We start from the raw sequence: 226278 nt of genomic DNA, 5'->3' as shown, positions 1-226278 counted from the left end.
CGAAGGACACCGACAGGCCGACCTTCGCGGTGCCCGCGAGGCGTACGGGCTGCTTCGCCGCGGTGGTCGAGTACAGCAGCCGGTTACCCGAAGAGGCCGCGTTGGCGAGCTGTTCGACGGTCTTGCTCGCGTCGTCGGCCAGTTTCTCGACGGCGGGCTTGCCCGGAACGGCGTTGCTCGTGTCGAGCTTGCCCTTCGACGAACCACCGGGCCACGGGTAGAGCTTCACGTCCTGGGTGCCGGGCAGCGGCCACTCGGGCTCGTCCACCCACGAGTTGTCCTCGCGCTGGATGGTGGCCTTCGGCTCGCGCTCGATGCCGTTGTCCAGGCCGTAGAGGTAGTGCGACATCCACTTGTTGAGCGTGGCGAGCCAGACGTCGCGGCGGAGGCTGTACGGGTCGGCGTGACCGGACTGGTGCAGCCAGATCTTGTGCTCGACGCCGTGCTGCTTGAGCGCCTCGTACCAGCGGGTGCCCTGGTCGGTCTTGACGTTCCAGTCGTTGAGGCCGTGCACCACGAGCACCGAGGCCCGCACCTTGCTCACGTCGTTGCGGTAGTTCCGCACGTCCCAGAAGGGGCTGTAGTCGCCGGTCACCCGGTCCTGGTCGACCGCGATGCCGTCGATCAGCGGACGGCAGGCGGCGCGATCCTGGCGTGTGTAGACGTAGTCGGCGAGCACGTCCGCGTCCTCGCCCTGGAAACCGCCGGCGGCGACGACGGCGCCGTCGTTGCGGTAGTAGTCGTACCAGCTGGAGATCGCCGCGATCGGGACGATCGTCTCCAGTCCCTTCACGCCGGTGCTGGCCACCGCGTTGGGCAACGTCCCGTTGTAGGACACGCCCGTCATACCGGTCTTGCCGGTGCTCCAGTCCGCGACGGCGGCCTTGCCCGCCGCGTCGCGGGCGGTCGCGCGGCCGTTCAGCCAGTCCACAATGGACTTCGCGCCGATGGTCTCGTTGACGTCCCCGGTGCTCGGGCAGCCGGTGGACTGGCCGCTGCCGAGCGACTCCCCGTACACCACGGCGAAGCCGCGGGCGGTGAAGTAGTCCTGGTAGCGCCAGCTGATCGGCGCCGCGTTCGGGCCGACGGTCTTGGTCGCGATCCTCGGGCCCGCGGGGGCACGCTTGGCGCCGGGCACGTACAGCTCGACGTCGACGTTGTGGTTCGCGACGTCGTTGCCGCCCGCGTAGTACGGGCTGGCCTGGTAGACGACCGGGACCTTCATCCCCTGCTGCGTCGCGCGAGGACGCACCACCTCCGCGTGCACGAGGTCGTCCTTGCCGTCACCGTCGCTGTCGACCGGTGCGGTGACCCAGACGTTCTCCCGGATGACGTCCGCCGGGTTGAACACCGGTTGCGCCTGACCGTCCTTGAAGACCGGCGTCGGCGGTGCGTCGGCTTGGGCGGGCAAAGCCGTCGCTGGAAGAACCAGAACGGCGGTGAACAGGGCGGCGAGCCTGGCGACTCTCACGTGACCCCCAAAGGCGGGCGGGCAAGACGCAGCTGAGGTTTCCGGCCACCCGAACAGGTGTCAAGAGACTAACGTCGGGGGCATGCCGAGCACCGTGGAAGCACCGATCGTCGCCGTCACCGTCTATCCGCACCACGCCCGGATCACGAGGCGGGCCTCAGCGCGTCTGGACGGCGAAACACGCTTCGCCTTCTCCGGCTTGCCGTGGAATCTGGACACCGATTCGGTCCGTGTCACGGGTTCCGGTCCGGCGGTCATCGCCGGGGTCGACGTCGCCGTCGAGCGTCATCCCGCGCCCGCGGACGCTTCCCTGCGCGCGCTGACCGAGCGGCGGCGGGCCGATCAAGCGGTGGTCGACGAGGTCGCGGACGCCGTCGCCGCGGAGAGCACGAAGGTCGATCTGCTGACCGGGGTGGCGAAGAGGAGTGGTGGCAGTTTCGCGAAAGCCCTCGCGGCGGGCACGGCGGAACCGCCCCGGGTCGCCGAAGTCACCGACGCGCTCGGCACCCAGCTGGCCGAGGCGCTGGGGAAACGCCGGGAACTCGGCATCCGGCTCGCCGGGCTCCGCGACGACCTCGGCGCGCTGGACCGGGAGATCCAGGCGAAACAGGGCGTGTCCGAAGTGGACAGCGCGACGGTCACTGTCGAGCTGGAGAGCGAGGAAGACGGCGCCGAGATCGGGCTCGAACTGTCCTATGTGGTCTCGAACGCGAGCTGGGAACCCGGCTATGACGTGCGTGTCCGCGGCGAGGACGTCTCGGTGACCTGGTACGGGCGGATCACCCAGCACACCGGCGAAGACTGGCCCGAATGCGACCTCGCCCTCTCGACCGCGCGACCGGCGAACACCGTGGAGGTACCGGAACTCGAACCGTGGTTCCTCGACCGAGTGCGACCGGTCGAACCGGTGATGGCGCGAGCCGCGTACGGCAGCGCGTCACCGGCGGGCGGCGGGATGCCGGAAGCGGCCGGTTTCCGGAACCTGGCGGCACCCGCCCCGGCGATGGCGGTGCGGACCGCGACCGCCGAAGAGGGCGCCACCGCGGTCACCTACCGGCCCGGACGTCCGGTGGCGGTGCCTTCGGGAGCGCAAGGCCACCGCACGACACTGGCGCAGCTCGAACTGACGGCGAAACTGGGCTACATCACCGCTCCCGCGCGGTCGCCGGAGGCGTTCCTGCGGGCGACCGTGGTCAACACCTCGGAACACACCCTGCGGCCGGGTAAGGCGTCGGTGTTCCACGAGACGGAATTCGTCGGCACGACGAGGCTCGAAGTCTGGGCGCCGGGCGAGGAACTCGAACTCGCCCTCGGCGTGGACGACCGGATCCGCGTCGACCGGGAACTCTCGCACCGCACGGCGAGCAAGGCGACCCTGTCCGGCGTCCGCAAGCGGGAGGCCGCCTACACCACGACGATCAGCAACCACAGCCCGCGCGAAGCCGTCGTGACCGTGCTGGACCAGGCGCCGGTCTCTCGCGACGAGGCGATCACGGTTCGCGACGTCCGCGCCGTGCCGGATCCGGTGGAACGGACCGACATGGGCGAGATCACCTGGCGGCTGACGCTCGCCCCGGGCGCGAAGGGCGTCGTGACGCTCGGGTACCGGGTGGACGTCGCGAAGGGTGTCGAGCTTTCGGGCTGGCGGGAGTAGCTGGTCGGCGATGAAGGATTCAGGACACTCAACGTCCCAATTCCTTCACCGTCGACTTCGACGTGCCGCCCTAACGCGACTTACCACTCACGAGACTCTCCTATCCGGTCCGCGCGGTGCATCCGTGAAGGCCTCCTTCCCTACCTTGAGCGTAGGGAAGGAGGCCTTCACGGACCGAACCTGCGATCGACGGATCAGCCCTGCGAGATGTACGCCTCTAGCTGTTCCTGGCTCTTCTCCAACTGCTCCATCCGCGTCTTCACGACGTCGCCGATGCTCACGATCCCCGCGAGCCTGCCGTCCACCAGGACCGGGACGTGCCGGATGCGGCGTTCGGTCATCAAGACCGACAGCTGGTCCACCGAATCCTCGGGGGTGCAGCTGGCGACCAGCTTCGTCATGATCGCGGCCACCGATCCGTCGAGTAGCTGGGGCCCGCGCTCGTTGAGCCGTCGCACCACGTCCCGTTCGGAGACGATCCCGACGATCCCGCCGTCGTCGTCGACGACCACGAGCGCCCCGACGTTGTGCTCCGCGAGTCTCTCGAGCAGTTCGGTGACGTTCGTCTCCGGCGAGACGGTCGCGACGGCCGCCCCCTTGTTCCGCAACAGATCGGAAATCCGCATACGCGCTCCTCCCGGATGGGTGACCTGAGTCACTCCAGGTTATGGCCTCACCGCCGTGCGCGAAAGTCCGGAGAGTCCGGTTCGAGGCCGAGCCTGGTGGCGAGCGCGTCGTACGCCTGGATGATCCCCCTGCCGTACGGGTCTTCGCCGAGTGCGCCGAGCGTCTTCCGGCCGAGCGCCCATTGGGCCTTCGCGGCCTCGTGATCACCTAGTTTGCGGAAATCTTCGGCGAGATTGAGGTGCAGCGACGGGTAGAACCCGCGTACGGCCAGGGTCGCGTGGTACTCCTTGGCGCGTTCGTCGGTCAGTGAATCGGCGGCCTCGAGCGCGCGGAGATCCCAGGCGAGCTCGTCGGCCGGGTCGTCGCAGACGTCGGCCATGTAGTGCGCGAGCGCGCACCGGTGCAGCGGGTCGCCGTCTTCGCCGATCCGCTCCCACAGTGCCGCGAACTTCTCGCGCGCGCCGTCCCGGTCACCGGAGATGTGCAGCTGGAGGCCGGTGTGGATCTCGGCCATCACGTCGTCGGTCACGCGACCTCCGAAGCGGGCGCCGCCCAGGTGTTGCACGCCGCCGTCGTCTTCCCGGAGAACCCCGCCTTCGCCCACTTCAGCTGGTTACGACGGGTGCCGTGGGTGTCGCTGTCGTCGGTGCGGCCGTAGTTGTCGAGCGCGTCTTTGGCCAGCGCCGTGCTGATCGACCCGCGTCCGGCGGCGGCCGTGAGGGCGAGCGCGCCGAAACAGTTCGCCTGGAGTTCGATACGGCGGACGAGTTCCTTGTCGGCCGGGGAGTCCTCCTCCGGCGAGGACATCTTCTCCGCGGCCGCCGACAGGATCCCGCTGGAGCGCTGGACGTGGTGGCCGTACTCGTGGGCCATCGTCGCGAGGTGACGGGACCTTTCGAGGCCGGCGTCGCTCAGCATCCATTCGGTCGGCGCGTAGATCGTGGTGTCTCCACCGCAGTAGTACGCGACGGCCTCGGTCTCGCTGGGCACCTTCCCGCAGGCGCTGGTCTCGGGCAGCGTCACCTGCACTTTCGCCGTCAGCGTCGGCTCGTTCGCCTGGTCCAAAGCCGGTTTCCAGGCTTCGGCGAGACAGGAGGCGAAAGTCTTGTAGTACGCCTCCAGCTTCGCGGGGTCGCGGCTGATCCCCGGCAGGCGGCAGGTGACCGCGTCGAGCGCGATCCCTTCGGCCAGCAGCGGGTTCGTTTCCAGTTCCCGCACCTCCTTGGGCGCGGGTTTCGCGGTCCCGGCGGGCGCCTTGGCCCCTTCCGAGGTGAACGCGCCGGACGCGGGGAGGGCATGACCGTCGATCTTCCGCGGTCCGCCCGCCATCGCCATCCCGGCGGCGGTCAAAGCGGCCACGACGAGCACGCCGACCACGGCGGTGCCCGTGTTGCGGGGGCTTTCGGTGCCGGTCATGGTCTCCCTCGGGCGTGCGAGTCTCCAGCATACGGAGGAGAAGCAGGTCAGCGAAGACAAGCGCCGGAAACGGACACCTGGTGGCGCCGGAGCGGAAGCCCCGGCGAGACTGTCAGTATGAGTGACGAGGACCCGTACCTGTGGCTGGAAGACGTGACCGGCGAAGAAGCGCTGGACTGGGTGCGAGCCCGCAACGCCGAGGCGCTGGCGGAACTGTCCACCGGCGAGCGGTTCGCCGGGATCCGTGACGAGGTCCGCGAGGTCCTCGACGCCGACGACAGGATCCCGTACATCCGTCGCCGCGGTGAATACCTGTACAACTTCTGGCAGGACTCGGCCAACCCCCGCGGCCTCTGGCGCCGCACCACCCTCGAGCAGTATCGGCTCGACGCGCCGGAGTGGGAACTCCTGCTCGACATCGACGCGCTGGCCGAGACCGACGGCGAGAACTGGGTGTGGCAGGGCGCGGCCGTCCTCCGGCCGGGCTATCACCGCGCGCTGGTCGAACTGTCGCGAGGCGGCGCCGACGCGACCGTGGTCCGCGAGTTCGACCTCGACGAGCGCCGCTTCGTCGAAGACGGGTTCTTCGTACCCGAAGCCAAGACACGGATCGGCTGGATCGACCGCGACCACGTCTACATCGGCACCGATTTCGGTCCCGGGACGCTGACCAGTTCGGGCTATCCGAGGCTGGCGAAGGAATGGCGGCGCGGCACCCCGCTCGAAGAGGCGACGGTGATCTTCGAGGGCAAGCCGGACGACGTTTCGGTGTCCGCCCACCACGATCCGACCGAGGGATACGAACGCGACTTCGCCTACCGGTCGATCGACTTCTACCGCACGGAGCGGTACGTCCGGACGCCCGGCGGGCTCGAACGGATCGAGGTCCCCGAAGACGCGCAGACGTCCTCGCACCGCGAATGGCTGCTGATCCGGCTCCGCTCCGATTGGACCGTCGACGGCACCACTTACCCGTCCGGAACCCTGCTCGCCTCCGGTTTCGACGCGTTCATGGCAGGCGAACGCACCTTCACGACGCTCTTCACCCCCGACGCGCACACGTCGCTGGAGTACTGGGTGTGGACGCACAACCACCTGCTGCTCTCGACGCTGTCCGACGTCCGGACGGAGCTGCGGGTGCTCACGCCGTCGGACGGCTGGAGCTCCCAGCCCCTCGCCGGCGCCCCGGAACTGGGCACCGCGCAGATCACCGGCACCGACCCCGACGTCAGCGACGAGTACCTGCTCGACTCCAGCGGGTACACCCAGCCGTCGACGCTGAGCTACGGGCACGTCGGCGGTGACGTCGAAGTCCTCAAGCGCGCTCCGGCGTTCTTCGACAGCGAAGGCAAGACGGTCTCGCAGTACTTCGCGACGTCCGAGGACGGCACGAAGATCCCCTACTTCGTCGTACGCCCCTCGGGCGCCGAAGGTGGGCCGACGCTGCTGACCGGGTACGGCGGCTTCGAGGTCTCACTGACCCCCGGTTACAGCGGCGTGATCGGCCGCGGCTGGCTCTCGCGCGGCGGCACCTACGTCGTCGCGAACATCCGCGGCGGCGGCGAATACGGGCCGGACTGGCACACCTCGGTGACCAAAGCCAAGCGGTACAAGGTCTACGAGGACTTCTCCGCCGTCGCCGCCGACCTCGTCGAACGCGGTATCAGCGAACCTTCCCGGCTCGGGATCCAGGGCGGCAGCAACGGCGGACTGCTGATGGGCGTCATGCTCACTCGCTACCCGCACCTGTTCGGCGCGATCGTGTGCCAGGTGCCGCTGCTGGACATGAAGCGGTACCACAAGCTCCTCGCGGGAGCGTCGTGGATGGCCGAGTACGGCGACCCCGACGATCCGGCGGAATGGGACTACATCGGGAAGTACTCGCCGTATCAGAACGTCCGAAGTGGACAGGAGTATCCGCCGATCCTGTTCGTCACCTCCACGAGGGACGACAGGGTGCACCCCGCCCACGCGCGCAAGATGGTCGCGCGGATGCTGGAGCAGGGGCACGACGTGCGCTACCACGAGAACATCGAGGGCGGGCACGGCGCGGCGGCCGACAACGAGCAACTGGCCTTCAAATGGGCGCTGATGCTCGAATTCCTGTGGGAGAAGCTCGACGGCTGACAAGCCGGGAAGGGGACTTCCCGGCCGGAAGTCCCCTTCCCGCGGTCACGCGGTCACCCGCGCCAGCACGACCCCGCCCACGATCAGCGCCATCGCGGCGAACCGCCCGAAGCTGAGCGGGTCCTTGTGGACCACGATGCCGAAGACGATCGCGCCCACCGCGCCGATCCCGGTGAACACGGCGTACGCGGTCCCCACCGGAAGCGAGTCCATCGCCTTCGAAAGCAGGTAGACCGCCGCGACACCGAGTACGAAACACAGCACTGTCGGCCAGAACCGGGTGAAGTTCTCCGTGGGCTTGATGCTCTGCGACCAGGCGACTTCGACGACGCCGGCCAGGAGCAGGATCCCCCAGCCCATCAGGCGGCCGCCCCGGGTGAGGCGAGCTCTTCCGCCGCCCGCAGCGCCGCTTCCCGTGACGCGGCCCTGTCGGGATCGCGCGGGCCGAGTCGCGGGTCGACGAGCGCGTTCGTGAGTTCGGAGTGCAGGAACGTGACGTCCCGGACGTCGTAGTGCCCGGCGAAGAAGTCTCGCAGGTAGCGCTCGTGATGATCCACCGGCTCCCGCGGCGTTCCCGGCAGGTAGGTGCCGCCACGGGCCCCGGCGACCACGAAAGCCTTGCCCGCCAAGGACATTTTCGGGAACGTCACCTGGTCGATCCACAGCTTGAGCGTCGCGGGGATCGAGAAGTTGTACATCGGCGCCCCGATCAGCACGACGTCGGCGGCGAGCAGTTCGGCCAGCAGGGGCTCGAGTACGGCCCAAGCCTCGCGCTGCTGCGGCGTCTTCACCACCGAGGCGTAGCCGTCCGGATCGGTGATCCCGGCGGTGAGGAGGGCGTCGCAGATCTCGGTCCAGGCCTGGCCGATCGGCGGGACCGGCTCGGCGGCGAGGTCGCGGTAGGTGTAGCTCGCGCCAGGGTTCGCGGCACGCCAGACCTCGGCGAAGCGAGCACTCAGCTCGCGGGAGAACGACGCGCTGCGGGCGCTGGAGTCGAGGTGGAGAAGGTGGCTCATCGGGCCTCCCGGACCGGGAAGTGGACACGGCGTCCACTTGCTTCGACCGGTACAAGTGGACGACGCGTCCGGATATTCCCTAGGCTGCGGACATGCCGACAGAAGATCTCCTCGCGACCGGTCCGGGACGGGAACGCTCGGACGCCGCCCGTAACCGCGCGAAGATCCTGAAGGCCGCTGAAGAGCTCTTCGCCGCACGCCCGGCCGCGGAAGTCACGATGGAGGACATCGCCAAAGCCGCCGGGGTCGGCCGCGCCACGCTGTACCGCCGCTACCCGGACCGCTCGGCGATCGCCGTCGCCCTGCTGGACGAACACGAGCGGGAACTCCAGGAGCGACTGCTCACCGGCCCTCCCCCGCTGGGCCCCGGCGCGTCGCCCGCCGAGCGGCTGGCCGCGTTCTACGCGGCGATGACCGGCCTGCTCGCCCGGCACGCGCATCTCGTCCTCGGCACCGAGGTCGGGCATTCGCGGTTCACCACCGGTCCGTACCGGCTGTGGCGCACCCACGTCCGCTTCCTCGCCGAGCAGGCGGGCGCCGGGGATCCGGACGCGCTCGCCGACATCCTGCTGGCACCGCTCGCCCCGGAGGTGTTCCTCTATCAGACCGGCGAGCTCGGTCTGAGCCCCGAACGCATCACCGGCGCGCTGAGCGAGCAGGCGCGGCGAGCGCTTTCCTGATCAGCCGGCGAGGTCGTCGACGACGATCTTCAGCACGGCCTGCCAGTGCTCACGTTGCGCGGCCCGCTCTTCCGGCCCGGCGAGCCGCTCCTGATGGAAGACCACGACCGTCTTGTCCGGCCCGGCGTCGCGGAGCGCCACCTGGACCGTGCTTTCGTGGCCCCAGCCCTTCGGCCGCCAGGTGAGGCGGATCTTCTCGCGTTCGCGGTAGCCGCGAACCTCGCCGACAGTGCCCTCGGCCGTCTCGTAGGGCGCGCCCTTCGCCGGGTCGAGCCGTACGTCGCCCAGCCAGGTCGCCAGACCGGGACCCGAAAGGTAGTCCCAAACGTGTTCCAGCTGATACGCCACGGTCTTGGACACGCCGATCTCCCAGCCCGCGTCCTTGGTCTTGCCGATCATGCTGTAACCGCCTTACCTGGTTTGTGAAACCGACTATAGTGGTTACATGACTCCGGGAACAAGGCTGCTCGTCAACGCCCGAGGCGAGCGGTATCGGTTCGATCCGGGCAGCCTCAGCCTCGAACTCATGCTGACCGGCGGCCCGGGCCCGTACGAGCGCTACGAGATCGCACACGCGCCGTCCGACCTCGCCGACTGGTTCACCGGTTCCCGGCTGGCGCTCACCGCGCCGCTGACCGACGTCCAGATCCGGCCCGCCGAACTGGCCGCGCTCAAGACACTCCGGGACTCGCTCTACCGCGTCGCCCCCGCCCTCGCCCGGGGCGAGGCGCCGTCGAGTGACGACCTCGCCCTGCTGAACGACGCGACCGGCGCGACCCCGCGGCCGGTGATCGACCCGGAAACGCGGCGGCTCGCCTGGGCACCGCCCGTCACCGGGAAACAGCTGCTCGGCGCCGTCGCGCGCGACGCCATCGGCCTCGTCGCGGGCGAACGGTCCGGCCGCGTCCGCGAATGTTCCGCGGACGACTGTCATCTGCTCTTCTTCGACACCTCGCGCTCGGGCAACCGCCGTTGGTGCTCGATGGAGCGTTGCGGCAACCGCGCCAAGATCCGTGCCTACCGGGCGCGGACCGAAACCGCGTGATCGCTAGGATTTCCGGCGATGCAGGGTGAGGCGAAACTGGAACAGCGCGTCGTCGAGGCGGCAGAAAAGCTGTTGTCCAAGCGGAAATCGGTGACCGCGCTCGAAGTCCTGACCGCGATCGGCTGGCTGCCGGAGAACGTCCTCGAGGCCTGGCGGCACGGCCGGCTCCCCGCTTTGACGGCCGCGCTGCCGGTGAACGCGGAAAAACTGACCTTCACCCTCAAGGCGCTTCAACGCTGGGCGAAGGGGAAGGCCCTCGAAAACACGGAGATCGAGCACCTCGGGGCGACTCGCGATCGAGCTCCCCTGAAGGTGACCTCGGGCGAGCTGGCCGCTCTCGAACCCTTGTTCCGGACGCAGTGGATCATGCCGGGCCTGTCGGCGGCCAAACGGGCACAAGTCGTCGCCCGGCAACAGAAAGCGCCGGACCTCGTCGTTTCCGTGGCGCTGAAGGACTGGCTGTGCGCCGACTGCGGCGGTACCGGCGACCTGCTGTTCCTGGAGAACGAAAAGCCGCACTGCCTCGACTGCGCCGACCTCGGTCACCTGGTCTTCCTGCCCTCCGGCGACACCGCGCTGACCCGCCGGGCGAAGAAGGCGAGCCGGCTTTCCGCCGTCGTCACCCGGTTCAACCGTTCACGGAAACGCAGCGAGCGGCAAGGACTCCTCGTCGAGGACGCGGCGTTGCGCGCCGCCGAGGAACAGTGCCTCGCCGACGAGGACGTCCGGGAACGACGCCGCGGCCGTGATCGCGAGCGGCGCGAGAAAGAAGACGTCGAGTTCACCGCCCGGTTCTTCGCCGCGATCACCGAGATGTTCCCCGGCTGCCCGCCGGAACGAGCGCGTGCCATCGCCGAACACGCGGGCCTGCGCGGCAGCGGCCGGGTCGGCCGGTCCGCCGCCGGACGAGAACTGGCCGAGCGCCCGGTGTTCCTCGCCGTCGTCGCCTCGATCCGGCACCTGGACACCGAATACGACGACCTCCTCATGGCAGGTGTCGAGCGACAGGCCGCCCGCGACCGCATCCACGCGACCATCGAAGCCGTGCTCGACCGCTGGCGATCCTGACCTCTGTCACCTTTCGGGCGCCGGCCTCGTCCAGGGTGGATGAACTCCGCCTATCTCACCGTGGCCATCGTGACAATCGTGATCAACGCCGGGATCGCCGCCGCCGATCTCGCGCGGGTCCCGTTCGTCCTCAAGAACTCCGCCGAAGTCGACGTTCCGCCGTCCTGGATCCCGCCCCTGGCTTCGCTGAAAGCGGCGGGCGCGATGGGACTGCTGCTCGGCCTGCTCGGAGTGCCGTACATCGGGACAGCGGCGGCGGCCGGGCTCGTGCTGTTCTACGTCGGCGCCGTCATCACCCACGTGCGCGCCCGGGTCTTCTACAACATCGCCTTCCCTGCCGGCTTTCTCGCGCTGACGGTCGCGACCTTCGTCCTCGACCTGGCGTAGTGAGGGATTCAGAACAGCACGCCTACTGGCCCGGGAACTCAGATTTCCCGACCACGCACGAAATCAGCCCACAACGCGGACACCCGCCAAGCCCCAAGGGCAGGTGCAGCCCGACGCGCTGAAGCCACAACTATGCTCAGTTTCGCCACCACGCGAACCATTCGCCGCCAGCACAACACATGCCATCGAAAGAACAGGGAATCTGACGATGTTGACGACTAAGAACATCCCGCTTGGACCACTAGCGGGCGTCGAATTGACCCTGTGGTGCACAAAGTCCGGCAGCCTCTGGCATGGCGACCGTGATTGCACTGGCCTGAAGCAGCAAGCGCGCAGAGTCACTCGAATTCAGCCCCGCAAAGGTTCTATCGAAGACCTGGACGCCCCAGGAAAAGTGCATTGCATCTCACCAGGGGCGTTGGCCGACCATTTCACGGCGGGTCGAGCACTAATAGAGTTCGACGCTCACACGAACCTCCTCGCCGAAAAACTGGAGCACCGGAAGATTGACCTATCAGGATACGATATCACCACCCTTAAACAGAACCATCCCATTGTTTCCAAGGCCCCGCTCTCCAAAGTATGGAAGCAGTGTCGCGAACACAGAGAATCATTCTTGGAGAAGCTCTCAAAGGAGCTTACCAATCGACTCCCCCTGATGATCGCCGCCACATGGCTTCGCACGAATAAACGGTCGAAACAGAGTATCAAGCACCGCAAGTACGCCAGGTTCGAGAACATTGCCGCACGCGAGTTCAGCAACATAGACCGACTCTCCGAATGGGATGTGCTATCCCTGGCGAGTCGACACGTACTACCCAAACTCCTCGACTTGATAGCAGAAGGCGAGCACCCTAGCTCAGCAGCGGAAAGAGTCTCTGCCGAGCAGCGAAAATGGGCGCACCGAGGAATCGAGGAGGTCTTGCCGGATCTTCCAGGCCAAGCAGGTGACGAATGGTTGAACCTGCCAGATCAAGCCTATGCGGCGTGGGCCAAAACGACACGACTCTGGATCGAGGTCCTCGAAGGGATCTGCACCGCGCACCACGGTGAGACTTTTGCCCTCTTTCACGAGGATCAACTCCCATTGCCGACATACGTGCTACATCACCTATTTCCCTGCGCCCGAATCAGGACAACCACTTTTACTTGGCTCGCGGGCCGCATACCAGCAATCTTCCGATTGTTCCTTCAGGAACGCAAGGTCGGACTAATCGGCCTGGAAGTGGACCATGAGCATCCCCATGTTTACACCGACAAGCGCCCCGCACTATTCCTCAAGAATCTCTTGACCTGGCACGGATTTCCAGAGCTGGCGAAACAGGTCGAGACCGTCGCATCGGATCCCGCCCGGAAGCCCCCAGCCGATACCAGCAACATCAATACCTACTTCAGCGGCTTCGGCTACGGCCTTGGAGACAATGGGCTCATACGCGCAGACTGCAACTACGCTGCCAACACGGCACGAAGCGATCGTCGACTACGCCACGGGTGGAGGAGCGAGATCGATGACGAACCGGACGAACCGGACGAACCCACCATCTCAGCCGGAGATCTCCCCGCCGAGATAGTCAGCCTGCTGGAACGGGGCGATGCAGTCGAACTGCTATCCGCGATACAACTGCACGTCCGGAGGGAGCAACTGGCCACCGTACGTCAGGCCGTTCGGAAAGCCGGGGGTCTCGAACAGGATATTCAGTCCGCACTGAGCAACGCGTGGTGGATTTTCGGCGGCGAGTTTGTCGGAGAGGCGGTGCGACGCCGCCTAGTGGAGACGATCGAACTTGACATTCCCCTACTCCAACCGGACGGAGTACTCCACATCGTGGAGTTGAAGCGATCAGACGTACGTACCGTACGGCCACATCGCAACGGACTCATCGTTACGGCCGTCGTGCAGGAGGCTGTAGGTCAGGCGATGAACTACCTTACCCTGCTGGACGAACATCGCACTGATCTGCTGAACGAGTTCGGGATCGACACGCGTCGTGCGAGTGCGACCGTGGTCGTTGGATACCCGGACTTCCAGCGAGATCTGACGGTATCGAGGATCCACGAGACCTTGCGTATCTTCAACAGCCATCTCAGCCGGGTCGAGGTCATCACTTACCAGCAGCTTCTTGACCGTGCGGAGCGAGTGCTCGACCTGGTGGGAAATCCTGACGGGGCGCCTGCCTCGGCGGCCGACACACCGTCAGGATCCTGAATCAGCTGCAACCAGAGGTCGCTCCGCACCCTTCACAGGCGTAGCAAGAACCGGCCGGTCGCATCTTGGTGCCGCAGGTCATGCAGAGCGGCGCGTCGGAAGCGGTGCCGAGGTTCAGTTCCACCAGTTCCGCCGTCGAATGCGCCACCCGCTTGGTGGGGTCCGCCGCCGACGAGTCCACAGTGGACCGAAGGGCGTCGATGTCGACGTTCTCCGGTTCGGCGGCGGGAGCGGTGCCATAGGTGGCCTCGACCTGCGCGGAGCGCTCGTCGGCGGTGAAGATGCCGAGCTGTGCGCGCTTCTCGTAGGGCAGGTAGTCCAGCGCCAGCCTGCGGAACAGGTAGTCCATGACGCTGGTGGCGATCCGGATGTCCGGGTCGTCGGTCATGCCCGCGGGCTCGAAGCGCAGGTTGGAGAACTTCGAAACGTAGAACTCCAGCGGGATCCCGTGCTGCAGGCCGACGGAGATCGACATGGAGAACGCGTCCATCACGCCCGAGAGGGTCGACCCCTGCTTGCCGAGCTTCACGAAGATCTCGCCGAGCCCGTCGTCCGGGTACGACCCGGCATGCAGATAGCCCTCGGCGCCGCCGACGGTGAACGACACCGTCTGGCTCGGGCGCTTCTTCGGAAGGCGCTTGCGGACCGGCCGGTACTCGACGACCTTTTCGGCCTCTGGCTCGGCCTTGTCCTTCTTTCCGGTGGACAGCGGCTGGCCGACTTTGCAGTTGTCGCGGTAGATCGCTAGCGCCTTGAGGCCGTACTTCCAGCCCTGGAAGTAGATCTCCTCGACCTCCTCGACGGTCGCCGACTCCGGCATGTTGACCGTCTTGGAGATCGCGCCGGACAGGAACGGCTGCACCGCGGCCATCATCCGGACGTGACCCATCGGCGCGATGGACCGCTCCCCCACCGCGCAGTCGAACACCTCGTAGTGCTCGGGGCGCAGGCCGGGGGCATCGACGACGTGGCCGTGCTCGGCGATGTACTCGACGATCGCTTCGACCTGTTCGGCCTGGTAGCCGAGCGCGGTCAGCGCGCGCGGGACGGTCTGGTTGACGATCTGCATCGAACCGCCACCGACCAGCTTCTTGAACTTGACCAGCGAGAAGTCCGGCTCGATACCGGTCGTGTCGCAGTCCATCATGAAGCCGATGGTTCCGGTGGGCGCCAACACACTTGCTTGCGCGTTGCGCCAGCCGCTGGCCTCGCCCAGTTCGATGCCGCGCTTCCATTCCTGGGTCGCGAGCGCGCGGACCGCGGCGTCGTTGGCGTGGTAGGTCCGCACCAGTTCGTTGGCCGCGGCGTGCTTGCGCATGACCCGCTGGTGCGCCTCGGCGTTGCGCGCGTAACCCTCGTACGGCCCGACGACCGCGGCCAGTTCGGCCGAACGCCGGTACGAGACGCCTGTCATCAGCGACGTGATCGCGGCGGCGAGCGCACGGCCACCGTCGGAGTCGTAGGCGTGCCCGAGCGCCATCAGCAGCGCGCCGAGGTTCGCGTACCCGATGCCCAGCTGGCGGAACTTGCGCGTGGTGTCGCCGATCGCCTCGGTGGGGAAGTCGGCGAAGCAGATCGAGATGTCCATCGCGGTGATGACCAGCTCGACGGCCTTCGCGAACTTCGGCGCGTCGAAACCACCGTCGGCGGTGGCGAATTTCAGCAGGTTCAGCGAGGCGAGGTTGCAGCTGGAGTTGTCCAGGTGCATGTACTCCGAACACGGGTTGGACGCGGTGATCCGGCCCGATTCGGGGCAGGTGTGCCAGTCGTTGATCGTGCCGTCGTACTGCAGCCCCGGATCCGCGCACTCCCAGGCGGCCTGCGCGATGGTGCGGAACAGCTTCTTGGCGTCGACCCGGTCGATGACCTCGCCGGTCATCCGGGCCCGAAGGCCGAAGTCGCCCTGGGTCTCGACGGCCTGCATGAACTCGTCGGAGACGCGGACCGAGTTGTTCGCGTTCTGGTACTGGACCGAGGTGATGTCCGAACCGGAAAGGTCCATGTCGAACCCTGCGTCACGGAGGACCTTGATCTTCTCTTCTTCGCGCGCCTTGGTCTGCACGAACTCCTCGACGTCCGGGTGGTCGACGTCGAGCACGACCATCTTCGCCGCGCGCCGGGTGGCGCCACCGGATTTGATGGTGCCCGCGGAGGCGTCGGCACCGCGCATGAAGGAGACCGGGCCGGACGCGGTGCCTCCGGAGGACAGCAGCTCGCGTGAGGAACGGATGCGCGAAAGGTTCAGGCCCGCGCCGGAACCGCCCTTGAAGATCAGGCCTTCCTCGCGGTACCAGTTGAGGATCGACTCCATGGTGTCGTCGACGGCGAGGATGAAACACGCCGAGACTTGCTGCTTCGACGTCGTGCCGACGTTGAACCACACCGGCGAGTTGAAGCTGAACACCTGGTGCAACAGCATCCAGGTCAGTTCGTGTTCGAAGACCTCGGCGTCGGCGGGGCTCGCGAAGTAGCCGTGTTCGCGGCCCGCGCCGGCGTAGGAGCGGACGACGCGGTCGATCAGCTGTTTGAGGCTCTGCTCGCGCTGGGACGAGCCGACGGCGCCGCGGAAGTACTTGCTGGTGACGATGTTCGTCGCGTTGACCGACCAGAAGTCGGGGAACTCGACACCACGCTGCTCGAAGTTGACCGTGCCGTCGCGCCAGTTCGTCATCACCACGTCCCGCGACTCCCAGGTGACCTGGTCGTACGGGTGGACGCCCTCGGTGGTGAAGACACGCCGCACGGTGAGCCCGCCGGCCTGCTTCTTCTTCCCACTCGTCCGCGCTGTGGCCGGGTTGCCTGTTCCCACGGTCTCGGTCATGGGTCTTCCCTCACTCCCACGCGGGAGGCGGCATCAGCCGTCTTTCGCGTCTTGATCGCTCTCGTCCGGTGCGGCAGCCATGGCCTCACGAAGGTCCGAGATCTCCTTCTCGAAGTCCTCGACCGAGGAGAAGGAGCGGTAGACACTGGCGAACCGGAGATAGGCGACGCCGTCGAGTTCGCGCAGGGGGCCCAGGATCGCCAGGCCGACCTCGTGACTCGGGATCTCCGCCAGCCCCGCCGAGCGGATCGACTCCTCGACCCGCTGCGCGAGCTGCTGCAGCGCGTCGTCGTCGACCGGCCTGCCTTGACAGGCGCGGCGCACCCCCCGGACCACCTTGTCCCGGCTGAACTGCTCGGTGACCCCGGATCGCTTGACGACGGCGAGCACCATCGTCTCCGAAGTGGTGAAGCGCCGGCCGCAGGCGGCGCACGAACGCCTCCGCCGGATCGCTTGACCCTCATCCACCTCTCGGGAGTCGACGACCCGAGAGTCCGCATGCCGGCAGAACGGGCACCTCATCCGCCGATCACCTTCCCCTCCGCGCCGGCCGGTCCCGAGTGGACGTCCGCTCCCACCGCCACGCAACGACGGGAAAGATCGACATGTGGATCGATCTGTGGACATCCGGTGGGTGAACACCGGCCAGCTGTGGACAACTGGTACCGAGTCTACCCCAAGCTATGGACCAACTACAGCCATGTAACTACTACATATAGCGGTGGAGACTAGATCGCAGGTGAGGCGCACGCAAGCGCAACGGGCGGGTCGATCAGACACGAACGGGCAGGTCACCCACGGTGGGTGAGAGCGGTCCTCAGGATCACTTGCCTCCCCCGGCCACCTCGGCCGCGACCGGGACCGTGAGCGGCAGTCCGGGCACGAGAACGGCGTCTTCCAGGGAATTGAGCTCCTTGATCTTGGCGACGACCGCGCCGGTGTCGCTGCCTGGCGCGAATCGCGCCGCGAGTTCCGACAGCGTCTCGCCCGCGGAAACGGACACCGTGGTGGTCCGTTCGGGCACCGCGGCGCCGGGGACACCGGCCGAGAACAGACCCAATCCGGTGACGATCCCGGCGACGAGCAAGGCCATCGCGACGAGCGACGGCCACCGGAGCGGGAGCCGCCGGGGCGCCGGGCACCCCGGGGAGGCGGTGGCGACACCGGGACGGCGGCCCGCCACGACCCGCGCCCTGGTCGGCGGGCGCAAAGGCTCGGCACGCCTGCCCCGCGCCGCCCGTACGGGCCGGGTCAGCCCTGCCGGAACGGGCCCGGGGGAACTGGGTCGCACCAGTCCTCGATCGGCCAGAATCGACATCGGAACCTCCTCGCAAGTCCTGCTTCACTCAGGTCCGGCACCGGGCGGACCCGGCGATCAAGATCGAACACGCGTTCTATCGAACGCCCGTGCGAATGTGTACCACCTTCCACCGACAAAAATCGAGCGACACGGCGTGTCCATCGAACAGATGTTTGAAATCGTCGTCCCGTCGGGCTAACGTCGTTGACCAGGGCGTCTGCTGTGCGGACGCCGCCGGTGCCGTGGGCGGGAAGATCGTCCGCCACCGGCGAAGACACGCGAAGTCGGTCCGGGGAACCGGACGTACTGGGAGGCGGCGCAGGAGATGAAGGAGCACGACGGTGGCTAAGGAGAGCAAGGCGGGGAACGCGCCTAGGGGCTCGGGCAAGGTGCGCGCCTTGCCCGAGGTCTACGAGGTGGACGAGACCCTGACCGTGCGGCAGCAGCAGGTGCTCGACGTGATCAAGATGTGGGTGAGCCGGTTCGGTTACCCGCCGAGTGTGCGTGAGATCGGCGAGGCGGTCGGGCTGACCTCCACCTCGTCGGTGTCGCACCAGTTGCAGGCCCTGCAGCGCAAGGGATATCTGCGACGCGACCCGAACCGCCCGCGTGCGGTCGGAGTGCTCGCCACGACGGACGACAACCCGATGGGCATCGACGTCGAGCAGCCGCAGTCGGCCGCGAAGGCCGCGTACGTGCCTCTCGTCGGCCGGATCGCCGCCGGTGGGCCGGTGCTGGCCGAGCAGGCGATCGAAGACGTGTTCCCGCTGCCGCGGGAAATCGTCGGTGAGGGTGAGCTGTTCCTGCTCAGTGTCACCGGTGACTCGATGGTCGACGCCGCCATCACCGATGGCGACTGGGTCGTCGTGCGTCAGCAGCCCACGGCCGACCCCGGCGAGATCGTGGCCGCGATGATCGACGGCGAGGCGACGGTCAAGACGTTCAAGCGCAAGGACGGCCACATCTGGCTGATGCCGCACAACGAGGCGTACGACCCCATCCCGGGTGACGACGCCACGATCCTCGGCAAGGTCGTCGCCGTTCTCCGCAGGCTTTAGTCCGGAGCCTTCGGTTCAGAGCCGGAGCAGGCCGGGATCCCGGGTCATCGAGACCACGGGTCAGACCCGGCTGGCTTCGGCAGGCACGTCCTCCGTCGGTCAGGCACGCCGTTTGCGGAGTCTGCCGACCAGGAGGAGGCCGCCGATCACCACGATCGCGGCGATACCGACCTGCACGTACGGGAAGCCGGAATCCCGGCCTTCGCCGGCGGCCGCGGACGTCCCGCCCGAGGTACTGCCCTCGGCTTTGGCCGCGTCCACGGCGAGTGCCGCGGCGCCCTTCACCGCGCGGATCTGCTCTCCGACGCCCTCCCCGCCGGACAGCAGGGTCCCGTCCGGGTCGAAGGCGAGCGCCTCCCCCTGCTTCTCGTTCGGCAGGGGTACGCGCACGGGTTCGCGCTGCAGCGCGCCCTTCAGGTCCCCGTCGGTGACGGCGTAGAGATAGGCGTCGGTGTAGGTGCGCAACGCGACCACGGACCCGTCCGCCGTCGACGCCGCCCCGGTCACCGTCATCGAACCGATCGACCCGGCAGGCCCACCCGGCGTCGAGGTCTCCTTGATCTGCAGTGATCCCACGTTCTCCAGCGGCGTCGGCCCGGGGCTGGCGAGCGGTCCTGTCGGCCGGTACACCTTCGAGTCGCCGAAGAGGTCCTTGGTGATCAGGTACGGCGTACCCGAGCGATCCATGATCAACGCTTCGACGTCGTGTTGCCCGTCTGGGTACGTGAGCCGGTGCAGCGTCGCCTTGCCCTGCGGGGTCAGCGAGATCAGCGCGACCGTGTCCCGGCGCTTGCGGTTGTCGCCGGTGTCGGAAAGCCAGAAGGTGCCGTCCGCGGTGCGGGCGAGGTCCTCGGGGTCGTAAGGATCCGTCGCGGCCGAGATGACCTTCTGGACCTTGCAGTCGCGGTCGAGCACGAAGACCTGCGTCTTGGTGCCGCCGTCGTTGAGGGCGTACAGCCGCTCGCCGTCCGAAACGAGACCGGAAAGCTCACTGAGCCGGGAATCGCCGTTCTTGCACACCGGCTGCGGGGCCGGGACGTCCTGTGCCATGGCGGGAGCCGCCCCGCCGACGAACGTCCCCAGCACGACCGCCGCCGCGACAATCCCCCGCACATCCACCTCCGTACCCGTGGAACCCCTGAAGCCCCACACTACGGAGACGTCCGGGACGGCGCGCAGTTCGGTGTGAACGCCGAGATGGGGGCGGAATGTCGCGTAGGCCACGTCCGGCGTGTGCGGCGGCTGATCACGCGAGATCCGGCTCCACGCACGCGAGTTCCGTGTCTGATCACGTGAGTTCGGTGCCGCGAGCATCGAACTCCGCCAGCCAGGCCCGGAAGTCGACCGGACCGTGCAGGTGCCCGGCGGGTGAGGTCATCAGGTCGGCGCCGAACAACCGGTCGAGCGCTTGCCAGACCAGATCGTCGTCGACGCGGTGGACGTCTTCGACGATCCAAGGACGCGCCCAGTCGGAGGCTCGCTCACTCGTGATCGCACCGTCGACGAGGGCTTTCAGCACTTCGCGAACCTCAGCGCGCGTCGGCACGGACACGAAATCACCTATCGTCCGGAAGGAACGTGAAGGCCCCCTTCATTGCGCCTAGCGCGATGAAGGGGGCCTTCACGTACTTGCTTACAGAGCCGAGCCGTCCGTTTGGAAATCGCTCAGTGCCGCGGCCAGCTCGGGCCGCCCGCGGACGAGCAGGCGCGTGCCGGTTTCGACGTGCTCCTCTTCCAGCACCTCGCCATCGGCGTGGGCGCGGGAGACGAGCTCGCCTCGCGAGTACGGGATCAGCGCCTCGACCATGACCTCCGGCCTCGGCAACCGCTCCGCGATCACTTCGGCCAGCTCCGTGATCCCGGTGCCGGTCCGCGCCGACACCTGCACCGAACCGGCCATCTGGTGCCGCAACCGGACCAGCGACACCTCGTCGGCGGCGTCGGCCTTGTTGATCACCAGCAGCTCCGGCGGGAGCGGCTCGGAACGGCGCTTCGTGATCTCGGCGAGCACTTCGCGGACCGCGTTGACCTGCTCTTCCGGCGTCGGGTCGGCACCGTCGACGACGTGGACGAGCAGGTCGGCGCTCGCCGCCTCCTCGAGCGTCGAACGGAACGCGTCCACCAGCTGGTGCGGCAGGTGCCGGACGAAACCGACGGTGTCGGTCAGCGTGTAGGTGCGGCCGTCCGGTGTCTGCGCCCGGCGGGTCGTCGGGTCCAGCGTGGCGAACAGCGCGTCCTCGACCAGCACCCCGGCGCCGGTCAGCGCGTTGAGCAGGCTCGACTTGCCGGCGTTGGTGTAGCCGACGATCGCGACGCTCGGCACCTCGTTGGCCACCCGGCGACCGCGTTTGGTCTCACGGATGGTGTCCATCGCGGCGATCTCACGGCGCAGCTTCGACACGCGCTTGCTGATCCGCCGACGATCGGTTTCGAGCTTCGTCTCACCGGGACCACGCAGACCGACACCACCGTTGGCGCCGCCCGCCCGGCCACCGGCCTGCCGGGACAGCGCCGCACCCCACCCGCGAAGCCGCGGGATCAGGTACTGCAGCTGGGCCAGCTCGACCTGCGCCTTGCCCTCCTTGGAGCGGGCGTGCTGCGCGAAGATGTCGAGGATCAGGGCGGTGCGGTCGATGACCTTCACCTTGACCTTCTCCTCGAGCTGGCGCAGCTGGCCCGGCGAGAGCTCACCGTCGCAGATGACCGTGTCGGCACCGGTGGCCGCCACGATCTCGCGCAGTTCCTTGACCTTGCCCGAGCCGATGTAGGTGGCGGGATCCGGGCGGATCCGCCGCTGCACCAGGCCTTCCAGTACCTCGGAGCCCGCCGTTTCGGCGAGCCGGGCGAGTTCGGCGAGCGAGGCCTCGGACTGAAGGGCGCTGCCCTCGGTCCACACACCGACCAGAACGACGCGCTCCAGGCGCAGCTGCCGGTATTCGACCTCGGTGACATCCGCGAGTTCGGTGGACAGGCCCGCTACCCGGCGGAGCGAGGCGCGGTCCTCGAGCTCCAGTTCGCCGGTCGAAGGGTCCATGTCGTTCAGATCGTTGTGTGTCAGTTCCGTCATCGTGCCTCCATGGTCCCACGTTTCGGCGGCGGGACCGAATTCATTACCTGCTGGGATATTTCGACAGGTAGATGGCCGTACGTTTCGCGTCCGGGTCGGCCGGCCGGTTGATGAAGTCGTCGACCAGCTCCATCAGCCGTGCTTCGAACTCGGCGATCTGCTCGTCCGGTACCTGGACGACCAGGCGAGTCTGCTGCAAGTCGTCGAATCCCACTTCGGCGATCTCGGCCAGATAAGCCTCGAAGATCGCCTGATCGATTCCCCTGTCGCTGGAATCAAGATGCCAGGACAACCCGGTCGAGCGATACGGAATTTCTTTCGCGCCGCGCGTGCCGCGTCTCGGCGGCAGCGCTTCGAGGAACCCTGTGTCGACGAGTTTGCGCACGTGGTGCAGCGTCGTCGCCGGGTCGCGATCGAGTCTTCCGGCGAGTTCCTTGTTGGTCAGCGCCTCGGAGTAGGTCAACCGGATGATGCGCAGCCTTATTCCGGAGGCCATGGCGGCGATCTCGGCCTCGGTGGCGGCACGTCGTGGAGTGGGCACCGCGACAGCCTAGAGCGGAAGTGATTGACAGTTTCCAATCACTCACGCCAAGGTGGCGTGGTGCGCAGAGACTCCCTCTTCTTCCACGCGGACTTCCGACGGCTCTGGGCGGGCGACACGGCCAGTCAGGTGGGCGCGTTCGCCGGCCACACCGTGATTCCCCTGCTCGCGGCCACCGTCCTGGCGGCGACGCCGTTCCAGATGGGACTGCTGACCGCGGCCGAGACCATCGCGTTCCTGATCATCGGGCTGCCCGCGGGCGTCTGGGTGGACCGGATGCGGCGCCGCACGCTGATGCTGCGGGCCGATTTCGTCCGCGCCGCGTTGCTGCTCAGCATCCCCGTCGCCTGGTGGGCCGGGGTCCTTTCGCTGACGCAGCTCATCGTCGTCGCCACGCTCGTCGGCACCGCGACGGTGTTCTTCGACATCGCCTACCAGTCGTATCTGCCGGCGCTGGTCGGCCGCGAACATCTTCTCGAAGGCAACGCGAAGCTCCAGGCCAGCCAATCCGTGGCGTTCCTGGCCGGTCCGGGTGTCGGGGGCGGACTGGTGCAACTGGTCGGCGCGGCCAACGCCGTGCTCACGACCGGGCTCGGCTTCCTCACCTCGGCGCTGTTCCTGCTGCGGATCCGCACCGTCGAACCGGAGCCCGAGCGGCACGAAGACACGAAGCTGCTCCCCCAGATCGTCGAGGGACTGCGGTTCGTGTTCACCGACACCACGCTGCGGTCGATCGTCGCCTGCACGGCGACGGCCAACCTGTTCAACGGCGCCTTCGCAGCGGTGCAGATCCTGTTCCTGAACCGGGAGCTGGGCCTGTCCCCCGCGGCCGTCGGCCTCGTGCTCGCGACCGGCGGGGTGGGCGGGATCACGGGCGCGATCTTCGCCAACGCCATCACCCGGCGGATCGGGCAGGCCAGGTCGATCTGGCTCGTTCCGCTGGTGACCTGGCCGTTCTACCTGCTGCTCCCGCTGGCCGCGCCGGGCTGGCGGATCATCCTGTTCCCGGCGGCCACGATGATCGCCGGATTCGGGATCATCGTCTACAACGTCGCGCAGGTCTCGTACCGGCAGGCCGTCTGCCCGGACCGGCTGCTCGGCCGGATGAACGCGAGTGTGCGGTTCGTCGTCTGGGGGATGCTGCCGCTGGGCGGGCTGCTCGGCGGTGTCCTCGGTGAAGCGATCGGGATCCGGGCCACACTGTGGGTCGCCGTGGCCGGTGAGACCGCGGCACTCCTGTGGGTGGTCTTCTCCCCGCTTCGGCAGCTTCGCGACCTGCCGAAGGAACCGGTCGCCGTCGGCTAAGAACCGAGTCCGGCCCACCAGGTTTCGTCGAGTTCGCCGCGGGCGACGATCTCCGCCGGTCCGGTCAGCGTGGATCCGCCGCGGCGGATCCCGACGATCACTTGGCCGCCGGGGATGTCGACGGTCGCTTCACCGGTGTCGGTGCCCGCGAGGTGCAGCGCGGCCGCGACCGCGGCGACCGTGCCGGTGCCGCAGGACCGCGTCTCGCCGACGCCGCGTTCGTGGACGCGCATCTTCAGCGCGTTGTCCCCCAGCAGGTTGATGAACTCGAGGTTCACGCCCTCCGGGAACACGTCGGAGTCGAAGTCGGGCTGGTCGCGCAGGTCCAGTTCGTCGACGTCGTCCTCGACGACGGACACCAGATGCGGGTTGCCGACGTTGACCGCGACACCGGAGAACGGCTGCCCCGCGACCACGGTGACCGAAGTACCCGTGATCGTCGCCGGTCCCATTTGCACGGTGACGGAGCCGTCCGCGTGCATCTGGACCGGCCTGTCGCCGGCACGGGTGCCGATGACGAACTCGCGCTCGCTCACCAGCCCGGAGTCGACCAGGTGCCGCACGAAGACCCGGACGCCGTTGCCGCACATCTCCGCGATCGAACCGTCGGCGTTGCGGTAGTCCATGAACCATTCGCCCGCGGATTCCACCCCCACCGCCGCCGAGCGCACGATACGCAGCACGCCGTCGGCGCCGAGACCACGCTGACGGTCGCACAGCGCCGCCACCCGTGCCTCGGTCAGCTCGAGGCGGCCGTCAGGGTCGGGAAGCAGCACGAAATCGTTCTGTGTGCCGTGTCCCTTAAGGAATTCGATGCCGCCCATGGCCGCAAGATTACTGGGCCGCCACTTCGAGGACGCGCTCGGCCAGCCGCTCCGAACCGCCGTCGAACCACTCGATGCGCTTGTCGCGCCGGAACCAGGAACGTTGCCTCCGCACGAACCTCCGGGTCGCCTGCGCGGTGGCGTCGGCGGCGGCCTGGAAGTCCTCGTCGGCGTCGAGTGCGGCGATCACCTGCTGGTAGCCCAGCGCCCTCGACGCGGTGAGCCCGTCGCGGAGTCCGTGGCCCAGCAGCGACCGGACTTCGCCGACGAGTCCGGCTTCGAACATGAGCTCCACGCGGCTGTCGACGCGGACGTCGAGTTCGGCCGGTTCGCGGTCCACGCCGATCAGGACGGTGTCGTAGCGCGCGGGCCCCGGTTTCGGCAGGTTCGCCGAGAACGGTTCTCCGGTGATCTCGATGACCTCCAGCGCGCGCACGATGCGGCGGGTGTTGGTCGGCAGGATCGCGGTGGCGGCGATCGGGTCCAGCCCGGTGAGCCTGGCGTGCATCGCGGCGACGCCGATCTCGTCGGCCTCGGCGGTCAGCCGGGCGCGCACGGCGGGGTCGGTGCCCGGGAACTTCAGGTCATCGAGCACGGCCTGGACGTAGAGCCCCGACCCGCCGGTGAGGATCGGCACGCGGCCGTCGGCGAGGAGTTCTTCGATCCGCTCGCGCGCGTCGCGCTGGTACGCGGCCACGGACGCCGTCTCGGTGACGTCGAGGACGTCCAGCAGATGATGCGGCACGCCCCGCCGCTCCTCGGCGGTCGCCTTGGCCGTCCCGATGTCCATGCCGCGGTACAACTGCAGCGCGTCGGCGTTGACCACCTCACCCCCGAGGGTGAGCGCGAGTTCGACGGCCAGCGCGGTCTTCCCGGTCGCCGTGGGCCCGACGACCGCGACCGGCCGGATCACGCCCGCTCCCAGACGGCGACGTGATAGCCGACGCCGAACGGCGCGGCCGAGTAGAGCACGTCCGCGGTCCAGTCCCCGTCCGCCAGCCCGGCGAGGACCTGCCAAGGCGCGCGACCCCCCGCCCCGAGTCCGGCGGCGAAGTCCGGGTCGAGTGCGGCCAGCGCGGCGGTGTCGGCCTCGGCCAGCGCGGCGCGGATGCCGTCGTCGAAGCCCACCGCGCGCTCGTCCTCACCGCCGGGAGAACGCGGGCCGTGCCGGCTCGAACCGTCGCCGAGAACGAGCACCGCGGCGGGCTCCCCCAGCTCGCGGCCGACCAGTTCGCACTGGCCGGGAGGGGTCGCGGGGTCGACGAGACGGACTCGGGCGGACGACGCACCGCCCTGCTCGCGCAGCCAGCCGGCCACGAGCGCGGGCAACGGCAGCTCCGTTTCGGGCGTTGTCACCCGGCTGAGTGAGACTCCGAGGTCGACTCCGAATCCCCGGAAGGAGCCGCTCGCGTTTTCCGGGACCGAGGGGGCGCCCACGGCCGCGCCGACGACGATCCAGTCCGGCGAAGCGCTGGTCAGGCGCCGCACGGCGGCTAGGCAGGCTTCGCGCAGCTCGGCGCACTCGTCCGCCGCTCCGGCGGCCAGTTCGGGGATGAGCAGCGGGGGTTGCGGGAGCACGGCGACACGGCGGATCACGGCCGCCGACGTTACCTTCCCCGCCCCGCGCGACCCGCAACCCACCGACACGGAGGGTCCTCCGGAAGTAGGATCACTGCCCTCGGGTGGTTCATCCGGTTCCACGGTGGACGCTGAGCTGCTTGAATGCCGCAAGGGGTTGATACCCCCGAAGCAAGACGGCAACGCATTACCCGGCCCCGCCGCTAGGCGGGGCGCCCGCGCCAGCGGGCGTACAGGCGATAAGGAGCCTGCGATGGCCCAGGAGAACACGTCCACCGGTACCCCGGCTCCGCACCCGGTGCCGCACGCGCTCGGTGGCGGGCACGCCGCACCCCCCGTGCCGCCCGCCGAGCCCAGCCCGTCCGCTTGGGGCAGGGTCGACGAAGAAGGAACGGTCTACGTCACCACGGCCGACGGCGAACGCGCGGTCGGTGTCTGGCAGGCCGGGAGCCCGGACGAGGGACTGCTCCACTACGCGCGCCGTTTCGACGACCTGCGCACCGAGGTCGAGCTGCTGGAGACGCGGCTGGAGTCCGGCGCGGGCGACCCGAAGCACGCGCTGGCGACGGCGACCCAGCTGCGCGACGGCCTCGCCGAAGCCGCCGTCGTCGGCGACATCGCCGCGTTGGGCGGCCGGATCGAGCAGGTCATCGCCCACGCCGAGAAGGCGCTGGCCTCGGCCAAGCAGGAGCGTGAAGAGGCCCGCGCGGCCGCCGTCGTCCGCAAGCAGGCTCTCGCCGACGAAGCCGAGAAGCTCGCCGCCGAGTCGACCCAGTGGAAGGCCGCGGGCGACAGGCTGCGCTCGATCCTGGACGAGTGGAAGACCGTCAAGGGCGTCGACCGCAAGACCGACGACGAGCTGTGGAAGCGGTTCTCCAAGGCCCGGGAGGCGTTCAACCGGCGCCGCGGTTCGCATTTCGCCGAGCTGGACAAGCAGCGCGCGGGCGCCAAGCACCGCAAGGAAGAACTGATCGCCGAGGCCGAGGCTCTGTCGGAGTCCGACGACTGGGGCGACACCGCGGGCCGCTACAAGGACCTGATGACCGAGTGGAAGGCCGCCGGTCGCGCGCCCAAGGACAGCGACGAGGCGCTCTGGCAGCGCTTCCGCGCCGCGCAGGACAAGTTCTTCGCGCGCCGCTCCTCGGTGTTCTCCGAGCGGGACGCCGAGTTCGCGACGAACGCGCAGCAGAAGGAAGAGCTGCTCGTCGAGGCCGAGAAGATCGACCCGGCCTCGAACCTCGACGCGGCGAAGAACCACCTGCGCAAGATCCAGGAGCAGTGGGACGAGATCGGCAAGGTCCCGCGCGAGCGCATCCGCGAACTGGATGGCCGCCTGAAGGCCGTGCAGGACTCGATCAAGTCGGCCGAGGACAGCAAGTGGCGGCGGACCGACCCCGAGGCCCAGGCCAGGGCGGCGCAGTTCCGCGAGCGGGTCGAGCAGTTCGAGTCGCAGGCGGAGAAGGCCCGTGCGGCGGGCGACGAGCGGCGCGCGAAGAAGGCCGACGAGCAGGCCGCGCAGTGGCGTGAGTGGCTCGAGGCGGCGGAAGCGGCCATCGCGGACCGTTAGAAGCGGCTGAAGGCTCCTTTCCCCGCATCCCATGCGGTGAAGGGAGCCTTCAGCTCCGCGCTGGGTCACTCCGCTGTCGGGTCACTCCACTGTGGAGCGACGGCTCGCTCGTTTGTGCGTAATCAGGCGCTCTCCGCGCTCAGCCGTGGTCGACTTCGATCATGAACCACACGCCGATTTCACGGATCACCGGGACGTTCGCCGTCTTGGCGGCAGGAATCGTCCTGGCCGGGCTCGTCCCGGCGGCGACGGCCGTCGCGGCCCAGGCGTCACCGGCCTCTTCCGAGCAGACGAGCGTTCACAAGAAGAAAAAGGTCAAGCTCGAAGCGAAGGCCGACAAGAGCAAGGTCAAGGTCGGCGAGGAGACCAAGCTCAAGGGCCGTCTCGACGTCATCGCCGAGGGAGACGGGGCCGACGCCCTGGAGCTCATCATCGTCCAGAAACTCGTCGCGGGCGTCTGGGTCGACCTGAGCAACGGTTCCTGCAAACCCAACGGCAAGTTCGTCCTGAGTCTCAGCTTCAGCGTCAAGGCCTCGCTCACGCTGAGGGTGTTCCACCCGGAAACCGAGATCTACGCCAGCGCCACGTCGAGCGTCTTCGGCGTCGTGGTCGTTTAGCTGCGCGAGAAAGCCGCACGCATCCAGTAGATGGCCAGCGCGACGGTGGCGAACCAGGCGAGGATCATCCCGAAGCCCGGTCCGCCACCGGCCGCGCCGGTCGCGTGCGACGACTGCTGGGACCAGATCGCGAGCATTCCGTCGACGGAGGCGAACCAGCCGCCCGCGGCGCAGACCCAGGCCAGCCACCAGCGCCGGGTCACCAGCGCCACGGCGGAGGCGAAGACGCCGATGCCGGTGGAGGTCGCGGCGAACAGCTGCGGGATCCCGCCGCCCCTGCCGAGCAGCACCTCCCAGCCCGCGTGTTCGCCGACCCACGGCAGCAGCTGGGCGATCAGCAGCACGAACGCCAGCACGGCGATGGAGAAGCCGCGCCTGCCCAGTTCGATCGTCTTGGCCGCACGCTGGCCGACCTCGTCGATCTCCGCGGCGAGTTCGTCGATCTTCGGTTCAGTCACAGTGCACACCCGCTCACCGGTTCCGGCGTGACGGCCGGGGCACCGAAGCCCGGCAGGCCCAGCGTCACGCCGTTGGTCTTCGGCCGGAGCCCGGCCTCGGAGTTGTCGCCCGCCTTGGTGCGGCGGTGCGACAGCAGGTCGCCGTCGGCGACGAGGTGGTGCGGAGCGCCGTAGGTCACCACGGTCTCGACGACGTCGCCCGGCCGCACGGAGCGGTCCACCAGGGCGCCTGTCGGCGTGAAGTGGACGAGCCTGCCGTCACGGGCGCGGCCGCTCATGCGCCGCGTCTCGGTGTCCTTGCGACCTTCGCCGGAAGCGACCAGCAGCTCGACACGCCGTCCGACGATCTTCTTGTTCTCGTCCCAGGAGATGTCGTTCTGCAGCTTCACGAGCCTTTCGTAGCGCTCCTGCACGACCTCCTTCGGCAGCTGCCCGTCCATCTCGGCGGCGGGCGTACCCGCGCGGATCGAGTACTGGAAGGTGAACGCGCTGGAGAACCGCGCCTGCGCGACCACGTCGAGCGTGGCCTGGAAGTCTTCCTCGGTCTCACCGGGGAAGCCGACGATGATGTCGGTGGTGATCGCGGCGTCGGGCATCGACTCGCGTACGCGGTCGAGGATCTTGAGGTAGCGCGCAGACCGGTAGGACCGCTTCATCTCGCGCAGCACCTTGTCCGAGCCGGACTGCAGCGGCATGTGCAGCTGGTGGCACACGTTCGGCGTCTCGGCCATCGCGTCGATGACGTCCTCGGTGAACGCCGCCGGATGCGGTGAGGTGAACCGGACGCGCTCGAGACCCTCCACCGAACCGCAGGCGCGCAGGAGCTTCCCGAATGCGAGGCGGTCGCCGAATTCGACGCCGTAGGAGTTCACGTTCTGGCCCAGCAGGGTCACTTCGAGCACGCCTTCGGCGACGAGCGCCTCGACCTCGGCCAGGATCTCGCCGGGGCGGCGGTCGCGTTCCTTGCCGCGCAGCGCCGGGACGATGCAGAAGGTGCAGGTGTTGTTGCAGCCGACCGAAATCGACACCCAGCCCGCGTACGCCGAATCGCGTTTCGCCGGGAGCGTCGAAGGGAAGGTTTCGAGCGATTCGAGGATCTCGACCTCGGCCTCGGCGTTATGCCGCGCGCGCTCCAGCAGCGTCGGCAACGCGCCGATGTTGTGCGTGCCGAACACGACGTCGACCCAGGGCGCGCGGTTGACGATCTCGCCGCGGTCCTTCTGCGCGAGGCAGCCGCCGACGGCGATCTGCATACCCGGTTTCGCGGTCTTCTGCGGCCGGATGTGCCCCAAGGTGCCGTACAGCTTGTTGTCCGCGTTCTCCCGCACCGCGCAGGTGTTGAACACGATCAGGTCGGGTGTGGCCTCGCCGTCACCCGGAACGTAGCCGGCGTCCTCGAGCTGCCCGGCAAGACGTTCGGAGTCATGCACGTTCATCTGGCAGCCGAAGGTGCGGATCTGGTAAGTACGCGCGCTCATCTCGCCTTCGAGGGTACGCGGGCGGGGTTCCATGGCACGATCGACCCTCATGAGGAGACGGGGTGTGCTGACGGCGGGGCTGGCCGTGGTCTGCGCCCTGGTCGCCGGGTGCGGACCCGATCTGTCGGGTACGCGGGTGCGCATCGCGGCGGGGCTCAACGGCGGCGTCTACGACAAGCTCGCCGAGCGGCTGGCCGACGCCTGGGCGGCGGAGCTGGACGCCGAGCGCCCCGAGGTCCAGGTGACCGAAGGGTCTCCGGACAACATCGCGAGGGTGCGCGCGGGCAAGGCCGATGTCGCTTTCGTGGCCGCCGACGTCGCCACCGAGAACACCGCCGGGCTGGCCGCGCTGGCCCGCGTGCACGACGACTACCTGCACGTCGTCGTCCGGGCCGACTCGTCGATCAAGTCGTTCGCGCAGTTGCGCGGGCGCAAGGTCGCGATCGGTTCGCCGGACTCCGGCGTCGAGTACCTGTCGAAGCAGTTGCTCAAGGCGTCCGGCCTGACGGGCGCGATCGACCGGCGCAATCTCGGGCTCAACGAAGCGCTGCCCGCACTGGAGAGCCGGCAGATCGACGCCGTCATCTGGTCCGGCGGCGTGCCGACGCCTTCGATCACGGAGCGGGCGCGGACGGTCGACCTGCGGTTGCTCGACATCACCGACCTCGCGGACGCCCTGCGGGCCACCAGCCCGGTGTACCGCACGGCGACCATCCCGGCCACGGCCTACAACCTGCCGGAGCCGGTGACCACGCTCGTCCTGCCGAACTTCCTGGTGGTGCCGTCCTCCATGCCGGACGACCTCGCCGAAGCGCTGGTCGGGGGGCTCTTCGACGCGCGGGACGAGCTGGGCAAGGCGGCGGGGGCGGCGCTGTCGATCGACGTCCATCCCGCCATCGAGACCTCTCCCCTGCCGCTGCACCCGGGCGCGCTGCGCTACTACAGGTCGCTCAAGGACTGACGACAGGCAGCGTCACGGTCACTTCGAGGCCACCGCCCTCCGGGGAGCCGAGCCGCAGCGAACCGTCCGAGCGGACCATGATCTCGGTGACGATCGCCAGGCCGAGGCCGGATCCTGGCACGTTCTGATGCGCGGTGCTCCGCCAGAACCGGTCCGCCGCGCGCTCCAGTTCTTCGTCGCGCAGGCCCGGCCCGTGGTCGCGGACGGCGATGTCCACCTTCCCGTCCGCGGTGGTGACGGCGACCCGCACCTCGGTCCCCGGCGCGGTGAACTTGAGCGCGTTGTCCAGCAGCGCGTCGAGCACCACTTCGAGCCCGCGCGCGGGCGTGAGCACCCGCAGGCCGTCGCCCAGCCCGGAAGAGACCAGCGTGACGTCACGCGTCGCGCCGACCACGGTCCAGTCGGCGACCCGGGCACCCACCACCTCGTCGAGGCCGACAGGCACCAGTTCGCCGCCCGAGGCTTCGGCGCGGGCCAGTGAAAGGAGCTCGTCGAGGATCTGGTTGAGCCGTCGCGCGTCGACGACGGCGGCTTCGAGGTCGGCCGCGGCGAGGTCGTCGTCGACGTGCCCGTCGAGGTTGCCGAGCCGGATCTTCAACGCGGTCAACGGGTTCCGCAGCTGGTGGGAGGCATCGGCGACGAACGCGCGCTGCGCCGACAGCGCCTCGTCGACGCTGGCGGCCATCCGGTCGAAGGACCGCTCGAGCTGACGCAGTTCCGGCGGACCGCCCGACTCCCCCACCCGTTCGACGTCGCGCCCGCTGACCACGGCGGCCACCAGGGCGCCGGTGGCGTCGTCGAGCCGCCGGACCGGACGCAGGATCCAGCGCACCACCGGCACCGCGACCAGCAGCGCGAGCCCGAACGCCAGCACCGCGCCCGCCGCGATGAGCAGCCACCACCACAACAGGTCGTCGCGCGCCTTCTCCGTCGAAGACACGGTGATCACCGCGCCCCGCACCTCGCCGTCGATCAGGATCGGCTCGGCCAGCACCAGCGGCTCGGTGGCCCACGGCATGAGCAGCGCGCCGGGTTCGGACCGCCGCCCCGCCAGCGCCTGCTGCAGATGCGAAGCGATGACGGGGTCCTTGAGGTCGATCCTCGTGGCTTCACCACGGCCGCCGGCCACGGCCTCGCCGTCCTGGTCGGCGAGCGCCACCGGGACCCCGTAGACCTCGGTGTAGCGGCGGAGTTCGTCCTCGATCAGGTCCGGCCGGTTCTCCACCAGCGGGCGCTGGGCCAGCGACGCGAACCGGGAGGTGTCGGTGAGGCGGTCGAGGAAGAGGTCGAGCTGCACACTGGCCGCCACACTGAGCGCGAGCGGGATGCCGAGGCCGAACACGAGGGCCGCGACCAGCGTCAGCACGATCCCCTGGAGCCGGACGCGCACCCGGTCAGCCCTTTTCGGCCGGGCCGTAGGCGCCGCCGAGGCGGTATCCGACGCCGCGGACGGTCTCGATCAGCGCGGGCCTGCCCAGTTTGGTCCGCAGGGTGGCGACGTGGACGTCGAGCGAGCGGCTCTCCGCCGGGCCCCGGTGACCCCAGACCTCGCTCAGTACGTGGTCGCGCGCGCAGACCGCGCCGCGAGCGGTGACCACCAGCGCGAGTACCTGGAATTCCTTGCGGGACAACGAAACCGGCCGGCCGTCGACCTGCACCTCATGGCGCCCGATGTCGACCGAGACATCACCCGCCCGGATGACGGCCGCCGGTTCGGGCGCGGCCGGGCGTTCACCACGGCGACGGCGCACGGCCTCGACGCGGGCGACGAGCTCGTCGACGTCGTAGGGCTTCACCAGATAGTCGTCGGCACCGGACCGCAGGCCCTGGATCCGGTCGTCGATCTCGCCCCGGGCCGAAACGACGATCACCGCGACGTCGCTGACCGCCCGGATCCGGCGGCAGAGGACGATCCCGTCGATGTCGGGGAGCCCCAGGTCGAGCAGCACGACGTCGACCTCGTGCACCAGATCGAGCACGCCGGCGCCGGAGGCCAGGCGTTTGATCGTCAGGCCGCGCCGGGTCAGGGCGGGCGTCAAGGCACCCGCGACCCGGTCGTCGTCCTCCACCAGCAGTACCCGCACCCGTGTTTTCCCTTTCACGCCGTCCCCGCACCGCGACGACTGAAGAACGACTCTATGGGGTGAGTCACCTCTCGCGCTGCCCGTACCGCTGGGCCGTCCGGCCTAGTCAGCGGCCCGTATGGTCACGATGCGTCACAGATGTCGTGTGACCCCGGTTACGGGACACCCCTGCCTTGTCTAGGCTGATCAGCGCCGGACGGAGGTGGATCGGGTCCGTCCGGTGGCTTGGAACGATACGGACTTGAAACCCTAAGTATTGGTCAAGCCGCCTTTACAAGCGGTCCGACGGGAGTAGGTTTCCGCCATCGCGTGGTGCCTGACCCCGCAGTCCCCTGCAAACGAACGCTCCTGGAGGCCAGATGACCGCGGAGGTGGCGGCGCCGATGATCAAGGCGGCCGCCGTGAACAAGTACTTCGGCGACCTGCACGTGCTCAAGGAGATCAACCTCGAGGTGCCGCGTGGGCAGGTCGTGGTCGTGCTCGGGCCGTCCGGGTCTGGCAAGTCGACACTGTGCCGGGCGATCAACCGGCTCGAACCCATCAACTCCGGCGAGATCGCGGTGGACGGCGTCCCGCTGCCCGCCGAGGGCAAGGCGCTGGCCGCGCTGCGGGCCGACGTCGGCATGGTGTTCCAGTCGTTCAACCTGTTCGCGCACAAGACGATCGTCGAGAACGTCATGCTCGCGCCGATGAAGGTCCGCAAGGTCAACTCGGCCGAGGCCCGCAAGACCGCGATGGACCTGCTCGAACGCGTCGGCATCGCCAACCAGGCCGACAAGTACCCGGCGCAGCTTTCCGGCGGGCAGCAGCAGCGGGTGGCGATCGCCCGCGCGCTCGCCATGCGCCCCAAGGTGATGCTGTTCGACGAGCCGACCTCGGCCCTGGACCCGGAGATGGTCCAGGAGGTCCTCGACGTGATGACCACCCTCGCGAAGGACGGGATGACGATGCTGGTCGTCACCCACGAGATGGGGTTCGCGCGGCGTGCGGCGAACCGGGTGGTGTTCATGTCCGACGGCGAGATCGTCGAGGACTCCACCCCGGACGACTTCTTCACCAAGCCGAAGACGGATCGCGCCAAGGACTTCCTCGGCAAGATCCTGACCCACTGAGGACTTCCCCGCCGGCCGGTATGGCTGGACAAGATTCGGAAGGAAACTGAGAACAATGCGGTTGAACCGAGTTCTGCGAATGAGCGCGGCCGTCGTGGCTGCCGGTCTCGCCCTGTCCGCCTGTGGCGGCGGCGGGTCCGACGCCGGCAGCGGCTCCAGCGGCGCCAAGAACCTGGTGGCGAAGGCCAAGAACGACAAGAAGCTGACCATCGGCATCAAGTTCGACCAGCCCGGCCTCGGCCAGAAGCAGGCCGACGGCACCTACGCCGGGTTCGACGTCGACGTGGCGAAGTACATCGCCAAGGAGCTCGGCGTCGAAGAGTCGGGGATCACCTGGAAGGAAGCGCAGTCCGCGCAGCGCGAGGACCTGATCAAGAAGGGTGAGGTCGACTTCATCGTCGCCACCTACTCGATCACCGACAAGCGCAAGAACGAGGTCTCCTTCGCGGGCCCGTACTTCATCGCGCACCAGGACCTGCTCGTCCAGGCCGAGAACACCGACATCACCGGCCCGGAGTCGCTGACCGGCAACAAGAAGCTCTGCTCGGTCAAGGGTTCCACCCCGGCGCAGAACGTCAAGGAAAAGTACGCCAAGGAAGTTCAGCTGCAGGAAGTCGGCAAGTACACCGACTGCGTCACCTCGCTGCTCAACAAGACCGTCGACGCGATGACCACCGATGACGTGATCCTCGCCGGCTACGCCGCGCAGCAGCCCGGCAAGCTGAAGCTGGTCGGCAAGGGCTTCACCGACGAGAAGTACGGCGTCGGCCTGAAGAAGGACGACACCGAGAGCGTCACCGCGATCAACAACGCGATCAAGAAGATGCAGCAGGACGGCGCGTGGAAGGCCGCTCTGGAGAAGAACGTCGGCCCGTCGGGCTACAAGATCCCGGAGCCCCCGGCCATCTCGTGAACAGGCTCCCCTGAGCCGCTGAACTGAAGGAATCGAACGGTGCGCCGTGTACCGCGGCGCACCGTTCCCATACCGAGGCTGGGTTGAGCACCTTGTTCGATTTCCTCGACAATCCCAATTACGACTTGCTCGGCGCCTTCTGGATGACGATCAAGCTGACCTTCTTCTCCGCCATCGGTTCCCTGATCTGGGGGACGATCCTGGTGGGGATGCGGGTGAGCCCCGTTCCGATCATGCGGGCGTTCGGCACCGCCTACGTCAACATCTTCCGGAACACCCCGCTGACGGTGATCATCGTCTTCACGTCGCTGGGATTGTCCTCCACGCTGGGGATCAACCTGGCCTCGAAGGATTCGACGACGTCGTTGGAGGACAACTTCTTCCGGCTCGCGATCCTCGGCTTCATCGCCTACACCGCCACGTTCGTCTGTGAATCGCTGCGGTCGGGCATCAACACCGTCCCGGTCGGCCAGGCCGAAGCGGCCCGCGCACTGGGTCTCGGCTTCTTCCAGGTGCTGACGTTGATCGTGCTGCCGCAGGCGTTCCGGTCGGTGATCGCACCGCTGACCAACGTCATGATCGCCCTGTTGAAGAACACCACGGTCGCCTCGATCATCGGTGTCGCGGAGGCTTCGCTGCTGATGTCGGAGATGGTGGAGAACGAGTCCGACTCGCTGCTGCTGGTCTTCCTCCTGTTCGCCGCCGGGTTCGTCATCCTGGTCCTCCCCCTCGGCCTGCTGCTGGGCTGGGTCGCCAAGAAGGTCGAGGTCAAGCGATGAGCACACAGGCCGTTCTGTACGACGCCCCCGGCCCGAAGGCCAAGGCGCGAAACTGGCTCTACAGCGTACTTTTCGTTCTCGTCCTGGCGCTGGTCGTCTACTACGTCTACACGGGCTTCGACGAGAAGGGGCAGTGGGCGGGCGCCCTCTGGAAGCCCTTCATCGACGGTTCGACGTGGACTCAGTTCCTTCTCCCCGGCCTGCTCAACACCTTGAAGGCGGCCGGGCTTTCGATCGTGATCGCGCTGCCGATCGGTGCGCTGCTGGGCATCGGGCGGCTGTCGGACCACAAGTGGATCCGGATGCCGGTCGGCTGGATCGTCGAGTTCTTCCGGGCCATCCCGGTGCTGCTGCTGATGGTCTTCGCGGCCGCGTTCTACGCGTACTACACCGGCATCGACTCCGAGATCCGCCCGCTGTTCGCCGCGGTCACCGGTCTGGTGCTCTACAACGGGTCGGTCATGGCCGAGGTGTTCCGGGCGGGCATCCTGTCGCTGCCGAGAGGACAGGCCGAGGCTTCGTCCGCACTGGGCCTGCGCAAGACCCAGACGATGGTCAACATCCTGCTGCCCCAGGCGGTCACCCTGATGCTGCCCGCACTGGTGAGCCAGCTGGTGGTCATCCTGAAGGACACCGCGCTGGCCGGTCAGCTGACCATCGGCTTCGACGAGCTCATCCGCGGTTCCGGCCCCCTCACCGGTCTTTACGGGAACACGATCCCGACGCTGATCGTCGTCGCGATCATCTTCATCGTGCTGAACCTGCTCCTGACCCAGTTCGCGAGCTGGCTGGAGAACAAGCTGGCACGGCGGAAGAAGGCCCCCAAGGGCGCCAAGCCGGTCATGGCGGCAACGGCGAACGTCGTCCTCACCCGCGATGACGCGAGCGGCGGGGCGGTATAGCTCCCTGAGCAGTACATGAAGGCCCCCTTCCTTGAGCCTGGCTACCGGAAGGGGGCCTTCATGCACTCCGGGATAGGCCTGTTGGTCCTGTCGGGACGGTGGTCCGCTCGGCTAGCGTCAGCCGTATGGCGGACCAGGCCGCGACGCTGCTCGAAGTGCTGCCGGACCTGGCGGGCAGGTCGGTCCTGGTCGTCGGGTGCGGCGATGGCCGCTATCCGCGGCTGTTCCGCGCCGAGGGTGCCCGCCGCGTGGTCGGGGTCGACGCGGACCAGGTGCTGATCGCGGTCGCCCAACGCGAAGAGGAACGGAATCCCGCCGGGATCTCCTACGAGGTCCATCAGCCCGCCCGGCTGCCGCTGATGGGGACCTTCGACATCGTGACGGCGTTCCTGGACTCGCCCGGCCCTCTCGGCCGCATCACGGCGAGCCTCGCTCCCGGCGGACTGCTCGTCGTCGTGGCCACGAACGGCCTGTCCCTGGAAGAAGGCTTGCGGGACAACGGTTTCCAGGACATCGTGCTGCATCGCCACGAAAGCGGCGACGTGCACAGTGCCCGCAAAGCGACCTGAGTCGCGCACCCTGGTGTCGAGCCAGGCTGGCCGGGGCTATGAATCCCGGCCGGTCACCGGACCGTGCGCGTTCTGGCGGTGTGGAACGCACGGACCCCACACCGCCGCACCGGTACGACGGAACAGGTTTCCCCGCCGTGCCGGGGGTTTGGCCTGGAACACGCCTCCGGCGCACACTGCGCACCGGAGGCGTTTCGTTCCAGAAGTACCCCTGCCAGGAATCGAACCTGGACCCCGGCATTCGTAGTGCCGTGCTCTTTCCGTTGAGCTACAAGGGTTCACACACAATGAGAAAAGCCGCCCGATTCGGTTTCCCGAAGGGCGGCTCCGCTGGCTCGTCGTCATGTCACGACGACGGCGGGGAGCCGCTTTTCTCTTCCATGCCAAGGGCCATGGCATAGCGGCGTCGCGGTGTCATGCGTCCTCCCTCGGTCGGTGTGCGACAAGGATGCGTCAGGGGCTGGGGTGAGCACAAACGATTTACGGCTCGTGAGTGGTCGCGACGTTATCGAGGAGTACGTAGAAGGTGACCAGGGCACCCACGCCGCCGATGTTGCGAAAGCCACTTTCGCAACCTTCAACGTTGCGAAAGTGGCTTTCGCAACCCGTCGTCCTCGCGTTTCGGACTCGTGAGTGCGCAGGTCCTCGGCACCTACTGACTGTCCGATAGCCATGTCGCGAAAGCCACTTTCGGGACGTCAGACGTCCCGAAAGTGGCTTTCGCGACACCGGGATACGGCGCGGCACTCACGAGTCCGGTCTTACTTGTCCCGCCGGAACAGCTTGTTCCCCAGCCACACGATGGGGTCGTACTTCCGGTCCGCGACGCGTTCCTTCATCGGGATCAGCGCGTTGTCGGTGATGTGGATGCCCTCCGGGCACACGTCCGAGCAGCACTTGGTGATGTTGCAGTACCCGAGCCCGTGTTCCTCCTGCGCCTCGTCACGCCGGTCGGCGACGTCGAGGGGATGCATCTCGAGTTCGGCGATGCGCATGAGGTAGCGAGGCCCGGCGAAGGCCTCCTTGTTCTCCTCGTGGTCACGCACGACGTGGCAGGTGTTCTGGCACAGGAAGCATTCGATGCACTTACGGAACTCCTGCGAGCGCTCGACGTCGACCTGCTGCATCCGGTACTCCCCCGGCTTCAGCTCCGGAGGCGGGGTGAACGACGGGATCTCGCGGGCCTTGGTGTAGTTGAACGACACGTCGGTCACCAGGTCGCGGATCACCGGGAACGTCCGCATCGGCGTCACGGTGATGACCTCGTCCTCGGTGAAGGTCGACATCCGGGTCATACACAGCAACCGTGGCTTGCCGTTGATCTCCGCCGAGCACGAACCGCATTTGCCCGCCTTGCAGTTCCACCGCACCGCCAGATCCGAGGCCTGCGTGGCCTGCAACCGGTGGATGATGTCGAGGACGACCTCGCCCTCGTTGACCTCGACGGTGTAGTCCTTCAGCTCACCCGAATCGGCGTCGCCGCGCCAGACCCGGAAACTCGCCTTGTAGCTCATGCCGGACTCCCGGGGTGCGAAGTCAGTTCGTCGTCGGTGTAGTACTTCCCGAGCTCGGACAGTTCGAACAGCTCCAGCAGGTCCTGCCGCAGTGGGGTCTGCGCCTTGACCTCGATGCCGATGTCCGGCACCACCGGGTTGTCGCCCGGCGTGGCCGAACAGACGAGGAGTTTGTTGCGCCACTGGGAATCCATACCCGGATGGTCGTCGCGCGTGTGCCCGCCCCGGCTTTCGGTCCTGGTGAGCGCGGCCCTGGCGACGCATTCGCTGACCATCAGCATGTTCCGCAGGTCGACGGCGAGGTGCCAGCCGGGGTTGAACTGCCGGTGCCCCTCGACGGTGACCCGCTTGATCCGCTCGCGCAGCTCCCCGAGTTTCTCCAGCGCCCGCTCGATCTCCTCCGACTTGCGGATGATGCCGACCAGATCGTTCATCGACTGCTGCAGTTCGGTGTGCAGGCTGTACGGATTCTCTTCGACACCGTTGCCCGGCGGGTCGAACGGCGCGAGCGCCATCTCCGCCGCGGCGTCCACATCGGACTGATCGACCGTCGGACGCTCCTTCAGTTCCGCCACGTACGACGCGGCGCCGAGCCCCGCGCGGCGGCCGAAGACGAGCAGATCCGAAAGCGAGTTCCCGCCGAGCCGGTTCGACCCGTGCATCCCGCCCGAGCACTCACCGGCGGCGAACAGCCCCGGCACGCTCGACGACGCGGTGTCCGGGTCGACCTCGATCCCGCCCATCACGTAGTGACAGGTGGGGCCGACCTCCATCGGCTCCTTCGTGATGTCGACGTCGGCGAGTTCCTTGAACTGGTGGTACATCGACGGCAGCCGTTTGCGGATCTCCTCCGCGGGCAGCCTGCTGGCGATGTCGAGGAAGACCCCGCCGTGCGGCGATCCCCGGCCCGCCTTGACCTCGGAGTTGATGGCACGCGCCACCTCGTCGCGCGGCAGCAGGTCCGGGGTGCGCCGGTTCTTCTCCTGGTCGGTGTACCAGCGGTCGGCTTCTTCCTCGCTGTCCGCGTACTGCCCCTTGAACACGTCGGGGACGTACTCGAACATGAACCGTTTGTCCTCGGTGTTCTTGAGGACACCGCCGTCGCCACGGACGCCTTCGGTGACGAGGATCCCCTTCACACTCGGCGGCCAGACCATGCCCGTCGGGTGGAACTGGACGAACTCCATGTTGATGAGCGTCGCCCCGGCCCGCAGCGCCAGCGCGTGCCCGTCACCGGTGTACTCCCACGAGTTCGAGGTGACCTTGAAGGACTTCCCGATGCCGCCGGTGGCCAGCACCACCGCGGGCGTCTCGAACAGGATGAACCGGCCGCTTTCGCGCCAGTAGCCGAAAGCACCCGAGATCCGGCCGTCGTCGGTCAGCAGCTCGGTGATCGTGCACTCGGCGAAGACCTTGATCCTCGCCTCGTAGTCGCCGGTCTCCTTGAAGTCCTCTTGTTGCAGCGAAACGATTTTCTGCTGCATCGTGCGGATCAGTTCGAGACCGGTGCGGTCACCGACGTGCGCGAGCCTCGGGTACGTGTGCCCGCCGAAGTTGCGCTGGCTGATCCGGCCGTCGGCGGTGCGGTCGAACAGCGCGCCGTAGGTCTCGAGTTCCCAGACCCGGTCCGGCGCCTCCCTGGCGTGGAGTTCGGCCATCCGCCAGTTGTTGAGGAACTTCCCGCCACGCATGGTGTCGCGGAAGTGTACCTGCCAGTTGTCGTTCGAGTTCGCGTTGCCCATCGACGCCGCGCAGCCGCCTTCGGCCATCACCGTATGCGCCTTGCCGAACAGCGATTTGCACACCACCGCGACGCTGAAGCCGCGTTCACGGGCTTCGATGACCGCGCGGAGACCGGCACCGCCGGCCCCGATCACCACCACGTCGTAGTTGAGCCGTTCGACCTCGGTCATAGAAAGAGCCACCTCAAAGCTTGTCGCCGGGGACGGGAGATTCCCTCGCCGCTAGTTGATGAACCGCAGATCCGAAATAGCGCCACTGGCCACGAGCATCACGTAGAGATCCGTCAGCACGAGCGTGCCGAGCGTCGTCCACGCCAGCGCCATGTGCCGGGTGTTGAGCTTCGTGATCTGCGTCCAGATCCAGTAGCGGACCGGATGTTTGGAGAAGTGCTTGAGCCTGCCGCCGGTCACGTGACGGCACGAGTGGCACGACAACGTGTACGCCCACAACAGGATCACGTTGCCGGTCAGCACGATGTTGCCGAGCCCGAACCCGAACCCGCCGTCGATGCCGTGGAACGCGGTGATCGCGTCATAGGTGTTGACCAGTGAGACGACCACGGCCACGTAGAAGAAGTAGCGGTGGACGTTCTGGATGATCAGCGGCAGCCGGGTCTCCCCGGTGTACTTCGCGTGCGGCTCCGCGACCGCGCAGGCGGGCGGCGAGAACCAGACGGCCCGGTAGTAGGCCTTGCGGTAGTAGTAGCAGGTCAGCCGGAAGCCCAGCAGGAACGGCAGGACCAGGAAGCCGAGCGGGATGAAGCCCGGCAGCTCGCCGAACCAGGCCCCGAAATGCCGGGAGCCTTCGACGCAGGATTCCGAGACGCAGGGCGAATAGAACGGCGTCAGGTAGTGGTACTCGGGCACCCAGTAGGCGGTGCGCACGAAGGCCCTGATCGTCGCGTAGACGATGAAGGTGGAGAGGCCGAGGACGGTCAGCAGCGGGGACAGCCACCACCGGTCGGTGCGCAGCGTTTTTTCGGCGATCCGGGCCCGCGACGGTGCGCGGACCCCCGTACCCCGTCCGGCCTCTTCGCCGGCGGGGGCGCTCACCGCTGGTCGCGCTTGTAGCCGCCGACGCCTTCGTCATCGGCGCCGTGCCAGAGCGACGGGTCGTACGGCGTGTCGGGGACCGGGACGCGTTCGGCCGATTTCGCCTGCGCGGGGACCGCGTGCGGGGTCGTGTCGAGATCCGTCGCGTCGATGTCGAGGCGTTCCACGTCGTTCGCCAGCCGCTGTACCGCGGAAGCGTCGCCGTATCGGGACCGCAGCGCGCCGACGCACTGCCTCAGCTGACCGATGGCTCGCCGAAGCTCGGCGATCTCTGTGGTGGACATCGGTACCTCCCGATGGTCGGTTCGGTTGGCCGCTTGAGCCTTCGAGGGCAAGCGATCCTCGCCATCTCGACTCTGCCGCGCGTTGTGCAATGTGACAAGTAGCACAGTAGAACCTAGGGGCGTGACGGAGGTCACGCGAGTCGATCTTCTGTATCGATTTTGATTCGGGCTTTCCCCTGGGTTACTGTGGCCACTGTCACGACCCAGCGACGTCAGCGTTGCCGTCCCGCGGACCACCACGACCAGTGATCCGGAGCCGGACAATGAGCACCGCCCCGAACGTCCACCCCATCATCGCCGAAGTCACCGAACGCGTCGCCGCCCGCAGCGCCGAAACCCGCGCCGCGTATCTCGAGCGCGTCGCCGCCGCCCACGAAGAAGGCCCTGTGCGGCGCGGGCTCGACTGCAGCAACCTCGCCCACGGCTTCGCCGCGATGGAAGGTGTCGACAAAGCGGCACTGCGCGCCGCGCGGGCGCCGGGCGTCGCGATCGTCTCTTCCTACAACGACATGCTTTCGGCGCACCAGCCGATGCAGGAATACCCCGCGATGCTGAAAGGTTCGGTCCGCCAAGCGGGCGGGGTGGCCCAGTTCGCCGGCGGTGTGCCCGCGATGTGCGACGGCGTCACCCAGGGCCGCCCGGGGATGGAGCTGTCGCTGTTCAGCCGCGAGGTGATCGCGATGTCGACCGCGATCGCGCTGTCCCACGACATGTTCGACGCGGCACTGCTGCTCGGCGTCTGCGACAAGATCGTGCCGGGGCTGCTGATCGGCGCGCTGTCCTTCGGGCACCTCCCGGCGATCCTGGTGCCCGCCGGACCGATGAACTCCGGTCTGCCGAACAAGGAGAAGGCGCGCGTGCGCCAGCTCTACGCCGAGGGCAAGGCGACCCGTGAAGACCTGCTGGACGCCGAAGCGGCTTCGTATCACTCGGCGGGCACCTGCACCTTCTACGGCACGGCCAACTCGAACCAGATGGTCGTCGAGGTGATGGGCCTGCACCTTCCGGGCGCCAGCTTCGTGCAGCCGAACTCGCCGCTGCGGCGCGTCCTCACCGAAGAGGCCGGGCGGCGCGTGGTGAAGCTTTCGCGTGGCGAGGAGTACACGCCGGTCTCGCGGGTGATCGACGAGAAGGCCGTCGTCAACGGCGTCATCGCGCTGCTCGCGACGGGCGGCTCGACCAACCACACGATGCACCTCGTCGCGATCGCCGCCGCCGCGGGCATCCAGCTGACCTGGGACGACTTCTCCGATCTTTCGTCGGTGATCCCGCTGCTGGCGCGCGTGTACCCGAACGGCAGCGCGGACATCAACCACTTCCACGCCGCCGGGGGCATCCAGTTCCTGGTCGGCACGCTGCTCGACGCGGGCCTGCTGCACGAAGACGTCCAGACCGTCGCCGGACCGGGCCTGCACCGCTACCGGCAGGAGCCGATCCTGTCCGAGGGCGAGCTGGTCTGGCGCGACGTGCCGACCCGCAGCCTCGACGAAGACGTCCTGCGTCCCGCATGGCGGCCGTTCGCCGCCGACGGCGGGCTGCGGATGGTCGCGGGCAACCTCGGCCGCGCGGTGATCAAGGTGTCGGCGGTGGCCCCGGAGCACCGGGTCGTCCAGGCCCCGGCGCGGGTGTTCACCGACCAGAAGTCCTTCAAGGACGCTTTCGAGGCGGGCGAGCTGGACCGCGACGTCGTCGTGGTCATCCGACAGCAGGGTCCGCAGGCCAACGGGATGCCGGAGCTGCACGGGCTCACTCCGGCACTGGGCGTGCTGATGGACCGCGGGCACCAGGTGGCGTTGCTCACCGACGGCCGGATGTCCGGCGCGTCCGGCAAGATCCCGGCGGCGATCCAGGTGACCCCGGAAGCCGCTGTGGGCGGCCCGATCGCGCGCATCGCCGACGGTGACGTCGTCCGTCTCGACGCCAAGGCCGGGACGCTGGACGTCTTCGTGGGTGACGAAGAACTCGCCCACCGTGAACTGGTGGACTCCCCGCCTTCGGAGGCATCCTGGACCGGCACCGGCCGGGAGCTGTTCGCGGCGCTGCGCCGCGCGGTCGGCCCCGCCGATCAGGGCGCGAGCGTGTTCGGACCGCTCACGCCGGAACACTTCGGCGCTCCGGCGCACACTTTGACCCCTGTGGAGGTAACCCAGTGACCACCGGCGCGGACCTGCTCGGCCTGTCCCCCGTGATGCCCGTCGTCGTCCTCGACGACGCCGCCGACGCGGTACCCACCGCGCGGGCACTGCTCGCGGGCGGGATCGGCGTGATCGAGCTGACCCTGCGCACCCCGGCGGCACTCGCCTCGATCGAGCGGATCGCCGCGGAGGTCCCGGAGATCGTCATCGGCGCCGGCACGGTCACCGCGCCGGAACACGCCAAGCAGGCCGCCGACGCGGGCGCGAAGTTCCTGGTGACCCCGGGCTGCACGGACTCGGTCCTGGACGCCGCTTTCGACACCGGCCTGCCGTTCCTGCCGGGCGCGAGCACGGTGTCCGAGGCGATGCGGCTGGCCGAACGCGGCCTGACCGCGCTGAAGTTCTTCCCCGCCGAGGCCAGCGGCGGCGTGGCGTACCTGAAGTCGATCGGCGGTCCGCTGCCCGGGCTGCGTTTCTGCCCGACCGGCGGGATCACCGTGAAGACCGCGCCGGACTACCTCGCACTGTCGAATGTGGGCTGCATCGGCGGTTCGTGGCTGACGCCGAAGGATGCCTTGGCGGCCAAGGACTTCGGGAAGATCGAGGCTTTCGCGGCGGAGGCTTCGAAGCTCTGAATCTTTTCGTGAAGGCCACCTCCGCGGGGGTGGCCTTCACCGTTTTCAGACTGGGAGCTGGTACTGGATGAAGCCCCGGTTGATCGCGACCCGGTCGTAGAGCCGGCGTGCGGTGACGTTGGATTCCTTGGTGTGCCAGTAAACGCGCTCGCAGTCACGGGCTCGCGCCCAGTCCGCGACGGCCTCGATCAACGCCCGCGCGACCCCCTTGCCGCGGGCTTCCGGCGCGGTGAACAGATCCTGCAGGTAACAGACGTCGGTGAGCGCGGAAGTGCTGGGGTGCACCAGAAAGTGCACGATTCCGACGAGTTCCCCGTCCACGCGGGCACCGAGCGCGTGCATCCGCTCCCCGGTTGAGAATTCGCGCCAAGCACGATCGTAGACCTCTTGGGGTGCAACACGTTCGTAGAAAGCGATGTACGCACGAAACAGACTTTCCCAGGCCTCACGGTCTTCAGCGTGCAACGGCGCGATGGTGATCATGGTGTCCTCCCAGTGATCACCCGAGCCTAGGTGCCTATCGCCGGGCCGTGAGTGGCCAATCGCGCGGTAAAGCGAGCTGCCACTCACGACCCGGTTCAGCTCACCGCCTGCTTCACCAAGGCGGCGATGCGCTGCTCCACCGCGTCGGTGACCTCGGTCAGCGCGAAGGCTGTCGCCCACATCTCACCGTCGTCCAGCCGGGCCTCTTCGTTGAAGCCGAGCGTCGCGTAGCGCGTCTTGAACTTGGCCGCGCCCTGGAAGAAGCAGACGATCTTGCCGTCCAGCGCGTAAGCGGGCTGGCCGTACCAGAGCTTCGGCGCGAGCATCGGGGCGTTGGCCTTCACGACGGCGTGGACCCGCTCCGCCAGCGCACGGTCGGCGTCGGACATCTCGGCGATCTTCGCGAGGACGTCCTGCTCGGCGGCCGCCGCTTTGTCCGCGCTCGTACCGCGCCGAGCGGCCTTCTTCATGTCCTGGGCGTGTTCCTTCATCGCGGCCTTTTCCTCGGCCGTGAATCCTTCGTATGTGGTGCTCATTGCGTTTTCTCCCTGGTAGGCGGCGAGCGGGGGCATCCGGTAGTGGCACATCAGGACTGGGCGGCGAGCGTGGAGGTCTCCCAGGCGAACCCGTCCAGGTCTGTGAACGGGGCGGCGCCACAGATCGCGATGCGGTGCGAGCCGGTGCCTTCGGGGGACACGCCCGCGTCCTTGGCCAGTGCCTTGCGCCGGTACAGCGCCAGCTTGACCGGGCTCGACCCGGATTCGAACTCGACGTACACGCGGCCGAAGCTCTTCCCGACGGTGAGGCCGTGATCGACATAGAACTTCTTGCTCGCGGCCACGTCGGCGACACCCAGCAGCAAGACGATGTCGTCGATCTCGCGGGTGGCCGGGCCGGTGTTCTTCTTCGCCGAGGTGGCGATCTTCCAGATCGCGCCGTCCGGGGCCTGGACGACGCCTCCGTAGCCCCACATCGATTTGGTGGCGGGCTTGAGCGCGGTCGCTCCGGCGCCGACGGCGGCGTCGATGAGCGCGTCGACATTGGCGGGCTGGGACACCACCAGGGAAAGGGTGTAGCCGCGGAAGCCGGTGGAGGGCTCCTGCGACGCCCGCAGACGCAGTTCGGAGCCGAGCCCGAAGGCGGTGGTGTAGAAGCGTTCGGCGGCCTCGGTGTCGGCCACTTCGAGGGTGATGGCGTCGATGAAGTTCATGCCGGTAACGCTATTTCTCGGTGGCCGTCCGGTGCTTCTCGATTCCTGATCGGTCTTATCGACGCAGGTCAGCGCCTTCCCCAGGCAGCAAAACACCGGCCGGCGGGCAGAAGGCCCGCTCGGCCGGTGAGCAGCTCAGGTACACGCGAGTTCGCCGCCTGATCACGCGAGTCCGCCGCTCAATCACGCGAGATCGACGCCTGATCACGCGAGATCGCCGTTCAATCACGCGAGTCACGCCCTCGACCCCGTTACGAACCGGAAGGCCACCGTGAATCCAGGTGACTCAGTCGAGAGCGGCGTCGTCCAGGACCGCTGCTTCGGCGCCGAACTCGCGGAGTTCGTCGCGGATCACGGTGTAGGCCAGCCCCTGGGGATAGCCCTTGCGGGCGAGGACGCCCAGCAGGCGGCGGATCGCCGTCTGCTCGTCGACGTTGCCCAAGGAGCGCATGCGCTTCCGTACCAGCTCTCGGGCGCGCTGCTCCTCTGCCTCTCGGTCCACCTCGTCGGCGGCCTGGACGGCGATATCCCCATCGATTCCTTTGCGTTTGAGTTCGGTCACGAGGGCGTTCCGCGACAGGCCCATGTTGGCATGCCGGGAACGAACCCACATTTCGGCGAACTCGGCGTCGTTGATGAGCCCTGCCTGGTCCAGCTTACCGAGCAGGGTCTCCGTCGTCTCCTCGTCGAAGCCCTTGCGCTTCAGTGCCTGACGAAGTTCGTCCGTGGAACGCGGGCGCGCGGCCAGGAGGTCGAAGCAGATCTCCTTGGCCTTCTTCCTCCGCTCGTCCGGCGGCAGCTCCGCCGGATCCACCTTGGGCGCACGCATTCAGCTCTCACTCCAGTCGAAAAGGCCGATCGGCGACTTCACCCCTTGCGCGGGGCCCGGACTCAGAAGTCGACCGGCGCGGGGGCGGCTTCGGCGTCGACGACGGCGCCGATACCGAGCTTCTCCTTGATGCGCTTCTCGACCTCGTTGGCGATGTCCGGGTTCTCGAGCAGGAACTTGCGCGCGTTCTCCTTGCCCTGGCCCAGCTGGTCGCCCTCGTAGGTGTACCAGGCGCCGGACTTGCGCAGGATGCCCTGGTCGACACCCATGTCGATCAGCGAACCCTCGCGCGAGATTCCCTTGCCGTACAGGATGTCGAACTCGGCCTGCTTGAAGGGCGGCGCGACCTTGTTCTTCACGACCTTGACGCGGGTGCGGTTACCGACGGGCTCGCCGCCGTCCTTCAGCGTCTCGATCCGGCGGACGTCCAGGCGGACCGACGCGTAGAACTTCAGCGCCTTACCACCGGTGGTGGTCTCCGGGGAGCCGAACATGACGCCGATCTTCTCGCGCAGCTGGTTGATGAAGATCGCGGTGGTGCCGGAGTTGCTCATCGCACCGGTCATCTTCCGCAGCGCCTGGCTCATCAGCCGGGCCTGGAGACCGACGTGGCTGTCGCCCATCTCGCCCTCGATCTCGGCGCGCGGCACGAGCGCGGCGACCGAGTCGATGACCAGGATGTCGAGCGCGCCGGAGCGGATCAGCATGTCCGCGATCTCGAGCGCCTGCTCACCGGTGTCCGGCTGGGAGACCAGCAGCGCGTCGGTGTCGACGCCGAGCTTCTTGGCGTAATCCGGGTCCAGCGCGTGCTCCGCGTCGATGAACGCGGCGATGCCGCCGTTCCTCTGCGCGTTGGCGACCGCGTGCAGCGCCACGGTGGTCTTACCGGAGGACTCCGGACCGTAGACCTCGATGACCCGGCCGCGGGGCAGGCCGCCGATCCCGAGCGCGACGTCGAGGGCGATGGCACCGGTCTGGATGACCTCGATCGGCACGCGGCCCTCTTCGCCGAGGCGCATGACCGAGCCCTTGCCGTACTGCTTGTCGATCTGGGCGAGGGCCAGTTCGAGCGCCTTGTCCTTGTCGGGTGCTGCTGGTGCCATGGAGTCCACCTCGTTGGTTGAGCCGGTAGGGCTTGATTCAGTTCTGAGCTGTCGGGTCCGACGCTACGGGCGACCACCGACAATTCCAGGCCTCGCGCCCAAGCTGTGGATCGCTGACCCCGTTGTGGACAACACCCTAGACGAACGTGTGTTCGAGGCCGTGGCCGACACGCCGTTGCGCTAGACTTCTTGCCCTTTCACCGAGGTCAGCGCCGCTCCGGCGGGACTTCGAAGGCGTCGCAGACCGCCCGCCAGACGTCCTTGGCGGAGGTTCCCGAGTCGAGAGCCTGTTCGACGGTCCGGCCCCCGAGTTCACCGAAGACGTGATCCCTGGAGAGGGTTTCCGCACGTCCGGGACCGAATTCGTCGGCCATCAGCCGCCGGAAGACCGTGATACGCATCGGGCGGAGTCTAGCCCGGCCTCCGGCTCGAAATCCGTGAAGGGGCCCTCACGGGCCGAGCCGCGGCCGCCGGTGGGGTGATGGGGCCCTTCGCCTCGGCTGACGCGGTGAAGGACGCCTTCGGCCCAGGTCGGCGGCGGGGGTCGTGAGTGGACGGAAACAGGTGGACGTGCGTGCGGTTCGGCATCTCGGTCACCTGAAGTACGCCGACCAACGCAGGTATCTCTACTCGCCCGGCTGAACGCTCTTCTCGAAGTAATCGGCCAGTTCGCCCGGCGTCGGGTTCTGCCCTTCGGCCGGGACCTGGTAGATGAAGCCGACCAGCGGGCGGCCGGTCACGGTGAACACCAGCACCGCCGCGTTCTTCCCCGCGGCCGAGGAGTACTGGCCTTCCAGGGCGTTGCCGACCCATTTGGCCTCGGTACGGTCCCCGCCCGCCGACTTGAGCAGTCCGTCGGTGTAGGCCTTGAGCTTCTCCGCGGAGTCGCTCTGCAGGTAGGTCACCTGGGTTCCGGCGCGGCCCGGCGCGGAGCAGGTCGACGTCACGCCGAGGTCCTCCGCGGGTTTCGCGGGCCCGTTGCCCATCCCGGGTTTGCAGTCGCCGGTGTCGGCGATCTTCCCGGCGAGCTGGCGCAGGCAGCCGGTGAGGCCCTTGTCGTCGGCCGCGGAGGGCGTCTTGCACTCCTCGGCCGTGTAGGTCGTCACCGACGAGGCCGTCAGGAAGTACACGAGACCGGCGGCGATCAGCACGACGACGGCCACGATGGCGCCGATGACGAGCGGCTTCTTCTTGCTCGCGGGCGCCTTGTCACCGGCGGTCTGCCCGGCCAAGGAGTACGTCGGGAAGTTCGTCGGCGCGGGCTGCTGCACCTGCTGCGGGCCGCTGTTCGGGTAGCCCGACTGCGGGAAACCACCGGACTGGCCGGGGCCGCCCGAGTAACCGGGGATCGACGCGACCTGCTGGGGCGGCGCGTACGGGCCCGAAACGCCGGGGTGTGCGCCGGTTCCCGCCGCGACCTGGCCTTCGACGCCCTGCGTACGCGTGCTGATGCCGTCGGAGGCGACGTGCTGCGCACCGAGCGCGACCGCGGTCTCGGGCTGGTCGAGGCTGCCGGGGACGACGCCGAGCTTCTCCGCGATCAGGCTGCCGACCAGCGGAAGCCTGCTCGAACCGCCGACGAGGTAGATACCGGCGAGCCGGTCCGGGGTCATCCCCGCCGAGCGGACCACCCGCGCCATCAGCTCGACACTGCGCAGCATCGACGGCCGCACCAGCGCCTCGAGTTCGCCTCGTGTGACGAGGACGTCCTCGAACGGCTCCGGCATCGGGACCTCTGTCTGCGGGTGTCGTGAGAGGGCCTCCTTCGCCGCCTTCACGTCCTCTTGCAGCGCGCGGCGCGTACGACGGTCCGGAGTGGACTCGGGCCGCAGAACCCGCTGCCAGCGCTGAGGATCCTTGTGCGAGACCTCACGGCCGACGTGCACCAGGAGCGCCTGGTCGACGTCGAGGCCGCCGAGGTCGGGAAGGCCGTCTTCGGCGACGACGGTGAAGCCGCCGTTCGGGGTCGCGCCGACGATGGCGACGTCGAAGGTGCCGGCACCGAGGTCGTACACGGCGAGCGCCTGCCCGGGCGCGAGCGTTTTGCCGGGGAACGACGCGAAATGCGCCGCCGCGGCGACCGGCTCGGGGACGAGCACCAGGTTGCCGCCCATCCCGGCGAGCCGGGCGGCGGACAGCAGCACGTTGCGGCGGGTCTGGCCCCACTGCGCGGGGTGGGTGAGGCGGACCTCGTCGGGCAGTTCGCCGCCGAGCTGGCGGGTGGTCTCGTCGAGGACGCGGCGCAGGATCGCGGCCAGCACCTCGGTGACCGGGATGACGTCGGTGCCCAGCAGGAGCGTCTGCTCGTCGATGCGGCGCTTGGGGTTGGGCTCGAAGCGGGTCGGGTCGAGGCGGGCACGGCGTTCGGCGTCGCGGCCGACCATGATCGTGCCGTCCTCGGTGGCGAACACCGCGGACGGCATGTTGGCCGAACCGTCGACCTCGACCACCCGCGGCGGCCTCCCGTGCGCCGAAAGCACGGCCACGGTGTTGGACGTCCCGAGGTCCACCGACAGGATCCGCACAGCTCATACCCCTTCAACAGACGAACGGCGGCCGCCCCAGTACCGATCCGGCCGCGCTGGCGGTGATGCTCCCATGAGCGAGGTCGCCGCACGTGCGGAACCCGCCGAACTCGTCCCGGCTCACAGCCCTCGGAGCGAAACTGTCGGTGGTCCGGCGCACTATGGAGGGCGTGGCAGACGTACTCGACCTCTTTTCCCCCGCGACCAGGGACTGGTTCACCGGGGCCTTCGCCGCGCCCACCCGCGCGCAGGAGGGGGCGTGGCGGGCCGCGCACGCGAGGGAACACGCCCTGGTCGTGGCCCCGACGGGCTCCGGTAAGACACTGTCGGCCTTCCTCTGGGCGCTGGACAGGCTGTCGGTCGAGCCGCCGCCGTCCGAGCCGCGGAAACGCTGCCGCGTCCTCTACGTCTCGCCGCTGAAGGCGCTGGCCGTCGACGTCCAGCGCAACCTGCGGGCACCCCTGGCCGGTATCTCGCAGGCGTCGCGGCGGCTGGGGCTGCCGGTGCCGGACATCGGCGTCGGCATGCGCACCGGCGACACCACCGCGGCCGAGCGGCGCTCGTTCGGCAAAACGCCGCCGGACGTGCTGGTCACCACGCCGGAGTCGCTGTTCCTCATCCTCACCTCGTCCGCGCGGGATTCGCTGCGCGGGGTGGAGACGGTGATCATCGACGAGGTGCACGCTGTCGCGGGCGGCAAACGCGGCGCGCATCTGGCTCTTTCACTCGAACGGCTGGACGCGCTCTTGGAGCGGCCCGCCCAGCGGATCGGGCTGTCGGCGACGGTCCGGCCGGTCGACGAGGTCGCCTCGTTCCTGGCGGGCGGCAGGCCGGTCACCGTCGTCCAGCCGAAGCTCGCGAAGACGATCGAGGTTCGCGTCGAGGTCCCTGTCGAAGACATGTCCAATCTCGACAGTCCTCAAGGGCCGAAGCAGAACGAAGACCTCGATGCCGGTCTCGCACGGCTCCCCGGCGCGCTGGAGGAGATCGACGGCACCCCGCGGCGGCCGTCGATCTGGCCCGCGGTGGAGGAGCGGGTCCTCGAGCTGATCCAGGCGCACCGGTCGACGATCGTGTTCGCCAACTCACGACGGCTCACCGAGCGGATGACGGCCCGGCTCAACGAGCTCGTCGCGGAGCAGGCCGAGCTGGAGCCGGATCAGCGGTATCCGGCCGAGGCGATCGGCCAGTCCGGGCTCACCACGGGCGCGGCGCCGGTGATCGCGCGGGCGCACCACGGTTCGATGTCGCGCGAGCAGCGCACCCACGTCGAGGAGGAACTCAAGACGGGCCGCCTCGCCTGCGTCGTGGCGACGTCTTCCTTGGAGCTGGGCATCGACATGGGCGCGGTCGATCTCGTCGTGCAGATCGAGGCGCCGCCGACGGTCGCTTCGGGACTGCAGCGGGTCGGCCGCGCCGGGCACCAGGTCGGCGCGGTGTCGAGCGGGGTGATGTTCCCGAAGTTCCGGGGCGACCTCGTCTCCTGCGCGGTGGTCGCGGAACGGATGGCGTCCGGCGCGATCGAGGCGGTGCGCTACCCGCGAAATCCGCTGGACGTGCTCGCACAGCAGGTCGTGGCGATGGTGGCGCTCGAATCGTGGACGGTCGACGAAGTGGCCGCCCTCGCCCGCCGCGCGGCGCCGTTCGCGTCCTTGCCGGACGACGCGCTGCTGGCCGTGCTCGACATGCTCGCCGGCCGGTACCCCAGCGAGGAGTTCGGCGAGCTGCGTGCCCGGATCACCTGGGACAGGGTCAGCGGAGAACTGCACGGCCGTCCGGGTTCGCAACGGCTGGCGGTGACCTCCGGCGGCACGATCCCCGACCGCGGCCTGTTCACCGTGATGACGCCGGGCGGGGACGACAAACCGGGGTCGCGGGTGGGCGAACTCGACGAGGAGATGGTCTACGAGTCCCGCGTCGGGGACACGATCCTGCTCGGCACCTCCTCCTGGCGGGTCACCGACATCACCCACGACCGCGTGATCGTGGTACCCGCGCCGGGTGAGCCCGCGCGGATGCCGTTCTGGAAGGGCGACGCCCCCGGCCGTCCGCTGGAACTGGGGCGGGCGCTGGGCGCGTTCGTCCGCGAACTGTCCACTTCGGAACCGTCGGCGGCCAGGCAGCGTGCGGCCGTCGCCGGTCTGGACGAGTACGCGTGCGACAACCTGCTGGCGTATCTGGAGGAGCAGAAGTCCGCCACGCGGCATGTCCCGAACGACAAAACCGTGCTGCTGGAACGCTTCCGCGACGAACTCGGCGACTGGCGGGTCATCCTGCACTCCCCGTTCGGCGCGCAGGTCAACGCGCCGTGGGCGCTCGCGATCGCGGCCAGGTTGCGGGAGAACCGCGGGGTCGACGCGCAGGTGGCGCATTCCGACGACGGCATCGTGCTGCGGCTGCCGGAGGCTTTGGACTCCGAGGGCTCGGAGATCACCATCGGCGTCGAGGACGTGCTGCTCGATCCGGAAGAGGTCGAGCAGCTGATCGTCGCCGAGGTCGGCGGCTCGGCGGTGTTCGCCGCCCGGTTCCGGGAGTGCGCGGCGCGGTCGCTGCTGCTCCCCCGCCGGGATCCGCGCCGCCGGACACCGCTGTGGCAGCAGCGGCAGCGCGCGTCTCAGCTGCTTTCGGTCGCGGCCAAGTACGAGCGGTTCCCCGTCGTGCTGGAGGCGATGCGGGAAGTCCTGCAGGACGTGTACGACGTCGGCGGGCTGCGGGAACTGATGTCCGACGTCCGCTCGCGGAAGGTCAAGCTGGTCGAGGTCGAGACGCCGTCGGCGTCCCCGTTCGCGCGCAGCCTGCTCTTCGGGTACGTCGGGATGTTCCTGTACGAGACCGACGCCCCGCTCGCGGAACGGCGGGCGGCGGCGCTGGCGCTGGATTCGACGCTGCTGGCCGAGCTGCTCGGCACCGAAGCGATCCGGGAGCTGCTGGACGCCGAGGTCGTCGCCGAGGTCGAGCGGTCACTGCAGCGGCTCGATCCCGACAGGCACGCCCGCAACGCCGAGGAAGCCGCGGATCTGTTGCGGTTCCTCGGAGATCTCTCGATCGAGGAGGCCGCCGCACGCGGCATCCAGCGCGGATGGCTGGAGGAACTCGAAGCCGCGCGGCGGGTGATCCGCGTCCGCATCGGCGGCGGTGAGCGCTTCATCGCCATCGAGGACGCGGGCCGGGTGCGGGACGCGCTGGGCACCGCGTTGCCGGTCGGTGTGCCGGAGGCGTTCACCGAACCGGTCGAGGATCCCGTCGGCGATCTGCTTTCGCGCTACTCACGCAGCCGCGGGCCGTTCAGCGCCCGGCAGGCCGCCGAACGCTTCGGGCTGGGAACGGCCGTGGTCACCGGCGTGCTGGACAGGCTGACGGCGCAGGGCAGGCTGGTCCGGGGTGAACTGAGCCCGGTCGGGCATCCGGAGACCCATGGCGTCGGCATGGAGTTCTGTGACGCTTCAGTGCTGCGCAGGCTCCGGCGGGCGTCGCTGGCGCGGCTGCGGGCCGAGGTCGAGCCCGTCGAACCGGCGGCGTTGGGCCGGTTCCTGCCGTCGTGGCACGGCATCGGCGCGCGAGTGCGTTCGGCGCCGACGGCGGACGACGTGCTGTCCGTGGTCGAGCAACTGGCCGGTGCCCCGCTCCCGGCGAGCGCGGTCGAGTCGCTGATCCTGCCGAGCAGGCTGCCCGGCTACACGCCGTCGTTGCTGGACGAACTCACCACGGCGGGCGAGGTCACCTGGTGCGGCTGCGGTTCCCTGTCCGGCGGGGACGGCTGGCTGGCGCTCGCGCCCACGGACGTCGCCGATCTGCTGCTGCCCGATCTCGACGACGATCTGCCCTCCGGTCCGCTCCACGCGGCAATACTGTCCACTTTGGAGGGTGGAGCGCAGTTCTTCCGCCAGCTCGTGGACCGGGCGTCACCGTTGGTCGAAACCCCGCCGAACGACGGCGAAGTCGTCGCCGCGCTGTGGGATCTGGTGTGGGCCGGGATGGTCACCGGTGACACGCTGGGTCCGCTGCGGGCGCGGGTCTCCGGTTCCGGTGCGGCGCACAAACCTCGACGCCAGGCACCGCGAGGCCGCTACGCGCGGCTTCGGGCCGGGCGGCCGGCGATGCCGTCGCGCACCGGGCCGCCGACGGTGGCGGGCCGCTGGGCGCTGACCCCGGATCGCGAACCGGATCCGACCAGGCGTGCCCACGCGCGGACGGAGGCGTTCCTGGAACGGCACGGCGTCCTCACCAGGGGCGCTCTCGACACCGAACGCGTGACGGGCGGTTTTTCCGGGATCTACAAGGTTTTGCGCGGGATGGAGGACTCCGGTCAGGTCGTCCGGGGGTACGTGGTCGAGGGGCTCGGCGCCGCGCAGTTCGCGGCGAAGGGCGCCGTCGACAGGCTGCGCGCGCAGTCCGGGAACCAGCGCACCACCCAGGAAGGCGCTGTCGTGCTCGCCGCAGCCGACCCGGCCCAGCCCTACGGCGCCGCGTTGCCGTGGCCCGCCGCGACGGGCGACACGAAACACCGTCCGGCAAGGAAAGCGGGTGCCTTGGCGGTGCTCGTGGACGGTGTCCCGGCGATGTACGTCGAACGCGGCGGCCGGTCGCTGCTGAGCTTCACCGAGGATCAGGAGACCTTGCGTTCGGCCGCGCGGGCACTGTCCACGGCGGTACGGGAAGGCTGGCTGGGTCAGCTCGCGGTGCAGAAGGCCGACGGCGAGGTGGCGCTCACCTCCGAGCTTTCGACCGTCCTCCAGGAGGCGGGATTCCGGGCGACTCCCAAGGGGTTGCGCCTGCGGGCCTAGACTTGCCGCCCAGACCTGCGGAGAAGGACGTTCGACCATGGTGATGCGCGACCTGCGCTACTTCGGGGATCCCGTGCTCAAGACCGTATGCGATCCGGTCACGACATTCGACAAGAAGATCGAGTCGTTGGTGACCGATCTCATGGACGGGGTGAAACCGGCGGGGCGCGCTGGTCTCGCGGCACCGCAGATCGGGGTCGGTCTGCGGGTGTTCAGCTACGACGTCGGCGGGCTGACCGGATACGTGATCAACCCGGAGATCGCCGAGCTCTCCGAGGAGACGCACGAGATCGGCGAGGGCTGCCTTTCCGTGCCGGAACTGTGGTTCCCGGTGGTCCGCGCGAAGCGGGCCGTCGTACGGGGTGTCGACCTGCGCAACGAACCTGTCGAGGTCGAAGGCGTCGATGTGCTCGCGCAGTGCCTGCAGCACGAGACCGACCATCTCGACGGCAAGCTGTACCTGGACAGGCTCACCATCGAGCGCAAGAAGCGGGCGCTGGGCGAGGCCCGCGGCAAAGACTGGTTCTGGAAGCGCTGATCCCCTCCGTACCGCATCCAGAGGACTAGACGCGGGGGCCGGGGAGGCGGAAGCGCAGGGTGCCGGAGTCGCCGGGGGTGCGTTCGGGGCGGAGACCGATCCGGGCGGCGGTGCGGTAGAGGGAATCGTCGCCGGGCAGGCAGACGGCGGCGAGTTCGCGTTCTCCCCCGGCCTCGGCGAGGACGGCGAGCCTGCTCAGCAAGGCCGTGCCGATGCCTTGGCGCTGCCAGGAATCCTCGACCAGAAGTGAGACTTCGGCCGCGCCGCCGTTGGCCGACGGGATCAACTGGCCGAGACCGATCACGTCACGACCGCAGACCGCGAGCAGGCTGCTCCCCCGCGGCGGCATCAGGAGCCGGTGCAGCCAGCGACGCGGCACGGCGCGCATTCCCGTGTGATAGCGGTGGAAGAGCGTGGTCATCGAGCATCTCTGGTGCAGCGCGGACACCGCCTCCGCGTCGCCGGGGACACCCTTCCGCAGGACGATCGCGGCGCCATCGGGCCGGTCGAGCACGATCGGCCCTGTCACGTTGTCGCGGACGGCGGACATCAGCCCGGTCAGCGCGACGGCTCGGCTCAGTTCCAATTCGACGAACGGTGACCACCGGCGGCGCGCGACGAACGCGGTGCCGCCGTCCCCCGCCGGGAACACCGCCCGGTGCCCGCCCTCCGTGCGGGCCGGGTTCGCCTCGATCGACGGGACCTTGGTGACGACGTCGGCCGCGAGGACACCGCGGAGCACCTCCGCGAGGCCACCGGGCTCCTCGACGGCCCTCTTGGCCGCGGCGAGCGTCGCGGTGGCCGGATCGACCAATTCGGCCAGATCCGCGTCGATGACGGCGGAGCATTCGCACCCCTCGTCACGGATCGCGTCGACGAGCAGTTGCCGGGGCAGTCCGGTGGCCGGCCGCAGGACGATCTCGTCGAGTACGCCGCCGGGGACCGGGAGCACCGACAGCCCGAGGATGTTGCACTCGAGGTCGGCCAGCCGGATGGCGATCCTGGCCAAGGTGCCGGGCCGGTCGTCCACGCGGATCCGGACCCGCCAGGCCGACGCGGCCGCCGTCTCTTCACCGGGGTGAACCTGGGCGGGAAGGACTCGATAGGTCTCCATGACCTCAACGTTCCCGGCCGGTTGTTGCCTGCCCACGGCGCGGGTGTTTCGCTCAGGTCAGCGTTCGGCCCCGCCTCGCAACCCGGACGAAACAACCCGGGCCGACGACTCAGCGCCGCGTGAGCACGCTGAATTCGTTGCCCTCCGGGTCTGCCATGGCCTCACCACCCTGCTTTGTCGAACCCTGCTTTGTCGAACCTTGCTTTGTCGAACCCAGCCCTGTCGCGCCGAGCTCCCGCAGGCGCCGGACCTCGGCCACCCGGCTGCCGCTTCGCCGTGGCGCGATCTCGAACCGCAGCCGGTTCCGGTGCCGTTTCTCCTCGTCCGTGGCGAGGAACTCGATCCACGGGCCGCGGCCGTCCGGCGGCCGCAGACCCACGATCGACTCCTCGCGGACGCCGATCGGCCAGCCCAGCGCGGCCGACCAGAACCGGGCGAGCCGCTCCGGATCGAGGGCGTCGGTGACGACCGACGCGATCGCGCCGGTGCCCGCGTACTGCTCGCGGGGCTCGAGGACGCAGAACTCGTTGCCCTCGGGATCCGCCAGCACCACCCACGGGACCCGTTTCTCCTCCGGCGGGCCCTGGCCGACGTCGATGTGCCGCGCGCCGAGGGACAGCGCACGATCCACCAGCTCCGCCTGGTGCTCCGGCGAACGGCTCGCCAGATCCAGATGCAGCCGGTTTTTGCCCCGTTTGGGGCCCGCCTCGGAGCGGAAGGCCGGTTCGAACGGGGCGTCCCAGCTGAACAGCCCTTCCCAGAAACCCGCCAGATCTCTGGGAAGGGCCGAGTCGAAGACCAGGTTCACCAGGCGTGCTGTCACCCCGGTGAACCTAGACGGCACCTCTGACATTTCTGACCGGTTTGGCTTCCCCACCGACCGGTCATCGTGTCGCGAGCCGCAAAAGGGCCCAGAGTTGTCCCGCCATGTCCTGGTCTCCGCTGACCGTCACCGCCGTCGGACCCGCCCGGCCCCAGAGCCAGCGGTAGATCTTGTCCGGCTGCCCGGTGACCAGATCGTCCGCTCGCTGGGCCTCCTCGGCCGAGCATCGCCAGGCGACCGTCTCCGCGGGCCCGGCTCTGGCGATCCAGTGGTGGCCCGCCGTGCGCACGCCGACCGATCCGGTCTTGGTGCCCGACAGTCCCAGCAACGGCAGCCGCTGGCCGAACCAGAGCGTCAGCGCCTCGTCGATCCCGTCGACAGCGACGTCTTCGGGGATCTCCGACACGTCCCGTCCGGCCGCGCTCTCCGCGTCGATCCGGTGGATCGTCGCCTCGTGCGCCATCCGCCGCCGCCAGAACCCGTAACTGCGGTCCGCCGGCCACCAGGTCGGCGCCAGCTCGTCCGGATGGTGCGCGGACAGTTCGGCGACGAGTTCGTCCCGGCCTTCGCGGAAGTACTCCTCCAGGGTCTGTTCCGGCCCCGGTTTGCGCTGCCAGTGCTCCGGACGCCGCCCGTCGGTGATCCAGCGGCGGGTGACCCGGTACACGCTGCCCACGTGCCGGAGCACCTCACCGAGCGTCCAGCCGGGGCAGGTCGGGACCGGCGCGTCCGCGGACGCGGTGTGCGCCACCTGAGCCATCAACTCGGTCTCGGCGCCGATCACCTCCAGGAACCTGCCCTGGTCGATCATGGCCTGCCCGGCCATCGGGTACCCCCTCTCCGCGGTGATTCAGGCGACATACGCCGAATCACCCATCGGCAGCCCGTGCACCACCCGTCGCACCAGTTCCAGGAACACGGTGGCGGCACGGACCAGCTCGTCCGCCATTTCGACGGTGACCTTCCCGGTGATGCCGGCCTGCGCGGCGGCCCGCGTCGCCGAGTTGGCCGCGAAGAACGCCGCCCACTCCTTCAGCTCGGGCGCCACGGAGTCGAGCAGCACCCAGCCGCTCGCGGGCCGGGCCCGGCCCCGGTGCGGGCGGCCACGCGCCTCCAGCACCGCCGCGGCACCCCTCAGCGCGGCGAGATACGCCCCGATGAACCGCTCCGCGGGATCGGTCTCCCGCTCCGCTTCGCCGAGGCCGCGCCTTGCCTGTGCGTACAAGGAGACCGCCGCGGGTGGTGCCGGCGGGCGCAACGACATCGGCAGGGCGGGCTGCGCGGTGCCCCCCGGCCTCTCGGCTTCGTCGGGGGACACGACCGAAACGGACATGACGACCCTCCTCCTGTACGTGAGCGCCGGCCGGTGCCCGGCGCCGAGGCGCTTCCCCCGCCCCCGCGCCGGGCACCTACCGGTGCGCGCTCACCGAATGTCGAACGTCTGTTCGAACAAGACCAATGTAACCCTGACGTGCCCCTTTCTTCAACCCCGTAGCGGGGTGATCGCCGCATGTGGCGCGGGACACGGGATCGGCCACGTGATCTCATAGGCTCATGAGCACCATCGACCAGTCCGGTCATCCCTCGGTGGCCAAGGTCGCGGCCGCGCTCGCCGAGGCGGGTCAGCAGGTCGCCGCGGACGGGATCCGGATCCTCCCCGCCGAAGTCCGCACGGCCGCGCAGGCCGCCGAAGCGCTCGGTGTCGAGGTCGGCGCGATCGCGAACAGCCTCGTGTTCCGCAGCCGCACCGGTGACGAGGAGACGGCGCTGCTCGCGCTGACCTCGGGCGCGCACCGCGCCGACACCGGCATCCTCGCCGTGTCGTCAGGCGCCGACGAGATCGGCAAGGCGGACGCGGATTTCGTCCGCGCGCACACCGGGCAGCCCATCGGCGGCGTCGCCCCGGTCGGTCACCCGAAGGCGTTGACCACTTTCGTCGACACCGCGTTACGCGCTCACGACGTCGTCTGGGCCGCCGCAGGGCATCCGAAGTCGGTGTACCCCACGACATTCGACGGTCTCGTCGCGCTGACCGGGGGCACTCCCGCGGACGTCGCGGGCGACGGGCAGGATGGGCGCCCGTGACCGCGATGTCCTCGGAATGCACCCGCTACGTCCAGCTGTCCGCGGACGAGTTCCGCGCCCGGCTCCCCGAGGCGCTGACCATCTACGTCGACGCCATGCGCTATCCCGAAGGCACGGCGGAACAACGCGCGCCGATGTGGCTCACGCACGCGCTGCGCGAAGGCTGGCGCTGTATGGCCGCGCTCGACGCGGATGGCGTCCTGCTCGGGCTCGCTTACGGCTACAAGGGCCGCGGCGGCCAGTGGTGGCACGAGCAGGTCCGCCACGGCTTGACCCGCCGTGACGGCCAGGCCGCCGCCGAGCACTGGATGTCCGACTACTTCGAGCTCACCGAGATCCACGTCAGCCCCGAAAGCCAGGGGAAGCGGATCGGCGAAGACCTCCTGCGACGGCTGCTCGACGGCGTTCCCAGCGCCCACGTCCTCCTTTCCACGCCGGAAGGCACCAGCCGGGCCTGGAACCTGTACCGGCGCGTCGGATTCGTCGACGTGCTGCGGGATTACCACTTCGCCGGGGATCCGAGGGCGTTCGCGATCCTCGGCCGGACGCTGCCGCTCTAAGGCTTCGAGTAGGCGACGGCGAGCGCGGCGATGAGCACCGCCGCGCCGCACCAACCGGCGGCGCCGAGCCGCTCCCCCAGCACGGCCGCGGACAGCAGTGCGGCCGTGAGCGGTTCGAGCAGGGCGGACAACGCCGCCGGCACGGGATGCGCGCCTTCGAGGCCGCGGAAGTACGCGGCGTAGGCCAGCGCCGTCGGCACGACGCCGAAGTAGAGGACGAGGGCGAACACGTCGGCCCGCGCCGGCAGGGCCATTCCGAACCACAGCGCCGCGGGTGCCAGCACCGCACCGCCGATCAGGCAACCGAAAGCCGTGGTGGGCAAGGGATCCAGCCCCTCGACGCGGCTTGCCGTCACCAGTGTCAGAGCGGCGAACCCGGCCGCGGCGAGCAACGCGAACAGCACTCCCGCGGCGCCGGCCTCTTCCCCTGCCGTCCCTTGCAGCAGCACGAGTCCGGTCAAGGACCCGGCCAGGGACACCGCGGTCCACGTCGAAGGGAGCTTCCGGGACTTGACGGCCGTCGCGACGGCGAGCAGCACGGGCGCGCTGCCGATGGTGGTCATGGTCGCGACACTCACCGAACTCAGCGAGACCGCGACGAAATAGCTGGTCTGGAAGAGCGCGAACAGGCCGCCGACCGTCAGGAGGCGACGGCGGACCCGCGCCGTGCGGGGAAGGCCGCGGAGGCCTCCGATGAGCCAGAGGTAGCCGGTGGCGATCACACCGCCGATGAGCAGCCGGTACGCGGCGACGCTCAGCGGATGGAGTCCCGCGCGGGAGGCGAGCAGGGATCCGGCGAGACCGCCGGTCCCCCAGAGGACGCCGGCGAGGACGAGCGCGGCCGACGAGCGGGCGCGCGTGGGTACGGCAACGGACATGGGGAAACGCTCCTGCGTCTGTGTCTGTCGGAAAGGGACGTCGACGACGCGGGGTGCTTCTAGCGCATCACGAAGAGGCCGGACGGCTGGAACGCCGTGCGGCCGCGAACACCCCGCTCAGGAGGCGGGGGGTGGGGTGACGAGGAAGATCCGGTGCACGGTCCGAACGTAGCAAGGGGACGGCGGCGGGGCACGTGAATTGCGGCATGGGGCGCGGCGGATCCGTGAGTGGGTGGGCAACACGCGTGCTCAGACGGACGACACGCGTGATTGGACGGACGACACACCGCGCGGCCGGGTCTCACCACGAGTCGTCCACCGGACCATGTCGCGAAAGCCACTTTCGGGACGTCTGATGTCCTGAAAGTGGCTTTCGCGACATCGGCGACAGCAGTGAGCACCAGGGACCGGGCTCAGTCCAGGGCGGCCAGCATCTCCCGCAGCGTGTCCAGGCCCATCCCGCCGAGCGCGAGCGCCCGTGTGTGGAACTGCCTGATGTCGAAAGCGTCGCCCTGCCGGGCACGGGCTTCGTCGCGCGCGGCGAGCCAGAGGCGTTCGCCGAGTTTGTACGACGGCGCCTGCCCCGGCCAGCCCAGGTAGCGGTCGATCTCGTCGTGCACGTGGGCCGGGTCGGTGACGGTCCGGGTGAGCATGAATTCCAGGCCCAGCTCGGGCGTCCACCGCTCGCCCTCGTGGAAGCCGGTGCCCGCCGGGATCTCCAGTTCCAGGTGCATGCCGATGTCGACGATCACGCGTGCGGCGCGGAACAACTGCTCGGACAGCATGCCGAGCAGTTCACCGTCGTCGGCGAGGAACCCGAGGTCCTCCATCAGCCGCTCGGAGTACAGCGCCCAGCCCTCGGCGTGCCCGGAGGTGAACGCCAGCAGCCGCTGGTACTTGTTCAGCGAGGCGGACTGGTCGACGGCGGTCGCGATCTGCAGGTGATGGCCGGGCGCGCCCTCGTGATAGACGGTGCTGACCTCACGCCAGGTGGTGAACTCGTCGCGGCCCTGCGGCAGCGACCACCACATGCGGCCGGGGCGGGAGAAGTCCTCGCTCGGGCCGGTGTAGTACGCGCCGACGGTGCCGCCGGGCGGGGCGATCTTGCACTCCAGCTCCATGACCTGGTCGGAGATGTCGAAGTGCTTGCCCCGCAACGACTTCAGCGCGTTGTCGGACAGGTTCTGCATCCAGGCCTGGAATTCCGACCGGCCGCGCACGACGTACTTCGGATCGGCGTCGAGGACGGCGGCCGCTTCGGCGAGGGTGGCGCCGGGTTTGATCCGGTTCGCGACCTCGCGCATCTCCGCTTCGATGCGGGTGAACTCGGCCCAGCCCCAGGCGTAGGCCTCGTCCAGGTCGAGGGTGGCTCCGGTGAACATCCGGGACCACAGCTGGTAGACCTCGGCGCCGACGGCGTCCTTGGCCGGGGCCAGCGGGGCGAGCTCGGCGCGGAGGAATCCGGCGAACTCCGCGTACGCCTCCTGCGCGGCGTGGGCGGAACGCTCGAGCTCGGTGCGAAGCGTCGCGCTCACGTCCTTCGCCCCGGAGATCAGCGTGGTGAAGAACCCGGTCTCTTCCTTGAGTCCCGCCCAGGTCTCGGCCTGCTCGGCGACCTTGCCGACCTGGCGGAGCGCCGCGACGCGGCCCGCGTCGGCGGCGGCGAGCAGCGACGCGCGGTACTGGTCGAGCGACCCGGAGACCTTGGTCATGCGGGCGGCGATGGTCGCCCAGTCGGACTCGGTCTCGGCGGGCATGAGGTCGAAGACCATCCGCAGGTTCTGCGCGGGACTCTCGATCACGTTCAATTCGGCGAGGTCGAGACCCGCCTCGTGGATCTCCAGGATCAGCCCGATCCGCTCGACGAAGACCGCCTTGGCCGCGCGTTCGCCGTCGTCGCGCGGCTCGGCCGCTTCGATGTCGGCCAGCGCGCGGGAGGCGATCGCGGCCCGGGCGGCGTGCCCGGCAGGCGAGTAGTCGGTCAGCTGGTCGTCGTATCCGGAGATGCCGAACGTCGTCGCGGTGACCGGATCGGCCGCGGCGTACTCGTCGACGTACCTGTCACAGATCTGGTGCACACTTTGCGCGGTCGAAGCCATGCCAGGCACGCTACCGGGACGACGGGCGACTCGGTACGCGGTTACGCGCGGGCCGGGACCAGACCGAGCCTGCTGACCACCTCACGCGTGGCCTTGGACCGGTTGAACGTATAGAAGTGCAGGTCGGGGACGCCTTCGGCGATGAGCCGCTCGCACAGTTCGGTCACCGCGTCGATCCCCGCCGCGCGGAAGGACTTCGGGTCGTCGGCCAGCGGTTCGAGCCGGTCGAGGAGCCGTCGCGGCGCGGGCGCGCCGGAAAGCTTGATCGACGTGTGCAGCGTCCGCAGCGTGGTCAGCGGCATGATGCCGGGGATGACCAGCGCCTCGCAGCCGGTCGCGGCCACCCGGTCACGCAGGCGGAGGAAGTCTTCGGGTTCGAAGAACAGCTGCGCGATCGCGAAATCCGCGCCCGCGCGCAGCTTGCGCACGAGGTATTCGGTGTCGGCCTCGAGATTCGCCGACCTCGGGTGGCCGTACGGGAAGGCCGAGACGCCGACGCAGAAGTCGCCGAGCGAACGCACCAGTTCGACGAGCTCTTCGGCGTAGTTGAGCCCGTCCGGATGCGGCACCCAGTCGCCGTAGACGTCGCCAGGCGGGTCGCCCCGCAGCGCGAGGATGTTCCGCACGCCGACGGCGGCGTACCAGCCGATGACGTTGCGCAGTTCCGCGACGGAGTGGTTCACGGCGGTGAGGTGCGCCATCGGCACCAACGTGGTCTCGGTGGCGACGCGGGCGATGCTGCGGATCGTGCCGTCACGGCTGGAGCCGCCGGCACCGTAGGTGATCGACATGTACGCCGGGTCCAACGGCTCGAGTTCCCGGATCGACTTCCACAGCACGGCCTCGTCGGCCGCGTCGCGAGGCGGGAAGAACTCGATGGAGAAAACGGGACCATCACCCTGCAACCGCTCGACCACCGACGTCATGCCGCCATCGTAAAGGGGAAAGTCCGCTCTCTGGGAGCCCCCTCTCAGGCACTGGACGTGCGACACGGGCCACTCGCCAACGGTTGCCGACCGGCGCCGACCTGGGGAGACTCGGGAGCCATGAGTGCCGAAGACGACACCAGCTGGGACGAAGACGTCCGAGTCGCGGTCTACCGCGCGTTCGCCGAACACGGGAGGCCGCCGACGGCGCCGGAACTGGCCGACGCCGCCCACGGCTCGCTCGCGGTGGCGAAACAGGCGCTGCACCGGCTCGCGGAGCAACGGCACCTCGTCCTCGACGCCCGCGAACACGTCACGATGGCGCATCCGTTCGCGGCGATCCCGCTCGGATTCTCGGTGATGGGCGAACGCACGCTGTGGTGGGGCGGCTGCGCGTGGGACGCGTTCGCGATCCCCCATCTGGTCAAGGCCGAACCCGAGGTGCTGGTGTCCACCCGTTGCCGCGGTTGCGGTGAGCCGCAGGCCCTGATGGTGAACGACCGGACCCCGCCGAAGGGTGGACTGGTCGCGCACTTCCTGGTCCCGGCGGCGCGGATGTGGGACGACGTCGTGCACACCTGCGGCAACCAGCGGCTGTTCTGCGGCGAGTCCTGTGTGGACGGATGGCTCACGGAAACGGGTCAGGACAAGGGTTACGTCATGGATCTGGCGACGTTGTGGCGGCTCGCGGCCGGCTGGTACGAGGGCAGGCTCGACCACGGCTACACCCGCCGGAACCCGGCCGCCGCGGTCGCGTACTTCGAGCAGGCGGGGCTGAGCGGCCCGTTCTGGGGCTAGAGCAGGAACCGCAGCGCGGCGGTCACGACGACGCCGCAGAGGATCGCGGCGAGCACGGGTACGCGCAGCACGTAGGTCACCGCGATCGCGGCCAGGCCCGCGCAAAGCGTCCAGTCGACCCCGGACCAGGCCGGACCGGTCAAGTCGGTGAGCACGAGCCCGGCCAGCAGGGCGGGTGCGAGCAGCGCGATCACCCCGGCCAGGCGGGGCGGCAGTTCCCGGTCGCCGAGCAGGACCGGGCCCGCCGCCTTGAACCCGATGCTGACCAGCGCGACGGCGGCGATGGCGATCCAGAGCGTCATCGCCGCACCCCCAGGCCCAGCAGCGCGGCGGCCGCGGCGCCGATCAGCGCGAGCCCGACCGGCACGAACAGCACCAGGACCCCGGCCAGGCAGGCGGCGAGCGCCGCCGTCTGGACGGCCTCGCGCGAACGGCGCATCTCGTCGATGAGCAGGACCAGGAAGAAACCGGGGAACACGACGTCGAGACCGAAACGCGCGACGACGTCCGGCGGTGGCGCGGCCACGACACCGAGCACGGTGCCCAGCACCCACGCGGGCAACTGGACGAGCGTGCAGCCGATGAGTTTCTCGCGGTCGAAGCGGCCTCCGCCGAGGTGGGCGGCGACCCACGAACCGTCGACGACGGCCTGGCCCTCCCACGCGCGGCGCAGACGCCCGCCGCGCAGGTCCGCGGCGACCGCTGCGCCCATCGGGAGGAAACGGGCGTTGATCAGGGCCGCGGCGCCGACCGCGACGGCGAGGTTGCCGCCGCCCGCGAGCGCGGTGGCCATCGCGAACTGGGCCGAGCCGGAGAACACGACGATCGACGCGACCACCGGCGCCGCGATCCCCCAGTTCAGAGTCTGGCTGTAGGCGCCGAAAGTGACACCGAGGACGAAGGTCGCGACACCCAGGCCGAGCCCGACGCGGGCACCGGACAGGTAGCGCTGCCGGAGCGTTGTCATGGCTCGACCCTAACAAGCTAAACTGAGTTTGACCATTAGGAGGATTCGTGGACGGCCACTGGGACGGGTACGACAGCATCGGCGGCAGTGTGCCGCTGGACCTGGTCAACACCGTTTCCTGGCGACGCGATCCGGCCAGGCGGGAAGACCGGCTTTCGGCTCCGGGACGGCTGTCCGAATGGGTCGTCCTGGTCGGCGCGGGCGCCGAACGGCTGGAGATCTCCGAGGCCGTCCTGGAAACGGTGAAGTCCTTCCGCGAGACGCTCTACGGCGTACTCGTGTCGGATCCGCCGGAGGTCACGGCGCTGAGGAAGGCGCTGCTCGCGGCGTATCGCCACGCCGGACTCGCGCCGTCCTTGCCGCTGCGATGGACGGTGCCGCTGACGGACGGCGCCGCGCTGCCGCACGCGCTCGCGCTGTCGGCCGAGGAGTTGCTGCGATCCGGTGACCTCGCGCGGATCCGGGAGTGCGAGGGGCCGGGGTGCGGCTGGATCTTCACCGACCAGACGCGCAACCGGTCGCGGCGATGGTGCAGTTCGTCGGACTGCGGGAACCGGGCGCGGGCGAAGCGGCATTACGACAAGGGCCGCGGTTGACGTCTGCTTCGCCACATTCCACGGCACCCGACTGGGTCACGGCGGCGTCCTTCCCGGAGGATGTGCTCATGGACACGTCCGCCTACGACGCCGATCTGCCCGCCCACGTCGAGCGGGCGCTGGCCGGGTTCCTCGAGCGTGCCGGTGCCGAAATCCGCCGCACCGAACCGACCGTCGGAGTCGGGATCGACGCGCTGGCCGGATTCGTGCTGGGCGGCGGCAAACGCCTGCGCCCGACGTTCGCCTGGTGGGGCTGGCGCGGCGCGGGCGGCGATCCGGCGGGTCCGGACGTCGAAGGCGTGCTGCAGGCCGTGGCGAGCCTGGAGCTGATCCAGGCGTGCGCGCTGATCCACGACGACCTCATCGATTCCTCCGATTCGCGCCGCGGTTCACCGACGGTGCACATCGCGGGCGCGAAGCTCCACGCCGACAGCGGCTGGCTGGGTTCGCCGAGCACGTTCGGGCTCGCGACCGCCGTCCTGGTCGGCGACCTCGCGCTGGCCTGGGCCGACGACATGTTCGGCGAGGCCCCGCTCCCGCCCGCCGCCTTGGCCGCCGCGCGGCCCGCGTGGCGCGCGATGCGCACCGAGGTGCTCGCCGGTCAGTACCTCGACGTCCGCACGCAGGCCACCGGCGACGCCTCCCCCGAGGCCGCGCTGCACATCTGCAAGCTCAAGACCGCCGCGTACACCGTCCAGCGCCCGTTGCACCTCGGTGCCGCGCTCGGCGGCGCCGACGACGCCCTGATAGCGACGCTGCGCGAGTTCGGCGACGAGGTGGGCGTGGCGTTCCAGCTGCGCGACGATCTGCTCGGCGTCTTCGGCGACCCGTCGGTCACCGGCAAGCCCGCGGGCGACGACCTGCGCGAGGGCAAGCGGACGCTGCTGGTCGCGCTGGGCCTCCAAAGGGCGGCCGAGCAGGGCAAGGACGCGGCGGCGAAGGTCATCTCCGACGCCATCGGCGACGCGCACCTGTCCGAAGACGCCGTCGAGACGGTGCGTGAGGCGCTGCAGGACGTCGGCGCCGTCGACGCGGTGGAACGCCGCATCGACGAGCTCACCGAGTCCGCGATGGCGGCGTTGGACCGCGCCCACCTGGCCGAGCCCGCTCCCGCCGCGCTGACCGGGCTGGTCGTCAAGGCGACCCAGCGGACTTACTGATGCGCACCGTCACCGGTCCGAGTGACCACGTGGTGGTGATCGGTGGCGGGCTCGCCGGGCTTTCGGCGACGCTGCACCTACTCGGCGCCGGACGCCGGGTGACCCTGCTGGAGCAGGACAAGAGCCCCGGCGGTCGTGCCGGGCAGGCGGATTTCGGCGGCAACACCGTCGACACCGGGGCCAGCGTGCTGACCATGCCGGAACTGCTCGACGAGGCCTTCTCGGCGGTCGGCGAATCCTTGGCGGACAACCTGACGCTGACACGGCTCGACCCGGCCTATCGCGCGAGGTTCGCCGACGGCAGCACCATCGCCGTGCACACCGAAGCGGCGGCGATGGAGGCCGAGATCCGCGCGGCCGCCGGTCCGGCCGAAGCCGAGGGGTACCGTCGGCTGCGACGCTGGCTGACCGAGTTGTACGCGGTCCAGAAGGACCACTTCATCGGCGCGAACTTCGACTCCCCGCTCGATCTCGTCCGCCCGGAACTGGCGAAACTGGCCGCACTGGGCGGTTTCGGACGGCTCGGCCCGAAGATCGGCGGATTCCTGCGCGACGACAGGGTGCGCCGCCTGTTCTCCTTCCAGGCGCTCTACGCGGGACTCGACCCGGCCCGCGCGATCGGCGCGTACGGCGTCATCTCCTTCATGGACACCGTCGGCGGGGTCTACTACCCGTCGGGCGGGATGGGCGAGATCGCACGGGCACTGACGGGCGCGGCCGAACGGGCCGGTGCCGAAGTGCGCTTCGGCACCGAAGCCGCTTGGCTGGAACGGGTTTCCTCGCGGGTGCGCGCGGTGCGGACCCGCTCGGGCGAGCGGATCCCTTGCGACACCGTGGTTCTCGCGACCGAGCTCGGCACCGCGTACCGGCTGCTCGGCGCCCGTCCCCGCCGGCCGCTGCCGCTGCGGTACTCGCCGTCGGCCGTCGTGCTGCACGGGCACACGCCGAAAATTTGGCCGGAATTGGGCCACCACAACATCTTCTTCGGTCACGCCTGGGAAAAGACGTTCTCGGAGATCATCCGCGAGGGCAGGCTGATGAGCGATCCGTCGCTGCTGGTGACGCGCCCGACCGCGACCGAACCGGGGCTCGCCCCCGGCGGCGGCCAGGTGATCTCGGTGCTGGCCCCGGCGCCGAACCTGCGCCGCGGGAAGATCGACTGGGACAGGGTCGGCCCCGCCTATCGCGAGGAACTCCTGCGCACGCTGGAAAAGCGCGGCCTGACCGGCTTCGCGGGCGGCTTCACCATCGACGAAACGATCACCCCGGCGGACTGGGCGAAGCGCGGCCTCACCGCGGGCACCCCGTTCTCACTCGCGCACACCTTCGCCCAGACCGGCCCGTTCCGGCCGGGAAACCTGGTGCGGGCGGCGGAAAACGTCGTACTGGCCGGCTGCGGGACCACGCCGGGCGTCGGCATCCCGCCGGTGGTGATCTCCGGCAGGCTCGCGGCGGGGAGGGTCACCGGCCGATGAACGAACTCGACGCCGCGGGCATCACGGCGCCGGCGTTGCGGTCGGCGTACACCGAATGCCGCCGCATCAACGCGCACTACGGCCGCACGTTCTTCCTCGCGACCCGGCTGCTGCCGCCGCGGACGCGGCCGTTCGCGCACGCGCTGTACGGCTTCGCGCGGATGGCGGACGAACTGGTCGACAATCCCGCGCCCGGCACCGATCCCGCGGTCGCGCTGGACGAGGTCGCGGAACGTCTCGCGCGGGTCTTCGACGGCGCCGCGCCCACCGATCCGGTGCTGGCCGCGCTCGCCGACACCGTGCGGCGCCACGATCTGGACCGCGAGCTGTTCGACGCCTTCCTGCGGTCGATGGCGATGGACCTCAAGATCACCGAGTACGCGACCTACGCCGATCTCCGGGAGTACGTCCACGGTTCGGCCGAGGTGATCGGCCTGCAGATGCTGCCGGTCTTCGGCACCGTCGTCCCGGTCGCGGAGGCCGTTCCCGGCGCGGCCGCGCTGGGCGAGGCGTTCCAGCTGACCAACTTCCTGCGCGACATCGGCGAGGACCTCGACCGGGGAAGGCTGTACCTGCCCACCGGGGAACTGGCCGCGTTCGGCGTCGACAGGGAACTGCTCGAATGGTCGCGCGCCCGCGGGCTGCCGGACCGGCGGGTGCGGCGCGCGCTGGCCGTGTCCGTCGCGCGCAACCGGGCGGTGTACCGCCGCGCCGAAGCGGGAATCCCGTTGCTGCGCGAAGAATCCCGGGATTGCGTGCGGACGGCGCTCGTACTCTACGAAGGCATTCTCGACGAGATCGTGGCTCTCGGTTACGACGTGCTGAACACGCGCGCCGTCGTGCCCCGCCGTCGTCGCGCGGCCGTCGCCCTGCCGAGGTTACTGGCGAGCGCGTGGAGCAACTCCAGGCTTAAGGTGCGATCATGACCTCTGCTGCGAACAGGAAGATCCGGATCGGCGTGCAGCTGCAGCCGCAGCACGCCGAGTACAAGGCGATCCGGCGGGCGGCTTCGGAAGCCGAAGACCTCGGTGTGGACATCGTGTTCAACTGGGACCACTTCTATCCGCTGTACGGCGAGCCCGAGGGCCTGCACTACGAGTGCTGGACCATGCTGGGCGCCTGGGCGGAGTCCACGTCACGGGTCGAGATCGGCGCGCTGGTGACGTGCAACAGCTACCGCAACCCCGAGCTGCTGGCCGACATGGCGCGCACCGTCGACAACATCTCCGACGGGCGGCTGATCCTCGGCATCGGCTCCGGCTGGTTCGAGAAGGACTACGACGAGTACGGCTACGAGTTCGGCACCGCGGGCGGGCGGCTCGACAACCTCGCCGAGGCGCTCCCGCGGATCGAAAGCAGGCTCGGGAAGCTGAACCCGCAGCCGGTCCGCAAGATCCCGGTGCTGATCGGTGGCGGCGGCGAGAAGAAGACGCTGCGCCTGGTCGCGAAGCACGCCGACATCTGGCACGGCTTCGGCGACCCGGAGGTCGTCGAGCGCAAGGTGAAGATCCTCGACCAGCACTGCGCCGACGTCGGCCGGGACCCGAAGGAGATCGAGCGTTCGGTCGCCGTCGAGGGCGAGCCCGAGGAGCTGGGCCCGAAGCTGCTGGAGCAGGGTGTCTCGCTGTTCACCGTGGCGACCGGCGGACCGGACTACAACCTGGACAAGCTGCGGTCCTGGATCGCTTGGCGCGACAAGCAGGCCTGAGCTACCTGGTCGTTTGAAGTCCGTGAAGGGCCCCTTCCCTACCCTGAGAGTAGGCAAGGGGCCCTTCACGGACCGCAGCCAGAACCCAGCAAGCACTCAAGACACGCTTGGCTCTGACCGAAACGCCACTCACGAGCGCTGCTGCCGGTGAGCCGCGACCCGCTCCCGGGTCGCACACCGCGTCGAGCAGTACCGACGCGGACTTCCCCCGCCTAAGTGCGCGAAGGGCTTCCCACAGCCCGAAGCGGCGCACAGTCCGCCCGGTGGCGCCTGGCGGTCCGCCAGCAGCACCGCCAGCGCCAGCGCGGACGACGTCACCAGCCACACAGCCCACGGCCCGTCGTCCGCGTCGTCGATGTGCAGATGCCAGCCGAACCCCGCATCGTGGTCGGTCAGCCGCGGCGGACGCGCGTACTGGGCCAGCAGCCGGTTGAGCGTCCCGGCGGCCTCCGCGACATCCCGCGCCGCGAACACCTCCCGCAGCTCCAAGGCGGCCTCGCGCAACGACGCCACATCCGAAGGTCCCAGCTCGACCGAAGTCTCGCCGTGCGCTTCCAGCACGACCTGGACGTCCGAAACCGACGGTTCCGATCCGAGCAGGACCACCACCAGATCCACCGCGCGCTGCGCCGCCGCCCTCGCGGATCGGCCGGGCAGGAAATCCCGCTGCGTCGAAGCCATGCAGCCACTGTAACGTCTCATTCATGAGAAGCCGTTACAGACTCGCCGTCTACCTCACCGGTGCGACGGTCGCCCGAACCGGTGACGAGCTATCCGGACCGGCGTTGCTCCTGCTCGGCATCAGCGTCGACGGTTCGGCCGCCACCGGATCCGCGCTGCTGGCGGGCCTGACGATCGCCGCGGCGGCGGGCGGGCCGCTGCTCGGCGCGCTGCTCGACCGCAGCGCCCGGCCCGGACGGCTGCTGGCGTGGGCGCTGCTCGCCTACGCGGGCGGGCTCGGCGCGGTGCTCGCGCTCGTCGAAGTCCCCGCCGCGATCGCGGTGGCCGTCGCGGCCGGGCTGCTCAACCCGGCCCTGGCGGGCGGCTGGACGGCGCAGCTGCCCCATGTCCTCGGCGGGACACCGCTGGCGAAGGCCAGCGCACTGGACGCGATGACGTTCACCGCCGCGAGCCTCGCCGGGCCGGGGCTGGCTGGGCTCGTCGCCGCCTACGCCGGCGCTCCGGCCGCGGTGGCCGTCGCGATCACGCTGGTCGCGGCGGCCTTCCCCGCGGCGTGGTCGCTCCCCGCCGCCGAAGCGAAACCCGCGAGACCGATCCGCCGTCAGCTCGCCGCCGGGTTCGCGGTCCTCTTCCGCAACCGCGCGCTGCTGCGGGCCACCGCCACGTCCACGGTGTCCTTCGTCGGAATCGGGATCGCCGTCGTCTGCTATCCGCTGCTCGGCGCCCAACGGCTGGGAAACCCGGGCTTCGGCGCGCTCCTGCTCACCGTGCTGGCCGCCGCGTCACTGGTCGCGAACGCCGTACTGGCCCGCAGGCCGCCACCGCCGGACCGCACCGTGCTCGTCACCACCGGCTTGCTGGGCGCGAGCTTCCTGCTCGCGGCGGCGGGACACGACATGGTGACCCTGCTGGCCGCCGCTGTACTCGCCGGTTTCGCCGAAGGACCACAACTTTCGGCGCTTTTCGCCATCCGGCATCGCGAAGCGCCCCCGGAAGTGCGGGCTCAGGTTTTCACGACGGCGGCGAGCGTGAAGATCACCGGACTCGCGACGGGTGCCGCGGCCGCGGGCCCCTTGAGCACACTCTCCGTAACCGCCGGATTAGGTGCCGCGGCGGGATTCCAACTGCTCGCGGCTGCGACGTATGTCGTGCTCAGAACGTCCGGGCGGACTAGAACGCCATCGCCTGCGCGCGCCGCTTGACCTCGGTGCCGTGGCTGGTGCGGAGCGCGTTGACCGGGGTGGCCCCGGGCAAGGTCTCGTCTTCGGCGAAGAGCCAGCGCAGCATCTCCGTCCGGCTGAACCCGGAGTCCGCGAGCACGGTGATGGTGCCCGCCAGACCCTTGACCACGCCGTCCTTCACCAGGAACGCGACCGGCACGTACAGGTCGCCCTTGCGCCGGACGGCGATCAGGTGACCGTCGCGCAGCATCTGGCGGACCTTGTTGGCCGAAACGTTCAGCGCGGTCGCGACCTCCGAAATCGGGAGAACGGCCACATCTGCATCGAGAACGTCGTCGGCGACGGGAATACCACTCACAAGTGACACTGTGCCACATTCCGCGTTCCGCCCCATTGGTACGCATGGGTGACTACCTCGCCATCACGGAGAGTGTCCGATTGCTCACGCATACCGCCGATTCGACGAAATGACGGAAATCGTGATCCCCGGCGACCCAGGTCCCGTACACCAGAACATGGGCACTTCCGTACGATCCATAGCCGTGACACGCACGGACCCCACTCTGGTGGGCACTCTGCTCGAGGGCCGCTACCGGGTGGACAAGCTGCTCGCACGCGGTGGGATGTCGTCGGTGTACCGCGGCGTCGACACCCGCTTGGACCGCCAGGTCGCCATCAAGATCATGGACCCGCGGTTCGCCGACGACAGGTCCTTTGTCGAGCGCTTCGAACGGGAAGCCCGTTCGGCGGCCCGGCTGCACCATCCACATGTGGTGGCGGTGCACGACCAGGGCTTCGACACCCCCGGCGGGGAGGAGTCCGGCCGCGCGTTCCTGGTCATGGAACTCGTCGACGGCGGCACCCTGCGCGAACTGCTCGCCGAACGCGGTCCGCTGGACGTCGCGCTCGCGCTGAGCATCGCCGAGCCGGTGCTGTCCGCGCTGGCCGCGGCGCACGCCGCCGGACTGGTGCATCGCGACGTCAAACCGGAGAACGTGCTCATCGGACGCGGCGGGACGGCGCTCTCGGGCGGCGTGGTCAAGGTGGGCGACTTCGGCCTGGTCCGCGCGATGGCGAGCGCGGGCACCACGAGTTCGAGCGTCATCCTCGGCACCGTCGCCTACGTCTCGCCCGAGCAGGTCGCCACCGGCGCGACCACCTCGAGCGGCGACGTCTACTCGGCCGGGATCCTGCTGTACGAAATGCTCACCGGGCGGGCGCCGTACACCGGCGACACCGCGCTCTCGGTGGCGTACCGGCACGTCAACGACGACGTCCCGCGTCCGAGCGAACTACGCCCGGACATCCCGCCGATGCTGGACGAGCTGATCCTGCGCGCCACCCGGCGCGACCCCGCGCAGCGCCCGCCCGACGCCGCGGCGTTCCTCGCCGAGCTGAACCACCTGCGCACCGCCCTCGGTGTCCCGGCGGTCGGCGTCCCCGTGCCGCTGCCCGCGGACGCCGACCGGGAGACCGACGCCGAACGCACCACCCCCGGCATCCCGGCCGTCCCGGCGGTGAACCCCGCCACCGCGACGACGGTGCTGACGCCGGTCGCCGAAGCGACCATGCCGGTCGCCGAAGCGACCATGCCGGTCACCGGCCCGCGCGGCACCCAGGCGATACAGCGGGAGCAGCAGTTCCCCGCCGCCCAGCCGCCCCGGACGCCTCCCCCGCGTCCCAAACCGACCGCGGACGACGACGAACCGCAGTCGCGCAAACGCCTCTACCTGATGATCGCGGCCGCGGTGGTGATCCTCGGCGGCCTGATCGGCGCGTTCGCCTTCATCCTCAACGACACCGGACCGACCTCGTCGTCGGTGCCGGCGCTGACCGGGATGAACCAGGCCGCGGCCGGTGACGCGCTCCGGTCGGCGAAGCTGACCCCGGCCTACACCGAGGAGTACAGCGACACCGCCGCCCAGCACACGGTGATCCGGTCCGATCCGGCGGCGGGCACGTCGCTCGCGCCGGGCGCCACGGTCAACGTCGTGCTGTCCAAGGGCCGCCCGATCGTGCCGGACATCCAGGCCGGGACGAGCCAGCAGGACGCGGAGACGGCGATCAAGGCCGCGCAGCTGACCCCGGGCCTCGGCGAGCAGGAGTACAGCGACGTCGCCAAGGGCAAGGTGATCCGCGTCGACCCGAGCCCCGGTTCGCAGCTGAACATCGGCGGACAGGTCACGCTCATCCTGTCGAAGGGCCCCGAACCGCTTCCGCCGGTCCCGGACGTCACGGGCCAGGCCAAGGACGCCGCCTTCCAGATCCTGCAGCAGGCGGGCTTCCAGCCGTTCCAGGCGGGCGAGGAGTTCTCGGACCAGTACGCGGCAGGCCAGGTGATCCGCACCGACCCGAAGGGCGGCGGCAAGGCCAGCAACCGCCGGATCGGGGTATTCGTTTCGAACGCCGTCGAAGTACCCAATGTGACCTTCAAACGGATGGAGGAGGCGATCCAGATCCTGCGCCAGGCCGGGCTGGACGCCGACCGTGAGGGTCGAGGAAACGGCAACGGCCACGGCGGCGGAAACGGTGGTTTCGACTTCGTCCTGCAGCAGGATCCGCAGCCGGGCACGAAGGTGCCGAAGGGCACGAAAGTGCGGCTCAGGGGCTTCGGGTGACGCGAAAGGTGCGGTGAAACCGTTCAGTACCGGCGTGGTCATCGGATACCGTGAGCCGCATGGTGGTCGTTGACGGCGTGAGCGGCAGGTCGGACAGGTTCGCCCCGCGTACTGCCACACCCGATCCGCGATGAGCTTCTTCGCCGACGGACCGCGCGGCCGCCCCCTGTTCCCGGTGCCGGAACAGGAGCTGTTCGGCTACAACGGCCGCCCCTGGGTGGACTCGCCGCACGAGTACATCGTCCCGGCGATCCTGCCCTGGTCGATGCCGCTGGGCCGCGGCGAACGGACCATCGTGGCGCTGCGCGGCATCGAGGTGTGGCCGGAGGCGGTGTCCTTCCAGCTGTCGGTGTACTCGCGGGATCTCCTGCTGGACGAACCCGGCGAGGGCCTGATCGACCACCGCCGGGTCCCGGACTACAACGCGCTGCTGGTCGGGGTGCTCTTCCCCGACGGCCGCCGGGCCAGTTCGGAGACCATCTCCGTACCGTCCGCGACCAAACCGGACCAGCCGGTGCTGCGTGCCCAAGGGCTGGGCGGTTCGGCGTTCCACGTCGACCACGAGATCTTCCTGTGGCCGCTGCCGCCGGACGGACCGCTGGAGTTCGTCGTCCAGTGGCTCGACCGCGACATCGAAGAGACGCGCACCTCGCTCGACGGCACCGCGATCCGGGACGCCGCCAAGGAGGCGGGCGAGATCTGGCCCGGTCTGCCCGCCCGCGAGGCGCACGGGCTACCGGTCCGCCGGGTCGGGGCGCAGGCGATGATCACCCCCGCCTGGCCCCGCGAGTCGCAGGCTCCGCCTCCGCTCCCCCAGCCGAAACGTCCGCCCGCCCAGGTGACGGCGGACCAGCCGCGGCGGGGCGCGCCGCTGCCGACCCGCCTCCCGCGCCGGGCACGCTGAGGGTCGGTAACCCGTATCTCGCGTGCTCCTGGCCGGGACTCGCGTGATTGAGACCGGAACTCATGAGTTACGTCTTCAATCACGCGAGTTCCGGCTCCAGTCACGCGAGTTCCGGCTCCAGTCACGCGAGTTCCGGGTTTCGTGGAGGGCTCAGCGGAACGCTTCGACGTTCGCCACGGCCCACTCCGCGTAGGTGACACCGGGCCGCCCGGTGAGTTCCTGGACGACGCCCGTCGGGGTGTCGGGGTTCTCGGTGAAGTACGCGAAGCCGTCGAGCAGCCACTCCGCGATCTCCGGCGGGATCCCGGCGCCGGCCCACTGCTGGTTCGCCTCTTCCCGGGTGAGCTCCTGGAAGCGCACCTCTTCGCCGAGCGCGGCCGCGATGGCGGCGACCTGTTCGCGCTGGCTGACCGCCGTCGGCCCGCTCAGCGTGTGCTTCTTGCCGTCATGCCCCTCGGTCAGGATGACGTGCGCCGCGACGGCGGCGATGTCCCCGAGGTCGATCGGTGTCATCCGCGATTCGGGGTAGGCCTCGCGGACCACCCGCTCGGCCTTGATCGTCTCCGCCCAGCCGAGCGTGTTGATCATGAACGCGCCCGGCCGTAGGAACGTCCAGTCGAAGCCTCCCTCTCGGACAGCCTTCTCGACGATCGCGTAGGCCACGCCGCTCGAGTTCTCCACCGGATCGTCGGCGTTGCTGCCCGACAGGGCCACCACCCGGCGCACCCCGGCTTCCTTGGCCAGCTTCACGAAGTCGTCGACCGTGTCCGCCAGCGGCGCCAGGTACACGGTCTCGATGCCTTCCAGGGCTTCGGGCAGCGTCTCCGGCTTGCCCAGATAGCCCTTGGCGACCTCCACCTGCTCCGGCAGCGCCGCCTTCGCCGGATTGACGGTCAGCGCCCGCACCGGCGCTCCGGCCTCCACCAGCTCGTCGACCAGCAGCCTGCCGACGCTTCCGGTCGCACCGGTCACCAGGATCGTCACGATTCCCCACTCCTTTTCGTACGTCCTACGGGAATGGATTAACCGTACCGCATACGAGAATGTAGAATCCAGCTTCACGGCCGAGTGGAGTGTGGATGGACGTCGAGCGCAGCCTCGATCTGTTGTGGCGTGACCGCGGCGATGCCCGGCAGCCGACCAGGGGGCGGAAGCCGAAACTGACCCTCGACCAGGTGATCTCCACCGCCGTCGCGCTCGCCGACGGCGCGGGCGAGGCGACCGTGTCGATGAGCCAGATCGCCAAGGAACTCGACGTCGGCACGATGACGCTCTACACCTACGTCCCCGGCAAGACGGAACTGCTCGACCTCATGGTGGACTCGGTGCTCGCCGCACGGGACCTCCCCGGCCCCGGCGATCCCCGGCCGGACGGCTGGCGCGAGCAGGTCCGGCTCTACGCGGAGCGCACCCTGGCCGTGTTCCGGGCGCATCCGTGGCTGCGCTCGACGTCGATGGTGCGGCCGGTGCTCGGGCCAGGGCTGATGGCGGGCCAGGAGTACCTGATCGCGGCGGTGTCGGACATCGGGCTGGCGCCGCGCAAGGCCGCGGCCGCCGCGAACAGCATCGAGATCTACGTCCAGGCGAACGCGGCGCTTTCAGCCGAGACAGCCCAGGTCGAGCAGGAGACCGGGCAGTCGACCGATGCCTGGTGGGGGCAGCGGTCGGTGTTCTGGGAGAAGTACTTCGACGTGGAACGGCATCCGGCGATGACGCGGATCTGGGAGAGCGGCGGCTACGAGGCGGAAACCTGCGAAGCCGCCGACGAGAGCTTCACGTTCGGCCTGGAGCGCATGCTGGACGGCATCGAAGCCCTCGTCGCCCCCTGAGCGCCTCGCGTTTAGTCCTCTGGATGCGGTAGTGCCGCATCCAGAGGACTAAACGCGTCAGGAGACGGTGGGCAGGTCCGGAGCCGAGACGTCGAAGACCTTCCCCTCGCGCGTGAGCAGCGCGGCGAGGACCTTCGCCTTGCGTTCGGTGTCGGCCGGGGTCCCCCAGCGCACGGTCTTCCCGTCGGCGAGCGCGAACTCGACGCTGCCCGGCGTCTTCGCCGTCGCGGTGGTGACCTGCTGGAGCAACTGCAGCGGGATCACGCCGAGGACGCCGGTCACCGCGCGGGTCACCGGGTCGTCGGCCGAAACCGAAGGCAGTTTGAGCTCGGGCAGCCCCGCAGGCCGTTCCTTGACCGTCTTGAACACCACTCCCCCGCCGTCGACGAGGTGCACGCCGTCGCCGCCGGGCCCGCTGTCGAAGAACGCGATCGCGGCGCGTTCGGTCACGGTGATCTCGAGGGTGCTCGGCCAGGACCGCGAGACGTCGACGGTGGCGATGCCGGGCATCTGCGCCACCCGGTCGCGGATCTCGTCGGTGTCCAGGCGCAGCATCGGCTTCTGGTCCGGCACCGCCGCCGTACCGCGGATCAGGTCCGCGGGCACGGAACTCGCCCCGACGACGTCCACCTGCTGCACGCCCAGCATCGAGCTGAACCACAGCAGGTAGACGAGCGCGACGACGGTCAGCACCGAGAGCAGCGCGACCCAGCGCCGCCGGATCTCCCTGCGCTTGACCGGCCGGGTGGTGCGGCGGCGGTCCTGGACGGACCGTTTGCCGCGCCGGGCCTTCGCCTGCTCGGCCCGTCGGGTTCGTTCGGTGCGCGGACGCCGACCGGGTTCGGCCGGGCGGCGGCGTTCCCCGGTCTGTGTCATGGCTGCCCGCCGGCCGATGTCATGGCTAGCCCGCCCGCCGGTCCAGCTCGGCCAGGATCTCGGGGCCGAGCTGCGTGACGTCGCCGGCGCCCATGGTCACCAGCAGGTCGCCGGGTTTGACCAGATCCGCCGCGAGCTTCGCCGCGACGTCGAACGCGGGCTGGTAGTGCACGGAAGTACCGGTGATCTGGTCGGCGATGAGCGCGCCGCTCACCCCGGGCTCCGGTTTCTCGCGGGCGCCGAAGACGTCCAGCACGACGACCTCGTCGGCCAGCGACAGCGCGGCCGCGAACTCCGTCGAGAACGTCTTCGTGCGCGAGTACAGATGCGGCTGGAAGACCACGATGACCCGGCCCGTCCCGGCGGCCGTCCGCACCGCGCGCAGCTGCGCGTCGACCTCGGTCGGGTGGTGCGCGTAGTCGTCGTACACCCGGACGTCGCCCGAGCGGCCCTTGAACTCGAACCGCCGCCGGACGCCGCCGAACGCGGCGAGCCCTTCGGCCAGCCTTTCGACGGGCGCGCCCAGCTCGATCCCGGCCAGCAGCGCGGCGATCGCGTTCAGTGCCATGTGTTCGCCCGGCACCGCGACCCGGAGGGTGATTTCCTCGCCCTGCAAGGAAATCCGGACGACGCCGCCGTCCGGGGCCGGGGCGAAGTCCAGGACCTTGGCGTCGTCCGCGCCGGTGACCGAACGCCCGTAGCGGCGGACGCGGATGCCCTGCGCCGAGGCCCGCGTGCCCAGCGCGTCGGCCCCCTCGTCGTCACCGCAGACGATGAGCAGCCCGCCCGGCGCGATCCGGCCGAGGAAGTCGGTGAACACCGAGACGTACGCCTCGGCGGTGCCGTGGTGGTCCAGGTGGTCCGGCTCGACGTTGGTCACCACGGCGACCGACGGCGAGTAGGCCAGGAACGACCCGTCGCTCTCGTCGGCTTCGGCGACGAAGACGCCGCCCTCGCCGTGGTGCGCGTTCGCGCCCGACTCGTTGAGGTCGCCGCCGATGGCGAACGACGGATCGAGGTGACAGTGCTGGAGCGCGACGGTCAGCATCGACGTCGTCGACGTCTTGCCGTGCGTCCCGGCGATGCACGCGACGCGGTGCCCCTCCATCAGCCCGGCCAGCGCCTGCGCGCGGTGCAGCACGGTGATCCCGCGTTCCCGCGCGGCCATCAGCTCCGGGTTGGTCTCCTTGATCGCGGTCGACACGATCACCGAGGACGGGCCTTCGGGGAACGCGTCGAGGTTCTCGGGCGCCTGGCCGACGGCGATCTCGGCGCCCTGGGCCCGCAGCGAAAGGAACGCGCGCGACTCCTTGGCGTCGGAACCGGAGACCTGGGCGCCGCGGGCCAGCAGGATCCGGGCGATGCCGCTCATCCCGGCGCCGCCGATCCCGATCAGGTGGGCACGCGTGAGCGTGTCGGGGAGTTGATCAGGCACCTGCGGCCTCCAGCACGATCTTGGCAAGGGTCTCGTCGGCCTCGCGGTGGCCGAGGCCGACCGCGGCCGCGCTCATCTTCGCGACCCTGTCGGCGTCGGTCACCAGGGGGATCACCAGTTCGGCGACCTTGGCGGGGCTGAGGTCGGCGTCGGCGAGCATCAGCCCTGCTCCCGCGTCGACCGCGGGCCGGGCGTTGACCGCCTGTTCGCCGTTGCCGTACGGCAGCGGGACGAACACCGCGGGCAGGCCGACCGCGGAGACCTCGGCGACGGTCATCGCTCCGGAACGGCACACCACCGCGTCGGCGGCGGCGTAGGCCAGGTCCATGCGCTCCAGATACGGCACCGGGACGTACGCGGGCCTGCCGGGGAACTCCTGGGCGACCAGCGTGTTCTTCGGCCCGTGGGCGTGCAGGACACCGACACCGGCGTCCGCGAACTCCTTGGCAGCGCCGGAGACCGCGCCGTTGATCGACACCGCGCCCTGCGAGCCGCCGAAGACCAGCAGCGTCGGGGCGTCGGGGTCGAGCCCGAAGAACTCACGGGCCTCGGCGCGCAGCGCGGCCCTGTCGAGCGAGGTGATGGAGCGCCGCAGCGGGATGCCGATGACCTCGGCCTTCGCCAGCGGCGTCCCCGGGACGGCGACGGCGACGCGGACGGCGAACCGCGCGCCGACCTTGTTCGCCAGGCCCGGCTTCTCGTTGGCCTCGTGCACCACGATCGGCGTGCGCCCGCGCGCGGCGAGGTACGCCGGAAGCGCGACGTAACCGCCGAACCCGACGACGACGTCCGCGCCGACCCGCTCCAGGACGTCACGGGTGCGCTTGACCGAGTCGCGGACCTTCAGCGGCATCTTCAGCAGCTCGGGGGTCGGCTTGCGCGGCATCGGCACCGGTGGGATCAGCTCCAGCGGGTAGCCCCGCGCCGGGACGAGCTTGTTCTCCAGCCCGCGCTCGGTCCCCAGCGCGATCACCTTCGCGTCGGGACGCAGGCGCATCACCGCGTCGGCGAGGGCGAGAGCGGGTTCGATGTGTCCTGCGGTGCCGCCACCGGCGACCACGACCACCGGCGCCTTGCCCGCGACCTCGGCTGCGGCGTCCGCTCTAACGGGGTTGTTCACCTATGACCTCTCCGGTTTGCGGTACCCCGTTTCGCGGTACCGCGGTTCACTGCCGTTCGCGCGGCCGTCCGCCTGCCGGGTTCCCGCACCGAACGGCGCCGTTCCTGGGCGGGCGAAGGCCTCGCCGTCCTCGGCGCGGGCCTCGCCGCCTTGGCGGTACCGCCCCTGGCCGCGGTGCCCTTGCGCTTGGCGGGCGGGCGGTACGGCTCGGGCGCGGGAAGCCTCAGCAGGCGTCCGAATTTACCCGGCCCCTGCGAGCGCAGTGCGGCCACCGCCTCCGGTTCGTGCCGGGCGGCGTTCGCGAGGATCCCCATGATGAGCATGGTGATCACCAGCGACGTCCCGCCGTAGGAGATCAGCGGCAGCGTGACCCCGGTGACCGGCAGCAGGCCGACCACGTAGCCGATGTTGATACCGGCCTGCGCGACCAGGAAGACGGTCAGCGTGCCGGACACGATGCGGATCCACGGGTCGAGGTTGCGGGTGGCGATCCGCAGGCCGACCACGGCGACCCCGGCGAACAGCCCCAGCACGACCACGCAGCCGATGAAACCGAGCTCCTCGCCGATCAGGGCGAAGATGAAGTCGTTCTGCACGTTCGGCAGGTAGCCCCAGTTGGACTGGCCCTGCCCGAGGCCCTTGCCGAACATCCCGCCGTCGGCGAGCGCGAGTTTCGCCTGGTTGGCCTGGAAGCCGTCCGCGCTGGTGTCCGGGTCGCCGGAGACGAACGACATGACCCGCGCGAGCCGGTACGGCGCGATGATGGCCAGCACCAGGATCCCGGCGAGACCACCCGCGAGGATGACGCCGAACAGCCGTTTCGGTGCGCCCGCGAACCACAGCAGGGCCAGCAGCACCACCGCGAGAGTGACCGTGCCGCCGAGGTCGGGCTGCATCATGACCAGCGCGAACATCAGCAGCGCGATCGGCACGACCGGGACGAGCAGATGCCGCCACTGGTTGATGATGTTGTACTTGATCACCAGGATGTGCGCGCCCCAGAAGGCCAGCGCGACCTTGGCGGCCTCGACCGGCTGGAAGGCGAACCCGCCGAGCCGGAACCAGCCCTGCGAGCCGTTGACCTCGGACCCGAGCGGGGTCAGCACCAGCACGAGCAGCCCGAGGCAGACCACGGTCGCCGTCGCCGACAGCCGCCGGACGCGTTCCAGCGGCACCCGCAGCCCGACCCAGAACACCGCCGCGCCGATCGCGACGAACATGAGGTGCTTGCTGAACTGGGCGTACACCCCGGTGCCGGTCTTGGGGTTGTACGAAGCGACCGAGGACGCGGACAGCACCATCACGGCGCCGATCACGGTCAGCACACCGGTGAGCGCGAGTACCAGGTGGAACGAGGCGAGCGGCCTCGAAAGCCACGCCGTCAGCGCGGTGCGGAAGGCGACGAACGGGCTTTCCTTGCGCTCACGGGACTTGCGCTGCCGTGGCGCGGGCTCGCGCTTCTTTTCGTCAACCGCCGTCACTGGTCTCCCCCGCACCGTCGCGCAGGACACGGACCGCGCTCGCGAACGCGTCGCCGCGTGCGCCGTAGCTCGAGTACATGTCCAACGACGCCGCGGCGGGGGCCAGCAGCACCACATCTCCAGGGCGCGCCAGGGCGCGGGCCGCCTTCACCGCCGCAGTCATGGTGTCATCGTCACCCGAAGGGAGGCTGTTGACCGGGACATCCGGCGCGTGTCGCGCAACAGCGGCGGCGATCACGGGTGAATCCACGCCGAACAGCACGACCCCGCGGAGCCTGCCGGCGATCGAGCCGACGAGCTCGTCCACGGAAGCGCCCTTGAGCTGGCCACCGGCGATCCAGACGACGTTCAGATGCGCGCGCAGTGATCCACTCGCCGCGTGCGGGTTGGTCGCCTTGGAGTCGTTGATGTACCGGACGCCGTCGATCTCTCCGATCTCCTCGGCGCGGTGCGGGGCGGGGCGGTACTCGCGCAGGCCCTTGGCGACGTCCTCGCCGCTGACGCCGTACGCGCGGGCCAGCGCGGCCGCGGCGAGCGCGTTGGAGACGTTGTGCGGACCGGCCGGACGGACGTCGGCCAGCGTGCCGAGTTCGTCGGCGCTGGTCGCCGGGTCGGCGACGAAAGCGCGGTCGACCAGCAGGTCTTCCACGATCCCGAGTTCGCCGGGGCGCGGGGTGTCCATGCCGAAGGCGACGCGACGGGCGCCTTCGGGAGCGTGCGCGTCGGCGAGCCGGCCGGACCACTCCTCGTGCAGGTTGTGCACCACGTTCCGCGAGTGGTCGTGGATCCGCCCCTTCGCGGCCGCGTACTCCTCCATCGAGCCGTGCCAGTCGAGGTGATCCTCAGCGAGGTTCAGCACCACCGAGGCGAGCGGGGCCAGCGTGGACGACCAGTGCAGCTGGAAGCTCGACAGCTCCACGGCGAGCACCTCGTGCCCGGCACGCACCGCGTCGAGCACCGCGAAACCGACGTTCCCGCAGGCCACGGCGTCGACCCCGGCGGAACGCAGGATCGACTCCAGCATCCCGACCGTGGTGGTCTTGCCGTTGGTACCGGTGATCGCGAGCCACACCGGGGGCTTGTCACGCAGCTGCCCGGCGCGCCAGGCCAGCTCGACGTCACCGATCACCTCGATGCCCGCTTCGGCCGCCGCCACCAGCAGGGGTGACGTCGGCTTCCAGCCCGGGCTGGTCACGACCAGCTCGACACCTTCGGGCGGCTCCGACAGACCGGGCACCAGCTCGGCGCCATGGTTTCGACCGAGCTGGCCTTCGAGCTCCGCCAGCCGTTCGGCGTTGCCGTCGGTGACGGTGATCCGCGCGCCCAGCTCCCGCAGGACGGGGACGACGGATTTGCCGGTGACCCCGGCACCGGCGACGAGGACGTGACGACCGGCGAGCTCCACCGCTTAACCCCCGAGACCGAGCTGTTCGCTGTAGAACAGGCCGAGACCGAACATGCAGCAGATGGCCGAGAGCAGCCAGAACCGGATGATGACCGTGGTCTCCGCCCAGCCCGCGAGTTCGAAGTGGTGATGGAACGGGGCCATCCGGAACAGCCGCCGCCTGGTCGTGCGGAACACCGCGATCTGCGCGACCACCGAGATCATCTCGACCATGAACAGACCGCCGATGACGATGGCGAGCAGTTCGGTGCGGGTGGTCATCGACAGACCGGCGACGAGGCCACCGAGGGCCAGCGAACCGGTGTCGCCCATGAAGATCTTCGCCGGGGCCGCGTTCCACCAGAGGAACCCGACACAGGCACCGGTCGCCGCGGCGGCCACCACGGCCAGGTCCAGCGGGTCACGGACGTCGTAGCAGGCGGCCTGCGGGGTGACCGCGCACGAGAGGCGGGTCTGCCAGAAGGCGATGACGACGTAGGTCGCCAGCACCATCGCCGCGGTGCCGCCGGCGAGCCCGTCGAGGCCGTCGGTGAAGTTCACCGCGTTCGACCAGCCCGAGATGACGATGTAGCAGAAGATCACGAAGAACACCGACGGGAAGGTGATCAGCGCGAGGTCACGCACGTAGGACAGGCTCTCCGACGCCGGGGTCAGCCCGCGCTCGTCGGCGAATTGCAGCGCCAGGATCGCGAAGCCGATCGTGACCACCAGCTGGCCGACCAGTTTCGCGGTCTTGTTCAGCCCGAGGTTGCGCTGCTTGCGGATCTTGATGAAGTCGTCGAGGAACCCGACGATCCCGAGACCCACCGCCAGCGCGAGCACCAGCAGACCCGAAGCGGACGGGCCGCCGGTGCCGTTGCCGCCGCTGAGCGAGCTGATCAGATGAGCCACGAAATACCCGACGACCATCGCGACGATGATCGCGACACCACCCATCGTCGGGGTACCGCGTTTGGATTTGTGTCCCTGCGGTCCTTCCTCCCGGATCTCCTGGCCGAAGCCCTGCCGGGAGAAGACCCGGATCAGATAGGGAGTGAGGAGGATGGAGACCAGCAGGCCCGCCGCCGCCGCGATCAGGATGCTGATCACGCGTCACCACCGTTCGAGCGTTCTTGTGAGGGGGAAGGGGGTACTACAGGGGTTTCCACGATCGTTGTCGGGGAGGCGAGCACGGCGTCGGCCACCCTCCACAGCGCGGCGGCCTTGGACGCCTTCACCAGCACCACGTCTCCCGCGCGGAGCTGATCATGCAGCAGGGCGATGGCGGCCTCGACGTCGGGTACCAGTACCGACTCCTCGCCCCAGGAACCCTCCTGCTGCGCGCCTTGATGCGTGGCCGAGGCGGCCTGTCCGATGACCACGAGCTTGTCGATGTTGAGCCGGACGACGAGCCTGCCGATGCCGTCGTGCGCGGCGACGGAGTCTTCGCCGAGGTCCCCCATCACGCCGAGCACGGCCCAGGAACGGCGCTTCGCGCTCATCGACGCGAGCGCCTTGAGGGCGGCCCGCATCGACTCGGGGCTGGCGTTGAACGAGTCGTTGAGCACCGTGACACCGTCGGACCGGGTGCTGACCTCCATACGGCGCTCTGAGCGCCGCTCGAGACCCGACAGACGCGCCGCGACCTCCTCGGTCGTCGAGCCCATCTCCAGCGCCACGGCGGCGGCGCTGAGCGCGTTGCCGACTTGGTGCTCGCCGTAGAGCGGCAGCTTCACCGGCGCCTCGCCGTCCGGGGTGACCAGGCGGAACGACGCGCGCGCCTCGTCGTCGAGGGTGATGTCGACGGCGCGGACCTGCGCGGACTCGCTCTCGCCGACGAACACCACCCGCGCGCTCGTGCGGCTCGCCATCGCCGCGACGTACGGGTCGTCGAGGTTCAGGACCGCGACACCGCCGTCTTCCGCGCTCGGCAGCGCCTCGACGAGCTCGCCCTTGCCCTTGGCGATGCCCTCGCGCGAACCGAACTCGCCGACGTGCGCGGTGCCGACGTTGAGCACGACCCCGATCCGCGGCGGCGCGATGGACGCCAGCTCGGCGATGTGGCCGGGCCCGCGGGCGGACAGCTCCAGCACCAGCTGCCGGGTCGAGGCGTCGGCCCGCAGCGCCGTCCAGGGGTGGCCGAGCTCGTTGTTGAACGATCCCGGCGGCGCGACCGTCGGGCCGAGCGGCTCCAGCAGCTGGGCGATGATGTCCTTGGTGGAGGTCTTGCCCGCCGAACCGGTGACCCCGACGACGGTCAGGTGGTCACTGGAAAGCTTCTGGATCACGTGGCGGGCGAGCTTGGCCAGCGCGGCCAGCACCGCGGCACCCGCCCCGTCCTTGTCGGAGACCAGCGCGAACGCCCGGTCGTGCGCGACACCGGCGTCCAGCGGCGGCACGATCACGGCCGGGGCGTCGACCTCGCGGGCCGCGAGCACCGCGACGGCGCCGGACTCGACGGCCCTCGCCGCGAAGTCATGGCCGTCGACCTTCGCCCCGGGCAGCGCGACGAACAGTCCGCCGGGCGTGATCTCGCGGGTGTCGAATTCGACGCTTCCAGTGACCTCGGCGGTGCCGTCGGTCCGATGCAGCCTGCCGCCGACGATGCCGGCGATCTCGGCGAGGCTGAGCACGATCACACTGTCTCCAGACGTCTGCGGATGGCGGAGGCGAGCTCGTCCCGGTCGGAGAACGGGTGCACGACACCCTGGACCTCCTGGCCGGTCTCGTGGCCCTTGCCCGCGATGAGCACGATGTCCCCGGGCCGGGCGAGTTCGACCGCGTGGACGATGGCTTCCCGGCGATCGGCGATCTCGAGGATCTCGCCGCCCAGCGCCGGTCCGGCGTTGCGGGCACCGGCCAGCATCGCCGCCCGGATCGCGGCCGGATCCTCCGAACGCGGGTTGTCGTCGGTCACGATCAGCACCTCGCTGCGCCGGACCGCCGCCTCGCCCATCACCGGGCGCTTCGCGGTGTCACGGTCGCCGCCGCAGCCGAGGACGGTGATGATGCGGCCCTCGGTGCGGGCGCGCAAGGCGTCGAGCCCCTGCGCGACCGCGGCGGGCTTGTGCGCGTAGTCGACCACCGCGGTGAACGGCTGGCCGAGGTAGACCCGCTCCATCCGGCCCGGCACCTCGACCGAGGCGAGCCCGGCGACGATGGCTTCGAGCGGGACGCCGGCGGTGTCGAGGATCGCGGCGGCGAGCACGGCGTTCGCCACGTTGAACTCACCCGGCAGCGGGATCTTCGCCGAGGCGGCGAGGCCGTCGGGGCCGTGGAGGGTGAAGGTCTGCTCCCCCGCGGGCGTGGGCGTCAGGTCGGTGGCGCGCCACAGCGCGTCCGTTCCCGGCTCGGTGGAGACGGTCACCGTGTGCGGGGTGAGGAGAGCGTGGCCCCAGGCGCTGTCGACGACGACCACCTCGGCGGTGGAGCGGCCGTCGAACAGCAGCGACTTGGCGGCGAAGTACTCCTCCATGTCCTTGTGGAAGTCCAGGTGGTCCTGGGAGAGGTTGGTGAAGGCCCCGACCGCGAACCGCGTGCCGTTGACCCGGCCCAGCGACAGCGCGTGGCTGGAGACCTCCATCGGGACGTGCGTGACCCCGCGTTCCACCATCACCGCGAGGAGCGCCTGCAGATCCGGCGCCTCGGGGGTGGTGAACCCGCTGGCCAGCCGCTCGCCCGCGATCCGGGTCTCGACCGTGCCGATCAGCCCGGTGGTGAGCCCGGCCGCTTTGAGCCCGGCGTCGACCAGGTAGGACGTCGTGGTCTTGCCGGACGTCCCGGTGATCCCGAGGACCGAAAGCTCCAGCGACGGCTCGCCGTAGATCCAGGCCGCGATCTCGCCGAGCGCGGCGCGCGGGTCCGGATGCACCAGGATCGGCACCCCTGCGTCGCGGAGCACGGGACGCTCGGCGCCCGCCTCGTCGGTGAGCACCGCGGCCGCACCGGAGGCGATGGCCTGGTCGCTGAAGTCCGCGCCGTGGGCACGGGCACCGGGAAGCGCGGCGAAGAGGTCACCGGGGAGGACGTGCTGCGCGCGCAGCGTGCTGCCCGTGACCGTCAGCTCGGCCGACGACGGGTAGTCGTCACCGCCCACCACGAGCCGCGCGCCCGCCCTGGCGAGCAGGGTGCCCAGCGGCATCGGCTCGATCCTGGCCGGACGAGGGGGTGCGGCGACGGCCTTGACCGGGCTGTCCGGGACCTGGGCAGCCGTCGCGCCGGACCCGCTTTCGACGGCGGGACCGCTGCGGGGATCTGAAGTAGGCACCGACACAGCAAAGGAGGTTACCGGCGCGGCATTCGGGTGACGGAAGCGGTGCGGGGTGTGAGCACGGTGATCATGCCCGTGGTAATGGGTTGCGCGAGCTCTCCTTGGCACGCAAGGGCTTCCGACTGTCGCTTGAGGACTTCGGGGAGGAATGGCGTCGGCGTTTCGGGCGGCGCTCGGTGCGGGGAACCGTTCACGGACAGCTACGAGGCACGGTGCTGGGCCGGAGCGAGGTGGGCCGGGGTGATCCACGGAGTCCGTGAAGGCCTCCTTCACTACCTTCAGGGTAGGCAAGGAGGCCTTCACGACAGCGCTAAGACAGGACCAGCGGGACCTGAGGCGTGGGACCGTTCGAAAGCGGGATCTGGAACCGCTGCGCCAGGTAAGCGGCCACCGAGTGGAACAGTGGCGCGGCCGAGGCCGTGTTCGCCGGCGCGTCGAGCCGGATGCCGACGACGAACCGGGGGCGGTCGGCGGGCAGGATCCCGGCGAAGGTGATGTTGTACAGCGAGTTGCTGTACGTCTTCGTCTGCGGGTCGACCTGCTGGCCGGTGCCCGTCTTGCCCGAGATCTGATAGCCCTCCAGCGCCGCCTTCGGCCCGGTGCCGCTCTGCTGCCCCCGGCCGCTCTGCGTCACGGCGCGCATCATGTCGCGCACGGTCTTCGCCGCCTGCGGGCTGATCACCTGCACGGTCTTCGGCGCCGGTTCCGGAACGACCGTCCCGTCCGGGTTGACCTTCGCCTTGACCACCCGGGGTTCCACGCGCAGCCCGTCGTTCGCGATGGCCTGGTACATCCCGGCCATCTGCACGACGGTCATCGAAAGCCCCTGCCCGATCGGCAGGTTGCCGAAAGTCGTGGCGTACCACTGGTTACGCGGCGGCACGACGCCCGGGCTTTCGCCGGGAAGGCCGAGGCCGGTGCGCTGGCCGAGACCGAACTTCTTGAGCAGGTCCGCGTAGCGGTCCTCGCCGATCTTCTGCGCCAGCAACAGGGTCCCGACGTTCGAAGACTTCGCGAAGATGCCGGTGGTGGTGAACTGCTGCGCCCCGTGGTGCCAGGCGTCCTTGACGATCTTGTCCGCGACCTGGAGCGAACCCGGCACCGACATCGACGCCTCGGGCGTGGTGAGGCCCTGGTCGATCGCGCCGGCGGCGGTGACGATCTTGTTCACCGAACCCGGTTCGAACGGTGTGGTCACCGCGCGGTTGTTCAGGTTCTCCGTCTCACTGCGCGAGGCCGGGTCGTTGAGGTTCACCGTCTTGTCGTTGGCCAGCGCGTAGACCTCGCCGGTCTTCGAGTCCATGATGACCGCCTGGCCGCCCTTGGCCTGCGACTTGGTGACGTACTCGCTCAACTGCCGCTGCAGTTCGTACTGCAGGTCGGTGTCGATCGTCAGCTGCAGGTCCGAACCGGGGACGGCGTTCTGGATGTCCCGTTCGGTACCGGGGATGACGAGGTTGTCGTTGCCGTTCCGGGTGTTGACGATCTTGCGGCCCGGTGTCCCGGCGAGGTCGTTGTCCCGTGACGCTTCGAGGCCGTAGCCACCGTGCAGGTTGTGCCTGGAGACGTCCTTGTCGTCGGTACGCCAGTTCGCGTAGCCGATGATGTTCGCGCCCACCGAGTCGCCGGGGTACTCCCGCTTCGAGCGCTTCTCCACGCTGATCCACGGGAATTCCTTGACAATCGATTCGGCGACCGACGGTTCGATGTCGTGGACCAGGTAGGTGAACCCGTCCGGCTTGTGGAACTTGTCCAGCAGTTCCTTCTCGGTGATCAATCCCGGCAGCTTGGCCGCGATCGCCTTCGCCGCGGCCGCCACCTCGGTCTCGAAGTTCTTGCCCTTGGCCGGGTTCTTCGCGGCCAAGTCGTCCATGGTCTTGTGGAGCCAGTTCAGGCTCACCGCGAGGGTCCGCACCTCGATGCTGAACGCGATCTTCGTCCCGTTGCGGTCCATGATGGACCCGCGCTGCGCGGGACTTTCGATCACCGACGCCCGCTGCCGTTCCGCGGCTTCGGACAGCGCACCGGCCTCGAACCACTGCACCTGCACCAGTTTGAGGCCGGCGAGCACCATCACGATGATCAGCAGGATCCGGACGCCGGTGAACCGGCTCGGATTTCCCCCGTTGCCCCGCCGGGCGGTGGCGCGCCGGGTCCCGGCGGCGTAGGTCCGCCGCGCGCTCCCCGCCGACCGGGCCCGGGCCTGTGCCGGACGGCCGGGTGACATCACTGGCCTCCCTGCGCCGGGGGCGGCGTGTCCTCCCGCGGGATCGCGGGCTGGTCGCCCTCGATCACCCCGCCCTGCGTCCCCTCGGCGGGCGGCGGCACCGCGCTCGGGGTGACGGGAGGTGCGTCGGCCGCGGCCTTCTTCGGCTCACCGACCACAGTGGACTGTCCATCCGGGCCGACCACGAGGTGCGCGGGGTCGCCGCCGGGCACCATGCCCAGTTCCCTGGCCTTGGGCGCGAGGGAAGCGGGCGACTCGGCCTTCGCGACTTCGCGCTGCAGCCGTTCCTTCGCCTCGGCGAGCCCGGCGTTGGTCGTGCGGAGCTGTTCGAGCCGGTACGAGTCGGCGATGGCCTGCGTGGTCAGCCACAGCGTGCACGCCACGCCGACGGCCAGCATGCCCATCATCATCAGCACGAACGACGCGCGCGAACGCGGCCAGCGCAGCTTGAGCTTCTTCCTCGGCTCTTCCTTGCCCGCGCCGCCTTCGGCCTCGGGACGGTTGCGCTGCTGGTCGCGCTGCAGCAGGTCGGCGCGCTGGGCCCGGCGGGCATAGGCGCGTTCGGCCGCCGACGTCCGGCCGCGGGAAGCGCGTGTGGACTTCGTGGTCTCGGTGGTGTCCGGCGTCTCGTCGACCGTGCTGGTCGCGCGGGCACGCCGTCCGGGCGCCGGTGTCCGGCGGCCGCGGGACTTCGCGGGAGCGGTCATCGTGCTCGGTCTCCGATCCGTTCGGCGGCTCGCAGCCGCACGGAGGCGGCCCGTGTGTTCTGTTCGGTCTCCGCCTCGCCGGCCTTCTCGGCCCCTCTGGTGAGCAGTTTCAGTTCCGGGCCGTGGCCCGGCAGTTCCACCGGAAGCCCTTCCGGGGTCCGGGATTTCGCCAGTTCCGCGAGGGCCTGTTTGACCAGGCGGTCCTCGAGGGACTGATAGGACTCGACGACGATGCGGCCGCCGACGGCGAGTACCGAAAGTGCCCGCGGCATCGCCCGCCGCAGCACCTCCAGTTCGCCGTTGACCTCGATCCGCAGCGCCTGGAAAGTTCGCTTCGCCGGATGTCCGCCGGTGCGCCTGCTCGCCGCGGGGACAGCGTCGTACAGCAGTTCCACCAGCCGTCCGCTGCGCGTGAAAGGTTCCTTCTCACGTTCTGCCACAACGGCTTTGACGATCCGCTGGGCGAACCGTTCCTCGCCGTAGTCGCGCAGGATCCGGATCAGCTCGCCCGGGGTGTAGGTGTTGAGGACGTCGGCCGCGGTGATCCCGGTGGTCGGGTCCATCCGCATGTCGAGCGGGGAGTCCTTGGAGTAGGCGAAACCACGCTCGGCGCGGTCCAGCTGCATCGAGGAGACGCCGAGGTCGAACAGGATTCCGTCCACTCTGGACAGTCCGAGACCTTGCAGCGCAGACGGCATCTCGTCGTAGACGGCGTGCACGAAGTCGACGCGATCCCCGTGCGGCGCAAGCCGTTTCGCGGAGAGTTCCAGCGCGTTGGGGTCGCGGTCGAGCGCGACGAGGCGCAGTGAGGGGAACGCGGTGAGCAGCGCGTCGGAATGACCGCCGAGTCCGACGGTCGCGTCGACCAGCACGGCCTCGCGGTCGGAGAAGACCGGCTCGAACAACTCGACGATGCGGTCCAACAGCACCGGGACGTGCTCGTGTTCGTCTGCCATGTCTTCCCCCTTTCCTGTAGTGCCGGGGAAGATGCCGGATGCCGTCAGGTCCCTGTCCGCCCGCTTACTGACCTGGTACCGGGGAAGGTGTACCAGGGCCACTGAGCGGACAGAGGCCTCACGGCATCCGTGTGGGCGGTTCCCGGCGTGTCCGAAGCATGAACCCGCGCCCCCCGACGGCGTGGGTGCTTCCTCGGTCACGTCTAGAAGACGCCCGGCAGAACTTCCTCTCGAGCCTTCGCGTAGCTGTCCTCGTGTTCGTCCAGGTAGCCCTGCCACGCTTGGGCATCCCAGATCTCCAACCTGGTGATCGCCCCGATCACCACGCACTCCTTGTTCAACCCGGCGTAGCGTCGGAGCTCGGACGCGATCGCGATACGTCCTTGCCCGTCCGGGCGTTGTTCGTCCGTCCCGGCGAAGAGATAACGCTGGTAGGCCCGGACCGCCTCGTTCGTGAACGGGGCGTCGGCGACCTTCCTCGCCATCTGCTCGAACTCGGCCCGGGGAAAGACGAAGAGACAGTGATCCTGTCCCTTGGTGACCATCAGCCCACCGGCGAGCGCGTCGCGGAACTTCGCGGGCAGCGTGAGCCGCCCCTTGTCATCCAGTTTCGGGGTGTGGGTGCCGAGGAACATCGGCTCCACCTCCCTACCGATCCTGGCTGTGAACAACCAAGGTCGGCCACGGGGCTCCCTTCTGCCCCACTGCGCACCACCGTACCCCACTTTTCACCACAGTCAACGCGTCAAAAGCCGCGACCACTCCGTCGTGTCAGACGTTTCCGCTGGTCAGCCAGGTGGGGCCAGGTGGGGGCGCGGTGGGGGACGGTGGCCAAGATCCCCCTGTGCGGGTATCGAAGCAACCTCACCGATGCCTGATGCGTCCGGTTATCGGCAGCCGGAACCCTGCTGTGGGGCGGAATGGGGGAGAAAGTGGGGAATCCGGTGGGGAACGGTGGGGACACCAAGTCGACAAAGGACCGTCACCAGCTCAGACGGTCGCCGCGTCCGATGTCGAGCGGCCATGTCGCGAAAGCCACTTTCGGGACGTCTGACGTCCCGAAAGTGGCTTTCGCGACACTCCTTTCACTCACGAGACCCGACGCGCGACGTCATCGGTTCATCCCATGACATGTCGACAAAGGACGACATGTGCACGACGGGCCAGATCGTTCAGGCACGACGCCAGTGAGCCCACGTCGCCTCGGGCCGTCGCCGCGCGGACGGCGATGATCAGCCCCTCGACCGCGTCACGAAATCGACCCTGCGGCAGGAACAATTCCGTCGTCATCACAGGGAGGACACACGAGATACCGTTCAGGACATCCTCTGACGCCGCGATGATCGCCATCGGTGGGGTTCTTTCCCGCAATACCCACTGCCGCGCTTCGGCGACGGTGCCGAAACCCCTCGGGCTCGACTCGCCACGCTCTAACGGTCCGGGTCCAGCAGCGAGGCCAACCGCGCCGCCAGCCGGGGACCGTCCACAGGGGACACGTTCACCCAGGCCTGCCCGCCGCGGCCTTCGGTCCGCGCGGCGCAGTACGCGCCGACGTCGGTGTCGAACCAGGTCAGCCCGCCCGCCCGGTGGGTCCGGCCGTCGCGGTCGCGGGTCCGCACGGTGAACTGGCCCGCGCTGTAGACCGGCCGCGCCTGGATCGCGAGCACTTCGCGCAGCTGATTGTCCGAAGCGGACGATCGTCCACCGCCCCCGAACACCGGATCCTCCAGGTCACCGCCGAAACGCGCCGCGGGCAGGCTGATCCCGTAGCCGGGGCCGGGCCGCAGCGCCGGAAGGACGTCGACGATCGCGGCGAACACCTCGCCGTCGCCGATCCCGGACAGCGCGATGGTCTGCTCGGGCTGCGTGGCCAGCACTCCGTTCCGCCCGCGCGCGGCCGCGACAGCGCGGAACGGTGCTTCGGCCGTCATGTCGGCCAGCGCCTCACATTCGACGTAGACCTCGGCGCGCGCGAGGAGTTCCAGCCGCGCTTCCAGGGCGGCGTCCAGCCGATCCCCGTCATAAAGGCCTCGTTCGGCGAGGTTTTCGTAGACCGCGCCGCGGATCTCCGCGCGTTCCGCTTCCGTGCCGCCGACACTGCGGACCGACAGCGGCCACGGCGGGGCCGCGTGGCCGAGATCGGACCAGAGGACGTCGAACGCCGACGCGGAAACGCGGATCAAGACCGCCCCAGCTCGGGCGGCTTCCCGAACGAGACCCGCGGGGTCAGCGAGTGCAGCGAGGCGTCGCGGGTGTTCATGACGTCGACGGCCTTGCGCCTGGCCGCCTCGGCCTCCGCGTGTTTGGCCTCCATCTCGTCGGCGAGCGCGGCGAGGAGCGCGAGGTTCCCGCCCGCCGCGGCGCCGCGGATCATCGCGCCGGGGTCGTAGTCCACCGGTGGCGGCATGTCCGCGCGGGCGCGCGCCGCCGCCTCGGCCTGCCCCGAGACCGCCTGCCCGAGCGCGGACGAGAGATCGGCGGACCAGGTCAGCCAGCCGGACGCCGTGGCCAGCACGCCTCGGAGCGCGTCGCCCGCTTCGCCGCGCCAGGTCTCCTCGCTACTGCCGACCAGCCCGGCCAGTTCGGACGTCGCGTCGTGCATACGCCGCGCGAGCGCGTCCCAGGCGGCACCGATGCCGCCCGCCGCCTCGGGGTCGTTGCCCGCTTCGACTTCGGCGGCCAGCGCCTCATGGCTGTAGGCCTCGTACCGCGTGGCCGCGACCGGCGCCTCACGGCCCGGCGTCTCTCCTTCAGGCACGGATTCTCCTAGGGCAGTTTGGGCTCGGCCAGTCCCGCCACCGTCACCGCGCGCTCGCAGGCGAGCGGGGTGTCGGTGAAGTTCGTGTTGCTCACGTCGATCTGGACGCTCGCCTTCTCCCCCATGCCGATCAGGACCGCGCAGGTCCCGTCGGCGGCCTTCTTGTCGGCGACCTTGAGCGCCTGCCTGTCGCCGACCTTGGTCTTGGTCGCGGTCTTGCGCGCGATCTCGAGGTTCGCCAGCCCGTTCTTCTCGTCCACGGTGATGGTGACGCCGAAGGTCGCCGGAACCGTCCAGTCGCAGGCGCGGGCGCCGTTGATCTCCTTCGGGACTCCGAGCGTGTTCAACCCGGCGCTCGACCGGTCCGCCGGACCGAGCAGCGCACAGGGATCCAGCACGGCGGGCGGGACGGTGACCGCGGCCGAACCGCCGTCGGCCACCTTCTCGGTGCTCGGAATCGGCGCCTGGCCTGCGACCCCTTGCCCGCAGGCGGACACTGAAAAGACGAAGAGGGCGACGAGGAGGAGACGTGTGCGCATGGGTTCAGCCGCCGACACAGTCCACAGCCGCCGCCGCTTGTTCATCCTGACGGGTGTACCGGGCCAACGCCTTCTCGATCCGGTTCTTGAGCGCCTCGAGTTCCTTGCCGAACGCCGTGAGCGCCTCGACCGCCGAGCCGTCGGCGCCGATCCCGTACTGCGCCATGAACCGGCCGACCTCGTCCGCGTATCCCCCGCCGAGGGGAACCGTACGGCCGAGCACCTTGGCCTCGCGGACCATCTGGCCGACCACGTCCTGCAGGGCGGAGATCTTCACGTGGGCGTCGGCCGCCAGCTCCGGGGCGACCGCGAACCCGCTCAGATCGAACCTCGGCTTGGCGGTACTCACCTCGCTCATATGCGATTACGCCTCTCCGTAGTCGAGCGACCTCGCAACGGAGCATACGACAAAACCGCGTGTCAGCGGGAGCACCCGAAAACGCGCTCAGCTCACCCGATCGAGGTAAGGTCTCCGGTTGCACAGAGTCATCGGCCGGGGTTGTCGGGGTTCCCCCCACGAGTTCGCCCGAGTTTGACACACTTCGTGGGAGGCTGACCGCTGCTCGGGGGACCACCCGGGCGAGGAAGAGCTGGCCTTCAGCAGACCCAGCGGACATCCAGCCACGCGGCATCAGGAGGTCGAGTGACGTCGAGAATCCAGTCTGCGACGCCCGGCGAACAGCAGGGCGAGCAGGCAACCGGGCAAGCGCCGTACCCCACGGCCGCCGGCTCGGTCAGCGGCCGGCAGAACGGCCGTGCGAGCGCGGCGGGGGTGGGCCCCCGACAGGGGGCTGGGGTAAATCCAGCGTCGCTGGACGAACTGCACGAGACGGCGCGGCGGATCGCCGCCAACGTCGAGCGGGTACTGGTCGGCAAACCCGACGTCATCCGCATCGCGCTCGTGACCCTGCTCGCCGAAGGCCACCTCCTCGTCGAAGACGTCCCCGGGGTCGGCAAGACCTCGCTGGCGAAGGCGCTGGCCCGCTCGATCGACTGCACCGTGAGCCGGATCCAGTTCACCCCCGACCTGTTGCCCAGCGACGTCACCGGGGTGTCCATCTACAACCGGCAGAGCGGCGGGTTCGAGTTCCGGCCCGGTCCGGTGTTCGCGAACATCGTGGTCGGCGACGAGATCAACCGCGCCTCGCCGAAGACGCAGTCCGCCCTGCTCGAGTGCATGGAAGAGCACCAGGTCACCGTCGACACCTCGACGTACCACCTCGAAGAGCCGTTCATGGTGATCGCCACCCAGAACCCGATCGAGATGGAGGGCACCTACGCGCTGCCCGAGGCCCAGCGGGACCGGTTCACCGCGCGGGTGTCCATCGGCTACCCCGACCAGCAGGCCGAACTGGCCATGGTCGACGAGCACGCCGGGCACAACCCGCTCGCCGATCTCGAGCCCGTGTCCGACCGTGATTCGGTGCAGCGGCTGATCGAGACGGTGCGCGCGGTGCACATGTCGCCGGAGATCCGCCGGTACGCCGTCGACCTCGTTTCCGCGACCCGGCAGGTGCCCGAGATCCGTCTCGGCGCGTCGCCGCGGGCGACCCTGCAGCTGGTCCGCGCCGCCCGCGCGCAGGCCGCGCTCTCGGGCCGCGAGTTCGTCGTCCCGGACGACCTGCACACCGTCGCGGTCCCGGTGCTGGCGCACCGCATGGTGCTCACCACCGAGGCGCACGCCGCCCGCCGGTCCGCCACCGACGTCGTCCGCGCGATCCTCCACCGCGTTCCCGTCCCGCAGGGCTCTTCGGGCACGAACCACCGCTGATACAAAGGAAATCCATCCATGCCCCCGCCACCGCCCTCAACGGGCGAGCTTCGCTCGACGGATTGAACCCACATGCTGCGTGCTCTGTCCGGCCTGACCACACGCGGCCGCTGCCTCCTCGCCGCCGGCGTCGCCGCGGCGGTGTGCTCGTTCGTGCTCAACGAACGGGACCTGCTGCGCGTCGCGATGTTCGTCGTCGCCCTGCCGTTGCTGGTCGCCTTCTTCATCTCGGCGACCCGGCTGCGGCTGGGCGCGGCGCGCGCGCTGCGTCCGGACCGGGTCTCGGTCGGCTCGCCCGGTGAGGTCCAGCTCGAACTCTGGCGTGACGGCAGGCTCCCGGCGGGCGAGGTGCTGCTCGAAGACGGCGTGCCCTACGCGCTGGGTTCGCGGCCGCGGTTCGTCGTCGAGCGGCTGCCGCACGACCGGCGGGTCGCGCTGCGGTACCCGCTGCAGCCGGTGCTGCGCGGGATCCAGCAGGTCGGCCCGCTGCGGGCGACGATCACCGACCCGTTCGGGCTGTGCGAGTTCGAACGCGAGCTGATCGGGCATTCGCGGCTGGTCGTCGTGCCGAAGGTGGTCGGCCTGTGGGGCCTGCCCAGCGGCGCCGGGATCGGCGCCGGGGACGACGGCAGCATCCGTCTGCACGCCGGACAGGGCGAGGCGGACGTGATCGTCCGGCAATACCGCCAGGGCGACGACCTGCGGAAGGTCCACTGGCGCTCGACAGCCCGCCGCGACGAGATCATGGTCCGCGTCGAGGAGCGGCCGTGGCGTGGCGGCACCACGGTGCTGCTGGATCACCGCGCGGCCGCGCATCACGGCACCGGACCGGCGGCGAGCCTCGAATGGGCCGTTTCGTTCGCCGCTTCCGTCGGCCTGCACCTGCGCCGCTCCGGTCACCGCGTCCGGCTGATCACCGAACACGGCCAGACCCTGGCCGACACCCCCGGTGAAGGTGGCGAGCACTACGACAACGTGGTGCTCGACGTCCTCGCCGCGCTCCAGCCCGCGCACCAGCGCGACATCACCCTCGGCCACGATCCGGCCGAAGGACAGGAACTCATCGCCGTGCTCGGCACCGTCAGCAACGAATCCGTGCACGAGCTGTCCCGGTACCGCCCGCGCGGGATCCGGAGCCTCGCCGTGCTGCTCGACACCCCCGGCTGGTCCGCGGGCGTCAACCGGCCCGAAAACCGTGCCGCCGCCACCGAGGAGTCGGTGGCGCTGCTGCGCGCCGCGGGCTGGGGCGTCGTCGTCGCCGGCCCCGGATCGCCCATGCAGCAGGTCTGGGCCGAGCTGTGCCAGACCGCCACGCGCCGGGGCACGCTGATCGGAGGCGGCCTGTGACCACGACCGCGCCGCCCCTCCCGCACACCCCCAAACCGCGTCCCGAGGCGCCGCCGCCGGTCTGGACGAGCAGTGTGCTCGCGCCGATCGCGGCCGGACTCGCCACGCTGTTCGCCTCGACCTCGATGACCGGGGTCGTCTCCGGCTGGGCGTGGTTCGGCTACCTGCTGGTCGCCGTCGTGCTGATCGCCTCCGCCGGACTCGCCCTGCGCTCACTGCGCGCGCCGACCATCGTCGTCGGCCTGGCGCAGCTGCTGGTGCTGCTGTTCCTGATCACCGGGGCGTTCACCACCAGCGGGATCCTGAAGATCATCCCCGGCCCGGACGCGCTCGAGGAACTACGCGGCGTCCTCGCCGCGGCGGCCGAGCAGATCCGCGTCGGACTGCCGCCGATCGAGGGCACGCCGCCGATCCTCTGCCTGGTCACCATCGCGATCGGCCTGGTCGCGGTCCTGGTCGACACCCTGGCCGTGGCCGCCGCCGCGCCCGCCGCGACCGGTCTGGTCCTGCTGTGCGTGTACGCCGTTCCCGCCGCGCTGGCCGAAGAAATGCTGCCGTGGTGGACGTTCCTGCTCGGCGCCGCCGCGTTCGCCGCGCTGCTCGCCGTCGACGGCAACCACCGGCACCGCCGCTGGCGCAACCGGGACGCGCCAGGACTGGGCAACTCGGCGGGCACGCTGTCCGCCCCTGTCGGCGTCGTGAGCGCCGCGATCGCGCTGGGCCTGGTCATCGGCGCGGCCGCCACCGGGGTCGGCACTGTCGGCAGCCTCCCCGGCGGGACCGGATCGGGCCGTGGTGGCGCGGGCGGATTCGGCGTCGAGCCGTTCACGCAGCTGCGCGGTCTGCTCGACCAGGGCGAGAACGTCGAGCTGTTCAAGGTCTACGGGATGGGCGCGGACAAGCGGCTGCTGCGCGCGTTCACCCTCGACACGTACACGCCGAACAAGGGCTGGGGGCTGGCGCAGAACGGCCGCGCCCAGCAAGGGGTGCAGGCCAACCAGCCGCTCCCGGCCGTCAAGGGCGACGACGGCAACGGTCCCGGACGCGAGGTCCGGATCGAACCGACGAACTGGGTCGACAACTGGCTGCCGATCTACGGTGTGCCGCGGATGCTCACCGGGCTGGCCGACAACTGGCTGTACGACCCCGTCGGCGGTGCCGTGTTCACCACGACCAAGCAGAACGCGCCCGCCTACACCGAGGTCGCGGCGATCAAGGAACCGTCGAAGGACGAACTCCGGCTCGACGACGCGCGGCTGGCCGAGGTGCCGCTGCAGTTCACCCAGGTCGACAACGTCGATCCCAGGGTGACCGCGAAGGCCAAGCAGCTCACGGAGAACGAGTCCAACAACTTCGACAAGGCCCAGGCGCTCTGGTCGTTCTTCACCGCGCAGAACGGCTTCGTCTACGACACCAAGACCGCCGACGCCACCGACTCCGACGCGCTCGCCGACTTCATCCTCAACGGCAAACGCGGGTTCTGCGAGCAGTTCGCGTCCGCGATGGCCGTGATGCTGCGGGCGGTCGGCATCCCGTCGCGGGTCGCCATCGGCTTCACCTCCGGGACGCCGAAGGGCGATCACCTCTCGATCAGCTCCGAGGACGCGCACGCGTGGGTCGAGGTCTACTTCCAGACGAAGGGCTGGGTCAGCTTCGACCCGACCCCGCTGGTCGACGGCCGCGCGGTCGTCCCGCCGTACCTGCAGAACGACACCAGCAGCTCCACGACCAACGACACCCAGGAAGTGCCGAGCGCGCCGGCGTCGAGCGCCCCCGCCACCGGCACTCCCCGCGAACCGGGCGCGGATCCCGGCGCGGACGGCAGCGGTGGCCAGCAGGACGAAGAGCCGCTGTGGCCCGCCATCCTCGCCGGTCTTCTCGGCGGGCTGGCGGCCGCGCTGACCCTGGTCGTGATCGTGCGGTCGCGGTTGAGACACCGGGCGCTGATGCGCTCGTCACCGTCCCCGGACGCGCCCGCTCCGGCTCACGGGTTGCTGGACAACCAGAACGTGGCGAACTGGCTGCCGCTGATAGCGATCGGCCTGTGGGTGGGGGCGTTCGCGTTCCTGGCGGCTTGGGTGTCGTGGTGGTTCGCGCTGGTGCTGGTGGTCGTCCTCGGCGGCCTCGGGACGCCGACGGCGATCCGGGAGATCAAGCGGCGGCTGCGGCTGCAGAAGATCGCGTCCCACTCCCCCGCCGCGGCCGACGCCGCGTGGCGCGAACTGATGGACGAATGCGCGGACCGCGGCCTGCCGCTCTCCGACGGCGACACGGTGCGCGTGGCGGGGCGGAAGGTCGTCGAGAAGCACCGTCTGGACGACGAGGGCCGCTCCGGCCTGCGGACGGTCATCGGCGTCGTGGAGCGATCCTGGTACTCGGCCGAGCCGTCAAACGACCACGAGCTGGGCCCGGCCTTCGACGAGGTTCGCAAGAGCCTGAAGCGGAACGCGCCCATGTCGTGGAAGGGCCGGCTGTTCCCGCGCTCGCTGCGGCGAGGCAAGTAACCGGTGTGAAGTACGTGAAGGCCCCCTTCACGTACTTGGTGGGTGAAGGGAGCCTTCACCGCGTGACACGTGGGGAAAGTCCCCTCACGCACTGGATGGGTCAAGGGAACCTTCACCACACGACACGCGGGCAAAAGCTCCCATCACCACACGACACGTGGGCAAAGCCCCCCTCGCATACTCCGTACCCAGCGCGAGCAGTCGCCTCGATCGGCATGACAACGCGAACATGCCGACGGGGCACGGCCCCGTCGGCATGTTCGCGTGTGTGAGAGCTACTGCTCCTCGAAGCGCTGGCGGAAGCGCTCTTCCATGCGCTGGGTGAAGGAACTCCGGCGCGGGGACGACTTGCCGCCACCACCGCCTGCCCCCTGGCCACCGCTTTCCTTACCGCCTTCCGCTTCGGCTCCTTGCCGAATCGACGTGACGGCCATCATGACTCCGAAGAACATCACGAGGAACCCGAGCACGCTGATCACTGGGATCTCGGCCACCCGGATGTTGACCACCACGCCGAGCACCAGGAGTGCGACGCCCACTACGAACAGGGCGATGCCCTGCAAACGCCGTCGGCGGGCGGGGCGGCGCAACCGGGTGCCTCGCACCGTGGATGCGAACTTGGGGTCCTCGGCATAGAGCTCGCGCTCGATCTGATCGAGCAGCCGCTGCTCATGCTCGGAGAGTGGCATCTTTCCTCCTCCGGCACAGCTGTCGCGGGCGCCGGGCCGCGCAACGTCATGGACCCAACAGACAACCCCAGGCGGGGTGTCTCTGTCCAGGATACGAGCCCCGCGCTCGTCCGACTACCCGATCCCGTATCCAGAAGGGATCGAATTGGCCGAAACCACCCGACTCGGCTCTCTCGAAGACGGCCGAACAGGCGATGTCACTGGTCACGGGGGGTCAGCAGTGACGCGGGCCGCACCGCCGCGGCGCCGAACTTCGACCTCGCGACGTCGGCGGCGACTTCCGCATCCCGCCAACGGGGTTCGGGTGAGTCGAAAAGTAGTTGTTCTCCGTCACCCTCCGTGTCCAAACCCTCGACCCTTACGCCGATCAGGCGGACTGCGCCCGCCGGCGCGTGCTCGGTGAGGAGTTCGACGGCGGTGCGGTGGATGTCGCGGGCCACATCCACCCCGACGGCGGTTGTCCTGGCGCGCGTGATGGTCTTGAAATCCGCGAACCGGACCTTGATCGACACCGTCCGCCCGCGCAGTCCCCGGCGGCGCAGGGTGGCGGCGACACGTTCCGAGAGCCGGAGCAGTTCGAGTCCGAGCGCCGAGCGGTCGTGGAGGTCGACGTCGAAGGTCACTTCGGCGCCGATCGACTTGTCCGGCGTCTCCGGGATCACCTCGCGCTCGTCGTGGCCGTTCGCGAGCGCGTACAGGTGCTCCCCCAGCGCCCGCCCGAGCGAACGCCTCAGCCTGGACAGCGGCGCGGCGGCGATGTCGGCGATCGTGTCGAGGCCCTGCTGCCGCAGGTGCTCCTCGGTGCGTTTGCCGACGCCCCACAGCGCCGACACCGGCAGCGGGTGCAGGAAGGCGAGCGTCTCGGCCGCCGGGACGACGACCATGCCGTCCGGTTTCGCCATCCCGGACGCGAGCTTCGCGACGAACTTGATCTTCGCGACGCCGACCGAGCAGCTGATCCCGAAGTCCGCGGCGACCCGCTCCCGGATCCAGGCGCCCAGCCGCGCCGGTGACGAGTCCAGCCGCTTGAGCGCCCCGCTGACGTCCAGGAAGGCCTCGTCCAGGCTCAGCGGCTCCACCAGAGGCGTCAGCTCACGGAAGACCGCCATGACGCCTTGGGACACCTCGCCGTAGAGGCCGGGCGTGGGGGTGATGCAGATCAGCTGGGGGCAGAGCCGTTTGGCTGTCGAGAACGGCATGGCCGAGCGGACCCCGAACTCGCGCGCCGCATAGCTCGCGGCCGCCACGACCGACCGCGGGCCGCCACCGGAGACGACCACCGGCTCGTCCGCCAGCTCGGGACGCGTGCGCAGCTCGCAGGACACGAAGAAGGCGTCCATGTCGACGTGCAGCAGACCGCAGCCGGTGTCGTCCGGCCAGGTGGTGGCCCCGGTGGTCACCCGGTAGCGGGCCATCCCACCGGGCAGTTCAGCGTTTCTCCCCACGAGCAGACGCTAGCCCGGACCACCGACAATCTCGCTCGTGAGTGGCAAGGACGGCTATCGAGGGGTGAGGCAAAGGTGGCGTGATGGCACTCTTCGGCGCCCGATACGTGGGCGAAGTCGCGAAAGCACTTTCGCAACGCGTCTCCCCAGCGTGGCCGCTTACCCGGGTGTCGCGAAAGCCACTTTCGGGACACCTGATGTCCCGAAAGTGGCTTTCGGGACATCGCCACAGGCCATCCGCGGCCAAGCCACGTTGCCTTCCCCTCGATAACCCGACTTACCACTCACGAGGTCAGGGACGGCGCGCCAAGATGTGCAGCCTGCTGGAGATGTCCCGCAGCGGCGAAACCGACGCGGCCGCCAGCTCGAACTCCGCCAGGTCCTCTTCCCGCACTCCGCCGGGCACGAAGTCCGCGACGACGCCATCGCCCTGCAGCGATTCCACCTCGAGCCCCGCCGCGACCAGTTGCGCGCTGAGGGCCTCGCCGTCGAAGCGCCGCAGCACGGTCTCGCGGCCGCCGCCCAGCACGCCGCTCTCGGCCGCGAGCAGTTCCCGCGCCTCGCCGAGCCGTCCGGCCAGCGCGCGCTGCAGGATCGCGGCGTGGCGGTTCGCCACCAGCACCGAGACCGCGCCGCCGGGTTTGACCGCGGTGGCCAGCGCGGCGAGCACCGCCTCCGGATCGTCGACGACTTCGAGCAGGCCGTGCGCGAGCACGAGATCGGCCGATCCGGCCTCGACGTGGGCTCCGAGCGCGTCGGAGTCGTCGGCGATCACCGTGATGCTGCCGGAGACGCCCTCTTCCTCGGCGCGGCGGCGCAGGGTCGCCAGCGCGTTGGGGTTCGGCTCGACCACGGTCACCAGGCAGCCCGCCGAGGCCAGCGGTACCGCCCAGCCCCCGCTTCCGCCGCCGACGTCGACGACGTGCGGCTGTTGTGCGCCTCGCGCCCGTGCGGCCCGGAGTTCTGCTTCGAGAACCCGGCGAACCGCCCCCGATCCCCGCGTGGCCACGGTGTCCGTCTTCATGAACGCACAGCGTAATGCCCGCCTTCCGGGCGCCGCCGGGTGTAGTCCGATGCGGTGTTCGACACCTTGCCAAGGAGCCGTCCCGCCGACTGCCCGTAGGCTGGTCGAGTGCACACGGTCGCTGTTCTCAGCCTGAAGGGTGGCGTCGGTAAAACGACGGTCGCCCTCGGTGTCGCGTCCGCCGCCCTGCGCAGGGGCGCCAGGACCCTCGTGGCCGACCTCGACCCGCAAGGCAACGCCACCACGTCGCTGGACCCGCCCCTCACCGATCGCACCCTGGCCGACGTCCTGGAGACGCCGGTGCGCTCGGTGCTCGAACGCGCGATCGCGCCCAGCGTGTGGAGCGACCAGATCGACGTCCTCGTCGGCGCCGAAGAGCTGGAGATGCTCAACGAGCCCGACGCCGACATCCGCCGTCTGGAGAACCTCTCCCGCGCGCTCGACGAGCTGCACACGAACCCGCTGCGCGAGGAACCCTACGAACTGGTGATCCTCGACTGCCCGCCGTCGCTGGGCAGGCTGACCCGCTCGGCGCTGGTGGCCGCGGACAGCGCCCTGATCGTCACCGAGCCGACGATGTACGCCGTCTCCGGCGCCCGCCGCGCGCTCGAAGCGATCGAGAAGATCCGCGAGGAGCAGAACCCGGGTCTCCGGCCGATCGGCGTCGTGGTCAACAAGCTCCGCGTGCGCTCCTACGAGCACCAGTTCCGCGTGGCCGAACTGCGGGAGAACTTCGGCCCGCTGGTGATGCCGACGGCCATCCCGGACAGGCTCGCCGTGCAGCAGGCGCAGGGCGCGTGCAGCCCGATCCACGAGTGGCACTCCCCCGGCGCGCAGGAGATCGCGCTCACCTTCAACATGGTGCTGGCGAAGGTCCTCCGCTCGAGCCGGGCCGGACGGCATCGCGTCCGCGGCGACGAAGGGCCCGAGCCCACCGAAGAGCCCGCCAAACTGAGCGACACCGGCACGGGTTAGCGCCGATGCCCGAAGGCGACACCGTCTTCCTCGCAGGCAAGGTGCTCGACAAAGCGCTGGCGGGGAAGACCCTCGTACGAGGCGAGTTCCGGGTCCCTCAGCTGGCCACGGTGGATCTCTCCGGACGCGACGTACTCGGCGTCGGCACGGTCGGCAAGCATCTGCTGACCCGCTTCTCCGGCGAGCTCACCCTGCACAGTCACCTGCGGATGGACGGCAAGTGGGCGGTCTATCCGGCGGGCGCGCGCTGGCGCCATCCGGCCCATCACGCGCGGGTCATCCTGGCGGCCGAAGGCGTGCAGGCCGTCGGCTTCCGCGTGCACGACCTCGAACTCGTGCCCACGGACGAAGAAGACCGTTTGGTGGGCCACCTCGGCCCGGATCTGCTCGATCCACAGTGGACGGACGAACTCGCGGGGCTGGCGGCGACCGCGCTGGCCGCGGATCCGGATCGCGAACTCGGCGACGCCCTGCTGGATCAGCGGATCATGGCCGGGATCGGCAACATGTACAAGGTCGAGATGTGCTTCCTGCTCGGGGTCACGCCGTGGACACCGGTTTCCGGGGTGGATCCGGCGAAGGCCGTCGCGCTCGGCCGCAAACTGTTGAAGGCCAACGCCTGGCGCACTTCGCAGACCACCACCGGGGACCTGCGCCGCGGCCGCGAACACTGGGTCTACGAGCGGACCAAAACGGGCTGTTTCCGCTGTGGCGGACGGCTCCGGGTCGCTTCTCAGGGTGCCGGGCACCAGGCGAGGCCGACCTGGTTCTGCCCGAAATGCCAGACCGGACCCGCTCCCAGCGGCTAAGCTGGCCTCGTGACGCTGTTCAAGCTCCCGCTCTACGGGGCCGACACCGAACGCGGCGACCTCGCTCCCTGAGCCGTCCGCTCCCCCGCACGTCACCCTTCACTTTTCTTTCCCAGGGAGCTTTGTCATGTCCGGATTCCTCACCGGCGAGGCGCTGCGCGCGTTCGTGCACGCCTTGCCCAAGGTCGAACTCCACGTCCATCTCGTCGGTTCCGCGAGCCTGCCCACCGTGCTGGAACTGGCCCGCCGCCGCCCGTCCGCGGGGGTGCCGACCGAGCCGGAGGCGCTCGCCGAGTTCTTCACCTTCCGCGACTTCCCGCATTTCCTCCGCAACTACCTGGCGGTGACGTCGCTGGTGCGCGACGCCCGCGACATCCACACCCTCGTCACCGGGCTGGCCGCCGATCTGGCCGCGCAGAACGGCCGCTACGCCGAAGTGACCGTGACGCCGTACAACCACGTCCTCGACGGGATGTCGGCCGACGATCTCCTCACCGGTCTCGCCACCGGAAGAGCCGCGGCGCGGGCGGACCACGGGGTGGAACTGGCCTGGTGCTTCGACATTCCCGGCGAGAAGGGGGTCGTCGCCGGACGCGAGACGCTCGTGTTCGCGCTCCGCGAACGCCCCGAAGGTCTGGTGTCCTTCGGGCTCGGCGGTCCCGAGGTCGGTGTCGGGCGCGCGCAGTTCGCCCCCTTCTTCACCGCGGCCCGGGAGGCGGGGCTGCACAGCGTCCCGCACGCGGGCGAGACCACCGGCCCGGCCACCGTCTGGTCGGCGGTGCACGATCTCGGCGCCGAGCGGATCGGCCACGGCATCGGCGCGCACGCCGATCCGGCGCTCCTGGAATACCTTGCCGTACAAGGGATCCCACTGGAGGTCTGCCCCACGTCGAATATCCGGACAGGACAGTTCCCGTCGATCGCGGCGCATCCCGTGCGGCGGCTGCTCGACCACGGCGTGACGGTCACCCTCAACACCGACGACCCGCCGATGTTCGGCGCCACCCTCGACGGCGAGTACCTGGCCGTCGCCGAGACGCTGGGCCTGACCGCGACCGAAATCGCCCGATTCGCGACGAACGCGGTGGAAGCGTCTTTTCTGCCCTCGGCGGACAAGACCGTCCTGCTCACGGAGATCGAAGAAATCTTGTTGCAGGACCACGAACTCCTCGCATAGCGTGGCGGTACACGAGAGAGGAGGTGGTCCAAAGTTGTATTCCAACAGGACTCGTGAGGTGACTGTCCGCTAGCGGACGGCACGCGTAGGACTTTTGAGCAGCGATACAACGCAAGTTGGAGCCACCTTCGGCTCGTCGTCTCTGCTTCGCGTGGTGCCTGATAGCGAATACCAGGCAGTCACCGGGCCCCCGAGGTTCCCGAGCACCGGTCCGGCTCGGGCCCGGCCGCCGATTCCGGCGTCCGGGAGCCGCCTCGGGGTTCCCTCATTTCCGGCCTGTTGCGTCATTTGCGCGGCCGGAGGGACCACCCGCCGCGCCGGAGAACCGTCCGTCGCTGTTCGCCCCCGGAACTCCCGCAGACTGGATAGCCTGACGCCATGCTGAGGCCCGCTTTCCCGATCAAAACCCAGCGCCTGACCCTCCGCGCCTTCACGCCGGCGGATCTCGACGAACTCAACTCCTTCCAGTCCCGCGCCGACGTCGCCCGCTATCTCTACTGGGGTCCGCGCAGCCGGGCCGAATCCGCCGCCGCGCTCGCCAAACGGGTGCACAGCAGCAGCCTGTCGAAGGAAGGCCAGTTCCTGGCGGTGGCCGTGGAACTGACCGAGACCGGGCAGCTCATCGGCGATCTGAACCTCGAGTACCTCAGCAGCGAACACCGTCAGGGCGAGGTCGGTTTCGTGTTCCATCCCGATCACCACGGCAAGGGGTTCGCCGCGGAGGCCGCCGTCGAACTGCTGCGGCTCGGCTTCGAAGACCTCGGACTGCACCGGATCATCGGTCGCTGTGACGGCCGCAACACCGCTTCCTCCACCCTGATGGAACGCCTCGGGATGCGCAAAGAGGCCCATCTCCGGGAGAACGAGATCGTCAAGGGCGAGTGGTGTGACGAACTCGTCTTCGCGATGCTCGAAGACGAGTGGAAGGCGAGCCGCTAGAGCTCACCAGGCATGATGGGCGCGTGTTCTTCGACAAGATCGTCCGCCCCGCGCTGTACCGGGTCTCCGGCGGCGACCCCGAAACCGTGCACGAACGCACCATCGGCACGCTCGCCAGGCTGAGCCGGGTCTCTCCCGCGCTCGGCGCGCTCGGCCGCGTCTACCGGACGGACGATCCGGTCACCTTCCTCGGGCTCCGCTTCCCGAACCGGGTCGGCCTCGCCGCCGGGATGGACAAGAACGGCCGCGCGCTGCACGCCTGGCCCGCGCTCGGTTTCGGTTTCGTCGAGGTCGGCACGGTCACCCGGCATCCGCAGCCGGGCAACGACAAGCCGAGGTTGTTCACCCTCGCCGAGACCGACGCGGTGATCAACCGGATGGGCTTCAACAACGAAGGCGCGGAAGCGCTCGCCGCCCGCCTCGCCGCGGGCGGGAAGCCGCCGGTGCCGCTCGGCGTCAGCATCGGCAAGTCCAAGGTGACCCCGCTCGACGAGGCCGTCGAGGACTACCGGTTCTCGCTGCGGGCGCTGCACCCGTACGCCGACTACTTCGCGATCAACGTCAGTTCACCCAACACACCGGGACTGCGGGCGCTGCAGGACAAGTCCGCGCTCGCCGAACTGCTCTCCGAACTGCGTGGGACTTCGGCCGAGCTCGCGGGCGACGCCGAACCGACGCCGGTGCTGGTGAAGGTCGCCCCCGACCTCACCGACGAAGCGCTCGCGGAGCTGCTGGAGGTCTGCCTCGAACACGGTGTCGCCGGGCTGATCGCGACCAACACGACGCTGTCCCGCGAAGGGATCGCGCCCGTCGAGGCCTCCGTCGGCGAGCAAGCGGGCGGGCTTTCCGGCCGCCCGCTCACCGCACGCGCGGTCGAGGTGGTGCGCTTCGTGCACGGCGAAACCGGCGGCAAGCTGCCGATCATCGGCGTCGGCGGGATCTTCGACGCCGGCGCCGCCGCCCGGATGCTCGACGCCGGCGCCGGTCTCGTCCAGCTCTACTCCGGTTTCGCCCTGCACGGTCCCGGTCTGGTCAAGCGGGTCGCCCGAGGTCTCGCGGCCCGGCCGTACTGACGAACCTCAGGTACGCCCGCCAGCACTGGTACCGCGTCAGCTCCGTCGCCGTCGCCGCGGCCGCCTGGTCACAAAGGACGGCCAGCGGGGTTTCGCCGTTCTCCAGCCGGATCCGGCCGAGGACGAACGGAGCGGGCAGCGTGGCCGCGAAGGCGCCGAGAGCGGCGGGCGAGAGTCGCCAGCGTTCACCCGACAGCATCGTGTGCTCGCCCGCGGCGCTCACCGGCACCACACCCGGCTGCGGCGGCGCTGTCGGCAGCAGCACCATCCGATAGCCCTCGGCGGTCTGGACCGGCCCGGTGAACCGCGCCCCCGCTGTCACCAGGCAGTCGTTCAGCGGCTGTCCGCGCAGGTGCGCGCCGAACACCACGAGATCCGCGCCCGGTGCTGGATAAGGGAATTCGGCCTGTTCGTCGGTGAGCACGGCGGCGAGGTCGATGGCGACCTGGTCGTCGAACGGACGCACCACCACCGACACCCCGTACGGCCCGAGATCCGACGGCGACGACGGCACCGTGACCGCGGCGAGGTCGAGCAGGTTGACGAACGCGGTGAACTTCTCCAGCCGTTTCGCGACACCGTCCGGATCGGACAGCGCCTCGGACATCTCGGGATGGTCCAAAACGGTCGGCAGGACCAGGGCGTCGTACTCGGACAGCATCCTGAGCGCGAGCATCCCGGCCTCGGCGACGCGCTGCCTGTCGGCGGTGAAACCGTCGTCGTGGATCAGGTCGCCCACGGACAGCAGCGCGGTGACCTCGACCGTCTCCACGATGGCCCCGGACGCCCGCAGCGCCGAAACCGCGCCGAGGAAACCGGATCGGGACTGCAACGAGAGACCGGTGAGCGTTTCGGAGCCCGGGATCGCCACCTTCGGCCGATCCCCCGCGGAGAGCCGGACGTCCGGGGGCCAGTCACGGGCGAGCGGGTCGATCCCGTCCGGACCGGTCATCAGTCCCAGCGCGCGCTGGCCGAGCGTGAGACTGCGCGAGAACAGGGCGATCCCGCCGCACGGCGCGGCGCCCGTCTTGGGCACGAGGCCCAGCGTCGGTTTCATCCCGACGATCCCGTTGAGCGACGCGGGCACCCGGCCCGCTCCCGCCGTATCCGTGCCGACTGCCAGATCGGCGAGGCCGAGTGCGACGGCGACGGCCGCGCCGCTGCTCGCGCTCCCCGAGACGCGGGCCGTGTTCAGCGCGGCGCTCACGGCGCCGTACGGACTGTGGGTGTGCTCGAGATCGCTGCCGAACCGGTCACGGTTGGTCTTGCCGATCACCACCGCGCCTGCGGCTGTCAGCCTGGACACGGCGGGGGCGCCGACACAGCAGACGTCCTCCCCCGCCGTGGGAAGTCCGGCGACGTCGATGTCGTCGGCGACGGCCACGAGGGTTCCGGCGAGCGGGAGATCCGTCCCCGCACGCAGGCGTTCGTCGACGGCCTTCGCGTCCACAAGGGCGTCTTCCAGAGGACGGAGGGTGATCCAGACGTCGGGCCGGTCGACCTCGGCGATCCGGTCGTAGGCCGCGATGACCCGTTGGTAGGAGCTGGGAGGAGGGACGGGGATCGGTTCTGGTTCCGGGGGAAGCGTCGTCACTGGGCGTCCTTTCCTCGGCGGGGACGAGAAAGACCACTGCGCGAGATCCACTGTGTCCGGTCCGCCACCCTGGGACGCCCGCTCACGCGGGCTGGGTTCAGGCCCGAGCTGGGAGAAGCACTGCGTGCATGAGAGAAACGTTAGGCATCGCGCGGCCCCGTCACCAGCGGATCCGGGTCACGCGAGCGTTTCGGTATCACACAGTGAGCGAGTCGTTACGCAATGGAGTATTAGCAACGACGAATGGGACGATTGTCCAGGAAAGCGCCTGCTCAGCCCCCGTGATCCAAGGCGGAACTCGGGTGCTTGAAGGCCGAACTCACGTGATTGTAAGGCGATCTCGCGTGATCAGACGGACATGACGCGAGATCCGCCTTCAATCACGTGAGATCGCCGCTCAATCACGCGTGTCGTCCGTCTGATCACGCGAGTTACGGGTTCAGGAGAGTTCGCGCAGGGCCATGGCCAGCCCGGCGAGCTTGTCGGTCGCGTCGGAGAGCGATTCCTTGGACGAAGTCATGCCGTCCGAGCTCGCGGCGACGGTGTGCCCGGCGGCCGCGACGAGACCGCCGTAGCCGTCGACGCCGTCGTCGAGCTGCTCCCGCAGCTGCGTGATGGCGGCGTCGAGGGCGCCGCGTTCCCGCTCGGGCGCGGAGTCACGTCCGCGTTCGATGGCCTGGATCCGGCCCGCCAGCCCGCGCAGGGCCTGCGCGGCCTCCGCGGCGGTGGTGCGGGCGTCGGCCACGGCGATCTCCGACACCGGCATGGTGCCCAGCGACGTCGGCTGCGAGAGCTGGCGAAGCAGCTCCGTCAGCGAAGCCTCGCTCTCGACGAGGCGCTCCATCGGCTCCCGCGCGACGGACCGCGCCGGAGGCAGCGGCGGCGGGGTGGTGGGCGCGGCGGGCAGCACGGTGCGTTTGAGCGACCGCAGCCGCAGCCCCGACTTGACCCCGAAGGTGCCGAAGATGACGGTGAACGCGCCGCCCGCGATGGCCTGGAGGACGTCGGCCTCGCCCGACTTCAACAGTCCGGCGCCCGCGACGAAGGCGAACAGTCCACAAAGGATGGTGAGGAGGATCCAGAAGGTCAGCGCACGGGACGTGCGGCGCTTCTGTCTCTCCAGTTTGGCGGCGGGTTCGTTCCAGCGGGCCCATTTGGCCTTCGCCTCGGCGACCACCGGGATCTGGCCCGACGCCATCGAGGTCAGCTGCTGCGAGATCTTCGGCATGGCGGGCATCTGCGGCATCTGCGGGCGGGGCCGGGACGGCGCGGGCCGCGAAGAACCCTGTTGCTCGGACGGCGGGATGTAGCGCTGCAGCTTCTCCTGCGCGCGCTGGGCGTAATCGGGCAGCTTTTCGATGTGCTTCTCAAGCTTGGCGGTGAACTCCCCGAAGTCCTTGCGCCTGCCCTGACCCATTTCCCTCGCCCCTGTCTTCTGGTGAGACCGGTCCCGCACCCGCGCGGGGGTGCGGGACCGGCTCTAGGTGGTGTGTCAGGCGGGGTTCTTGCCCTGTTCGGCCTGAACCCGTGCCTGGATCTCACGCTGGATGTCCGCACCGCTCGACGCCTTCGGCGCGGCGGCGGTCTTGCCGTCGGTCACCTGCGCGACGGAGTCACCCTTCATGGAAGCGCGGATCTGCTCCAGTCGCGAGTGCCCCGCGAGCTGCGTCGTGGAGGCCTGGACCTCCATCATCCGGCCCTGGACGGAGTTCTGCGCGAGTTCGGCCGAGCCGAGCGCCGTGGTGTAGCGCTTCTCGATCTTGTCGCGAACGTCTTCCAGTGACGGGGTGTTGCCCGGCGCGGCCAGCTGACTCATCTGGTTCAGCGAAGCGGAGACCTGCTCCTGCATCTTCGCCTGCTCCAGCTGCGAGAGCAGCTTGGTGCGCTCGGCCAGCTTCTGCTGCAGCATGGTCGCGTTGCGCTCGACGGCCTTCTTCGCCTGCTCCGCAGCCTGAAGCGACTGGTCGTGCAGGGTCTTGAGGTCCTCGATGCTCTGCTCGGCGGTGACGAGCTGCGCGGCGAAGCTCTCCGCCGCGTTCTCGAACTCTGTCGCCTTCTGCTCGTCGCCCTTGGCACGCGCCTCGTCGGCGAGCACCAGCGCCTGACGGGTCGAAGCCTGCAGCTTCTCCACGTCGCCGAGCTGGCGGTTCAGCTTCATCTCCAGCTGGCGCTGGTTACCGATCACCGAGGCGGCCTGCTGGGTCAGCGCCTGGTGATTGCGCTGTGCCTCCTCGATGGCCTGCTGGATCTGTACCTTCGGGTCGGCGTGCTCGTCGATCTTCGACGAGAACGCCGCCATCATGTACTTCCAGAACTTCACGAACGGGTTGGCCATCTCCTCCGCCTGCCTTCTCGCATCCCACGGGCTGTTACCTCGAGGTGGGGCGTCCCCTCTGTGATGTTGCAACGTCCCGACCCCGGCGTTGAGTTCCATCGTGTCAGGTCGGCGTCCCGCGTTCCAGGCGACCCCGACGGAATTCAGGGATCCCCCTGACTGTGATGTCCACGACTTTCGGGTTCGCGCGACGGTGACCCAGGGTGAAAACGGCCGGAGTCAGCGGCGCAGCGCGGTCTCCTGTTCCATCCGTGACAACTTCTCGGGGTTGCGCACGGCGTAGAGCCCGGTGATGAGGCCGTCCTCGACCCGCAGCGCGATGACGGTGTCGACCTCGCCGCCGAGCCGGAGGACCAGCGCGGGACGGCCGTTGACCTGCGCCGTCCGCATCGTCGCCGCGTCGTCCCGGATCGGATGGCTCGAGGCGAGCAGCGGCGCGATCACCGAGGCCCCCACCAGGGGTTCGAGCACGGCCTGCACCACTCCGCCGCCGTCGCCGAGGAAGACGACGTCCGGTGCCAGGACGTCGAGCAGCCCCTGCAGATCACCCGTCCGGACGGCACGGTGGAACGCGTCGAGCACGTCCCGGGTCTCGGCCGCGGACGCGGCACCGCGCGGCCGCCGGGCGGCGACGTGCGCCCGGGCGCGATGGGCGATCTGGTGGACCGCGGCCGGGGTCTTGCCGACGGCTTCGGCGATCTCGCCGTAGGCCACGTCGAACACCTCGCGCAGCACGAACACCGCGCGCTCGGTCGGCGCGAGGGTCTCCAGCACCAGCAGCATCGCCATCGAGACGCTGTCGGCCAACTCGACATCCTCGGCCACGTCGGGTGTGGTGAGCAGCGGTTCGGGCAGCCAAGGGCCGACGTAGGACTCCTTGCGGCGGCCGAGTGTGCGGAGCCTGCCGAGCGCCTGCCGGGTGGTGATGCGGACCAGGTACGCCCGCGGGTTCTCCACGGTGGCGAGATCGACGCCCGTCCAGCGCAACCAGGTCTCCTGGAGGACGTCCTCCGCGTCGGCCGCCGAGCCGAGCATCTCGTAGGCGACGGTGAACAGCAGGTTCCGGTGGGCGACGAACGCCTCCGTGGCGGGGTCGGACATGAACGGCTCCTGGTTGCTCGCGACGGTGTCCCCCACCTGACACCGCGCGGTGCCGGTTTCTGACACTTCGGAGCCGTGGCGCACGTCACAGCCCCGCGCTGTCAGCGTGCCCCGCCCACCGGCATCTGGTGGTCGTTCGATTCAGCACACGACCACGAAGAGGGCGAGACCATGGATTCCCGTTTCGATCTGAACAGCAACGAGCTCGGCGCCAAGCTCGGCAAGCGCTTCGCAGGAGTCAGTGTCGGCATCAAAGGCTCGACACTGCCGAAGGTCGTCCAGGAGCTGGTGTCGCTGCGGGCCAGCCAGCTCAACGGCTGCGGCTACTGCGTCGACGCGCACGCCAAGGACCTGGCCGCCGCCGGCGAACCCGCGGTGCGCGTCAACCTGGTCGCCGCCTGGCGCGAATCGACCGTGTTCACCGAGGCCGAGCGGGCAGCGCTGGCCTTCGCGGAGGAAGGCAGCCGCCTCGCCGACGCGCACCAGGGCGTCTCGGACGAGACCTGGTCCCGGGTGCGGAAGCACTACGACGATGATCAGGTCGCCGCGCTGGTCTACCTGGTCGCGATGATCAACGCCGCCAACCGGCTGCTCGTGATCACCCACACCAAGGGCGGCTCCTACCAGGCGGGCACGTTCGACGCCGTCGTGAACTGAAGCCGAAGAGGCCCCAGGCGGACTGCCTGGGGCCTCTCGGCGTTCACGACTTGCTAAGCGGCGACCATCTTCGGTGCGGAAATGGTCGTCCGCAGGGCGGGACTCATCCGCGGCGGCGGGGAGATCCGCAGGTCGGCAAGGTCGTTGCCGATCAGCTCGGACACCAGTCGGCCACCTTCGAGGCCCGCTTCGGCGCTCTCTCGCTCCGGAGCGCGCCTCTTGCCCGCCTCGACCTTCTCGTCCACCGGGGCGACCTCGACGTTGTCCATCGCCGAGACGTCCGCCGCGACCTTGTGCAGGAGTTCGCCCAGCGGAAGGTCCAGGGCATCGCAAATGGACGCCAGCAGCTCGCTGGACGCCTCCTTCTGCCCACGCTCGACCTCGGAGAGGTAGCCGAGGCTCACCCTGGCGGCGCGGGAGATGTCTCGCAGCGTTCGACGCTGGTTCGTGCGGGCGTGTCGGAGCCGGTCGCCGATCGCCTCGCGCAACAGCACGGTCATCACGCGCCTCCCTTCCAGGACTGACTACCCCCTACGTTACCCAGAGCGGTGCCCCGGGCGCAGGTGTTGACACGGCAATACGCCAAGGGCGAACGCGGCGATCATGCGAGATGTTCCCCCAGCAGGGCGAACGCGCCGCTGACCGCGCCGTCCCTGACCGAGGCTCGATCACCGCTCAAGCGCAGCGTACGGACGGCGAGCACGTCCGGCCCGGCGAGACCGACGTGGACGGTGCCGGGTGCGACGCCGTCCTGTCCGGCCGGGCCCGCGACACCGGTCAGGCCGAGACCCCAGGTGGCGCCGCAGCGGTCCCTCGCGCCGGCGGCCAACTGAGCCGCGACCTCGGGATGAACCGCGCCGTGGGTGGCGAGGAGGTCCGCGTCGACCCCGGCGAGCGAGGCCTTGAGGTCGGTGGCGTAGACGATCAGCCCGCCCCGGACGACGGCACTCGATCCGGGGACCTCGGTCAGCGTCGCGCAGACCAGCCCGGCGGTCAGCGACTCCGCGGTCGCCACCGTCTCCCCGCGCTCGATCAGGTGAGTGATCAAGGTCTCAGCTTTCATCCGCCCGCGGCACGCCTTCCCGCGGAGCGCAGCCGAACCGCGCGCACGACGTAATCGAGGCCGGTCACGACGGTCAGCACGAGCGCGAGACCCATCAGGATCCACCGCACCGGCTCGGCCGCGACGGGCAGGGGCAGCAGGTACGCGGTGATGGCCGCGATCTGCGCGAGCGTCTTGGCCTTGCCGCCCCGGCTGGCCGGGATGACACCGTGCCGGATCACCCAGAACCGCAGCAACGTCACGCCGATCTCGCGGATCGCGATGACGATGGTGACCCACCAGCCCAGTTCGCCGAGCACGCTGAGCCCGATCAGCGCGGCGCCGATCAGCGCCTTGTCCGCGATCGGGTCGGCGATCTTGCCGAAGTCGGTGATCAGCCCGTACTTGCGCGCCACCCAGCCGTCGACCTGGTCGGTGAACGACGCGATCGCGAACAGCGCGGTGGCGATCGCCCGCCAGAAGGTGTCCGTCCCGTCGCCGGTGAACAGCGCCATCACGAACAGCGGCACCAGCACCAGCCGCGACATCGTGAGCAGGTTCGCCAGGTTCAGCGTCGGGACCGGGGTGGCCTCGGGTACCCGTGCGTGCTCACCGCCCGTCCCCTCACCGGCCCCGGCGTCGCTCGGGGCGGCATTCACCGGTCGGCCTCGGGCGGCGCGGGCCGCACGATCAGATCGACACCCTCGGAGTCGACGACCTCGCAGCGCACGAAGTCACCGACCGCCAGCGAGGGCAGGTCGTCCGTCTCGATCAGGACGCATTCGCCGTCGACCTCGGGGGCCTGGTGCGCGGCGCGGCCGATCGGGTCCTCGCCGTCCTCGGCCTGCTCGATCAGGACGTCGACGAAATCGCCGATGCGCTCTTCCGCCCGCTGCGAGGTCAGCTCCTCGACCAGCGCGGAGATCCGCGAGACCCGCTCGGCCACCACGCTCTCGTCGAGTTTGCCGTCGAAGGTCTCGGCCTCGGTGCCGTCTTCGTCGGAGTAGCCGAAGACACCCACCGCGTCCAGCCGCGCGCCGTTCAGGAAGCGCTCCAGCTCGGCGACGTCCTCTTCGGTCTCGCCGGGGAACCCGACGATGACGTTGGTGCGGATGCCGGCGGCGGGCGAGTACTCCCGGATCTGGTCGCACAGCGCGAGGAACGAATCCGTGGAGCCGAAGCGGCGCATGCGGCGCAGCACGGTCTCGCTCGAGTGCTGGAAGGAGAGGTCGAAGTAGTCGGCGACGCCCGGAGTGGTCGCGATGGCCTTGACCAGGCCGGGGCGCGTCTCGGCGGGCTGCAGGTACGAGACGCGGACGCGCTCGATACCGGGCACCGCGGCCAGGCGCGGGACCAGCAGTTCGAGCGCGCGGGCGCCATCACGGCCGAAGTCCTTGCCGTAGGAGGTGGAGTTCTCCGAGACGAGGAAGACCTCCTTGACGCCGTTCTCCGCGAGCCACATCGCCTCGGCGACGATCTCGTCCGGCTGCCGGGACACGAAGGAGCCGCGGAACGACGGGATCGCGCAGAACGAGCAGCGGCGGTCGCAGCCGGAAGCGATCTTCAGCGCGGCCACCGGGGAGGTGTCGAGCCTGGTCCGCAGCACCCGCGGGCCCCAGCCGTGCTGCGCGTGCCCCGGCACCTCGACCGTCTCGGCGGCCGTCGGGCGCTGCACCGGGCTGATCGGCAGCAGCTTGCGGCGGTCGGAGGGGGTGTGGGACTCGACCTTGCGGCCGGCCACGACGTCTTCGAGACGGTCGGCGAGGTCGGCGTAGTGATCGAAGCCCAGGACCGCGTCGGCCTCGGGCAGGTTCTCGGCCAGCTCGTTGCCGTAGCGCTCGGCCATGCAGCCGACGGCGACGACCTTCTTGCCGGTGTCGGCCGCGGCGAGCAGGGTGTCGACCGAATCCTTCTTGGCCGACTCGACGAAGCCGCAGGTGTTGACGACCACGACGTCGGAGTCCTCGGGCTCGGCGGCGAGCTCCCAGCCGCCCGCCGCCAGCCGTCCGGCGAGTTCCTCGGAATCGACCTCGTTGCGGGCGCAACCGAGGGTCAACAAGGACACGCGGCGAGTGGCGACAGGATCAGTGGTGGGAGAAGGCACGTGCCTTAGGGTAGCTGGCCTGTTCGCGGGGTCGCCGATCGCTCGCTCGGGCGAGCCCTCGACCGGCCGCGGCGCCCGGGATGGCTTAATGGTGGACGTGCCGCCAGACCCTCTCCTTCACCGCCGCCCCACCGTCCGCCGGGCGCGGATCGCGGACGTCCGCAAGATCAAGGCGCTGGTCGACTCCGACGCGGGAACGGTGCTGCTGGAGAAGGACCTCGTCACCCTCTACGAGAACGTCCAGGAATTCTGGGTGGCCGAAGACGGTGACGACGTCCTCGGCTGCGGCGCGCTCCACGTGCTGTGGGAGGACATCGCCGAGCTGCGCACCATCGCCGTCGACAAGGCCGCCCGCGGACGTGGCATCGGGCACGCGCTGGTGGAACAGCTGATCGGCTTCGCCCGCGAGATCGGGCTGAAGCGGCTGTTCGTGCTGACCTTCGAGACCCGTTTCTTCGCCGTCCACGGGTTCGTCGAGATCGACGGCACTCCGGTGACCCAGGAGGTCTACGAGGAGATGCGGCGCTCGGCGGATCCGGGTGTCGCGGAGTTCCTGGACCTGCCGTACGTGAAGCCCAACACCCTGGGCAACAGCCGGATGTTGCTGGAGCTGTAGCTGAAGGGGACTTTCCCCGCATCGGATGCGGTGAAGGGCCCCTTCAGCCCATCTCCGCGTGGCAGGCGACCCGCACGCGGTTGCGCGGTCCTCGGGGTTGGCCAGGTCACCCCGACCTCGGACCTTGGTCAGTGGTTAGTCGTGAGTGGGTTTCCGGGAGAACTCGGACCCGAGCCACTCACGACTCCAGTCCTTTCTTCGCGTGGCGCGCGACCCGGACGCGGTTGCCGCACAGCGACGGCGTGCACCAGACGCGCCTGCTGTTGGCCGCCACGAACAGCATCGAGCAGTCGTGCGCGCCGCATCGCCTGAGCCTTTCGGCGCGCGGCCCCGACACGAGGTCGATCGTGGCCACCGCGACGGCGGCGAGAGCGATCTCGCCGCCGTCCTCGCCGTGCCAGATCATGTCGACTCCCCGGGCGGTGAGCCGCGGGCTGGCGGGGACGGCGGCAGCGGCCGCGTTGACCCGCTCGACGGCCCACGCCTCGGGTTCCCGCGCGGCCACGGCCGCTTCCAGTACTTCACGCACCGCTGACCGCAGCCGCCTCGTCTGCTCGGCCGACGGCGGCCGCGCGCCCGCGGGCAGCCGCGACGCCTGCGCCGACCAGAACCTGGCGTGACCGTCGTCGAGCAGGTCGATCGACGGCGAAGTGGCCAGCAAGACGGTGTCGGCGAGGTTCACCGCGAGATCGTCACCGGGAAGCGAGTCCAGATCGAGCATGCCTTGACACTATCAGGTACTAATGGTTAAAAGGAACTCAAACCATTAGGGAGTGTTCATGGCGACCATCCGGCACCGTTCGGTCCGACTCGGCGACGTCGAGGTCTTCTATCGCGAGGCGGGCGATCCCGACGCGCCCGTCTTGCTTCTGCTGCACGGCTTCCCGACGTCGTCGCACCAGTTCGTCCGGCTGATGCGGCGGCTCGCCGGAAGATGGCGGCTCATCGCGCCGGATCTGCCCGGATTCGGCCGGACCGTGACCCCGGACGGATTCACGTTCACCTTCGACCGGCTCGCGGAGGTGCTCGGTGAGTTCACCGAAGCGCTGGAGCTGCGCCGATACGCGCTCTACGTCTTCGATTTCGGCGCTCCGGCGGGCCTGCGGCTGGCCGTGTCGCGGCCGTCCGAGGTCACGGCGCTGATCACGCAGAACGGCAACGCGTACGTCGAGGGGCTCGGGCCCGCGATGCCGGACTTCGCGAACCTGACCGACGAAGCCGAGGCGAAGCGCGGGTTCGCGGAGATCCTCGGACTGGAGCAGATCAAGTGGCAGTACACCGAAGGCGCCCGCGATCCGGAGACCATCGATCCGTCGAACTACCTGCTGGACCGCTACTTCCTCGACAGTCCCGGCCGGGAGGTCGCCATGCAGGATCTCTTGTGGGACTACCGGAACAACCCGCCCGTGTACCCGAAGTTCCAGGCGTGGCTGCGGGAAACGCAGCCACCGGTGCTCGCCGTCTGGGGCCGGAACGATCAGTTCTTCGTCCCGGCGGGAGCCGAAGCCTTCCGGAAGGATGTTCCCTCGGCGGAGGTTCACTTCTTCGACACCGGGCATTTCGCGCTGGAGGAGGACGTCGAGCCGATCAGCGAGCTGATCGACCGCTTCCTGGCGGCGCAGCACTGAAAGGCGGGACATGGACACCTCGGTCACCGACCACCTGCTCGGCACGACGCGGTCGGTCCGCCGCAAACTCGACCTGAGCCGCCCGGTCGAACCGGAGGTGCTCGAAGAGTGCCTGCGGCTCGCGCTCCAGGCGCCGACGCCGGGCAACCAGCAAGCCTGGCGCTGGCTCGTCGTCCGGGATCAGGCGGTCAAGGACAGGCTGGCCGGGTTGTTCCGGCGGGTCGGAAAGGCGTATCTGGAAGCGAACGCGGCCGCGCTGGGCGAGGCGATCAACGAGCCCTCCGTCGCGCGGGCGTTCGCTTCGGGGCAGCATCTGATCGACGTGATCGACAGGGTTCCGGTGTTCGTCATCCCGTGCCTGAAAGGCAGGCCGAGCGGCGACAACGCGACCGACGCCGCCTTCTACGGCGGGATCTTCCCGGCGGTGTGGAACTTCCAGCTGGCGCTGCGCTCGCGCGGCCTCGGCTCGACGCTCACGACGTATCACCTGACACACGAGGCGGAAGCGGCCGGGATCCTCGGCATCCCCTCCGACGTCACGCAGGTCGGGCTGCTGCCGGTCGCCTACACGACCGTGCCGGACTTCAAACCCGCGTCGCGTGTGCCGCTGTCGGAAGTCGCGTACCTCGACGGCTGGGGCAACGCGCTCTAGGCCCTGGACACCCGCAGGGTGACCTGGTCGCCCCCCGAGCTCACGGCGACCAGGTCCACCCGGCAGGCGGCGAACTCGACGGACTGCCTGCCACCACGTCCGGTGGAGGCGACTTCCGCCGTCGTCCGCTCACCGCGTCCGGGTTCGGCGAGGGTCAGCTCGATCACGGCCTCCCCCTCCCAGACGCAGACCATGCCCTCGCCGCACCGGGAATCGGACACCAGCCGCGCGAAGCGGATGCTGACGTCCTTCGACGCGACCTCGGTCGTCTCGCCGGCCTTGAGGACGACCGTCTGCCCCAGCTCCACGGTGCCCTGAGGCGGCTCCGTGGGCTTCTGTTGCGGCTTGTCCTGGGGCTTTTGGGGCGTTTGAGGCTGGTGCGCCGGCGCGGGCTGGACCAACACGGGCTGGGTCGCCGTGGGTTGTTCGCGCGCGGCGGAGCTGCCGACCCCGCAAGCGAGGCCGACCAAGGCGCAGAGCACGACGAGCAGCTTCTTGGGGTCCACGGGCTAGGGACGTAACGGAGCCACCGGTCCGTTGCATCGGGTCTCAGTTGATCTTTTCGACCAAGACCCAGACGCCAGTGGACGGGTTGCCGCCGTGCTCCGCACCCGGCTCGCCGTTCTGCTTTCGCGCCCGCGCGACCGCGGATTCGATCCCGCTCTCGTAGTCGGCAAAGCGCAGAGTGGTCTTGCTGAATCCCGGCACATGCTTGACCAGGCGTTTCACGACGTCGCCGTAACACGTCAGCGGTGCCGTGCAGGCCTCGAAATGCAGAAGCAACCAGAACTCGAAACAGGGGTTCGAGATCGCCAGGTTGATCCGGAGCCTACGAGCCGTCGTGACCGCCTACTTGACCACCATGTCCGGGTCACCGCGCTTCGCCTTGATCTTGATCGTGACAGCAGGGTTGCGCCGAATCCGTTTGAGCCCTTCGAAGTAAGCGGGCTCCGTGGCCTCGGCACCGCAGACGACGAGGATCGACGTTCGCTGCTCCCGGAAGGCCGGCCGCCTCCGGCCGCTGTTCTCCCGGCGGGTCATCTGCCCAGCACTGCCTCGGCGAAATCGCCCAACACCGGAACGGCGCCATAGCTACCGGCCAGGTAGCGCCGTTCGGTGTTCTGGTCCTTGCGAGGCTTGAAGTCCGTGAGCGGGTACAGCTCGCTGGCTCCCTCGGCGTTCTTGTCGACGAACCAGATCTGATCCCGTTCCAGCACGCTGTCACCGAGCATCGTGCCGAGCAGGCTGGTGTCGTGAGTGGTGAAGATGAGCTGGGCGCCGTGGGGATTGGTTTCTCCGGACTGGAAGAGACCGACGAGCCTCGCCGTCACCATCGGGTGCAGGCTGGAATCGATCTCGTCGACGACGAGAACCTGTCCTTCGTCGAGCGCGTCCAGAACAGTCGGGATGAGCCGGAGCCAGTTCCTGGTTCCGGCGGACTCATCGTGCAATTCGAACGGCGCGTCGGCCTTCCTGTGCAGGAATCTCAGCCTCCATCGTGGCCCGGAGACAGGACCTGGCCGTGACAAGCCGCGTCTCCTGGTAGCCCAATGGCTCATCGACCTGCTCCGCGATGACATCCGCGATGCCCACGTCGGCAGCCGTGAGCAGAGACAACAGGCGACGACTGTTCCGTGCATCGCGCTGCAGGAAATTCCCGACTCGGCTCCCCACCTCATCGGAAGCCCACGTTCCCTCGACCGGGGTGATCCGGAGATTTCGCTCGAACCAGCGATAGACCGGCATCAAGGGACCGAGTTCAAGCCCGGAGCAAGAGCTGAGTACCAGCACGTCTCCGCGGATCAATTCCTCGAGAGCAGTGAACTTGCTCCTCAAACCCGCCGAAGTGGACCCGAACCGGAGCTCGTCACCGGTCCGCTCGAACACCACTCGCCGACGCTTCTCCGGGTAGGCGTACAGCCATTCTTCGACGACCGCTTCGTCACTGGCGCGGAAGCCGTAGGTGTACCGAGTTCCTTCGGCGAGGATCTCGATCACGAATGTCGACGGGAGCTCCGGCGCTTGGACGTCGAGGCGGAAAATGCTGCGTGGCCAGGCACCGAGGACTTTCGACGTCAGCACTCCGACTGCCATGTAGGTCAGCCCGTCGAGCAGGTTCGACTTGCCGGAGGCGTTCGCGCCGTAGATCGCGGCCACCGGGACCGCCGAGCGATCGTCCCCCGGCATGGCGGGCATCAGGAGCAACTCCTGCTCGTCACGGAAAGAACGATGGTTGCCCAACCGGAAGCTTCGAAGCACCCTGACCGCCTCCCTGGCAAAGTTTCAGGCCGTTCCGTACCAGTAAACCGCACAGAACGACCTGAAGCATCATCCAGGGCCGGGTTCAGTCGTCGTCCGAGGCGTCTCCGCCGTTCGCGTCCCCGCCGCCGCGGATCATGAACAGCACCGACTCCAGCTCCTCCGGCTTGATCAGCACGTCCCGCGCCTTCGACCCCTCCGAGGGACCGACGACACCCCGGCTTTCCAGCAGGTCCATCAGGCGCCCGGCCTTGGCGAACCCGACCCGCAGCTTCCGCTGCAGCATCGACGTCGAGCCGAACTGCGAGGTGACGATCAGCTCGGCGGCCTGCAGCAGGACGTCGAGGTCGTCGCCGATGTCGGAGTCGATCTCCTTCTTCTCGCCGGCCTTCGCGGCGGTGACGCCGTCCTGGTAGTCCGGCTGCGCCTGCTCCTTCGCGAAGTTGACGACGGACGCGATCTCCTCGTCGCCGACGAACGCGCCCTGGATGCGGACCGGTTTCCCGGCGCCCATCGGCAGGTACAGGGCGTCACCCATACCGATGAGCTTCTCCGCGCCCGGCTGGTCGAGGATGACTCGCGAGTCGGTGAGCGACGACGTCGCGAACGCCAGCCGCGAAGGCACGTTGGTCTTGATCAGGCCGGTCACCACGTCAACGGACGGGCGCTGGGTCGCCAGGACCAGGTGGATACCGGCGGCACGCGCCTTCTGGGTGATCCGGACGATCGCGTCCTCGACGTCACGCGGGGCGGTCATCATCAGGTCGGCGAGCTCGTCGACGATCGCCATGATGTACGGGTACGGCGCGTACACGCGCTCGCTGCCCGGCGGCGCCGTGATCTCGCCCGAGCGCACCTTCTTGTTGTAGTCGTCGATGTGCCGGACCTTGTTGACCTGCATGTCCTGATACCGCTGCTCCATCTCCTCCACCAGCCAGGCCAGCGCCGCGGCGGCCTTCTTCGGCTGGGTGATGATGGGCGTGATCAGGTGCGGGATGCCCTCGTACGGGGTCAGCTCGACCATCTTCGGGTCGATCAGGATCATCCGGCACTCGTCCGGCGTCGCCCGCGCGAGCAGCGAAACCAGCATCGAGTTCACGAAGCTCGACTTACCGGAACCGGTGGACCCCGCCACCAGCAGGTGCGGCATCTTCGTCAGGTTCGCGGTGACGAAATGGCCTTCGATGTCCTTGCCGAGCCCGATGACCATCGGGTGGTTGTCCTTGACCGTCGACGGCGCGCGCAGCACGTCGCCGAGGCGCACCATCTCGCGGTCGGAGTTCGGCACCTCGATGCCGACCGCGGATTTGCCGGGGATCGGCGCCAGCAGCCGGACGTTGTCGGTCGCCACCGCGTAGGCGATGTTCTTGGTCAGCGCGGTGATCTTCTCGACCTTCACGCCGGGGCCGAGTTCGACTTCGTACCGGGTGACCGTCGGGCCCCGCGTGAAGCCGGTGACCTGCGCGTCGACGTTGAACTGGTCCAGTACGCCGGTGATCGCCTCGATCATGGCGTCGTTGGCCTTGCTGCGGGACTTCGGCGCGTCGCCGAGCTTCAGCAGGTCCGGCGGCGGGAGTTTGTAGTCGCCCTCGACGGTCCGGGTGACCGCCATCGGCGGCTCGGCCTTCTTCGGCTTCTTCTCCTCGACCGGCTTGGCAGCGGGTTTCGGCGGCCGCATCGGGGTCGGCGGTTCGGCCAGCGCGGCCTCGATGTCCAGCTGCTCCCCCGCGTTGTCGCCTGCCCCCTGGCGGCGCCGCGAAGGCTTCCGCAGGCGGACCGACTTCGGGTCGGCTTCGGTGACGGCGTCGCGTTCGTCGTGGATGGCCTGGCGTTCGGCCTCGGCCTCTTCGATCTCTTCGGGGTCGAGGCCCCAGTTGCGCAGGCGGTGCGGGATCTCCCGGACCGGCGTCCCGGTGAACACGAGCGTGCCGAACAGCAGCACCAGCACCAGCAACGGCACCGCGACCCAGGTCGTGACGCCCATGGTCAGCAGACCGCCGGAGAACGCGCCGATCACCCCACCGGCGTACATCCGGCCGTCGTTGCTCTCGGGCAGCGCGGTGAAGATGTGCAGCAGGCCGAGTACGGACAGGACGACCAGCAGCGTGCCGATGACCATCCGCGGCCGGGCCTCCGGCACCGGTTCCGACCGCATCAGCGCGACGGCGACCACGGTGAGCACCAGCGGCAGCGTCACCGCCCCCGCCCCGAGCAGGGACCGCGCGCCGACCTCCACCCAGCCACCGATCGGGCCTGCGGCCCGCCACCAGACACCGAACGCGATCACCAGCGCCAGCGCGATCAGGCCGAGTGCGAGACCGTCCCGGCGGTGTTCGGGCTCGAGTTCGCGGCTGCGGCCGACCGTCCTCGCGAGGGTTCCCAGCCCCTTGGCGAGCAGATTCCAGGTGCCGCGCACCCCCTTGGCGAAGGTGCCGGAAGACTTCTTCCTGGCCGCCGGGCGCCGTGGGGCGGGCTTCCTCGCCGCCGTTGACCTGGGCTTCGCCGGGGTACGTGGCTTTCGCGCCGGCCCTTTGCTGCCGCCGCTTCGCGCCGTACTCCGCTTCCTGGTCGTCGACCCGCTAGCCATGTCTCCACGGTAACCGCCTCGACCCTCCAGCCCCGGCTGCCACTCGGAGCACTCGGAGAACATTCGTCTCAGGTCACAGCTTGAGCGGCCATCCGGGTGAAAGGGGGTCCATGACATGCTCTGCCCCATGTTCGCGCTGCATCAGGATGAGAATTCGGCTCGCCGCGCCCCAGCGATCTGGCGCACGATGCTGAACATCGACCGGGGGCTGGTCAACTTCGTCGGCAAACTCACCGTGACCGGCGGTGTGTCGGCGGAACTGCGCCGGAAGCCCTTGCTCATGACGGCCAACCACATCGGCGTGTTCGACGCGTTCGTGCTGATGGCGGCCTGCAAGAGGATCGGCATCAACCCGCGGTTCATGCTGGCGGGCGGCATCCTCGACGCGCCGGTCATCGGCCCGGCGCTGCGGGTCAGCGGTCATCTGCGGGTCGACCGCAAAGAGGCTTCGACGGCCATCGGCCAGTTCGCCGAGGCGACCGAGGCCCTGCGCACCACGCGCGACCCGCTCATCGTCTATCCCGAGGGCCGGATCAGCCACGACCCCGGCCTGTGGCCGGAGCGGGGCAAGACCGGCGCCGCGCGGCTCGCGCTGGCGGCCGGGGTACCGGTGATCCCGATCAGCCAGTGGGGCGCGCACGAAGCCGTCTACTGGGGGACGGAGACCGTCAACGGGCCCGGCGATCTGGTGCCGCTCGCCAAATCCGGGCTGAGCGCGCCCATGCGGCGTCCCCGGTTCAAGGTGCACTTCGGCGATCCGGTGGACCTGTCGGACGTCGAGCCGGAGCGGCCGGGCGCCGGGGTCCGCGCGCACGCCAAGATCATGCAGGCGATCACGGACGGCATGGTGCCGCTGCGCCGCGACGAGCTGGACAAGCCGCGGTTCCACGACCCGACACGGCCGACGGACACCGTCAGCCCGTGGAAGCGGTACTGAGTTCCGGATCCTGAGACGGGGCTCACGCTCGCCTAAGGTCGGCGGACGTGAGCACCCGCATCCTCGTCGTCTACTACAGCGCGACGGGCAACACCGCGAAACTGGCCTCGGCGCTGGCCGACGGCGCCCGTGAGACCGAAGCCGACGTCCGCGTCCGCACGGTTCCCGAAACCGCCCCGCCCGGTGCCGTGGCGAGCAATCCGCGCTGGCAGGCGTGGGTGGACGCGGGGCCGCACCACGAGACGGCGACGTTGGAAGACCTGGAGTGGGCCGACGGTTTCGCGGCCGGGAGCCCGACCCGCTTCGGCGGCCCCGCCGCCCAGCTGAAGTCCTATTTGGACAGTACCGGCGGCTTGTGGGCCAAGGGAAAGCTGGTGAACAAGGTCGCGACGTCGTTCACCACCGCGTCCACCGCGCACGGTGGCCTGGAATCGACGGTGCTGGCGACGAACAACATCTTCTACCACTGGGGCGCGATCGTCCTGCCGCTCGGCTACACCGATCCCCACCTGCTCGAATCGGGTAATCCCTACGGCGGCTCGTTCGTCTCGCGCAAGTCCGCCGAACCGGACGATCTGGCCCTGGACGCCCTCCGCCTGCAGGGCCGCCGCCTCGCCACCGTCTCCCGCTATGTCGCCGACGGTCTTTTCAAGGACGCCTGAGGGAACCGCGAGCCCGTCTCCCGCGTCGTAGCGTGGTCACTCAGCGTCACGCGACGGGGAGGAAACGGGATGGCCGGCGGGTACGAGGTGGTCCTGGGAGCGATCGATGCCGCGTCCAGGGCGGCGAAACGGGCTTCGGACGACGTCGGGCAGGTGGACCTCGCGATCACGCTCGCCGATGTCGCCGCGGGTCTGCCTGGTGGCGTTTCCGGTGAAGCGGCTCGGCTGCTCGCGGACGCCTGGGGCCGCGCGGTGCCGGGCTGGGCCGAGAACACCTCGGAGTACGCCGCACGGCTCGCCGAAGCGGGCGTCCGCTACCGCTCGAACGAGCAGGCGGCGTCCCGGGAACTCCGCGTCTGATGCTCACCTGGGGAGACGTGCGCCGGTGGGATCCGGCCGCGATCGGCCGGATCGCCGACGCGCTCAACGACGGCTGCACCCGGATCATCGCCGCGAACGACGATGTCGAGGCCATGACCCGCTTCACGGACTGGAGCGGCGAGGCCGCCACCGCCGCGTCCACGCGGGGCAAGTCGCTGACGTCCGCTTTGGAGCGGCTCGTGGCCGAGGCGTCCGCCGTGCGGCGAGGCGCCCACGAGGTGCAGATCGCGCTGGACCGGGTGGTCGCCTTCGTGCGGGAAACCGACGAGCTCGCGCACCGGAACGGCCTGACCATCGGTTCCGGCGGCGAGATCGTGCCCGCGAGCGGCCCTCCGCGACCCGACCGGCCGCGGGTCATCGCGGAACTGGCCGACCGCGTCGAGCAGATCCTCCGCCGCGCCACCGATGTCGACGCCGATTTCGCCGCCATCCTGCGGCGGGCTCTCCGCGGCGAGATCACCGAGCAGGGTGGTGGCACGCTCGCCCAGGCAGCGGACGCCGGAGCCACGCAGAGCGGCCTGTCGATCGTCGGCCCGCCGGAGGACGGCTCACCCGGCGACAACAAGGCGTGGTGGAACAGTCTTTCGGATACGGCGAAAGTCGCTCTGCTGCAAGGAAACCCGGGTCTGATCGGGAATCTCGACGGCGTCCCGGCCACCGACCGCGACGCCGCCAACCGCGCCGTCCTCGCGCGTGAAATCGCGCGGCTCCAAGGTGATCCGAAGCTCAGGGGCCTGGAGGCCATCCGTGACCGGCTCGAGCGAACGGAACCGCGGGCGTTCTTGCTGGGGCTCGACACCGGCGGCGACGGGAAGGCGATCGTTTCGGCGGGCAATCCCGACACCGCGCTGAATGTGGCGACGTACGTGCCGGGGACCGGTTCGGAGCTGGCGAAGATCGGCGGCGATCTCAACCGTTCCGACAAGATGTGGGCCGCGGCGACGACCGCGGGTTCCCCGTCGACGGCCGTGATCACCTGGCTCGGCTACGACGCGCCGGACGAGATCACCGACGCCGCGAGCGCAGAGTACGCCGACGGCGGCAAAGCGGCACTCGCCGGATTCCAAGACGGGCTACGGGAAACCCACCAAGGACCGCCTTCGCACAACACCGTGCTGGGCCACAGCTACGGCACCACGGTCGTCGGCCACGCGGCAGGCGACGGCGGTCTCGCCGCGGACGAACTCGTCTTCGTGGCGAGCCCCGGCGTCGGCGCGCACGATGTGAGCGAGCTGCACCTCGACGGGGTGAATCAGGACGAGATCGGCGATCACGTGCACGCGACGGTGGCCGAACACGACATGATCAATCTGGCCAACATCGAGATCGCCGGATACGACCCGATCCTCGGCCAGGATCCAACCGACGCGGACTTCGGCGGGCAGGTGTTCAGTTCGGCGCCGGGCACGGACGGATGGGGCGGCTACAGCCCGGAAGCGCACAGCCAATACTGGGAAGACAACAACCTTCGCTCCGGAACATCGGCCTGATCATCGCGGGGAAACCCGCCCTGGAGACGCCATGAAACCGACCATCACCGAACAACAGGCGAAGGACAAGGTCGAGCTGTACGTCCAGACCGCGGTCTCGGCGCTGCCCGCCACGGCGGAACGAAAACTGTTCACCCGGAACCGATCCGAGTGCGCCGACCCGACAGACAAAGGCCCTCAAGGCCGTTACGAGATCTCCGCGACCTACGAGGTGACCGGTCTCGACAAGGCGAAGTTCGCCGAATACTTCGACGCCATCGTCCGGTGGTGGTCGGCTCACGATTTCGAGGTCCTGACGGATTCGCGGCCGAAAGACCAGTACGTGTTCGCCAGGAACAACGCGGACGCCTTCGACATGTCCGTCCAGGCGAACGATCTCGGCAAGTTCTACGTCGGGGCGACCTCACCCTGCGTCTGGCCGAACGGCACCCCCGAACCCCAGGCCGCCGAAGCCGAGCAGCCTGTCGCCGCTCCCCCAGAGCCCGTCCGCAAGCCTCGCCGCGCTCCTGTCGACGACGAGGACTTCGACCGGACCAGCTGGACCGACGGCGGCACCTCCTTCTGACCCAGCCACGTGAGTGGTCAGGACGGTCTCGTTGTGACTGCTGGTGCTTCTGAGGCCACGGGTGTGTTCAGGTGTCCGTGAAGGACTCCTTCGCTACCTTCAGGGTAGGCAAGGGGTCCTTCACGACACGAGCCCCAGAACCCAGCCGCTGGGAAAACGGCTCGCCCCGGGGTCACCCGGCCTCTACCCTCCGGCCGTGACCGCCGAACTCGCCGCCCCCGCTCAGCACGTCGCGCATCGCGGCCGGGGTATCACGCTCATCCTGCTCGCCGCGCTCTTCTTCGGGACGTCGGGCGTACTGGGCAAACCGGCGATGCAGGCGGGCCTGTCGCCGGAACAGGTCGCGGCGATCCGGATCGGGCTGTCGGCGATCGTGCTGCTCGCGCTGGTCGCCGTCTTCCGGCCGAAACTGCTGAAGGTGACGAAGCGCGAGTGGCCACTGCTGCTGGCGTACGGCTCGCTCGGCGTGGCCGGTGTCCAGCTCATGTACTTCCTCGCGGCGGGCCGGATCCCGGTCGGGATCGCGATCCTGCTCGAGTTCACCTCGCCGGTGCTGATCGCGCTGTGGGTGCGGTTCGTCCGGCGGGTGCGGCTGCCGAGCGCGATGTGGGCGGGGATCGCGCTGGCGATGACCGGGCTCGTGCTGGTCGCGCAGGTGTGGGAAGGCCTCAGTCTCGACGTCGTCGGGCTGCTCGCCGGGCTGGGCGCGGCCTTCTGTTCGGCGGGGTACTTCCTGCTCGGTGAACGCGGCGTCGCGGACCGGGATCCGCTCGGCATGGTCACCTGGGGCATGACGATCGGCGCGGTCCTGGTCTGCGCGGTCGCTCCACCGTGGACGATCCCGTGGGGCGTTCTCGACTCGCCGGCGGCATTCGGGCCGTGGCAGCCGCCGGTGTGGTCGCTGCTGATCGCGCTCGTGCTGATCGCGACCGTCATCGCCTACGCGACGGGGATGGCGGCGCTGCGTCATCTCCCGGCGTCGGTGGCGAGCGTGGTGGGGCTCGTGGAGCCGCTGATCGCCGCGGCCGCCGCCTGGTTGCTGCTGGGCGAGGCGCTCAGCTGGGTTCAAGCCGTGGGCGCGGTGGTGCTGCTGACCGGCGCGTACATCGTCCAGCTGAACTCGAACGTGGTCCAGACGGACTCAACCGTGCTGGAGGCCTCGTAGGTCGCTGATCTCCTGCTGCTGCGAACGCGACGTCGTGGCGGCGAGGTCTCGGGCGTCGGGGTTGCGGCCGTGCTGGGTTTCGGCGTCGGCGATGCGGACACCCGACTCGCGCTGGCGAAGCAGCCGCGCGACGAACTGCCGGTCGAAGTCCTTTCCGGACAGTCCGGCCAGTTCCGCCATGTCACCCGGGCTGATGTAGCCGTCGCGCTGGACGTGTTCGAGGTTCGGGTCGTCCGGGGCGGCCTGGCCCCAGGATTCGATGAGCCCGGAAAGCCGCGCGATCTCCGGTTCGTGCGTGTCGATGACCCGCTTCGCGAGCGCCTTCAGCTGGGCGTTGTCCGCGCGGGTTTCCGCCAGGGAAGCCAGATCCACGCCCTGCTGGTGGTGCGCGAGGGTCTGCCGCGCGAAGGTGACATCGGCGTCGTTGAACGGAACGGCGGCCTGTTGCGCCAGCGGTGACGAGCCGGGAGGCGCCGTCTGCGACTGGGGTGCCTCGTCCGAGCAGCCCGCGAGCACGGCGGCCAGGGCGACGGCAGGCAGGAACCGGAGGACGGCGTGCGGCATCGAAGAGCTCCTCGGAACGCGCGGTGGAGGTGCCTAGGTTGGCAGAGTCCTTTTCGGCCTGTTCACCGGGGGTTGCGCAAACACTTTTCCTCCGGTCCTTGCGGTGCGACAATCCCGCGATCCGCCGTCACTCCGACAGGAGGCAACCGCGAAATGAGCGCAGAATCCACTCCGGACACCACGACCGAGCGGGCGGGACTGCGCCCGGACCTGCGGCAACGCCACGTCCGGATGATCGCGCTCGGCGGCATCATCGGCGCCAGCCTGTTCATCGGCAGCGGCGCGGTCATCCACACCGTCGGCCCGGCGGCCGTCCTCTCCTACGCCATCGGCGGTCTGATCGTCGTGCTGGTGATGCGGATGCTCGGCGAGATGGCGACGGCCGCGCCGTCACAGGGGTCCTTCATGGAATACGCGAGGACTTCGCTCGGCGGCTGGGCGGGCTTCACCGTCGGCTGGTTGTATTGGTACTTCTGGGTGGGTGTGGTCGCTTTCGAGGCCGTCGCCGGGGCGAAGATCCTCCAGACCTGGATTCCCGTTGTGCCGCAATGGATCTTCTCGCTGGTGCTGATGCTGCTGCTGACCGCGACCAACCTCGCCTCGGCTCGTTCGTTCGGGGAGACGGAGTTCTGGCTCGCATCGGTCAAGATCGCCACCATCGTGGTGTTCCTGGTCGTCGGCATCCTGTTCGTGCTCGGGGCCTGGCCCGGCGGGACGTTCTCGGTCGGCAACATCGCGCAGGACGGTTTCCTCGCCAACGGCCCGTTCTCGGTGGTGCACGGCGTGGTGATCGTGATCTTCTCCTACTTCGGCGCGGAGATCGTCACCATCGCCGCCGCCGAATCGCGGGAACCCGAGACGGCCGTGCGCAAGGCGACCTCGTCGATCGTCTGGCGCGTCATCGTGTTCTACGTCGGTTCCGTGACCCTGCTGGTGATGATCACCGGCTGGCGGGACATCCCGACCACGACCAGCCCGTTCGCCGCGGCGTTCGGCCGGTTCGGCATCCCCGCGGCCGAGACGATCGTCAGCGCGGTGGTGCTGACAGCCGTGCTGTCGGTGCTGAATTCCGGGCTGTACACCGCTTCCCGCATGCTGTTCGCGTTGCACGGCAACGGCTGGGCACCGAAATGGATCGCCGACACCAACCGGCGCGGCGTGCCGTGGAAGGCGATCCTGGTGTCCACTTCGGTCGGTTACGTGGCCGTGGTGATGAACTTCGTTTCACCGGACAAGATCTTCTACTTCATCATCAACTCCGCGGGCGCGGTCGCGTTGTTCGTCTACGCGATCATCGCCGGCTCGCAGCTCCGGATGCGGCGCCGTCTGGAGGCCGAGGCGCCGGAACGGCTGAAACTGCGCATGTGGGGCTATCCGTGGCTGAGCTGGCTCACGCTCGCCGGGACGCTGGCCGTGGTCGCGTCGATGCTGTTCGTGGACGCGGACACGCGGGCCCAGCTGTACCTGAGCCTGGTCAGCCTGGCGGTGATCCTCGGCGTCTATTTCATCCAGCGCCGGCGATCCGGCCGAGAGCCCCGTAAAACACCTCTCCGATCTTCGCGGGATCGCGGCTGAGGAAGGCCTGGCCGCCGGCCGGCGCGACGAGCTGCCGCAGTTCGGTCTCGTCGGCGTCCGGGCCGATCCCGATGGCGACCAACGGCACCGGGCGGTTCGGGTCCCGCAGCTTTCCCAGCTCGGCCATCAGGTTCTCGCGGCTGATCCCGCCTGGATCGGTGTTGCGGCCGTCGGTCATCACGATGACCAGGTTCAGCTTCCCCGCCTCCCATTCCTTGTTCGCCACCCGATAGACGTCGAGGACGCTGTCGTAGAGCCCGGTCTGCCCGTCGGGGACGGTCCGGACCGCACGCAATCGGTCCACTTCGGTCAGCTGCCGCCCGACCGGCGCCATCGGCAGGATCTCCCGATAGTCGCGTTCACCGTCCATTTCGGTCGCGAAGGCCAAGAAACGGACCTGTGACGTGGGTTTGAACAAGTGCAGGGCGTTCTCCGCCGCTTCCAGCGTGATCCGCAGGCGGGACTTGCCGGTTCCCGGGACCGGCGCGCTCATCGAACCGGAGACGTCGATGAGCACCTGGACCCGCGCGCTCGCGTTCACTCCCGCCCACTGGCTGAGCGCTTTGTCGACCTCGTCGGCGGACGGGATCTCGGCGCTGCGCTGTCCTTGCACCGAAACGCGTTGATCGGTTTCGGTGAGCCGCAACGCCTGCCCGCCCGGGGCGCGGAGGCCGGACTTCGCGCTCGTCGCGTTGCCGTTCAGCAGGGCCCGTTTCAGTTCCGCGACCGCCTTGCCCTGCTGCGGTGTCGCGCCGCCGATCTCGACGAACGGGTAGTCGAGCGACGGCGAAGCGGGTGAGTACGCGGCCACCAGTGCGGTCTCGCCGTCGGCGAGCTCGGAATTGTGTCGCAGCACCGCGTTCTCCGAGGCGGGGAACACCGTAGTGGTCGCCTCGTCGAAGGCGTTGGCGGAGAACTTCCGGAGCAAGACCACGTACGCACCGGCGGGATCCGGAGCGCCCTTCGCGACGTCACGGAGCGCCTGCAGCGCGGAGACGCCGACGGGATCGCGCGCGGGATCCGGCATTCCGACGACGATTCCGGCGCCCCCGAGTACGTCCGGCCAGGTCAGCGACTTGCGCGGCCAGCCGAGTTTCTTAGCGACGGGTTCCGCGACCGCGAGCACCACCGGCGAACTGGCCACCGACGGACCGGAGGCGGGCACCCCGTCGGCACGCCTGAGGAACAGCGTCGAGGACGGGATCCACGCTTGAGGCTTGGGTGCGGTCCCGGACAGTTCCTCCGCCATCTGGAGGGAATCCCGGGGCTGGACGTGGAAAGCGACACAGGCGAGCCCGAGGTCGCGAGCGGTCTCGGCGACGGCGGGGGCGATGTCGGGTGACGCGGCGACGACCACCCGGACGGGCTCGCAGGCGGGTTCGGACCGTGCCATGGCCACGGCCACCCAGGTGGCCGCGCCGAGTACGGCCGCCAGCGCGAGCGCCAGTAGCGGGAGCAGCACCCGTCTTCGGGGCCGGGCGGTGGCGTGGCGTCCCATCGACTCTCCCGGTCCTGGGCTCCAGGGGCGTCCGAGGGTACGCCGCCGCCACCCCTAGGGGAAGGCTGCGACCTGCGGCGTAGACGAACCCCACCGAGGCGGGAGGTGCCGGGGTGCGGGTCGCGGAACACTTGCCACGTAAGGAAAACACTCGAAACCGGGGGAATCCGTGATGAACCGGCCCACTCGTGCGGAACAGCGCAAAGCCCGCAACGCCCTCTTCGGCCAAGCGATCGCCGTCGCCTTCGCCCTGCTCATGGCGACGGCGACCCGTTAGCTCTTACGTGGCACGAGCCGCCCCTGCGCGACCGGCGAAGCCACCCAGACGTACCAGGGAGAGGGCCATGAGTGAGCCGCGTCCGGCTTCTCCACTCGCGCGTCGTCGAAGTCCACGCCGTCTGAGAACTCCGCCTCGGCGAACGTGGTCACCCCGGCGAACAGCGCGGCGTTGAAGCTGGCGTACTGGGGGAAGATCGCCGCGCCGAAATCGGTCTCGCCGGTGAACCACGCTCGATCGAAGTTCGCGAAGCGCTGGAATCGGGCGCGCCGGAAGTTCCCGCCGACGATCACCGCGTCCCGGAAGTCGGCGCCGCTGAGGTCACAGTCCGCGAAATCCGGCTCGACGAGCACCGCGTCCTGGAGTTCCAGGTCCTCGACTGCCCAGAATTCGAAGCTCCCCGACCGCCGCAGATGCCGGGTGAGCAAGCCTTGCGCGGCGAGCCGGATCTCGAACTCTTGCTCGTCTTCGACCGGGAACCGGAAGGGCTTGCGCAGATAGGTGCAGGTCAGCTCGATGATGTCTTCGCGCGCGCCGGGGTCTTCCCGCCCGTACCGCTCCAGGTCCATGAAACTCTCGAGGCGCTCCGCGGCGTTCTCGCTGTCCATCTTCTCGACGGCGAGTTCCCAGCGGTCCCGCCGCAATCCGGCGGCGATCAGCTCGGGCCGCAGCCGCCGGTCGCGGCGAGCGCCCTCGATGAACATCCGCCCCAGATAGACCGCGCCCACCCCGAGCGCGATCCCCGCCAACGCCGCCAGGACGTGCACCCCCACCATCATGCGGTGATTATGTCGCGAGTGGTCCCCGCGCTCGACCGAGTATTGGGGAAGGCGCAGGTGACGGAGTGGGGCAGGTTGGTCGTGAGTGGCGATTGACCGCGGGTCCGTGATGCCCGACGGCTGTGTCGCGAAAGCCACTTTCGGGACGTCTGATGTCCCGAAAGTGGCTTTCGCGACACCCGAACCGGCTGGTGCCTTGGGCACCTACTGGATTTCAGGTGCGAACAGGTCGCCACGTCCACCCCACGCGCACCAACAGTCACAGCGGCCGCGCGTGAAGCCGGAACCGCCTCGGATAGGGGGCGGAGCGGACCCGTATCACCTACCTACGCCTGAGCCGCACGGCTGCCCCGGCGATCAAGGCCCAAGCAACCCACTAAACCGGGATGACCGTCGGCACGATCATCGGACGGCGCCGGTAGGTGTCGGCGACCCAGCGGCCGACGACGCGGCGCACGGCCTGCGCGATGCGGTGCGTGTCGGTGATGCCCTCGGCCTCGGTCCTGGCGAGTTCCATCTCCACCATCGGGAGCACGGCGTCGAGCGCCTTCGGATCGTCGGAGAACCCGCGCCCGGACACGGTCGGGCGGGTCACCGCGCGGCCGGTGCTGGTGTCGACGGCGACCGTGATGGCGATGAAGCCGCCCTCGCCGAGCACGAGCCTGTCGGACAAGGTCGACTCGCCGACGTCGCCGACCGAGAGGCCGTCGACGTACACGTGCCCGACCTCGACCCGGCCGGTCCGCGTGGCCTTGCCGTCGACGAGGTCGACCACGACCCCGTCCTCGGCGATGACCACGTTCTCCGGCGCGACGCCGGTGCGCACGGCCAGTTCGCCGTTGGCCCGCAGGTGCTTCCACTCGCCGTGCACCGGCATGACGTTGCTGGGGCGCACCGCGTTGTACAGGTACAGCAGCTCGCCCGCCGACGCGTGCCCGGACACGTGCACCTTGGCGTTGCCCTGGTGGACGACGTTCGCGCCGAGCCGGGTGAGTCCGTTGACGACGCCGAAGACGGCTGTCTCGTTGCCCGGGATCATCGAGCTGGCCAGGACGACGGTGTCGCCCGCGCGGATCGAGATCTGCCGGTGCTCGCCGCGCGCCATCCGCGAAAGCGCCGAAAGCGGCTCGCCCTGCGAACCGGTCGACACGAACAGCACCTTGCTCTCGGGCAGGTCACTGGCCTGGTCGAGGTTGACCAGCAGGCCGTCGGGCACGTTCAGCAGGCCGAGATCGGCGGCGATGCCCATGTTCCGGACCATCGACCGGCCGACGAAGGCCACCCGGCGGCCGTGCCGCACGGCGGCGTCGAGCACCTGCTGGACACGGTGCACGTGGCTCGCGAAGCAGGCGACGATGACGCGCTGGCCGACCTTGCGGACGACGTCGTCGAGCACCGGGCCGATGTCGCGTTCCGGCATGACGAACCCGGGCACCTCGGCGTTGGTCGAGTCGACGCAGAACAGGTCCACGCCCTCGTCGCCGAGCCGGGAGAATCCGGCGAGGTCGGTCAGCCTGCCGTCGAGCGGCAGCTGGTCGAGCTTGATGTCACCGGTGTGCAGCACGACGCCCGCCGGGGTGCGGATGGCCACCGCGAGCGCGTCCGGGATCGAGTGGTTGACCGCGAAGAACTCGAGGTCGAACGCGCCGACCTTGCGGCGCTCGCCCTCGCGGACCTCGATCAGGTTCGGCCGCTGGCGGTGTTCCTTGGCCTTGGCCGCGAGCAGCGCGTTCGTGAACCGGGATCCGTAGATCTTCAGGTCGGGGAAGAGCCGCAGCAGGAACGGGACGGCACCGATGTGGTCCTCGTGCCCGTGGGTGAGGACGAGGCCGTCGATGTCTTCGAGGCGGTCTTCGATCGCGCGGAAGTCGGGCAGGATCAGGTCGACGCCGGGCTGGTCGTCTTCGGGGAAGAGGACTCCGCAGTCGACGATCAGCAGGCGGCCGCCGAATTCGAAGACGGTCATGTTGCGGCCGACTTCGCCGATCCCGCCGAGCGCCACGACGCGCAAGGCGCCTTCGGGCAGCGCGGGCGGCGGGGTGGTCGGTCCGGGTCCGGTTGACAATGAACTCACCGAGGCATGGTCCCTACGCTGGTATGTGAGGTCGGCGCCGTATAGGCCGCCGCTGAATCTGCTTGTGCCACCCGAGCACCATGCCAGTCACTGGCGGCGCTTTCACCGAGCGGCACGCCACCTTGGGCGAGATCGGCGGAAATCGCCTGGAGCTGTTCGTCGCTCGCGGCCACGATGGGCAGCCGCGGGTCGCCGATGTCGAAGCCGCGCAACCGCAGGGCCGCCTTCGAGAACGCGACACCGCCGACGCGGGACATCGCCCGCAGAACGGGCAGCATGCCGCGGTGGTTCGTGCGCGCGGTGGAGGTGTCGCCGGATTCGTAGGCGTCCATCATGCCGCGGATGCGGCCCGCCACGACGTGCCCGATCACGCTGACCACGCCCGCGCCGCCGACGGCGACCCACGGCAGGTTGAGACCGTCGTCGCCGGAGTAGTAGGCGAGCTGCGAGTTCGCGATGACCTCGGAGCCGGCGATCAGATCGCCCTTGGCGTCCTTGACCGCGAGGATGCGCGGGTGTTCGGCGAGCCGCAGCAGCGTGTCGACCTCGATGGGGACGATCGAGCGCGGCGGGATGTCGTAGAGCATCACCGGCAGGCCGGTGGCTTCGGCGACCGTGGTGAAGTGCGCGTAGAGCCCGGCCTGGCTGGGCCGCGAGTAGTACGGGGTGACGACGAGGACGCCGTGCGCGCCCGCCGCTTCGGCCTGCTTCGCCTGCTCGATGCTGTGCGCGGTGTTGTTCGTGCCCGCCCCGGCGACGATCGTCGCGCGGTCACCCACGGCCTCGACGACCGCGCGGACCAGCTCGGCTTTTTCGGCGTCTGTCGTGGTGGGACTTTCGCCGGTCGTGCCGTTCACGACGAGACCGTCGTTCCCCAGTTCCACGAGGTGTTCGGCCAGCTCCTGCGCCCGCTTCAGGTCCAGTGCGCCGTCGGCGTCGAAGGGGGTGGCCATCGCGGTGAGCACGCGCCCGAACGGTCTTCCCGGCGCTGCGGTGGGTGGAGTGGACATGATGTGAAGGTACCTCCTGCGCACGCCGGACCCCTTGCCGACGTGGTCATTCCCGAGAATGCGGGAGATTTTCCGTGGCGAAGGCGAACTCGGCGAAAACTCTGTGTGAGCTATTTGACCTTGGTCGTGATCGGCGACGGGATCTGGCTGCCGTCGGCCTTGGCGAGCAGGCAGAGGAACCCGCGGGAGTAGTTCCGGTCGTCCTCATTGGGCGGACGTTTCCATTCGGCCTCGGTCGGCACGACGGGCCGCCAGATCAGCGTCGCCCGCTGCGGCGCCGGGACGACGTTCGAGTTGAAGGTCGCCGAGCACAGCGCTTCGGCGATCCTGCTGACGGCTTCGGCACCGGGATAGACGGCTTCCTGGGCGTCGTCGTCCGAAGAGGACTCGACGTCGAGCAGGCTTCCCTTGGCGAAGACCTCCAGCAGATGGTCCCTGTCGCAGCTGATGTTGTCGTTCAGGTTGATGCCGTCCCGGAGCGGCACGTTGTAGCAGTCTCCCGAGGAGCCGAGCTTGACCTGGCCGTTGATGCCGTAGGTCAACGTGGGCTGGGCCTGTTTGTTCCCCTCCGGCGTGGCCATCCAGCGGCCGAGGAAGATCCCGCCGACCAGGGCGCCGATCACGGCGACCGCGGCCAGGCTGAGCCACAGAGGACGGAGGTTGCGCTTCGCCGGGGCGGGCGCGAGGCGGGTCATCGGCTGGCCGGGGTGCAGCATCGCCGTGCCGCCCGAGGGCGGGGTCGGCTGGGCCTGCACGCCCTGCGCGGCCGAGAGCAGGCTGCCCACCTGGTCGTACGACATCCGCGCCTCGGGTTTGGTGACCAGCAGGCCGAGGATCGCGGCGGCGAGCGGCCCCTGGACGCGGGTCAGGTACGGCGCCTCGGTCATGATCGCGTGCAGCGTGGCCGCGGTGGTCGACCGTTCGAACGCGACGATGCCCTCGGCGGCGAAGAACAGGGTCGTGCCCAGCGACCAGAGGTCGGACTCGGGCATCGCGTCGCGGCCCTCGACCCGTTCCGGCGCCATGAACGCGGGCGAGCCGACGATCATGCCGCTGGTGGTCAGGCGCGGGTCGTCGGTGGCGTGGGCGATGCCGAAGTCGGTGAGCTTCACCCGTCCGTCCGGCGCGACCATGATGTTCGCGGGTTTGACGTCGCGGTGCACGATCCCGGCGGCGTGCGCGGCCCGCAGCGCGGACAGCACCCGCTCCCCCACCACCGCGATCTGCTGGGCGGGCATGGGGCCGCGCTCGCGCACCAGGTCGGCCAGCGTCGGCGCCTCGACCAGCTCCATCACGATGTAGGTGGCGCCGCCCTCGTTGACGACGTCGTACACGGTGACGACGGCCGGGTCGTTGAGCCGCCCGGCGGCGCGGACCTCACGCAGCATCCGCTCCGAGAGCACCGAGGCGTCCTCGGGTCCGTCCGGGAACTTCAGTTCCTTGATCGCCACCTGACGGCCGATCACCTGGTCCTGAGCGCGCCAGACGATCCCCATCCCGCCACGGCCGAGCTCGCCCAGCAGGGCGTATCGGCCGGCGACGATCCGCGCGCCGGCGGCCTGATACGTCTGCTGGGGCGGCCCGTACGGACGGGTCTGTTCGTCGGTCAAGGTTCCGTGCTCCTTCGATTCGCGCGGGATGCTCACTCGGACCCGTTCGCGCCCCGAAAGGTTCCTTCGCCCGGCTTCTGGATCAGACCGTGACCTCGTGCCCGGATTCCCGGAGCGCCTTCACCGCGCGTTCCAGCTCGGGGGCCCGGACCAGCACGTGGTCGGTGTCGAAAGTGGAGATCGAGAACAGCGCCACCCCGGCGGCGGCCAGTTCGCTCGACAGCGCCGCGATGATGCCGGTCAGCGTGAAGGCCAGCGGCCCGCGGACCGACAGGAGCCGCCAGCCCTCCTCGACCGTGGCCCCGGCGGGCGCGAGGCCCGCCGGGCAGATCACCGAAAGCTCTTCCGGCGTCCGTGTGATGGAGATCAGCACGGGCTCGCCGGGGTCGAGCAGATTCGCCGGAACCGGCGCGTCCGGGGCGAGGCGGGCGACCGCGTACTCGCCGGGCCGGACGTCGATCGCGAGGCGTCGCATCAGCCCTCGAGAACCTTCGGGCTGGACGCGACCTCGGTGCCGTCGGGCAGCGCGGAGATGGTGAAGTCCGCGAACACGTTGCCCGAGGCCTTCTGCAGCTCGCGCAGGCAGTCGATGGCCAGGGCGCGGATCTCGACATCGGCGTGCTCGGTGGCGCGCATCGCGATGAAGTGCCGCCAGGCGCGGTAGTTGCCGGTGACCACGATGCGGGTCTCGGTCGCGTTCGGCAGCACGGCGCGGGCGGCCTGGCGGGCCTGCTTGCGACGCAAGGTCGCGCTCGGCACGTCGGCGAACTTCTCCTCCAGCCCGGCGAGCAGCTCGGTGTAGGCGTCGACGGCGGCCTGCGAGGCGGCGAGGAACTTCGCGTGCAGCTCCGGGTCCTGCGCGATGACGTCGGGCTCGACGAACGCGGCGTCGCGCTCCGGGACGTAGCGCTGCGAGAGCTGCGAGTAGGAGAAGTGACGGTGGCGGATCAGCTCGTGCGTCAGCGACCGGGAGATCCCGGTGATGTAGAAGCTGACGGAGCCGTGCTCCAGCACCGACAGGTGGCCCACGTCGATGATGTGCTCGAGGTAACCGGCGTTGGTGGCCGTCTTCGGGTTCGGCTTCTTCCAGGACTGGTAGCAGGCCCGGCCCGCGAATTCGGCCAGCGCCTCACCACCGTCGGCGTCGGTCGACCACGGTACGTCCGACGGCGGGAAGAACTCCGTCTTCGCGATCAGTTGAACCTTGGGTGACACGGTCTCGGCCACGTTCGCACTCCCTTTCGACCCCTGCTCCACGACTCCGGGCAGCGTAACCGCAGCCTTCCCTGACACCCCGGCGACATCACGGTGACGTCATCGGCTCCTTGACTGACATCACTAGTGACGTCATAGTGGTGTCATGGATCTGACGCCGTACATCACAAGCCTTCGCGAAGACCTCGCGAACACGGCTTCGGCCGGCGACGAGCAGACGCGGCGCGCCGCCGCGCTGCTGTCGTCGGCACTGGAGCCGGCCGCCCGGTTGACCATCATGAACGCCCTGGCCGATCTGGCCGCCGAGGTGACCTCGGCGCTGCCGGGACACGTCGTCGACGTCCGGCTCGACGGCCGCGACGTGCGCGTCGTCGTCACCGGCTCCGCCGAGAGCGCCGAGCAGACCGCACCCCGCCACGAGGCGCCGCGGGAGGCCCCGCGCGCCCCCAAGGTGGACACGGGCGACATCACGCGCATCACCCTGCGCCTGTTCGAGCAGGTCAAGGGCCAGGCGGAAGCCGCTGCCGCCTCTCAGGGCGTTTCGCTGAACACGTTCGTCTCGCAGGCCGTCCAGGGGGCGCTGGGCAAGAGCGGCGGCGAGTGGCAGTACAAGCAGAAGCCCGGCGGCGGTGCGGGTTCGCATCTGCACGGCTGGGTCCAGGGCTGAGGGGACGGAAATGACCGAGGAAAGCATTCCCGCCGGTGAAGAGACCGTGCGCGTCGAAGAGTTCGAGGCCGAGGGCCCGATCGAGATCGACGTGAGTGTGGCCATCGGCCGGGTGACCATCGATCTGACCGGTGAGAGCGGCGTCCACGCCGAGGTCCGCCGCGACGGCGGCGAACAGCAGCCGTGGGTGGACGGGATGACGAGCCTGCTCAGCTGGGTCGGGGAACGTTTCGGCGACCAGCTCGGCGCCGACCCGCGGACGTCGGTGGGCGACGCCCTGGCGCAGACGCGGATCGAGAAGGTCGGCAACCGGCTGGTCGTCCAGGCACCGAAGGCCTGGCAGCTGAAGAACGTCTTGCTCGCCGTGACCGTCCGGGCGCCCGCCGGTTCGCATCTGGAGGTACGGGCCGGGGCGGCCGACGTCACGGTGACCGGTTCCGCCGGGCGCGCCGACATCCTGACCGGCTCCGGCGATGTCGGCCTGGAGCGGGCAGACGGTTCGGCGATCGTCCGCACCGGCACCGGCGGCATCAAACTCGGGCCGACCGTGTCCGGTCTGCAGCTGCGCACCGGCAGCGGCTCCGTCGAAGCGTCGTCGGTGAGCGGTTCGGCCACGGTCGCGACCGGCACGGGTGACGTCTGGCTCGGCGAGGTCGCGGGCGAGGTCCTGGCGCGCACGGGCAGCGGCGACCTCTCGGTGGCGGACGCCGCCTCCGGATCGCTGGAACTGACCACCGGCTCGGGCGAGGTCCGGGTCGGGATCCGCGGTGGGGTGCGGGCGGAAATCGACCTTTCGTCGACGACGGGTTCGGTGTCGAGCGAGCTGGATGTCGCGGAGAGCGCGCCCGCGGAGGTCTCGCTGAAGGTGCGGGCGCGGACCGGTACCGGCGACGCGGTGGTGACCAGCGCGGCTCGGTGAGGCCGCGGACTGCAGGGGGATCGAGGGACCTTTGCTCTCACTTTTCCACGGGGGTGGGAGCGAAGGTCCCTCGGTCATTTCGGGTCGTGAGTGGCGCGGCCGACTCGGTATTTCACGTGATCGCTTGAAGTACATGAAGGCCCCTTCCTTGCGCCTAGCGCAAGGAAGGGGGCCTTCATGTACTTGGGAAGGTGTGAAGGTCGAGTTTCCTCGGCTGAGCCGAGGGAATGAGTCCTTCACGCGCAGCCGCAGTGACTTCTGGTGCACGTGAGGCGGACGTGACGATCCGCAAGTCCGTGAAGGACTCCTTCACTACCTTCAGGGTAGGCAAGGAGGCCTTCACGGAGCGAAGGATCAGCGCACGAGGCGCGAAAGGACCGGAGCGAGGTCGCCCCGCTCCCCCACCACGACCCCGTCGAGCCCCTGCCATTCCGCCATCAACCGCAGCTCCCCCGCCAGCTCGCTCGCGACCCGCGCGACGTCCACCCCGGGTTCGGTGAAGGCGCCCTGGACGCGAAGCACCCCGGCGGCACGATCGCATTTGAGGTCCACCCGGCCGACGAGTTCGCCGTCGAGCAGGAACGGGAACACGTAGTACCCGTAGATCCGCTTCGGCTCGGGGACGTAGATCTCGATGCGGTAGAAGAAGTCGAAGATGCGCTCGGTGCGGGCGCGTTCCCAGATCAGCGGGTCGAACGGCGAGAGCAGCGCGCGGCCGGCGACCGACCGCGGCGCCTTCGCCGCGACGTGCCGGTACGCCGGGGCGGGCCAGCCGTCCACGATCACCGGTTCCAGCACGCCCGCGTCGACCAGTTCGGCCACCGCCCGCTTGCTGACGTCGGGGCCGAGCCGGTAGTAGTCCCGCAGGTCCGGTTCGGTGCCGATGCCCAGCGCGACGGCCGCGCGGGTGATCAGCTCGCGGGCGCCTTCCTCCGGGCTCACCCTCAGCGACAGGATCTCCGGCGGCACGACGCGTTCGGTCAGGTCGTACAGCCGCTCGAACGACCGCCGGGTGCCGGTGGTCAGCTGACCCATGCCGAAGAGCCACTCGCAGGCCTTCTTGACCTCCGACCGCTCCCACCACGAGCCGGGCTTGTACCCGCCCGAGTCGCTTTCCAGCGCCCGCTCGATGCCGCCCGCGCCGATCGGTCCTTGTTCCTTGACCACGGCGAGGATGTCGTCCACCAGCTGGGGCGTCTGCTCCAGCACGCGCGCGTAGTTCGTCCACCAGCCCATACGCTTCGCGCCGGACCGCAGGAGCGGCCAGTCCGCCACCGGCAGCAGACTCGCCTCGTGCGCCCAGGATTCGACCAGCATCCGGGGTTTGCGGACGGAATGGGACCAGGCCGCGTCGTCCACCAGCGTGGGCTCGTACGCGCCGAGGCGCGAGAAGATCGGCATGTAGTGCGCGCGGACCGCGACGTTCACCGAATCCAGCTGCAGCAACTGGGTTCGCGACAGCACGCGCTGCAAATGCCGTCTCGTCACCGCCCCGCCGGGACGGGCGTCGGCGAACCCCTGCGCGGCCAGGGCGATCCGGCGCGCGACCGGCCCGCTGATGGTCGTAGTGCTCATCATCGGAATGGTGCCATCCGCCACCGACAGTTTCCGGCGACCCAGTAGGTTTCCTGCATGGCCGCCGCCGAAGTCCGCCCAGCAGTAGTGTCCGACGCTCCCGAGATCGCCCGCATCCAGCGCGATACCTGGCGAAGCGCGTACACGGAGCTGCTCGGCGAAGCGGCCGTCGCCGAGCTCGACGTCGTGGAGCTCGAGAAGACCTGGGCCGAAACGATCGAGTACCCGGGCACGCGCGTCTTCCTCGCCACCGAAGGCGAGTTCACCGTCGGCTTCTGCGTCGCGGGCCGGGCACCGGTGAGCGAGGTGGCCGCCGCGGACGGATCGCTTCCCGACGACGCTTCGACGACCGCGCTCATCGCCTCGCTGCTGGTCGAGCCACGCTGGGGACGGCGCGGGCACGCGGGACGGCTGCTGGCGAACGCGTCCATCTGGCTGCGCGGGGACGGCGCCACACGCGGGATCAGCTGGGTCGCCCAGACCGATCACGCCTCACTGGGCTTCTTCCGCCGCGCGGGCTGGTCCCCCGACGGAACCGTCCGCATCCTCGACACCGGAAGCACGAACGTGCGCGAAGTCCGGCTCACCGGCGGCCTCGACCACGAGCTCACTCCCTGACTTCGCGAACACGACCCAGCGCATCACCGAGTACATGAACACGCCTTCGCACGCCCCGGCGATGAGCCGGGACAGGCGGTAGTCGACGCCCAGCGCGGCCAGTCCCGCGCCGACGCCGAGCAGGAACGCCAGGTAGTTGACGATGATCGCGACGACGTACAGCGCCGCCTGCTTGCCGACGGGCGCGTGCGAGCGGAAGTTCATGCTGCGGTTCAGCACGAAGCTCAGCCCGAACGCCGTCGCGTACGCGAGCGTGATCGCCAGCCACACCGGCAGGCCGAGCCAGCCGCGAAGCAGCACGAGCAGGAGCAGGTCGACCCCGAAGGTGAACCCGTTGATGAGCGCGAAACCGAGGAAACTCGGCGCCGCCAGCCGGGAAAGCCCGAAGGGGAGGCGCCGGACCACGGCCGCGCAGAAGTCGGCGAAGCGATCCGCGAAACCTTTGCCGCGGACCGCGTCGTGCACGTCGGCCACGACCCCAGGATGGCAGCGGCAAGTGGCCGAGAGCCGACGAACAGGTGATCTTCTGGTGCGCGCCCCAGGCCGGTAACGGGGGCTGGCCCCAGTGCGACCCGTGATTCAGCTGATAACTTGGAGTGGACAAGATAACGGGGAGGCAACGATGGTGGGCTGGTTGCTCCTGTCGTTCGGCGTCGCCTTCGGCTCCGCGATCCTCCCCATCGTCAGCATCGAGATGTTCCTCATCGGCCTGTGCGCGAGCCAGCCGACGATGCCGTGGCTGCTGCTCGGCGCCATCGTCGCGGCCGGTCAGGTCGGCGGGAAGACGCTCTACTACCTCGCCGCCAAGGGCACGATCAAGCTGCCGAAACCCCTGCACGACCGCCTGCACCGGGAGCGGCCGCCCACCCCGCGCAGGGAAAGATGGCGGGCGCGCACCAAGAAGATGCGCGCCCGGCTCGACGCCCTTCGCGAACGCTGCCACCGGCATCCGCACTGGATGGCGGGCACGTACGGGGTGAGTTCGGTCGTCGGCCTGCCGCCGTACATGGCCACGAGCGTGCTCGCGGGACTGGTGAAGATGCCGTTGGCGAGCTTCCTGGCCACCGGTTTCCTGGGCCGCTGGCTGCGGTTCAGCCTGCTGGCCGCGTCACCAGCCCTGTTCGCCGGCTGGTTCCACTACTGACCTGAAGGGGACTTTCCCCGCGTCACATGCGGTGAAGGGCGCTTTCACCTCATGTCATGCGGGGAAAGCGTCCTTCAGCTCAGCGGGAAGCGGCCTCGAGCTCGACGGCCTTCCGCATCGTGGCGCGGGCCCGCTTCCGGTCCCCCGCGATCTCGTACGCGTAGGCCAGCCGGTACCAGACGCGCCAGTTCTCCTGATCCGCCTCGACCTCGGCCCGGCGCTCGTCGAACCAGGCGTCCGCGGCGTCGCGATCCACCCGGCCCGAAGGCCGCCGCGGCAGATCGGACACGTCGGGCAGGCCGCCTTCCTCGTCCAGCCGCCGCGAGAGCCGCTGGATCTGGACGCCGGAACGCCAGGTGGTCACGATGATCCAGATCCCGAGCAGCGGCAGCAACAGGACGCCGACACCGAAGATCACCGGCACCGTCTCGCCGGTGCCCAGCAACGCGATCCCCCGGCCGGCCAGCAGTACGACGTAGACCGCGAGGGCCGCCGTCATCACCAGCGCGAAATTGCGGGCCCTCACAGGTCGAGGATGTTCTCGAGACCGACCGTCAGGCCGGGCCGCGTGAGCACCGAGCGCACGCCGAGCAGCACACCCGGCATGAACGACGTGCGGTGCAGCGAATCGTGCCGGATGGTGAGGGTCTCCCCCTCGCCGCCGAACAGGATCTCCTCGTGCGCCACCAGACCGGGCAGCCGGACCGAATGCACGCGGACGTTGTCGACGAGCGCGCCGCGAGCACCGTCCACTTCGGACGTCGTCGCGTCTTCGCCCGGTTCGAGCCCGGCTTCCGCACGGGCCTCGCCGATCAGCCGGGCGGTATGCGCGGCGGTGCCGGAAGGCGCGTCGGCCTTGCGGTTGTGGTGCAGCTCGATGACCTCGGCCGAGTTGTAGAAGCGTGCCGCCTGCTGGGCGAAACGCATCGCCAGCACCGCGCCGAGGGCGAAGTTCGGCGCGATCAGCACGCCGAGCGACGGGTCGGCGTCGAGCCACGAGCGCAGCTTCTCCAGCCGCTCCCCGCTGAACCCGGTGGTCCCGACGACCGCGTGGATCCCGTTGCCGGTCAGGAACTCCAGGTTGTCCATCACCGCGTCGGGATGGGTGAAGTCGACGACGACCTGCGCCTGCTTGAGCGCCGAGAAGTCGTCTCCGGCGTCCAGTGCGGCGACAAGGTCCATGTCGTCGGCGCCGTTGACGGCGTTGACCACTTCCTGGCCCATCCGGCCGCGTGCGCCCAGCACACCGACGCGAATTCCAGCGGTCATGATGCGATCACCTCGTGCAGATCGTCCGGCAGGTCGTCGGCGTGAGCGTACGGCCCGACGACCGCCGCCGCCGTCACGCCACCAGGGCGGTGCAGCAGAGTGCGAGCGAGCGCACAGACCTCTTCGGTGGTGACGGCGTCGATCCGCGCGACCGTGTCGTCGACGCCGAGATAGCGGCCGTAGTTCAGTTCGTTCTTGCCGATCCGCGACATCCGCGACGAAGTGTCCTCGAGACCGAGCACGAGCCCGCCCCGCAACTGCCCCTTCGCCCGCATGACCTCGGCCTCGCTCAGCCCGTCCTTGCCGACGAGTTCGAGCACCTCGCGGATCACCCCGGCGACCTCGCCGAGCTTCTCCGGCTGACAGCCCGCGTACACGGCCATGTGCCCGGCGTCGGCGTAGCTCGCGACGGACGAGTACACCTGGTACGCCAGCCCGCGCTTCTCGCGGACCTCCTGGAACAGACGCGAACTCATCCCGCCGCCGAGCGCGGCGTTGAGCACCGATTGCGCGAACCGGCGGTCGTCGTGCCGCGGCAGTGACCGCAGGCCGAGCATCACGTGCGCCTGCTCGGTGTCGTCGGTGTGCAGCGCGAGTTTCGGCGCCATCGCGATCCGCGCCCGCCCGCCACGCGGCGCCACCGGTGTCGCCGTCCCGGTCAGACGGTTCCGCAAAGCCTTGCGCACCAAGCGAAGCACCTGGCCGTGCTCGATGTTCCCGGCGACCGCGAGCACCATCCGCGGCAGCGTGTAGCGGCGACGGTAGAACCCGCGCAACGCCGACGCGGACATCTCGATGATGGACTTCTCGCTGCCGAGCACCGGACGGCCGAGCGCGTGGTCGCCCAGGATCGCGCCGACGAACGTCTCGTGCAGCAGGTCTTCGGGATCGTCGTCGCGCATCGAGATCTCTTCGAGCACGACACTGCGCTCGGTCTCGACGTCCTTGTCCGTGCACAGTGCCTCGAACACGACGTCGGTGACCAGGTCCATCGCGAGCGGCAGGTCCTCGTCGAGCACCTGCGCGTAGTAGCAGGTGTGCTCTTTCGCGGTGAACGCGTTGAACTCCCCGCCGACCGCGTCGATCTCCTCGGCGATCTGGGTGGCGTCGCGGTTCGTGGTGCCCTTGAACAGCAGGTGTTCGAGGTAATGCGCCGCACCTTCGACCGACGACGGCTCGTCACGCGAGCCGACGCCGACCCACAGCCCGACCGTCACCGAACGGGAGGCGGGAACGTGCTCGGTGATGACCCGGAGGCCACCGGCCAGCACACTGCGCTTGACCACCGCGCCGTCCGGAGTGGACTCGAGGGTGCGGGTGCTGCCGACGGGCTGTTCGTGCCCGGAAACCTGACGTGCCAACGGATCCCTAACTCACATGTCAGGAAAGGGCCGTTCAGGACGACTCGCGTCCCGAACGACCCTTTCCCGGCGTTTCACACCGTACGTGCCAGGACTACTGGGCGTCGGCCTTCGGAGCCTCGGCGTCCGCGCCCTCGGCGGGCTTCTCCGCCTCGGCGGCGTCGTCTTCCTTGACCACGATCAGGCTGATCTTGCCGCGGTTGTCGATGTCGGCGATCTCGACGCGGAGCTTGTCGCCCACGTTGACCACGTCTTCGACCTTGGCGATCCGCTTGCCGTTGCCCAGCTTGGAGATGTGCACCAGGCCGTCCTTGCCCGGCAGCAGCGAGACGAACGCGCCGAACGCGGCCGTCTTCACCACGGTGCCGAGGAAGCGCTCGCCGACCTTGGGCAGCTGCGGGTTGGCGATGGCGTTGATCTTGTCGATCGCCGCCTCCGCCGACGGGCCGTCGGCCGCGCCCACGTAGATCGTGCCGTCGTCCTCGATGGAGATGTCGGCGCCGGTCTCCTCGGTGATCGAGTTGATCATCTTGCCCTTCGGGCCGATGACCTCGCCGATCTTGTCCACCGGGATCTTCACGCTGGTGACGCGCGGGGCGTACGGGCTCATCTCGTCCGGGCCGTCGATCGCCTCGGCGATGACCTCCAGGATGGTGAGGCGAGCGTCCTTCGCCTGCTTCAGCGCGGCCGCGAGGACCTCCGACGGGATGCCGTCGAGCTTCGTGTCGAGCTGCAGCGCGGTGATGATGTCCTTGGTGCCGGCGACCTTGAAGTCCATGTCGCCCATGGCGTCTTCGGCACCGAGGATGTCGGTCAGCGCGACGTAGCGGGTCTCGCCGTCGACCTCGTCGGAGATGAGGCCCATGGCGATGCCGGCGACCGGCGCCTTCAGCGGGACACCTGCGTTCAGCAGACCCATGGTCGACGCGCAGACCGAGCCCATCGAGGTGGAGCCGTTGGAGCCCAGCGCCTCGGAGACCTGGCGGATCGCGTACGGGAACTCGTCACGCTTCGGCAGGACCGGGACCAGGGCGCGCTCGGCGAGCATGCCGTGGCCGATCTCGCGCCGCTTCGGCGAACCGACGCGGCCGGTCTCGCCGGTGGAGAACGGCGGGAAGTTGTAGTGGTGCAGGTATCGCTTCGTGGTCTCCGGGGAGAGCGAGTCGATCTGCTGCTCCATGCGGAGCATGTTCAGCGTGGTGACGCCCAGGATCTGCGTCTCACCGCGCTCGAACAGCGCGGAACCGTGCGCCCGCGGGATCACGGCGACCTCGGCGGCGAGCGAGCGGATGTCGGTCAGGCCGCGGCCGTCCATGCGGATCTTGTCCGTGAGGACGCGCTTGCGCATGATCTTCTTCGACAGCGACTTGAAGGCCGCGCCGATCTCCTTCTCACGGCCCTGGAAGGCTTCGCCCTCGCCCAGGCCGATCTTCTCCAGCACCGCGGCCTTGACCTGGTCGGTCGCGTTGTCACGGTCCTGCTTGCCCGCGATGGTCAGGGCGTTCGCGAGGTCGTCGGTCGCGATGGCGGCGACGGCGTCGAAGGCGTCCTGCTCGAAGGCCAGGAAGACCGGGAACTCGCCGGTCGGCTTGGCGGCGACGTCGGCCAGCTCCTGCTGCGCGACACAGAGTGCCTTGATGAACGGCTTCGAGGCCTCGAGGCCCTCGGCGACGGCGATCTCGTCCGGCGACTTGCCGCCGTCGGCGATCAGGTCGAGCGTCCGGTCGGTGGCCTCGGCCTCGACCATCATGATCGCGACGTCGTCACCGACGATGCGACCGGCGACCACCATGTTGAAGGTGGCGTCTTCCAGCTGCTTCCAGGTCGGGAACGCGACCCACTGGCCCTCGATCAGCGCGACGCGGACGCCGCCGACCGGACCCGAGAACGGCAGGCCGGCGATCTGGGTCGAGGCCGAAGCCGCGTTGATCGCGAGCACGTCGTACGGGTCGTCCGGGTTGAGGCTCTGGACGGTGATGACGACCTGGATCTCGTTGCGGAGACCGTCGGTGAACGACGGGCGCAGCGGCCGGTCGATCAGGCGGCAGGTCAGGATCGCGTCGGTCGACGGGCGACCCTCGCGACGGAAGAACGCGCCGGGGATGCGTCCGGCGGCGTACATCCGCTCCTCGACGTCCACGGTCAGCGGGAAGAAGTCGAAGTGGTCCTTCGGGTGCTTCGACGCGGTGGTCGCCGAGAGCAGCATGGTCTCTTCGTCGAGGTAGGCGACGACGGCGCCGGCTGCCTGACGGGCCAGGCGGCCGGTCTCGAAGCGAACGGTGCGGGTGCCGAAACGGCCGTTGTCGATCACGGCTTCGGTTTCGTGCACGGTGACTCCGGTGGAGTCGGTCATAGGGTGTATCTCCTCTTTTGATCCTCTGTAACGGCGCGAGTCTCCCACCCTGGGACCTGTTTCGCCTGCGGACGCTCGAGGAGTGAGGCCGGTCTTCGATCGAAGCTCCCGGGCCGTTGCCCGGGAACCACTACCGAGGACCGGCGGACGGTTCCTCGGGCGCGCTCGCGCCTTGTTCTTAGACCGAGGGGGAGCGACCGCAGTGGTCACTCCCCCTCGGGTTCAAGCTATCGGCGGAGGCCGAGACGCTGGATCAGCGCACGGTAACGCTCGATGTCCACCTTCATCACGTAGTTCAGCAGCCGGCGGCGACGGCCGACCAGCAGCAGGAGCCCGCGACGGGAGTGGTGGTCGTGCTTGTGAGCCTTGAGGTGCTCGGTGAGGCCGACGATGCGCTTGGTCAGCAGCGCGACCTGGGCCTCGGGGGATCCGGTGTCCGAGTCGTGCACGCCGTACTCGGCAAGGATCGACTTCTTCTCTTCGGTGGACAAAGCCACAGTGGTGCTCCTAGATGTTCTGTGCCGTGCGGCCCGGACGATCGATCACGCCGGGTGAGACGGTCACGGCCGCCACGGACTGCAGCCGGACCCAATCATCGAGGTTACCAGTCTCGTGATCAGCGACTTCAGGCGCGGGCGCGGTTCAACTCGTACGACCGGATCACCCGGTAGCGCGACACGCCCCGTTCACGTTCACTGCTCATCAGGACGGCCTCTGCCGCCGTCCAAGTCTCACTGGTGAACCCGGCCAGCCGCTCCTCCCACGCGCTCGCGGCTTCCGGCCGGTCGCGGGGGAAGCGGGCCAGTGTCAGGTGGGCCACGTAGGGCCTGCCCTCACTCTCCGCGCCGGCCTTCACGGCCAGCTCGTGGAGCCCGGTTCCGGACACACTCAACCACAGCACCCCGGGGAATGTCGCGGCCTTTTCCAGCCGGAGGCCGATCGGCCCCTCATCGGCCAGCCTTCCGGCGAGCCATTCGCCCCGCTCGGCCGCGTCCGCCTCGCCGTAGAAACCGAGGGTGACATGCCAGTTCTCCCGCGTCGACCAGCGGAAATCGCCGTCCTCGGGCGTGCCCAGAGCGGCGGCGACCTCGTCCAGGACACCGGGTGGAGGGATCAGTGCGCTGAAGAGCAGCATCGTCAGGAGTTCTTGGCCGCCCGGCGCAGCAGATCCGCGAGGGACGGGAAGTCGTCGTCGAGCAGCTTCGCGGCTTCGGTGAGGTCTTCGTCCTCGCCGATGTCCCGCAGCGCCGCGAGCACACCCTGGTCGTCGGCGACGGCGCCGACCGGGATGCTGTCGCGGCCCACCGTCGGCCGCGAGTCGCGGACGTCTTCGAGCGCCTCCTGCATGGCCTTCCGGTCACCCGCGGCGACCGCCGGGACCAGCACCTTGCGCTCCAGCATGATCATCTTGGCGAGGACGACCGGGTTGCCGATCTTCGCGCGGCGGCCGCTCATCACCTGGCTGAGCATGGGCGCGCTGATGCCGAGGACCTCGGCGAGGAAGGCCTGGGAGATGTCGAACGCCACCACCAGTCTCCGCACGCGATCGCCGAGCGGCTCCCCGTACCACTCTCTCTGCAGCGCGATGTTCCGCTGGACGATCTTGTGGTCCTCCACCTGGTCCGCTCCCCTAACCCCATCGAACGCCCTGCGCGGTCCGTGACATCTTGCCACCGGAACGCACGTGGGCGGGCGTGTTTACCGATTGTCATCCGGCCAAGACCGGCTCCGGTCAGTCCTGCCCGCCGAGCAGTTCCCTGGTCCGGAGGACGTCTTCGTCGATCTGCTTCACCAGGCCTTCCGACGTCGGGAACCGGACCTGGTCCCGCAGCTTGGCGACGAAATCGAGCGAGACGTGCTGCCCGTAGAAGTCTTCGTCGATGTCGAGGACGAAGGCCTCGACAGTGCGTTCCCTCCCCGAGAACGTCGGATTGGTCCCGACCGACACCGCCGCGCGCAGCCGGTGGCCAAGATCCGACGAACGGGTGAACCAGGCGCTGTAGACACCGTCCGCGGGTACCGCCGCGAACCGCGGCGTCGACAGGTTCGCCGTCGGATACCCGAGATCGTGCCCCCGGCCGTCGCCCCGGACGACGATGCCCTCCAGCCGGTGCGGCCTGCCGAGCGCCTCGGACGCCGCGATGACGTCTCCGGCGTCGATGCACGAACGCACGTAGGTCGAGGAGAAGGTGATCTCGTTCTCCGTCTGCTCCTGGGCGAGCAGCCCCTGCAATTCCGCGCCGTGTGCCACGAAACCGAACCGCTTCCCCAGGGTGCGCAGGAGATTGACGTCACCGGCCGCCTTGGCGCCGAAGGTGAAGTTCTCCCCCACGATCACCGCGGCCGCGTGCAGTTTGTCCACCAGGACCTCGTGCACGAACTCGTGCGCCGTCAGCCTCGACAGCTCCAAAGTGAACGGCAGCACGCAGAAGACGTCCACGCCCAGGCCCTCGACCAGTTCCGCCTTGCGGCGCAACGTGGTCAGCTGCGCGGGATGGCTGCCCGGCCGGATCACCTCCGACGGATGCGGGTCGAAGGTCAGCACCACACTCGGCACCCCGCGTTCGGCGGCGGCGCGGACCGTCCTCGAGATCAGTTCCTGATGCCCCCGGTGGACGCCGTCGAAGACGCCGATCGTCACCACGCACCGTCCCCAGCTCCCGGGGAGGTCACCCAAACCACGCCAACGCTGCACTTGTAGCCCCGTCTCCTCCAGGCCCGCTTCGTGCACCACCCTAGGCGGGCAGCAACACGACCACCGACCGGGCCAGTTCGCCTTCGTCCGCGGCGAGCGCGAGCACCCGGCCGTCCGGTCCGAACATCCCGTACGTGCCCTCGATCCCGGCCGAGGGCACCCTCTGTCCATATCGGACCGCCTGGGCCGCGCGGGCGTCCAGATCGCGGCGCGGGAACGCCGCGGCGACGGCCGCGTCGAGGTCGAGTGACAGCTCCGGCGCTTCCTCGAGCTGGTCGAGAGTGCGGGCCTTGGCGAGCGTGAACGGCCCGACCGTGGTGCGCCGCAACGCGAGCAGGTGACCGCCGACGTCCAGCCCGGCACCGAGGTCCCTGGCCAGTGCCCGGACGTAGGTGCCCGACGAACACTCGACGACGGCGTCGAGTTCGATCCGGCCCGCCTCGCGGCGGGTGGCGAGCAGATCGAAGCGGTGCACGGTGACCGGACGCGGCGGGATCACGACCTCTTCGCCGGCGCGGACGCGGGCGTACGCGCGTTTCCCGTCGATCTTGACCGCGCTGACCGCGCTCGGCACCTGCTGGATGGCGCCGGTCAGCGCGGCGATCCCGGCGGCGATCGCTTCGTCGGTGACCTTCCCGACAGCTTCCGGGGCGGCTTCGGCGATCGGCTCGCCCTCGGCGTCGTCGGTCGTGGTCGACATTCCCAAGGAGAGGGTCGCGAGGTAGGTCTTGCGGTCCAGGGCGAGGTGGCCGAGGAGTTTGGTCGCGCGTTCGATGCCGAGCACCAGGACACCGGTGGCCATCGGGTCGAGGGTGCCGGCGTGCCCGACCTTGCGGGTGCCCATGAAGCGCCGCGCCCTGGCGACGACGTCGTGGGAGGTCATCCCGGACGGCTTGTCGACGATGACGAGACCGGGCGGCGGGGCTGGACGTTTCTTGGCTTGAGCCTGATTGGGGCGCGACACGGGCCGAACCCTATCTTTCGGGCCCTGGCCGGGCTGAAGGGGACTTTCCCCGCGTCTGACGCCTAGGACGAGACGGGCAGCGGCGCTTCGGCGTCCCAGCGGCGGCGCCGGATCTGCACCGGGATCTCCTCGCCGCGGGCCTCGGCCTCGAACAGCACGGCGCGGGTGCGCCGCCACCACACCAGCATCCGGAAGGTGCCCAGCGCGAGCACCACGATGACGGACAGCAGCGCCAGGCGGAACGAGCCGCCGGTCCACTCCAGCAGCACGCCGACCGCGAGCGCCGAGATCGTCGTGGCCACGAACCCGCCGACGTTCACGACCCCTGTCGCGGTGCCGACGCGCGAGAGCGGGTTGTAGTCCCGTGCCAGCGCGAAGCCGATCATCGACGCGGGGCCGCCGAGGGAGAGGAAGGCGAACGCGGGGACCAGGACCGCGACCGGGGTCGTCCCGCCCCAGCCGAGCAGGACCGCCCACATCACCGCGGCGCCGCCGATGTACCCGCCGACGAGCGGCATCCGCAGCGACGGGCGGCGCCCGATCAAGCCGCCGACGAACGGGCCGCCGATCATCGAGCCGAACACGAACACGATCAGCAGCGAACTCGCGGTGGACTTCGGATAGCCCTGTCCCTGCACCAGGAACGGGACGCCCCACAGCATGGTGAGCACGTTGGGCGCGAACATCGTGCTGAAGTGGACCCAGAATCCCAGCCTGGTGCCCGGGGTCCGCCACGCCTCGGCGACCTGGCGGCCGAGGACCTTCGGGTGCACCTTTCCGCGCACGGGCACCGGCTCGCCGGGCGGGCTGTCCTTGACGCGAAGGGCGACGACGGCGGCGTACAGCGCCGTCACCAGGCCGACGGCGAGGAACGTCGGAGTCCAGCCGGGACCGTCGAGCAGCAGGCCGAGCGGGACGGTCGCGGCGAGGTTGCCGACGTACCCGATGGCGCCGGTCAGCGCGGCGAGCAGGGCGTACTGGCGGCCGGGGAAATGGGCGGCGATCAGCCGCATGATGCTCACGAAGGTCAGCGCGTCGCCGAAGCCGACGACGCCGCGGGCGAGAAGGCCGAGCGCGTAGGAATCGGCGATCGCGAGCAGGATCTGGCCGAGCCCGAGGAAGAACACGGCGGCGGTGAGCACACGGCGCGGGCCGTAGCGGTCGACGAGGACGCCGGTGGGGATCTGCATCGCGGCGTAGACGCCGACCTGCAGGACGGTGAACGTGCCGAGCGCGGCCGCGCCGACGCCGAAACGGTCGGCGGCCTGCAGCCCGGCGACGCCGAACGACGTGCGGTGGAAGACGGCGAGGAGGTAGACGGTGACGGCGGCGAACCAGATGAACCAGGACCGGCGGGTGGCTCGGCCTGTCACAGTGATTCCTCCTCGAGAACGGTTTCGGGCAAGTGAAGACGCCCGCGCTGCCGCCTCATATAGTTGTAGCTCCTAAGCAATGGCGAAACATACCCGTTACCCGGGTGGTTTTCGCCACACGCTTTCCCGGGGTCAGGCCGCGCGGACGGCACCCTCCACGGCCCAGCGCCCCGAGCGCCACCTCACCAGCAGGGTCACCAGCCGCAGCACCATGAACAGCGAGAGCCCGGTCCAGATCCCGGCCAGTCCCCAGCCGAACGCGAGCGACAGCCAGATCAGCGGCAGGAACCCCAGCGCCGCGCTCACCAGCGTCGCGTTGCGCAGGAACGCCGCGTCGCCCGCGCCGAGCAGGACGCCGTCGAGCGCGAACACCACCCCGGCGATCGGCTGCAACGCGACGAAGAACCACCACGCGTGCGGGATCTCGCCGAGTACGGTCGCGTCCGAAGTGAACACCTGCGGCAGCACCCCGGCCAGCGACGCGAACACCACACCGAGGAAGCAGCCGAACACCAGGCCGTAGCCGGTGATCTGGCTCGAAACACTCCGCGCCCGTTTGCTCGCGCCGGCGCCCAGGGCGGCCCCGACGAGCGACTGCGCGGCGATCGCGAGCGAGTCCAGCACGAGCGCGAGGAACGTCCACAGCTGCAGCACGACCTGGTGCGCGCCGACAGCACCGGTGGACGTCCGCGCGGCGACGGCGGCGGCGGAGACGAAACACGCCTGGAAGGCGAGGCTGCGCAGCACCAGGTCCCGGCCGAGGCCGAGCTGGGCGCGCATCACCTTCGGCTCCGCGCGCAGCGGGACCCGCTCCCGCACCAGGGCCACGATGAACAGCGACGCCGAGATCACCTGCGCGACGACGTTCGCGATCGCGGAACCTTCCAGCCCCCAGTCCGCGCCGTACACCAGCACGGGACACAGCACGGCCGAGATCCCGTTGCCCGCCAAGACATAGCGCAACGGTTTCGCGGAATCCTGCACGCCGCGCATCCAGCCGTTGCCCGCCATCGTGATCAGGATGAACGGCGTCCCGAACAGCGCGATCCGCAGCCAGGAGACGGCGGCGTCGGTGATCGCGGGATCCCCCGACAGCACCCGCGCGATGGGCGCGGCCAGCAGTTGCCCGGCGACGATCACGACCAGCCCGACGATCACCGCCAGCCAGGTCGCCTGCACCCCTTCGCGCACGGCCTCGCCACGACGTCCGGCGCCGTGCAGGCGGGCCGTCCGCGACGTGGTGCCGTAGGAGAGGAAGGTCAGCTGGCTCGAGACCTGCGACAGCACGACACCGCCGACGGCGAGACCGGCCAGCGGCAACGCGCCGAGATGCCCGACGACGGCCGTGTCCACCAGGACGTACAACGGCTCGGCGGCGAGGACGCCGAGTGCGGGCACGGCGAGCCCGAGCACGCGTTTCGGCGGGACTCGCTCGTCGGTTTCGGAAGGTTGAGACACCTCCGCAGCGTAAAGGTGACCGTGCCGCTCTCGGGGAATGGCAGGAAACCGAGCATGAATGTCGGTTCGGGCACTCGGCCGGACGGCGGCCCCGGTCCACAGTGGCCTGATGGAGGAAACCACCGGAACGGGCATTCCACGGATCCGAGGTCCAGGTCGACGGCGAACCGGCCCGCTTTCTGACCACCGCGCCGTCCTGTTGCCGCACGGAACGTACTGGAGCCGGGTGTGGCTTCCCGTGTTGAGCGGGCTCGCGGAGGCGGGGCCGCGGCCGATCGCGGCCGACTTCCTACGGCTCCCGGCCCGCGCCCCACGCCTCCTGGACCGGGAAGCGCCCACCGCGAGGAATCCCTCTCCGCCCGCCGCCAGGCCGTGATCGCGGAACTGACCGGGATCGCCACCGAGCACCTCGCCCCGTGGCCGGACCCGCGGATCCGCCGTTCTGGCTGGCCATGGCGGGCGCGGCCCATCGTCGATCTCCTTCCCGCGCCGCGGCGGACCACGACGTCCAAGCTGCTGGTGTGTGGCGAGGACCACCCTTCGAGAAAGTGGAGTACGCGGAGAAGTTCGCCTCGGAGATCCCGCGGACCACGCTCGTCCGCGTCCCGGGAGCGCGCCACCTCCCCACCGAAACGCGCCGGAGCTGATCGCCCGCGCCCTGGCGGGCTTCTTCACCCTTGGTGAGGGGTAGGGCAAACGTGCCGGTTTCGGGTGTCGCGAAAGCCACTTTCGGGACGTCTGATGTCCCGAAAGTGGCTTTCGCGACATCGCGGTGGTGGTGGTGGGGTGCGAGCGGGGAAACCGGAACACCCCATCGACACTCGCCGAACAGGCACCCTCCGCACCGGCCACGATGGGGTGAGCAAACCGGTCCGTGCCAATGCGAATTCCCACTCACAACCCACCCGACCCGGCAGGCGAAGCCACAGGGCAGGCGTTGCGAAAGCCACTTTCACAACCTTCACCGTTGCGAAAGTGGCTTTCACAACACATCCTCGGCCCTGACCGCGGCCAAAGCACACCTTCACCGCTCAGAGCCTTCCGCCGAAGTCGATCTTGCGGGTGGACCGATCGGCGAAGGCCGCCGGTCTCGTCCCAGTCCGCCTTGATCCGGTCGGTTTCTTCCACGTGCAGGAGAAAGAGTTCCCGCTCGGCGGGGAATCCGGCCGCTCGTTCAGCTACTCCATGACCTCCAGCGCCGCCATCGACGTCGGTGTGTCCACGCGCTTGTCCCTTCGGCCGGTTGCCTAGAACGCCAAAAGCGTCCGCGGGGCAACGGCACGGACACACCCGGCTGCCCGCCGGTGTGACGGTCAGCGGGTCAGGTACGGATGCCGATCCGGCGCGCGGCCTGGTTCGGTGAGGACCGGAATCGGCTTCCGCGCCGGGGTTCCGTTGCGGTTGAAGGAGAAGGTGCCGGTCGCACCGTTGACCCCGACGGTGCGCAGCACCTCGGCGATGGTCTTCGGGGTCTTCTCCCCGAGGGCCGCTCCGATTGCGGCGAACGCCGCTTCGGCGGCGTCGTGATGGAGCAGGGCGAAGACGTCGCCCGGGGGTTCGCCGAACTGACCGGAGTACTCCTTCGAGAAGTCTCCGAAGCCGGGAGGCGCGGACTCGGGTGCTTTCGACCAACCGGAGGGGTCGGCCGGTGTCGCGTAGATGAGCCGGCTCCGAGTTCGATCCGGGGTGCGCCAGGAAAGATCCGTCACGACGGAACCGATGGTGACCGAGCCGAGCCCGCATTTCGCGGCGAAGTGGTCGTCCAGCCGGATGAGGCCTTCCCGGCGACCGGCGTAGAGCATGGCCGCCGGGCAGCCCGGAAGGTCCCGGCGTTCGCCGTTCCGGATTTCGGGTACCCCCCAAGCCGAGACGAACTCCTTCCGCAGCGATTCGACGTAGCCGTCCGACGGCTCGTCGGTGAGCACGTACTCCGGGGCGGGGCCCGTCCAGGAGCGACGGAGCGCGGCGGCGAACTCCGAGCTGGGCGGGGTGACCTGGAACAGACCGTCGGCGCGCAGTTCGCTCGCGGTCGCGGCGACCATGGGAATGCCGTGCGCGGCCAGCGTCCGGGTACTGGCCACCGAGTTCCGGGTGCTGGCCCCGAGCCCGACCACCGCGACCAGCGGATGCTCTTCCCGCGACATCCGGACGAGCTGATCGACCACCGGGGCCCAGTGCGCCTGGGTGCTGCCTTCGTTGGCCAGCAAGACCTTCACCTTGAGGGAGTGGCTTGCGTTGTACCGGCGCTGGGCCAGATAGACACCTCGAAGGGCGTGCCTGATCTGCCGCGAGTCGAAGGTGCGCGGGGCGAGCGGCGCGAGGACCGCCACCCGTACGTACGAACCCGATCCCGTGACGGCAGCGGTGTTCTGGCTCTCGATCAGCTTGGAGATCCCGGTGCCGTCCCCGGAAAAGTCGTAGGCGCCGTCGGTCACGCCGACGCATTCGTAGGTGAACCCGCCGCGGAGGTAACGGATGTCCCGATCGAACGGCGTCAGCCCGCACTTCGCCTGCAAGCCACCCGCGACCGGCAGGCCGATACCGAGACCCGTCCCGCTGAACAACACGATCAGTGTCAGCGTGACCGCACGACGGGTTCGCGATCGTGCCGGCGAGCGCGCGGGGACGGGCTCGGCCGCCTTCTTTCGCGGCAGGCCGCCCGCCAGCCGGTCTTGGAGCAGGTTGTGGCGGAACCTGTACACGCCGCCGTTGGCGCGCAGTACGCACAGGCGGTGGGCCTCGCCCAGGAACGCCATCAGGCGCCACGGAAGCTCGCCTCGCAGCGCCAACACCACCCTGGCGACGACGAAGCGGGTCCACACGTGCGGACCACGTGCCAGCCCCACCACGACACCGAGCAGACCGGCGCCGATTCCGTCGAGCAGTCCGACCCGCGGCCCCGCCACCAGACCGAGCACCAGCCCGGCGGACAGGCCGAACGGCAGGCCGAACACCGCGAGCCGCACCAGTTTCGTGGTCCGGTCTTCGCGCAGGCTCGCCGCCGGGCTCGCCGCGCGCACCAGGTCGGCGGGCGTTTCCAGCCAGCCGACCAGGCCGTAGGCCACCCCGAACACCGCGCCGGACGCCGCGCCCATCAGCAAGGCGGGCCCGGTGAGGTCGGCGGTGTCCACGACTCCGGCGACCACGCCGATGACCACACCGAGCGCGGTGCCGCGCATCGCGCCCGCACCGAGCCGCGCGGCCAGATCCAGCCGACGGCCCCGCATCCGTGTGGTGATCCGCCGCGGTTCGTGATCCTCGCTCGCGGAAGCCAGCGAACCCACGATCAGACCCGCGACGCAGCCCACGGCGAGACTGAGCGCCACCGCCTCACCCGCCCCGGCGACGGTCGGGAGCACCATCAGCCACACCGCGACCGACGTGAGCGCCGCCGCCATCAGGCCGATGCCGATCCCGACGGTCCGTGACGGCGAGGGCAGCGCGCGGTGCAGCTTCCACCACGCGAACTCGAAGGTGCCCTGCGACCGCAAATGCCCGGCGAGGAACTCCAGCCGTCGTCCCGCCTTGTCCTTCCGATCCCCGGGGTAGGCGGCGGGCACCACTCCGTCGAGCAAGAACTCCTCGAGCCGCTCGGCGTCGGTGAAGCCGAGCAGGTCGTCCGGGTCCCTGTCGCGGGCCAGATCGATCATCAGCGGCGTCCGCAGCACCTGCCGGAGCGCGCCGTCCGGCTGGTCCCGAAGCCGCTTGAACACCGGCACCCATCGTGGGTCGCCGTCGACCAAGCCCGCCGACAGGTACTTCTCGACGTCCGCCCCGCCGATCGGGCGCAGCTCCACCACCAACGCCTTCGCGGGCACCGAACGCGAAGTCCGCACGGCGTCGGTGTACTCACGGCCGCGGGTGGTCACCAGCATCGCCAGACCGCTCGCCCCGAGCAGCCGGATCGCTTCGATCCGCAGACCGGGCGGCAACTCGTCCACCCCGTCGAGCAAGGCGAACAAGCGGTCGGCGTCCACCAGCCGTTCGACGTCGGGGGACGCGTAATCCGCGCGCAGCCTGCGCTTGATCCAGTCCCGGACGGACTCCTCGCCGACCCGCCAGGACGACAGCGGCAGCAGCACCGGGACCGGATCGTCCTCCGCGCGTTTTCCGCACAGCGCCAAGGCGATCCGGCCCGCGAGCACACTCTTGCCCGCGCCGGGTTCGCCCAGCAGGATCACCTGCCGGTGCGGCAGCCGCGGCAGGAGGGCCGCCAGGTCGTCCACATCTCCGTGGAAGTCGAGGTCGCCGCGGATCGCCGCGCGCCGGAGCACGTCGATGACCGGCGCACCGCTGCCTCCGGCCCGGACCCGGCGGAACAACCTGCGCAGACCGCCCCACGCCTCGACGGGCGCGGGTCCGAGCACGTCCTCGGCCGGCGGCAGCACCGGACGACCGGTGGTCGACCACGGTTGCGGCAGCGCCCGGCCCGCCAGAAGTCCCGACAGTTCACGCGACCACTGACTCGCGACAGCCGCCGCCAGCGCGTTCGCCGCGTCGCTCAGCCGGGCTTCGTCACTCCTGCCGTCCCGTTTGCGCCGCCGGGCGAATTCCACCGCGATCGACAGGACCGTCAACACGCCGAGCACCGGCCACGCGGAAACGTGGACCCAGGACGGAAGCTTTTCCGAGGCGGCGTTCGTCTCGAGCCCGACCACGACCGCCAGCAACGGCGGCACCACCCACGACAACCACGCCACCCGGGAAGCCCCCTCGGTAATCCGCACTGATGTCGCGGCCCGGCGGTGGTCCGTTACGGAGCGAGTTCGCGGATCACAGCAGCGGCGCCCGCGAGAGCGCCGCCCTCAGCCTGTCGAGTACCTCGCCCGGCGTGCCTTCCGCGGTACACCCGGCCGCCTGGCGATGCCCGCCGCCGCCCAGCTCCCCCGCCGCGGCCGAAACGTCGACACCGCCCGCCGAGCGGAGCGAGACCGTCCAGCGCCGCGAGGGCCCTGTCGGTTCGGCTTCCTTGAGCACCACGGCGACCCCGGCCTCCCGGGTGGACCGGACGACGTCGATGACCGCTTCGACCTCCTCCCCGCGCACCGTCCGCGCGGCATCGAGGGTCACGACCGCGTACGCGAGCCCGAAACCGCGCGCCTCGTCCGGTTCGAGCCGAGCCCCCGCGAGGACGTCCGAAAGCATCGGCAACCACGCGAACGGGTGATCGTCGACGATCTCGCGGACCACCTTGTCCGGGTCGACACCGGCTTCGAGCAGCTTCGCCGCCATCAGGTGCGTGGACGGGCGGGCCCGGCGGAACCCGCTCGTGTCGGTGACGAGCCCCGCGTACAGGCAGCGCGCGATCGGCTCGTCGATCTCGGTGCCGAGTTCCTCCAGCAACGCGAAGACCAGCACGGCGGTGGCCTCCGCGCTGTCGTCGACGACGTGTTTCGTGCCGAAGAAGACGTTGGACGCGTGGTGGTCGATCACCAGCACATCGCCCCCCGCCGCGCGGACCGCGTCCACACGCGACGCGAGTTTCCCGAGCCTGCCCGGGGTGGGCGTGTCGAGCGCGACCAGCAGCTGTTCACTCTCCGGGAGCTCGCTCGCGGGGACGTAGAGCCCGCCTGCGTCCAGGCTCCGCAGGGTTTCGGGCATCTCCTCGGGTTCGCCGACCGAGACGCGGACCTTGACCCCACCGCGCAGCTGGAGGGCCCTTCCGAGCGCCAGCGCGCTGCCCAGCGCGTCCGCGTCCGGGCGCACGTGGCCGAGCAATGTCACGTCGTTCGCGCGCGCCAGCAGGGCGGCGGCGTCCTTGAGGTCCTGCGCCAAAGTGGTCGTCACAAACAGTCAAGCTACGCTCTCCCGGATGTCCGAGTACGCGATCCTGATCTACCCGTCCGCCAACCGGGTCTACACCGACTCCACTCCCGCCCTGCTGCGCGCGGAGCTGGCGGTGTTCGGCCTGTCCGCTTTGGAGACCGACATCTCCGAGATCGGCGAGACGGAACTCGGCGGCGTCGGCTACCTCACCTTCACCACGCCCGCCCCGCTGAGCGAACGCGATCTCGCGCTCCTTTCGAACCTCTCCGCGCTGTACGCGCTGTACGAACTCGGCGACGGCGTCCTGAAGCCGGTCACGATCAGTCCGCTCGCGAACTTCGACTCGGATCTGCTGACCATCCAGAAGTACCCGGGCAAGACGAACGAACTGTTCACCAAACTCCTCGTGAACGTCACCCTGCTGGCGACGGCGAACCCGGCCGCGATGCTGGAGAAACCGCTGCACCTGCTGGATCCGCTGTGCGGGCGCGGCACCACGCTGAACCAGGCGATGATGTACGGCTTCGACGCGACCGGACTCGACGTCGACGGCAAGGATTTCGACTCCTACGAACTGTTCGTCAAGACCTGGCTGAAGCAGAAGCGGATCAAGCACAGCGCCGAATCCGGTCAGGTGCGCCGCAACAAGGTCCGGCTCGGCAGGCGACTCGACATCGGTTTCGGGATCACGAAAGAGCAGTACAAGGCGGGCGAGGTCCGCAAACTGAGCTACCTCAACTGCGACACGCTCACCACGGACGAACTGCTGCGCCCGAACTCGGTGGACCTCATCGTCACCGACGCCCCGTACGGCGTGCAGCACGGCAGCCACCGCACCCAGGACGCGTCGCTCGCGCGCAGCCCGCGGGATCTGCTCGCGGCCGCCGTCCCGGTGTGGACGCGGGTGCTGCGGCCCGGCGGCGCGCTCGGCATCTCCTGGAACACCAACGTCGCGCCGCGCGAGGAACTCGCCGCGATCCTGGACAAGGCGGGACTGGAAGTCCGCGAGGACGGCCCGTTCGCGGAGTTCTCGCACCGGGTGGACCAAGCGATCGTGCGGGACCTGATCGTCGCGGCCAAACCCGCCTGACGCACGAACCGCCCCGGCCAGGTCAGCGGTCGGGCGGTTTCGCGTGACTGGGTGGACGACACACGTGATCAGACGGACGACACACGTGACTGGACGGACGACACCAGCTCGGTCGGGGTGGTCGGCTCTCGTTCGGGGTCCGCGCCGGTGAAGGCTCCCTTCGCCCCGGCACCGGCCCGCCCGCGAACACGACATGGTTGCCTCTCGGCTCAAGAACCCCCTGCCACTCACGAGACCCGCCCTACTCGCGGGTCTCGCGCTTCCACCATCTGGAACCGGCACCGGCTTCGTTGACCGGGACGGGCACACCTTCCTAAAGTCGGCTCGACGAGAAGGAAACGGCGATCCCTGCCGCGTCGACGGCATTTCCTTTCGGTCATTTCCGCTTTCGGCTTGTTCATGCTGCCCATTTCCCGCGAGACAGGTGTCTTATGACGAGTGATCTGGACGCGCCTCCGGCGCCCACCCGACCGGAGGAGGGATTGCGGATAGTGCCCGCCCGACGGCCGCTGACCTGGCTGGCCGCCGCGATTGTCGCCGTTCTGGTGGCCATGGCCGGGCACGCTCTGGTGACCAATCAGGCCTGGGAATGGTCGGTCGTCGCCGACTACGTGTTCGCCGACGCCGTTCTCTCTTCGGTGGTCCTGACGGTGGAATTGACGGCATTCGGCGTAGTCGCGGGATTCGTACTGGGCACCGTTCTCGCACTCATGCGCATTTCCCGGAATCCGCTCCTGCGTTCGGTCAGCTGGACGTACACGTGGATCTTCCGGTCGGTCCCGCTCATTCTCCAGCTGCTTTTCTGGTACAACCTCGCCATTCTCTACAACGAGCTTTCCTTCGGCGTCCCGTTCGGCCCGTCGTTCGTCTCGTTCGACACGATGAGCCTGATCCCGCCGTTCCTCGCGGCCGGGCTCGGCCTCGGCCTGCACCAGGCCGCGTACTCCGGCGAGATCGTGCGCGCCGGGTTCCTCGCGGTCGATCAGGGACAGCGGGAAGCGGCCGCGGCGCTGGGGATCCCGGCGAGCAGGCAGTTCCGCAGGATCGTGCTGCCGCAAGCGATGCGCTCGATCGTGCCGAACGCGGCCAACGAGATCATCGGCATGGTCAAGAACACCTCGCAGGTGTACGTGATGGCACTGCCCGAACTCTTCTACCAGGTCCAGGTGATCTACAGCCGCAGCGGCCGGGTGATCCCGCTCCTGCTGGTGGCCACCGCCTGGTACCTGGTCTTGACCACACTCCTTTCCGTGGCGCAGTTCTACGTCGAACGCCACTACGCCAAGGGCGCCCTGCGCACCGTCCCGCCCACTCCCCTGCAGAAGGCCCGCGCCGGCCTCGCCAAACTGAAGGCGGCGGCCCGATGAGCGAAGACTTCGAGGTGGACGTCCGCGGCGTGCACAAGGCTTTCGGCACGCTCACCGTGCTCGACGGGGTCGACCTCCAGGTCCGCACCGGCGAGGTCACCGTGGTGCTGGGCCCGTCCGGCTCCGGCAAGTCCACGCTGCTGCGGCTGATCAACCATCTCGACCGCGCCGACCGCGGCTTCATCAGTGTCGGCGGCGAACTGATGGGCTACCGGCGCTCGGGTGACCGGCTGCACGAACTGCGCGAACGCGAGATCCTCAAGCAGCGCACGAAGATCGGGTTCGTGTTCCAGAACTTCAACCTGTTCGGGCATCTCACCGCGCTGGAGAACATCGTCGAGGCGCCGCTTTCCGCCCAGCGCCGCTCTCGCGCGGAGGCGACCGCCCACGCGCGTGAACTGCTCGCGCAGGTCGGGCTCGCCGACAAGGTCGACGCCTATCCGCGGCAGTTGTCCGGCGGGCAGCAGCAACGGGTGGCGATCGCCCGCGCGCTCGCGGTGCGGCCCGAAGTCCTCCTGTTCGACGAACCGACGTCCGCGCTCGACCCGGAACTGGTCGGCGAGGTCCTCGACGTGATCAAGCAACTCGCCCGCGACGGCACCACCATGATCGTCGTCACCCACGAGATCGGCTTCGCCAGGGAAGTGGCCGACACCGTGGTCTTCATGGACGCGGGCCGCGTCGTCGAACAGGGCCCGCCGGCACAACTCCTCGACGCGCCGGAGCATCCCCGCACCAAGGCGTTCCTCCACAAGGTCCTTTGAGAAAACCCGGGAGTACCACCGTGAGAAAGCTCTTGTACCCGATCCTGCTCTTGTCCACGGTCGCGCTGGCCGCGTGCGGGACGACCGAAGCCGCGGCCCCCGCCGCCCCGCGGCCCGGGACCGAAGGCATCGACATCACCGCGCAGCAGAACCGGATCCGCGCGCAGAAGGTCGACGCCGTCGCGAATCTGGTGCCGAAAGCGGTGCGCGACACCGGGAAACTGACCGTCGGGACCACCGGCAACGGCACTCCCCCGCTGTCGTTCCGCGCCGACGACGACAAGACGGTGATCGGCGTCGAGATCGACATCGCGCAACTCGTCGCGGACGTGCTGGGACTGGAGCTCGATCTCCAGGCGACGTCTTGGGAGAACCTGTTCCTCTCGGTGGAGACGGGCCAGTACGCGGCCGGGTTCTCCAACATCACGGTGACCGAGGAACGCAAGGACAAGTACGACTTCGCCACCTACCGCAAGGACACCATCGCCTTCGAAGTCAAGAAAGCCCGCGATGTCACGGTTAAGGAGCCCAAGGACATCGCCGGGCTCAAGGTGGGCGTCGGATCCGGGACCAACCAGGAGCAGATCCTGGTGCGCTGGGACGAGCAGAACAAGGCCGCGGGCCTGAAACCGGTGGAGTTCCAGTACTTCCAGAACACCACGGACTACTACCTGGCATTGCAGTCCGGCCGGATCGACGCCTACGCGGGCCCCAACCCGACGGCCTCGTACCACGTCGCCGTGGACGGGCAGACGAAGATCGTCGGGTCGGTCTCCGGCGGCGGGCAGATCCCGGCCGACATCGCCGCGATGACCAAGAAGGGCAACGGGCTGGCCGAACCGCTGCGCCAGGCCATCCAGAGTGTGCTCACGAACGGCCAGTACGCCGAGGTGCTCAAACGCTGGAACCTGGGGAGCGAGGCCGTGGAGGCGTCGCAGATCAATCCGCAGGGGCTTCCGCGCAAGTAGCCGCGCTCAGGAGATGCGTTCTCCGACGAACTGCAGCACCTCGGGCATGATGCCCCGCCAGTAATCGTCGTTGTGCTCACCCGGCGTCATCTTCGCGACGACCGGGTCGAGCGCTTTGATGAGTTTGCGGTCGGCGCGGGCGAAGGGATCCGCGTTCCCGCACCACACCCCGGTCGAAGACGCCGAAAGTTCGCCGGTGTGCAGGAGCGGTTCATGCGATTCCCACTGCTCGCGGTCCGCGAAAACCTTGCGGGACTTGGCATCGGGCCAGCTCAAGAACAGCGCCGCGCTCGCGACCGCGACGGCCTTGAGGTCCTTGTGCTCGCGGGCGTAGCGCAGTGCGCCGAAACCGCCCATCGAGATCCCGAACATCGCCGTCGGCGGCCGCAACTGGCGCTGGGCGAGCCAGCCGGGGAGCTCGGCTGTCAGCATGCGCTGCGGGTCGTCGCCCTTGCCGACGTCCACCCAGTAGTTGTCGCCGTCGACCGCGGCCACCGCGAAGGCGGGCAACCCGGCCGCGACGGCTTTGTTCAACGCGTCCTGCACGCCGAGGTCCAGGAACGTCCGGGCGTCCGCGCCTCGGCCGTGCAGGGCGACGCAAACCGGCATCCCGACGCGGGACACTCGGTCGGGGGCGATGATGACCAGGTTGACTTCCCGGTTCCGGGCCGCCGACCGCATCTTCTGCACCGTGACCGCGTCGGTCAGCGGGGTCGGGCTGTTCGGTGGGGCCACCGGCGGCGGCCCCACCAAAGGTGCTTTCTCGGCGCCACAAGCCGAGAGCAGCGCCGAGCCTCCGAGAGCCGTGGCTCCCAGCAGGAGCCCACGCCGGCTCACGGCGTGGCTCACTCGCTCAGCCCCGGGTCTCCTCATCGGCGAACTCATCGTCTTCGGCCTCTTCCCGCGGCGGCTTGTACGGGTCGGCTTCACCGGCGTGCTGTGCCCCTGTCGCCCGGCGAGCGACCTCGGCATCGGCTTCCCTGGCCTTCGCGAGGAGGTCCTCGATGCGCTTGGCGTCCTCAGGGATGCTGTCGGCCACGAAGGCCAGCGTCGGAGTGTAGCGGACTCCTGTGCCCTGTCCGACCTTCGTGCGCAGGACACCACGGGCGGATTCGAGCGCCGCCGCGGCACCGGCGTGATCGGGCGTGGACTCCAGGTTCTCGCCGAGCACCGTGTAGTAGACCGTGGCGTCGTGCAGATCAGCCGTGATCTTCGTGTCGGTGATCGTCACGTGGTTGAGCCGCGGATCCTTGATGTCGTGCTCGATCGCGTGCGCGACGATCTGTGAGATCCGCTTGGCGAGCTTGCGAGCCCGAGCGGGGTCGGCCATGGGATTCTTCTCCTCGAAAGAAAGGGGCTCAGTCGTCCGGGCCTAGCAGCCGTCGGCGGGCGGAGAGCAGTTCGAACTCCGGCCTTCCGGCCACGAAGCGCTCACACGAGTCGAGCACGTCACGGACGTACGCGCCACTCGCCGCGACCACGGCCACACCGATCAGCGCCCGCCGGTGCAGGTCTTGTCGACCGGCTTCGGCGACGGAGACGTCGAAACGCCTGCGCACCTCGGCCAGCACCGGCTTGATCACGGATCGCTTCTGCTTGAGCGAATGGACGTCGCCCAGCAGGATGTCGAGCTCTAGAGCTCCTACGAACATAGGGGTTCTGGGTTGTTTGGAAGGTGAAGCGGCGCTCCCCCGCCCAGATGCGGGGGAGCGCCGCCGTGTCACTTACGCACGCGGCTTTTCGCGCTGCTCGTAGGTCTCGATGACGTCGCCGACCTTGAGGTCGCTGTACGACCCCAGCGTCAGACCACACTCGTAACCGTCGCGAACCTCGACCACGTCGTCCTTGAACCGCCGCAGCGAGCTGATCGGCAGGTTCTCGGCGATGACGGTCGCGTCGCGGAGCAGACGGGCCCGCGCGTTGCGGCGGATCTCGCCCGAGATGACGAGACAACCGGCGATGGTACCGATCTTCGACGACTTGAAGACGTCGCGGATCTCCGCCTTGCCGAGCTCGACCTCTTCGTACTCCGGCTTGAGCATGCCCTTCAGAGCCTGCTCGATCTCCTCGATCGCCTGGTAGATGACCGTGTAGTACCGGACGTCGACGCCTTCGCGGGTGGCCCGCTCGGTCGCCTTGCCCTGCGCACGGACGTTGAAGCCCAGGACGATCGCGTCGGACGCTGTCGCCAGGTCGATGTCGGACTCGGTGACGCCACCGACACCGCGGTGGACGACGTTGAGTTCGACGTCGTCGCCGACATCGAGCTGCACCAGCGAGGCTTCGAGGGCCTCGACGGTACCGGAGTTGTCACCCTTGATGATCAGGTTGAGGCTGTTCGTCTCCTTCAAGGCGGAGTCGAGGTCCTCGAGGCTGACCCGCTTGCGACGCGACGCGTTGAGGGCGTTGCGCGTCCGGGCGGAACGCCGCTCGGCGATCTGCCGGGCGACGCGGTCCTCGTCGACCACCAGGAAGGTGTCGCCCGCACCCGGCACCGAGGTGAACCCGATGACCTGGACGGGACGCGACGGGTACGCCTCGGTGACGTCGACGTTGTGCTCGTCGACCATCCGGCGGACGCGGCCGTAGGCGTCACCCGCCACGACCGAGTCACCGACGCGGAGCGTGCCTCGCTGGACCAGCACCGTGGCCACCGGGCCGCGGCCGCGGTCGAGGTGGGCCTCGATCGCGACACCCTGTGCCTCCATGGCCGGGTTGGCCCGGAGGTCCAGCGCGGCGTCGGCGGTCAGCAGGATCGCCTCGAGCAGGCCGTCGATGTTGATGTTCTGCCGCGCGGAGATCTCGACGAACATCGTGTCGCCGCCGTACTCCTCGGCGACCAGGCCGTACTCGGTCAGCTGCTGCCGGATCTTGTCCGGGTTCGCGCCTTCCTTGTCGATCTTGTTGATCGCGACCACGATCGGCGCCTTGGCGGCCTGCGCGTGGTTGATCGCCTCGACCGTCTGCGGCATCACACCGTCGTCGGCCGCCACCACGATCACCGCGATGTCGGTCGAGTTCGCACCACGCGCACGCATGGCGGTGAACGCCTCGTGACCCGGGGTGTCGATGAAGGTGATCAGACGCGGGTTGCCCTCGAGCTCGGTCTCGATCTGGTAGGCGCCGATGTGCTGGGTGATGCCACCGGCTTCACCTTCGCGCACCTTCGTCTTGCGGATCGTGTCGAGCAGGCGGGTCTTACCGTGGTCGACGTGACCCATGATGGTCACGACCGGCGGACGGACCTGCAGGTCTTCTTCCTCACCCGCGTCTTCGCCGTAGGTGATGTCGAAGGTCTCGAGCAGCTCCCGGTCCTCTTCCTCGGGACTGACGACCTGAACGTTGTAGTTCATTTCGCCGCCGAGCAGTTCCAGGATGTCGTCGGACACCGACTGCGTCGCCGTGACCATCTCACCGAGGTGGAAGAGCACCTGCACCAGCGAAGCCGGGTTGGCGTCGATCTTCTCGGCGAAGTCGGTCAGCGAGGCACCGCGCGGCAGACGGATCGTCTCGCCCTGGCCCTTGGGCAGGCGGACGCCGCCGACGCTGGGCGCCTGCATGTTGTCCATGTATTCCTGGCGCTTCTGCCGCTTCGACTTGCGACCCTTGCGCGAGGGACCACCGGGACGCCCGAAGGCACCCGCGGTACCGCCACGGCCACCGGGGCCACCACGGCCGCCGCCGCCACGGAAACCGCCGCCACCGGCCGGGGCACCGCCGCCGCCACCGGGGCCACCGCCACCGGGACGGAAACCGCCGCCACCGCCGCCGCCGGGACGGAAACCGCCACCGCCGCCGCCACCACCGGGACCGCCGCGGAAACCTCCGCCGCCGCCACCGGGACCGCCACGAGCGCCGCCGCCGGGGCCACCACGGGCTCCGCCACCGGGACCGCCACGGCCGCCACCGGGACCGCCTGCCGGACGGGCCGGGCGGCCCGGCATCATGCCGGGGTTCGGGCGCGGGGGCATGTTGCCCGGGTTCGGCCGGTTACCACCGGGAGCGCCGCCACCGGGACGCGGGGCCGGACGGTCGCCGCCCTGCCCGCCACCGGGACGCGGCGGACGGTTGTCGCCGCCCTGCTGGTTCCCGCCACCGGGACGCGGTCCCGACGGACGCTGGGCCGGAGCACCGGAACCCACACCGAACGGGTTGTTGCCGACGCGCGGGGTGCGCGGGCCGGGCTTCGGGCCGCCGGGCTTGGGGCCCTGCGGCTTCGGCGGCACGACCGAACCCTGCGACGGCGCCTGGGACGCCGGCGGGGTGGCCGGTGCGGCCGGGGTCTCCTGCTTCGGCTCGGCCGGAGCGGCCTTCGCCGCCGGAGCGACCTCTTCCTTCGGCGCCGGCGGCCGGGGGCCGGGGCGCGGACCCGGGCGGACGCCCGGGGTGGAGGGACGGGACGGCTGCTGAGCCGGGGCCGCCGGAGCGGACGCCGACGCGGCCGGAGCGGACGCCGCGGGGGCGGCCGGAGCCTCGGTCTTGGCCGCGGGCGCGGGCTGAGCGGGCTTCGCGGCCGGAGCCGGGGCAGCGGGCTTCGCGGGCGGACGCGGGCCGGGGGTCGGAACCGGCTTCTTGCTCTGGCCGTCCTTGGACGGGTACGCGTCACGAAGACGTCGGGCCACCGGGGCTTCGACAGTCGACGACGCGGACTTCACGAACTCGCCCTGGTCCTTCAGCTTGGCGAGAACTTCCTTGCTGGTGATGCCGAGCTCTTTCGCGAGCTCATGTACTCGGGCCTTGCCTGGCACAGCTCTCCTCATCTGGGGAGGCCGGCGGCAGACCCGCAGACCTCGTCCTATTGTCGCGCGTTCATTGATTCAGCTTCACGGCTGACTCATGACGGGTCGACCTGCTTCCTGATTCCAACTGGCACCGGGGATGTCCCGGCGCCTTCAGCTTTCGGCGAGCCGCTCCAGGCGTTCGTGGACACCCTGGGCGTCGAGCGAACCCGGAACACGGAGTGCTCGGGGGAACGCCCTGCGCCGCTCGGCCTTGGCAAGACAGTCCGGCACGGGGTGCAACCAAGCACCCCGGCCCGGCAACCGCCGACGCTCGTCGACGATCAGCCGTCCGTCCGCCGCGACCACTCGCAGCAACTCGCCGATCAAGGCCCGCCGACGGCAACCCACACAGGTACGAACCGGAGTTTCCCGGTCATGCTGGAGGTCGGTTCCCGGCCGCGGGCTCTGAACCACTCGTAAGTCTAGCGCTTCGACCTTCACTCAGCCGAACCGGTTGCCGCGGCGGGCCGCGCCTGCCCGGCGTGTGCTTCATCACCCTGCTCAGGAGCGGCGTCGCTGCGGATGTCGATCCGCCAACCGGTGAGACGGGCGGCGAGGCGGGCGTTCTGGCCCTCCTTGCCGATCGCGAGCGAAAGCTGGAAGTCCGGGACGACGACGCGAGCGGTCTTGGCCCGCTCGTCGACGACCCGAACGGACACAACCTTCGCGGGCGACAGCGCATTCCCGACGAACCTCGCCGGGTCTTCGGAGAAGTCGATGATGTCGATCTTCTCGCCCGCGAGTTCGCTCATCACGTTGCGCACCCGCGCGCCGACCGGGCCGATGCAGGCGCCCTTGGCGTTGACGCCGGGCACCGTCGAGCGGACCGCGATCTTGGTGCGGTGTCCCGGCTCACGCGCGATGGCGGAGATCTCGACCGTGCCGTCGGCGATTTCGGGGACCTCGAGGGCGAACAGCTTGCGCACCAGGTTCGGATGCGAACGCGACAGCGTGATCTGCGGGCCGCGGTTGCCGCGCGCGACGGTGACGACGAAGGCCTTGATCCGGTCGCCGTGCTCGTAGGACTCACCCGGGACCTGCTCGATCGCGGGCAGCACGCCTTCGATGTCGCCGACCTGGATGATCACCATGCCGCGGGCGTTGGCACGCGCGTCGCGCTGGATCACCCCGGCGACGATCTCGCCTTCCTTGGCGGAGAACTCGCCGAAGGTCTTCTCGTGCTCGGCGTCGCGCAGGCGCTGCAGGATGACCTGCCGCGCCGTGGTCGCGGCGATCCGGCCGAAGCCCTCGGGGGTGTCGTCCCATTCCTCGTCGGTCTGGCCGTCCGGGGTGAGGGTGTGCGCGAGGACGCGTACCAGCCCGCTCTTGTGATCGATGTCGATCCTGGCGTGCGGCTGGTGGCCCTCGGTGTGCTTGTACGCGGTGAGCAGCGCGGTCTCGATCGCTTCGATCACCGTCTCGAAGGGGATGTCCTTGTCCCGTTCGATCGCGCGCAGCGCGGCGATGTCGACGTTCACTTCGGCTCCTCCTTCGGCTCTGTGGTGGCGGCGTTCAGGGCCGACGCATCGGTTTCCAACAGTTTCAGGTCCTCGGCAGGTGGTTGCTTGAACTCGATCTCGATGACCGCTTTGGCCACCGAGGCGTAACCGACGTCCCGGATCTCGCCGTCGACGAGCACGCGCGCGGCCTTCTCCCCCGCGTGCCCCACCCGGCCGATGAACGCGGCGCCCTCGGCGGGCGTGACCTTGACGAGGCGGAACTTCGCGCGCCGCCAGTGCCTCTGCACGGTCAGCGGCCTGTCGAGGCCCGGCGAGGTGACTTCGAGCGTGTACGCGCTGGCGATCACGTGCTCGTTCTCGTCGAGCGCGGCGGAAACCGCGCGGCTGACGCTCGCCACCTCGTCCAGTCCGACGCCGTCGTCCCCGTCGACGACGACCTTGACCAGCTGACGGCGGCCTGCTTGCTGGACCTCGAAGGAATCGAGGTCGAAACCCGCGGCCTTGACGGCTTCGGCCACGATGGGCTCCAGCCTGCTGGCGAGGTCGTTGGGCACGGTGGAGCGCTCCTGTTCGGCTGTGGGCGACCCGGCGGTGTGGATCCGGGTTCGGTAGTGGACCAGCTTATCTGGTGACCCCCGCGTGACGCGCGAGCGGCGGCCCCGCACGGGGTACTGGCAGGATGGGGCGGCGTGACCGGAAGATCGACAGAGCCCACCTGGCCGAGCCGTCGCGCTTTCCTGCGGTGGGGAGCGCTGGCCGCGGTGGCCGTGCCGCTCGCGGCTGCCTGCTCCCCCGGGTTCGACGAAACCCCCGACCCGCTGGGCCCGCTGCTGCGCGCGGCGGAGACCGACGCGGCGGGCGCGAAGGCGGTGACAGGCGCCGAGGGCGAGGCTGTCGCGACAGCGCGGGCAGCGCACGCGGCGGCGCTCAAGACCGAGGTGGACCGGCTCAACCGCCCCAAGCCGGAGCAGTCAGGCCCGGCGGAAACCCCGCCGTCGTCGGTGGACGGGCTCAAGGAGCGGCTCGCACAGGCCCGCAAACAAGCTGAGGGCCTCGTGTCTTCGCTCCCCCGCTACCGCGCCGGGATGGTCGCTTCGATCGCGGCGGGCTGCGCGGCGTTGCAGCAGAGTTCGGACAAGCTCGGCCGCGGCGACGACGCCGGTGCGGTCGAAGTCCCCGCGGGTGCCCCGCTGAACCAGGAAGCGGCGGAGGCGGTCCAGCAGGCGTTGGCCACCGAACACTCGGCGATCTGGGTGTACGGGCTGGTCAGCGCCTATCTGCCCGCCGCCTTCAGCGGCGCGGTGGCGCGAGGTACGGCCGAGCACGTCAAGCGGCGGAACGTCTGCGAACGGATGCTTTCCGCGGCGGGCCAGGCGCCCGCGGGACCGGAGGCCGCGTACGTGCCGCCGAAGCCGGTGACCGAGGCGAACTCGGCGATGGAACTGGTGGCGACGGCCGAGTCCGACGTGACGGCGGCTTGGCTCGGCGTGATCGACAGGACCGACGACGCGGCCCTGCGGACGACGGCGTTGAACGCGCTCATCGGGTCGGCGCGGCGGGGGACGGCGTGGCGGGCGGAGTTCGGCGCGAAGCCGGTCGCGATCGCCATGCCGGGCCAGTCGGTCTGAAGTACATGAAGGCCCCCTTCCTTGCGCCTGGCGCAAGGAAGGGGGCCTTCATGTACTGGAAACTCAGCGGCGCAGATCACCCGAAAGCCGCAGGGCGTCGGTCGCGATCCGCTCCAGCACCGGCTTGTCGGTCTGCTTGTCGTAGAAACCGGCCAGCACGATGGCCACCTCGGGTCCGGTGACGTGGGAGTCGTAGGCGGCGTCCTGCCCGGAGATCTTCGGGGCACCCTGACCCTTGAAGGTGCCGTCGCGCACCAGGTCGGACACGTTGCCCGTGCCGTCCTTGTCGGTGAGCGCCTTGAGCTGGGTCGCGGTGACCTCGCCGGGCATGGTGACCAGGACGACCGAGACCAGCGCCTTCTTCCCGGCGGTTTCGGTCGTGTACAGCGCCCGCGACAGGCGTGTGCACGGCGTCTCGGAGAAGAACTGCTTGGTGTCGCCGTAGGCCTTGCTCGCGCAGTCGGAGGTGACCTGCGGTCCCTCGATCAGCGTGTACTGGAACTGGCCGCTCTTCGACGGCACGTCCGCGACCGGGGTCGCCTCGGGCTCGTGCCGGATCAGCCACCAGAGCAGGGCCGAGACGACCGCGATGGCGACCAGTCCGGCACCTTTCAGCGCGAGGGCCTTGGTGTCCCTCGACGGCTTCGGGGCGGGCGGCGGCCCGCCCGGCCCTGCCGGTCGCACCGGCTGAAGCCGGGCCGTTTCCGTCGCTCCCGGGGTAAATTGCGCACCAACCACGGGAACATACGGTAGTTCACGCCGGTCCGGCGGTTCACCTGAACGTGCTTATCACCCGTTCGACGTCGTCAGCCGTGTTGTAGAGATGGAACCCGAATCGCTGCCTTCCGGCCCGGGTACCGGCCACGATGCCCGCTTCCTTCACCCGGTGGGCGGCCGCGTCGAGCGAGACGATCGCACTCCCCTGACCGGGTGACCCAAGCGCTTCGAGGAGTGAGTCGGCGAGGCCAACGCAGTGCGCGCGGACGGCTTCCAGATCCAAGGACCCGAGGTAGTCCAGCGCGACGGCGGCGCCGACGAACGAGAGCCAGGCCGGGGACAGGTCGAGCGACCGGGTGCCCTCCGCGAGCCTCAGCGGGAGGCCGTAGACGGTCTGCCAGCGGTCCTCCCCCGCGTACCAGTTTGCGGCGACCGGCACCGCCCGCTCCAGCACCCTCGGATGCACGGCCAGCCACGCCGCCCCTCGCGGCGCGAGCAGCCATTTGTAGCTCGCGCCGACCACCCAGTCGGCCCAGCCGAGGTCGAGCGGCTGCCAGCCGGCGGCCTGGGTGACGTCGAGCAGGACCGCCGCGCCCGCCGCCTCGGCCGCGGCCCGGAGCGCGTCGAGGTCGATCTGGGCGCCGTCCGCCGACTGGACGACGCTGACCGCGACGAGATCGTGCCCCTCGACGCGCTCGGTCAGCTCGTCCAGCGGGACTTCGGTGACCTTCACCCCGCGGTACGCCTGGGCCGCGAACGGGAAGGTGACGCTGGTGAAGTCGTTCCCGGCGGCCAGCACGCCGGCGCCGTCGGGCAGCCCGGCCGCCACGTTCGCGATCAGCTGCGAGACGGACGCCCCGATCGCGACCCGCTCCGCGGGGACCCCGATCAGCGCGCCGAACCCCGCCCGGGTCCGCGCGACGGGCTCGTCGAAGTCCGACGGCCGTGCCTCGCCGCGCCGCCACCGCTCGACGGCCTCCGCCACCGCGTCGGCCACGTGCGACGGCGGGATGCCGATGCTGGGCGTGTTCAGATAACCGGGCGGGACGGCGAATTCGGCTCCGAAGGTCTGCATGCTGCCGAGGCTAATGAGATTCCGGCAGCAGGGCCGCGACTTCGTCGTAGGACGGCGGGACCAGCGGGAGTTCGCCGCCGTCACGGATGGCCTCCACCGTGCGCAGCGTGGCGGCCAGCGCCATCCGGTACGGCAGCGAGCCGAGGCTGATCCGCGCGACGCCGAGCCCGGCCAGGCCGTCGACCGTGACCTTGCCGGGGAGGAACAGCAGGTTCACCGGCACGCCGACGGCTTTCACCAGCCGCTCGACATCCGCCGGTTCGGCGAGGCCCGGCACGAACACCCCGTCGGCCCCGGCGTCCACATAGGACAGAGAGCGTTCGATCGCGGCCTCGATGTCGGGCTCCCCCAGCCAATGCGTGTCCGTGCGCGCGTTGACGAAGAGGCCGGGAGCGCGTTCCTTCGCGGCCGCGATCTTGGCCGCGTGCCGCACGGGATCGCCGAGGGCGTCTTCGAGGTTGATCCCCGCGACACCGGCCTCGGCGAGTTCCGCCGCCAGCGCGCCGACCTCGCCCGGGTCTTCGCTGAACCCGTCGGCGAGGTCGACGCTGATGAGCGCGTCCAACCCGGCGAGCCGCCGGGCCAGCCGGACGGTGGCGTCCTTCGAGGACGGGGCGCCGTCCGGCTCCCCCTCGGCGGCCGAGACCCCGAGGCTGGTGGTGCCGAGCGCCGGGAAGCCTTGCGCGGCCAGGAAGGCGGCCGTGCCGAACTCCCAGACGTTCGGGAGGAGCAGCGGGGAACCGGGGACGTGCAGTGCGGCGAATGCGGTCATGTCACGACGGTAGCCAGCGGACGTTTCGGCGGCGGCCGAAGTGTCGGGCCCATGACTCGCGTGCTTGGAGGGACGACTCGCGTGATCAGACGGACGACACACGTGTCTGGACGGACGACTCTCGGCGGATCGCGGGCGCGCTCGTGTCGTCCGTCTGATCACCAGTGTCGTCCGTCTGATCACGCGAGTCGTCCGGCCAGTCACGCGACACCTCCGACTCGGCCCAGCGGGCCGTGAGTGGTCTTGGGTGTCGCGAAAGCCACTTTCGGGACGCCTGGTGTCCCGAAAGTGGCTTTCGCGACATCGCTTGCGGGGCCAAGTGCCCGCCGACGTGACTCGCGTGCACAGCGGCGGAACTCACGTGCTTGGAGGCGGAACTCGCGTGCTCGGATGCCGCACACGCGAGTTCCGTGTTCAAGCACGCGAGTTCCGTCTCTGAGCACATGAGTGCGGTGTCTGAGCACGCGAGTGCGGTGTCAGGCTCGTTCCAGGAAAGGCGTCAGCAGCTCCGGCACCGACTCTTCGGCGAACAGCAGGCCCTGCTCCTCCCCCGCGTCGTACACCGAGTACGCCCCGGAACCGGCGGCCGTGGTCGCCGTGACCGTCAGCAATCCCTTGCGCCGCTGGAACACCGACTGTTTGACCGTCCAGCCGATCACGCCGTCGCGCTCGAGGGCGAAAGTGCTCCGCCGCACGGTCCCGTGCCGTCCGACGAGGTATCGCCCGGTGATCCCGTGCCCGAGGTTGCGATAGGCGTCCAGCGCCAGCAGCACCGAGATCGGCAGCAGCACGATCCCGAGCAAGGCGCCGATCACCAGGAGGACGTCGGTGAGCAGGAAGCCGAGGATCGCGAAGATCGCCAGCAGTACCACCACCGAACCGACCCACCAGCGCAGCAGCCGCCCCCGCGCGGCGCGCGGATGCCCGGTGAGCCGGACGGCTTCGGTCGGTGAAATCGGTTCGCGCAGGACTTCGGCGGCGATCCGGTTGGCCGTCGCGATCGGCGCGGCGGGCAGGAGCGTGTGGTAGTCGGTTTTGTCCTGCTCGTCGCTCTGTCGCATGCCCGTGGCGATCGCGTCGACGCGGGCCGCGCCGGAGATCCGGTTCCCGAGCGGCTCGACGAGGTCGATACCGCGCAGGCGGGCTTCCTCGATCGAGATCGAGCGTGTGGTGAACAGTCCGCGGCGCACTCGCAGCGTGCCGCCCGCCTCGCGGTCGAGCCGGTAGTTCCACCACATCTCGACCCACAGGCCCAGCGCGCCGACCACGCCGACGGCCATCGCGATCGCCAGCAGGATGAGGATCGCCACCACCAGCGGGATCCCGCGGAACAGGCCGATCACCCAGTCGATCAGGCCCTTCTGCAGTCCCATCCACTCGGAGACCTGCATGAGCCCGCCACCGGCGGCGAGGCCGAGCGCCGGGCTGAGGAACGACATCGGCGCGTAGCGGATCCAGTTCCGGTCCAGTTCGGCGAGCGGCGCGTCCTCGTCGGTCTCCGCGATTTCCGTGCGGCGCAACAGATCCGCACGCAGCCGCTCGGCCTCGGCTCGCGAAACGGGGTTGAGCTTGATCCGGCCCTGCCCGCCCGATTCGTGCGATCCGGTGCCGATGGTCACCACCGCGACACCGAACAGCCGGTGCAGCGGGTTGGCCGTCAGGTCGACGTTGCGGATCCGTTCGCGTTGCAGGGATTTCCGGGACCGGAAGACCAGCGTGAACGCCGTCTCCAGCCGGTCCGGCGTGACCCGGTAGCGCACGCCCTTCCAGTAGAACAGTTCCGCCAGCACGCCGCCGCCGACGAGCACCACCCCACCGGCCACGACCCACGCGAGCGTGACCCAGAAACTCCCGCCGCCGCCGACGATCGCGACCGTGGTGGGGATCCCGGCGCCGACGGCCGCGCCCGCCATGGTCAGCGCGGTGACGGCGAGCGTCCGTTTGTCGAGCGTGCTCCAGCCCTCGAACTCCCCCGAGGTCATGTCGCGTCCCCCGGCGTCGCCTGAGTCGTTTCGGTGAGCTGTTCCGCCAGGCTCGCGGCCAGTTCGTGGTCCAGCCCGCGGATCTTGACCGCGCCCCGCGCCGACGCCGTGGTGACCGTGACGGTCGCGAGCTTGAACACCTGCTGCAACGGTCCGCGCAGGGTGTCCACGGTCTGGATCCGCGACATCGGCGCGACCCGCCACTCCTGCCAGAAGAACCCGGAGCGCGCGTACACCGCGGTTTCCGTGACCTCCCAGCGATGCACCTTGAACCACCACAGCGGCATCGCGATCACCCAGACGAGGCCCAGCACCGCGAACACCGCCGCCGGCATCAGCAGCCAGAACCGCGCGGGCGCGATGAGCAGCCCGAGCAGCACCAGTACCAGCACCGGCGAGATCCAGAAGATCGTTCCCTGCAGCCGCCACCAGCCCACGACCCGCTGATCCAGCGCGTTCCGCGGCGGCCTCAGCCGTACCTTCCCCCGATCGGCTTCCACCGATTTCACCCCCGACGTTCGTTTACAATGCGATCGCATCGTAATAGCCTGGGACCGTAGTGGCAATGCGATCGCATTGCAAACGACGAAACGGACGGTGAAGGTGCCGAAGCAGGTGGATCACGCCGCGCGGCGGGTGGAGATCGCCGAGGCGCTCCGGCGGCTGACGGCCACGCGCGGCCTCGAAGGGGTCAGCCTTCGCCACGTCGCCGCCGAAGCCGGCATGTCGATGGGCCTGGTGCAGCACTATTTCAAGACCAAGGACGAGATGCTGCTCTTCGCCATCGAGCGCCGCTCGCAGATGTACGAGGAGCGCCTCAAAGCCCGGCTGGACGCGGGCGAAGTGCCCTCGACGCCCAAGGCCATCCTGCGCGCGATCATCGCCGAGATCCTGCCGCTCGACGAACGCCGCCGCGGCGACTGGCTGATGGGCGTCGCGTTCTTCATCCGGTCGATTTCCGACTCCTCCTTCGGGACCGCGCTCACCGAAGGCGTGCCTCAGCTGTTCGAACTGTTCGCCGTGCTGATCCGCCAGGGCCAGGACGCGGGCGAAGTCGACAAGTCGGCCGACGCGATGCACGAATCGACGATCCTCTGGGCACTCGCGGATTCGCAGGGCACCAACATCGTGATGAAGCACCGGACGCCGGACGAGGCGATGTCCACTGTGGACTACCACCTCGACCGGCTGTTCGGCTCAGCTCCCGCCGGATGAGGACGCGGCCGACGCCCGCACCGCGCGCAGCTCCCGGAACAGCTTCCGCAGCGCGGGAACCGCGTCGCCGCCCCGTTCGCCCAGCTCCTCGATCCGGTTCTTGTACTGACGCCTCACCTTTCCGGGGATGACGTCACGGAGTTCGACGGCGGCCACCAGTGAGGTGAGCGCGGCATCCACATCGGACACCGGCGACGGCCCGCGCAACGCCTGATCCACCTGGGCCCGCAGCCTGTCGACGACGGCGGGATCCCGCACGATCGGACGGCGCGACGGGAACAACCCCAGCGTCCGGCCGGTCTCCAGTTCGATCACGCCGCCGGTGTCCAATTGGGACTCCAGCGCCTCCAAGGTGCCACGCGCGTCCTTGCGCACCCACCACTTCCACTTGCGGGGACTCTCCCCCGCGACCTCGGTGAGCAACTCGTCGAGGACGAGATCCCCGGTCGGCCCGGCGCCCGACACCGCGACCCGGCCGTCCGCGTCGGCGACGCGGCCGCGCAGCACGAGGTCGGTCAGCGCCGCGCCGCGGATCAGCAGGCCCGCGCGGCGCCTGTCCCGCAGCTTGTTCTTGCCGACGTCACAGGCGAGCAGATACGCCTTGGCGGGTAAGGAGAGTTCGGTCATCGTCAATGCCTTTCCAGCTTGGGCCAGATCTCGTCCCAGGAACCCTGTCTTCCGTCGTACCGCCACAGCAGTCCCTCCACCACCGGGGTCACCGTGGCGAAGTACGGCTTGAGCAGTCCCGGATCGAACCCGAGGAAGAGCACGCTGTCCGCGGATTCCGGGGGCCGGTCGAAGTACCAGTAGCCGCGATGGCCACTGTAGACGTGGTCGATGCCGTAGCGCCCGCCGTAGAACTCGGCCGCGGCGGCGAACGGGTAGATCTCGGCGTAGACGGCGGTGCGCGCCCGCTGCCCGGGCGGCAGGGCCGCGTAGGTCTCGCCGACCGCCTTGACCAGCTCCTGTTGCGGCAGCTCGCCACCAGCGAAGGAACTGCCGAGCGTGATCGGCCCGAAGCTCGTCCGGGTCATGGTCGCCGGGTAGATCGGCAGGCCGGCGAGAGTGATCACCGCCGAAAGCACCATCACGGGCCAGGCCATCAGCCGCCAGCGGGGAACGTGCTTCGCGAACCCCGTCGCCGCGGCGGCGTACGGCAGCGCGAAGACGCTCATCAGGTAGTAAGAACGCCCGTGCAGCAGCAGGAACGCGGCGATGAGCGCGACTATCGCTACCCCCAGGAAGCGATAGCCGCGAAGGTCACGTGCAGAGATCAACCGGACGAGGCCGTAGACGAACGCGAGCACGCCCGCCCCGACGCCCGCCGTCAGGAACCCGTCGCGCAGGAAGGGCCACGTGCCGGGGAATTCCGCCGAGACGACGTCGTTCATGATCAGGTACGGCCAGCCGTTCGACGCCTGCCAGAGCAGCGTCGGGATCGTGGCGACGACGGCGATTCCCGCGCCCAGCCACAGTTTCGGCCGTCGCACGAGCTCTCTCGGCCCGAGCACCAGTGCGGCGAGCAGCGCGAGGGCCCAGAAAGCGGGGACGAGGAACTTCGTCTGCAGGGAGATCGCGGTGACCACACCCGCCCAGACCAGCAGTCCGTCGCGGCGGGTGCGCACCCAGCGGACGACCAGCCAGACGATCACCGTCCACAGGAACGGATCGAAGACGTAGGTGCCGATCCAATGGCTGACGATGATCACCCCGGACGTCGCGTAGAGCCCGGCCGCGAGCACCTGCGCGCCACGTCCGCCGCCCAGTTCCCTGGCGATCAGCGCGGTGACGACCACTCCCGCGGCCGCGGCCAGCGTCATCGGGAGACGCAGCATCACCAGCGAACCGGGGAACAGCGAGTCCATCGCCCCGGCCAGCGCCGGGATCAGCGGCGGCTGGTCGAAGTACCCCCAAGCCAGGTGTTCCCGGCCCGCCATCAGGAAGTACAGCTCGTCGAAGCCGTGCGCGTAGCGGCCGCTGGTGGCCAGTAGCGCGGCTCCGGCCAGTGCGGCGACGACGAACACCGGCAGGCGGGCGAAGGTCTGCTCCTGTCCTGTTCGGACTGTCTGGGTCGCGATGCTCATAAGCTCCAGTCCACAGCAGACCGCCCGCCCGGGAAACCGGGTAAGGATGGTCACCGGATAGACGAAAGTTGCGGATCCCGGGCGAGGGGATGTCCGGCTGGCTACCTTGACCCGGTGGAGAAAAGCAGGCCGTTCCGGCCAGGTCCGGTCGACACCGTGTGGCTCACGCTGGCCTCGCTCGCGTTCGTGGGCCTGGACATCACGCTGTACGTCTTCGGCGAACCGACCACCGGCTGGGCGGGGCCCGCCGCGGGCGTCACCCTGCAGGTGCTGCTCGATCTCTCGCTGATCCTGCTGTTCCGGTACCCGAGGCTGGTCGCGGGACTGATCACGGTGGGCGGGCTGCTGATGCTCGCGTCCGACCTCTTCTCCCCCGGGCTGCTGGTGCCGGAGCGGCAGCTGACGCTGATGACCGTCCCGACGATCACCCCGGTCGTACTGAGCCAGCTGGCCCGCCTGATCGACCGCCGGACCCTGCTCTGGCTGACCGCGATCCTGGTCGCCTGCGCGGCGCGGCCGTGGGACGCGCACTGGAACACCACTCCGTTCGGCCTGCTGGGCACGGCGCTGCCCACCACGCTTTCGCTGTACTTCGAGGCGCGCCGCCAGTTGCTGCGCTCGCTGCGGGACCGTGCCGAACGCGCCGAGCGCGAGCAGCACCTGCTCGCCGAACGCGCCCGGGCCGAAGAGCGGCGGAAGCTGGCCGAGGAGATGCACGACGTCGTCACGCACCGGCTGAGCCTGATGGTGCTGCACGCCGGCGCGCTCGGCGTGGTCTCGGCGGACGAGGCGGTGCGGACCTCCGCCGAGGACATCCGGCGCGAAGGCGCGCTCGCCCTGGACGAACTGCGCGATCTCGTCGGGGTGCTGCGCAACGGCGCCGACGCGGAGCCGCGCCCGCTCACCGACGGCACGGCGGGCGATCCGGCGACGCTGGTCGCGGAATCGGCGTCGGTGGGCATCCCGACCGAACTGACCGTGCGCGGCGATCCCGGGCGGATCTCCCCGACCGTCGCCCGCACCGCGTATCGCGTCGTGCAGGAGGCGCTGACGAACATCCGCAAGCACGCGCCGGGCTCGACAGCGACCGTCGGACTCCGCTACCACGCCGGTGGTCTGGACGTCACGGTGGAGAACACGCGGGCGGGCGCGGCACCGGATCCGGCACTGGCGGGCAGTGGTTCGGGCGCGGGACTGGCCGGGCTGCGGCAACGCGTCGAGCTGATCGGCGGCCGGTTCGAAGCCGGGCCGGGAGCGAGCGGCGGATACCGCGTCGATGCGATACTTCCGGCCTACGTCCCGACGACGGAAGGAGATGCGTGATCCGGGTGGTCGTCGTCGATGACGAGCCGATGGTCTGCGCGCATCTGCGGACGATCCTCGGTTCCGCGGAGGACATCGAGGTCGTGGCACAGGCGCAGGACGGCGCGGAGGCCGTCGAGGCCGTGGTCCGGCACCGGCCGCGCGTGGTGCTGATGGACCTGCGGATGCCCGGCGTCGACGGGCTGACCGCCATCGAGCGGATCGCGAAACTCCCGGATCCTCCCGCTGTCGTCGCGCTGACGACATTCGACGCGGACACCTACGTCATCCGTGCGCTGCGGGCGGGCGCGGCCGGATTCCTGGTGAAGTCCACGCCTCCGGAGGATCTGATCGGCCTGGTGCGGGTCGCCGCCGACGGGCACACCGTGCTCTCTCCCGAAGCCGCGCAACGGCTCGTGGCGATGTCGGCCGACGGGCGGCGTCGCGGCGATGACGCGCGGCGGAAGACCGAAGGCCTGACAGAGCGGGAAACGGACGTCCTGGCCTGTCTCGGCGAAGGACTGTCCAATGCGGACATCGCGGCGCGGCTGCACCTCGCGGAGGCGACGGTCAAGAGCTACGTTTCGCGGATGCTGGTCAAACTGGACTGCGCGAACCGGACCCAGGCGGGTCTGCTGGCGCACGAGGCCGGCTTGGTCAAGCGGTGAGCTGACCGTCGTGGCTCTTGCGGGCGTCGAGGACCTCGCCCATGTGCACACGAGCCCACTTGTCGAGCATCTCGAGCGGCTCGGCGAGGTTGTGGCCGAGCGCGGTCAGCTCGTACTCGACGTGCGGCGGGATCTCCGGGTACGCCGTCCGCGTCAGGATGCCGTCGCGGACGAGGCTGCGGAGTGTCTGGGTCAGGACCTTCTGCGAGATACCGCGCACGCGTTTGCCGATCTCGGTGAACCGGAGCGGGCCGTCGCCGAGCACGCCGACGATCAGCACGGTCCACTGGTCGCCGATGCGGTCGAGCAGGGCGCGGGTGGGGCAGTCGGGGTCGTACGGGTTTCCGAGCACGTGACCTCCTCACTCTCCCGGGGAGAGTAACACGCCTAGCGAGAGGGAGCGGGCTGCATCAGCGCCCCGAAGAGCAGGATCAGGTGACGGCGGCCGCGCTCCCAGCGCGCGTCCAGTTCGGCCTGGTCGCGGGTCGCCCAGCTGGCGATGAGGATGCCGCGGACGACGTCCATCGCCGTGTACACCGCGTGCAGGAACTCCGGATGCGCCGAATGGTCCGGGAGCAGCGCCTTGCCGAACTCGACCAGGCTGCTCGTCGCGATCGGCTCGACCACCGCCATCTGCGCGCGCAGCTCCGGATCGGTCCGCGACGCCACCCACAGCTCGACGGTCGCCGAGAAGACCGGGCCCTGGTGCATCTCCCACAACAGCTGCAACGCGTCCCCGACCGGGTCGGCCGACGCCTTGAGCCGGTCGATCTCCGCCATCGCGACCTCGGTGCGCCTGGCCGCGAGATGCCGGATCGCGGAGGTGACGAGGTCGGTCTTGGTCGGGAAGTGGTGCACCTGCGCGCCGCGCGTCACCCCGGCGCGATCCGCGACGCGGGTGGTCGTGGTGCCCGCGTAGCCGTACTCGACGAGACAGTCGATCGTGGCGTCGAGCAGCCTGACGCGCATCGCGGCGCTGCGTTCCTCCTGCGTGCGTCGTGGGGCTGCCATGCGCCTACTTTATGGTGCGCCGCGTTCAGAGGACTGGTTGCGGTGGTTCGCGGGCAGGCACCGGTGTCTTGAAGGCCACCTTTGAGACGATCACCGTCTCAAAGGTGGCCTTCAAGACAATCGACCGCGCGCCGGTGCGCCGCGCGGACCGCATCCAGAGGACTAATCGCGGCTCGCCACCGGCACCGACAGCGAAGTCCCGCCCAGCTCGAAAGTCACCCGGGCGCCCGGCGCGGGCAGCGCCGGGTCGAACATGTCCGCGTCGGTCCCGCCGAGGACGAGCGCCAGCCGGTGCCCGGCCGGGACGACGTGGTCGAGACTGCTCAGCCGGAACGTCATCGTGTACGCCTTGCCGGGCTCCAGGGGTTCGCCCCGCCAGAGCGACCGGTGGTGGCCGAGGTCGGCCCAGCCGGTCGCCAGGATCCGTTTGTCCACGGTGGTCAGATCCGCGACGGTGCCGAGGAAGCATCCGGTGTCGGCGGCCGTGCCCGCGCCCCAGCAGGAACGGGTCGACAGGTTCTTGATGCCCAGCGCGGGGAACTTCGTGTTCCGTGCGTTCGCGGGCCCGTAGTCGACCAGCACCGCGCCGAGCCGCGCGCTCGGCTTGTCGGAGCGGGCGGTCACCGTCAGCGTGGCGGTCCCGGCGATCCTGGTGTCCGCGCGTACCGGTTCACCTGCGAAGACGAGGCGTTCCGGGCTGGTCTGCGACGGGTTCTCCACCCACTGGGACGCGCCGCGCGCCGGGTCATCGGTCAGCGAAGCGGCACCCGAGGCAGGACGGTTCCCCAGTCCGCCCTCAGAGGAAGGCCACAGGGTGCGCGAGTGCGTGGCGGGCGGCCAGCGGCGTTCGTCGGTCCACCGGTCCGGGGTGTGCTCGATCCGGATCGCCGGTTCGGTCTCGACGCCGTTGCGGACACCGAGCAGCCACCGGTCGAACCAGCGGTGCAAGGTCTTCACGAACCTCGACCGGTCGAGGTCGAAGGGGTCGACGTGCGCCGCCTGGTGCAGCCACGCCTTGCGCGGCACGCCGTACGCGTTCAGTGCCTCCCACCAGGGGCCGAACTGGATCGGGTTGACATTGAGATCGTGGAAGCCCATCGACGCGAAAACGCTTGCGCGCACTTTGCCGGTCTTCGCGACGTAGTCGAGCCCGCGCCAGTACTCGTTGAAGTTCCCGTTCGTTCCCGCGCGCCGCGCGTTGTCCGCTTCGAACGGCTGGCACAGCTTCTCGGCACGTTCGTTGTAGAGGCCCGGGCCGCCCGCCCAGCCGAAGTACGCGCCGTCCGAGTTGTGGACCTCGTAGTAGGAACTGACCCCGGCGATCGGCACGATGGTCTTCAACCCGTCGATCCCGGACGCAGCCATCCCGATCGCGGTCGCCCCGTCCTGCGACTTCCCGATCGCGCCGACCGACCCGTTCGCCCAGCCCGCGCGGACCCGCTCCGGCCCGAACGGCGTCCGGAAAGCCTGAGCGCGCCCGTTGAGCCAGTTCACGACGGCGTTGCCGGACGCGACGTCGTCGAAACACCCGGACGAGCGGTTGGTGCCCCCGACGTCGGCCAGCACGACCGCGTACCCGCGCGGGACGAAGTAGTTGTCGTAGAAGAGCGGGAACTGCGACGGCGTGCCGTCGGGAAGATACGTCTTCGGCTGGCGTTCGTTCCCGCGCCCGATCTTCTCGAAGTACGGGCTGACGTCCATGATCACCGGGACACGGCCGACCGGTTCCGACGGCCGGATGATGTCGGCGGCGACCCTGTCGACCCGGCCGTCGCGGTCGAGGTCCTGGCCGGTTTCCACCCAAGCCGTCTCGCGGATGGCCTTGTCGTAGGAGAACACCGGCTCGCTGACGCCGTCACGGAGGACGAACGCGGGTGGTGACGCGATGGCCGGTGCGGCGGTGAGCAGCAGTGTCGCCACCACGGTGACGGTCAGTGTCTTCAGCCCCATCGTCCGAGTATCGCTTACAAAACCCGAACATCGCCCCCACATTCCTCGCATCTGGCCACGCGACGCTCTTCGCATGCTGAAACACACCATCGCCGCCTGCCTGACCGCGGCCGGCCTCGTCGCCCTCGCCCCGGCCGCCTCCGCCCAAACGGCCCCGATCACGCTCAGCCCCGAGGAATCCCAGCAGCTGTGCGCCGAATGGCTGCCCAAGCTCACCGAGCGCACCACGAAGCTCACCGACCGCATCAACGGCGGCCCCGAGATCCGCGGTTCCGTCGCGAACCTCAAGGCCAGGGCCGAAGACCAGCGCAAGAAGAACCACAACGACACCGCCGACAGGCTCCAGAAGCGCGCCGACAAGCGCAGCGGGCGGCTCCCCGAGCTCACCGCGGCGAAGCAGAAGCTCGACGCGTTCGCGGGCGCGCACTGCAAGGCGGGCAAGTGAAACGCCTCTTGGCCGCGACACTGACCGCGCTCGCGCTGCTGGGCACGGCCGCGTGCACCGACGAGAAGCCGACCTCGAGCCCGGCGCCGGGCGAACTGAGCGACGTCCAGCGCACCCTCGACTCGATCGAGCAGGACATGGCCGGCGACCCGGCCCCGTGACAGGATCTGCCGGTGACGACACAACCGGGACGCGGGCTGGTACTCGTCGTCGAGGACGACCCCGCGATCGCCGAACTCGCCTCGCTGTACTTGAAGCGGGACGGGTTCGGCGTGCGGGTCGAGCCGGACGGCGGCGCGGCGCTCGCCACGATCCGGAGGCTGCGCCCGGTCGCGATCGTGCTCGACATCGGACTGTCCGGAATGGACGGTATCGAGATCTGCCGGACGCTGCGCGCGGGCGGCGACTGGACGCCGGTGCTGTTCGTGACTGCCCGCGACGACGAGCTGGACCGCTTGCTGGGACTGGAGATCGGCGCGGACGACTACCTGACGAAACCGTTCAGCCCGCGTGAACTCTCGGCCAGGGTCCGGACGGTGCTGCGCCGCGCCGCCGGATCCGCGCCGCCCGCCGAGACCTACACGGCGGGCGGCGTACGCGTCGATGTCACCCAGCGCCGCGTCTGGGCCGCCGAAACCGAGATCGCGCTGACGTCGACCGAGTTCGAACTGCTCACCCATCTGGTGAAACGCCCCGGTCAGGTGTTCAGCCGTGAGCAGTTGCTCAGCTCCGTCTGGGGTTACGCCGCGTCCGCGGGTACGCGGACCGTCGATGTCCATATCGCCCAGCTGCGGGGAAAACTGGGTGACCACAGTCCGATCAGGACGGTCCGCGGCATCGGCTACGCGGCGGACGCCGGATGAAGCGGACGTCGCTCGCGCTGCGGATCACCGTGGTGTGCCTCGCGATCGCCGCGGTCGCGGTGGTGGTCGCCGGGCTGGTCGCGGCGCGGCTCATCCGCACCACCGGCACCGACGTGCTCCGGCAGTCGCTCTCGGCGCAGGCCGACGTGGTCGCGAGCCAGCTCGACGAGACCGGGATCGGCAACCGGCTCGGCGTGAGCAAGGTCGCGGAAGTCGTTCGCGGGCAAGGGATCGACGTCGTCGTCCGGCGTCCGAACGGGACACTCGACGGCGACGGGACCGTCGCGGCGATCGCCGCCACCAAAGCGGGCTTCACCCGCTCGGGCACGGTGCTCGTCGAGGGCCAGCAGTACCTCGTCGAGGTGCGCACCGTCGGCGCGCGAGGCGCCGCTTTCGCGCTCGTCCAGTCGACGAAAACCGGTGAGGCGCGCGGGCGGATGCTGGTGCGCAACACCGTGCTCGCGCTCGGCGCCGGACTGGCTGTCGCCGCGATCGCGGGGCTGGTGCTGAGCCGGATGCTGTCCCGTCCGCTGCGGCGGGCCGCGTCAGTGGCGAACGGGATGCGTTCCGGGCGCCGTGACCTGCGCGTTCCGGTCGAGGGGCCGTCCGAGGTCGCGGACGTCGCGAAGTCGGTCAACGAACTGGCCGACGCGCTCCAGTACAGCGAGGCGCGGCAACGCGAGTTCCTGCTTTCGGTGTCTCACGAGCTACGGACCCCACTGACCGCCGTCACCGGATTCGCCGAGGCGATCGGCGACGGCGTGGCCGAAGGCGAAGACGCGCGCAGGGCAGGCCAGACCATCCACCGCGAGGCGCAACGACTGGAACGCCTGGTCAGCGACCTGTTGGAGCTGGCGAGACTCGGCGCCGACGAGTTCCGTCTCGACCCGGCACGCCTCGACCTCGCCGCGCTGGTCGACGAATGCGCCGACGTCTGGCGGCTGCGGTGCGCACGACAGAACGTCACGCTGCTGGTCGAGCGGCCGCCCGGCGAAGTCCCGGTCATCGCCGATCCGCGGCGACTTCGCCAGGTCGTCGACGGACTGGCGGAGAACGCCCTGCGCGTGACCCCGGCGGGCGCACCGATCGTGTTCTCCCTGGTGGCCGCCGAGGGGCAAGCCCGGCTGGCGGTGCGCGACGGCGGCCCCGGCCTCGCGCCGGAGGACTACCCGGTCGCGTTCGAGCGCGGGGTGCTGAACGAGCGGTATCGCGACAGCCGTCCGGTCGGTTCGGGGATCGGGCTCGCGCTGGCACACGGCCTGGTCACCCGCATGGGCGGAACGCTGACCGCCGGTCCGGCGCCGGAAGGCGGGGCCGCGTTCACCGTCGCGTTCCGGTTAGGGTGATCACGTGGAGATGTTGCACCTGCGGTACTTCGTGGCCGTCGCCGAGGAGCTGAATTTCTCCCAGGCGGCCCGCAAACTGCATATGGCCGCCTCCCCGCTGAGCCAGCGCATCAAGGATCTCGAACACGAACTCGGCCACAGACTTTTCGACCGCAGCACGCACCACGTGACGCTGACCGCGGCCGGGTCCGCGCTGCTGCCGATCGCGCGCGACGTCCTCGACCAGGTCAACGCGATTCCGTGGCGACTGCAGGAGGCGGTGAAGCCGCGCCGGAGCACCGTGTTCATCGGGATGCCCGCCGGCGTGCACCCGGCCCTGCGCGAGCGGGTCAAACGGCTCGAAGAGCGCTGTCACGACCGGTTCGAACTCAAACGCTGGCCAGGCACGACGCCGGATCTGGTCGCCGCGGTCCACGAGGGCAAACTGGCGTTGTCGCTGGTCCGGATGCCGGTCACCGATCCCGCGCTGGAGATCATCCCGGTGCAGGTCGAGCGGCTCGGCGCCGTCGTCCCCGCCGGCCGGTTCACCGGACGGGAAACGGTGGACATCGCCGAATTGAGTGATCTGTCCTACATCCCGTCCGCCTCGGAAAGCATTCCCGCCTATTCGGACGACATGGACAGGAAATTGTCGAACGCGGGTATCAAGAAAAGGCTCAAAGTCGGCGGAACCGAATATTCGGGCATTTCCGAACTGGTGGCGAACGGGTCGTCGTTTTCGATCACGATGCTCGATCCGGCCAGTCCGATGCATCTGTTCCTCGTCGACGGCGCCACCATCCTGCCGTTCGCGGATTTCCAGCCCCAACTGGAGACGGCCTTGCTCTGGCGGCGTGACCGCGCCGAAGACGGCGACCTCGCCGAACTCGTCGCCGGGGTCCGCGAGATCTTCGCCGAACCGCTCTCGACCTGAGCAGGCGGGCCGGGGACACGTTGTGAACGCCACTTTCGCAACGGTGAAGGTTGCGAAAGTGGCTTTCGCAACGCCTGCGCGTGGCTTCGCGTGTCGGGCAGCGGTGGGTGCTGGTGCGTGTGGGGCCGGCGTGGCGATACGCAAGTCCGTGAAGGACTCCTTCACGACCAACCCCGCACCACCGCCACCCCGATGTCGCGAAAGCCACTTTCGAGACATCAGACGTCCCGAAAGTGGCTTTCGCGACACCCGAACCAACTTCCTCAGCAGCCCCAAAATAAATGGTATGACCACCGCGGTCATACCATTCTTCGTTTCTTGATCATTCCCTTCATTGCTATTCGCGCCTAACTTCGAAGGTAGAGCGAACAACGGCGAAGGGAAGCAAAATGACTCAGACCGCCACCGGACCTCTGGACGGCGTTCGCGTGATCGACCTCTCGACGGTCGTCATGGGTCCGTACGCCGCGCAGATCCTCGGCGACCTCGGCGCCGACGTGATCAAGATCGAGTCCCCCGCGGACACCGTCCGGGTGGGCAAGTTCCGCACGACGCCGGGGATGACGCCGCTCAACCTGAACGTGAACCGCAACAAGCGCAGCGTCGCCCTCAACCTCAAGGACGAGGAGCAGCGCGAGCGGGCGCTCGAGCTCATCGACACCGCCGACGTGCTGATCACCAACATGCGCCCCGGCGCGCTGAGCAGGCTCGGCATGAACTACGCCGACGTCGCCGCGCGCAACCCCGGCCTGGTCTACGCCCACGCACAGGGCTTCCGCGGCGACTCCGACCGCGCGGGCCACGCCGCCTACGACGAGACGGTGCAGGCGTCGTCCGGGCTGGTCGACGTCGCGAACCGCGCGCTGGGCAAGCCGGTCTACCTGCCGACGATCATCGGCGACAAGGTCTCCTCCCTTACCATCGCCTACACCGTGCTCGCGGCGCTGGTGCACCGCGACAAGACCGGCGAGGGCCAGCGGGTCGAGATCCCGATGACCGACACGCTGATCGCGTTCAACCTCGTCGAGCACCTCGCCGGGCACGTCTTCGAGCCCGCGGAAGGACCGACCGGCTTCGGCCCGTCGATGAACCCCGGCCACCAGGCGGTGCACACCAAGGACGGCATGGCCTGCGTGATCCCCTACAACCCGCAGAACTTCCGCGACTTCTTCCACGCCGCCGGGCGGCCGGAACTGGCCGAGGACCCGCGCGTCAACGGCGACGCGATCGACGGCGCCGACCACGAGGCGCTGGCCGGGATGATCGCCAAGTGCGCACCGGCGCTGACCACCGCGGAGTGGACCGAGGTGTGCGCGAAGCACAGCATCCCGATGGCCCCGGTCCTGGAACTGGACAACGCGCAGGACGACGAGTACGTCCGCGACGGCCACCTGCTCGACGTCGTCGAGCACCCGAGCGAGGGCTCGATCCGCACCATCGGCATTCCGGTGAAGTTCTCCGCGACCCCCGGTTCCGTGCGGCGCCTGGCTCCCCTGCCTGGTCAGGACACGGAAGACGTCCTGCGCGAACTCGCCACCACTCGCTGAGGAAAGAACCATGAGCAGCACAGAAGTAAGGACAGAACGGGTCGGCAGCACCCTGCTGATCACGATCGACCGGCCGCAGGCGCGCAACGCGGTGAACGCCGCCGTCGCGGCAGGCCTAGCCGGAGCACTCGACCTCCTGGAAACCGATCCCGCGCTGCGGGCCGGGGTCCTGACCGGCGCGGACGGCTCGTTCAGCGCCGGTATGGACCTCAAGGCGGCGCTGAAGGGCGAGTCGCCCGAGATCCCCGGGCGCGGGTTCGGCGGGTTGACCGAGGCCGAGCTTGCGAAGCCGCTGATCGCGGCCGTCGAAGGCTGGGCCATGGGCGGCGGATTCGAACTGGCGCTGGGCTGCGACCTGATCGTCGCCGCCGAAGACGCGAAGTTCGGCTTGCCCGAGGTGAAGCGCGGGCTGATCGCGGCCGGCGGCGGCGTGATCCGGCTGCCGAAGCGGATCCCGCACCACCTGGCGATGGAGTTCCTGCTCACCGGCGAACCGATCAGCGCCGAGCGCGCCGGACGCCTCGGCCTGGCGAACCGGGTCGTCCCGAGCGGCGAGGCCGCCGCCGTCGCGTTGCAACTCGCCGAGCAGATCGCCGCCAACGCTCCCCTGGCGCTGGCCCTGGTCAAGAAGATCGTCCGCGCCGCCGACGGCGTTCCGGACGCGCAAGCGTTTGCCTCCCAGCGTTCGGAGATGCCGTCGCTGATGAAGTCGGCCGACGTCCGCGAAGGCATGCAGGCCTTCGCCGAGCGCCGCGCTCCACAGTGGACAGGTGAGTGAGATGAAGCAGCAAGAAGTCCTCCAGCACGTGACCACCCCGCTCACGAACCCTGCCTACGCGCCGGTGGTGCCCCGGTTCACGAACCGCGAATACCTCAACATCGTCTACCGCACCGACGCCGACGCCCTGCGCGCCGTCGTCCCGGAGCCCCTGGAAATCGACGAGCCGCTGGTGCGGTTCGAGGTGATGAAGATGGGCGACGTCAGCGGCTACGGGCCCTACACCGAGTCCGGTCAGGCGATCCCGGTCAGCTTCGAGGGCGAACGCGGTGAGTACCTGCACGCGATGTACCTCGACAACTTCCCGGCAACCGCGTCCGGCCGCGAGATCAGCGCGTACCCGAAGACCATCGGCTCGCCGAAACTGTTCGCCGAGAACGGCGCGCTCGTCGGGACACTCGACTACGGCAGCCAGCGTGTCGCGACCGCGACCATGGGCTACAAGCACCACCGGCTGGACGTGGCCGAGGCCGAGAAGCAGATCACCGTGCCGACGTTCATGCTCAAGACCATCCCGGACTACGACGGTTCGCCCCGGGTCTTCGAACTGGTCCGCACCGAGATCACCGACGTGGTGGTCAAGGAGGCGTGGACCGGGCCCGCGCGGCTGCAGCTGTTCCAGCACGTCCTGGCCCCGCTGGCCGATCTCCCGGTGCTGGAGGTCGTTTCCGCGAGCCACATCCTCACCGACCTGACGCTCGCCCCGGTCAAGCCGGTCTTCGACTACTTGAAGGGAGCGCGGTCATGACTTTTCGCACCGCCGCGGTGATCGGCGCGGGCACGATCGGCCTGTCCTGGACGGCGTTGTTCGCCTCGCACGGCATGGACGTCCGGGTCTCGGACCCGCGGCCGGACCTCGCCGACGCCGTCTCCGGCGCACTGGCGGACTTCGCCCCGCACCTCGGCCGGGAAGCCACGGACCTCGCCCCTCGCGTCCACCTCGCCGCTGACGTCGCCGAGGCCGTCCGGCACGCGGACATCGTGCAGGAGAACGGGCCCGAGAGCGTCGAGTTCAAACAGGATCTGTTCGCGACGCTGGTCCGCGAGGCGCCGTCGCACGCGCTGCTGCTCAGCTCGTCTTCGGCGATCCCCTCGACAGCGTTCGCGAAGGACCTCGACGACGCGTCCCGGGTCCTCATCGGACACCCGTTCAACCCGCCGCACCTGATCCCGCTGGTCGAGGTCGTCCCCGGTGAGCGCACCGGCGCCGACTCGGTGGAGCGCGCCGTCGAGTTCTACCGGTTCGTCGGCCGCACCCCGGTGGTGGAACGCAAGGAGATCCCCGGGTTCGTCGGCAACCGGCTGCAGAACGCGCTGAGCCGCGAGGCGATCTACCTGGTCGAGCAGGGTGTGGTTTCACCGTCCGAAGTGGACGCCGTGATGACGAACTCGCTCGGCATCCGCTGGTCGACCGTCGGGCCGTTCCTCGGCTCGCATCTGGGTGGTGGCCCCGGCGGTTACCGGCACATGGCCGAGCACATCGGCAAGTCGATGAAGAAGATGTGGGCCGGTCTCGGCCAGCCCTCGCAGAACCCGGAAGAACAGGAACGGCTCATCGAAGCCGTGGAATCCGCTTACGGCTCCTCCACGTACTCGGAACTCGCCGAGGCGCGCGACCGCAAGCAGCTCGCGGTGCTGTCCGCTTTGGACACCGCCGCCAAGGAGGAGAACTGACATGGAAGACCGACTGACCGCCGACTTCTACGACTACGAGGCCCTGCTGCCCGAGGAGGAGCGCAAGCTGCTGCTCAAGGCGCGCGACTTCATGCGCACCGAGGTCAAGCCGCTCGTGAACGAATACTGGGCGAAGGGCGAGTTCCCGCACGAGCTCGTCGGCAAGTTCCGTGAGCAGGGCCTCGCCGGACTGCCCTACGAGGGCTACGGCGAACACCTTCCGGCGACGAGCCACCTGCTCAGCGGCATGATGGCGATGGAGATGACCCGCACGGATCCTTCCGTGGCCACGTTCTTCGGTGTCCACAACGGACTCGCGATGTACAGCATCTACTCGGGCGGCGACCAGGAGCAGCGCGACCGCTGGCTCCCGTCGATGGCGGCGATGGACAAGATCGGCGCGTTCGCGATGACCGAACCGCTCGGCGGTTCCGACGTCGCCGGTGGCATGCGCACGACAGCCAGGCGCGAGGGCGACACCTGGATCCTCAACGGTGCCAAGAAGTGGATCGGGAACGCGACCTTCGCCGACCTGGTCATCGTGTGGGCCCGCGACGAGGACGACAACAACGTCAAGGGTTTCGTGGTCGAGAAGGATTCGCCCGGATTCGTCCCGGTCAAGATCGAGAACAAGTTCGCGTTCCGGATCGTGGAGAACGCGGAGATCACCCTGACCGACGTCCGGGTGCCGGAGGCCAACCGGCTGCAGGGCATCGACTCGTTCCGCGACGTCGCCGAGATCCTGCGCGCGACCCGCGGTGGCGTGGCCTGGCAGGGGCTCGGCGTGATGATCGGCGCCTACGAACTCGCGCTCGACTACGCCAAGGAGCGCAAGCAGTTCGGCCGTCCGATCGCGCGGTTCCAGATGGTGCAGGACATGCTGGTGAAGAGCCTCGGCAACATCACCGCGTCGTGGGGCATGCTGGTGCAGCTGGCCCGCCTGCAGGACGCCGGGATCTTCAAGGACGAGCACTCGTCGCTGGCCAAGGCGTTCGTGACCTCACGGATGCGCGAGGTCGTCGCCTGGGGCCGCGAGATCTTCGGCGGCAACGGGATCGTGCTGGACAACGACATCATGCGGTTCTTCACCGACGCCGAGGCGATCTACTCGTTCGAGGGCACCCGCGAGATGAACACGCTGATCGTCGGAAAGGCCATCACGGGTCAGAGCGCCTTCGTGTAAGCCTCGCTTCGCGCGTGAAGGCCCCTTCCCTCGGCTGACCTGAGGGAAGGGGCCTTCACGCGCGTTCAGCGGTACTTCTCGCCGCAGGTTTCCTGGCTGCCGGAGGAGAAGCCGTCACGGAAGGCGGCGACCCTGGCGAAACCCGCCGGGAGCGTCCTGCCGCGGACGTCCGCCGCGATCAGGCTGTTGCGCGTCAGCATCTCGGCGATGGCCTCGTCGAGGTCGCCCGGTGACAACGTCAGCGCCCCGCCGTCCACCAGGGTCGATGCCCAGAAGCCGGTGAGGCACGCCGTGCGCTGCGCGGCCACCGGGCCGTCGAGCCGGAAACCGCCTTCCTGCTGGACGGCGAGGGTGTAGCGCGACGCGACCTCGGCGAACGCGGCGAAGTCACCGATGCCGCCTTGGCGCCCCCTGCGCGGCGGGGTCCCGATGCGGACGAGCCCGTCGAGGTCGAGGTTGATCTGGTTGGACTCCGAGCAGTACGACGCGAGCGCGTCCTCTGTCGTCACGCCGCAGGCCGCTCCGGTGGTGAGCGTCGGCGGGGTGGCCGCGAGCCGGAAGGCCTGCCGCAGGCTGGTGGTGAGGTCGGCCAGCGCCTCGCGGTCGTCGAGGCGGACGTTCTCCGCCGCCGCCCGCTCGTTCGCCGCGGCCGAGCCGAACCCGCCTTGTGTGCTGCGGCCCTCGACCTCCCGCTCGTCGATCATCGCGCAGCGGGCGGGACCGTCGGTGAAGCCGAACTGGAACGCGGAAACCCGGTCGAAGGCGTTGCCGTGCGCGCCGTCGTCGTCGAAGGCGACCCCGGCGGAGTCGCGGATCTGGAACAACGCGGTGAGCACCTCGTTGAGCCCGCGGCCGGTGGAGACCTGGAACATCGGCGACTTGCCCTCGGCGACCCAGCGGAGATACGCGCCGGTGTAGCAATCGGCCTGCTGTTCCTTGACGATCGACGGCGTCGCGGCCGGGAGGCCCAGCCGGAACTGGACGGCGTGGCCGATCTCGTGGGCGAGTACGGCCATGACCGACGCCGGGCCGATGGAATCGTTCAGCATCGGCAGCAGTTCCCCGCGATCCCAAGCGACGACGTCCTCCCCCGCGCAGTAGAACGCGTTCACCAGCCCGGCCGTCGAAGCCCCGCAGATCACGCGGCCGCGCCCCGCCGAGTCGTACGACGCGAGCTTGGCCAGCGGCCGGAAGTCGCGGCTGAAGACCGCCGGCAGATGCTCGCGCCAGTACCGCTGGACGTCGGCGACGGCGTTGGCCGCGACCTTGTCGATCTCCCCGCCGTCCCCGCCGTCGACGGGGAGAGCGGCGTCGAGCACGCCGGGCTTGAGCCCACTGGGCCCGTCGGTGATCTCGAGTCCGGCGACCCGGGTGGGGTCCACCGGTTGTGCCACTCCCCCTACGGTCGCGGCACAACCGGTGAGAAACAGTGACAGGCTCGCCATGATCGCCCAGCCGGACCGACGCTTCATCACACCATTCCCGTCTCTGCCAGCGGTGTGGAACTCCCCTACGGCATCGACACGGATGGCGGCGCGGTGTGGTTCAAAAGAATCTTGCGTTCGTGAGTGGCCGGCGCGACGAGGCCCTAGTTGACGCAGCCGGCCATCGCGGGCGGCGCGGCAGGCGAGGACGACGAAGGCGGAGCGGCGACCGAGGACGTGGCCGCCACCGGCTTGATCCCGATCCCGCCGGTCGGCTCCCCCACCGCCGCGACGGTCGCCGACGTCAGCGCGGCCTTCACGAACGCTTTCACCTCGGCCGGATCGACCTTCACCGCGTCGCCGTCGGACGGCGTCGGCAAGGAAAGGCTCTGGACCGGGATCGTCTGGAACTCGATCGCGCCCGAACTCATCCCCCGCAGCTGCTGCGCGAAGCTCAGCACGTCCCAGCCGCGGTCGAGCACGACCGAACCCTGGACGGCGCCGATCAGCGCGCTCAGCTTCGTGGGGTCGGTGAACGTCCCGGCGTCCAGGACGGTCTTGGCCATACTGGAAAGGAACGCCTGCTGCCGCGCGATCCGGTCGAGGTCGCTGGGCAGTCCGTGCCGCTGTCGCACGAAAGCGAGCGCCTGCGCGCCGGAGAGCAGCTGCTTGCCCGCCGGGAACGAAGCCCCCGAGAACTTGTCCTGCACCGGTTCCTTGAGACAGACCTCGACACCGCCGACGGCTTCACTCAGCGCGGAGAACCCGGCGAGGTTGACGGCGGCGTAGTGGTTGATGCTGATCCCGGTGAACTGCTCGATCGTCTGGATCGCCAGTTTGGCGCCCGCCTCGTTGGCCTTGACCTCGAGCTGCGCACCGCTCAGGCCCTGCGCGCGCAGCGAGCTCATCGCGGCGTTCTTGCCACGGCTGTACGCCGAGTTGATCTTGTGCTTGCCGAACCCGCCCGCGATGTCCACATAGGAATCACGCGGAATGGAGACGGCTGTCGCCGCGGCGCCGCCCGCCGGGATGTGGACCACGATCATGGTGTCGGTGGTGTCGCCGCCGGCGTCGCCGTCTCCGGCGTGCAACGCGTCGAGGACGTTCTGCGGCAACGGGTTCCCGTAGGTATCGGTCCGCGAGTCGATGCCGACGAGCAGGATGTTCTGCGCCACCTTCAGCGGTTCACCCGCCGGCCCTTCGGGCACCTGGGCGGAAGGCGCGATCACGTCGGCCGTGACGATCCCCGCGTCCAAACGGCTCAACTGGGTCCACGCGAAACCCGTGATCCCCAATACGGCCGTCGACACCAGGCCCAGTGCGACACGGCCGCCGATCCGCCGTCCTCGCGACGTGAGCAGCACGACTTCTCCCCGCTTCCGTGAATGATCCCCCGCATTCGAGGATCACCGCGTTAGCTGGGAATTACCTGAGAAACGTGTCATAACCGGGTCTTAAAGCCCGTTCGGCCCAGCGAAAGTGATCAAGCGGACAACCGGTCGCGACACCGAGTACCGGACCGACCGCGCAGCGCTCCCCTACCGAGGCATCCGGCGCCAGACGGCGCGAGGCACCACGCGCATCACCGCGAACACCAGCCTCAGCAGTCCCGGCACCCACACGGTGTCCCGGCGTTTCCGGAGCGCGGCGACAGTCGCGTCGGCGACCTGATCGGGCGTGCTCGAGAACGGCGCGGGCGACATGCCCTCGGTCATCCGGCCGATCACGAACCCGGGCCGGACGAGCAGGAGGTGCACGCCGGTGCCGTGCAGGGCGTCGGCCAGACCGCTCGCGAAACCGTCGAGGCCTGCCTTCGCCGATCCATAGACGTAGTTCGCACGCCGGACCCGCACCCCGGCGACCGACGAGAACACCACGAGGCTTCCGCTTCCTTGCTCACGAAGCACTTTGGCCACATGCGTCAGCACACTCACGTGAGCCACATAGTCGGTGTGCACGATCGCGACGGCGTGCTCGACGTCCGTCTCGGCCCGCGCCTGGTCGCCGAGGATCCCGAAAGCGGTGACGACGACGTCCAGCGGACCGTGCTCCTCGACGATCTTCTCCAGGAACGGCCCGTGTCCGGCGAGGTCGTCGGCGTCGAACTCGGCGACGGCGACCGTCTTCGCCCCCGCGGCCAGCAGCCGCTCGGATTCCGCGCCGAGGTCCGCGCTCCGCCGCGCGGCCAGCACGATCTCGCGCGCCCCGCCCTTGGCGAGCCGCTCCGCGACCGCGAGGCCGATCTCGCTGCGTCCGCCCAGTACCAGCACCGTTCCGCTCACCCGCCGCAGTCTGCCAGGCGGCGCGGGGCCGTCCGCCAGTGGCACGGTTCACAAACTGCAATTTTGCAGTATCTGCATCTTTGCGCGTATCGTGGTGCTCATGCCCGAACCCGTCAAAGGCCTCCGCGAGCGCAAGCGGCTGGAAACCCACCGCGCGCTGGCGACCACCGCCGTCCGGCTCGTCGCCGAACGCGGCCTGGACCAGGTGACGGTCGAGGACATCAGCGCGGCGGCGGGGGTCTCGCCGCGCACCTTCTTCAACTACTTCGCGTCCAAAGAGGACGCGGTCGTCATCGCGCACGCCGACACGGCGGAGCGGTCACAGCGCATCATCGACAAGTTTCTCGCCACCCCTAAGGAAGTCAGCACTCCCCGCGCTTTCGTCGATGCGTTGAAGGAAGACTTCACCCAGATCGACGAGAACCGCGAAGAGTGGCTCGGCCGGATGAAAGCGATCCACGAGAACCCCACGTTGCATTCGCGCGCGGTGGCCATGAACCACGACACCGTCGAGCCGACGATCGAGGCGATCGCACGCCGCGTCGGCGTGGACTCGAAGGTCGATCTGTATCCGACGTTGCTGCTGTCCACGCTCGGCGGCGCGGTCAACGCCGCGCTCATCCTCTGGCACCGGCAGGACGGCCGGGTGTCCGCGCTCGACCTGCTGGACGAAGCCGTCGAAATGCTTCTCGCCGGGCTCCCCGAGCCCGGCGGCCGCGCGCGCTGACGCGCCCGGCCTCACAGAACACGAAGGGGGACAGCCATGTCCGTATCCATGACCGAACCGCGAGAACCGGAGTCGCCACCGGGTTCGATGGGCCGCAAACAGGTCCGCGAAGCCATGTCCGGGCTGATGATGGGCATGTTCGTCGCCATCCTCGCCTCGACGGTGGTCGCGAACGCGTTGCCGCGGATCGTTTCCGAACTCGGCGGCACACAGGCCTCCTACACCTGGGTGGTCACCACCGAACTGCTCGCGATGACCGCGACGGTTCCGCTCTGGGGCAAGCTTTCCGACCTGTACAACAAGAAGCTGCTGATCCAGCTCTCGCTCGGGCTGTTCGTGGTCGGCTCACTGGTCGCCGGGTTCGCGGGCAACATCGAGCTCCTGATCGGCAGCCGGGTCGCGCAGGGCATCGGCGCGGGCGGGCTCACCGCACTCGCGCAGGTGATCATGGCGGCGATCGTCTCGCCGCGGGAACTCGGGAAGTACTCGGGTATCTTCGGCGCCGTGTTCGCGGTCGGGACCATCGCGGGCCCGCTGATCGGCGGTGTCATGGTGGACACCTCGTGGCTCGGCTGGCGCTGGTGCTTCTTCCTCGGTGTGCCGTTCGCGATCGCGGCGATCCTGCTGCTGCAGCGCACCCTGAACCTGCCGACGACCCGGCGTGACGTGAAGGTCGACTACCTCGGCGCGTTCCTGATCATGGCCGGTGTCTCGACGCTGCTGGTCTGGTCTTCGCTGGCCGGGCACCAGTTCGCGTGGGGCTCCTGGTGGACGGTCGGCCTGGTGACCGCCGGTGTGGTCATCCTCGCGCTCGCCGTCTACGTCGAGTCGAAGGTGGCCGAGCCGATCCTGCCGCTGGGCCTGTTCCGTAACCACACGGTCACCCTGACCACCCTCGCGAGCTTCCTCGTCGGCGTCGCGATGTTCGGCGGGACGGTGTTCCTGTCGCAGTACTTCCAGCTCTCGCTCGGCAAGTCGCCGACGGTGGCCGGGCTGCTGAGCCTGCCGATGATCTTCGGCATCCTCGTGTCGTCCACGGTCTCGGGCCAGCTCATCAGCCGGACCGGCAAGTGGAAGAGCCATCTGCTGCTCGGCTCGGCCCTGATGACCGCGGGCCTGGCCCTGCTGGGCACGATCGACGCGAAGACGAACCTCGTCGTCCTCGGCGCCTACATGGTGCTGCTGGGTGTCGGCGTCGGCATGCTGATGCAGAACCTGGTCCTGGTGGCGCAGAACGACGTCGACGCGCACGACCTCGGCACGGCGACCTCCACGCTGTCGTTCTTCCGCAGTCTCGGCGGCTCGATCGGGGTGAGCGCGCTGGGCGCGGTGCTCGCGAACCGGGTCACCGCGCTGATCACCGAGGACCTCGGGCCGTTGCCCGGCGGCGGCGAAGGCGGCGCGGTGCCGAACATCGCCACGCTGCCCGAACCGGTCGCGAACGTCGTCCGCGAGGCCTACGGGGATGCGACCAGCGAGTTGTTCCTGATCAGCGCGCCGATCGCGCTGCTGGTGATCGTCGCCGTCGCGTTCCTCAAGCACAAACCGCTCAAGACCCAGTCGGGGAACGAGCGGCTGGCCGAGGAGACCGCGGCCGAAGCCGTCGCCTGACCACCACGCGAGAGGGGCCCGGTTCACCGAACCGGGCCCCTCTTTTTTCGCGCGCGAAAACCACCAGTGGAAATCCAGTCGCGCGATCGCGGGGTTTCAGGCAGCGCTGCCGACACGAATCGGACGGCGCCGTTCACTACCGGTCAGCCCGCCGAAAACGCCGTGGGCGAGTCCGTTGTCCAAGGCGTAGGCCAGGCAGGCCGAAATCACCGGGCACCGTGCGCAGACGGCTTTCGCCCTGGCCGCCTGCCGTGCTCCGGGACCGGTTTCGGTGACCGGGAAGAACAGTTCGGGATCCTCACCGCGGCAAGCGGCCTCACTCAGGTCACCGGCCATCCTCGTTTCCATTTTCCTATCACCTCCTTTTCTTCGATTTTCCCTTCCGCGTCAAACGACTTCCGCCCGGAACCGGGTATCCACCGGGGTGCGTGGCGCAAACATCACCTTCACCGAATCGTTACACTCAGCGGCCCGCTCACTGCACCTGTCCTCATGAGGGCATTCGCGTCGGGCGGCTGGGAGCGGTGAGTGCGGGTGATGGGCCACGAGGAGTTCGATGAGTTCTTTCACACCGAGTTTCCGCTGCTCACCGGCTTCTTGTGCAAGGCGGGCTTCGCGCTCGACCCGGCGCGGGACGCGGCGGCGGAGGCGATGCTCAACGCCTACGAGGACTGGCAGACCATCACTCAGCCGAAATCGTGGGTCCGCCGCGTCGGGCACCGGCGCGCGAAGGAGCAGACCGCGGTCCGGGCCGACTGGGCCTTCTCCGACGCGGGCCGGGAGGACAAACTCACCGTCCTCGCCGACGAGGCGTCGTCCGTCCTGACCATGCTGGGACGGCTGCCGAAACGGCAGCAACTCGGCATGGCCTGGGCGTTGGACGGCTTCACGTCACGGGAGATCGCCGGAGTGCTCGGCATCGCGGACGAGGCAGTCAGCGCGACGCTGCGCCATGCGCGCGGGCGTCTGGAGGAGCACGACCCCGACTTCATCGGCCACCTGGACAACGCGAACGGCGCCTTCGCCGACGCGCTGAGAGTGGGTCTCGACGTCGAGGACACGCTGACCCGGATCAAGAACCGCGCGATGATCCGGGAACTGGCCCTGGTGGAGCCGGGCACGCCGACCGGCGCGGAGCCCGAACAGGTGACACCGGACCACTGGTACAGCCTCGACGGCCCCGTCGCGGCCGCCGGCCAGGGTGACCGGCGGGCGCTGGACCATCTGCTGGCCACCATCCGCCCGCTCGTGATCCGGTACTGCCGGGCGCGGATCGGCAGGCAGGAACGGACGTACGCCTCGGCGGACGACGTCGCGCAGGAGGTGTGCGTGGCGATCCTCCGCGCGCTGCCCACCTACCGCGAACGAGGACGGCCGTTCCTCGCCTTCGTCTACGGCATCGCCCAGCACAAGGTCGCCGACGCCCGCCGTGCCGCCGCCCGCAACCGCACCGAACCCGTCGCCGAGGTCCCCGACGGGGTCTCGGAGTCCGTCGGGCCGGAACAACAGGCGCTGCACAACGAATTGAGCGACCGGATGGGCGAGTTGCTGCGGATCCTGCCCGACAAGCAGCGGGAGATCGTCGTACTGCGGATCGTCGTCGGCCTGTCCGCCGAGGAGACCGCCGGCGTGGTGGGCTCGACGGCGGGCGCCGTGCGGGTGGCACAGCACCGCGCTTTGACGCGGCTCCGCAAGATTCTCACGGATGAGTGAGCGGGTCGGCGGCCGGCTCCGTGGGGACTGGGTCGGGTTGGTCGTGACGTACTGGGGAAGGGGTCTTCACGCGCGGCCGCTGTGACTGTTGGTGTGCGTGGCGATTCGCAAGTCCGGGATCAAAACGTGCCGGAATCCCAGTAGGTACTTAAGGCACGGTTGGCCCTAACCCGAATCGCCACTCACGACCACCTGGACCGACGCCTCACGCGCGGTGCAGCCACGTCGAGCACCCGACTTGGGGCGAAGGGGCCCATCACCTCGTCTGACGCTGGCGTGGGCCCCTTCGAGCCTTGCCGGGTGCGCGACCGCGGGTGGCTGGTGCCCCCAATGCGGCATTGGGGGCACCGATCGCGGAGCGGTCACGCGTTGCACGGGGTGTGTTGGTGCGGGTGGGCCCGTGTCTTGAAGGCCTCCTTGGAGACGGTGATCGTCTCCAAGGAGGCCTTCAACACAACTGAGTGGAGATAGCGACCGGTCAAGTCACGAACGGCAGCGTTCCGCGGTCGCCGCGGCGGCTTTCAGTTCGGGAGCCCCCAGAATGGCCGCGACAGGGTCGAGCGCGCCGTGCGTGTCCTTCTGCGCGGCGATGAGTCCCTCGACCGCCCGGCCTTGCGCGGCGGTGTCGTCCTTCTTGGACGCGTCCAGATCGGTCTTCGCCTTCACGGTCTTGTCGCGTGCCGAGGTGTACTTCCCGAGGAAGTCCTGCTTCGCCGTCTCCCCGGCCGGAACCGGCGCGGCGGGCAGGGCACTGAGGCCGTCGACGGTCTTGCCGAGAATGGCCGCGTAGTGCCCGAGCTGGTCGCTCGTGCTCTTCTTGATCGCCTCGATGGTTTCGCCGCCTCCCGACGGCATCTTGTTGTTGCCTTCGACGAAATCCTTGACCGTGCCACAGAATCCGTTCATCCAGGCCACCGTCGCGGCCGGATCCGCGGCCGCCGACGAGGGCGCCGCCGGTGCGGCCTGCGGTGCCGGATCCGGCGAACACCCGGCCAGCGCCAGCGCGATCCCCGCCGCCCCCAGGAGCCCGGCCGATGTCTTACGTGCAGCGCACATGTCTGTTTCCCCTCTCTCCCGGCTGGTGTTCCGGCCGGCGCGAGGACTGTGACATGCGGGAACGCGCGCCGTCTGCGTCATCTGACTCAGAACGGACGCCCCGCGCTCGAACACGTAACGTTCGAGGCACGGCGGCCGGACGGCGTAACGGGGTGCGGACGGGTGGCGAGTACTGCATTACCCCTGTTCGCTTCGAGGGCACCCAGCCGAAGAGGTAGCACCATGGCCATCAAGATCATCGCAGCGCGGCTCGAAGGTGGGAAGTTCCACGAAAGCATCACGAAGCTGCGCTGGATCAACCCCGGCAGCGGCGAAACCGGTGAGAGCTTCGTTTCGGCGATCGTGGCGTGGATCGAAGACGACGACGGGAAGGCCTACGTGGACGAGGGAATCCACCGGGTGGCGGTGGAGATCATCAAACCGACCTTCGGCCCCCGGTTCCTCCGCACGCGGGCGGACGGGATCTGGAAGAACAACCTGCTGGAGCTCCCCCGCTTCTGAGGCGGGATAGTCCACAATGGACCACGCTGCCCCTTCGCTCAGAGCGGCCCCGAGCCACCGACGTCATCCGGCCGTGCCCTCGAGGTGTGCCTTGATCAGTTCCAGGCCCGGCTGGATGCGGGCCGGGTCCTCGACCGGGTGCGGGCCGGGCGGTTCGGTGTCCGGGATCAGTCGTTCGAACAGGCGGCAGAACAGGGTCGTCCCGTCGCCGAGGTCGAATGTGGTGAAGGTGGCGATCGCGTGCATCGCCGGGGCCAGGGAGCCGTCGTCGAGCACGTCCCGGCCGACCACCGTCCACAGCTTGCCGGGAACCCGCGCCACCACGGTGTAGAGCTTCGGCTTCTCGTTCAGCTCCGGCCGGATGGTTTCGAGCAGTACGTCGCCCATCTCGGCGGGGACGCCTTCGGTGCCGCGTCGCACCTCGGTGCCGAGGGCCATCGGCAGCCATTTCGGCAGGTTCGACCAGGTCGTCACCCAGTCGTACACGGCCTGCGCCGGGCGGTTGATGATGATGCGGTTCTCGACGAACCGGATGTTCAGGTTGTCCGGGATCTGGCGGACGTACAGTTCCACTGACACGACTTTCTCCTTTTCTGATCAGATGCGAGGTCTTCCGGCGCGGTCACCGGGAGGGTGCGTGCTGTCCGGTCATGAGCGCGGCGAGGTCGTCCGGTTCCAGGAACGACGGTGGTGGGGGCGGGCCCCAGCTGAACAGGCCTTGGGCGCCGTCGAAGACTTCCGGGGTCCAGATCTCGTCCTCGGGGATGCAGTCCATGTCGGCGTAGTACTCGCTGAAGTTCCCCGCCGGATCCTTGAGGTACCAGAAGAAGTTGGATCCCGCGTAGTGCCTGCCGAGGCCCCAGACATGGCGCCCGGGGTCGCCTGCCAGCATCGCCGCCGCGCCTCGCCCGACGTCGTCGATGTCGTCGACCTGCCAGGACGTGTGATGCAGGAAGTTCACCGGTGCCGCGAGCGCCAGCACGTTGTGGTGATCGACCGAGCAGCGCATGAAGGCGCCCTTGTCTCCGATGTAGTCGCTGACCTTGAAACCGAGTCCCTCGGTGAAGAACCCCATGGTGGCTTGGAGATCGGTCGTGCCCACCACGCAATGGCCGAGTTTCTTGGGCCGGATCGGGTCCTCACGCAGCACTCCGGGCGCGCGGCCGAACCGTTCGATGCGACCGGGCCCGTTGTAGGGGGTGGCCGGGACAGGCCGCTGCACGATCCTCGGCGCGATCTCGACGCGGACGGTGAATCCGGAAACCGGCTCGATCGCGGTGACGGCGGTGCCGTCCGTGCCACCCGCCACGCCGAGGCGTTCCAGCCGTGACGCGGCCCGCGCGACGTCGTCGACATCGTCGACCCCCACCCCGAGCTCGAGCACCCGCCGGGATACGGCGTGCCGGATCCGCAGCTGCTCGCCGCCTTCGCGCGTGCTGAAGGCCCCGCCACCGAGGTGGGTGAGTCCGAACTCGGAGTAGTAGGCGATGGTGTCCGCGACGTTCGGGACACCCATGGTGACCCGGGTGAGGCGGTGCATGCCCATGTCAGTCCTCCTCCGCGGCAACGAATGTCTGGCGTATCTCGCCGATGCCTTCGATCCAGCTGACGAGGTGTTCACCTGCTCGCAGGAATCGCTTCGGCGTGCGGCCCATGCCCACGCCCGCCGGGGTCCCGGTGAAGACGAGATCGCCCGGATACAGGGTGATGGTCCGCGACAGCGCGGATACCAGCCTGGCGACCGGATAGATCAGCTCGCGGGTGCGGCCGTCCTGCACGGTTTCGCCGTCGACAGCGCAGCCGAGCGCCAGGTCGTCCCGGTTCGCCAGATCGTCCGGCGTGACGAGCCATGGCCCGACCGGCGCGAAGTTCGGGAAGGATTTGCCCAAGCTGAACTGCGGTGCGGGGCCGGCCAGTTGCGTGACGCGCTCGGAGAGGTCCTGCCCGATCGTCACCCCGGCGACGTGGTCCCACGCGTCGGATTCCGCGACGCGGGTGGCGGTCCGCCCGATCACGGCGACGAGTTCCACCTCCCAGTCCACGTCGCCTCCGGCAGGCAGCACGACCTCCGCGTCGGGGCCGGTCAGCGCGGAGACGAACTTGGTGAACGTCGGAGGAAGTCCTTCCGGTGCCTCGAAACCGGACTCGGTGGCGTGGGCGTCGTAGTTCAGGCCGATCGCGACGATCTGCCGCGGGGCCGGTGAGGGAGAGCCCAGCTGCGCGCGGGTGAAGACGACGCCGGGTTCGGCGGGCGGCTGGTGCGCCCAGGCCCGGAACTCGTCCCAGTTCTCGTAAACGGACACGAGACCAGGGCCGAACTTGCCGCCTGACGCGGTTTCGACGTCGATTCCGGTGTCGTCGGCGGTCACCAGGACCGCGCGTCCGTCCACATTGGCCAGTTTCATGACTTCACCTTTCCGGGATTCGGCCTGGATCGGCCGGCTCGTCGGTGCCCGCGGAAACGACGGTGGGGCTAAATTCGAAACTAGACCCAAACTTTCGAAAGTTCAACCCAGATTCGTAAAGTGCTAGGCTGGAGCGCATGACCAAGAGCGGCGGAGCGACCCGCACCGACGGCATCCACCAGGCGTTGCGCGCCGACATCCTCGCCGGTCGGCTGATACCGGGCGACAGGCTCAAGTTCCCGGACCTGGCCGACCGCTACCAGGTGAGCGTCGGTGCCACCCGCGAGGCGCTGACGAGACTGGTCGCCGAAGGGCTGGTGGTGGCCAGGCCGCGTCAGGGGTATCTGGTCCGCCCGCTGTCCCATCAGGATCTGGCCGAACTGACACAGGCGCGGGCGGAGATCGAGTCCCTGGTATTGGGGCTGTCGGTGCGGGAAGGCGACACACGCTGGGAGGCCGACGCCGTTGCCGCGCACCACTTTCTGGAACGCGCGCCGTATCGCGACCCGGCCGATCCGGACCACCTGTCCGACGAATGGGTGCAGGCACACGCGGCCTTCCACCACGCGCTGCTGGCCGGCTGCCGCAACCAGCGGCTGCTCGACGCCGCACGGTCGTTGCGGCAGGAAGCCGAGCTGTATCGCCAGTGGTCGGTATCCCTCGGCAACGAACCCGGCCGCGACGTCGCCGCCGAGCATCGAGCACTACTCGACGCCGTTCTCGCGCGCGACGCCGATCACGCGCAGGAACTGCTGCGTGACCACATCGCGCACACCGCCCGGCTGTTGATCAGCTGCGCATCCGATCAACCCAACCAGGTGCTCGAGAAGACCTAGACGGCCCTGATCAATTCCGTTGCACAGTCCGGCCGTCCACCGCCGCACGTTTCCCGGGGCGATCAACGACGAGGCCGCCATCGCCTGGTGAAGGCGCAGTGAGGATGACATCTGCGAACTGGGTCTTCTCCGCGAGCCTCGGATTGATCACGGGGAGTCCACCGACGAAGGTGGCCTGGTTGAACGACACAGTGTGGGAGATCGTTGTCTGATCGAAGGAGGCGGGACCGGCGAACGTCGCACCTGTGAACGTCGCGCCGCGGCTGAACGTCACGCCACCGAACTCTGCGGCACCGATGAACATCGCCTCGCCGAACCTCGCGTCTTCAGCGAACGTCGCGCCGTCGAACTCAGCGTCGCCGACGAACGTCGCCTTGAGGAATCGAGCGTCGCCGATGAACCTCGCACGGCCGAACCAGGCGGGACCGGCAAACGTGGCCTCGGGGAACCGGGCGGTGCCGGCGAACCTCGCACCGTCGAATCGGGTGGTGCCGGTGAACGTCGCGCCGCCGAACCAGGCGTCACCCTGGAACTGTGCGCCGTAAAACCAAGCATCGGTCAACGTCGCCGCACCGAACGAAACAGTGCCGGTGAAGGTCGCGCCGCGGAACCGCGGGTTGCCGTCGAGAGTCGCTCGAATGAAGCGGGCCGTCCGCACCCGGCAGTTCGTCAGGTCGAAAGCGATGAGGCGGGCGCTGGTGAGGTCGAGGTCGATGCCGTCCCAGAACGCGCGGTGGTCGGACGGGTCGAGGTGGTCGGTGAGGATGCGTTACCCGGTGAGTCGCACTTCCCGTTCCTGGAACGACGCGTGATGCAGTGCCGGATCTGATTCCGGCGTGCCGGACTTGGATCCGGGTGGCGTGAAGGGCATTCGCAGGTAGGCGCAGATGACGTTGACGATGCTCTGCCGCTGCCCAGGGTTGTTGTGAGCGAGGCGTTCGAGCGCGTAGAGACCGGCCAGGCGGACGGGGGCTTCGGCGGAACCGAGCTGATCGGCGGCCTTGGTGTAGAGCTCGGTGACGTTCTTCTCGATCGCGTCGGTTTCGCTGTGCCACTGCCGCCGTACCGCCAGTAGAAGCGCGAAGACGCCGGTGGTGCCAGCTCCGATGCCGAGGCCGGTTTTGATCGCGTCGACCCGCGCGGCGCCCGGGTCCTTCGCAGCCGAAGCCTCGCCCAGCAGCCAGGTGGTCGCGCCCCAGGCCGCGAAGACCACCACGACCGCGGCGGCGAGAAGGACCCAGCGGTTGATCCCCGGCGCCCGGGTCCGGGGTGCCTTCGGCCCGCGCAACCGCCACCACGCCGCGACCGCTCCTGCGACGGCCATCGCAAAGAGCGCCATCGGCACCGCCCTTGGCCGCGCCCACCGACCGACGGCTGCCCAGTCGACCCATCCGAACAGCAGCGTCATCCCGGCCAGCAGCGCAGCGGCGCTGAGCAGCAGCGCCCCGCTCGCCGACTTCCATTTCGTCACGCACGGACAGTCGCCCGCTACCGGCGCGACGCTACGCCGCCTCGGCGACGAGTTCACGCAACAGCCGGGCGGACGGCTTTCGTGGCCCCGGTCCCGTCAGGCAACGGCGCGATCGCCGAAATCGCGGCGGCGCTTGCCCGGGCGTTCTGCCCGGAGATCTTTTCGACGATCACCGGCAGGCAAGCACGTCACGTACTCCTGAACAGCCGGTCCAGATGCACGTCGATCGCGGCGAGCGCGTCCTGGGGCTCGATCACGTCGAGTTCGATCAGGGAGGTGAAGCCGGTGAGGGCGAGGAGCAGGTTGGTCTCGGTCGCCGGTTCGCGGCCGGAATCGATGTGCCCGTCGGCGATCGCCTGGCGGACCAACTGCTCGACGAGGGCCCGCCCTCGGACGAGGCCGCGGCGCGCCTGCTCGTGCACGGCCTCGTCATGCAGCGCCTCCAGGACGTAGGCGGCGCTCATCCGGCTGGTCGCGCGGGCTTCGGCATGCAGGGGAAGCATTTCCGCGAGCGTCAGTCGCAGCACGTCACGGGGATGCGGACGGTCACCGAGCTTTTCGAGCCCCTGGTGTACGCGCGCCGAGGTCTGCTCGGACGCGAAATCCATGGCGAAGGAGAGCATGTCGGTCCGGGAGGCGAAGTAGTGCTGCAGCTGCCCGAGTGACATGTCCGCCTCCTGCGCGACCACGCGCATCGTCAGCTGCGTGACGCCGCGCTGCTCCACCACCCGCCACAGTGCGCGGGCTATCGCTTCGCGGCGTCCGCGGTGATCCACCTGTTTCGGCATCGCCCTCCCTTTCCAATACAGTTGACATAATACACCTGACCCATAACCTGGGGGTCGCTTGAGGGGAAGGAAGCGTCATGTCCGAACAGCCAAAGGTACGGACCACGGAAGGTGTGGTGCAGGGACGACGGCGACAGGGACACGCGGTGTTCCGCGGCATCCCCTACGCCCAGCCCCCGGTCGGAGCGCTCCGCTTCGCCGCGCCCGCGCCGCCGCACCGCTGGGAGGGGACGAGGCAGGCTGTCGAGTTCGGCCCCGTGGTGCCGCTGTCCCTGCCGATCGACGTTTCCCCGCAGGGCAGCGATTGGCTGACGCTCAACGTCGGCACTCCGGATCCCGGCGCGGCGGGACTGCCGGTGCTGGTGTGGATCCCCGTGGGCGGCTACCTCTCGGCGGCGTCGAGCGACCCGATGTACGACCCGGCAGCGCTGGCGGAGGCTGGAATCGTCGTGGTGACCATCAACTGCCGCGTGGGCGCGGAGGGATTCGCGTTCCTCGACGACGTGCCGCCCAACCGCGGATTCCTCGACCAGATCGCGGCGCTGGAGTGGGTGCAGCGCAACATCGCCGCCTTCGGAGGCGACCCCGGCCGGGTCACCGTGGGCGGGGTGTCCGCCGGGGCGGGCTCGGTCGCCGCCCTGCTGACGATGAAGTCCGCGCGCGGCCTGTTCCGGCGGGCCATCGCCCAGTCGGTGCCGGGCCTGCACAACACCCCCGCGCTGGCACGGCAGGTCACCGCCGCGTTCGCGGACCGGGTCGGCGCGGCGGCCCCCACCGCCGAGGCCCTGCGCGACATCGATCCATGGCGTCTGGCCGCCGAGCTCACCGCCTTCAACGCCGACCTCCACGCGCACCGAGAGAGCTGGGGACGCCTCACGGAGACCGGCACCGCGCTGTGCCCCGTCGTCGATGGCGAGGTCCTCCCGGAAACGCCCTGGCCCGCGCTGACCGGCGCGCGAGCGAGCGGGACCGAACTGCTCGTCGGCCACACCCGGGACGAGTTCCGGTACTTCAGCGTCATGAGCGGACGGCACGGCACGTTCACCGAGGAGGACGCCCACGCAGCCCTGGAACTGCACGCCCCGCAGCCGGACGGCGCGCGGGCCTACCGTGCCGCGTTCCCGCAGGCAGGCCCGGAGGAGCTGGTGGAGACGGTGTACTCCGACGCCCTCTTCCGCATGCCGTCACAGAAGCTGGCCGAGGCGAACGCGGCGGCCGGCGGCACCTCGTACCTGTTCGAACTGTGCTGGGTCGCCCCGGCCCTCGGCGGCGTCCTGGGCGCCTGCCACAGCCTCGACGTGCCCCTGGCGTTCGGCACGCTGGACAGCCCTGTTGGCACCCAGCTCATCGGCGAGGAGCCCACTCTCGAGGCCGTCGCGCTCTCCCGCGAACTCCAGGAGGCATGGGTCCGGTTCGTCACCACCGGCGACGCGGGCTGGTCCGCTCATCGGCCCGGCGGGCACCTCACCCGCGTCCTGGACACCGAGTCGAAGACCCTGCCCTACCCCGAACAGACATCCCGCCAGATCTGGGAAGGCCACTCCCCCGCCCCCTTCGATCTCTCGTCGTAGCGACCTCGACCGGGCCGCGAGCCCCGGCCCGCTAATTCAGGAAGTCGCCGCGGTAGTCCTTGGCCCACTGGGGCATAGGTGCGGCCCGGTCGGCCGGTGATCCTTTCGATGGTGTCGGTGATCGGTGCCGGGCGGTCGAGGTGGCGGGCCCAGTCGTCGAGCAGGACGTCGGCGGGCCCATGGCCGTTCGGGCTTGCTCCACGGGCAGTTCCTCGTACCGGAGCGGTCGGTCGAGCGCTTCGGCCAGGAGCGCGATCTGCTCCGCGTGGGTCAGGGATTGCGGGCCGGTGACCGGATAGGTCCGGCCGGCGTGGGCGTCGTCGGTGAGGGCTGCCACGGCGATGCCCGCGAAGTCGGCGGGGTGGATCGGTGCGCCGGCGGCCTGGGCGTACGGGCCTCGGACGACGTCGCCCTGCCCGTACCTGCCCCGGTACGTCGAACGCCCACTGGATGGGGTTGGCGGCGGACAGGTCCAGGCGCCCAGCCGCAGCAGCGAGGCGTCGCAGGCGCGCAGCACGTAGTCCCGGGCACCACGGATGCGGCGTGCCCTGTCGCCGGCGCTGCGGTCGATGCCGAACTCGGTGGCCAGCTGCACCCGCTCCCGGCGGCCGTGGACGGCCCGGCCCACCAGCACCTCGTTGTGCCCGGTGCCGTAGGCGTCGGCGGTGTCCAGGAACGTGACGCCCAGTTCCAGGGCCCGGTCGATGGCGGCAAGGCCGCCGTCCCAGTCGGCGGCGCCGTAGCTCTCGCTCATCCCCATACATCCCAAGCCCATCGCGCTGACGGTGAGACCGGGCGAGCCGAGCGTGGTTCGGGTGATCATGCGCGGATACTCCTCCTGCCCAGCGGACCGAGCGGAACCTCGAAGGGCTGACGAACGCCACCGACGCTAGGACCTGGAGCGCGCTCCAAAGCAAGCCGGAGAGCCAGCAGGTCAGACGCGAGCGAGTGAACCTCGAAGATGACCCCACCGCGGTATGACAGGACGTTTGGCGAGGAGTGGCACACAGCGCCTCGTCGCGAGCTTGATCGCTAGAGTGCACTCGTGGCCGTGCTGGAGATCTCCGATCTGGTGGTGGAGTGGGATGCTCGGACCGGCGAGCGCGTCCCTGTCCGCAGAGCGGATGTGGTCGCCCGGCTGCACGCGGCCGGGGATCGACGAGCCGCTCGTATCGTGCAGCGGATGCCCGTGGCCGGCGAGTTCCTGGATCCCGTCGCGATGGACGAGCTACTGGTCCGGGTGCACACCGAACTGCAGCGGCTCAACGAGGAACTGCACATGGCACAGCGGTTCGCCGAGTTGCTGGTGCCGTTGCTCACCGCGATCCGAGCGAGCAGGAGCCGCCTGCGGGTGGTGGACATCGGGTGCGGGTTGGGGTTCATGGTGCGGAGCCTGGCCGCCTCCGGTGTGCTGGGAGCGGATGTCGAACTGGTGGGTGTGGACTTCAATCGCGCGTTGATAGCCGAGGCGACCAGACTGGCCGAGGATGAGCGACTCCCGTGCACGTTTCTCCACGCGAACGCGTTCGCGCTGACCGAGGACGCCACCGTCTACCTGTCGAGCGGCGTGCTGCACCATTTCGCGGCCGACGAACTGCCTGAGTTCTTCCGCGCCCAGGACCGCGCCGGCACGCTGGCGTTCATCCACTACGACATCTCCGCGACCCGGTTGGCCCCGCTGGGCGCCTGGCTGTTCCACCGCGCCAGGATGCGGGAGCCACTGGGCCGTCACGACGGCGTCGCGTCCGCACTGCGCGCCCACGACGACACCGTGCTGTTGTCCGCTGTCGAGGCGGCTGCCGGGATGGACGCATTCCTGTTCGAACCGTCCATCCACGCCAACCCGTTCTGCGCAGCCATGAGGCCGGTTGTCGGTCTCCGCCCGGCGTTGGTCGACAACTTCCGCCATGCCCTGGGACGCCGGGCGCGTGGGCTGGTCGCCGGCTGATGGCCACAGCCGTTCCGGTCCTGCTGGGCCTGCTCGCGCTCATCGACGCGGCCTTCGCGGGTTTCCGGGCCGCGACCGGCCGCAACGCCCGGATCCACAAACGCCCTTACTATCTACTGGCCGCACGCCGGGGACTCGCGGGCGGGGCGATCGGCCTCGTGCTCGTGGCACTGCCGGTCGCGGTGGCCCTGAGCGGCTCGGCCGACCCCGGGACTCGTTACGACGAACTGGTACGTGCGGGTATGCGGATGCTTCAGGTGCTGGTTCCGTTCGCGGCGCTCGTGGTGGCATCCCTGCTGACGTACTGGCTGTTGCCGATGCGGGAGAGCACGTTCGTGATCCTGGTCGGTCTCGGGCCGTTCACCCTGCTGCGGCCCGTGGTCGCGCTCGGTGCCGCGGTGTGGGCGGTGGCGGGATCAACCGACTGGCTCCCCTGGGCGGTCGCGACCGCGGCAACAGCCAGCGTGCTTGCCGTCGAGCCGGTCGTACATCGCTGCTGGTACCGCGCTCCGGTGTGACAACCGCCCCAAGACCGCACGCCCATCGGCATGACAGGACGTTGGCAGGATGCGGACAGGAGCGCCGGAACCGCGTGCCGGAGGGTTAGCGTGCGCTCGTGGAGCGACAGGAGCAGCAGCAGTGGTTTCCGGATTTCCCGTCGCAGCCCGGTTACCCGGCGCCTTCGCCGAAACGGCGTCGCACGGGGATGATCGCCGGGATCACCGTCGGTGTGCTGGTGGTGATCGCCGGTCTGGTGGCCGGGCTGCTGGTGTTCCTGAACAGCAGGCACGACAGCGCTGCCCCATCTTGGCCTATCAGCGAGAGCAGTACCTCCCGAACCCCGCCGGCGCCCGGCTGGACGACGCTGGAGCTCGGGCTGGGCGTGTTCGTCGAGGTGCCACCCACCTGGCAGCCGGTCGATGGAACCTACATCCCGGACGCGCGAACCCGAGGCGCGCGGTATAAACCGGGCTACTGCGCGACGAACCCGAAAGCCATCCTCGGCCAGTTGTACCTCGACCGGGCGCGTATCACCGATCCGATGGCGGCCGCGGCGGACGCGTTGATGTATCGGGGAAATCGGGCTTTCCGCAGCGGCGGTCAGGTGTCCTCCGGCCCTGTCGGACGCCGCCCGGACGGCGGGGCGCAGGTGCAGGGCACGGTCACCCCGCACGCCAGGGACGAGTGTGACCCGCCGTCGACCACCTACCGGGTGGTCGCCTTGCCCACCGCGCAAGGGACGCTGCTGGTCGTGGTGTGGGGTGACCTGCAGATGCCGGACTCGCCTGGCGAAGAGGACCTCACCAGGATCGCGGACAGCGCGCGCCTCGGGTGACCGGGTTCCGCCTTCCCCATGACCGTCCACAAGGGACACCAGGGCGAGGAATCGCCGAACGTCCTCATCGCGGTATGAGCGGGCGATGCCGCCAGTCGTCATCGCCCATGACGTCCAGGAGCGGGCCTTCCGGTGATCGCGGCGACGGTGAATATGCGACGGAAGTGCCGCTCACCGAGCTCCACCACCCACAAGCCGGGCTTCAGCCGTTCAAGTACGTCGGTGTGTCGCCAGCGGGGCCCGTCTGGGGTCTCGTCGACCGATCCGGTGCGGCGAACGTAATCGTGGAGGAGGTACCAGCCCTTTGGCGACGAGCGGAACCACACGTCGAAGTACCTGACCTCGGCGGTCTCTCGTCCGCGGATGGCCCGTTCCAGATCGTCGCGGCCGACCGGCAGCACGATCCTTCTCTGCGGCTCCTTCCCCCGCACCCACACACCCTCTTGCAAGTAGGTCTCCCATTCGCTGTCGCCGCTTGACGGAGAGCGAATCAGCGCGTGGGCGCGGTCGAGGTCCGCGACGTCGTCCAGGCTCTCGAACTCCGCAAAGTAGTAGTGGCCCTTCACCTGTTCGGCTCGTCGCCGTGCCGCCAGCAGAGCGACGATGCCCGCAAGGCTGTCCCGTTCGAAGGGCGCCAGCGGCAACGCGTAGGTGTGTTCCGGCAGTAGCTCGTCGACCACGGCGTACGCGGAGCGCAGGTCGACCATGTCGGCCTCATGCCGGAACACCGCGAAGCCGCCGCCTTCGAACCCGTCCCGCTGCTCGTGCTTCGCAGGCCCGCGGTCGTCGGCCAGTTGTCTGAGCCTCTCCAGCTCCGCGGCGCTCACCTCGCGGTAGTCGTCGTAGGAGTTCCGATCGCCGGTCTTCGACAGGCCAGTGCTTTGCGTCCACACACCGTGACCGACGTACTTCTGCTCGTCGTGCGAGCCGAGGCTGCGGTAGAGGGCCTCGGCGTTCCCGACATCGGACATACCGCGACCGTCTTCGAACAACGCGAAGTAGCGGTAGTCGGCCAGATAACGCTCGAACACGCGATCACCCCCTCAGTGATCACCTGATCCTAGCGAGCAAACCGGCGTCCGGGACGCAGACAACGTTTGGGCACCCCGCGGCATGACAGGGCGTTTACGGAGGGTGGTCGAACATGTAACGAGGCTGCGGTGGTAAACGACAGTTCACCAAGCCGAAGTCGCGGTGGGGCGGCCCGGCATCGATGTGTGAGGGGCAAGCGGTGACCGAGCTCGTCGAGGTGGGTACCGGCGAGAACCCGGTGTTGGACGTGGTTTTCGTGCACGGCCTCGATGGCGACTCCCGTAAGAGCTGGTCGGCGAAGCGGAAGAGTGTGTTCTGGCCGGAGTGGCTCGGGCGGGACGTTCAAGGATTGGCTGTCTGGTCGCTGGGGTATGCCGCGGCGTCGAGCCGCTGGTTAGGTCACGCGATGCCGATCCAGGATCGGGCGATCAACCTGCTGGCCCACCTGGAAAGTCACGGAATCGGGCAACGCCCGCTGTGCTTCGTCACCCACAGCATGGGCGGCCTGGTAGTCAAGGAAATGCTGCTGCACGCGGCTGACGGTCGCGCCGACTACACCGAGTTCGCCACCGCCACCCGAGGGGTGGTCTTTCTGGCCACCCCGCACACCGGCTCCGACATCGTCACCATGGCCGTCGTCAAGGCGCTATCCGTCATCTACCGCAAGACGCCGGCGATCGGCGCCCTGGAACGCAACAGCACACATCTACGGCAGCTCAACACCAGATACCGCAACTGGGCTGTACACCCGACAACGAACATCGAGCACAAGATCTTCTACGAGACCCGGCCGACCAAGGGTGTGCAGGTTGTCGACGCGGGCTCGGCCGACCCCGGAATCCCAGGCCAGACACCGATCCCAGTGGACGCGGACCACATCGACATCTGCAAACCCAGCGCTCCCAACGACCTGGTCTACAGCCAGGTCAAACGTTTCATCACCGGAATCATCACGGCACTGCAGGCCAGGCCTGGTGCCACCGGCCGGCAAGAGATCCTCCGTCAGTCTCGGCTCAACGAGAGCCCTCAGGACGCCGGCGCAGGGGTAGGCCGTCAGACGTCGGGGGTGCCGGTGATGGAGTCGCTTCTGGCAATTCCGAGGCTGGGTCGCATCCCGGAGCAGCCGGATGTGTTCGTGGGCAGGACACACGAGTTGGCCCGATTGGAGGCCGCGGTGGCCGGGTCGGGTGGTCGCGCGGTGGTGGTGGCGGTGCACGGTTTGGGCGGGGTCGGCAAGAGCACCCTGGCTGCCCGGTTCGCCGAGCTGCACGCCGACTGGTTTTCCCCGGTGTGGTGGGTGACGGCGGATTCAGCGCCGGCGCTTGAGTCGGGTTTGGGTGGTTTGGCCGGCGCGCTGGCGCCGGAGGCGGTGGTGCTTCCTGCAGAGCAGCGGGTCGAGCTGGCTGTGCGGTGGCTGGCGACCCATGAGGGCTGGCTACTGGTGCTGGACAACGTGACCAGTCCGCGGGATGTCGCGGGCCTGTTGGAGCGGGTGCGGACGGGCACGGTGGTGATCACCAGTCGTCAGCGTTCGGGGTGGCGGGCGGTGGAGACGGTGCCGCTGGACGTGCTCACCGACGACGAGGCGGTGACGTTGCTGGCCCGGATCGTGTGGTCGGACTGGCCCGAGGCGGACATGGCCGGAGCGGACCGGTTGTGCGAAGAGCTGGGCTGGCTGCCACTGGCGGTCGAGCAGGCAGGCGCATACCTCGCGCAGACCCGGACCAGCCCCGCCGACTATCTCGAGTTGCTGGCGCAGTTTCCGGAGCGGATGTTCACCGCGACGGCGGAAGGCGGTGACGCGCAGCGGACGATGGCACGGGTCTGGCACGTCACCCTCGACCACCTGACCGACACACCGGCTGCGGGGCGGGTGCTGCGGCAACTGGCCTGGTACGCCCCGGACGGAATCCCCCGGAACCTGCTGGCCGGCGCGGTGGAGGAACCGGAACTATCCGAGGCGCTGGGCCGTCTGGCCGCCTACAGCATGATCACCCTCACCGGGAACACCGCTACCGTCCATCGCCTGGTACAAGCGGTCACCCGCACACCCGACCCCACCGACCCCCACCGCCAGCCCGCCGACATCGCCACCGCCCGCGACACCACCACAACCATCCTGTCGACCAACCTCTCCAAGCTGCATCCACACACACCCGCGGACTGGCCCGCCTTACGGATGGTCCTGCCCCACGCGCGGGCCCTGCTGGAACACACCACACCCGACACCGACACCAGCCACACCAGCTACCTGCTCAACCAGCTGGGTACCTACCTCAAAGGACAGGGCGACATCAGCACCGCCATCGCTTACTGCAGCCGAGCCTGCGACAGCCACCAACGCCTCCACGGCTCCGACCACCCCAACACACTGAGCTCGCGCAACAACCTGGCGAGCGCCTACGAGTCAGTGGGTGATCTTGAGCGGGCGATCCCGCTGTACGAGGCCACCCTCACCGACTACGAGCGGGTGCTCGGCCCCGACCACCCCGACACACTGAGCTCGCGCAACAACCTGGCGAGCGCCTACGAGTCGGCGGGTGATCTGAGCCGCGCGATCCCGCTGCTCGAGGTCACCCTCACCGATCGAGAGCGGGTGCTGGGACCCGACCACCCCGACACACTGAGCTCGCGCAACAACCTGGCCTACGCCTACCGGTCGGCGGGTGACCTTGCGCGGGCGATCCCGCTGTACGAGGCCACCCTCACCGATCGGGAACGGGTACTCGGCCCCGACCACCCCGACACACTGACCTCACGCAACAACCTGGCGAGCGCCTACGAGTCGGCGGGTGATCTTGCCCGGGCGACCCCGCTGTTCGAGGCCACCCTCACCGACAGCGAACGAGTCTTTGGCCCCGACCACCCCCACACACTGACCTCGCGCAACAACCTGGCCTACGCCTACGAGTCAGTGGGTGATCTTGCGCGGGCGATCCCGCTGTACGAGGCCACCCTCACCGACTACGAGCGGGTGCTCGGCCCCGACCACCCCGACACACTGACCTCGCGCAACAACCTGGCCTACGCCTACCGGTCGGCGGGTGACCTTGCGCGGGCGATCCCGCTGTACGAGGCCACCCTCACCGACAGCGAACGAGTGCTCGGCCCCGACCACCCCGACACACTGACCTCGCGCAACAACCTGGCCTACGCCTACCGGTCGGCGGGTGATCTGAGCCGCGCGATCCCGCTGTACGAGGCCACCCTCACCGACAGCGAACGAGTCTTCGGTCCCGACCACCCCACAACCCAGATCATCCGCTCGAACCTCGACAAGGCACGAACTACCTGAAGCCGCCACCGTGCGTTCGCTACGGAACCGGCCGTCGGTGGCCAAAACATCCGCTCATCGGCATGAGCGTGCGTTGTATCCGGGATCAGCTTCTTGACGGCTTGGGCGGGTAAAGCGCTCTTACGTGCTGGTCACGTACTTTGGGCATCGTTGCCCCGTCCCGGCCGCGGCTGGGCAGTTGAGCCCTGCAGTCCTCGATCTCTGCTGAGGTCTGGAGTGACGTCCCGATGCACCGCATCGTCTGAGTCCGTGAACCCATCGCCTTAGTTCGGCCTCGCTTCCCGTTGCCTGCGGACTCACGTTCGTCGGTCGGTGATGATGGGTATGCCGAGAGCGACTTGGCTGGTGGCGCGGTCCTTGGTTCGGTCGAGGCTGACCAGTTTGCGGGCTGCCTCATTGAGGCTGGTCCGCAAGCCGGCGACCTCGCCGAGCCAGCCGTTGAGTTGGGCCTCCTGGATGCGGTCGCGCAGGTTGGCGATGATTTCGACCAGCCGGGGTCGTGCGGCGGGGTCCAGGCGCAGGCTCGGGCATCGGACGCAGGCGTGTTCGTGTTTGCAGGGCGTGCCGTAGGGGCGGCCGCGTTCGCCGAGTTCGAGCTTGCGGGTTTGGAAGTGCTGCTGGAATTCGCGCCATTCCTCGTCGGTGGGCTCGCGGTATTCGGCCTGGGGGCGTTCGGTTCGCCTGTGGTCGACGAAGGCGCGGTAGGCGCGGATGAGCTCCTCGTCGAAGACGGCCAGGTATGCCTGCGTGGTGTTGATGTTGGAGTGGCCGAGCAGCCCTCCGCCGATCGCCTCGGTCGCGAACATCCGACGGAAGTCGTGCGGGGTGCAGCGCAGCAGTTCCCCGGACGCTCCCCGCAGGTCGGCGCGGACCAGCAACTGGTTGAGCGGTGCGGGTTGGCACGGCCGCCGCTACTCGAATGTCTGGCGCGCCAGCATCTCGGGATCGTTGCGGATCTCATAGAGGTCGGGTCGCTTGTCCGGGGCGATGGGGACTGAGATCGCGCGGATGAGGTCGGCCCATCCCGGTGGCCACTGGGTGGTCAGCATGGACCACTGGACACCGCGAAGACGTAGCCCGCGGAGGTCGGCTTCGGCAAGGTCCGCGTCGGTGAAGTCGGTGACTGCCGTTTCCAGTCTGTCCAGCACCGTGATGAGCCTGCCTGGGCTGTAGCGCCGATCCACGATGATGCCAGGGCCGTAATGTGAGCCCGCTGGCGGAGTGGCCCGTCGCGGAGCGTATGCCTTGAAACCGTGGGCGATCGCTCGCGCGTCCTCAGAGCCCCGAGGACGATCCACGGGCGGTTCCGGTGGGCTGAGCAACTCGCCGAGTAAGTGGGTGAGCACCCGCACGATCTCGATAGCGAGTTCGTGTGCTGCTGCGACTTCGTCGTCAACGCGTTCGCGGGACTGCTTTCTGCTGACTTCGCTGAGCATCGAACGTAGTGTTGTCACTTGAGCTGTGAAGAGTTTGCGCGCGTTGTCGGGATACCCGACGGGCTTCAAGAAGGCGCTTACATCGACTGACGCGTCCCTGAACTCGTCGATGATCCCGTTGGAAAGGTCTGCGGCAAGAGCCTCGACGCGCCGGACGGTGAGGTCTTGCACCCGGACGCGTGGCACGAGGTCGTCCAGGACACCGGTGAGCTTTTCACTCATGATGAGCAGACGTGCCCACGCCCGTATGAGCCGCATCCATTCGATCGGCACAGAAATACGAGACTCCAGCCGCTCGCGCGGGGTCCTTTCGATCAAGCGCTGGACGACCTGTTCAAGATCAGTGGGACCGAGGTCGGCGTCGTTCTCGGAACCGGGGCAGTCGGCGGTGCCTTCCGGTGCGGCTGCGGCGGCGCGGTTCGCGACGCCGGGAGGAGGGCCGCCTGGATGAAAAGAAGGTGTGGCGTCGGCGAGCGCGGTGAGCAGGCGACGGCCTCGGCCGGGTGCGTCAGGCGCCGATGGTGGGGTGAAGGCGGGCGTGGCATCAGCGAGCGCCGCCAGCAGACGGGCGAAGGTGTTACGAGCCATCGCTACTGCCCCGTTCTCCTCGCTGGGGACTGTCCTCGGCGGACGGCAGGGACTGCAGGGCGTACCCCGCTACTTTTTTGACAACGACGGGGGCCGCGGCTCCCATTCCGAAGGCGATCAGGCCGTTACTGATCAGTGAGGTCGTGGCCACCGCGGCCGTGGTCGAGCCGGCGATCGCCAGGTGAACGACGACGGAGACCGCGTACACCCCTCCGCCGGGGCCGTGAGGTCGGGTCCAAGGCCAGCCCTTTACACGCTGGCTGGCTTCTACGAACAGCAACGACCGGTTGACCGCTGCTCCCAGGAGTCCCCACAACGCGTACTGCCACATGCACAGAACGTACCCACCAGCGGCGCCACTGCTGACGCTACCCCGCCCGTTGAAGACCGGCCGTCTCAACCCGACACGCGGGATTCTCGCTGATCCGACCGCCTCGCGAGATCGGCAAGGCTACTCAGCCGGTCCGGACAACAGACTCTGCCGCTAGCGCGAAAGCGGTCCACGCTGAGTCGCGATGGTCGAAGTGGTGGTGAACTACGTCCTGCGCTACGGCTGTCAGAGGGCCGGCCAGTGCGCGGTCAGCCTGGCGTCGTGTTTAGACGGGTCGTCACAGTAGATCGCGTAAGCGGCGTCCTCGTCGATGCCGAGATGGTCATATGGATCTTCATCGAGTAGGTATTCCGGCTGCGGCAGGTCGACTTCTTCCAGTTCGTCGGCTTCGAGAGTGAGGCTGCGGACCAACAGCCGAAGGCGTCTGGGCAATAGAGCACCACTGCCGTATCACGGTCGTTCTTCGCCGTGGTTGAACAATTCGGTTCTCGCCGCTCGTGACATGTCGATCTCGCGCGACCTGGGAATTCACCGCTGTCTGTTGATGACGTCACCATGATCAGCCTCAAACTCTTGGCATCTCCTCGGCTGGAGTGAGCTCGACGGCCGCGGCGACAGGGCAGCATGGGCCGGCCCAGCCGCCTGCCCGAAGGTCCTCATAGCGACATGAGCGTGCGCTGCCCGGTCGACGAGGGTGCTTGCCTCTCTTATCGCCATCTCCGAATGGGTAGGTAGGACGGTCTGGGAGATGGCAGGCTGTGATCTGTGAACCCGATCGTTGCGCAGGTGTTGACCATCGCCGGTGTCCTGCTCGGCTCAGCCGCCACGTTCGTCGTCACCTCCCTCACCGAGCGAGCCCGTTGGCGGCGAACGCAGTCCGCCCGGTGGGACGACAAGCGTCTGCTCGCGTATTCGGAGTACGCCAACGCGGTCAAGCACATGGTCCGGCTGTGCCGTCGGATCGCGGAGACCCAAGAGCTGCTGCCCACAGGTCAGCCCATCGACCTCGACTCCGCATTCGCCGACCTCGCCGAGGGGGAGACCGAACGGGCCGCACGATGGGAGACCGTCCTGCTCCTCGGCGAACCGGCGACGATCTCCGCCGCACGAGCATGGAGCGAACAGGTGTGGCAACTGGAGCACATCCTGCGCGAGGAGCACCCCGACACAGCCGCGTTCACGAACGCCTACCGGAATGCCATGCGACTACGCAACGAGTTCTATGCCCACGCCCGCGCAGACCTCGACATCACCAGCGGCCCGCTTCCCGAACTCACGTGGAAATCCCTCCAACCCCCGCCATCATCGCCCGACCACCCCGCCACACCGTGACGACCGACCAGCGGAATGAGCGGACGTTTCCATGTAGAGCCGCCCGGCGACTTGGTGGGCTGATCTCCTCCGCTGGCTACGAACCGAGTCCGTCATCTG

At 69.3% G+C, this 226278-nt stretch carries 218 protein-coding genes, 1 tRNA gene and 2 pseudogenes (1 of these 221 running past the window's edge); 85 read left to right on the top strand and 136 right to left on the bottom strand.

Annotated elements, in window-relative coordinates; all coding sequences use genetic code 11:
* Positions 1–1471, bottom strand: the 5' portion of a protein-coding gene (locus HDA45_RS33900) for a Xaa-Pro dipeptidyl-peptidase (RefSeq protein WP_184902279.1). Its footprint begins 341 nt before the window's first position; only the first 1471 of its 1812 coding nucleotides appear in the window; the start codon lies at positions 1469–1471; its stop codon lies off the left edge, out of view.
* Positions 1472–1553: 82 nt separating this feature from the next.
* Here HDA45_RS33900 and HDA45_RS33895 point away from each other — a divergent pair, with 82 nt between their 5' ends.
* Entirely contained in the window at positions 1554–3125 is a 1572-nt protein-coding gene (locus tag HDA45_RS33895) for a DUF4139 domain-containing protein (RefSeq protein WP_184902277.1), read from the top strand.
* Positions 3126–3319: 194 nt separating this feature from the next.
* Here HDA45_RS33895 and HDA45_RS33890 read toward each other — a convergent pair whose 3' ends face one another.
* From HDA45_RS33890 to HDA45_RS33880, 3 genes are read right to left on the bottom strand one after another with little or no spacing between them, the layout of a single operon-like run.
* Entirely contained in the window at positions 3320–3751 is a 432-nt protein-coding gene (locus HDA45_RS33890) for a CBS domain-containing protein (protein ID WP_184902275.1), read from the bottom strand.
* A gap of 47 nt (positions 3752–3798) precedes the next feature.
* Entirely contained in the window at positions 3799–4281 is a 483-nt protein-coding gene (locus tag HDA45_RS33885) for a hypothetical protein (protein WP_184902273.1), read from the bottom strand.
* On the bottom strand, positions 4278–5168 hold the full coding sequence (locus tag HDA45_RS33880; protein WP_184902271.1) for a neutral zinc metallopeptidase: 891 nt from the start codon (positions 5166–5168) through the stop codon (positions 4278–4280). Before HDA45_RS33880 ends, HDA45_RS33885 begins: the two co-directional genes overlap by 4 nt.
* Before the next feature lie 117 nt (positions 5169–5285).
* Here HDA45_RS33880 and HDA45_RS33875 point away from each other — a divergent pair, with 117 nt between their 5' ends.
* Positions 5286–7295: a prolyl oligopeptidase family serine peptidase gene (locus tag HDA45_RS33875; protein WP_184902269.1), complete on the top strand. Its 2010-nt coding sequence runs from the start codon at positions 5286–5288 to the stop codon at positions 7293–7295.
* 45 nt (positions 7296–7340) lie between these two features.
* Here HDA45_RS33875 and HDA45_RS33870 read toward each other — a convergent pair whose 3' ends face one another.
* Both HDA45_RS33870 and HDA45_RS33865 read right to left on the bottom strand, forming a co-directional pair.
* Positions 7341–7655, bottom strand: coding sequence for a DMT family transporter (locus HDA45_RS33870; RefSeq protein ID WP_184902267.1), 315 nt, complete (start codon positions 7653–7655; stop codon positions 7341–7343).
* Complete coding sequence (locus HDA45_RS33865; RefSeq protein WP_184902265.1) at positions 7655–8311, bottom strand: FMN-dependent NADH-azoreductase; 657 nt, start codon at positions 8309–8311, stop codon at positions 7655–7657. Before HDA45_RS33865 ends, HDA45_RS33870 begins: the two co-directional genes overlap by 1 nt.
* A 92-nt stretch (positions 8312–8403) precedes the next feature.
* Between HDA45_RS33865 and HDA45_RS33860 the strand changes: the two genes are divergently transcribed.
* Complete coding sequence (locus HDA45_RS33860) at positions 8404–8991, top strand: TetR/AcrR family transcriptional regulator (protein ID WP_184902263.1); 588 nt, start codon at positions 8404–8406, stop codon at positions 8989–8991.
* On the opposite strand, the gene HDA45_RS33855 is transcribed toward HDA45_RS33860, so the two are convergent.
* Complete coding sequence (locus tag HDA45_RS33855) at positions 8992–9390, bottom strand: SRPBCC domain-containing protein (protein WP_184902261.1); 399 nt, start codon at positions 9388–9390, stop codon at positions 8992–8994.
* A gap of 46 nt (positions 9391–9436) precedes the next feature.
* On the opposite strand from HDA45_RS33855, the gene HDA45_RS33850 reads away from it, so the two are divergent.
* The 4 genes from HDA45_RS33850 (at position 9437) to HDA45_RS33835 (ending at position 13697) form a co-directional block, all read left to right on the top strand.
* Positions 9437–10036: a CGNR zinc finger domain-containing protein gene (locus HDA45_RS33850; RefSeq protein WP_184902259.1), complete on the top strand. Its 600-nt coding sequence runs from the start codon at positions 9437–9439 to the stop codon at positions 10034–10036.
* 18 nt (positions 10037–10054) lie between these two features.
* On the top strand, positions 10055–11104 hold the full coding sequence (locus HDA45_RS33845; RefSeq protein WP_184902257.1) for a DUF2293 domain-containing protein: 1050 nt from the start codon (positions 10055–10057) through the stop codon (positions 11102–11104).
* A gap of 39 nt (positions 11105–11143) precedes the next feature.
* Positions 11144–11491 (top strand): DoxX family protein, encoded by a 348-nt coding sequence (locus tag HDA45_RS33840; RefSeq protein WP_184902255.1) that lies wholly within the window; start codon positions 11144–11146, stop codon positions 11489–11491.
* Positions 11492–11909: 418 nt separating this feature from the next.
* The gene (locus tag HDA45_RS33835) at positions 11910–13697 is read left to right on the top strand and encodes a Shedu anti-phage system protein SduA domain-containing protein (RefSeq protein WP_184902253.1); all 1788 of its coding nucleotides are present in this window, start codon (positions 11910–11912) and stop codon (positions 13695–13697) included.
* Position 13698: 1 nt separating this feature from the next.
* Here the strand turns inward: HDA45_RS33835 and HDA45_RS33830 are convergent, their stop codons facing one another.
* The 3 genes from HDA45_RS33830 to HDA45_RS42575 form a co-directional block, all read right to left on the bottom strand.
* Complete coding sequence (locus HDA45_RS33830; protein ID WP_184902251.1) at positions 13699–16518, bottom strand: vitamin B12-dependent ribonucleotide reductase; 2820 nt, start codon at positions 16516–16518, stop codon at positions 13699–13701.
* Positions 16519–16551: 33 nt separating this feature from the next.
* Positions 16552–17040 (bottom strand): transcriptional regulator NrdR, encoded by a 489-nt coding sequence (gene nrdR, locus HDA45_RS33825; RefSeq protein WP_037304189.1) that lies wholly within the window; start codon positions 17038–17040, stop codon positions 16552–16554.
* Positions 17041–17341: 301 nt separating this feature from the next.
* The gene (locus tag HDA45_RS42575) at positions 17342–17836 is read right to left on the bottom strand and encodes a LysM peptidoglycan-binding domain-containing protein (protein WP_246480881.1); all 495 of its coding nucleotides are present in this window, start codon (positions 17834–17836) and stop codon (positions 17342–17344) included.
* 323 nt (positions 17837–18159) lie between these two features.
* Here HDA45_RS42575 and lexA point away from each other — a divergent pair, with 323 nt between their 5' ends.
* Complete coding sequence (gene lexA / locus HDA45_RS33815) at positions 18160–18876, top strand: transcriptional repressor LexA (protein WP_184902249.1); 717 nt, start codon at positions 18160–18162, stop codon at positions 18874–18876.
* 99 nt (positions 18877–18975) lie between these two features.
* Here the strand turns inward: lexA and HDA45_RS33810 are convergent, their stop codons facing one another.
* The 4 genes from HDA45_RS33810 to HDA45_RS33795 form a co-directional block, all read right to left on the bottom strand.
* Positions 18976–19989 carry an SdiA-regulated/phytase-like domain-containing protein gene (locus tag HDA45_RS33810; RefSeq protein ID WP_184902247.1) on the bottom strand — a complete coding sequence of 338 codons (1014 nt, stop codon included), beginning with the start codon at positions 19987–19989 and terminating at the stop codon, positions 18976–18978.
* 175 nt (positions 19990–20164) lie between these two features.
* A complete protein-coding gene (locus HDA45_RS33805; protein ID WP_184902245.1) occupies positions 20165–20428 on the bottom strand; it encodes a hypothetical protein in 264 nt (87 codons plus the stop codon).
* A gap of 81 nt (positions 20429–20509) precedes the next feature.
* Positions 20510–21943, bottom strand: coding sequence for a GTPase HflX (gene hflX / locus HDA45_RS33800; RefSeq protein ID WP_184902243.1), 1434 nt, complete (start codon positions 21941–21943; stop codon positions 20510–20512).
* A gap of 43 nt (positions 21944–21986) precedes the next feature.
* Positions 21987–22484: a helix-turn-helix domain-containing protein gene (locus HDA45_RS33795; RefSeq protein ID WP_184902241.1), complete on the bottom strand. Its 498-nt coding sequence runs from the start codon at positions 22482–22484 to the stop codon at positions 21987–21989.
* A gap of 60 nt (positions 22485–22544) precedes the next feature.
* Between HDA45_RS33795 and HDA45_RS33790 the strand changes: the two genes are divergently transcribed.
* A complete protein-coding gene (locus tag HDA45_RS33790; RefSeq protein WP_184902239.1) occupies positions 22545–23789 on the top strand; it encodes an MFS transporter in 1245 nt (414 codons plus the stop codon).
* On the opposite strand, the gene dapF is transcribed toward HDA45_RS33790, so the two are convergent.
* Genes dapF through HDA45_RS33775 form a run of 3 tightly spaced genes read right to left on the bottom strand, consistent with a single transcriptional unit; the run spans position 23786 to position 26209 of the window.
* Positions 23786–24613, bottom strand: a complete 828-nt coding sequence (gene dapF, locus HDA45_RS33785) for a diaminopimelate epimerase (protein ID WP_184902237.1) — start codon at positions 24611–24613, stop codon at positions 23786–23788. The genes HDA45_RS33790 and dapF overlap by 4 nt on opposite strands.
* Positions 24614–24623: 10 nt before the next feature.
* A complete protein-coding gene (gene miaA / locus HDA45_RS33780; RefSeq protein ID WP_184902235.1) occupies positions 24624–25526 on the bottom strand; it encodes a tRNA (adenosine(37)-N6)-dimethylallyltransferase MiaA in 903 nt (300 codons plus the stop codon).
* Positions 25523–26209, bottom strand: coding sequence for a class III extradiol ring-cleavage dioxygenase family protein (locus HDA45_RS33775; RefSeq protein WP_184902233.1), 687 nt, complete (start codon positions 26207–26209; stop codon positions 25523–25525). The genes miaA and HDA45_RS33775 overlap by 4 nt, the downstream gene beginning before the upstream one ends.
* A gap of 235 nt (positions 26210–26444) precedes the next feature.
* Between HDA45_RS33775 and HDA45_RS33770 the strand changes: the two genes are divergently transcribed.
* Together HDA45_RS33770 and HDA45_RS33765 are read left to right on the top strand one after the other, a co-directional pair.
* Positions 26445–27758, top strand: coding sequence for a DUF349 domain-containing protein (locus HDA45_RS33770; protein ID WP_184902231.1), 1314 nt, complete (start codon positions 26445–26447; stop codon positions 27756–27758).
* Between the two features lie 161 nt (positions 27759–27919).
* Positions 27920–28375 carry a hypothetical protein gene (locus tag HDA45_RS33765; RefSeq protein ID WP_184902229.1) on the top strand — a complete coding sequence of 152 codons (456 nt, stop codon included), beginning with the start codon at positions 27920–27922 and terminating at the stop codon, positions 28373–28375.
* Here HDA45_RS33765 and HDA45_RS33760 read toward each other — a convergent pair.
* Entirely contained in the window at positions 28372–28833 is a 462-nt protein-coding gene (locus tag HDA45_RS33760; RefSeq protein ID WP_184902227.1) for an Rv2732c family membrane protein, read from the bottom strand. The two genes, HDA45_RS33765 and HDA45_RS33760, sit on opposite strands and share 4 nt — an antisense overlap.
* Positions 28830–30344 (bottom strand): tRNA (N6-isopentenyl adenosine(37)-C2)-methylthiotransferase MiaB, encoded by a 1515-nt coding sequence (gene miaB, locus HDA45_RS33755; RefSeq protein WP_184906324.1) that lies wholly within the window; start codon positions 30342–30344, stop codon positions 28830–28832. The genes HDA45_RS33760 and miaB overlap by 4 nt, the downstream gene beginning before the upstream one ends.
* A gap of 16 nt (positions 30345–30360) precedes the next feature.
* Between miaB and HDA45_RS33750 the strand changes: the two genes are divergently transcribed.
* Positions 30361–31272, top strand: coding sequence for a TAXI family TRAP transporter solute-binding subunit (locus HDA45_RS33750; protein WP_184902225.1), 912 nt, complete (start codon positions 30361–30363; stop codon positions 31270–31272).
* Here the strand turns inward: HDA45_RS33750 and HDA45_RS33745 are convergent.
* Both HDA45_RS33745 and HDA45_RS33740 read right to left on the bottom strand, forming a co-directional pair.
* Positions 31262–32662 (bottom strand): ATP-binding protein, encoded by a 1401-nt coding sequence (locus tag HDA45_RS33745; protein ID WP_184902223.1) that lies wholly within the window; start codon positions 32660–32662, stop codon positions 31262–31264. The genes HDA45_RS33750 and HDA45_RS33745 overlap by 11 nt on opposite strands.
* A 4-nt stretch (positions 32663–32666) precedes the next feature.
* The gene (locus HDA45_RS33740) at positions 32667–33356 is read right to left on the bottom strand and encodes a response regulator (protein ID WP_184902221.1); all 690 of its coding nucleotides are present in this window, start codon (positions 33354–33356) and stop codon (positions 32667–32669) included.
* Positions 33357–33739: 383 nt separating this feature from the next.
* Here HDA45_RS33740 and HDA45_RS33735 point away from each other — a divergent pair, with 383 nt between their 5' ends.
* From HDA45_RS33735 to HDA45_RS33715, 5 genes are all read left to right on the top strand, one after another.
* On the top strand, positions 33740–34468 hold the full coding sequence (locus HDA45_RS33735; protein WP_007029281.1) for an amino acid ABC transporter ATP-binding protein: 729 nt from the start codon (positions 33740–33742) through the stop codon (positions 34466–34468).
* Between the two features lie 55 nt (positions 34469–34523).
* On the top strand, positions 34524–35381 hold the full coding sequence (locus HDA45_RS33730) for a glutamate ABC transporter substrate-binding protein (protein ID WP_184902219.1): 858 nt from the start codon (positions 34524–34526) through the stop codon (positions 35379–35381).
* A gap of 83 nt (positions 35382–35464) precedes the next feature.
* Positions 35465–36160 carry an amino acid ABC transporter permease gene (locus tag HDA45_RS33725; protein WP_007029283.1) on the top strand — a complete coding sequence of 232 codons (696 nt, stop codon included), beginning with the start codon at positions 35465–35467 and terminating at the stop codon, positions 36158–36160.
* Positions 36157–37062 (top strand): amino acid ABC transporter permease, encoded by a 906-nt coding sequence (locus tag HDA45_RS33720; protein WP_184902217.1) that lies wholly within the window; start codon positions 36157–36159, stop codon positions 37060–37062. Before HDA45_RS33725 ends, HDA45_RS33720 begins: the two co-directional genes overlap by 4 nt.
* A 125-nt stretch (positions 37063–37187) precedes the next feature.
* The gene (locus HDA45_RS33715; RefSeq protein WP_184902215.1) at positions 37188–37631 is read left to right on the top strand and encodes a class I SAM-dependent methyltransferase; all 444 of its coding nucleotides are present in this window, start codon (positions 37188–37190) and stop codon (positions 37629–37631) included.
* Positions 37632–37837: 206 nt separating this feature from the next.
* Here HDA45_RS33715 and HDA45_RS33710 read toward each other — a convergent pair.
* The 5 genes from HDA45_RS33710 to HDA45_RS33690 all read right to left on the bottom strand — a co-directional run bounded on the left by HDA45_RS33710 (position 37838) and on the right by HDA45_RS33690 (position 42224).
* Positions 37838–37909, bottom strand: a tRNA-Arg gene (locus tag HDA45_RS33710).
* 483 nt (positions 37910–38392) lie between these two features.
* A complete protein-coding gene (locus HDA45_RS33705) occupies positions 38393–39145 on the bottom strand; it encodes a succinate dehydrogenase/fumarate reductase iron-sulfur subunit (RefSeq protein ID WP_184902213.1) in 753 nt (250 codons plus the stop codon).
* Entirely contained in the window at positions 39142–41058 is a 1917-nt protein-coding gene (locus HDA45_RS33700) for a fumarate reductase/succinate dehydrogenase flavoprotein subunit (RefSeq protein WP_184902211.1), read from the bottom strand. Before HDA45_RS33700 ends, HDA45_RS33705 begins: the two co-directional genes overlap by 4 nt.
* Before the next feature lie 51 nt (positions 41059–41109).
* Positions 41110–41940 (bottom strand): hypothetical protein, encoded by an 831-nt coding sequence (locus tag HDA45_RS33695; RefSeq protein ID WP_184902209.1) that lies wholly within the window; start codon positions 41938–41940, stop codon positions 41110–41112.
* Positions 41937–42224: a hypothetical protein gene (locus HDA45_RS33690; RefSeq protein ID WP_184902206.1), complete on the bottom strand. Its 288-nt coding sequence runs from the start codon at positions 42222–42224 to the stop codon at positions 41937–41939. The genes HDA45_RS33695 and HDA45_RS33690 overlap by 4 nt, the downstream gene beginning before the upstream one ends.
* A gap of 263 nt (positions 42225–42487) precedes the next feature.
* Between HDA45_RS33690 and edd the strand changes: the two genes are divergently transcribed.
* Both edd and eda read left to right on the top strand, forming a co-directional pair.
* Complete coding sequence (gene edd, locus HDA45_RS33685) at positions 42488–44377, top strand: phosphogluconate dehydratase (RefSeq protein ID WP_184902204.1); 1890 nt, start codon at positions 42488–42490, stop codon at positions 44375–44377.
* Entirely contained in the window at positions 44374–44994 is a 621-nt protein-coding gene (eda, locus tag HDA45_RS33680; protein WP_005164729.1) for a bifunctional 4-hydroxy-2-oxoglutarate aldolase/2-dehydro-3-deoxy-phosphogluconate aldolase, read from the top strand. The genes edd and eda overlap by 4 nt, the downstream gene beginning before the upstream one ends.
* 45 nt (positions 44995–45039) lie before the next feature.
* Here eda and HDA45_RS33675 read toward each other — a convergent pair whose 3' ends face one another.
* The 7 genes from HDA45_RS33675 to HDA45_RS33645 all read right to left on the bottom strand — a co-directional run bounded on the left by HDA45_RS33675 (position 45040) and on the right by HDA45_RS33645 (position 51144).
* Positions 45040–45477 (bottom strand): GNAT family N-acetyltransferase, encoded by a 438-nt coding sequence (locus HDA45_RS33675; RefSeq protein ID WP_184902202.1) that lies wholly within the window; start codon positions 45475–45477, stop codon positions 45040–45042.
* A 95-nt stretch (positions 45478–45572) separates the two neighbouring features.
* Entirely contained in the window at positions 45573–46013 is a 441-nt protein-coding gene (locus tag HDA45_RS33670) for an iron chaperone (RefSeq protein WP_184902200.1), read from the bottom strand.
* A gap of 50 nt (positions 46014–46063) precedes the next feature.
* Positions 46064–46687, bottom strand: coding sequence for a VOC family protein (locus HDA45_RS33665; RefSeq protein WP_184902198.1), 624 nt, complete (start codon positions 46685–46687; stop codon positions 46064–46066).
* A gap of 286 nt (positions 46688–46973) precedes the next feature.
* Positions 46974–47501 carry a RecX family transcriptional regulator gene (locus HDA45_RS33660; protein WP_184906322.1) on the bottom strand — a complete coding sequence of 176 codons (528 nt, stop codon included), beginning with the start codon at positions 47499–47501 and terminating at the stop codon, positions 46974–46976.
* A gap of 77 nt (positions 47502–47578) precedes the next feature.
* Positions 47579–48619 (bottom strand): recombinase RecA, encoded by a 1041-nt coding sequence (gene recA, locus HDA45_RS33655; RefSeq protein ID WP_184902196.1) that lies wholly within the window; start codon positions 48617–48619, stop codon positions 47579–47581.
* Positions 48620–48825: 206 nt separating this feature from the next.
* Positions 48826–49020: a DUF3046 domain-containing protein gene (locus tag HDA45_RS33650; protein WP_093938916.1), complete on the bottom strand. Its 195-nt coding sequence runs from the start codon at positions 49018–49020 to the stop codon at positions 48826–48828.
* Positions 49021–49245: 225 nt separating this feature from the next.
* Positions 49246–51144: an Hsp70 family protein gene (locus HDA45_RS33645; RefSeq protein WP_184902194.1), complete on the bottom strand. Its 1899-nt coding sequence runs from the start codon at positions 51142–51144 to the stop codon at positions 49246–49248.
* A 161-nt stretch (positions 51145–51305) separates the two neighbouring features.
* Here HDA45_RS33645 and HDA45_RS33640 point away from each other — a divergent pair, with 161 nt between their 5' ends.
* Entirely contained in the window at positions 51306–55928 is a 4623-nt protein-coding gene (locus HDA45_RS33640) for an ATP-dependent helicase (RefSeq protein WP_184906319.1), read from the top strand.
* A 37-nt stretch (positions 55929–55965) separates the two neighbouring features.
* Positions 55966–56466 carry a peptide deformylase gene (def, locus tag HDA45_RS33635; RefSeq protein ID WP_184902192.1) on the top strand — a complete coding sequence of 167 codons (501 nt, stop codon included), beginning with the start codon at positions 55966–55968 and terminating at the stop codon, positions 56464–56466.
* 25 nt (positions 56467–56491) lie between these two features.
* Here the strand turns inward: def and HDA45_RS33630 are convergent, their stop codons facing one another.
* From HDA45_RS33630 to HDA45_RS33615, 4 genes are all read right to left on the bottom strand, one after another.
* Positions 56492–57580, bottom strand: a complete 1089-nt coding sequence (locus tag HDA45_RS33630; RefSeq protein ID WP_184902190.1) for a GNAT family N-acetyltransferase — start codon at positions 57578–57580, stop codon at positions 56492–56494.
* Between the two features lie 109 nt (positions 57581–57689).
* A complete protein-coding gene (locus tag HDA45_RS33625; protein ID WP_184902187.1) occupies positions 57690–58403 on the bottom strand; it encodes a VOC family protein in 714 nt (237 codons plus the stop codon).
* Positions 58404–58464: 61 nt separating this feature from the next.
* Entirely contained in the window at positions 58465–59229 is a 765-nt protein-coding gene (locus HDA45_RS33620; protein WP_184902185.1) for a maleylpyruvate isomerase family mycothiol-dependent enzyme, read from the bottom strand.
* Between the two features lie 24 nt (positions 59230–59253).
* On the bottom strand, positions 59254–59736 hold the full coding sequence (locus HDA45_RS33615) for an SAV_6107 family HEPN domain-containing protein (protein WP_184902183.1): 483 nt from the start codon (positions 59734–59736) through the stop codon (positions 59254–59256).
* Between the two features lie 221 nt (positions 59737–59957).
* Between HDA45_RS33615 and HDA45_RS33610 the strand changes: the two genes are divergently transcribed.
* Positions 59958–60488 (top strand): YbaK/EbsC family protein, encoded by a 531-nt coding sequence (locus HDA45_RS33610; RefSeq protein ID WP_184902181.1) that lies wholly within the window; start codon positions 59958–59960, stop codon positions 60486–60488.
* Positions 60485–61048, top strand: coding sequence for a GNAT family N-acetyltransferase (locus HDA45_RS33605; protein ID WP_184902179.1), 564 nt, complete (start codon positions 60485–60487; stop codon positions 61046–61048). The genes HDA45_RS33610 and HDA45_RS33605 overlap by 4 nt, the downstream gene beginning before the upstream one ends.
* On the opposite strand, the gene HDA45_RS33600 is transcribed toward HDA45_RS33605, so the two are convergent.
* From HDA45_RS33600 to metF, 3 genes are all read right to left on the bottom strand, one after another.
* Complete coding sequence (locus HDA45_RS33600; RefSeq protein ID WP_184902177.1) at positions 61045–61926, bottom strand: DMT family transporter; 882 nt, start codon at positions 61924–61926, stop codon at positions 61045–61047. The genes HDA45_RS33605 and HDA45_RS33600 overlap by 4 nt on opposite strands.
* A gap of 413 nt (positions 61927–62339) precedes the next feature.
* Positions 62340–64025 carry a DUF885 domain-containing protein gene (locus tag HDA45_RS33595; RefSeq protein WP_184902175.1) on the bottom strand — a complete coding sequence of 562 codons (1686 nt, stop codon included), beginning with the start codon at positions 64023–64025 and terminating at the stop codon, positions 62340–62342.
* Positions 64026–64066: 41 nt separating this feature from the next.
* Complete coding sequence (gene metF, locus HDA45_RS33590; protein ID WP_184902173.1) at positions 64067–64951, bottom strand: methylenetetrahydrofolate reductase [NAD(P)H]; 885 nt, start codon at positions 64949–64951, stop codon at positions 64067–64069.
* A gap of 120 nt (positions 64952–65071) precedes the next feature.
* On the opposite strand from metF, the gene merB reads away from it, so the two are divergent.
* Positions 65072–65749 carry an organomercurial lyase gene (gene merB, locus HDA45_RS33585; protein WP_184902171.1) on the top strand — a complete coding sequence of 226 codons (678 nt, stop codon included), beginning with the start codon at positions 65072–65074 and terminating at the stop codon, positions 65747–65749.
* Here the strand turns inward: merB and HDA45_RS33580 are convergent.
* Positions 65746–66051: an AzlD domain-containing protein gene (locus HDA45_RS33580; protein ID WP_184902169.1), complete on the bottom strand. Its 306-nt coding sequence runs from the start codon at positions 66049–66051 to the stop codon at positions 65746–65748. The two genes, merB and HDA45_RS33580, sit on opposite strands and share 4 nt — an antisense overlap.
* Positions 66048–66716, bottom strand: coding sequence for an AzlC family ABC transporter permease (locus HDA45_RS33575; protein WP_184902167.1), 669 nt, complete (start codon positions 66714–66716; stop codon positions 66048–66050). The genes HDA45_RS33580 and HDA45_RS33575 overlap by 4 nt, the downstream gene beginning before the upstream one ends.
* A gap of 47 nt (positions 66717–66763) precedes the next feature.
* Between HDA45_RS33575 and HDA45_RS33570 the strand changes: the two genes are divergently transcribed.
* From HDA45_RS33570 to HDA45_RS33550, 5 genes are all read left to right on the top strand, one after another.
* Positions 66764–67312, top strand: a complete 549-nt coding sequence (locus tag HDA45_RS33570) for a CGNR zinc finger domain-containing protein (protein ID WP_184902165.1) — start codon at positions 66764–66766, stop codon at positions 67310–67312.
* A 68-nt stretch (positions 67313–67380) separates the two neighbouring features.
* Entirely contained in the window at positions 67381–68472 is a 1092-nt protein-coding gene (locus HDA45_RS33565; protein ID WP_184902163.1) for a polyprenyl synthetase family protein, read from the top strand.
* Positions 68472–69947: a phytoene desaturase family protein gene (crtI, locus tag HDA45_RS33560; protein ID WP_184902161.1), complete on the top strand. Its 1476-nt coding sequence runs from the start codon at positions 68472–68474 to the stop codon at positions 69945–69947. The genes HDA45_RS33565 and crtI overlap by 1 nt, the downstream gene beginning before the upstream one ends.
* Positions 69944–70873, top strand: a complete 930-nt coding sequence (locus HDA45_RS33555; RefSeq protein ID WP_184902159.1) for a phytoene/squalene synthase family protein — start codon at positions 69944–69946, stop codon at positions 70871–70873. Before crtI ends, HDA45_RS33555 begins: the two co-directional genes overlap by 4 nt.
* Positions 70870–71655 carry an LLM class F420-dependent oxidoreductase gene (locus HDA45_RS33550; RefSeq protein ID WP_184902157.1) on the top strand — a complete coding sequence of 262 codons (786 nt, stop codon included), beginning with the start codon at positions 70870–70872 and terminating at the stop codon, positions 71653–71655. The genes HDA45_RS33555 and HDA45_RS33550 overlap by 4 nt, the downstream gene beginning before the upstream one ends.
* A 129-nt stretch (positions 71656–71784) precedes the next feature.
* Here the strand turns inward: HDA45_RS33550 and HDA45_RS33545 are convergent, their stop codons facing one another.
* Positions 71785–72336 carry a CGNR zinc finger domain-containing protein gene (locus tag HDA45_RS33545; RefSeq protein ID WP_184902155.1) on the bottom strand — a complete coding sequence of 184 codons (552 nt, stop codon included), beginning with the start codon at positions 72334–72336 and terminating at the stop codon, positions 71785–71787.
* A 23-nt stretch (positions 72337–72359) separates the two neighbouring features.
* Here HDA45_RS33545 and HDA45_RS33540 point away from each other — a divergent pair, with 23 nt between their 5' ends.
* Positions 72360–73538 carry an MFS transporter gene (locus HDA45_RS33540; protein WP_184902153.1) on the top strand — a complete coding sequence of 393 codons (1179 nt, stop codon included), beginning with the start codon at positions 72360–72362 and terminating at the stop codon, positions 73536–73538.
* Here the strand turns inward: HDA45_RS33540 and HDA45_RS33535 are convergent.
* Entirely contained in the window at positions 73507–73875 is a 369-nt protein-coding gene (locus tag HDA45_RS33535; RefSeq protein ID WP_184902151.1) for an Rv2175c family DNA-binding protein, read from the bottom strand. The genes HDA45_RS33540 and HDA45_RS33535 overlap by 32 nt on opposite strands.
* Before the next feature lie 184 nt (positions 73876–74059).
* Here HDA45_RS33535 and HDA45_RS33530 point away from each other — a divergent pair, with 184 nt between their 5' ends.
* Both HDA45_RS33530 and HDA45_RS33525 read left to right on the top strand, forming a co-directional pair.
* Positions 74060–76135 (top strand): PASTA domain-containing protein, encoded by a 2076-nt coding sequence (locus tag HDA45_RS33530; RefSeq protein ID WP_184902149.1) that lies wholly within the window; start codon positions 74060–74062, stop codon positions 76133–76135.
* A gap of 130 nt (positions 76136–76265) precedes the next feature.
* A complete protein-coding gene (locus HDA45_RS33525) occupies positions 76266–77039 on the top strand; it encodes a hypothetical protein (RefSeq protein WP_184902147.1) in 774 nt (257 codons plus the stop codon).
* A gap of 150 nt (positions 77040–77189) precedes the next feature.
* Here HDA45_RS33525 and HDA45_RS33520 read toward each other — a convergent pair whose 3' ends face one another.
* Positions 77190–78023, bottom strand: a complete 834-nt coding sequence (locus tag HDA45_RS33520) for an NAD(P)H-binding protein (protein WP_184902145.1) — start codon at positions 78021–78023, stop codon at positions 77190–77192.
* Positions 78024–78118: 95 nt separating this feature from the next.
* Between HDA45_RS33520 and HDA45_RS33515 the strand changes: the two genes are divergently transcribed.
* Positions 78119–78868, top strand: coding sequence for a TetR/AcrR family transcriptional regulator (locus tag HDA45_RS33515; RefSeq protein WP_184902143.1), 750 nt, complete (start codon positions 78119–78121; stop codon positions 78866–78868).
* A gap of 57 nt (positions 78869–78925) precedes the next feature.
* On the opposite strand, the gene HDA45_RS33510 is transcribed toward HDA45_RS33515, so the two are convergent.
* The 17 genes from HDA45_RS33510 to HDA45_RS33430 all read right to left on the bottom strand — a co-directional run bounded on the left by HDA45_RS33510 (position 78926) and on the right by HDA45_RS33430 (position 96979).
* Positions 78926–79744: a cell division protein FtsQ/DivIB gene (locus HDA45_RS33510; protein ID WP_184902141.1), complete on the bottom strand. Its 819-nt coding sequence runs from the start codon at positions 79742–79744 to the stop codon at positions 78926–78928.
* Between the two features lie 25 nt (positions 79745–79769).
* Positions 79770–81179 carry a UDP-N-acetylmuramate--L-alanine ligase gene (gene murC, locus HDA45_RS33505; RefSeq protein WP_184902139.1) on the bottom strand — a complete coding sequence of 470 codons (1410 nt, stop codon included), beginning with the start codon at positions 81177–81179 and terminating at the stop codon, positions 79770–79772.
* Positions 81172–82299: an undecaprenyldiphospho-muramoylpentapeptide beta-N-acetylglucosaminyltransferase gene (gene murG / locus HDA45_RS33500; RefSeq protein WP_184902137.1), complete on the bottom strand. Its 1128-nt coding sequence runs from the start codon at positions 82297–82299 to the stop codon at positions 81172–81174. Before murG ends, murC begins: the two co-directional genes overlap by 8 nt.
* The gene (ftsW, locus tag HDA45_RS33495; protein ID WP_184902135.1) at positions 82296–83780 is read right to left on the bottom strand and encodes a putative lipid II flippase FtsW; all 1485 of its coding nucleotides are present in this window, start codon (positions 83778–83780) and stop codon (positions 82296–82298) included. The genes murG and ftsW overlap by 4 nt, the downstream gene beginning before the upstream one ends.
* Positions 83767–85185, bottom strand: coding sequence for a UDP-N-acetylmuramoyl-L-alanine--D-glutamate ligase (gene murD, locus HDA45_RS33490; RefSeq protein ID WP_184902133.1), 1419 nt, complete (start codon positions 85183–85185; stop codon positions 83767–83769). Before murD ends, ftsW begins: the two co-directional genes overlap by 14 nt.
* A 3-nt stretch (positions 85186–85188) precedes the next feature.
* Positions 85189–86274, bottom strand: coding sequence for a phospho-N-acetylmuramoyl-pentapeptide-transferase (mraY, locus tag HDA45_RS33485; RefSeq protein WP_076154832.1), 1086 nt, complete (start codon positions 86272–86274; stop codon positions 85189–85191).
* Positions 86271–87803, bottom strand: a complete 1533-nt coding sequence (locus tag HDA45_RS33480) for a UDP-N-acetylmuramoyl-tripeptide--D-alanyl-D-alanine ligase (RefSeq protein ID WP_184902131.1) — start codon at positions 87801–87803, stop codon at positions 86271–86273. Before HDA45_RS33480 ends, mraY begins: the two co-directional genes overlap by 4 nt.
* Complete coding sequence (locus HDA45_RS33475; RefSeq protein WP_184906317.1) at positions 87800–89305, bottom strand: UDP-N-acetylmuramoyl-L-alanyl-D-glutamate--2,6-diaminopimelate ligase; 1506 nt, start codon at positions 89303–89305, stop codon at positions 87800–87802. Before HDA45_RS33475 ends, HDA45_RS33480 begins: the two co-directional genes overlap by 4 nt.
* A gap of 439 nt (positions 89306–89744) precedes the next feature.
* Positions 89745–91661 (bottom strand): peptidoglycan D,D-transpeptidase FtsI family protein, encoded by a 1917-nt coding sequence (locus HDA45_RS33470; protein WP_184902128.1) that lies wholly within the window; start codon positions 91659–91661, stop codon positions 89745–89747.
* Positions 91661–92368, bottom strand: coding sequence for a cell division protein FtsL (ftsL, locus tag HDA45_RS33465; protein WP_184902126.1), 708 nt, complete (start codon positions 92366–92368; stop codon positions 91661–91663). Before ftsL ends, HDA45_RS33470 begins: the two co-directional genes overlap by 1 nt.
* Entirely contained in the window at positions 92365–93324 is a 960-nt protein-coding gene (gene rsmH, locus HDA45_RS33460; protein WP_184902125.1) for a 16S rRNA (cytosine(1402)-N(4))-methyltransferase RsmH, read from the bottom strand. The genes ftsL and rsmH overlap by 4 nt, the downstream gene beginning before the upstream one ends.
* Positions 93325–93527: 203 nt before the next feature.
* Entirely contained in the window at positions 93528–93959 is a 432-nt protein-coding gene (gene mraZ, locus HDA45_RS33455) for a division/cell wall cluster transcriptional repressor MraZ (protein WP_005156436.1), read from the bottom strand.
* Between the two features lie 484 nt (positions 93960–94443).
* Positions 94444–94674, bottom strand: coding sequence for a hypothetical protein (locus HDA45_RS33450; protein ID WP_184902122.1), 231 nt, complete (start codon positions 94672–94674; stop codon positions 94444–94446).
* A gap of 80 nt (positions 94675–94754) precedes the next feature.
* Complete coding sequence (locus HDA45_RS33445) at positions 94755–95507, bottom strand: ESX secretion-associated protein EspG (RefSeq protein ID WP_184902120.1); 753 nt, start codon at positions 95505–95507, stop codon at positions 94755–94757.
* Positions 95504–96082 (bottom strand): PE-PGRS family protein, encoded by a 579-nt coding sequence (locus tag HDA45_RS33440; RefSeq protein WP_184902118.1) that lies wholly within the window; start codon positions 96080–96082, stop codon positions 95504–95506. The genes HDA45_RS33445 and HDA45_RS33440 overlap by 4 nt, the downstream gene beginning before the upstream one ends.
* A gap of 8 nt (positions 96083–96090) precedes the next feature.
* Positions 96091–96621 (bottom strand): DUF3558 domain-containing protein, encoded by a 531-nt coding sequence (locus HDA45_RS33435; RefSeq protein WP_184902116.1) that lies wholly within the window; start codon positions 96619–96621, stop codon positions 96091–96093.
* Positions 96622–96625: 4 nt separating this feature from the next.
* Positions 96626–96979: a hypothetical protein gene (locus HDA45_RS33430; protein ID WP_184902114.1), complete on the bottom strand. Its 354-nt coding sequence runs from the start codon at positions 96977–96979 to the stop codon at positions 96626–96628.
* Between the two features lie 285 nt (positions 96980–97264).
* Here HDA45_RS33430 and HDA45_RS33425 point away from each other — a divergent pair, with 285 nt between their 5' ends.
* The 3 genes from HDA45_RS33425 to HDA45_RS33415 all read left to right on the top strand — a co-directional run bounded on the left by HDA45_RS33425 (position 97265) and on the right by HDA45_RS33415 (position 102243).
* Positions 97265–98392 carry an AAA family ATPase gene (locus HDA45_RS33425; RefSeq protein ID WP_184902112.1) on the top strand — a complete coding sequence of 376 codons (1128 nt, stop codon included), beginning with the start codon at positions 97265–97267 and terminating at the stop codon, positions 98390–98392.
* A gap of 72 nt (positions 98393–98464) precedes the next feature.
* Positions 98465–99739 (top strand): DUF58 domain-containing protein, encoded by a 1275-nt coding sequence (locus HDA45_RS33420; protein ID WP_184902110.1) that lies wholly within the window; start codon positions 98465–98467, stop codon positions 99737–99739.
* Positions 99736–102243 (top strand): transglutaminaseTgpA domain-containing protein, encoded by a 2508-nt coding sequence (locus tag HDA45_RS33415; RefSeq protein WP_184902107.1) that lies wholly within the window; start codon positions 99736–99738, stop codon positions 102241–102243. Before HDA45_RS33420 ends, HDA45_RS33415 begins: the two co-directional genes overlap by 4 nt.
* Before the next feature lie 275 nt (positions 102244–102518).
* Here the strand turns inward: HDA45_RS33415 and HDA45_RS33410 are convergent, their stop codons facing one another.
* The 3 genes from HDA45_RS33410 to HDA45_RS33400 all read right to left on the bottom strand — a co-directional run bounded on the left by HDA45_RS33410 (position 102519) and on the right by HDA45_RS33400 (position 105401).
* Complete coding sequence (locus HDA45_RS33410; RefSeq protein ID WP_184902105.1) at positions 102519–102932, bottom strand: DUF3040 domain-containing protein; 414 nt, start codon at positions 102930–102932, stop codon at positions 102519–102521.
* Positions 102933–103129: 197 nt separating this feature from the next.
* Positions 103130–104347 (bottom strand): DNA polymerase IV, encoded by a 1218-nt coding sequence (gene dinB / locus HDA45_RS33405; RefSeq protein WP_184906315.1) that lies wholly within the window; start codon positions 104345–104347, stop codon positions 103130–103132.
* 322 nt (positions 104348–104669) lie between these two features.
* Entirely contained in the window at positions 104670–105401 is a 732-nt protein-coding gene (locus HDA45_RS33400; protein WP_184902103.1) for a methyltransferase domain-containing protein, read from the bottom strand.
* Between the two features lie 108 nt (positions 105402–105509).
* Here HDA45_RS33400 and HDA45_RS33395 point away from each other — a divergent pair, with 108 nt between their 5' ends.
* The 5 genes from HDA45_RS33395 (at position 105510) to HDA45_RS33375 (ending at position 110374) form a co-directional block, all read left to right on the top strand.
* Positions 105510–106376 carry an AAA family ATPase gene (locus HDA45_RS33395; protein WP_184902101.1) on the top strand — a complete coding sequence of 289 codons (867 nt, stop codon included), beginning with the start codon at positions 105510–105512 and terminating at the stop codon, positions 106374–106376.
* A gap of 5 nt (positions 106377–106381) precedes the next feature.
* Positions 106382–107185: an Fpg/Nei family DNA glycosylase gene (locus HDA45_RS33390; RefSeq protein WP_184902099.1), complete on the top strand. Its 804-nt coding sequence runs from the start codon at positions 106382–106384 to the stop codon at positions 107183–107185.
* 127 nt (positions 107186–107312) lie between these two features.
* Positions 107313–108362: an adenosine deaminase gene (add, locus tag HDA45_RS33385; protein WP_184902097.1), complete on the top strand. Its 1050-nt coding sequence runs from the start codon at positions 107313–107315 to the stop codon at positions 108360–108362.
* A gap of 378 nt (positions 108363–108740) precedes the next feature.
* Positions 108741–109301: a GNAT family N-acetyltransferase gene (locus tag HDA45_RS33380; RefSeq protein WP_184902095.1), complete on the top strand. Its 561-nt coding sequence runs from the start codon at positions 108741–108743 to the stop codon at positions 109299–109301.
* A gap of 23 nt (positions 109302–109324) precedes the next feature.
* Positions 109325–110374 (top strand): quinone-dependent dihydroorotate dehydrogenase, encoded by a 1050-nt coding sequence (locus HDA45_RS33375; protein WP_184902093.1) that lies wholly within the window; start codon positions 109325–109327, stop codon positions 110372–110374.
* On the opposite strand, the gene HDA45_RS33370 is transcribed toward HDA45_RS33375, so the two are convergent.
* The 4 genes from HDA45_RS33370 to HDA45_RS33355 all read right to left on the bottom strand — a co-directional run bounded on the left by HDA45_RS33370 (position 110334) and on the right by HDA45_RS33355 (position 115404).
* Positions 110334–111968, bottom strand: a complete 1635-nt coding sequence (locus HDA45_RS33370; protein WP_184902091.1) for an amidase family protein — start codon at positions 111966–111968, stop codon at positions 110334–110336. The genes HDA45_RS33375 and HDA45_RS33370 overlap by 41 nt on opposite strands.
* A gap of 439 nt (positions 111969–112407) precedes the next feature.
* On the bottom strand, positions 112408–113385 hold the full coding sequence (gene pspM, locus HDA45_RS33365) for a phage shock envelope stress response protein PspM (RefSeq protein ID WP_184902089.1): 978 nt from the start codon (positions 113383–113385) through the stop codon (positions 112408–112410).
* A 75-nt stretch (positions 113386–113460) separates the two neighbouring features.
* Positions 113461–114303 (bottom strand): PspA/IM30 family protein, encoded by an 843-nt coding sequence (locus HDA45_RS33360; protein ID WP_020637705.1) that lies wholly within the window; start codon positions 114301–114303, stop codon positions 113461–113463.
* Between the two features lie 219 nt (positions 114304–114522).
* Positions 114523–115404 carry an RNA polymerase sigma-70 factor gene (locus HDA45_RS33355; protein ID WP_184902086.1) on the bottom strand — a complete coding sequence of 294 codons (882 nt, stop codon included), beginning with the start codon at positions 115402–115404 and terminating at the stop codon, positions 114523–114525.
* A 171-nt stretch (positions 115405–115575) separates the two neighbouring features.
* Here HDA45_RS33355 and HDA45_RS33350 point away from each other — a divergent pair, with 171 nt between their 5' ends.
* Positions 115576–116061 carry a carboxymuconolactone decarboxylase family protein gene (locus tag HDA45_RS33350; protein ID WP_184906313.1) on the top strand — a complete coding sequence of 162 codons (486 nt, stop codon included), beginning with the start codon at positions 115576–115578 and terminating at the stop codon, positions 116059–116061.
* Between the two features lie 53 nt (positions 116062–116114).
* Here the strand turns inward: HDA45_RS33350 and HDA45_RS33345 are convergent, their stop codons facing one another.
* The 4 genes from HDA45_RS33345 to rimO all read right to left on the bottom strand — a co-directional run bounded on the left by HDA45_RS33345 (position 116115) and on the right by rimO (position 119207).
* Complete coding sequence (locus HDA45_RS33345) at positions 116115–116561, bottom strand: helix-turn-helix domain-containing protein (RefSeq protein WP_184902084.1); 447 nt, start codon at positions 116559–116561, stop codon at positions 116115–116117.
* Positions 116562–116662: 101 nt separating this feature from the next.
* A complete protein-coding gene (locus HDA45_RS33340; RefSeq protein ID WP_184902082.1) occupies positions 116663–117124 on the bottom strand; it encodes a CinA family protein in 462 nt (153 codons plus the stop codon).
* A complete protein-coding gene (gene pgsA / locus HDA45_RS33335) occupies positions 117121–117762 on the bottom strand; it encodes a CDP-diacylglycerol--glycerol-3-phosphate 3-phosphatidyltransferase (protein WP_184902080.1) in 642 nt (213 codons plus the stop codon). The genes HDA45_RS33340 and pgsA overlap by 4 nt, the downstream gene beginning before the upstream one ends.
* Positions 117759–119207 (bottom strand): 30S ribosomal protein S12 methylthiotransferase RimO, encoded by a 1449-nt coding sequence (gene rimO, locus HDA45_RS33330; RefSeq protein ID WP_184902078.1) that lies wholly within the window; start codon positions 119205–119207, stop codon positions 117759–117761. The genes pgsA and rimO overlap by 4 nt, the downstream gene beginning before the upstream one ends.
* An 88-nt stretch (positions 119208–119295) precedes the next feature.
* On the opposite strand from rimO, the gene HDA45_RS33325 reads away from it, so the two are divergent.
* The gene (locus tag HDA45_RS33325; protein ID WP_184902076.1) at positions 119296–119823 is read left to right on the top strand and encodes an amino-acid N-acetyltransferase; all 528 of its coding nucleotides are present in this window, start codon (positions 119296–119298) and stop codon (positions 119821–119823) included.
* Positions 119824–120001: 178 nt separating this feature from the next.
* Here the strand turns inward: HDA45_RS33325 and HDA45_RS33320 are convergent, their stop codons facing one another.
* The gene (locus tag HDA45_RS33320) at positions 120002–120544 is read right to left on the bottom strand and encodes a CGNR zinc finger domain-containing protein (protein WP_184902074.1); all 543 of its coding nucleotides are present in this window, start codon (positions 120542–120544) and stop codon (positions 120002–120004) included.
* 58 nt (positions 120545–120602) lie between these two features.
* On the opposite strand from HDA45_RS33320, the gene HDA45_RS33315 reads away from it, so the two are divergent.
* Together HDA45_RS33315 and HDA45_RS33310 are read left to right on the top strand one after the other, a co-directional pair.
* A complete protein-coding gene (locus HDA45_RS33315) occupies positions 120603–121451 on the top strand; it encodes an alpha/beta fold hydrolase (protein WP_184902072.1) in 849 nt (282 codons plus the stop codon).
* Between the two features lie 10 nt (positions 121452–121461).
* On the top strand, positions 121462–122103 hold the full coding sequence (locus HDA45_RS33310; RefSeq protein WP_184902070.1) for a nitroreductase family protein: 642 nt from the start codon (positions 121462–121464) through the stop codon (positions 122101–122103).
* Here HDA45_RS33310 and HDA45_RS33305 read toward each other — a convergent pair.
* The 6 genes from HDA45_RS33305 to HDA45_RS33290 all read right to left on the bottom strand — a co-directional run bounded on the left by HDA45_RS33305 (position 122100) and on the right by HDA45_RS33290 (position 126949).
* Positions 122100–122609, bottom strand: coding sequence for a hypothetical protein (locus tag HDA45_RS33305; RefSeq protein ID WP_184902068.1), 510 nt, complete (start codon positions 122607–122609; stop codon positions 122100–122102). The two genes, HDA45_RS33310 and HDA45_RS33305, sit on opposite strands and share 4 nt — an antisense overlap.
* 43 nt (positions 122610–122652) lie before the next feature.
* Positions 122653–122913 (bottom strand): RloB family protein, encoded by a 261-nt coding sequence (locus HDA45_RS42570; protein ID WP_343072309.1) that lies wholly within the window; start codon positions 122911–122913, stop codon positions 122653–122655.
* A gap of 39 nt (positions 122914–122952) precedes the next feature.
* Positions 122953–123144 (bottom strand): RloB family protein, encoded by a 192-nt coding sequence (locus HDA45_RS42565; RefSeq protein ID WP_246480878.1) that lies wholly within the window; start codon positions 123142–123144, stop codon positions 122953–122955.
* Positions 123141–123554 carry an AAA family ATPase gene (locus tag HDA45_RS42560; protein WP_378317021.1) on the bottom strand — a complete coding sequence of 138 codons (414 nt, stop codon included), beginning with the start codon at positions 123552–123554 and terminating at the stop codon, positions 123141–123143. The genes HDA45_RS42565 and HDA45_RS42560 overlap by 4 nt, the downstream gene beginning before the upstream one ends.
* Positions 123544–124299 (bottom strand): AAA family ATPase, encoded by a 756-nt coding sequence (locus HDA45_RS42165; protein ID WP_246480876.1) that lies wholly within the window; start codon positions 124297–124299, stop codon positions 123544–123546. Before HDA45_RS42165 ends, HDA45_RS42560 begins: the two co-directional genes overlap by 11 nt.
* Positions 124300–124447: 148 nt before the next feature.
* Positions 124448–126949 carry a DNA translocase FtsK gene (locus HDA45_RS33290; RefSeq protein ID WP_221471309.1) on the bottom strand — a complete coding sequence of 834 codons (2502 nt, stop codon included), beginning with the start codon at positions 126947–126949 and terminating at the stop codon, positions 124448–124450.
* Positions 126950–127076: 127 nt separating this feature from the next.
* Between HDA45_RS33290 and HDA45_RS33285 the strand changes: the two genes are divergently transcribed.
* The 6 genes from HDA45_RS33285 to HDA45_RS33260 all read left to right on the top strand — a co-directional run bounded on the left by HDA45_RS33285 (position 127077) and on the right by HDA45_RS33260 (position 132149).
* Positions 127077–127886 carry a lysophospholipid acyltransferase family protein gene (locus tag HDA45_RS33285; RefSeq protein ID WP_184902063.1) on the top strand — a complete coding sequence of 270 codons (810 nt, stop codon included), beginning with the start codon at positions 127077–127079 and terminating at the stop codon, positions 127884–127886.
* A gap of 47 nt (positions 127887–127933) precedes the next feature.
* Positions 127934–128548 (top strand): NAD(P)H:quinone oxidoreductase, encoded by a 615-nt coding sequence (gene wrbA, locus HDA45_RS33280; protein ID WP_184902061.1) that lies wholly within the window; start codon positions 127934–127936, stop codon positions 128546–128548.
* Between the two features lie 69 nt (positions 128549–128617).
* On the top strand, positions 128618–128908 hold the full coding sequence (locus HDA45_RS33275; RefSeq protein ID WP_184902059.1) for a hypothetical protein: 291 nt from the start codon (positions 128618–128620) through the stop codon (positions 128906–128908).
* Complete coding sequence (locus tag HDA45_RS33270; protein WP_246480875.1) at positions 128908–130419, top strand: alpha/beta hydrolase; 1512 nt, start codon at positions 128908–128910, stop codon at positions 130417–130419. The genes HDA45_RS33275 and HDA45_RS33270 overlap by 1 nt, the downstream gene beginning before the upstream one ends.
* Before the next feature lie 31 nt (positions 130420–130450).
* Positions 130451–130984 (top strand): hypothetical protein, encoded by a 534-nt coding sequence (locus HDA45_RS33265; protein ID WP_184902057.1) that lies wholly within the window; start codon positions 130451–130453, stop codon positions 130982–130984.
* A gap of 196 nt (positions 130985–131180) precedes the next feature.
* Entirely contained in the window at positions 131181–132149 is a 969-nt protein-coding gene (locus HDA45_RS33260; protein WP_184902055.1) for an EamA family transporter, read from the top strand.
* Here the strand turns inward: HDA45_RS33260 and HDA45_RS33255 are convergent.
* Entirely contained in the window at positions 132126–132713 is a 588-nt protein-coding gene (locus tag HDA45_RS33255) for a DUF305 domain-containing protein (RefSeq protein WP_184902053.1), read from the bottom strand. The genes HDA45_RS33260 and HDA45_RS33255 overlap by 24 nt on opposite strands.
* Before the next feature lie 153 nt (positions 132714–132866).
* Between HDA45_RS33255 and HDA45_RS33250 the strand changes: the two genes are divergently transcribed.
* Entirely contained in the window at positions 132867–134288 is a 1422-nt protein-coding gene (locus HDA45_RS33250; RefSeq protein ID WP_184902051.1) for an amino acid permease, read from the top strand.
* Here the strand turns inward: HDA45_RS33250 and HDA45_RS33245 are convergent.
* The 7 genes from HDA45_RS33245 to thyX form a co-directional block, all read right to left on the bottom strand.
* Positions 134218–135786: a substrate-binding domain-containing protein gene (locus tag HDA45_RS33245; protein WP_184902049.1), complete on the bottom strand. Its 1569-nt coding sequence runs from the start codon at positions 135784–135786 to the stop codon at positions 134218–134220. The two genes, HDA45_RS33250 and HDA45_RS33245, sit on opposite strands and share 71 nt — an antisense overlap.
* Before the next feature lie 273 nt (positions 135787–136059).
* Positions 136060–136842 (bottom strand): pentapeptide repeat-containing protein, encoded by a 783-nt coding sequence (locus tag HDA45_RS33240; protein ID WP_184902047.1) that lies wholly within the window; start codon positions 136840–136842, stop codon positions 136060–136062.
* 376 nt (positions 136843–137218) lie between these two features.
* The gene (locus HDA45_RS33235) at positions 137219–138907 is read right to left on the bottom strand and encodes a ribonuclease J (RefSeq protein WP_221472739.1); all 1689 of its coding nucleotides are present in this window, start codon (positions 138905–138907) and stop codon (positions 137219–137221) included.
* A 5-nt stretch (positions 138908–138912) separates the two neighbouring features.
* The gene (dapA, locus tag HDA45_RS33230; protein ID WP_184902044.1) at positions 138913–139926 is read right to left on the bottom strand and encodes a 4-hydroxy-tetrahydrodipicolinate synthase; all 1014 of its coding nucleotides are present in this window, start codon (positions 139924–139926) and stop codon (positions 138913–138915) included.
* Positions 139927–140036: 110 nt separating this feature from the next.
* Positions 140037–141536, bottom strand: a complete 1500-nt coding sequence (locus HDA45_RS33225) for a serine/threonine-protein kinase (RefSeq protein ID WP_184902042.1) — start codon at positions 141534–141536, stop codon at positions 140037–140039.
* A gap of 82 nt (positions 141537–141618) precedes the next feature.
* Positions 141619–142011, bottom strand: coding sequence for an ACT domain-containing protein (locus HDA45_RS33220; protein ID WP_184902040.1), 393 nt, complete (start codon positions 142009–142011; stop codon positions 141619–141621).
* Complete coding sequence (thyX, locus tag HDA45_RS33215) at positions 142011–142763, bottom strand: FAD-dependent thymidylate synthase (RefSeq protein ID WP_005156312.1); 753 nt, start codon at positions 142761–142763, stop codon at positions 142011–142013. The genes HDA45_RS33220 and thyX overlap by 1 nt, the downstream gene beginning before the upstream one ends.
* A 133-nt stretch (positions 142764–142896) precedes the next feature.
* On the opposite strand from thyX, the gene HDA45_RS33210 reads away from it, so the two are divergent.
* A complete protein-coding gene (locus tag HDA45_RS33210) occupies positions 142897–143418 on the top strand; it encodes a toxin-antitoxin system HicB family antitoxin (RefSeq protein WP_184902038.1) in 522 nt (173 codons plus the stop codon).
* A 10-nt stretch (positions 143419–143428) separates the two neighbouring features.
* Positions 143429–144337, top strand: a complete 909-nt coding sequence (locus HDA45_RS33205; RefSeq protein WP_184902036.1) for a DUF4097 family beta strand repeat-containing protein — start codon at positions 143429–143431, stop codon at positions 144335–144337.
* Between the two features lie 354 nt (positions 144338–144691).
* On the opposite strand, the gene HDA45_RS33200 is transcribed toward HDA45_RS33205, so the two are convergent.
* The gene (locus HDA45_RS33200; RefSeq protein WP_184902034.1) at positions 144692–145912 is read right to left on the bottom strand and encodes a winged helix-turn-helix domain-containing protein; all 1221 of its coding nucleotides are present in this window, start codon (positions 145910–145912) and stop codon (positions 144692–144694) included.
* A 57-nt stretch (positions 145913–145969) separates the two neighbouring features.
* Between HDA45_RS33200 and HDA45_RS33195 the strand changes: the two genes are divergently transcribed.
* Positions 145970–146530: a GNAT family N-acetyltransferase gene (locus HDA45_RS33195; protein WP_246480874.1), complete on the top strand. Its 561-nt coding sequence runs from the start codon at positions 145970–145972 to the stop codon at positions 146528–146530.
* An 18-nt stretch (positions 146531–146548) separates the two neighbouring features.
* Here the strand turns inward: HDA45_RS33195 and HDA45_RS42555 are convergent.
* Positions 146549–146935 (bottom strand): annotated as a pseudogene (locus HDA45_RS42555) (GtrA family protein); the annotation flags it as partial.
* 217 nt (positions 146936–147152) lie between these two features.
* Between HDA45_RS42555 and HDA45_RS33185 the strand changes: the two are divergent.
* Positions 147153–147674 carry a YqaA family protein gene (locus tag HDA45_RS33185; RefSeq protein WP_184902030.1) on the top strand — a complete coding sequence of 174 codons (522 nt, stop codon included), beginning with the start codon at positions 147153–147155 and terminating at the stop codon, positions 147672–147674.
* 79 nt (positions 147675–147753) lie between these two features.
* On the opposite strand, the gene HDA45_RS33180 is transcribed toward HDA45_RS33185, so the two are convergent.
* From HDA45_RS33180 to HDA45_RS33120, 13 genes are all read right to left on the bottom strand, one after another.
* Positions 147754–148200, bottom strand: coding sequence for a tetratricopeptide repeat protein (locus HDA45_RS33180; RefSeq protein WP_184902028.1), 447 nt, complete (start codon positions 148198–148200; stop codon positions 147754–147756).
* Entirely contained in the window at positions 148197–148943 is a 747-nt protein-coding gene (gene dapB, locus HDA45_RS33175) for a 4-hydroxy-tetrahydrodipicolinate reductase (RefSeq protein WP_184902026.1), read from the bottom strand. The genes HDA45_RS33180 and dapB overlap by 4 nt, the downstream gene beginning before the upstream one ends.
* The gene (locus HDA45_RS33170) at positions 148940–150304 is read right to left on the bottom strand and encodes a M16 family metallopeptidase (protein ID WP_184902024.1); all 1365 of its coding nucleotides are present in this window, start codon (positions 150302–150304) and stop codon (positions 148940–148942) included. Before HDA45_RS33170 ends, dapB begins: the two co-directional genes overlap by 4 nt.
* Before the next feature lie 94 nt (positions 150305–150398).
* Positions 150399–152657, bottom strand: a complete 2259-nt coding sequence (locus tag HDA45_RS33165) for a polyribonucleotide nucleotidyltransferase (protein ID WP_184902022.1) — start codon at positions 152655–152657, stop codon at positions 150399–150401.
* Between the two features lie 227 nt (positions 152658–152884).
* Positions 152885–153154 carry a 30S ribosomal protein S15 gene (gene rpsO, locus HDA45_RS33160; protein ID WP_003084034.1) on the bottom strand — a complete coding sequence of 90 codons (270 nt, stop codon included), beginning with the start codon at positions 153152–153154 and terminating at the stop codon, positions 152885–152887.
* 128 nt (positions 153155–153282) lie between these two features.
* A complete protein-coding gene (gene thpR / locus HDA45_RS33155) occupies positions 153283–153792 on the bottom strand; it encodes an RNA 2',3'-cyclic phosphodiesterase (protein ID WP_184902020.1) in 510 nt (169 codons plus the stop codon).
* A gap of 2 nt (positions 153793–153794) precedes the next feature.
* Complete coding sequence (locus tag HDA45_RS33150; protein WP_076154920.1) at positions 153795–154274, bottom strand: helix-turn-helix domain-containing protein; 480 nt, start codon at positions 154272–154274, stop codon at positions 153795–153797.
* 115 nt (positions 154275–154389) lie between these two features.
* Positions 154390–155352 (bottom strand): bifunctional riboflavin kinase/FAD synthetase, encoded by a 963-nt coding sequence (locus HDA45_RS33145; protein WP_184902018.1) that lies wholly within the window; start codon positions 155350–155352, stop codon positions 154390–154392.
* Between the two features lie 40 nt (positions 155353–155392).
* Complete coding sequence (gene truB, locus HDA45_RS33140) at positions 155393–156316, bottom strand: tRNA pseudouridine(55) synthase TruB (RefSeq protein WP_184902008.1); 924 nt, start codon at positions 156314–156316, stop codon at positions 155393–155395.
* A gap of 62 nt (positions 156317–156378) precedes the next feature.
* Entirely contained in the window at positions 156379–157689 is a 1311-nt protein-coding gene (locus tag HDA45_RS33135) for an MFS transporter (protein WP_184902006.1), read from the bottom strand.
* A 132-nt stretch (positions 157690–157821) separates the two neighbouring features.
* The gene (locus HDA45_RS33130) at positions 157822–159147 is read right to left on the bottom strand and encodes an MATE family efflux transporter (protein WP_184902004.1); all 1326 of its coding nucleotides are present in this window, start codon (positions 159145–159147) and stop codon (positions 157822–157824) included.
* 1313 nt (positions 159148–160460) lie between these two features.
* Complete coding sequence (locus tag HDA45_RS33125) at positions 160461–163847, bottom strand: NACHT domain-containing protein (RefSeq protein ID WP_184902002.1); 3387 nt, start codon at positions 163845–163847, stop codon at positions 160461–160463.
* A gap of 73 nt (positions 163848–163920) precedes the next feature.
* Positions 163921–164934: a DHH family phosphoesterase gene (locus HDA45_RS33120; protein WP_184902000.1), complete on the bottom strand. Its 1014-nt coding sequence runs from the start codon at positions 164932–164934 to the stop codon at positions 163921–163923.
* Between the two features lie 25 nt (positions 164935–164959).
* Between HDA45_RS33120 and HDA45_RS33115 the strand changes: the two genes are divergently transcribed.
* The 4 genes from HDA45_RS33115 (at position 164960) to HDA45_RS33100 (ending at position 169102) form a co-directional block, all read left to right on the top strand.
* Complete coding sequence (locus HDA45_RS33115) at positions 164960–166003, top strand: TRM11 family SAM-dependent methyltransferase (RefSeq protein WP_184901998.1); 1044 nt, start codon at positions 164960–164962, stop codon at positions 166001–166003.
* A gap of 431 nt (positions 166004–166434) precedes the next feature.
* Entirely contained in the window at positions 166435–167370 is a 936-nt protein-coding gene (locus HDA45_RS33110) for an amino acid ABC transporter permease (protein WP_184901996.1), read from the top strand.
* A complete protein-coding gene (locus HDA45_RS33105; protein ID WP_184901994.1) occupies positions 167367–168134 on the top strand; it encodes an amino acid ABC transporter ATP-binding protein in 768 nt (255 codons plus the stop codon). Before HDA45_RS33110 ends, HDA45_RS33105 begins: the two co-directional genes overlap by 4 nt.
* Before the next feature lie 20 nt (positions 168135–168154).
* The gene (locus tag HDA45_RS33100) at positions 168155–169102 is read left to right on the top strand and encodes a transporter substrate-binding domain-containing protein (protein ID WP_184901992.1); all 948 of its coding nucleotides are present in this window, start codon (positions 168155–168157) and stop codon (positions 169100–169102) included.
* A 6-nt stretch (positions 169103–169108) separates the two neighbouring features.
* Here the strand turns inward: HDA45_RS33100 and HDA45_RS33095 are convergent, their stop codons facing one another.
* The 7 genes from HDA45_RS33095 to rimP form a co-directional block, all read right to left on the bottom strand.
* Positions 169109–169975 (bottom strand): alpha/beta hydrolase, encoded by an 867-nt coding sequence (locus tag HDA45_RS33095; protein WP_184901990.1) that lies wholly within the window; start codon positions 169973–169975, stop codon positions 169109–169111.
* The gene (gene rbfA, locus HDA45_RS33090) at positions 169956–170432 is read right to left on the bottom strand and encodes a 30S ribosome-binding factor RbfA (RefSeq protein WP_101606283.1); all 477 of its coding nucleotides are present in this window, start codon (positions 170430–170432) and stop codon (positions 169956–169958) included. Before rbfA ends, HDA45_RS33095 begins: the two co-directional genes overlap by 20 nt.
* Positions 170433–170460: 28 nt before the next feature.
* Entirely contained in the window at positions 170461–170754 is a 294-nt protein-coding gene (locus HDA45_RS33085) for a DUF503 domain-containing protein (protein WP_184901988.1), read from the bottom strand.
* Between the two features lie 72 nt (positions 170755–170826).
* The gene (infB, locus tag HDA45_RS33080) at positions 170827–173850 is read right to left on the bottom strand and encodes a translation initiation factor IF-2 (RefSeq protein ID WP_184901986.1); all 3024 of its coding nucleotides are present in this window, start codon (positions 173848–173850) and stop codon (positions 170827–170829) included.
* A gap of 144 nt (positions 173851–173994) precedes the next feature.
* A complete protein-coding gene (locus tag HDA45_RS33075; RefSeq protein WP_101606280.1) occupies positions 173995–174210 on the bottom strand; it encodes a YlxR family protein in 216 nt (71 codons plus the stop codon).
* 110 nt (positions 174211–174320) lie between these two features.
* Complete coding sequence (gene nusA / locus HDA45_RS33070) at positions 174321–175361, bottom strand: transcription termination factor NusA (RefSeq protein WP_184901982.1); 1041 nt, start codon at positions 175359–175361, stop codon at positions 174321–174323.
* Positions 175358–175897, bottom strand: coding sequence for a ribosome maturation factor RimP (gene rimP / locus HDA45_RS33065; RefSeq protein ID WP_184901980.1), 540 nt, complete (start codon positions 175895–175897; stop codon positions 175358–175360). The genes nusA and rimP overlap by 4 nt, the downstream gene beginning before the upstream one ends.
* A 135-nt stretch (positions 175898–176032) precedes the next feature.
* On the opposite strand from rimP, the gene HDA45_RS33060 reads away from it, so the two are divergent.
* On the top strand, positions 176033–176971 hold the full coding sequence (locus tag HDA45_RS33060) for a DUF4439 domain-containing protein (protein WP_184901978.1): 939 nt from the start codon (positions 176033–176035) through the stop codon (positions 176969–176971).
* 63 nt (positions 176972–177034) lie between these two features.
* Here HDA45_RS33060 and HDA45_RS33055 read toward each other — a convergent pair whose 3' ends face one another.
* The 5 genes from HDA45_RS33055 to HDA45_RS33035 form a co-directional block, all read right to left on the bottom strand.
* Positions 177035–177655: a hypothetical protein gene (locus tag HDA45_RS33055; RefSeq protein WP_184901976.1), complete on the bottom strand. Its 621-nt coding sequence runs from the start codon at positions 177653–177655 to the stop codon at positions 177035–177037.
* 88 nt (positions 177656–177743) lie between these two features.
* On the bottom strand, positions 177744–178763 hold the full coding sequence (locus tag HDA45_RS33050; protein WP_184901974.1) for an aminotransferase class V-fold PLP-dependent enzyme: 1020 nt from the start codon (positions 178761–178763) through the stop codon (positions 177744–177746).
* A gap of 10 nt (positions 178764–178773) precedes the next feature.
* Positions 178774–179535 (bottom strand): isocitrate lyase/PEP mutase family protein, encoded by a 762-nt coding sequence (locus tag HDA45_RS33045; RefSeq protein WP_184901972.1) that lies wholly within the window; start codon positions 179533–179535, stop codon positions 178774–178776.
* A gap of 476 nt (positions 179536–180011) precedes the next feature.
* Positions 180012–181517 carry a PH domain-containing protein gene (locus tag HDA45_RS33040; RefSeq protein WP_184901970.1) on the bottom strand — a complete coding sequence of 502 codons (1506 nt, stop codon included), beginning with the start codon at positions 181515–181517 and terminating at the stop codon, positions 180012–180014.
* Entirely contained in the window at positions 181514–182056 is a 543-nt protein-coding gene (locus HDA45_RS33035) for a PH domain-containing protein (RefSeq protein ID WP_184901968.1), read from the bottom strand. The genes HDA45_RS33040 and HDA45_RS33035 overlap by 4 nt, the downstream gene beginning before the upstream one ends.
* Positions 182057–182120: 64 nt before the next feature.
* Between HDA45_RS33035 and HDA45_RS33030 the strand changes: the two genes are divergently transcribed.
* Positions 182121–182732, top strand: a complete 612-nt coding sequence (locus tag HDA45_RS33030) for a TetR/AcrR family transcriptional regulator (protein ID WP_378317009.1) — start codon at positions 182121–182123, stop codon at positions 182730–182732.
* Here the strand turns inward: HDA45_RS33030 and HDA45_RS33025 are convergent.
* Entirely contained in the window at positions 182715–183359 is a 645-nt protein-coding gene (locus HDA45_RS33025) for a GOLPH3/VPS74 family protein (protein ID WP_184901964.1), read from the bottom strand. The two genes, HDA45_RS33030 and HDA45_RS33025, sit on opposite strands and share 18 nt — an antisense overlap.
* 2 nt (positions 183360–183361) lie before the next feature.
* The gene (locus HDA45_RS33020) at positions 183362–184816 is read right to left on the bottom strand and encodes an ArnT family glycosyltransferase (RefSeq protein WP_184901962.1); all 1455 of its coding nucleotides are present in this window, start codon (positions 184814–184816) and stop codon (positions 183362–183364) included.
* A gap of 114 nt (positions 184817–184930) precedes the next feature.
* On the opposite strand from HDA45_RS33020, the pseudogene HDA45_RS33015 reads away from it, so the two are divergent.
* Both HDA45_RS33015 and HDA45_RS33010 read left to right on the top strand, forming a co-directional pair.
* Positions 184931–186161 (top strand): annotated as a pseudogene (locus HDA45_RS33015) (sensor histidine kinase).
* A gap of 7 nt (positions 186162–186168) precedes the next feature.
* Positions 186169–186786, top strand: coding sequence for a response regulator (locus HDA45_RS33010; protein ID WP_221472726.1), 618 nt, complete (start codon positions 186169–186171; stop codon positions 186784–186786).
* Here the strand turns inward: HDA45_RS33010 and HDA45_RS33005 are convergent.
* The 3 genes from HDA45_RS33005 to HDA45_RS32995 form a co-directional block, all read right to left on the bottom strand.
* The gene (locus tag HDA45_RS33005; protein WP_184901958.1) at positions 186776–187138 is read right to left on the bottom strand and encodes a winged helix-turn-helix transcriptional regulator; all 363 of its coding nucleotides are present in this window, start codon (positions 187136–187138) and stop codon (positions 186776–186778) included. The genes HDA45_RS33010 and HDA45_RS33005 overlap by 11 nt on opposite strands.
* Positions 187139–187173: 35 nt before the next feature.
* The gene (locus HDA45_RS33000; protein WP_184906311.1) at positions 187174–187755 is read right to left on the bottom strand and encodes a TetR family transcriptional regulator; all 582 of its coding nucleotides are present in this window, start codon (positions 187753–187755) and stop codon (positions 187174–187176) included.
* Positions 187756–187959: 204 nt separating this feature from the next.
* Positions 187960–189747 carry a CocE/NonD family hydrolase gene (locus HDA45_RS32995; protein WP_184901956.1) on the bottom strand — a complete coding sequence of 596 codons (1788 nt, stop codon included), beginning with the start codon at positions 189745–189747 and terminating at the stop codon, positions 187960–187962.
* Positions 189748–189820: 73 nt separating this feature from the next.
* Here HDA45_RS32995 and HDA45_RS32990 point away from each other — a divergent pair, with 73 nt between their 5' ends.
* From HDA45_RS32990 to HDA45_RS32945, 10 genes are all read left to right on the top strand, one after another.
* A complete protein-coding gene (locus HDA45_RS32990; protein WP_184901954.1) occupies positions 189821–190192 on the top strand; it encodes a hypothetical protein in 372 nt (123 codons plus the stop codon).
* Positions 190189–190353, top strand: coding sequence for a hypothetical protein (locus tag HDA45_RS32985; protein ID WP_184901952.1), 165 nt, complete (start codon positions 190189–190191; stop codon positions 190351–190353). The genes HDA45_RS32990 and HDA45_RS32985 overlap by 4 nt, the downstream gene beginning before the upstream one ends.
* Positions 190354–190365: 12 nt before the next feature.
* Positions 190366–191055, top strand: coding sequence for a response regulator (locus HDA45_RS32980; RefSeq protein WP_184901950.1), 690 nt, complete (start codon positions 190366–190368; stop codon positions 191053–191055).
* On the top strand, positions 191052–192401 hold the full coding sequence (locus HDA45_RS32975) for a HAMP domain-containing sensor histidine kinase (RefSeq protein ID WP_184901949.1): 1350 nt from the start codon (positions 191052–191054) through the stop codon (positions 192399–192401). The genes HDA45_RS32980 and HDA45_RS32975 overlap by 4 nt, the downstream gene beginning before the upstream one ends.
* A 4-nt stretch (positions 192402–192405) precedes the next feature.
* Positions 192406–193314, top strand: a complete 909-nt coding sequence (locus HDA45_RS32970) for a LysR family transcriptional regulator (RefSeq protein ID WP_184901947.1) — start codon at positions 192406–192408, stop codon at positions 193312–193314.
* 389 nt (positions 193315–193703) lie between these two features.
* Positions 193704–194861, top strand: coding sequence for a CaiB/BaiF CoA transferase family protein (locus HDA45_RS32965; RefSeq protein ID WP_184901945.1), 1158 nt, complete (start codon positions 193704–193706; stop codon positions 194859–194861).
* A 10-nt stretch (positions 194862–194871) separates the two neighbouring features.
* Positions 194872–195639 (top strand): crotonase/enoyl-CoA hydratase family protein, encoded by a 768-nt coding sequence (locus tag HDA45_RS32960; protein WP_184901943.1) that lies wholly within the window; start codon positions 194872–194874, stop codon positions 195637–195639.
* Between the two features lies 1 nt (position 195640).
* Positions 195641–196387 (top strand): acetoacetate decarboxylase, encoded by a 747-nt coding sequence (locus tag HDA45_RS32955; protein ID WP_184901941.1) that lies wholly within the window; start codon positions 195641–195643, stop codon positions 196385–196387.
* Positions 196384–197313 (top strand): 3-hydroxyacyl-CoA dehydrogenase NAD-binding domain-containing protein, encoded by a 930-nt coding sequence (locus tag HDA45_RS32950; protein WP_184901940.1) that lies wholly within the window; start codon positions 196384–196386, stop codon positions 197311–197313. Before HDA45_RS32955 ends, HDA45_RS32950 begins: the two co-directional genes overlap by 4 nt.
* Before the next feature lies 1 nt (position 197314).
* Positions 197315–198496 (top strand): acyl-CoA dehydrogenase family protein, encoded by a 1182-nt coding sequence (locus HDA45_RS32945; RefSeq protein ID WP_184901939.1) that lies wholly within the window; start codon positions 197315–197317, stop codon positions 198494–198496.
* Between the two features lie 65 nt (positions 198497–198561).
* Here the strand turns inward: HDA45_RS32945 and HDA45_RS32940 are convergent, their stop codons facing one another.
* The 3 genes from HDA45_RS32940 to dprE2 form a co-directional block, all read right to left on the bottom strand.
* Positions 198562–199890 carry a neutral zinc metallopeptidase gene (locus HDA45_RS32940; RefSeq protein ID WP_343072214.1) on the bottom strand — a complete coding sequence of 443 codons (1329 nt, stop codon included), beginning with the start codon at positions 199888–199890 and terminating at the stop codon, positions 198562–198564.
* Between the two features lie 194 nt (positions 199891–200084).
* Positions 200085–201284 carry an LCP family glycopolymer transferase gene (locus HDA45_RS32935; protein ID WP_184901937.1) on the bottom strand — a complete coding sequence of 400 codons (1200 nt, stop codon included), beginning with the start codon at positions 201282–201284 and terminating at the stop codon, positions 200085–200087.
* Between the two features lie 174 nt (positions 201285–201458).
* Positions 201459–202202 carry a decaprenylphospho-beta-D-erythro-pentofuranosid-2-ulose 2-reductase gene (gene dprE2 / locus HDA45_RS32930; protein WP_184901936.1) on the bottom strand — a complete coding sequence of 248 codons (744 nt, stop codon included), beginning with the start codon at positions 202200–202202 and terminating at the stop codon, positions 201459–201461.
* 100 nt (positions 202203–202302) lie between these two features.
* Here dprE2 and HDA45_RS32925 point away from each other — a divergent pair, with 100 nt between their 5' ends.
* Positions 202303–202929 (top strand): TetR/AcrR family transcriptional regulator, encoded by a 627-nt coding sequence (locus HDA45_RS32925; protein ID WP_184901935.1) that lies wholly within the window; start codon positions 202303–202305, stop codon positions 202927–202929.
* Positions 202930–203016: 87 nt separating this feature from the next.
* A complete protein-coding gene (locus HDA45_RS32920; protein ID WP_184906309.1) occupies positions 203017–204540 on the top strand; it encodes an MDR family MFS transporter in 1524 nt (507 codons plus the stop codon).
* Positions 204541–204636: 96 nt separating this feature from the next.
* Here HDA45_RS32920 and HDA45_RS32915 read toward each other — a convergent pair whose 3' ends face one another.
* Positions 204637–204888 carry a WhiB family transcriptional regulator gene (locus HDA45_RS32915; protein WP_184901934.1) on the bottom strand — a complete coding sequence of 84 codons (252 nt, stop codon included), beginning with the start codon at positions 204886–204888 and terminating at the stop codon, positions 204637–204639.
* 189 nt (positions 204889–205077) lie between these two features.
* Between HDA45_RS32915 and shbA the strand changes: the two genes are divergently transcribed.
* The gene (gene shbA / locus HDA45_RS42900; protein WP_184906308.1) at positions 205078–206253 is read left to right on the top strand and encodes an RNA polymerase sigma factor ShbA; all 1176 of its coding nucleotides are present in this window, start codon (positions 205078–205080) and stop codon (positions 206251–206253) included.
* Positions 206254–206736: 483 nt separating this feature from the next.
* Here the strand turns inward: shbA and HDA45_RS32905 are convergent, their stop codons facing one another.
* Positions 206737–207309, bottom strand: coding sequence for a hypothetical protein (locus tag HDA45_RS32905; protein ID WP_184901932.1), 573 nt, complete (start codon positions 207307–207309; stop codon positions 206737–206739).
* Positions 207310–207531: 222 nt separating this feature from the next.
* Here HDA45_RS32905 and HDA45_RS32900 point away from each other — a divergent pair, with 222 nt between their 5' ends.
* Positions 207532–207810, top strand: a complete 279-nt coding sequence (locus HDA45_RS32900; RefSeq protein WP_184901929.1) for a DUF3892 domain-containing protein — start codon at positions 207532–207534, stop codon at positions 207808–207810.
* Positions 207811–207873: 63 nt separating this feature from the next.
* On the opposite strand, the gene HDA45_RS32895 is transcribed toward HDA45_RS32900, so the two are convergent.
* Genes HDA45_RS32895 through HDA45_RS32885 form a run of 3 tightly spaced genes read right to left on the bottom strand, consistent with a single transcriptional unit; the run spans position 207874 to position 210215 of the window.
* On the bottom strand, positions 207874–208389 hold the full coding sequence (locus tag HDA45_RS32895; RefSeq protein ID WP_184901927.1) for an SRPBCC family protein: 516 nt from the start codon (positions 208387–208389) through the stop codon (positions 207874–207876).
* Positions 208390–208432: 43 nt separating this feature from the next.
* Positions 208433–209356: a VOC family protein gene (locus tag HDA45_RS32890; RefSeq protein WP_184901925.1), complete on the bottom strand. Its 924-nt coding sequence runs from the start codon at positions 209354–209356 to the stop codon at positions 208433–208435.
* A 1-nt stretch (position 209357) separates the two neighbouring features.
* Positions 209358–210215, bottom strand: coding sequence for a fumarylacetoacetate hydrolase family protein (locus HDA45_RS32885; protein WP_184901923.1), 858 nt, complete (start codon positions 210213–210215; stop codon positions 209358–209360).
* Between the two features lie 137 nt (positions 210216–210352).
* Between HDA45_RS32885 and HDA45_RS32880 the strand changes: the two genes are divergently transcribed.
* On the top strand, positions 210353–211051 hold the full coding sequence (locus tag HDA45_RS32880) for a GntR family transcriptional regulator (protein WP_184901921.1): 699 nt from the start codon (positions 210353–210355) through the stop codon (positions 211049–211051).
* Between the two features lie 10 nt (positions 211052–211061).
* On the opposite strand, the gene HDA45_RS32875 is transcribed toward HDA45_RS32880, so the two are convergent.
* The 3 genes from HDA45_RS32875 to HDA45_RS32865 all read right to left on the bottom strand — a co-directional run bounded on the left by HDA45_RS32875 (position 211062) and on the right by HDA45_RS32865 (position 213310).
* Entirely contained in the window at positions 211062–211709 is a 648-nt protein-coding gene (locus HDA45_RS32875; RefSeq protein ID WP_184901919.1) for a pentapeptide repeat-containing protein, read from the bottom strand.
* 111 nt (positions 211710–211820) lie between these two features.
* A complete protein-coding gene (locus HDA45_RS32870; RefSeq protein WP_184901917.1) occupies positions 211821–212522 on the bottom strand; it encodes a hypothetical protein in 702 nt (233 codons plus the stop codon).
* 188 nt (positions 212523–212710) lie between these two features.
* Entirely contained in the window at positions 212711–213310 is a 600-nt protein-coding gene (locus tag HDA45_RS32865) for a TetR/AcrR family transcriptional regulator (RefSeq protein WP_184901915.1), read from the bottom strand.
* A gap of 77 nt (positions 213311–213387) precedes the next feature.
* On the opposite strand from HDA45_RS32865, the gene HDA45_RS32860 reads away from it, so the two are divergent.
* Complete coding sequence (locus HDA45_RS32860) at positions 213388–214881, top strand: carboxylesterase/lipase family protein (RefSeq protein WP_184901914.1); 1494 nt, start codon at positions 213388–213390, stop codon at positions 214879–214881.
* Positions 214882–214912: 31 nt separating this feature from the next.
* On the opposite strand, the gene HDA45_RS42545 is transcribed toward HDA45_RS32860, so the two are convergent.
* Positions 214913–215704 carry an aldo/keto reductase gene (locus tag HDA45_RS42545; protein ID WP_246480872.1) on the bottom strand — a complete coding sequence of 264 codons (792 nt, stop codon included), beginning with the start codon at positions 215702–215704 and terminating at the stop codon, positions 214913–214915.
* 222 nt (positions 215705–215926) lie between these two features.
* On the opposite strand from HDA45_RS42545, the gene HDA45_RS32845 reads away from it, so the two are divergent.
* From HDA45_RS32845 to HDA45_RS32835, 3 genes are all read left to right on the top strand, one after another.
* Entirely contained in the window at positions 215927–216829 is a 903-nt protein-coding gene (locus tag HDA45_RS32845) for a methyltransferase domain-containing protein (protein ID WP_184901912.1), read from the top strand.
* Positions 216829–217347 carry an oxidoreductase gene (locus tag HDA45_RS32840; RefSeq protein ID WP_184901910.1) on the top strand — a complete coding sequence of 173 codons (519 nt, stop codon included), beginning with the start codon at positions 216829–216831 and terminating at the stop codon, positions 217345–217347. Before HDA45_RS32845 ends, HDA45_RS32840 begins: the two co-directional genes overlap by 1 nt.
* Positions 217348–217445: 98 nt before the next feature.
* Positions 217446–218165 (top strand): DUF8017 domain-containing protein, encoded by a 720-nt coding sequence (locus HDA45_RS32835; RefSeq protein WP_184901908.1) that lies wholly within the window; start codon positions 217446–217448, stop codon positions 218163–218165.
* 98 nt (positions 218166–218263) lie between these two features.
* On the opposite strand, the gene HDA45_RS32830 is transcribed toward HDA45_RS32835, so the two are convergent.
* Positions 218264–219196 (bottom strand): hypothetical protein, encoded by a 933-nt coding sequence (locus tag HDA45_RS32830; RefSeq protein WP_184901906.1) that lies wholly within the window; start codon positions 219194–219196, stop codon positions 218264–218266.
* Between the two features lie 200 nt (positions 219197–219396).
* Here HDA45_RS32830 and HDA45_RS32825 point away from each other — a divergent pair, with 200 nt between their 5' ends.
* Positions 219397–222492 carry a tetratricopeptide repeat protein gene (locus HDA45_RS32825; protein WP_184901904.1) on the top strand — a complete coding sequence of 1032 codons (3096 nt, stop codon included), beginning with the start codon at positions 219397–219399 and terminating at the stop codon, positions 222490–222492.
* Between the two features lie 296 nt (positions 222493–222788).
* On the opposite strand, the gene HDA45_RS32820 is transcribed toward HDA45_RS32825, so the two are convergent.
* The 3 genes from HDA45_RS32820 to HDA45_RS32810 form a co-directional block, all read right to left on the bottom strand.
* Entirely contained in the window at positions 222789–223298 is a 510-nt protein-coding gene (locus HDA45_RS32820; protein ID WP_184901902.1) for an integrase, read from the bottom strand.
* A gap of 105 nt (positions 223299–223403) precedes the next feature.
* Positions 223404–224516: a hypothetical protein gene (locus HDA45_RS32815; RefSeq protein WP_184901900.1), complete on the bottom strand. Its 1113-nt coding sequence runs from the start codon at positions 224514–224516 to the stop codon at positions 223404–223406.
* 556 nt (positions 224517–225072) lie between these two features.
* The gene (locus tag HDA45_RS32810; protein WP_184901898.1) at positions 225073–225279 is read right to left on the bottom strand and encodes a hypothetical protein; all 207 of its coding nucleotides are present in this window, start codon (positions 225277–225279) and stop codon (positions 225073–225075) included.
* Between the two features lie 333 nt (positions 225280–225612).
* Between HDA45_RS32810 and HDA45_RS32805 the strand changes: the two genes are divergently transcribed.
* Positions 225613–226179, top strand: coding sequence for a hypothetical protein (locus HDA45_RS32805; RefSeq protein ID WP_343072213.1), 567 nt, complete (start codon positions 225613–225615; stop codon positions 226177–226179).
* Positions 226180–226278 lie beyond the last annotated feature (99 nt).

This window comes from Amycolatopsis umgeniensis (genome assembly GCF_014205155.1).
Lineage (GTDB): Bacteria > Actinomycetota > Actinomycetes > Mycobacteriales > Pseudonocardiaceae > Amycolatopsis > Amycolatopsis umgeniensis.
The sequence above is the reverse complement of the archived record's forward strand: the minus strand, read 5'-3'. Positions and strand labels throughout refer to the sequence as shown.

What these genes read in the sequence shown, in the direction of transcription:
- HDA45_RS32960 (WP_184901943.1), top strand. Translation starts at nt 194,872, where the DNA reads ATGAGCAGCACAGAAGTAAGGACAGAACGGGTCGGCAGCACCCTGCTG.
- HDA45_RS33010 (WP_221472726.1), top strand. Translation starts at nt 186,169, where the DNA reads ATGGTCTGCGCGCATCTGCGGACGATCCTCGGTTCCGCGGAGGACATC.
- HDA45_RS33670 (WP_184902200.1), bottom strand. Translation starts at nt 46,013, where the DNA reads ATGAGCACCACATACGAAGGATTCACGGCCGAGGAAAAGGCCGCGATG.
- HDA45_RS33000 (WP_184906311.1), bottom strand. Translation starts at nt 187,755, where the DNA reads ATGCGCGTCAGGCTGCTCGACGCCACGATCGACTGTCTCGTCGAGTAC.
- HDA45_RS33665 (WP_184902198.1), bottom strand. Translation starts at nt 46,687, where the DNA reads ATGAACTTCATCGACGCCATCACCCTCGAAGTGGCCGACACCGAGGCC.
- pspM (WP_184902089.1), bottom strand. Translation starts at nt 113,385, where the DNA reads ATGGGTCAGGGCAGGCGCAAGGACTTCGGGGAGTTCACCGCCAAGCTT.
- HDA45_RS33895 (WP_184902277.1), top strand. Translation starts at nt 1,554, where the DNA reads ATGCCGAGCACCGTGGAAGCACCGATCGTCGCCGTCACCGTCTATCCG.
- HDA45_RS33870 (WP_184902267.1), bottom strand. Translation starts at nt 7,655, where the DNA reads ATGGGCTGGGGGATCCTGCTCCTGGCCGGCGTCGTCGAAGTCGCCTGG.
- HDA45_RS33390 (WP_184902099.1), top strand. Translation starts at nt 106,382, where the DNA reads ATGCCCGAAGGCGACACCGTCTTCCTCGCAGGCAAGGTGCTCGACAAA.
- HDA45_RS32995 (WP_184901956.1), bottom strand. Translation starts at nt 189,747, where the DNA reads ATGGGGCTGAAGACACTGACCGTCACCGTGGTGGCGACACTGCTGCTC.
- metF (WP_184902173.1), bottom strand. Translation starts at nt 64,951, where the DNA reads ATGACGTCGGTGGTCGAGCGGTTGCAGGGTGATGGTCCCGTTTTCTCC.
- HDA45_RS33220 (WP_184902040.1), bottom strand. Translation starts at nt 142,011, where the DNA reads ATGCGACGCCTCGCGATCGACGTCCGGCCCGGCGAGTACGCGGTCGCC.
- HDA45_RS33345 (WP_184902084.1), bottom strand. Translation starts at nt 116,561, where the DNA reads ATGACCGTGCTGTTGCGCGAGGCGATCGGCGACCGGCTCCGACACGCC.
- HDA45_RS33595 (WP_184902175.1), bottom strand. Translation starts at nt 64,025, where the DNA reads ATGGCTTCGACCGCGCAAAGTGTGCACCAGATCTGTGACAGGTACGTC.
- def (WP_184902192.1), top strand. Translation starts at nt 55,966, where the DNA reads ATGGTGATGCGCGACCTGCGCTACTTCGGGGATCCCGTGCTCAAGACC.
- HDA45_RS32820 (WP_184901902.1), bottom strand. Translation starts at nt 223,298, where the DNA reads ATGTTCGCGACCGAGGCGATCGGCGGAGGGCTGCTCGGCCACTCCAAC.
- HDA45_RS33450 (WP_184902122.1), bottom strand. Translation starts at nt 94,674, where the DNA reads ATGGCGATCATCGCGGCGTCAGAGGATGTCCTGAACGGTATCTCGTGT.
- HDA45_RS33310 (WP_184902070.1), top strand. Translation starts at nt 121,462, where the DNA reads ATGGACACCTCGGTCACCGACCACCTGCTCGGCACGACGCGGTCGGTC.
- add (WP_184902097.1), top strand. Translation starts at nt 107,313, where the DNA reads ATGTCCGGATTCCTCACCGGCGAGGCGCTGCGCGCGTTCGTGCACGCC.
- HDA45_RS33020 (WP_184901962.1), bottom strand. Translation starts at nt 184,816, where the DNA reads ATGAGCATCGCGACCCAGACAGTCCGAACAGGACAGGAGCAGACCTTC.
- HDA45_RS33850 (WP_184902259.1), top strand. Translation starts at nt 9,437, where the DNA reads ATGACTCCGGGAACAAGGCTGCTCGTCAACGCCCGAGGCGAGCGGTAT.
- HDA45_RS33410 (WP_184902105.1), bottom strand. Translation starts at nt 102,932, where the DNA reads ATGCCACTCTCCGAGCATGAGCAGCGGCTGCTCGATCAGATCGAGCGC.
- HDA45_RS33085 (WP_184901988.1), bottom strand. Translation starts at nt 170,754, where the DNA reads ATGTTCGTAGGAGCTCTAGAGCTCGACATCCTGCTGGGCGACGTCCAT.
- HDA45_RS33770 (WP_184902231.1), top strand. Translation starts at nt 26,445, where the DNA reads ATGGCCCAGGAGAACACGTCCACCGGTACCCCGGCTCCGCACCCGGTG.
- HDA45_RS33430 (WP_184902114.1), bottom strand. Translation starts at nt 96,979, where the DNA reads ATGAGCGAGGTGAGTACCGCCAAGCCGAGGTTCGATCTGAGCGGGTTC.
- nrdR (WP_037304189.1), bottom strand. Translation starts at nt 17,040, where the DNA reads ATGAGGTGCCCGTTCTGCCGGCATGCGGACTCTCGGGTCGTCGACTCC.
- HDA45_RS33360 (WP_020637705.1), bottom strand. Translation starts at nt 114,303, where the DNA reads ATGGCCAACCCGTTCGTGAAGTTCTGGAAGTACATGATGGCGGCGTTC.
- rsmH (WP_184902125.1), bottom strand. Translation starts at nt 93,324, where the DNA reads ATGGCAGACGAACACGAGCACGTCCCGGTGCTGTTGGACCGCATCGTC.
- HDA45_RS32905 (WP_184901932.1), bottom strand. Translation starts at nt 207,309, where the DNA reads ATGTGCGCTGCACGTAAGACATCGGCCGGGCTCCTGGGGGCGGCGGGG.
- HDA45_RS42565 (WP_246480878.1), bottom strand. Translation starts at nt 123,144, where the DNA reads ATGACCCGCCGGGAGAACAGCGGCCGGAGGCGGCCGGCCTTCCGGGAG.
- HDA45_RS32945 (WP_184901939.1), top strand. Translation starts at nt 197,315, where the DNA reads ATGGAAGACCGACTGACCGCCGACTTCTACGACTACGAGGCCCTGCTG.
- HDA45_RS33380 (WP_184902095.1), top strand. Translation starts at nt 108,741, where the DNA reads ATGCTGAGGCCCGCTTTCCCGATCAAAACCCAGCGCCTGACCCTCCGC.
- shbA (WP_184906308.1), top strand. Translation starts at nt 205,078, where the DNA reads ATGGGCCACGAGGAGTTCGATGAGTTCTTTCACACCGAGTTTCCGCTG.
- HDA45_RS33860 (WP_184902263.1), top strand. Translation starts at nt 8,404, where the DNA reads ATGCCGACAGAAGATCTCCTCGCGACCGGTCCGGGACGGGAACGCTCG.
- HDA45_RS32965 (WP_184901945.1), top strand. Translation starts at nt 193,704, where the DNA reads ATGACTCAGACCGCCACCGGACCTCTGGACGGCGTTCGCGTGATCGAC.
- HDA45_RS33340 (WP_184902082.1), bottom strand. Translation starts at nt 117,124, where the DNA reads ATGAAAGCTGAGACCTTGATCACTCACCTGATCGAGCGCGGGGAGACG.
- HDA45_RS33025 (WP_184901964.1), bottom strand. Translation starts at nt 183,359, where the DNA reads ATGACCGAACTCTCCTTACCCGCCAAGGCGTATCTGCTCGCCTGTGAC.
- HDA45_RS33040 (WP_184901970.1), bottom strand. Translation starts at nt 181,517, where the DNA reads ATGACCTCGGGGGAGTTCGAGGGCTGGAGCACGCTCGACAAACGGACG.
- HDA45_RS33525 (WP_184902147.1), top strand. Translation starts at nt 76,266, where the DNA reads ATGAGCTTCTTCGCCGACGGACCGCGCGGCCGCCCCCTGTTCCCGGTG.
- HDA45_RS42165 (WP_246480876.1), bottom strand. Translation starts at nt 124,299, where the DNA reads ATGCCCGCCATGCCGGGGGACGATCGCTCGGCGGTCCCGGTGGCCGCG.
- dinB (WP_184906315.1), bottom strand. Translation starts at nt 104,347, where the DNA reads ATGGCCCGCTACCGGGTGACCACCGGGGCCACCACCTGGCCGGACGAC.
- HDA45_RS33185 (WP_184902030.1), top strand. Translation starts at nt 147,153, where the DNA reads ATGGTGGGCTGGTTGCTCCTGTCGTTCGGCGTCGCCTTCGGCTCCGCG.
- HDA45_RS33880 (WP_184902271.1), bottom strand. Translation starts at nt 5,168, where the DNA reads ATGACCGGCACCGAAAGCCCCCGCAACACGGGCACCGCCGTGGTCGGC.
- HDA45_RS33580 (WP_184902169.1), bottom strand. Translation starts at nt 66,051, where the DNA reads ATGACGCTCTGGATCGCCATCGCCGCCGTCGCGCTGGTCAGCATCGGG.
- HDA45_RS33200 (WP_184902034.1), bottom strand. Translation starts at nt 145,912, where the DNA reads ATGAGCACTACGACCATCAGCGGGCCGGTCGCGCGCCGGATCGCCCTG.
- HDA45_RS33620 (WP_184902185.1), bottom strand. Translation starts at nt 59,229, where the DNA reads ATGGCCGGGCAGGCCATGATCGACCAGGGCAGGTTCCTGGAGGTGATC.
- HDA45_RS32990 (WP_184901954.1), top strand. Translation starts at nt 189,821, where the DNA reads ATGCTGAAACACACCATCGCCGCCTGCCTGACCGCGGCCGGCCTCGTC.
- HDA45_RS33555 (WP_184902159.1), top strand. Translation starts at nt 69,944, where the DNA reads ATGAACGAACTCGACGCCGCGGGCATCACGGCGCCGGCGTTGCGGTCG.
- HDA45_RS33240 (WP_184902047.1), bottom strand. Translation starts at nt 136,842, where the DNA reads ATGATGGTGGGGGTGCACGTCCTGGCGGCGTTGGCGGGGATCGCGCTC.
- HDA45_RS33575 (WP_184902167.1), bottom strand. Translation starts at nt 66,716, where the DNA reads ATGACAACGCTCCGGCAGCGCTACCTGTCCGGTGCCCGCGTCGGGCTC.
- HDA45_RS33115 (WP_184901998.1), top strand. Translation starts at nt 164,960, where the DNA reads ATGTCCGAGTACGCGATCCTGATCTACCCGTCCGCCAACCGGGTCTAC.
- HDA45_RS33545 (WP_184902155.1), bottom strand. Translation starts at nt 72,336, where the DNA reads ATGGCTTCGACGCAGCGGGATTTCCTGCCCGGCCGATCCGCGAGGGCG.
- HDA45_RS32920 (WP_184906309.1), top strand. Translation starts at nt 203,017, where the DNA reads ATGGGCCGCAAACAGGTCCGCGAAGCCATGTCCGGGCTGATGATGGGC.
- HDA45_RS32915 (WP_184901934.1), bottom strand. Translation starts at nt 204,888, where the DNA reads ATGGAAACGAGGATGGCCGGTGACCTGAGTGAGGCCGCTTGCCGCGGT.
- HDA45_RS33350 (WP_184906313.1), top strand. Translation starts at nt 115,576, where the DNA reads ATGGATTCCCGTTTCGATCTGAACAGCAACGAGCTCGGCGCCAAGCTC.
- HDA45_RS33855 (WP_184902261.1), bottom strand. Translation starts at nt 9,390, where the DNA reads ATGATCGGCAAGACCAAGGACGCGGGCTGGGAGATCGGCGTGTCCAAG.
- ftsL (WP_184902126.1), bottom strand. Translation starts at nt 92,368, where the DNA reads ATGACCGCTCCCGCGAAGTCCCGCGGCCGCCGGACACCGGCGCCCGGA.
- HDA45_RS33045 (WP_184901972.1), bottom strand. Translation starts at nt 179,535, where the DNA reads ATGACCGCATTCGCCGCACTGCACGTCCCCGGTTCCCCGCTGCTCCTC.
- thpR (WP_184902020.1), bottom strand. Translation starts at nt 153,792, where the DNA reads ATGCTGCTCTTCAGCGCACTGATCCCTCCACCCGGTGTCCTGGACGAG.
- HDA45_RS33275 (WP_184902059.1), top strand. Translation starts at nt 128,618, where the DNA reads ATGGCCGGCGGGTACGAGGTGGTCCTGGGAGCGATCGATGCCGCGTCC.
- HDA45_RS33890 (WP_184902275.1), bottom strand. Translation starts at nt 3,751, where the DNA reads ATGCGGATTTCCGATCTGTTGCGGAACAAGGGGGCGGCCGTCGCGACC.
- recA (WP_184902196.1), bottom strand. Translation starts at nt 48,619, where the DNA reads ATGGCACCAGCAGCACCCGACAAGGACAAGGCGCTCGAACTGGCCCTC.
- HDA45_RS33615 (WP_184902183.1), bottom strand. Translation starts at nt 59,736, where the DNA reads ATGTCCGTTTCGGTCGTGTCCCCCGACGAAGCCGAGAGGCCGGGGGGC.
- HDA45_RS33475 (WP_184906317.1), bottom strand. Translation starts at nt 89,305, where the DNA reads ATGCCGCTGGGCACCCTGCTCGCCAGGGCGGGCGCGCGGCTCGTGGTG.
- dapB (WP_184902026.1), bottom strand. Translation starts at nt 148,943, where the DNA reads ATGACCGCTGGAATTCGCGTCGGTGTGCTGGGCGCACGCGGCCGGATG.
- HDA45_RS33540 (WP_184902153.1), top strand. Translation starts at nt 72,360, where the DNA reads ATGAGAAGCCGTTACAGACTCGCCGTCTACCTCACCGGTGCGACGGTC.
- miaB (WP_184906324.1), bottom strand. Translation starts at nt 30,344, where the DNA reads ATGGAACCCCGCCCGCGTACCCTCGAAGGCGAGATGAGCGCGCGTACT.
- HDA45_RS33750 (WP_184902225.1), top strand. Translation starts at nt 30,361, where the DNA reads ATGAGGAGACGGGGTGTGCTGACGGCGGGGCTGGCCGTGGTCTGCGCC.
- HDA45_RS33700 (WP_184902211.1), bottom strand. Translation starts at nt 41,058, where the DNA reads ATGACCGAGGTCGAACGGCTCAACTACGACGTGGTGGTGATCGGGGCC.
- HDA45_RS33245 (WP_184902049.1), bottom strand. Translation starts at nt 135,786, where the DNA reads ATGGGACGCCACGCCACCGCCCGGCCCCGAAGACGGGTGCTGCTCCCG.
- HDA45_RS33420 (WP_184902110.1), top strand. Translation starts at nt 98,465, where the DNA reads ATGCTGCGTGCTCTGTCCGGCCTGACCACACGCGGCCGCTGCCTCCTC.
- edd (WP_184902204.1), top strand. Translation starts at nt 42,488, where the DNA reads ATGAGCACCGCCCCGAACGTCCACCCCATCATCGCCGAAGTCACCGAA.
- HDA45_RS33320 (WP_184902074.1), bottom strand. Translation starts at nt 120,544, where the DNA reads ATGCTCGATCTGGACTCGCTTCCCGGTGACGATCTCGCGGTGAACCTC.
- HDA45_RS33630 (WP_184902190.1), bottom strand. Translation starts at nt 57,580, where the DNA reads ATGGAGACCTATCGAGTCCTTCCCGCCCAGGTTCACCCCGGTGAAGAG.
- mraZ (WP_005156436.1), bottom strand. Translation starts at nt 93,959, where the DNA reads ATGTTCCTCGGCACCCACACCCCGAAACTGGATGACAAGGGGCGGCTC.
- crtI (WP_184902161.1), top strand. Translation starts at nt 68,472, where the DNA reads ATGCGCACCGTCACCGGTCCGAGTGACCACGTGGTGGTGATCGGTGGC.
- HDA45_RS33550 (WP_184902157.1), top strand. Translation starts at nt 70,870, where the DNA reads ATGACCTCTGCTGCGAACAGGAAGATCCGGATCGGCGTGCAGCTGCAG.
- HDA45_RS33830 (WP_184902251.1), bottom strand. Translation starts at nt 16,518, where the DNA reads ATGACCGAGACCGTGGGAACAGGCAACCCGGCCACAGCGCGGACGAGT.
- HDA45_RS33435 (WP_184902116.1), bottom strand. Translation starts at nt 96,621, where the DNA reads ATGCGCACACGTCTCCTCCTCGTCGCCCTCTTCGTCTTTTCAGTGTCC.
- HDA45_RS32975 (WP_184901949.1), top strand. Translation starts at nt 191,052, where the DNA reads ATGAAGCGGACGTCGCTCGCGCTGCGGATCACCGTGGTGTGCCTCGCG.
- HDA45_RS33510 (WP_184902141.1), bottom strand. Translation starts at nt 79,744, where the DNA reads ATGACACAGACCGGGGAACGCCGCCGCCCGGCCGAACCCGGTCGGCGT.
- HDA45_RS33250 (WP_184902051.1), top strand. Translation starts at nt 132,867, where the DNA reads ATGAGCGCAGAATCCACTCCGGACACCACGACCGAGCGGGCGGGACTG.
- HDA45_RS33735 (WP_007029281.1), top strand. Translation starts at nt 33,740, where the DNA reads ATGATCAAGGCGGCCGCCGTGAACAAGTACTTCGGCGACCTGCACGTG.
- HDA45_RS33105 (WP_184901994.1), top strand. Translation starts at nt 167,367, where the DNA reads ATGAGCGAAGACTTCGAGGTGGACGTCCGCGGCGTGCACAAGGCTTTC.
- HDA45_RS33675 (WP_184902202.1), bottom strand. Translation starts at nt 45,477, where the DNA reads ATGATCACCATCGCGCCGTTGCACGCTGAAGACCGTGAGGCCTGGGAA.
- HDA45_RS42575 (WP_246480881.1), bottom strand. Translation starts at nt 17,836, where the DNA reads ATGTCGATTCTGGCCGATCGAGGACTGGTGCGACCCAGTTCCCCCGGG.
- dapF (WP_184902237.1), bottom strand. Translation starts at nt 24,613, where the DNA reads ATGGGCGGCATCGAATTCCTTAAGGGACACGGCACACAGAACGATTTC.
- HDA45_RS33840 (WP_184902255.1), top strand. Translation starts at nt 11,144, where the DNA reads ATGAACTCCGCCTATCTCACCGTGGCCATCGTGACAATCGTGATCAAC.
- rbfA (WP_101606283.1), bottom strand. Translation starts at nt 170,432, where the DNA reads ATGGCCGACCCCGCTCGGGCTCGCAAGCTCGCCAAGCGGATCTCACAG.
- HDA45_RS33470 (WP_184902128.1), bottom strand. Translation starts at nt 91,661, where the DNA reads ATGTCACCCGGCCGTCCGGCACAGGCCCGGGCCCGGTCGGCGGGGAGC.
- HDA45_RS33640 (WP_184906319.1), top strand. Translation starts at nt 51,306, where the DNA reads ATGGAGGGCGTGGCAGACGTACTCGACCTCTTTTCCCCCGCGACCAGG.
- HDA45_RS33355 (WP_184902086.1), bottom strand. Translation starts at nt 115,404, where the DNA reads ATGTCCGACCCCGCCACGGAGGCGTTCGTCGCCCACCGGAACCTGCTG.
- HDA45_RS32815 (WP_184901900.1), bottom strand. Translation starts at nt 224,516, where the DNA reads ATGGCTCGTAACACCTTCGCCCGTCTGCTGGCGGCGCTCGCTGATGCC.
- dapA (WP_184902044.1), bottom strand. Translation starts at nt 139,926, where the DNA reads ATGTCCACTCCACCCACCGCAGCGCCGGGAAGACCGTTCGGGCGCGTG.
- HDA45_RS33195 (WP_246480874.1), top strand. Translation starts at nt 145,970, where the DNA reads ATGGCCGCCGCCGAAGTCCGCCCAGCAGTAGTGTCCGACGCTCCCGAG.
- HDA45_RS33400 (WP_184902103.1), bottom strand. Translation starts at nt 105,401, where the DNA reads ATGAAGACGGACACCGTGGCCACGCGGGGATCGGGGGCGGTTCGCCGG.
- HDA45_RS33865 (WP_184902265.1), bottom strand. Translation starts at nt 8,311, where the DNA reads ATGAGCCACCTTCTCCACCTCGACTCCAGCGCCCGCAGCGCGTCGTTC.
- HDA45_RS33205 (WP_184902036.1), top strand. Translation starts at nt 143,429, where the DNA reads ATGACCGAGGAAAGCATTCCCGCCGGTGAAGAGACCGTGCGCGTCGAA.
- HDA45_RS33035 (WP_184901968.1), bottom strand. Translation starts at nt 182,056, where the DNA reads ATGCGATCGCATTGTAAACGAACGTCGGGGGTGAAATCGGTGGAAGCC.
- HDA45_RS33290 (WP_221471309.1), bottom strand. Translation starts at nt 126,949, where the DNA reads ATGGCTAGCGGGTCGACGACCAGGAAGCGGAGTACGGCGCGAAGCGGC.
- HDA45_RS33165 (WP_184902022.1), bottom strand. Translation starts at nt 152,657, where the DNA reads ATGACCGACTCCACCGGAGTCACCGTGCACGAAACCGAAGCCGTGATC.
- HDA45_RS33050 (WP_184901974.1), bottom strand. Translation starts at nt 178,763, where the DNA reads ATGCAGACCTTCGGAGCCGAATTCGCCGTCCCGCCCGGTTATCTGAAC.
- HDA45_RS32900 (WP_184901929.1), top strand. Translation starts at nt 207,532, where the DNA reads ATGGCCATCAAGATCATCGCAGCGCGGCTCGAAGGTGGGAAGTTCCAC.
- HDA45_RS32880 (WP_184901921.1), top strand. Translation starts at nt 210,353, where the DNA reads ATGACCAAGAGCGGCGGAGCGACCCGCACCGACGGCATCCACCAGGCG.
- HDA45_RS33845 (WP_184902257.1), top strand. Translation starts at nt 10,055, where the DNA reads ATGCAGGGTGAGGCGAAACTGGAACAGCGCGTCGTCGAGGCGGCAGAA.
- HDA45_RS33600 (WP_184902177.1), bottom strand. Translation starts at nt 61,926, where the DNA reads ATGTCCGTTGCCGTACCCACGCGCGCCCGCTCGTCGGCCGCGCTCGTC.
- HDA45_RS33210 (WP_184902038.1), top strand. Translation starts at nt 142,897, where the DNA reads ATGGATCTGACGCCGTACATCACAAGCCTTCGCGAAGACCTCGCGAAC.
- HDA45_RS33720 (WP_184902217.1), top strand. Translation starts at nt 36,157, where the DNA reads ATGAGCACACAGGCCGTTCTGTACGACGCCCCCGGCCCGAAGGCCAAG.
- HDA45_RS33875 (WP_184902269.1), top strand. Translation starts at nt 5,286, where the DNA reads ATGAGTGACGAGGACCCGTACCTGTGGCTGGAAGACGTGACCGGCGAA.
- HDA45_RS33730 (WP_184902219.1), top strand. Translation starts at nt 34,524, where the DNA reads ATGCGGTTGAACCGAGTTCTGCGAATGAGCGCGGCCGTCGTGGCTGCC.
- HDA45_RS33255 (WP_184902053.1), bottom strand. Translation starts at nt 132,713, where the DNA reads ATGCCGCACGCCGTCCTCCGGTTCCTGCCTGCCGTCGCCCTGGCCGCC.
- HDA45_RS32885 (WP_184901923.1), bottom strand. Translation starts at nt 210,215, where the DNA reads ATGAAACTGGCCAATGTGGACGGACGCGCGGTCCTGGTGACCGCCGAC.
- HDA45_RS33315 (WP_184902072.1), top strand. Translation starts at nt 120,603, where the DNA reads ATGGCGACCATCCGGCACCGTTCGGTCCGACTCGGCGACGTCGAGGTC.
- HDA45_RS32840 (WP_184901910.1), top strand. Translation starts at nt 216,829, where the DNA reads ATGGCCACAGCCGTTCCGGTCCTGCTGGGCCTGCTCGCGCTCATCGAC.
- HDA45_RS42545 (WP_246480872.1), bottom strand. Translation starts at nt 215,704, where the DNA reads ATGATCACCCGAACCACGCTCGGCTCGCCCGGTCTCACCGTCAGCGCG.
- merB (WP_184902171.1), top strand. Translation starts at nt 65,072, where the DNA reads ATGAGTGCCGAAGACGACACCAGCTGGGACGAAGACGTCCGAGTCGCG.
- HDA45_RS33765 (WP_184902229.1), top strand. Translation starts at nt 27,920, where the DNA reads ATGAACCACACGCCGATTTCACGGATCACCGGGACGTTCGCCGTCTTG.
- HDA45_RS33705 (WP_184902213.1), bottom strand. Translation starts at nt 39,145, where the DNA reads ATGAGCTACAAGGCGAGTTTCCGGGTCTGGCGCGGCGACGCCGATTCG.
- HDA45_RS33650 (WP_093938916.1), bottom strand. Translation starts at nt 49,020, where the DNA reads ATGCGTATCACGGTCTTCCGGCGGCTGATGGCCGACGAATTCGGTCCC.
- HDA45_RS33270 (WP_246480875.1), top strand. Translation starts at nt 128,908, where the DNA reads ATGCTCACCTGGGGAGACGTGCGCCGGTGGGATCCGGCCGCGATCGGC.
- hflX (WP_184902243.1), bottom strand. Translation starts at nt 21,943, where the DNA reads ATGACGGAACTGACACACAACGATCTGAACGACATGGACCCTTCGACC.
- HDA45_RS33285 (WP_184902063.1), top strand. Translation starts at nt 127,077, where the DNA reads ATGTTCGCGCTGCATCAGGATGAGAATTCGGCTCGCCGCGCCCCAGCG.
- HDA45_RS33265 (WP_184902057.1), top strand. Translation starts at nt 130,451, where the DNA reads ATGAAACCGACCATCACCGAACAACAGGCGAAGGACAAGGTCGAGCTG.
- HDA45_RS33095 (WP_184901990.1), bottom strand. Translation starts at nt 169,975, where the DNA reads ATGAGGAGACCCGGGGCTGAGCGAGTGAGCCACGCCGTGAGCCGGCGT.
- HDA45_RS32860 (WP_184901914.1), top strand. Translation starts at nt 213,388, where the DNA reads ATGTCCGAACAGCCAAAGGTACGGACCACGGAAGGTGTGGTGCAGGGA.
- HDA45_RS32890 (WP_184901925.1), bottom strand. Translation starts at nt 209,356, where the DNA reads ATGGGCATGCACCGCCTCACCCGGGTCACCATGGGTGTCCCGAACGTC.
- HDA45_RS33515 (WP_184902143.1), top strand. Translation starts at nt 78,119, where the DNA reads ATGGACGTCGAGCGCAGCCTCGATCTGTTGTGGCGTGACCGCGGCGAT.
- HDA45_RS33110 (WP_184901996.1), top strand. Translation starts at nt 166,435, where the DNA reads ATGACGAGTGATCTGGACGCGCCTCCGGCGCCCACCCGACCGGAGGAG.
- HDA45_RS33565 (WP_184902163.1), top strand. Translation starts at nt 67,381, where the DNA reads ATGGACACGTCCGCCTACGACGCCGATCTGCCCGCCCACGTCGAGCGG.
- HDA45_RS32865 (WP_184901915.1), bottom strand. Translation starts at nt 213,310, where the DNA reads ATGCCGAAACAGGTGGATCACCGCGGACGCCGCGAAGCGATAGCCCGC.
- HDA45_RS33715 (WP_184902215.1), top strand. Translation starts at nt 37,188, where the DNA reads ATGGCGGACCAGGCCGCGACGCTGCTCGAAGTGCTGCCGGACCTGGCG.
- HDA45_RS33325 (WP_184902076.1), top strand. Translation starts at nt 119,296, where the DNA reads ATGGTGGACGTGCCGCCAGACCCTCTCCTTCACCGCCGCCCCACCGTC.
- HDA45_RS33690 (WP_184902206.1), bottom strand. Translation starts at nt 42,224, where the DNA reads ATGTCCACCACAGAGATCGCCGAGCTTCGGCGAGCCATCGGTCAGCTG.
- HDA45_RS33610 (WP_184902181.1), top strand. Translation starts at nt 59,958, where the DNA reads ATGAGCACCATCGACCAGTCCGGTCATCCCTCGGTGGCCAAGGTCGCG.
- HDA45_RS32955 (WP_184901941.1), top strand. Translation starts at nt 195,641, where the DNA reads ATGAAGCAGCAAGAAGTCCTCCAGCACGTGACCACCCCGCTCACGAAC.
- HDA45_RS32950 (WP_184901940.1), top strand. Translation starts at nt 196,384, where the DNA reads ATGACTTTTCGCACCGCCGCGGTGATCGGCGCGGGCACGATCGGCCTG.
- HDA45_RS32925 (WP_184901935.1), top strand. Translation starts at nt 202,303, where the DNA reads ATGCCCGAACCCGTCAAAGGCCTCCGCGAGCGCAAGCGGCTGGAAACC.